221 protein-coding genes, 1 other RNA gene, 2 pseudogenes, 3 riboswitches and 2 other annotated features (2 of these 229 only partly in view) are annotated in these 230,686 nt (G+C 52.8%); of the genes and pseudogenes, 169 read left to right on the top strand and 55 right to left on the bottom strand.

All coding sequences use genetic code 11. From position 1 onward, the window contains the following. The 7 genes from smpB to KNP78_RS02000 all read left to right on the top strand — a co-directional run. Positions 1-324: the 3' portion of an SsrA-binding protein SmpB gene (smpB, locus tag KNP78_RS02030; protein WP_029595066.1), read on the top strand. It extends 147 nt beyond the left edge of the window; only the last 324 of its 471 coding nucleotides appear in the window; the start codon falls outside the window, past its left edge; the stop codon is at positions 322-324. A 49-nt stretch (positions 325-373) separates the two neighbouring features. Continuing rightward, positions 374-729: a transfer-messenger RNA gene (gene ssrA, locus KNP78_RS02025) on the top strand. A gap of 127 nt (positions 730-856) precedes the next feature. Continuing rightward, positions 857-1,015 carry an alcohol dehydrogenase gene (locus KNP78_RS02020; RefSeq protein WP_214823198.1) on the top strand — a complete coding sequence of 53 codons (159 nt, stop codon included), beginning with the start codon at positions 857-859 and terminating at the stop codon, positions 1,013-1,015. A 183-nt stretch (positions 1,016-1,198) separates the two neighbouring features. Next, positions 1,199-1,807 carry a hypothetical protein gene (locus tag KNP78_RS02015; RefSeq protein WP_214801338.1) on the top strand — a complete coding sequence of 203 codons (609 nt, stop codon included), beginning with the start codon at positions 1,199-1,201 and terminating at the stop codon, positions 1,805-1,807. Positions 1,808-1,878: 71 nt separating this feature from the next. Further along, positions 1,879-2,835, top strand: a complete 957-nt coding sequence (locus KNP78_RS02010; protein WP_214823197.1) for an HNH endonuclease signature motif containing protein — start codon at positions 1,879-1,881, stop codon at positions 2,833-2,835. 185 nt (positions 2,836-3,020) lie between these two features. Then, positions 3,021-3,500, top strand: a complete 480-nt coding sequence (locus KNP78_RS02005) for a GNAT family N-acetyltransferase (protein WP_214823196.1) — start codon at positions 3,021-3,023, stop codon at positions 3,498-3,500. Further along, on the top strand, positions 3,497-4,144 hold the full coding sequence (locus KNP78_RS02000; protein WP_214823195.1) for a hypothetical protein: 648 nt from the start codon (positions 3,497-3,499) through the stop codon (positions 4,142-4,144). Before KNP78_RS02005 ends, KNP78_RS02000 begins: the two co-directional genes overlap by 4 nt. 48 nt (positions 4,145-4,192) lie before the next feature. On the opposite strand, the gene KNP78_RS01995 is transcribed toward KNP78_RS02000, so the two are convergent. Next, the gene (locus KNP78_RS01995) at positions 4,193-4,384 is read right to left on the bottom strand and encodes a hypothetical protein (RefSeq protein ID WP_214823194.1); all 192 of its coding nucleotides are present in this window, start codon (positions 4,382-4,384) and stop codon (positions 4,193-4,195) included. Positions 4,385-4,523: 139 nt separating this feature from the next. Between KNP78_RS01995 and KNP78_RS01990 the strand changes: the two genes are divergently transcribed. After that, on the top strand, positions 4,524-5,936 hold the full coding sequence (locus KNP78_RS01990) for an NAD-dependent epimerase/dehydratase family protein (protein WP_214823193.1): 1,413 nt from the start codon (positions 4,524-4,526) through the stop codon (positions 5,934-5,936). Positions 5,937-6,011: 75 nt separating this feature from the next. Here KNP78_RS01990 and KNP78_RS01985 read toward each other — a convergent pair whose 3' ends face one another. After that, positions 6,012-6,665 carry a hypothetical protein gene (locus KNP78_RS01985; protein WP_214823192.1) on the bottom strand — a complete coding sequence of 218 codons (654 nt, stop codon included), beginning with the start codon at positions 6,663-6,665 and terminating at the stop codon, positions 6,012-6,014. Positions 6,666-6,883: 218 nt separating this feature from the next. On the opposite strand from KNP78_RS01985, the gene KNP78_RS01980 reads away from it, so the two are divergent. Continuing rightward, positions 6,884-8,440, top strand: coding sequence for a SulP family inorganic anion transporter (locus tag KNP78_RS01980; RefSeq protein WP_214823191.1), 1,557 nt, complete (start codon positions 6,884-6,886; stop codon positions 8,438-8,440). Here the strand turns inward: KNP78_RS01980 and KNP78_RS01975 are convergent. After that, on the bottom strand, positions 8,437-8,766 hold the full coding sequence (locus KNP78_RS01975) for a YolD-like family protein (RefSeq protein WP_131437869.1): 330 nt from the start codon (positions 8,764-8,766) through the stop codon (positions 8,437-8,439). The genes KNP78_RS01980 and KNP78_RS01975 overlap by 4 nt on opposite strands. Further along, positions 8,763-10,058 (bottom strand): Y-family DNA polymerase, encoded by a 1,296-nt coding sequence (locus KNP78_RS01970; RefSeq protein WP_214823190.1) that lies wholly within the window; start codon positions 10,056-10,058, stop codon positions 8,763-8,765. Before KNP78_RS01970 ends, KNP78_RS01975 begins: the two co-directional genes overlap by 4 nt. A 237-nt stretch (positions 10,059-10,295) precedes the next feature. Between KNP78_RS01970 and secA2 the strand changes: the two genes are divergently transcribed. From secA2 to KNP78_RS01940, 6 genes are all read left to right on the top strand, one after another. After that, the gene (gene secA2, locus KNP78_RS01965) at positions 10,296-12,665 is read left to right on the top strand and encodes an accessory Sec system translocase SecA2 (RefSeq protein WP_214823189.1); all 2,370 of its coding nucleotides are present in this window, start codon (positions 10,296-10,298) and stop codon (positions 12,663-12,665) included. Position 12,666: 1 nt separating this feature from the next. Then, positions 12,667-13,488, top strand: a complete 822-nt coding sequence (locus KNP78_RS01960; RefSeq protein WP_214823188.1) for an SLAP domain-containing protein — start codon at positions 12,667-12,669, stop codon at positions 13,486-13,488. 291 nt (positions 13,489-13,779) lie between these two features. Next, positions 13,780-16,524 (top strand): bifunctional 2',3'-cyclic-nucleotide 2'-phosphodiesterase/3'-nucleotidase, encoded by a 2,745-nt coding sequence (locus KNP78_RS01955; RefSeq protein WP_214823187.1) that lies wholly within the window; start codon positions 13,780-13,782, stop codon positions 16,522-16,524. 209 nt (positions 16,525-16,733) lie between these two features. After that, positions 16,734-18,176 carry a carbon starvation CstA family protein gene (locus KNP78_RS01950; protein ID WP_034778488.1) on the top strand — a complete coding sequence of 481 codons (1,443 nt, stop codon included), beginning with the start codon at positions 16,734-16,736 and terminating at the stop codon, positions 18,174-18,176. A 95-nt stretch (positions 18,177-18,271) separates the two neighbouring features. Next, entirely contained in the window at positions 18,272-18,943 is a 672-nt protein-coding gene (trhA, locus tag KNP78_RS01945) for a PAQR family membrane homeostasis protein TrhA (protein ID WP_034778486.1), read from the top strand. A 158-nt stretch (positions 18,944-19,101) separates the two neighbouring features. Continuing rightward, positions 19,102-20,019, top strand: coding sequence for a proline dehydrogenase family protein (locus KNP78_RS01940; protein WP_214823186.1), 918 nt, complete (start codon positions 19,102-19,104; stop codon positions 20,017-20,019). A gap of 99 nt (positions 20,020-20,118) precedes the next feature. Here KNP78_RS01940 and KNP78_RS01935 read toward each other — a convergent pair whose 3' ends face one another. Then, entirely contained in the window at positions 20,119-20,541 is a 423-nt protein-coding gene (locus KNP78_RS01935) for a hypothetical protein (RefSeq protein WP_214823185.1), read from the bottom strand. Between the two features lie 249 nt (positions 20,542-20,790). After that, positions 20,791-21,693 (bottom strand): SDR family oxidoreductase, encoded by a 903-nt coding sequence (locus KNP78_RS01930; protein ID WP_371743398.1) that lies wholly within the window; start codon positions 21,691-21,693, stop codon positions 20,791-20,793. Between the two features lie 214 nt (positions 21,694-21,907). On the opposite strand from KNP78_RS01930, the gene KNP78_RS01925 reads away from it, so the two are divergent. The 6 genes from KNP78_RS01925 (at position 21,908) to gcvH (ending at position 28,958) form a co-directional block, all read left to right on the top strand. Beyond that, positions 21,908-24,319, top strand: coding sequence for a 3-hydroxyacyl-CoA dehydrogenase/enoyl-CoA hydratase family protein (locus tag KNP78_RS01925; protein WP_214823184.1), 2,412 nt, complete (start codon positions 21,908-21,910; stop codon positions 24,317-24,319). A 19-nt stretch (positions 24,320-24,338) separates the two neighbouring features. Then, complete coding sequence (locus KNP78_RS01920) at positions 24,339-25,511, top strand: acetyl-CoA C-acetyltransferase (RefSeq protein ID WP_131485041.1); 1,173 nt, start codon at positions 24,339-24,341, stop codon at positions 25,509-25,511. A 13-nt stretch (positions 25,512-25,524) separates the two neighbouring features. Beyond that, positions 25,525-27,309: an acyl-CoA dehydrogenase family protein gene (locus KNP78_RS01915; protein WP_214823183.1), complete on the top strand. Its 1,785-nt coding sequence runs from the start codon at positions 25,525-25,527 to the stop codon at positions 27,307-27,309. Positions 27,310-27,398: 89 nt separating this feature from the next. Beyond that, complete coding sequence (locus KNP78_RS01910) at positions 27,399-28,127, top strand: hypothetical protein (protein ID WP_214823182.1); 729 nt, start codon at positions 27,399-27,401, stop codon at positions 28,125-28,127. A 45-nt stretch (positions 28,128-28,172) separates the two neighbouring features. Continuing rightward, positions 28,173-28,535: an arsenate reductase family protein gene (locus tag KNP78_RS01905; protein WP_034778464.1), complete on the top strand. Its 363-nt coding sequence runs from the start codon at positions 28,173-28,175 to the stop codon at positions 28,533-28,535. Between the two features lie 39 nt (positions 28,536-28,574). Then, on the top strand, positions 28,575-28,958 hold the full coding sequence (gene gcvH, locus KNP78_RS01900; protein ID WP_021065488.1) for a glycine cleavage system protein GcvH: 384 nt from the start codon (positions 28,575-28,577) through the stop codon (positions 28,956-28,958). Positions 28,959-29,000: 42 nt separating this feature from the next. Here the strand turns inward: gcvH and KNP78_RS01895 are convergent, their stop codons facing one another. Next, positions 29,001-30,053, bottom strand: a complete 1,053-nt coding sequence (locus KNP78_RS01895; RefSeq protein ID WP_214796977.1) for a PTS sugar transporter subunit IIC — start codon at positions 30,051-30,053, stop codon at positions 29,001-29,003. Between the two features lie 187 nt (positions 30,054-30,240). Here KNP78_RS01895 and KNP78_RS01890 point away from each other — a divergent pair, with 187 nt between their 5' ends. The 11 genes from KNP78_RS01890 (at position 30,241) to KNP78_RS01840 (ending at position 41,345) form a co-directional block, all read left to right on the top strand. Next, positions 30,241-30,498 carry a thioredoxin family protein gene (locus KNP78_RS01890; RefSeq protein ID WP_114166832.1) on the top strand — a complete coding sequence of 86 codons (258 nt, stop codon included), beginning with the start codon at positions 30,241-30,243 and terminating at the stop codon, positions 30,496-30,498. Positions 30,499-30,952: 454 nt separating this feature from the next. Continuing rightward, a riboswitch (SAM riboswitch) is annotated at positions 30,953-31,058 on the top strand. A gap of 78 nt (positions 31,059-31,136) precedes the next feature. Continuing rightward, the gene (locus tag KNP78_RS01885) at positions 31,137-32,165 is read left to right on the top strand and encodes a methionine ABC transporter ATP-binding protein (RefSeq protein WP_034778457.1); all 1,029 of its coding nucleotides are present in this window, start codon (positions 31,137-31,139) and stop codon (positions 32,163-32,165) included. Further along, entirely contained in the window at positions 32,155-32,817 is a 663-nt protein-coding gene (locus KNP78_RS01880; RefSeq protein WP_034778455.1) for a methionine ABC transporter permease, read from the top strand. The genes KNP78_RS01885 and KNP78_RS01880 overlap by 11 nt, the downstream gene beginning before the upstream one ends. Before the next feature lie 30 nt (positions 32,818-32,847). Next, the gene (locus KNP78_RS01875) at positions 32,848-33,678 is read left to right on the top strand and encodes a MetQ/NlpA family ABC transporter substrate-binding protein (protein ID WP_214752980.1); all 831 of its coding nucleotides are present in this window, start codon (positions 32,848-32,850) and stop codon (positions 33,676-33,678) included. Positions 33,679-33,780: 102 nt separating this feature from the next. Then, a complete protein-coding gene (locus KNP78_RS01870; RefSeq protein WP_214823181.1) occupies positions 33,781-34,995 on the top strand; it encodes an MDR family MFS transporter in 1,215 nt (404 codons plus the stop codon). Positions 34,996-35,167: 172 nt separating this feature from the next. After that, entirely contained in the window at positions 35,168-35,929 is a 762-nt protein-coding gene (gene sufC / locus KNP78_RS01865) for a Fe-S cluster assembly ATPase SufC (protein ID WP_152567746.1), read from the top strand. Positions 35,930-35,941: 12 nt separating this feature from the next. Next, complete coding sequence (sufD, locus tag KNP78_RS01860) at positions 35,942-37,210, top strand: Fe-S cluster assembly protein SufD (RefSeq protein WP_034778444.1); 1,269 nt, start codon at positions 35,942-35,944, stop codon at positions 37,208-37,210. A gap of 1 nt (position 37,211) precedes the next feature. Next, a complete protein-coding gene (locus tag KNP78_RS01855; RefSeq protein ID WP_034778443.1) occupies positions 37,212-38,432 on the top strand; it encodes a cysteine desulfurase in 1,221 nt (406 codons plus the stop codon). Further along, entirely contained in the window at positions 38,422-38,856 is a 435-nt protein-coding gene (gene sufU / locus KNP78_RS01850; RefSeq protein WP_034778441.1) for a Fe-S cluster assembly sulfur transfer protein SufU, read from the top strand. The genes KNP78_RS01855 and sufU overlap by 11 nt, the downstream gene beginning before the upstream one ends. Before the next feature lie 19 nt (positions 38,857-38,875). Further along, on the top strand, positions 38,876-40,273 hold the full coding sequence (gene sufB / locus KNP78_RS01845) for a Fe-S cluster assembly protein SufB (protein WP_214823180.1): 1,398 nt from the start codon (positions 38,876-38,878) through the stop codon (positions 40,271-40,273). A 106-nt stretch (positions 40,274-40,379) separates the two neighbouring features. Next, a complete protein-coding gene (locus tag KNP78_RS01840; RefSeq protein ID WP_034778438.1) occupies positions 40,380-41,345 on the top strand; it encodes an L-lactate dehydrogenase in 966 nt (321 codons plus the stop codon). Between the two features lie 37 nt (positions 41,346-41,382). Here the strand turns inward: KNP78_RS01840 and KNP78_RS01835 are convergent, their stop codons facing one another. After that, positions 41,383-42,783 (bottom strand): alanine/glycine:cation symporter family protein, encoded by a 1,401-nt coding sequence (locus KNP78_RS01835; RefSeq protein ID WP_251128404.1) that lies wholly within the window; start codon positions 42,781-42,783, stop codon positions 41,383-41,385. A gap of 75 nt (positions 42,784-42,858) precedes the next feature. On the opposite strand from KNP78_RS01835, the gene KNP78_RS01830 reads away from it, so the two are divergent. The 8 genes from KNP78_RS01830 (at position 42,859) to KNP78_RS01795 (ending at position 49,876) form a co-directional block, all read left to right on the top strand. Continuing rightward, a complete protein-coding gene (locus KNP78_RS01830; RefSeq protein ID WP_034778432.1) occupies positions 42,859-43,131 on the top strand; it encodes an acylphosphatase in 273 nt (90 codons plus the stop codon). A 241-nt stretch (positions 43,132-43,372) separates the two neighbouring features. Then, complete coding sequence (gene brnQ / locus KNP78_RS01825; RefSeq protein WP_034778429.1) at positions 43,373-44,692, top strand: branched-chain amino acid transport system II carrier protein; 1,320 nt, start codon at positions 43,373-43,375, stop codon at positions 44,690-44,692. A 114-nt stretch (positions 44,693-44,806) separates the two neighbouring features. Continuing rightward, positions 44,807-45,988 carry an MFS transporter gene (locus KNP78_RS01820; protein WP_214823179.1) on the top strand — a complete coding sequence of 394 codons (1,182 nt, stop codon included), beginning with the start codon at positions 44,807-44,809 and terminating at the stop codon, positions 45,986-45,988. 17 nt (positions 45,989-46,005) lie between these two features. Continuing rightward, positions 46,006-46,851, top strand: coding sequence for a DUF72 domain-containing protein (locus tag KNP78_RS01815; RefSeq protein ID WP_214823178.1), 846 nt, complete (start codon positions 46,006-46,008; stop codon positions 46,849-46,851). Between the two features lie 14 nt (positions 46,852-46,865). Continuing rightward, positions 46,866-48,206 carry a bifunctional metallophosphatase/5'-nucleotidase gene (locus KNP78_RS01810; RefSeq protein ID WP_251128403.1) on the top strand — a complete coding sequence of 447 codons (1,341 nt, stop codon included), beginning with the start codon at positions 46,866-46,868 and terminating at the stop codon, positions 48,204-48,206. Between the two features lie 48 nt (positions 48,207-48,254). Further along, positions 48,255-48,635, top strand: a complete 381-nt coding sequence (locus KNP78_RS01805; RefSeq protein WP_021065508.1) for a YutD family protein — start codon at positions 48,255-48,257, stop codon at positions 48,633-48,635. Positions 48,636-48,791: 156 nt separating this feature from the next. Beyond that, entirely contained in the window at positions 48,792-49,097 is a 306-nt protein-coding gene (locus tag KNP78_RS01800; RefSeq protein WP_034778423.1) for a hypothetical protein, read from the top strand. A gap of 104 nt (positions 49,098-49,201) precedes the next feature. Continuing rightward, on the top strand, positions 49,202-49,876 hold the full coding sequence (locus KNP78_RS01795; RefSeq protein ID WP_034778418.1) for a DUF975 family protein: 675 nt from the start codon (positions 49,202-49,204) through the stop codon (positions 49,874-49,876). 35 nt (positions 49,877-49,911) lie between these two features. On the opposite strand, the gene glpX is transcribed toward KNP78_RS01795, so the two are convergent. Beyond that, positions 49,912-50,892 (bottom strand): class II fructose-bisphosphatase, encoded by a 981-nt coding sequence (gene glpX / locus KNP78_RS01790; protein WP_214753000.1) that lies wholly within the window; start codon positions 50,890-50,892, stop codon positions 49,912-49,914. Positions 50,893-51,050: 158 nt separating this feature from the next. Here glpX and KNP78_RS01785 point away from each other — a divergent pair, with 158 nt between their 5' ends. Together KNP78_RS01785 and KNP78_RS01780 are read left to right on the top strand one after the other, a co-directional pair. Continuing rightward, complete coding sequence (locus tag KNP78_RS01785) at positions 51,051-51,494, top strand: DUF86 domain-containing protein (RefSeq protein WP_214797322.1); 444 nt, start codon at positions 51,051-51,053, stop codon at positions 51,492-51,494. Between the two features lie 4 nt (positions 51,495-51,498). Continuing rightward, on the top strand, positions 51,499-52,269 hold the full coding sequence (locus KNP78_RS01780) for a TIGR01457 family HAD-type hydrolase (protein WP_034778404.1): 771 nt from the start codon (positions 51,499-51,501) through the stop codon (positions 52,267-52,269). Between the two features lie 32 nt (positions 52,270-52,301). Here KNP78_RS01780 and KNP78_RS01775 read toward each other — a convergent pair whose 3' ends face one another. Continuing rightward, positions 52,302-52,559: a NifU family protein gene (locus KNP78_RS01775; protein ID WP_232819607.1), complete on the bottom strand. Its 258-nt coding sequence runs from the start codon at positions 52,557-52,559 to the stop codon at positions 52,302-52,304. A 96-nt stretch (positions 52,560-52,655) separates the two neighbouring features. On the opposite strand from KNP78_RS01775, the gene KNP78_RS01770 reads away from it, so the two are divergent. Further along, a complete protein-coding gene (locus KNP78_RS01770) occupies positions 52,656-52,949 on the top strand; it encodes a DUF1462 family protein (protein ID WP_138859124.1) in 294 nt (97 codons plus the stop codon). A gap of 38 nt (positions 52,950-52,987) precedes the next feature. On the opposite strand, the gene KNP78_RS01765 is transcribed toward KNP78_RS01770, so the two are convergent. The 3 genes from KNP78_RS01765 to KNP78_RS01760 all read right to left on the bottom strand — a co-directional run bounded on the left by KNP78_RS01765 (position 52,988) and on the right by KNP78_RS01760 (position 55,711). Continuing rightward, the gene (locus tag KNP78_RS01765) at positions 52,988-54,169 is read right to left on the bottom strand and encodes a S8 family peptidase (protein ID WP_371819153.1); all 1,182 of its coding nucleotides are present in this window, start codon (positions 54,167-54,169) and stop codon (positions 52,988-52,990) included. 84 nt (positions 54,170-54,253) lie between these two features. Then, the gene (locus KNP78_RS15670; protein ID WP_251128402.1) at positions 54,254-54,418 is read right to left on the bottom strand and encodes a hypothetical protein; all 165 of its coding nucleotides are present in this window, start codon (positions 54,416-54,418) and stop codon (positions 54,254-54,256) included. 237 nt (positions 54,419-54,655) lie between these two features. Further along, a complete protein-coding gene (locus KNP78_RS01760) occupies positions 54,656-55,711 on the bottom strand; it encodes an NAD(P)/FAD-dependent oxidoreductase (protein WP_034778394.1) in 1,056 nt (351 codons plus the stop codon). 97 nt (positions 55,712-55,808) lie between these two features. Here KNP78_RS01760 and KNP78_RS01755 point away from each other — a divergent pair, with 97 nt between their 5' ends. Then, positions 55,809-56,045 carry a YuzB family protein gene (locus KNP78_RS01755; protein ID WP_021065517.1) on the top strand — a complete coding sequence of 79 codons (237 nt, stop codon included), beginning with the start codon at positions 55,809-55,811 and terminating at the stop codon, positions 56,043-56,045. Between the two features lie 210 nt (positions 56,046-56,255). Further along, on the top strand, positions 56,256-57,467 hold the full coding sequence (locus KNP78_RS01750; protein WP_029595115.1) for a NupC/NupG family nucleoside CNT transporter: 1,212 nt from the start codon (positions 56,256-56,258) through the stop codon (positions 57,465-57,467). Between the two features lie 113 nt (positions 57,468-57,580). Here KNP78_RS01750 and KNP78_RS01745 read toward each other — a convergent pair whose 3' ends face one another. Both KNP78_RS01745 and KNP78_RS01740 read right to left on the bottom strand, forming a co-directional pair. Beyond that, positions 57,581-58,105: a nucleotidyltransferase family protein gene (locus tag KNP78_RS01745; RefSeq protein ID WP_214823229.1), complete on the bottom strand. Its 525-nt coding sequence runs from the start codon at positions 58,103-58,105 to the stop codon at positions 57,581-57,583. 129 nt (positions 58,106-58,234) lie between these two features. Then, the gene (locus KNP78_RS01740; protein WP_031199812.1) at positions 58,235-58,822 is read right to left on the bottom strand and encodes an ECF transporter S component; all 588 of its coding nucleotides are present in this window, start codon (positions 58,820-58,822) and stop codon (positions 58,235-58,237) included. A 159-nt stretch (positions 58,823-58,981) separates the two neighbouring features. Next, a riboswitch (FMN riboswitch) is annotated at positions 58,982-59,123 on the bottom strand. 97 nt (positions 59,124-59,220) lie between these two features. On the opposite strand from KNP78_RS01740, the gene KNP78_RS01735 reads away from it, so the two are divergent. Next, positions 59,221-59,577: a HesB/IscA family protein gene (locus KNP78_RS01735; protein WP_029595119.1), complete on the top strand. Its 357-nt coding sequence runs from the start codon at positions 59,221-59,223 to the stop codon at positions 59,575-59,577. A 41-nt stretch (positions 59,578-59,618) separates the two neighbouring features. On the opposite strand, the gene KNP78_RS01730 is transcribed toward KNP78_RS01735, so the two are convergent. Next, the gene (locus KNP78_RS01730) at positions 59,619-59,861 is read right to left on the bottom strand and encodes a hypothetical protein (RefSeq protein WP_029595120.1); all 243 of its coding nucleotides are present in this window, start codon (positions 59,859-59,861) and stop codon (positions 59,619-59,621) included. Positions 59,862-59,988: 127 nt separating this feature from the next. Between KNP78_RS01730 and KNP78_RS01725 the strand changes: the two genes are divergently transcribed. After that, positions 59,989-60,843, top strand: a complete 855-nt coding sequence (locus KNP78_RS01725; RefSeq protein ID WP_034778376.1) for an NAD-dependent epimerase/dehydratase family protein — start codon at positions 59,989-59,991, stop codon at positions 60,841-60,843. Positions 60,844-60,879: 36 nt separating this feature from the next. Here KNP78_RS01725 and KNP78_RS01720 read toward each other — a convergent pair whose 3' ends face one another. Next, positions 60,880-61,857, bottom strand: coding sequence for an NAD(P)/FAD-dependent oxidoreductase (locus KNP78_RS01720; RefSeq protein WP_034778371.1), 978 nt, complete (start codon positions 61,855-61,857; stop codon positions 60,880-60,882). Between the two features lie 266 nt (positions 61,858-62,123). On the opposite strand from KNP78_RS01720, the gene KNP78_RS01715 reads away from it, so the two are divergent. From KNP78_RS01715 to ptsG (KNP78_RS01695), 5 genes and pseudogenes are all read left to right on the top strand, one after another. Beyond that, positions 62,124-63,335 carry an NAD(P)/FAD-dependent oxidoreductase gene (locus tag KNP78_RS01715; protein ID WP_214706576.1) on the top strand — a complete coding sequence of 404 codons (1,212 nt, stop codon included), beginning with the start codon at positions 62,124-62,126 and terminating at the stop codon, positions 63,333-63,335. A 124-nt stretch (positions 63,336-63,459) separates the two neighbouring features. After that, entirely contained in the window at positions 63,460-63,777 is a 318-nt protein-coding gene (locus tag KNP78_RS01710; RefSeq protein ID WP_021065526.1) for a YuiB family protein, read from the top strand. Positions 63,778-63,882: 105 nt separating this feature from the next. Beyond that, positions 63,883-64,728, top strand: a complete 846-nt coding sequence (gene glcT / locus KNP78_RS01705; protein WP_214751818.1) for a glucose PTS transporter transcription antiterminator GlcT — start codon at positions 63,883-63,885, stop codon at positions 64,726-64,728. Between the two features lie 217 nt (positions 64,729-64,945). Next, a pseudogene (gene ptsG / locus KNP78_RS01700) lies at positions 64,946-66,445 on the top strand (glucose-specific PTS transporter subunit IIBC); the annotation flags it as partial. Between the two features lie 140 nt (positions 66,446-66,585). Beyond that, positions 66,586-68,523 (top strand): annotated as a pseudogene (gene ptsG, locus KNP78_RS01695) (glucose-specific PTS transporter subunit IIBC); the annotation flags it as partial. A gap of 135 nt (positions 68,524-68,658) precedes the next feature. Here the strand turns inward: ptsG (KNP78_RS01695) and ptsP are convergent. Further along, the gene (gene ptsP, locus KNP78_RS01690; protein WP_214797318.1) at positions 68,659-70,377 is read right to left on the bottom strand and encodes a phosphoenolpyruvate--protein phosphotransferase; all 1,719 of its coding nucleotides are present in this window, start codon (positions 70,375-70,377) and stop codon (positions 68,659-68,661) included. A gap of 329 nt (positions 70,378-70,706) precedes the next feature. Here ptsP and KNP78_RS01685 point away from each other — a divergent pair, with 329 nt between their 5' ends. From KNP78_RS01685 to KNP78_RS01675, 3 genes are read left to right on the top strand one after another with little or no spacing between them, the layout of a single operon-like run. Then, positions 70,707-72,149, top strand: a complete 1,443-nt coding sequence (locus KNP78_RS01685; protein ID WP_214797317.1) for a leucyl aminopeptidase — start codon at positions 70,707-70,709, stop codon at positions 72,147-72,149. Continuing rightward, entirely contained in the window at positions 72,146-72,304 is a 159-nt protein-coding gene (locus KNP78_RS01680; RefSeq protein ID WP_161787546.1) for a hypothetical protein, read from the top strand. The genes KNP78_RS01685 and KNP78_RS01680 overlap by 4 nt, the downstream gene beginning before the upstream one ends. Next, positions 72,285-72,944: a DUF429 domain-containing protein gene (locus tag KNP78_RS01675; RefSeq protein WP_214711847.1), complete on the top strand. Its 660-nt coding sequence runs from the start codon at positions 72,285-72,287 to the stop codon at positions 72,942-72,944. The genes KNP78_RS01680 and KNP78_RS01675 overlap by 20 nt, the downstream gene beginning before the upstream one ends. Positions 72,945-72,948: 4 nt before the next feature. Here KNP78_RS01675 and ytvI read toward each other — a convergent pair whose 3' ends face one another. Beyond that, positions 72,949-74,076, bottom strand: a complete 1,128-nt coding sequence (gene ytvI / locus KNP78_RS01670) for a sporulation integral membrane protein YtvI (RefSeq protein WP_034778354.1) — start codon at positions 74,074-74,076, stop codon at positions 72,949-72,951. An 85-nt stretch (positions 74,077-74,161) separates the two neighbouring features. Here ytvI and KNP78_RS01665 point away from each other — a divergent pair, with 85 nt between their 5' ends. Together KNP78_RS01665 and KNP78_RS01660 are read left to right on the top strand one after the other, a co-directional pair. Next, positions 74,162-74,950 (top strand): MazG nucleotide pyrophosphohydrolase domain-containing protein, encoded by a 789-nt coding sequence (locus KNP78_RS01665; protein ID WP_214793380.1) that lies wholly within the window; start codon positions 74,162-74,164, stop codon positions 74,948-74,950. Positions 74,951-75,077: 127 nt separating this feature from the next. After that, the gene (locus tag KNP78_RS01660; protein WP_214823176.1) at positions 75,078-77,219 is read left to right on the top strand and encodes an N-acetylmuramoyl-L-alanine amidase; all 2,142 of its coding nucleotides are present in this window, start codon (positions 75,078-75,080) and stop codon (positions 77,217-77,219) included. 52 nt (positions 77,220-77,271) lie between these two features. Here KNP78_RS01660 and KNP78_RS01655 read toward each other — a convergent pair whose 3' ends face one another. From KNP78_RS01655 to KNP78_RS01645, 3 genes are read right to left on the bottom strand one after another with little or no spacing between them, the layout of a single operon-like run. Further along, positions 77,272-78,312, bottom strand: a complete 1,041-nt coding sequence (locus KNP78_RS01655; protein ID WP_034778351.1) for a ribonucleotide-diphosphate reductase subunit beta — start codon at positions 78,310-78,312, stop codon at positions 77,272-77,274. Further along, positions 78,269-78,775, bottom strand: coding sequence for a flavodoxin domain-containing protein (locus KNP78_RS01650; protein WP_034778349.1), 507 nt, complete (start codon positions 78,773-78,775; stop codon positions 78,269-78,271). The genes KNP78_RS01655 and KNP78_RS01650 overlap by 44 nt, the downstream gene beginning before the upstream one ends. 29 nt (positions 78,776-78,804) lie before the next feature. Next, complete coding sequence (locus KNP78_RS01645) at positions 78,805-81,072, bottom strand: ribonucleoside-diphosphate reductase subunit alpha (protein ID WP_034778347.1); 2,268 nt, start codon at positions 81,070-81,072, stop codon at positions 78,805-78,807. Positions 81,073-81,580: 508 nt separating this feature from the next. On the opposite strand from KNP78_RS01645, the gene KNP78_RS01640 reads away from it, so the two are divergent. The 12 genes from KNP78_RS01640 to KNP78_RS01585 all read left to right on the top strand — a co-directional run bounded on the left by KNP78_RS01640 (position 81,581) and on the right by KNP78_RS01585 (position 91,541). Then, positions 81,581-81,814 (top strand): DUF1871 family protein, encoded by a 234-nt coding sequence (locus KNP78_RS01640; protein WP_034778345.1) that lies wholly within the window; start codon positions 81,581-81,583, stop codon positions 81,812-81,814. Positions 81,815-81,826: 12 nt separating this feature from the next. Then, complete coding sequence (locus tag KNP78_RS01635) at positions 81,827-82,075, top strand: NifU N-terminal domain-containing protein (RefSeq protein ID WP_034778343.1); 249 nt, start codon at positions 81,827-81,829, stop codon at positions 82,073-82,075. Next, positions 82,072-82,872 (top strand): glycosyltransferase family 2 protein, encoded by an 801-nt coding sequence (locus KNP78_RS01630; RefSeq protein WP_214753014.1) that lies wholly within the window; start codon positions 82,072-82,074, stop codon positions 82,870-82,872. The genes KNP78_RS01635 and KNP78_RS01630 overlap by 4 nt, the downstream gene beginning before the upstream one ends. 2 nt (positions 82,873-82,874) lie before the next feature. Continuing rightward, positions 82,875-83,369 carry an Lrp/AsnC family transcriptional regulator gene (locus KNP78_RS01625; RefSeq protein ID WP_021065542.1) on the top strand — a complete coding sequence of 165 codons (495 nt, stop codon included), beginning with the start codon at positions 82,875-82,877 and terminating at the stop codon, positions 83,367-83,369. Beyond that, complete coding sequence (locus tag KNP78_RS01620; RefSeq protein WP_214823175.1) at positions 83,366-84,553, top strand: aminotransferase; 1,188 nt, start codon at positions 83,366-83,368, stop codon at positions 84,551-84,553. Before KNP78_RS01625 ends, KNP78_RS01620 begins: the two co-directional genes overlap by 4 nt. A 68-nt stretch (positions 84,554-84,621) precedes the next feature. Beyond that, the gene (locus tag KNP78_RS01615; protein WP_371819157.1) at positions 84,622-85,857 is read left to right on the top strand and encodes a lysine N(6)-hydroxylase/L-ornithine N(5)-oxygenase family protein; all 1,236 of its coding nucleotides are present in this window, start codon (positions 84,622-84,624) and stop codon (positions 85,855-85,857) included. A gap of 194 nt (positions 85,858-86,051) precedes the next feature. Further along, positions 86,052-86,444, top strand: coding sequence for a S1 domain-containing post-transcriptional regulator GSP13 (gene yugI, locus KNP78_RS01610; protein WP_016509788.1), 393 nt, complete (start codon positions 86,052-86,054; stop codon positions 86,442-86,444). Between the two features lie 93 nt (positions 86,445-86,537). Then, positions 86,538-87,536: a Gfo/Idh/MocA family protein gene (locus KNP78_RS01605; RefSeq protein WP_214823173.1), complete on the top strand. Its 999-nt coding sequence runs from the start codon at positions 86,538-86,540 to the stop codon at positions 87,534-87,536. Between the two features lie 68 nt (positions 87,537-87,604). After that, on the top strand, positions 87,605-88,768 hold the full coding sequence (locus KNP78_RS01600) for an iron-containing alcohol dehydrogenase (protein ID WP_034778331.1): 1,164 nt from the start codon (positions 87,605-87,607) through the stop codon (positions 88,766-88,768). A 106-nt stretch (positions 88,769-88,874) separates the two neighbouring features. Beyond that, positions 88,875-90,227 carry a glucose-6-phosphate isomerase gene (locus KNP78_RS01595; protein WP_214823172.1) on the top strand — a complete coding sequence of 451 codons (1,353 nt, stop codon included), beginning with the start codon at positions 88,875-88,877 and terminating at the stop codon, positions 90,225-90,227. 98 nt (positions 90,228-90,325) lie between these two features. Then, on the top strand, positions 90,326-90,799 hold the full coding sequence (gene ytkD / locus KNP78_RS01590) for an RNA deprotection pyrophosphohydrolase (RefSeq protein ID WP_034778327.1): 474 nt from the start codon (positions 90,326-90,328) through the stop codon (positions 90,797-90,799). Beyond that, on the top strand, positions 90,780-91,541 hold the full coding sequence (locus KNP78_RS01585; protein WP_214823171.1) for an alpha/beta hydrolase family protein: 762 nt from the start codon (positions 90,780-90,782) through the stop codon (positions 91,539-91,541). The genes ytkD and KNP78_RS01585 overlap by 20 nt, the downstream gene beginning before the upstream one ends. Before the next feature lie 29 nt (positions 91,542-91,570). Here KNP78_RS01585 and pckA read toward each other — a convergent pair whose 3' ends face one another. Then, positions 91,571-93,142 carry a phosphoenolpyruvate carboxykinase (ATP) gene (gene pckA, locus KNP78_RS01580; RefSeq protein WP_034778322.1) on the bottom strand — a complete coding sequence of 524 codons (1,572 nt, stop codon included), beginning with the start codon at positions 93,140-93,142 and terminating at the stop codon, positions 91,571-91,573. A 314-nt stretch (positions 93,143-93,456) separates the two neighbouring features. After that, a riboswitch (SAM riboswitch) is annotated at positions 93,457-93,576 on the top strand. A 130-nt stretch (positions 93,577-93,706) separates the two neighbouring features. Here pckA and metK point away from each other — a divergent pair. Beyond that, the gene (metK, locus tag KNP78_RS01575) at positions 93,707-94,915 is read left to right on the top strand and encodes a methionine adenosyltransferase (RefSeq protein ID WP_138859148.1); all 1,209 of its coding nucleotides are present in this window, start codon (positions 93,707-93,709) and stop codon (positions 94,913-94,915) included. A gap of 42 nt (positions 94,916-94,957) precedes the next feature. Here the strand turns inward: metK and KNP78_RS01570 are convergent, their stop codons facing one another. Further along, entirely contained in the window at positions 94,958-95,485 is a 528-nt protein-coding gene (locus tag KNP78_RS01570; RefSeq protein WP_138859149.1) for a hypothetical protein, read from the bottom strand. Positions 95,486-95,649: 164 nt separating this feature from the next. Between KNP78_RS01570 and KNP78_RS01565 the strand changes: the two genes are divergently transcribed. Then, positions 95,650-96,120 carry a GNAT family N-acetyltransferase gene (locus KNP78_RS01565; RefSeq protein ID WP_034778317.1) on the top strand — a complete coding sequence of 157 codons (471 nt, stop codon included), beginning with the start codon at positions 95,650-95,652 and terminating at the stop codon, positions 96,118-96,120. Positions 96,121-96,210: 90 nt separating this feature from the next. After that, positions 96,211-96,927 (top strand): alpha/beta fold hydrolase, encoded by a 717-nt coding sequence (locus KNP78_RS01560; protein WP_034778316.1) that lies wholly within the window; start codon positions 96,211-96,213, stop codon positions 96,925-96,927. Between the two features lie 32 nt (positions 96,928-96,959). Here KNP78_RS01560 and mnmM read toward each other — a convergent pair whose 3' ends face one another. Together mnmM and mnmL are read right to left on the bottom strand one after the other, a co-directional pair. Beyond that, positions 96,960-97,532: a tRNA 5-(aminomethyl)-2-thiouridylate-methyltransferase MnmM gene (gene mnmM, locus KNP78_RS01555; protein WP_034778311.1), complete on the bottom strand. Its 573-nt coding sequence runs from the start codon at positions 97,530-97,532 to the stop codon at positions 96,960-96,962. After that, positions 97,486-98,463, bottom strand: a complete 978-nt coding sequence (gene mnmL / locus KNP78_RS01550; protein ID WP_034778310.1) for a tRNA modification radical SAM protein MnmL/YtqA — start codon at positions 98,461-98,463, stop codon at positions 97,486-97,488. The genes mnmM and mnmL overlap by 47 nt, the downstream gene beginning before the upstream one ends. Positions 98,464-98,639: 176 nt before the next feature. Here mnmL and KNP78_RS01545 point away from each other — a divergent pair, with 176 nt between their 5' ends. From KNP78_RS01545 to KNP78_RS01530, 4 genes are all read left to right on the top strand, one after another. Then, the gene (locus KNP78_RS01545; RefSeq protein ID WP_214797304.1) at positions 98,640-99,830 is read left to right on the top strand and encodes an MDR family MFS transporter; all 1,191 of its coding nucleotides are present in this window, start codon (positions 98,640-98,642) and stop codon (positions 99,828-99,830) included. A 42-nt stretch (positions 99,831-99,872) separates the two neighbouring features. Beyond that, positions 99,873-100,091, top strand: a binding site (T-box leader). A 41-nt stretch (positions 100,092-100,132) separates the two neighbouring features. Further along, the gene (gene leuS / locus KNP78_RS01540; RefSeq protein WP_214763273.1) at positions 100,133-102,535 is read left to right on the top strand and encodes a leucine--tRNA ligase; all 2,403 of its coding nucleotides are present in this window, start codon (positions 100,133-100,135) and stop codon (positions 102,533-102,535) included. A gap of 117 nt (positions 102,536-102,652) precedes the next feature. Continuing rightward, a complete protein-coding gene (locus tag KNP78_RS01535; protein WP_214823170.1) occupies positions 102,653-103,726 on the top strand; it encodes a hypothetical protein in 1,074 nt (357 codons plus the stop codon). A 14-nt stretch (positions 103,727-103,740) separates the two neighbouring features. Continuing rightward, complete coding sequence (locus KNP78_RS01530; RefSeq protein WP_034778307.1) at positions 103,741-104,253, top strand: pyrophosphohydrolase domain-containing protein; 513 nt, start codon at positions 103,741-103,743, stop codon at positions 104,251-104,253. A 41-nt stretch (positions 104,254-104,294) separates the two neighbouring features. Here the strand turns inward: KNP78_RS01530 and KNP78_RS01525 are convergent, their stop codons facing one another. Beyond that, complete coding sequence (locus tag KNP78_RS01525; protein WP_034778302.1) at positions 104,295-105,569, bottom strand: BaiN/RdsA family NAD(P)/FAD-dependent oxidoreductase; 1,275 nt, start codon at positions 105,567-105,569, stop codon at positions 104,295-104,297. 138 nt (positions 105,570-105,707) lie between these two features. Here KNP78_RS01525 and KNP78_RS01520 point away from each other — a divergent pair, with 138 nt between their 5' ends. Beyond that, a complete protein-coding gene (locus KNP78_RS01520; protein WP_214763271.1) occupies positions 105,708-107,405 on the top strand; it encodes a putative polysaccharide biosynthesis protein in 1,698 nt (565 codons plus the stop codon). After that, the gene (locus KNP78_RS01515; RefSeq protein WP_034778298.1) at positions 107,405-108,115 is read left to right on the top strand and encodes a pseudouridine synthase; all 711 of its coding nucleotides are present in this window, start codon (positions 107,405-107,407) and stop codon (positions 108,113-108,115) included. Before KNP78_RS01520 ends, KNP78_RS01515 begins: the two co-directional genes overlap by 1 nt. A gap of 84 nt (positions 108,116-108,199) precedes the next feature. Here the strand turns inward: KNP78_RS01515 and KNP78_RS01510 are convergent, their stop codons facing one another. Next, a complete protein-coding gene (locus KNP78_RS01510) occupies positions 108,200-108,421 on the bottom strand; it encodes a DeoR family transcriptional regulator (RefSeq protein WP_081637897.1) in 222 nt (73 codons plus the stop codon). A 306-nt stretch (positions 108,422-108,727) separates the two neighbouring features. Between KNP78_RS01510 and pepV the strand changes: the two genes are divergently transcribed. Genes pepV through KNP78_RS01480 form a run of 6 tightly spaced genes read left to right on the top strand, consistent with a single transcriptional unit; the run spans position 108,728 to position 115,746 of the window. Next, positions 108,728-110,113 carry a dipeptidase PepV gene (gene pepV / locus KNP78_RS01505; protein WP_034778296.1) on the top strand — a complete coding sequence of 462 codons (1,386 nt, stop codon included), beginning with the start codon at positions 108,728-108,730 and terminating at the stop codon, positions 110,111-110,113. A 59-nt stretch (positions 110,114-110,172) separates the two neighbouring features. Beyond that, entirely contained in the window at positions 110,173-111,324 is a 1,152-nt protein-coding gene (locus KNP78_RS01500) for an MFS transporter (protein WP_084592834.1), read from the top strand. 5 nt (positions 111,325-111,329) lie between these two features. Further along, positions 111,330-111,905, top strand: a complete 576-nt coding sequence (gene thpR, locus KNP78_RS01495; RefSeq protein ID WP_214823169.1) for an RNA 2',3'-cyclic phosphodiesterase — start codon at positions 111,330-111,332, stop codon at positions 111,903-111,905. Continuing rightward, positions 111,875-112,714: an NERD domain-containing protein gene (locus KNP78_RS01490; RefSeq protein WP_214823168.1), complete on the top strand. Its 840-nt coding sequence runs from the start codon at positions 111,875-111,877 to the stop codon at positions 112,712-112,714. The genes thpR and KNP78_RS01490 overlap by 31 nt, the downstream gene beginning before the upstream one ends. Before the next feature lie 21 nt (positions 112,715-112,735). Next, entirely contained in the window at positions 112,736-114,901 is a 2,166-nt protein-coding gene (gene pulA / locus KNP78_RS01485; protein WP_214823167.1) for a type I pullulanase, read from the top strand. 50 nt (positions 114,902-114,951) lie between these two features. Next, positions 114,952-115,746 (top strand): phosphotransferase family protein, encoded by a 795-nt coding sequence (locus KNP78_RS01480; protein WP_034779996.1) that lies wholly within the window; start codon positions 114,952-114,954, stop codon positions 115,744-115,746. Positions 115,747-115,791: 45 nt separating this feature from the next. Here the strand turns inward: KNP78_RS01480 and cydS are convergent, their stop codons facing one another. Next, positions 115,792-115,902: a cytochrome bd oxidase small subunit CydS family protein gene (gene cydS / locus KNP78_RS15775; RefSeq protein WP_021065570.1), complete on the bottom strand. Its 111-nt coding sequence runs from the start codon at positions 115,900-115,902 to the stop codon at positions 115,792-115,794. Positions 115,903-116,037: 135 nt separating this feature from the next. Between cydS and trmB the strand changes: the two genes are divergently transcribed. Further along, complete coding sequence (trmB, locus tag KNP78_RS01475) at positions 116,038-116,685, top strand: tRNA (guanosine(46)-N7)-methyltransferase TrmB (protein ID WP_034778289.1); 648 nt, start codon at positions 116,038-116,040, stop codon at positions 116,683-116,685. Between the two features lie 105 nt (positions 116,686-116,790). Beyond that, complete coding sequence (locus tag KNP78_RS01470) at positions 116,791-117,300, top strand: hypothetical protein (protein WP_235420207.1); 510 nt, start codon at positions 116,791-116,793, stop codon at positions 117,298-117,300. A gap of 24 nt (positions 117,301-117,324) precedes the next feature. Here the strand turns inward: KNP78_RS01470 and dhaM are convergent, their stop codons facing one another. The 4 genes from dhaM to KNP78_RS01450 all read right to left on the bottom strand — a co-directional run bounded on the left by dhaM (position 117,325) and on the right by KNP78_RS01450 (position 119,685). Next, entirely contained in the window at positions 117,325-117,693 is a 369-nt protein-coding gene (gene dhaM, locus KNP78_RS01465) for a dihydroxyacetone kinase phosphoryl donor subunit DhaM (protein ID WP_256440833.1), read from the bottom strand. Beyond that, positions 117,686-118,276, bottom strand: coding sequence for a dihydroxyacetone kinase subunit DhaL (gene dhaL, locus KNP78_RS01460; protein WP_214823166.1), 591 nt, complete (start codon positions 118,274-118,276; stop codon positions 117,686-117,688). Before dhaL ends, dhaM begins: the two co-directional genes overlap by 8 nt. 24 nt (positions 118,277-118,300) lie before the next feature. Continuing rightward, complete coding sequence (gene dhaK / locus KNP78_RS01455; RefSeq protein WP_214797298.1) at positions 118,301-119,278, bottom strand: dihydroxyacetone kinase subunit DhaK; 978 nt, start codon at positions 119,276-119,278, stop codon at positions 118,301-118,303. 104 nt (positions 119,279-119,382) lie between these two features. Beyond that, on the bottom strand, positions 119,383-119,685 hold the full coding sequence (locus tag KNP78_RS01450) for a PepSY domain-containing protein (protein WP_021065576.1): 303 nt from the start codon (positions 119,683-119,685) through the stop codon (positions 119,383-119,385). Positions 119,686-119,821: 136 nt separating this feature from the next. Between KNP78_RS01450 and KNP78_RS01445 the strand changes: the two genes are divergently transcribed. Further along, a complete protein-coding gene (locus tag KNP78_RS01445) occupies positions 119,822-120,895 on the top strand; it encodes a M42 family metallopeptidase (protein WP_034778279.1) in 1,074 nt (357 codons plus the stop codon). A 125-nt stretch (positions 120,896-121,020) separates the two neighbouring features. Further along, a complete protein-coding gene (locus KNP78_RS01440; protein WP_214797296.1) occupies positions 121,021-122,037 on the top strand; it encodes a PTS sugar transporter subunit IIC in 1,017 nt (338 codons plus the stop codon). A 50-nt stretch (positions 122,038-122,087) separates the two neighbouring features. Here KNP78_RS01440 and KNP78_RS01435 read toward each other — a convergent pair whose 3' ends face one another. Beyond that, positions 122,088-122,420, bottom strand: coding sequence for a hypothetical protein (locus tag KNP78_RS01435; protein WP_114167197.1), 333 nt, complete (start codon positions 122,418-122,420; stop codon positions 122,088-122,090). 114 nt (positions 122,421-122,534) lie between these two features. On the opposite strand from KNP78_RS01435, the gene KNP78_RS01430 reads away from it, so the two are divergent. The 6 genes from KNP78_RS01430 to KNP78_RS01405 all read left to right on the top strand — a co-directional run bounded on the left by KNP78_RS01430 (position 122,535) and on the right by KNP78_RS01405 (position 127,266). Then, on the top strand, positions 122,535-122,846 hold the full coding sequence (locus KNP78_RS01430) for a thioredoxin family protein (protein WP_214823165.1): 312 nt from the start codon (positions 122,535-122,537) through the stop codon (positions 122,844-122,846). 5 nt (positions 122,847-122,851) lie between these two features. Beyond that, positions 122,852-123,643: a DUF1444 family protein gene (locus KNP78_RS01425; protein WP_214823164.1), complete on the top strand. Its 792-nt coding sequence runs from the start codon at positions 122,852-122,854 to the stop codon at positions 123,641-123,643. Positions 123,644-123,691: 48 nt separating this feature from the next. Further along, positions 123,692-124,312: a YtpR family tRNA-binding protein gene (ytpR, locus tag KNP78_RS01420; RefSeq protein WP_138859168.1), complete on the top strand. Its 621-nt coding sequence runs from the start codon at positions 123,692-123,694 to the stop codon at positions 124,310-124,312. Between the two features lie 53 nt (positions 124,313-124,365). Next, entirely contained in the window at positions 124,366-125,316 is a 951-nt protein-coding gene (locus KNP78_RS01415) for a hypothetical protein (protein ID WP_214823163.1), read from the top strand. Between the two features lie 88 nt (positions 125,317-125,404). After that, on the top strand, positions 125,405-126,712 hold the full coding sequence (gene murC, locus KNP78_RS01410) for a UDP-N-acetylmuramate--L-alanine ligase (protein WP_034778269.1): 1,308 nt from the start codon (positions 125,405-125,407) through the stop codon (positions 126,710-126,712). Positions 126,713-126,813: 101 nt separating this feature from the next. Further along, complete coding sequence (locus tag KNP78_RS01405) at positions 126,814-127,266, top strand: Dps family protein (RefSeq protein WP_034778268.1); 453 nt, start codon at positions 126,814-126,816, stop codon at positions 127,264-127,266. A gap of 39 nt (positions 127,267-127,305) precedes the next feature. Here the strand turns inward: KNP78_RS01405 and KNP78_RS01400 are convergent, their stop codons facing one another. Further along, a complete protein-coding gene (locus tag KNP78_RS01400; protein WP_034778267.1) occupies positions 127,306-128,418 on the bottom strand; it encodes an aminopeptidase in 1,113 nt (370 codons plus the stop codon). A 172-nt stretch (positions 128,419-128,590) separates the two neighbouring features. On the opposite strand from KNP78_RS01400, the gene KNP78_RS01395 reads away from it, so the two are divergent. The 4 genes from KNP78_RS01395 (at position 128,591) to ccpA (ending at position 132,216) form a co-directional block, all read left to right on the top strand. After that, on the top strand, positions 128,591-129,115 hold the full coding sequence (locus tag KNP78_RS01395) for a DUF948 domain-containing protein (protein ID WP_034778266.1): 525 nt from the start codon (positions 128,591-128,593) through the stop codon (positions 129,113-129,115). Between the two features lie 22 nt (positions 129,116-129,137). Further along, complete coding sequence (locus KNP78_RS01390; RefSeq protein WP_214823162.1) at positions 129,138-129,848, top strand: YtxH domain-containing protein; 711 nt, start codon at positions 129,138-129,140, stop codon at positions 129,846-129,848. Positions 129,849-129,984: 136 nt separating this feature from the next. Then, positions 129,985-131,076: a bifunctional 3-deoxy-7-phosphoheptulonate synthase/chorismate mutase gene (locus KNP78_RS01385; RefSeq protein WP_034778264.1), complete on the top strand. Its 1,092-nt coding sequence runs from the start codon at positions 129,985-129,987 to the stop codon at positions 131,074-131,076. Between the two features lie 126 nt (positions 131,077-131,202). Beyond that, positions 131,203-132,216 carry a catabolite control protein A gene (gene ccpA / locus KNP78_RS01380; protein ID WP_034778263.1) on the top strand — a complete coding sequence of 338 codons (1,014 nt, stop codon included), beginning with the start codon at positions 131,203-131,205 and terminating at the stop codon, positions 132,214-132,216. A gap of 49 nt (positions 132,217-132,265) precedes the next feature. On the opposite strand, the gene KNP78_RS01375 is transcribed toward ccpA, so the two are convergent. From KNP78_RS01375 to KNP78_RS01365, 3 genes are read right to left on the bottom strand one after another with little or no spacing between them, the layout of a single operon-like run. Continuing rightward, positions 132,266-133,435, bottom strand: a complete 1,170-nt coding sequence (locus KNP78_RS01375; protein WP_214823161.1) for an acetoin utilization protein AcuC — start codon at positions 133,433-133,435, stop codon at positions 132,266-132,268. Continuing rightward, positions 133,432-134,064, bottom strand: a complete 633-nt coding sequence (locus KNP78_RS01370) for an acetoin utilization AcuB family protein (protein ID WP_214753029.1) — start codon at positions 134,062-134,064, stop codon at positions 133,432-133,434. Before KNP78_RS01370 ends, KNP78_RS01375 begins: the two co-directional genes overlap by 4 nt. A gap of 12 nt (positions 134,065-134,076) precedes the next feature. Continuing rightward, positions 134,077-134,706, bottom strand: coding sequence for a GNAT family N-acetyltransferase (locus tag KNP78_RS01365; protein ID WP_034778259.1), 630 nt, complete (start codon positions 134,704-134,706; stop codon positions 134,077-134,079). Positions 134,707-134,861: 155 nt separating this feature from the next. Between KNP78_RS01365 and acsA the strand changes: the two genes are divergently transcribed. After that, positions 134,862-136,568, top strand: a complete 1,707-nt coding sequence (acsA, locus tag KNP78_RS01360) for an acetate--CoA ligase (RefSeq protein WP_214823160.1) — start codon at positions 134,862-134,864, stop codon at positions 136,566-136,568. A gap of 44 nt (positions 136,569-136,612) precedes the next feature. Here acsA and KNP78_RS01355 read toward each other — a convergent pair whose 3' ends face one another. Beyond that, positions 136,613-139,093, bottom strand: coding sequence for a transglycosylase domain-containing protein (locus tag KNP78_RS01355; RefSeq protein WP_214823159.1), 2,481 nt, complete (start codon positions 139,091-139,093; stop codon positions 136,613-136,615). Between the two features lie 168 nt (positions 139,094-139,261). Then, positions 139,262-139,459 (top strand) — a binding site (T-box leader). A 47-nt stretch (positions 139,460-139,506) separates the two neighbouring features. Between KNP78_RS01355 and tyrS the strand changes: the two genes are divergently transcribed. Together tyrS and KNP78_RS01345 are read left to right on the top strand one after the other, a co-directional pair. Further along, a complete protein-coding gene (gene tyrS, locus KNP78_RS01350) occupies positions 139,507-140,754 on the top strand; it encodes a tyrosine--tRNA ligase (RefSeq protein WP_214823158.1) in 1,248 nt (415 codons plus the stop codon). A gap of 106 nt (positions 140,755-140,860) precedes the next feature. Further along, positions 140,861-141,484 (top strand): GTP pyrophosphokinase, encoded by a 624-nt coding sequence (locus tag KNP78_RS01345; RefSeq protein WP_034778254.1) that lies wholly within the window; start codon positions 140,861-140,863, stop codon positions 141,482-141,484. A gap of 44 nt (positions 141,485-141,528) precedes the next feature. Here KNP78_RS01345 and rpsD read toward each other — a convergent pair whose 3' ends face one another. Together rpsD and KNP78_RS01335 are read right to left on the bottom strand one after the other, a co-directional pair. After that, positions 141,529-142,128 (bottom strand): 30S ribosomal protein S4, encoded by a 600-nt coding sequence (gene rpsD / locus KNP78_RS01340; RefSeq protein WP_029595169.1) that lies wholly within the window; start codon positions 142,126-142,128, stop codon positions 141,529-141,531. Positions 142,129-142,351: 223 nt separating this feature from the next. Beyond that, a complete protein-coding gene (locus KNP78_RS01335; RefSeq protein ID WP_138859180.1) occupies positions 142,352-142,834 on the bottom strand; it encodes a GAF domain-containing protein in 483 nt (160 codons plus the stop codon). A gap of 237 nt (positions 142,835-143,071) precedes the next feature. On the opposite strand from KNP78_RS01335, the gene ezrA reads away from it, so the two are divergent. Both ezrA and KNP78_RS01325 read left to right on the top strand, forming a co-directional pair. Then, positions 143,072-144,802, top strand: a complete 1,731-nt coding sequence (gene ezrA / locus KNP78_RS01330; RefSeq protein ID WP_214823157.1) for a septation ring formation regulator EzrA — start codon at positions 143,072-143,074, stop codon at positions 144,800-144,802. Positions 144,803-144,876: 74 nt separating this feature from the next. Beyond that, positions 144,877-146,457 carry an amidohydrolase gene (locus KNP78_RS01325; RefSeq protein WP_034778251.1) on the top strand — a complete coding sequence of 527 codons (1,581 nt, stop codon included), beginning with the start codon at positions 144,877-144,879 and terminating at the stop codon, positions 146,455-146,457. 48 nt (positions 146,458-146,505) lie between these two features. Here KNP78_RS01325 and KNP78_RS01320 read toward each other — a convergent pair whose 3' ends face one another. Beyond that, on the bottom strand, positions 146,506-147,324 hold the full coding sequence (locus KNP78_RS01320) for an NAD kinase (RefSeq protein WP_034778250.1): 819 nt from the start codon (positions 147,322-147,324) through the stop codon (positions 146,506-146,508). A gap of 155 nt (positions 147,325-147,479) precedes the next feature. On the opposite strand from KNP78_RS01320, the gene tpx reads away from it, so the two are divergent. From tpx to KNP78_RS01295, 5 genes are all read left to right on the top strand, one after another. Then, positions 147,480-147,968: a thiol peroxidase gene (gene tpx / locus KNP78_RS01315; RefSeq protein ID WP_214823156.1), complete on the top strand. Its 489-nt coding sequence runs from the start codon at positions 147,480-147,482 to the stop codon at positions 147,966-147,968. A 99-nt stretch (positions 147,969-148,067) separates the two neighbouring features. Further along, positions 148,068-148,955 carry a class I SAM-dependent methyltransferase gene (locus KNP78_RS01310; RefSeq protein ID WP_034778248.1) on the top strand — a complete coding sequence of 296 codons (888 nt, stop codon included), beginning with the start codon at positions 148,068-148,070 and terminating at the stop codon, positions 148,953-148,955. A 126-nt stretch (positions 148,956-149,081) separates the two neighbouring features. Continuing rightward, positions 149,082-150,293, top strand: a complete 1,212-nt coding sequence (locus KNP78_RS01305) for an acetate kinase (RefSeq protein WP_021065605.1) — start codon at positions 149,082-149,084, stop codon at positions 150,291-150,293. 431 nt (positions 150,294-150,724) lie between these two features. Next, a complete protein-coding gene (locus tag KNP78_RS01300; RefSeq protein WP_034778247.1) occupies positions 150,725-151,321 on the top strand; it encodes a 3D domain-containing protein in 597 nt (198 codons plus the stop codon). A 154-nt stretch (positions 151,322-151,475) separates the two neighbouring features. After that, positions 151,476-152,498: a serine hydrolase domain-containing protein gene (locus KNP78_RS01295; protein WP_214823155.1), complete on the top strand. Its 1,023-nt coding sequence runs from the start codon at positions 151,476-151,478 to the stop codon at positions 152,496-152,498. Positions 152,499-152,552: 54 nt separating this feature from the next. Here KNP78_RS01295 and KNP78_RS01290 read toward each other — a convergent pair whose 3' ends face one another. After that, complete coding sequence (locus KNP78_RS01290; protein ID WP_021065608.1) at positions 152,553-152,990, bottom strand: universal stress protein; 438 nt, start codon at positions 152,988-152,990, stop codon at positions 152,553-152,555. Between the two features lie 183 nt (positions 152,991-153,173). On the opposite strand from KNP78_RS01290, the gene KNP78_RS01285 reads away from it, so the two are divergent. Beyond that, positions 153,174-153,899: an SDR family oxidoreductase gene (locus KNP78_RS01285; protein WP_214797286.1), complete on the top strand. Its 726-nt coding sequence runs from the start codon at positions 153,174-153,176 to the stop codon at positions 153,897-153,899. Between the two features lie 12 nt (positions 153,900-153,911). Continuing rightward, positions 153,912-154,634 (top strand): metallophosphoesterase family protein, encoded by a 723-nt coding sequence (locus KNP78_RS01280; protein ID WP_214753041.1) that lies wholly within the window; start codon positions 153,912-153,914, stop codon positions 154,632-154,634. A gap of 44 nt (positions 154,635-154,678) precedes the next feature. On the opposite strand, the gene KNP78_RS01275 is transcribed toward KNP78_RS01280, so the two are convergent. Continuing rightward, entirely contained in the window at positions 154,679-155,776 is a 1,098-nt protein-coding gene (locus KNP78_RS01275; protein ID WP_034778239.1) for a M24 family metallopeptidase, read from the bottom strand. A gap of 161 nt (positions 155,777-155,937) precedes the next feature. Here KNP78_RS01275 and KNP78_RS01270 point away from each other — a divergent pair, with 161 nt between their 5' ends. After that, positions 155,938-157,248: a DRTGG domain-containing protein gene (locus KNP78_RS01270; RefSeq protein ID WP_034778238.1), complete on the top strand. Its 1,311-nt coding sequence runs from the start codon at positions 155,938-155,940 to the stop codon at positions 157,246-157,248. A 45-nt stretch (positions 157,249-157,293) separates the two neighbouring features. Here the strand turns inward: KNP78_RS01270 and KNP78_RS01265 are convergent, their stop codons facing one another. Further along, positions 157,294-157,608, bottom strand: a complete 315-nt coding sequence (locus KNP78_RS01265) for a YtpI family protein (protein ID WP_233004412.1) — start codon at positions 157,606-157,608, stop codon at positions 157,294-157,296. Between the two features lie 77 nt (positions 157,609-157,685). Between KNP78_RS01265 and KNP78_RS01260 the strand changes: the two genes are divergently transcribed. Next, a complete protein-coding gene (locus KNP78_RS01260) occupies positions 157,686-158,651 on the top strand; it encodes a DHH family phosphoesterase (protein WP_214706652.1) in 966 nt (321 codons plus the stop codon). 18 nt (positions 158,652-158,669) lie between these two features. Here KNP78_RS01260 and KNP78_RS01255 read toward each other — a convergent pair whose 3' ends face one another. After that, the gene (locus KNP78_RS01255) at positions 158,670-158,861 is read right to left on the bottom strand and encodes a YtzJ family protein (protein WP_034778236.1); all 192 of its coding nucleotides are present in this window, start codon (positions 158,859-158,861) and stop codon (positions 158,670-158,672) included. 103 nt (positions 158,862-158,964) lie between these two features. On the opposite strand from KNP78_RS01255, the gene dnaE reads away from it, so the two are divergent. The 15 genes from dnaE (at position 158,965) to coaE (ending at position 178,603) form a co-directional block, all read left to right on the top strand. Beyond that, positions 158,965-162,135 (top strand): DNA polymerase III subunit alpha, encoded by a 3,171-nt coding sequence (dnaE, locus tag KNP78_RS01250; protein WP_214823154.1) that lies wholly within the window; start codon positions 158,965-158,967, stop codon positions 162,133-162,135. A 75-nt stretch (positions 162,136-162,210) separates the two neighbouring features. Beyond that, positions 162,211-162,765, top strand: coding sequence for a FadR/GntR family transcriptional regulator (locus tag KNP78_RS01245; protein ID WP_034778231.1), 555 nt, complete (start codon positions 162,211-162,213; stop codon positions 162,763-162,765). A gap of 14 nt (positions 162,766-162,779) precedes the next feature. Continuing rightward, positions 162,780-163,634 (top strand): acetyl-CoA carboxylase, carboxyltransferase subunit beta, encoded by an 855-nt coding sequence (gene accD, locus KNP78_RS01240; RefSeq protein WP_034779984.1) that lies wholly within the window; start codon positions 162,780-162,782, stop codon positions 163,632-163,634. Next, positions 163,627-164,562, top strand: a complete 936-nt coding sequence (locus KNP78_RS01235; protein ID WP_034778229.1) for an acetyl-CoA carboxylase carboxyltransferase subunit alpha — start codon at positions 163,627-163,629, stop codon at positions 164,560-164,562. Before accD ends, KNP78_RS01235 begins: the two co-directional genes overlap by 8 nt. Positions 164,563-164,722: 160 nt before the next feature. Beyond that, a complete protein-coding gene (gene pfkA / locus KNP78_RS01230; RefSeq protein ID WP_034778227.1) occupies positions 164,723-165,691 on the top strand; it encodes a 6-phosphofructokinase in 969 nt (322 codons plus the stop codon). Between the two features lie 95 nt (positions 165,692-165,786). Then, entirely contained in the window at positions 165,787-167,529 is a 1,743-nt protein-coding gene (pyk, locus tag KNP78_RS01225) for a pyruvate kinase (protein WP_214823153.1), read from the top strand. A 66-nt stretch (positions 167,530-167,595) separates the two neighbouring features. After that, entirely contained in the window at positions 167,596-168,060 is a 465-nt protein-coding gene (locus KNP78_RS01220; RefSeq protein ID WP_034778223.1) for a DUF441 domain-containing protein, read from the top strand. 185 nt (positions 168,061-168,245) lie between these two features. Continuing rightward, positions 168,246-169,358, top strand: a complete 1,113-nt coding sequence (gene citZ, locus KNP78_RS01215) for a citrate synthase (RefSeq protein ID WP_214823152.1) — start codon at positions 168,246-168,248, stop codon at positions 169,356-169,358. Positions 169,359-169,476: 118 nt separating this feature from the next. Continuing rightward, positions 169,477-170,745, top strand: a complete 1,269-nt coding sequence (icd, locus tag KNP78_RS01210; protein WP_034779982.1) for an NADP-dependent isocitrate dehydrogenase — start codon at positions 169,477-169,479, stop codon at positions 170,743-170,745. 30 nt (positions 170,746-170,775) lie between these two features. After that, the gene (mdh, locus tag KNP78_RS01205; protein WP_214823151.1) at positions 170,776-171,711 is read left to right on the top strand and encodes a malate dehydrogenase; all 936 of its coding nucleotides are present in this window, start codon (positions 170,776-170,778) and stop codon (positions 171,709-171,711) included. A 195-nt stretch (positions 171,712-171,906) separates the two neighbouring features. Then, a complete protein-coding gene (locus KNP78_RS01200; RefSeq protein WP_034778217.1) occupies positions 171,907-172,611 on the top strand; it encodes a response regulator transcription factor in 705 nt (234 codons plus the stop codon). Continuing rightward, positions 172,608-174,335, top strand: a complete 1,728-nt coding sequence (gene pnpS, locus KNP78_RS01195; protein WP_034778215.1) for a two-component system histidine kinase PnpS — start codon at positions 172,608-172,610, stop codon at positions 174,333-174,335. The genes KNP78_RS01200 and pnpS overlap by 4 nt, the downstream gene beginning before the upstream one ends. A 207-nt stretch (positions 174,336-174,542) precedes the next feature. Further along, positions 174,543-177,140, top strand: a complete 2,598-nt coding sequence (gene polA, locus KNP78_RS01190; RefSeq protein WP_214823150.1) for a DNA polymerase I — start codon at positions 174,543-174,545, stop codon at positions 177,138-177,140. Between the two features lie 20 nt (positions 177,141-177,160). Further along, on the top strand, positions 177,161-177,985 hold the full coding sequence (gene mutM, locus KNP78_RS01185; protein ID WP_214823149.1) for a DNA-formamidopyrimidine glycosylase: 825 nt from the start codon (positions 177,161-177,163) through the stop codon (positions 177,983-177,985). Between the two features lie 12 nt (positions 177,986-177,997). Then, positions 177,998-178,603, top strand: coding sequence for a dephospho-CoA kinase (coaE, locus tag KNP78_RS01180; RefSeq protein ID WP_214823148.1), 606 nt, complete (start codon positions 177,998-178,000; stop codon positions 178,601-178,603). A gap of 18 nt (positions 178,604-178,621) precedes the next feature. Here the strand turns inward: coaE and KNP78_RS01175 are convergent, their stop codons facing one another. Beyond that, the gene (locus tag KNP78_RS01175) at positions 178,622-179,104 is read right to left on the bottom strand and encodes a site-2 protease family protein (protein ID WP_034778208.1); all 483 of its coding nucleotides are present in this window, start codon (positions 179,102-179,104) and stop codon (positions 178,622-178,624) included. A gap of 155 nt (positions 179,105-179,259) precedes the next feature. Between KNP78_RS01175 and KNP78_RS01170 the strand changes: the two genes are divergently transcribed. From KNP78_RS01170 to KNP78_RS01135, 8 genes are all read left to right on the top strand, one after another. Then, positions 179,260-180,291, top strand: coding sequence for a glyceraldehyde-3-phosphate dehydrogenase (locus tag KNP78_RS01170; protein ID WP_214823147.1), 1,032 nt, complete (start codon positions 179,260-179,262; stop codon positions 180,289-180,291). 231 nt (positions 180,292-180,522) lie between these two features. After that, a complete protein-coding gene (gene speD, locus KNP78_RS01165; RefSeq protein WP_029595188.1) occupies positions 180,523-180,909 on the top strand; it encodes an adenosylmethionine decarboxylase in 387 nt (128 codons plus the stop codon). 111 nt (positions 180,910-181,020) lie between these two features. After that, positions 181,021-181,392, top strand: a complete 372-nt coding sequence (locus KNP78_RS01160; RefSeq protein WP_034778204.1) for a hypothetical protein — start codon at positions 181,021-181,023, stop codon at positions 181,390-181,392. A 12-nt stretch (positions 181,393-181,404) separates the two neighbouring features. Next, positions 181,405-181,872 (top strand): transcriptional regulator NrdR, encoded by a 468-nt coding sequence (nrdR, locus tag KNP78_RS01155; RefSeq protein WP_021065634.1) that lies wholly within the window; start codon positions 181,405-181,407, stop codon positions 181,870-181,872. Between the two features lie 42 nt (positions 181,873-181,914). Further along, the gene (locus KNP78_RS01150; protein WP_214763247.1) at positions 181,915-183,267 is read left to right on the top strand and encodes a DnaD domain protein; all 1,353 of its coding nucleotides are present in this window, start codon (positions 181,915-181,917) and stop codon (positions 183,265-183,267) included. Between the two features lie 5 nt (positions 183,268-183,272). Continuing rightward, on the top strand, positions 183,273-184,187 hold the full coding sequence (dnaI, locus tag KNP78_RS01145; RefSeq protein ID WP_021065636.1) for a primosomal protein DnaI: 915 nt from the start codon (positions 183,273-183,275) through the stop codon (positions 184,185-184,187). 312 nt (positions 184,188-184,499) lie between these two features. After that, positions 184,500-186,437, top strand: coding sequence for a threonine--tRNA ligase (gene thrS / locus KNP78_RS01140; RefSeq protein ID WP_034778201.1), 1,938 nt, complete (start codon positions 184,500-184,502; stop codon positions 186,435-186,437). A gap of 113 nt (positions 186,438-186,550) precedes the next feature. Beyond that, positions 186,551-187,414: a DUF1002 domain-containing protein gene (locus KNP78_RS01135; protein ID WP_034779979.1), complete on the top strand. Its 864-nt coding sequence runs from the start codon at positions 186,551-186,553 to the stop codon at positions 187,412-187,414. 53 nt (positions 187,415-187,467) lie between these two features. Here the strand turns inward: KNP78_RS01135 and KNP78_RS01130 are convergent, their stop codons facing one another. After that, on the bottom strand, positions 187,468-187,677 hold the full coding sequence (locus KNP78_RS01130) for a hypothetical protein (RefSeq protein WP_034778198.1): 210 nt from the start codon (positions 187,675-187,677) through the stop codon (positions 187,468-187,470). A gap of 338 nt (positions 187,678-188,015) precedes the next feature. Between KNP78_RS01130 and infC the strand changes: the two genes are divergently transcribed. From infC to pheT, 9 genes are all read left to right on the top strand, one after another. Next, positions 188,016-188,546 (top strand): translation initiation factor IF-3, encoded by a 531-nt coding sequence (gene infC / locus KNP78_RS01125; protein ID WP_021065640.1) that lies wholly within the window; start codon positions 188,016-188,018, stop codon positions 188,544-188,546. Positions 188,547-188,576: 30 nt separating this feature from the next. Beyond that, positions 188,577-188,771, top strand: coding sequence for a 50S ribosomal protein L35 (gene rpmI / locus KNP78_RS01120; protein ID WP_021065641.1), 195 nt, complete (start codon positions 188,577-188,579; stop codon positions 188,769-188,771). A 28-nt stretch (positions 188,772-188,799) separates the two neighbouring features. After that, a complete protein-coding gene (rplT, locus tag KNP78_RS01115) occupies positions 188,800-189,159 on the top strand; it encodes a 50S ribosomal protein L20 (RefSeq protein WP_021065642.1) in 360 nt (119 codons plus the stop codon). An 86-nt stretch (positions 189,160-189,245) separates the two neighbouring features. Continuing rightward, positions 189,246-189,500: a hypothetical protein gene (locus KNP78_RS01110; protein WP_034778195.1), complete on the top strand. Its 255-nt coding sequence runs from the start codon at positions 189,246-189,248 to the stop codon at positions 189,498-189,500. Between the two features lie 23 nt (positions 189,501-189,523). Then, on the top strand, positions 189,524-190,006 hold the full coding sequence (locus KNP78_RS01105) for a dUTP diphosphatase (RefSeq protein ID WP_029595195.1): 483 nt from the start codon (positions 189,524-189,526) through the stop codon (positions 190,004-190,006). Between the two features lie 25 nt (positions 190,007-190,031). Next, positions 190,032-191,111, top strand: coding sequence for a M42 family metallopeptidase (locus tag KNP78_RS01100; protein WP_214797279.1), 1,080 nt, complete (start codon positions 190,032-190,034; stop codon positions 191,109-191,111). A gap of 1 nt (position 191,112) precedes the next feature. Beyond that, entirely contained in the window at positions 191,113-191,859 is a 747-nt protein-coding gene (locus KNP78_RS01095) for a TrmH family RNA methyltransferase (RefSeq protein ID WP_034778188.1), read from the top strand. A gap of 301 nt (positions 191,860-192,160) precedes the next feature. Further along, positions 192,161-193,183, top strand: coding sequence for a phenylalanine--tRNA ligase subunit alpha (gene pheS / locus KNP78_RS01090; protein ID WP_034778187.1), 1,023 nt, complete (start codon positions 192,161-192,163; stop codon positions 193,181-193,183). A gap of 12 nt (positions 193,184-193,195) precedes the next feature. After that, positions 193,196-195,571 carry a phenylalanine--tRNA ligase subunit beta gene (pheT, locus tag KNP78_RS01085; protein ID WP_214823146.1) on the top strand — a complete coding sequence of 792 codons (2,376 nt, stop codon included), beginning with the start codon at positions 193,196-193,198 and terminating at the stop codon, positions 195,569-195,571. 42 nt (positions 195,572-195,613) lie between these two features. Here pheT and KNP78_RS01080 read toward each other — a convergent pair whose 3' ends face one another. The 3 genes from KNP78_RS01080 to rnhC all read right to left on the bottom strand — a co-directional run bounded on the left by KNP78_RS01080 (position 195,614) and on the right by rnhC (position 198,760). Further along, complete coding sequence (locus tag KNP78_RS01080; protein ID WP_214823145.1) at positions 195,614-196,636, bottom strand: PTS sugar transporter subunit IIC; 1,023 nt, start codon at positions 196,634-196,636, stop codon at positions 195,614-195,616. A gap of 327 nt (positions 196,637-196,963) precedes the next feature. Beyond that, positions 196,964-197,776, bottom strand: a complete 813-nt coding sequence (locus tag KNP78_RS01075) for an alpha/beta fold hydrolase (protein ID WP_138859206.1) — start codon at positions 197,774-197,776, stop codon at positions 196,964-196,966. A gap of 72 nt (positions 197,777-197,848) precedes the next feature. Then, positions 197,849-198,760, bottom strand: a complete 912-nt coding sequence (gene rnhC / locus KNP78_RS01070) for a ribonuclease HIII (RefSeq protein ID WP_214823144.1) — start codon at positions 198,758-198,760, stop codon at positions 197,849-197,851. 123 nt (positions 198,761-198,883) lie between these two features. Between rnhC and KNP78_RS01065 the strand changes: the two genes are divergently transcribed. From KNP78_RS01065 to KNP78_RS01035, 7 genes are all read left to right on the top strand, one after another. After that, the gene (locus tag KNP78_RS01065; protein ID WP_034778175.1) at positions 198,884-199,285 is read left to right on the top strand and encodes a hypothetical protein; all 402 of its coding nucleotides are present in this window, start codon (positions 198,884-198,886) and stop codon (positions 199,283-199,285) included. Beyond that, a complete protein-coding gene (locus tag KNP78_RS01060; protein ID WP_034778172.1) occupies positions 199,285-199,806 on the top strand; it encodes an NfeD family protein in 522 nt (173 codons plus the stop codon). The genes KNP78_RS01065 and KNP78_RS01060 overlap by 1 nt, the downstream gene beginning before the upstream one ends. Positions 199,807-199,809: 3 nt before the next feature. Further along, positions 199,810-201,324, top strand: coding sequence for a flotillin lipid rafts scaffold protein FloT (locus KNP78_RS01055; RefSeq protein WP_034778170.1), 1,515 nt, complete (start codon positions 199,810-199,812; stop codon positions 201,322-201,324). Positions 201,325-201,462: 138 nt separating this feature from the next. Then, entirely contained in the window at positions 201,463-202,434 is a 972-nt protein-coding gene (locus tag KNP78_RS01050) for a BMP family lipoprotein (protein WP_034778167.1), read from the top strand. Then, complete coding sequence (locus KNP78_RS01045) at positions 202,431-204,074, top strand: methyl-accepting chemotaxis protein (protein WP_214712729.1); 1,644 nt, start codon at positions 202,431-202,433, stop codon at positions 204,072-204,074. Before KNP78_RS01050 ends, KNP78_RS01045 begins: the two co-directional genes overlap by 4 nt. Before the next feature lie 155 nt (positions 204,075-204,229). Further along, the gene (locus tag KNP78_RS01040) at positions 204,230-204,799 is read left to right on the top strand and encodes a helix-hairpin-helix domain-containing protein (protein WP_034778163.1); all 570 of its coding nucleotides are present in this window, start codon (positions 204,230-204,232) and stop codon (positions 204,797-204,799) included. Between the two features lies 1 nt (position 204,800). Further along, positions 204,801-206,933 carry a ComEC/Rec2 family competence protein gene (locus tag KNP78_RS01035; RefSeq protein WP_214823143.1) on the top strand — a complete coding sequence of 711 codons (2,133 nt, stop codon included), beginning with the start codon at positions 204,801-204,803 and terminating at the stop codon, positions 206,931-206,933. Between the two features lie 59 nt (positions 206,934-206,992). Here the strand turns inward: KNP78_RS01035 and KNP78_RS01030 are convergent, their stop codons facing one another. Beyond that, positions 206,993-207,157: a YqzM family protein gene (locus KNP78_RS01030; RefSeq protein ID WP_016508105.1), complete on the bottom strand. Its 165-nt coding sequence runs from the start codon at positions 207,155-207,157 to the stop codon at positions 206,993-206,995. Between the two features lie 90 nt (positions 207,158-207,247). Between KNP78_RS01030 and holA the strand changes: the two genes are divergently transcribed. Continuing rightward, positions 207,248-208,258 (top strand): DNA polymerase III subunit delta, encoded by a 1,011-nt coding sequence (gene holA, locus KNP78_RS01025; RefSeq protein ID WP_353049031.1) that lies wholly within the window; start codon positions 207,248-207,250, stop codon positions 208,256-208,258. Between the two features lie 9 nt (positions 208,259-208,267). Then, positions 208,268-208,702: a GNAT family N-acetyltransferase gene (locus KNP78_RS01020; RefSeq protein ID WP_214823141.1), complete on the top strand. Its 435-nt coding sequence runs from the start codon at positions 208,268-208,270 to the stop codon at positions 208,700-208,702. A gap of 30 nt (positions 208,703-208,732) precedes the next feature. Here the strand turns inward: KNP78_RS01020 and rpsT are convergent, their stop codons facing one another. Beyond that, positions 208,733-208,993: a 30S ribosomal protein S20 gene (rpsT, locus tag KNP78_RS01015; protein WP_034778152.1), complete on the bottom strand. Its 261-nt coding sequence runs from the start codon at positions 208,991-208,993 to the stop codon at positions 208,733-208,735. Between the two features lie 219 nt (positions 208,994-209,212). Here rpsT and lepA point away from each other — a divergent pair, with 219 nt between their 5' ends. From lepA to hemW, 5 genes are all read left to right on the top strand, one after another. Further along, positions 209,213-211,036, top strand: a complete 1,824-nt coding sequence (gene lepA, locus KNP78_RS01010; protein ID WP_034778150.1) for a translation elongation factor 4 — start codon at positions 209,213-209,215, stop codon at positions 211,034-211,036. Positions 211,037-211,144: 108 nt separating this feature from the next. After that, entirely contained in the window at positions 211,145-212,218 is a 1,074-nt protein-coding gene (gene serC, locus KNP78_RS01005) for a 3-phosphoserine/phosphohydroxythreonine transaminase (RefSeq protein ID WP_214823140.1), read from the top strand. Next, positions 212,196-213,359, top strand: a complete 1,164-nt coding sequence (locus KNP78_RS01000; RefSeq protein WP_214823139.1) for a 3-phosphoglycerate dehydrogenase family protein — start codon at positions 212,196-212,198, stop codon at positions 213,357-213,359. The genes serC and KNP78_RS01000 overlap by 23 nt, the downstream gene beginning before the upstream one ends. Before the next feature lie 12 nt (positions 213,360-213,371). Next, positions 213,372-214,556 (top strand): DUF1015 domain-containing protein, encoded by a 1,185-nt coding sequence (locus KNP78_RS00995; protein WP_214823138.1) that lies wholly within the window; start codon positions 213,372-213,374, stop codon positions 214,554-214,556. A gap of 65 nt (positions 214,557-214,621) precedes the next feature. Then, positions 214,622-215,791 (top strand): radical SAM family heme chaperone HemW, encoded by a 1,170-nt coding sequence (hemW, locus tag KNP78_RS00990; protein ID WP_214823137.1) that lies wholly within the window; start codon positions 214,622-214,624, stop codon positions 215,789-215,791. A gap of 41 nt (positions 215,792-215,832) precedes the next feature. Here the strand turns inward: hemW and KNP78_RS00985 are convergent, their stop codons facing one another. Beyond that, complete coding sequence (locus tag KNP78_RS00985) at positions 215,833-216,438, bottom strand: DUF1054 domain-containing protein (protein WP_214797268.1); 606 nt, start codon at positions 216,436-216,438, stop codon at positions 215,833-215,835. 191 nt (positions 216,439-216,629) lie between these two features. On the opposite strand from KNP78_RS00985, the gene hrcA reads away from it, so the two are divergent. The 6 genes from hrcA (at position 216,630) to KNP78_RS00955 (ending at position 223,017) form a co-directional block, all read left to right on the top strand. Then, positions 216,630-217,652, top strand: a complete 1,023-nt coding sequence (gene hrcA / locus KNP78_RS00980) for a heat-inducible transcriptional repressor HrcA (protein WP_214823136.1) — start codon at positions 216,630-216,632, stop codon at positions 217,650-217,652. Between the two features lie 17 nt (positions 217,653-217,669). Next, a complete protein-coding gene (gene grpE, locus KNP78_RS00975) occupies positions 217,670-218,242 on the top strand; it encodes a nucleotide exchange factor GrpE (RefSeq protein ID WP_034778140.1) in 573 nt (190 codons plus the stop codon). Between the two features lie 29 nt (positions 218,243-218,271). Then, positions 218,272-220,095: a molecular chaperone DnaK gene (dnaK, locus tag KNP78_RS00970; protein ID WP_214823135.1), complete on the top strand. Its 1,824-nt coding sequence runs from the start codon at positions 218,272-218,274 to the stop codon at positions 220,093-220,095. A 109-nt stretch (positions 220,096-220,204) separates the two neighbouring features. After that, positions 220,205-221,311 carry a molecular chaperone DnaJ gene (gene dnaJ / locus KNP78_RS00965; RefSeq protein ID WP_034778138.1) on the top strand — a complete coding sequence of 369 codons (1,107 nt, stop codon included), beginning with the start codon at positions 220,205-220,207 and terminating at the stop codon, positions 221,309-221,311. 17 nt (positions 221,312-221,328) lie between these two features. Further along, on the top strand, positions 221,329-222,267 hold the full coding sequence (prmA, locus tag KNP78_RS00960; RefSeq protein ID WP_214823134.1) for a 50S ribosomal protein L11 methyltransferase: 939 nt from the start codon (positions 221,329-221,331) through the stop codon (positions 222,265-222,267). 3 nt (positions 222,268-222,270) lie between these two features. Next, a complete protein-coding gene (locus tag KNP78_RS00955) occupies positions 222,271-223,017 on the top strand; it encodes a 16S rRNA (uracil(1498)-N(3))-methyltransferase (protein ID WP_214823133.1) in 747 nt (248 codons plus the stop codon). 87 nt (positions 223,018-223,104) lie between these two features. Here KNP78_RS00955 and KNP78_RS00950 read toward each other — a convergent pair whose 3' ends face one another. Beyond that, a complete protein-coding gene (locus KNP78_RS00950; RefSeq protein WP_214823132.1) occupies positions 223,105-226,770 on the bottom strand; it encodes a S8 family serine peptidase in 3,666 nt (1,221 codons plus the stop codon). A 328-nt stretch (positions 226,771-227,098) separates the two neighbouring features. Here KNP78_RS00950 and KNP78_RS00945 point away from each other — a divergent pair, with 328 nt between their 5' ends. The 5 genes from KNP78_RS00945 to rarD form a co-directional block, all read left to right on the top strand. Further along, positions 227,099-227,743: a class I SAM-dependent methyltransferase gene (locus tag KNP78_RS00945; RefSeq protein ID WP_034778130.1), complete on the top strand. Its 645-nt coding sequence runs from the start codon at positions 227,099-227,101 to the stop codon at positions 227,741-227,743. Next, positions 227,740-228,207 (top strand): S-ribosylhomocysteine lyase, encoded by a 468-nt coding sequence (locus KNP78_RS00940; RefSeq protein ID WP_021065678.1) that lies wholly within the window; start codon positions 227,740-227,742, stop codon positions 228,205-228,207. Before KNP78_RS00945 ends, KNP78_RS00940 begins: the two co-directional genes overlap by 4 nt. After that, a complete protein-coding gene (locus KNP78_RS00935) occupies positions 228,208-229,146 on the top strand; it encodes a PLP-dependent cysteine synthase family protein (RefSeq protein ID WP_214823131.1) in 939 nt (312 codons plus the stop codon). Next, positions 229,112-230,269 (top strand): bifunctional cystathionine gamma-lyase/homocysteine desulfhydrase, encoded by a 1,158-nt coding sequence (locus KNP78_RS00930; protein WP_034778126.1) that lies wholly within the window; start codon positions 229,112-229,114, stop codon positions 230,267-230,269. The genes KNP78_RS00935 and KNP78_RS00930 overlap by 35 nt, the downstream gene beginning before the upstream one ends. A 131-nt stretch (positions 230,270-230,400) precedes the next feature. Beyond that, positions 230,401-230,686 carry the start of an EamA family transporter RarD gene (rarD, locus tag KNP78_RS00925; protein WP_034779976.1) on the top strand. Its footprint extends 593 nt past the window's final position, so the window shows 286 of its 879 coding nt (coding positions 1-286); it begins with the start codon at positions 230,401-230,403; its stop codon lies beyond the right edge, outside the window.

Here is a 230,686-nt window from a genome sequence, read left to right as displayed (position 1 = left end):
GCCTATGTCCGCTTTGATGGTGGCGAGGCGACGCTTCACAACTGTCATATCAGCCCGTTCGAGCAAGGGAACCGGTTCAACCACGAGCCGCTCCGTGTCCGAAAGCTATTGTTGCATAAGAAGCAAATCAATCAGCTCATCGGCGCGCAAGGGCGTGACGGGTATACAATCATCCCGCTCAAAGTGTATCTTAAGAACGGCTTCGCCAAATGTCTCCTCGGCATCGGGCGCGGGAAGAAGAAGTATGACAAGCGCGACGACTTGAAGAAGAAAGACGCGAAGCGTGACGTCGACCGGGCACTGCGGGACCGGCAAAAATACTGACAGCGAGACCTGATTGTGGTATAGTTGTTGTAGTACCAATTACCACCTCGGGGACGTTATGGATTCGACGGGGGTAGGTCGGTCGTATGTGGCGTGTCGAGGGGTCGGCCTCGTTAAAACGCAAACGCCTATAACTGGCAAAACTAACACACAACTCGCAGCAGCCTAAGTGCCCTGCGGATCCTGACATCCATCGCTTGTGTGGATGATTATCAGGGTCTCAAACTAAGCAAGCTACGCTTCAACCTCGCCGTCTGAGGGCGCGAAGAAGAGATGAACCAGACTGGATGCGACAACGCCTGTTTATCGGCAGTGTCACATTGAGATTCAATAGATAAACTACACACGTAGAAGCATGCGTTACGATGCCTTCGGACGCGGGTTCGACTCCCGCCGTCTCCATTTTTAAGCAGTCTGCAACGACTGCAATCAATGATTTTTAATGAAGACCTTCTAATTTCATTGAGATTAGAAGGTCTTTTGATGTTAACGGAGCAACTCAATCATAATGAAATGAAAGCAGGTGAATCGAATGGGAAAATATCAATTAGATACGAAAAGTAAAGTGGCTGCTGCCAAGTATCAAGACGGTAAAAAACCAGCTGTTTCGAACAAAAAAGATAAGATCAATCAGCTTCGAGAAGCATATTTGCAGAAGAAAAATGAGAAGAAACCATCTGGTGAATGCTAAGGATCATTGTAGAGAAAGGATTATTGAGTGTTTGCTCAATAATCCTTTCTTTGTGAATGTACGATTCCATTATTTGGTTTTTTGAATGGTGTCAAAGGATTGAATATTACTTTGTTGAATATAAACTATGAGCTATTTTAAAAATTGTCACGAGAATATATAACCATCATAGGAGGAATCATCATGTCAAAAAAATCTACGGAATTAATTATAAATGGAGTCAAGAAGTATGGTCCGGCAGTAGGAAAGTTTGCACTTGAACATAAAAAAGAAATTGTTGGAGCAATTGGTGCACTCGGTGTAAAGGAACGACTTAGTAAGCGTACGAATAAAGAATCAAATCCTAAAAAACCAAAAGACAAAATCATGCATCCTCGAAAGAAGAGATATCAATATTATTTAGCTGAGGTTGTTCCCGCATTAAACACTCAAAATCGAGATGAACTGTTCCAGTATAAGATGGAAGTGGAGCAATGCATTCAACAAATCAAATTCGAGCAGGCGCAGGACATCGTCATCAAAAAACAGATTCATGAGAGTCGGATAAAAGAGTGGGATGCAATCCTGTCTCAAATCGTGAGCCAGATGACCGTGAAAGATTATATGGAATATCTAAAGCTCTTTAACAATCCTGAATATCAAAGCGAGTACTTCAAAGGCTTTGAAGGCGATGTTGAGAAATTTAAAAAGCTAAATACTGTGGAACAGCATGATACGTTAGTCCATTATATTCATGAAAAAACAAATATCGATATAGAACAAATCAAAAAAGAGTTTTCGGCTCCTGTTTGATTCACCTTGATCCGTTCTTGTTCCTCATTCGTTATAATCGATGATGTAACGAATGAGTGGGGGTGAGGTCATTGGGGTGGGATTTAAGTGTTGCTGAGGCAAAAGACGTCTACTTAACAGAAACTGACTTATGGCGCTATACACAACAATTTTTAATGAATGCGACACATACGACGACGTACAAGCATATGCTTATGAAGGCGTTGCTCGAATGCACGACCGAACTAAGTGATTCCGGTGTAGTGACGTTCGAGCAAATTTCAAGACACGTGACGAAGATGTATTGGAATTTGATTGTGAAACACGGCTTACGACAAGTGAATCAACTTGAGAAATTGAGCTCGGTCGAAAAAACGATGCTCACGTTTCAAGCGACACATGAAATTCCGTCCACTTGGAACTTTGATCGTCTGCCGGTTCAGCAGCAACAACAATTGATTCGAAACGTGAATCAGTTCTATAAGAAGTACGTGTACGGATCGTTCTATACCTCGTTCGAGGGGACCGTCTATTCATTCAATCGGAAAGAAGAGTGGGTCAAACTTGTGCCGAGCTACGTCATCTTTTTTGAGAAATATAAACGGGTATTGATGAATGTTACGAATTATCAACTCGCCGTCTTTCTGGAAAAATACAATACACGCGAAGCGATGGAGCGAATCTTGAACAAAATCGAATTCGTCTCGGCTCGTCAATCGCTCGACGAGTTCAAACAGATTTTACTGAGTCACGGTCATTCCGTCTGTTTTTATTGCATGAAGCCGCTCAAACAGATCCATGTCGACCATTTTATCCCGTGGTCTTACATACAGAATGATGTTCTATGGAATTTTGTCCTCGCTTGTCCGACTTGTAATACGAGCAAGAACAATCGGATGGCGAAGGTTGATTATCTTTACGCGCTCGTGGAACGAAACCATGAGTTGCGAGTGGCAGAGCAGATGGAGACATACAAAGAGACGAAATTAATTCATCTGTATGACTATGCGGTGCAAAATGGGTTTGAAGCCAATTGGATGCCGAAGTAATTAAAATGAGTCGAACCTGATGAGTAAGGTTCGATTCATTTTATTTTTTTGATTATTCCTTTTTACATACATCTTTTTCAGAACACGTCCAAAAGGATACAGAGATTGGATGAGTATTTAATCCGATAATTTTCCCATAAATTGTATGATAAACTGAAGGGAAGAAGATTGTGAGGGGAACAATGATGAATATTCATTTTGAAAAGATGGACGAAAGAGAACTTACTTCTTATTTGACGTGGTTGATTGATGATTATGCGAACGACGTCGCCCGCAATTATCAATTATCTGCTGCACTGGCGCAAGAAGAGTCGACGCAATTGATTCGTAGCCTGTTTCCAGACAATCAACCGACTGAGGAACAAACAGTCGTCCATGTGATGGACGGTGCGACGCGAGTCGGGATTTTATGGTACGCCTTTCAGGTAGAATCAAAACGTGTCTACATTTATCATGTTTGGATGCACGAAGCCTATCGCGGACGCGGATATGCGACGGCGGCATTGCAACGACTGGAGACGATTGCAGCACAAGAACTAGGGGCGACGTCAATTGGTTTAAGTGTCTTTGGTTCAAATCCGGATGCTGAGCGACTTTATGCACGCCTCGGATTCCAACAAGCTTCGATTGCGATGAATAAGCTTTTAGGTGAGGTCTCGAAGTGAAGCGCCTTTGGAAGTGGGGATTAATTGCGATCGGGGTGCTTGTCGTCGGGATGGGTGGTCTCGTTTTTGCGTTCAATCAGTCGATGCAGTCCGATCCCGATGAAGAAGCAAAAGCCATCCAACTCGCTGAACCGTATGTAGCGGATCGTTTCGACAATGCCGAATTGACGAAAGAGGTCATGTTCGACAACATGGGCAATTTCCCGTTCGAGTATGCGGCGACTGCCGTTGATTCCGTGACAGGGACCGAATTTTTTGTCTACGCGGACGAGACGACAGGGGAAGTCGTCGACACGTTTCTCGCATCGAAATGGGAAGACGACGTGACGGATGCCATCGAAGATTCGGTCATGACGGCGTTTGGTCACGACGTCACGTACGACGTTTTTTACGATGAAGTAGCCGTGCAACAACTCGACGCCTCGGCGGCGAACCCGCTCGCCTATAAAACAGCCGACGTCGTACCGACAATCTTGGTGACGATTCATCGGGAGCCAGCGTCAGGAGACGAGGCACTCGTTCAGACTTGGATGGCGGCGCTACAAGAGAGCGACATGTTACGCCGTGCGGAAGTTCATGTCGACTATATCGCTAAAAACGGAGAAATTCTCAATGACGGGACCCCGTTAATTCTATCGTTCTAATGAAAAAACACTTTCTGCGAGCAGGGAGTGTTTTTGTTCAATCAATGGTTACCACAAGTTAAATAAATCCGCTACAATCGCATCACTTCCGTCTTGGAACATAAACAATCCGAGTGCGATTAACAGACCACCGATGACGAGGCTGCCGAACCGCATCAATCCGTTCGTATTCTTTTTGAATAAACCGTGCATCACGAGTCCTCCACCAATCAACAGCATTAAGAAATACCAAAACCCCATAGCCATTCCTCCTCTGCCTGTAGTTGAGTTTAGTTTACATATATTTTCCAGTACATACTGTAGGGCGTGAGACTGATTTAATCTAAGCCTAAGACGGGTACAGTACCTTTATGTGTAAATGAAGGGGAGAGTGACCACTATGCGGAAAACAATCGTCATCGCGGGCGCGAGCGGCTATATCGGCTCGAACGTGATGGACCATCTAAAAGAAGAATATGACATCATCGCCTTATCCCGCTCGACGAAAAACAAGGAAGACGAGGACCATATCACGTGGCGATCGTGCGATTTGTTCTCGTATGAACAGACGCGTGAGGCGTGCGAAGGGGCAGACTACGCCATGTTCCTCGTCCACTCGATGATTCCGGACGGCGGATTGACGCAAGCGACGTTCGAAGATATGGACGCGCTCATCGCTGACAACTTCGCCCGGGCGACGAAAGCAAATGACATCGAACAAATCGTCTACTTGAGCGGCATCATTCCGAAAGAGTCGAAGACGTTGTCACGTCACTTGAAGAGCCGGCTCGAAGTCGAACGGATTCTCGGCGGCCAAGGCGTGCCGGTGACGACGATTCGGGCCGGGCTCATCATCGGTCCAGAAGGCTCGTCGTTCCCGATTCTCGCGAAGCTCGTCAAACGGTTACCGGTCATGATTCTCCCGAACTGGACGAAGACGGAGACGCACCCGATCGATCTGCGTGAAGCCGTCCAGGCGCTCATCTCAGTCGTCGGCGCCGAGGCGCTGTACGACCATCATATCGATATCGGTGGACCCGAAGTGATGACGTATCGCAAGATGATTGAAGACACGGCTGACGTCATGGGCAAACGCCGCGTCATGATCGACTTCCCATTCCCGACGATCAAATTGTCCCGCCTTTGGGTCATGGCCGTGACGGGTGAACCGAAAGACACTGTCTATCCGCTCGTCGAGAGCATGGGTCACGCCATGGTCGCGAAAGACACGACCGGCGTCAAACAAGGAGAGATCCCGTTCAAGGAAGCGGTCGAACACGCACTTGAAGAAGAGGAGAAACAGAAGTCGGGTGGCGGCAAGAAGAAGAAAGCGCCGCAACAGTATACCGTCCGCTCGATTCAACGGTTCGGCCTGCCTGAGAACAAATCGGCGCTTTGGATGGCCGACACGTATTTCGAGTGGCTCGGCCGGCTCGCGTATCCCCTCATCCAGACGACGAAAGAGGACGATGACTGGGAGATTTCGTTGCTTTGTCCATCACTCGTCGCACTCCATCTGTCGCTCGAGGACGAGGCGACGGACGACATGGCGTCCTATTCAATCGACGGCGGCTTGTTCGCGAAGTTGAGTGAGGATGACAAGACAGGCCGGCTCGAGTTCAGACGGCTCCCGGAGTCGGAAGAAGGGCTCGTCGCCATCCATGAGTTCGTGCCGGCGCTGCCGTGGTGGTTCTATACGAAGACGCAGGCGAAAGCCCACCTCGTCGTCATGTGGCTGTTCGGCCGTCACGTCCGTCTGCTTGGGGAAGACGCGGACGAGGGTGACCAAGTCGTCGAGGCACCGGCGAACTAACGAAGACGCATCCATCGCGTGATGGATGCGTCTTTTAGATTCTTTAAATTTTTTCGTACAAGCGCATAGTAGTACTCATTTTATTTTAAGGATTTTCGAACCAACTGTATGACTATCTTTACCGTCTTCGACAATTAAATAAATATGTTTTGCTCTAAATGGGGTCATCTGTATGAAGTTAACCAAGCTTTCGATTGAAAATTCAGGTCTAGTGTTCAATACAGGTGAGAATTGAAAGGTAGTGACACTGAAAATTAAAGAAATGCCTGTATAGTCTTTCATGGATTTGTTTTTAATATTGCTTTTTGTTCTCTCCATATAGGTTGCCATTCTATCTTCCAAATTCTCATAACTTCTTAAGCGTGAACTCCACACTCCAACCTCATTTAAAGCCTTAGCGATTTCTACCTCTTGTTCTCCGTCTATGTAAGAACTCACTTCGTATTTTTCCTCTACACCGTCAGGCCGTAAAACCACAAAATCGTAATTTTGATTTCCTATAATGATTTTGACTTTTGCATCTGCAGGAAAATAGGGTGAAAGTGAAAACACGTATGCTGGAACAAACTCTTCTTGAAACTCCTTAAACCAACCTTTACGTAACCTTGAAACTTCTAAAGCACGCCGATCACGTTTTAGAAGTTCAATTATTTCTTTGAAGTAACTATCCATTTCACTTGGAAAACGGTACTTTGAAAGGTCTTTTAGAATGTTTAGCTGGTTTTTCATAAGTAAATCCCTTTCTTGATTAATATTATTGCCGATATGTCCAAACAGTTTTTCTCATTGTATATCAATTCAGTTCTATACGTTTTGATTATAAGTAAGATTATTATCTCTGTTTGTTTTGTCGATTATGTTAACGTTTTGCCGGAGTCGTTTACAAAGGGCAGGGACAGGCGTACACTGAACTCGTTTTCGACATAATGGAAAGAAGGAATGCAAGAATGGACAACTTCATGACATCACACCAAGGATGGCAAAAAGACATCTCGGCCGGGATCACCGTCGGGGTCGTCGCCGTGCCGCTCGCGATGGCGTTTGCGATCGCCTCAGGTGTCGGACCGGTGTACGGCCTGTACACGGCCATCATCGCTGGGATCCTCGTCAGCCTGTTCGGGGGCTCGACGTTCCAAATCGCCGGACCGACCGGCGCCTTCATCCCAATCGTCTCGGGCGTCATGCTCGCACACGGCTACGAAGGGTTACTCGTGACGACGTTCCTCGCCGGGATCCTGTTGTTCCTCATGAGCGTACTCCGCGTCGGACGACTGATCCGCTTCATGCCGCGGGCTGTCACCATCGGGTTCACGGCCGGAATCGCCGTCGTCATCTTCGTCGATCAACTCGATGAACTGTTCGGCATCACGTTCGAGAAGGCACCGCACTTCCACGAGAACTTATTAACGCTCGTGGCGTCGTTACATGAAGCGAGCTTATGGCCTGTCTTCATTGCCGCCATCGGTTTCTTGACGCTCTGGCTCGTACCGAAACTGCCCGTGAAATTGCCGCTGTTATTGATGGCGATGCTCGTGCCGACGTTCGTCAGTCTCGTCATCCCAGGAGAAATCGCGACGATCGGAAGTGCCTATGGCGGCATCCCGAGCGGACTGCCTGAGTTCAACTGGCTCGCCATCGACCTCGATTTGATTGCGACGCTCATGCCATCGGCGTTCGCCATCGCCTTCCTCGGGGCGCTCGAGTCGCTATTGTCGGGTGCGGTCGCGGACGGCATGGCCGGCACGAAGATGAACCCGGACAAGGAACTGTTCGGGCAAGGGCTCGCCAACGTCGTCGTCCCGTTCTTCGGCGGGATCCCGGCGACCGGCGCCATCGCCCGGACGGCGACGAACATTCAAGCAGGGGCCGTCAGCCGCCGTTCCGGCGTCATCCACGGGTTGACGGTGCTCCTCGCCGTGCTCGTGTTGGCACCGCTCGCGAGCTATGTCCCGCTGGCCGCACTCGCCCCAATCTTGATGCGCGTCGCTTGGAACATGTCGGAGCGGCATCACGTCTTCGAGATGATCAAGCATCGGTCGGCCGAATCGCTCGTCCTGCTGATCACGCTCGGGCTGACCGTGTTCGTCGACCTCGTCGTCGCCGTCGAGGTCGGGGTCATCTGTGCGCTCGCCTTGTTCGCGAAACGGATGGCCGATACGATTGACGTCCGCGAACAGACGGAACGGTACGTGACGCGGGACGGCCAAGTCGTCTTCAGCGTCGAGGGACCGCTCTTCTTCGGGGCGATCGAGATGTTCGAGCACGTCCTGCATCATATCCATAATGAGCCCGATGTGTTCATCTTCAACTTCCATCGCTGTCCGGTCATCGATGTGACGGCCGTCGAAGAGATTCGCCGCGTCGTCCGGGAGTTGAAAGCGGCCGACCGTCGTGTCGTCTTCGCCCACTTGTCGGCACCCGTGCGCCAGACGCTCACGCATTATGGCGTGCTCGATCACGTCGACACGTTCGAGACGACGCAGGAAGCGATTGACGCGTCTTAACGGACGGACAGAATCTGACCGAACGGGATGCGGCGCACGTCCGTGTCGAACAGCTCGACTTCACGCTCGGCGTAATAGATGGCATGGACGTAGCCGCGCACCGTATGGGTCATGCCGTTGTCGAACAGCGTCAGCTCGACGGCGTCACCTTCACGGATGGCGCGTTCGAGCTCGGTCTGCCACAAGTAGAGGAGTTGCTCATCCAAATCGGGCAGCTCGATCTTTTGGACGTGGGCGTAATATTTCTTCAGGAGCGCCACGTGCTCGGGCATGAGGAACGGGATCCATTTCAATTCACCGCGGTCTTTGTAGCGAGTCTGGCTCATGACGATTCACCTCCTTGTTTATGTCCGCCGATGAGGCGTTGCCGCGTCCGAAGCGGACTGTCTTTCAATAAACTCGATGCCGGGCGGATCGTGCCGCGCCCGAAGCGGACGTTCAAGCTATCGACGAGGTCGAGGAAATCGAACCGGCGCGCCCGGGCCCACTCGTCTTCGAAGAACGACAGCTGAACGTGGTCGCTCCGGGGCTCGAGTTTGCCGAGGGCGACCGAGACGTAACGGACCGCCTCCGTCTCGTCCCACGCGTCGAGGAAGAGCGTCAACAACACCGGCAAGAACTCGCGCTCGTCCGCTGTGAAGCGGGCGAGCTTTTTTTGTTTGCTGAACCCGCGCCGCTCGCTCGTCCGGGTGTAGCGGACGCCGAGATGGACGCTCCCGCCGACGAGACCGGCCTGCCGCGTCCGCATCCCGACCTCGACCGCAATCGCCTGCAGGACGAGCCGGATGGCTGCGTACGTCGTATAGTCCTTCATGAGCGTGATGCCGTGGCCAATCGTCCGGGGCCGCTGCCGTTTCGCCCCGAACAGGGAGCTCGGCGGGAGAATCGTCGGCGATTCGTCGATGCCCCAGGCGTGATGCCACAGCTCGGCGCCGATGACGCCGAACTTCTCATGGAGCGTCTCGAGCGGATAGCGGGCGAGGTCACCGATCGTCTCGATGCCGAGCCGCCGGAGATGGACTTCCATCTTCGCCCCGACGCCCCACATCTTGCCGATCGGGGCCGGGTGGATCAACTTCTCGACGTCGTGGAGGAAACAGCTGGCGACACCCGTCTTTTTCCCATGTAGGTCGAGGACGAGCTTGGCGAGGACATTGTTCGGCCCGATGCCGATTGTGACCGGGATGCCGGTATAGCGGAACACGGTCGAGCGGATGAGGCGGGCGACGTGCGCATCGTTCCCGAACAGCCGCTCCGTCCCGGTCAAGTCGACGAGCGTCTCGTCGACCGAGTAGACGCGGATCGCCTCAGGCGGTGCGAACTGATGCAAGATATGGACGATTTGCACGGACACGTTCAAATAATGACTCATCCGGGCCTCGGCGTAGATGACGTGCTGCCGCTCGTGCCACGGCAACCGGTCGATGTGGAACCGTCTAGAGCCGGTCTTGATGCCGAGCTGCTTCATCGGCGGCGTCGCGGCGAGGACGAGGGCACCGTGGTCCTGCAGGTTCGATAAGACGACGAGCTTTGTCTTGTATGGGTTTAACTTGCGGGCGGCGCACTCGCAACTGGCGTAGAACGAGACGCTGTCGATACAAAAAATCCGACGTCGCATAGCCACCTCTCCTTTTTTACGAACAAGCGTTCTGTTTTTCTCATCGTATCACGGTCTCACGCCGTCTCAAATAGAAAAATGAAAACAAATTTTGAAAAGAGTTAAAAAAAGGATAGATGGTGAATGAAATTCCATCTTTTTGGAATTTACCGAAATAATAAAGCGAGGCGGAAACAAAATCCGTTATAATGAGAGGGTAGCTAGACAAATATGGTTTCGGACGATGGAGGCTATCCTGTGATTGATTTTGTGAAGCAATTGACCAATGATCAGGCACGACGATTGAAAACCTATAAGAAACAAGTCGAACGCATCAACGCGTACGAAGAAACGATGCGCGCCTTAGACGATGAGGCGCTTCGCCAGTACGCGCTCGAACTGAAACAGCGGCTCACGGACGGTGCGGACGTCCGCGCCATCACGGAGGAAGGGTTCGCCCTCGTCCGCGAGGCATCCGTCCGGACGATCGGGCTCCGTCATTATGACGTCCAGCTCATCGGCGGTCTCGCGCTGCTCGAAGGAAATATCGCCGAGATGCCGACCGGGGAAGGGAAGACGCTCGTCGCGGCTCTCCCGGCGTTCGTCAAGGCGCTCGAAGGGAAAGGCGTCCATGTCATCACGGTAAACGACTATTTGGCGATGCGTGACGCCGAACAGATCGGCAAAATCCATACGTTTCTCGGGCTCACGGTCGGACTGAACGTCCCGGAGATGGAGCTTGCTGACAAACAGGCGGCGTATGCGGCCGACATTACATACGGGGTCGGGACCGAGTTCGGGTTCGACTATCTTCGAGACCACTTGGTCGGCTCGCCGGAAGAACGGGTCCAGCGTCCGTTCCATTTCGCGCTGCTCGATGAAGTCGACAGCGTCTTGATCGACGAGGCGAAGACGCCGCTCATCATCGCCCAGAAGGACGAGTCGCACGTCCGCTTGAAACGTCTCGCCCAAACCGTGTTCGGCCAATTGACGGAAGACGACTATACGGTCGACCTCGAGGCGCGCGCCGTCATGTTCTCGGACAAAGGTATCGAGAAAATCGAGGCGTTGTTCTCGGTCGATAACTTGTTTTCCGCCGAGCACCACGTCCTGTATCACTACATGATGCAGGCGCTCCGGGCGAACGTGTTGTTCGAGCGGGACGTCGACTATATCGTCCAAGAAGGCAAAATCGAGTTGATCGACTTGTTCACGGGTCGGGTCATGGAAGGCCGGAGCTTGTCGGAAGGCCTCCATCAGGCGCTCGAGGCGAAAGAACAGATCGACATCACCGAAGAGAACAAGACGACGGCCGAGATTACGATTCAACACTACTTCCGGATGTATCCGCTCCTCGGCGGCATGACCGGGACGGCGCAGACGTCACGTGAAGAGTTCATGAAGACGTATCAGATGGACGTCGTTCAAGTGCCGACGAACCGGCCGAAGCAGCGCCAAGACCTGCCGGACCGCGTCTTCGACACGGTCGCCCATAAATATGCGGCGGTCGGCCAAGAAGTCGCGGCCATCCACGCGACGGGACAACCGATTTTGATCGGGACGACCTCGATTGCCCAGTCGGAGGCCGTCAGCGAACAGCTCGAGCGACAAGGCATCGCGCATGAACTGTTGAACGCGAAGACGGTCGCCCAAGAAGCCGAGATTATCGCCGAGGCGGGACGGCTCGGTCACGTGACGATCGCGACGAACATGGCCGGACGCGGGACCGACATCGTCTTAGACGAGACGGCACGCGAACGCGGCGGCTTATATGTCATCGGGACGGAACGGCACGAATCGCTCCGCGTCGACAATCAGCTCCGTGGACGGTCGGGACGTCAAGGCGACCCGGGCATGTCACGTTTCTTCGTCTCGCTCGAGGATGATCTCGTCAAGCGGTACGCCGCCGAGCGGTTGAAACGTGTCGAGCACAAACTGACGCCGGACGAACACGGGGAAGTCCGCCATAAAGAAGCGGGCGACATCATCGAATACGCCCAGACGACGATCGAAGGCGTCGGCGTGTCGGTCCGTGACTACATGTTCAAGCTCGACGATGTCTTGAACGAGCAGCGCCGCATCATCTATACGATTCGCGACGAGGCGGTCGACGCCAATGCGACGGCCATCTTGAACAACGTGCTCGCGATGATGCGCCTCGCGCTCAACGAGACGCTCGACCGTCATATCGCGGCCGATCTCGTCCCGGAAGAGTGGGCGACGGACGCGCTCATCGAGGACTATCTCTATTTGACACAACAGGCGCCGACGTGGGATGACACGGTCGGGGACAAAGACGAGTTGAAACAAGCGGTCGCCCCATGGATCGACGGCATCGTCGCGACGGCAGAACAGCGCATCGAGGGCTACCCGGAAGTCATCGCCTTCGCGCGGCAACAACTGCTCAGTCACCTTGATATCCGCTGGACGAACCATTTGACGACGATGAACGCCTTGAAAGAAGGCATCGGGCTCCGCAGTTATGGCCAGGAAGACCCGAGCCGTCAGTTCGGCAAGGAAGGGCTCGAGATTTTCCAAGAGACGTATCTCGATATCGCCCGCGACGTGACGATTCAACTGTGCCAGCTAGATCTATACTTTGCGCAACGGGAAGAGGAGGGGCTGTGACATGTTCGGACTATTGAAACGAAAGAAAATCGAGACGATCATCCGCCAAGACGACGAGCGGGCGCTCCGCCTCGTGTTCGATGAAGGGATGGACATCTCGAAAGAAGATGAGTACGTGTTCCGCTATCATGCGACGACGCTGCCGCCGCTCGCGGACAACCAGTTGTCGATCGAGTTGCTCAGTGCGACGAAGAACCCGGGCGGTCTGTCTGTGGTCGCCTTGTTCCGCAACACGGTCGCGACCGAGTTCTCGCTCGACGAGATCCCGGTGCTCTTGTTGAACGAACGCCGCGAACCGCTCGGCCAAAAGATGCTCAGCCGGATGGACTTGCCGTCGTTCGAGGCGATGACGAGTAAGCCGGTCTATCTCGACTTCTTCGAGGAGGAACTGTTCACCGATGTCGACGCTCTCGACACCGAGTCGCTCCAACTCGCCTTCCAAATGAACCCGACGGCACCGCTCCAAGACATCTCCGACGCCGAACGGGACGCGTTTCCTGACGTGGCGTGGCATCGCCTGAAGCGGATGAACGTCCTCAGCCGTCCGGTCGCCGAAGGGCAGTTTGATCTATTGCTCGTCCATCTCGACGTGACCGACACGGAAATCGGTGCCTCGCTTCTCGTCCGGAACGGGTACCCGGAACAGGCGCTCCAAATCCCGCGCCTCCCGCTCGAGTTGATGCAGCGGGACGAGGTCGTCGGCCGGGCCGACGCCACGCTCAACGAACCGATTTTACCGAAACATGACTATCCGCTCCACGTCCGCTTCAAACGGCCAGAAGGAGACAGCGACGGACCGATCTCGATTCGAATCCGTTCATGACGAAATGACCATCCCTGACACGTGTCGGGGATGGTTTTTTAGGTCCAACAGACTACTTGTGCGAAGTCTAGCCTCTGAACAAGTTCGGCTAAAAAATCGCTTGAAGTGAAGTCGTCTGTTCCGGTAGATCATACCGTTTCATACCTTTTCCATGTTCTCGGAAAGTCGTCTACAACCAGACCTTTCTTTACCAAATTTTTAAGGAAATAGGACATAGGATTCATTAAAATGAGAGTCCGGCTATGGTATATTTAGTCCGCAATGCACACCACATGAATGGGGAGAAAAATCATGTCTAAATTTACGAAGATGGCCATTGCTACGTCGCTCATCGTCCCAACGCTCATCCCGCTCCAACACGCATCAGCTGCTGACGAGGATGTCGTCAAACTGCGCTTCTTGGAGACGACCGACTTACATACGAACATCACGAACTACGACTACTTCCAGGACAAGATCGACAACACGATCGGCTTGACGAAAGTGGCGACGTTGATTCAGCAACATCGCATGGAAGCCGGCAAACCGAACACGTTCCTATTCGATAACGGGGATACGATTCAAGGGACGCCGTTCGGTGATTACATCCGTGAACAGCATCAGAAGACGCCAGGTACGTTCGAACATCCGATGTACAAAGCGATGTCGGCGCTCGAGTTCGATGCGGTCACACTCGGGAACCACGAGTTCAACTTCGGACTCCAGTTCTTGTATGACGCGATGCAAGGCTCAAAAGGCAAGCTCCGCTTCGTCAACTCGAACGTGAAAGACTTGTCGGGTGAGCCGATCGTCTCGAAATATAACGAGGATGGACAAGAAGTCCAAATCATCGAACGCCAAGTCGTCGACGCGGACGGCGAGACGCACACGATCAAAGTCGGTGTCTTCGGGGTCGTCCCGCCGAAAATCATGTCGTGGGACTCAGGCAACCTCCAAGGCAAGGTGACAGCGGATGATATCATCCCGTCGGCACGTGAGGCGGTCGCGAAATTGAAAGAGCAAGGAGCCGACGTCGTTGTCGCGCTCGCGCACTCAGGCATTGGGGAAAGTGCGACGCTCGCCGATCAACAAGAAGACGGGGAAGAGAACGTCGGCTACGCGCTCACGAAAATCGAAGGGCTCGACATGGTCATGACCGGTCACCAACATGGCCGCTTCCCGGACGCGAAAGGCATGTTCGCCACGTTCCCGAACGTGAACATGGATAAAGGGACGATCAACGGCAAGCCGGTCGTCATGGCAAACAACCAAGGGAAAGACCTCGGGGTCATCGACCTCGACCTCGAGCTCGTCGATGGCAAATGGCAAGTACTCGATGCGAACGCGAAACTCGATACGGTCACGGCCGACACACCGGTCGATGCGACGATTCAGGCGCTCATCGATACGGAGCATAAGGCGACGATCGAATACATCAACCGTTCAGTCGGGGAGATTCAAGACGATATCCAAAGCTACTTCGCGCTCGTCCGTGACGATTCGTCGGTCCAGTTCGTGACGAACGCGCAGAAATGGTACGTCGAGAAAGAACTCGCGACAAACCCGGAACTCGCGGCGTATAAAGAACTCCCACTTCTCTCGGCCGGAGCACCGTTCAAAGCCGGTAACCGTCAATTGACGGACGCCAGCTATTACACGAACATCCCGAAAGGCTCGATCGCATTGAAAAACGTGGCCGACTTGTACGTCTATCCGAACACGCTCGAAGTCGTCAAAGTGACGGGCGCGGACGTGATGGACTGGCTCGAGATGTCAGCCGGGGCGTACAAACAAGTCTCAGACGAGAACGACGAGTTGCTCAACTTGGAGTTCCGCAGCTATAACTTCGATATCCTTGACGGCCTCACGTATGAGATCGATGTCACGGGTCCAGCCAAGTTCGATGCGGGCGGGAAGTTGATCAACGACAAGGCGAACCGCGTCAAGAACGTCGAGTATAACGGCAAACCGATCACGCTCGACCAGGAGTTCCTCGTCGCGACGAACAACTATCGGGCCGGCTCGACGTCGTTCCCTGGGCTCGGTGGTGGGAAGAACATCGTCTACCGTTCGGCTTACGAGACACGGAACGTGATCTCGGACTATATCGTCAATAGCGCTGGCAGCGTCGACTACAAAGCGGACGACAACTGGAAGATCGTCGCCGATGCGAAACGAATCGCGAAATTCGAGACGGCCGACGCCGGCAAACAGTACGTCGACTTGTATGAAGGCATCGAAGCGACCGAGACGACACGTCCGGACGCGGCGAACCGCTTATTCCGCACGTACACGATCGAACTCGATCAAGCGGCAGTTGAGATCGCTCTCACGGTGAACACGATCAAACCGGGTGCGAAAGTAGTGACTGGTACGACGACACCGAACGCGACGGTCACGTTGAAAGACGGTGACAAAGTGCTCGCGACAGCGAAAGCGGACAAAGACGGCGCGTATACGCTCGTGACGAAACCGCTCAAACTTCGTCAGTCACTTACCATCGTCTCTGAACTCGATGGGGCGACCGTGACGGAAACGAAAGTCGTCGGAGCTGGCTTCGTCGGCACACCGGCGCTCGCCTCGAAGTTGACGTACGCCAACACGAACGTCATCTCTGGGAAAGTGACGCCGGAGACGAAGTTGACGCTCAAGCGTGACGGCAAGACGATCGCCTACGCGACGTCGGACAAAAACGGATCGTTCGAATTCACGAAACGCGCCGGCTTCATCTACGGGGACTATGAAGTCATCGCTAAAGATGTGACCGGAAAAGTCGTCAAAGCGAAGGCGTTCACGTTCAAGAAAGCGGCCATCGCGACACCGAAGAACACGAAAGGCGTGAAGGTCGGAACGAAAGCGCTCATCGGGAAAACGACACCGGGTGCCGTCGTCGTATTGAAAGACGCGAAAGGCAAACAAGTCGCCAAAGTGAAAGCGAGCTGGGCCGGAACGTATACGTTCACATTCAAAAAAGGTCTTGCTAAAGGAAGCTACGCGGTCATCGCGAGCGACTACACAGGTGCAGGTGCGAAACAAGCGAAGTTCGCATTGAAATAAGCGATTCAACCGAGACGGCGTCCCAACAGGGCGCCGTTTTTGCGCGCTCGAAAAAGTGTCAAAAAAGTGAACGAAACCTCTTACGAAAAAAGGGGAACTGCTGTATAATCAATCACGTAAGCGTTTACATTATATGTGTAAAACAACGGGATTCATTTTTTCGGGGCCGGTGGGGACCGGCTACATACGTTCAAAAGGGGACAGCACACATGATTACATTCTTTATTGCCTTGGCGATTCTATTCGTCGGGTACAAAGTGTACGGCAGCTACGTCGAGAAGACGTTCGGTATCAAGGAAGAGCGGACGACACCTGCCTACGCGTCACAGGACGGCATCGACTACGTGCCGATGGGGAAAAAACGGAACTCGATGATTCAACTGTTGAACATCGCCGGAGTCGGCCCGATCTTTGGCCCGATCATGGGGGCGCTCTACGGACCGGTCGCGTTCCTGTGGATCGTCTTCGGATCGATTTTCGCGGGCGCTGTGCACGACTATTTGACGGGCATGATCTCACTTCGGAACAACGGGGCGCACTTGCCGCAACTCGCCGAGAAGTTCCTCGGCCGCTCGCTCCGCCACGTCGTCAACGGTTTTGCCCTGCTTCTTTTGCTCTTGGTCGGGACGGTGTTCGTCACGTCGCCGAGTAACATGATCAACAACTTGTTCGACGGCAACGCGACGACGCTCACGATCGTCATCTTCGCCGTGTTCGCCTACTACATCTTGGCGACATTGCTCCCGGTCGATAAAATCATCGGGCGCATCTACCCGTTCTTTGGGGCGCTTCTCATGATCAGCGCCATCGGGATCGCCGTCAGCCTGTTCGCGCAAGGCTACAAGATTCCAGAGATGACACTCACGAACATGCATCCGGACGGCTTGCCGATCTGGCCGCTCCTCTTCTTCACGATCTCGTGTGGAGCGCTCTCAGGCTTCCACGCCACGCAGTCGCCAATCATCTCGCGGACGACGATGAAAGAGAGCAACGGCCGTGAAATCTTCTACGGCATGATGATTGTCGAAGCGGTCATCGCCATGATTTGGGCCGGGGCCGCCATGGCCATCTTCGAGCCAGGCGAATTGCTCGGATTGATTCAAACGGGTACGCCGGCACTTGTCGTCCAAGAAGTGGCGACACTCATGCTCGGCAGCATCGGCGGCACGCTCGCCATCCTCGGCGTCATCGTCTTGCCGATCACGTCAGGCGACACGGCGTTCCGTAGCGCTCGGATGATCATCGCCGACTATATGAAAGTCGCGCAGAAGAAGTTCTCGTCACGCCTGTGGATCGCGCTCCCGCTCTTCGCGATCTCATACGTGCTCACGAACATGGACTTCCAGATGCTCTGGCAATACTTCAACTGGGCCAACCAGACGACGGCTGTCATCGCCTTGTTCGTCGGGGCGATGTACCTCTACATCAAAGGGCGCAACCACTATATCGCGCTCATCCCGGGCACGTTCATGTTGTACGCCGTCTGGTTCTACATTTTGACGGCACCGATCGGCTTCAAGATGGATGGGGTCATCCCGTACGTCATCGCCACGATTGGGACGATCACGCTGCTCGTCTTGTTCCACATGCGCGCCAAAGCGATGCGGGCACAAAATATGGAATGTGACGTTCCAGTGAAGGAAGTCGCATAATCCACAGACATGGGTCGCTTCGGCCCATGTTTTTGTTTGCAACAAAATCGGGAAATGACCATACTAGAGGAATAGATTTGAAAGGTGGGACCTGAATGGATCAAGAGAAGCTAAAAGACATGCTCCATGCCGACACGCTCGGGGAAGAGATTGCGAGCGCCATCACCCATGGCCTCGGGGTCATCTTCAGCATCGTCGCGCTCGTCTTGCTCGTGAACACGGCGACCGAGACGGGGAGCACGTGGAACGTCATCGCCGTGAGCGTGTTCGGGGTATCGATGATTTTGCTGTACCTCTTCTCGACGCTCATGCATGCGATTCCGCATCCACGGGCGAAGCGCGTGCTCCAAGTGTTCGACCATGCCGGGATCTACTTCTTGATTGCGGGTAGCTATACGCCGTTCGCGCTCGTATCACTCCACGGGAAGCTCGGCTGGATGTTGTTCGGAATCGTCTGGGGTGTCGCGATTCTCGGTATCATCTGGAAGCTGTTCTCGACCGGGAAGTACATGTGGGTATCGAACGTGACGTATCTCGCGCTAGGCTGGATTTGTATCATCGTCGTGCGCCCGCTGTACGAATCCATCGGACATAACGGGTTCATGTTGCTCCTCGCCGGAGGAATCGCCTATTCGGTCGGGATCGTCTTTTACATGTGGCAGAAACTGCCGTTCAACCACGCGATTTGGCATATGTTCGTCCTAGCTGGAAGTGTGCTCGTTTTCCTCAGTATTTTGCTCTATGTGGCACCGAATACGAGCCTGTAAAACAGACGTCCCACGGGGCGTCTGTTTTTTTCTAAATCTAAGGAAATGAATCGGTGAAAACGATTACAAAATTACAGACGAATGGACGTTTGTATGTCATAATAATTTCAGACATCGTCATAGAGATAGATGGGTGTAAACGTAAGGGGGAAAATCAGATGGAAAAAGTGTTGCGCGATGGATTTATCTACATGTCTCAAAACAAAACACTCAACAGTTTGGCTAAAAAATACGGGCTTCGATTCGGGGCTTCGCGCTTTGTGGCGGGGGAAGATTTCAAGACGTCGGTGCCGACGATTCGTGAGTTGAACGCGAAAGGATTATCGGTCACGGTCGACCACTTAGGGGAATTCATCACGACGGTCGCAGAAGCGAACGAAAACCGGGATGAAATCGTTCGTGCCATCGAAATCATGGCGGAAGAGAAGCTTGACGCGTACATGTCGCTCAAGCTGACGTCGCTCGGATTCGATATCTCGGACGAGTTGATCGAAGACAATATGCGTCAAATCTTGACGACGGCGAAAGAAGTCGGTGTGTTCGTTGCCATCGATATGGAAGACGAGGCACGCTGCGAGAAAACGCTCGACTTGTTCAAGAAATTGAAAACGGACTTTGAGGGCCTGGGGACGGTCATCCAGTCATACTTGTACCGCTCGGAAGATGACATCAATCATCTCGCGCCGCTCAAACCGAATCTTCGTATCGTCAAAGGGGCTTACAAGGAACCGGCGACGGTCGCTTTCCCGGAGAAAGAAGACGTCGACCACAACTACTTGAAGCTCGTCAAACTCCATCTGGCGAACGGGAACTACGCCTCTATCGCAACACATGACGACCACATGATCGATGCGGTCATCGAACATGTGAAACTGAACAACATCCCACTCGACCAGTTCGAGTTCCAAATGCTGTACGGCATCCGGGTCGAGCGTCAACTCGAGCTCGTCCGTCAAGGCTATAAAGTCCGTGTCTACGTGCCATACGGCCGTGACTGGTACGGCTACTTCATGCGCCGCCTCGCAGAACGTCCGGCGAACGTCGCGTTCGTTTTAAAAGGGATGGTCAAGAGATGAGAAAAGCACGAACGTCCGTCGAGGGCGTTCGTGCTTTTTTGATGTGTTCTCTATTATTTGATGTGGTCAATTCAAGGCGCGTTTTTTTAAGAAATTGTGTCACGATTCAGCGTTTGACGCTTCTTCATCTTTTTCTACCCAAAAATCGGGACCGATTTGATCGGACAGCCAAAAGAAAAGCTCTTGCTCGTATTCTGGGTTCACATCTTGCAAGGCGCCTGGTGTAAACAGATACTGTTTATTTTGAATGAACGCGTCTCGGATGTAATCGGTCATATGATATGGACCATACCCATAGGAAGTATTTATGTCAGGCGAAGGATTTTCTTCCATACGAATATACATATGTGTTTGCGCTAAAAATGTAAACATTCTCGCGAGGGCAAGATAGCCTTCGGCGTTGCCGACAAAATTGACGCCAGCCTCGTTCAAACTGACTTCTATCTTGGCATCATGGTCAAAGTGAGGGTCGAACTCTAAAATGTCTTCATTGTATTCTTCATCGTTATGCTGACTTGTCATCGACGGGCCTCCATTTTTACTTGTTAGTATTAGTATACATTGGGGATGACATAGAGTGTCGGTCGTTTTCAGTGTCAGGGAAATGCGTCCGTCGACGCCTTGACTCACGCAGGAAAGCAATCCAGCGAAGACCCCGCCGTGCCGGGAACGGCGCGAGGAGGCTTCGGGATTGCCTGCTGAAAGCATGGGCGCCGAAAGGACGCATTGAATATAAAAAGAAGACTCAGCTACAAACTGAGCCTTCCCAAATCATCCGTTGATGACCGTACCACCGTTGACGTGCATGACCTGTCCGCTGACGTACGTCGAGTCGTCACTTGCGAGATAGACGTAAGCCGGAGCGAGTTCCGCTGGTTGGCCCGGACGTTTCATCTCAGCCGAGTCACCGAACGAGGCGACTTTTTCCGCTGAGAACGTCGCTGGGATGAGCGGTGTCCAAATCGGACCTGGTGCGACGCCGTTGACGCGAATCTTCTTCTCGGCCAAGTTCTTGGCGAGCGAACGCGTGAACGCCGTGATTGCACCTTTCGTCGATGCGTAGTCGATCAATTGATCGTTACCTTCGTACGCTGTGATCGACGTCGTGTTGATGATGCTTGCGCCTTCGTTCAAGTACGGGAGGGCGGCTTTCGTCAAATAGAACATGCTGAAGATGTTCGTCCGGAACGTCTGCTCGAGCTGGTCGTCCGAGATATCGAGGAGCGACTCCTGCGGATGTTGCTCGGCTGCGTTATTGACGAGGATGTCCAAATGGCCGAACGTCTCGAGTGTCTGTTTGACGACGTCTTGACAGAAAGCCGAGTCGCCGAGGTCACCTTGCAGCAATAGACAAGCTTGACCGAGTTCTTCGATGCGTTCTTTCGTCGCCTCGGCGTCCTCGAGCTCGTTTTGGTCTTTATAGACGATGACCGTATTCGCGCCTTCGTGGGCGAAGAAGATGGCGACCGATTTCCCGATGCCGGAGTCACCGCCCGTGATGATGGCGACTTTATCTTTCAGTTTATCGCTTCCTTTATATCCTTTACGTTCATAGATCGGGTACGGCTCCATCTTCGAATCGATTCCCGGTTGATGGGCTTGTTCTTGACCGTCTTTCTTGAACGATTCAAAATCCTGTCGGTTCCCCATTGTGTTTAAACGATTATCACTCATGAATACATTCCCCTTTCTAAAATTGACTCTTTGTGTCTATACCACAGTGACCGAAAAATAAATCGTCCTCGGTGAAATTGGAACGAATTTGAAAAATGAACGCTTGCGAATGAATTGTCATTCATTTATGATAGAAGAGTAAACACGATGGTGATTGCGATTTTTTTTACGCTTGAAATGAATCACTATTCATTCTCATTGAGGGGGGAACAATATGACGAGTCACATCGAACAATCAGCCGACCTCCGTTTGACGAGCAACATTCGTTTTGCGGTCGTCATCGGTTCAGGAGTAATGGGGGCGGGGATTGCGGCTCACTTGGCGAACGCGGGGATTCGTTCGCTCATGCTCGACATCGTACCACGTGAATTGACGGCGAAAGAAGAAGCGAAAGGGCTCACGCTCGAGTCACCACAAGTACGGAACCGCATCGCTTCTGAGAACCGTCAAAAGCTATTGAAACAAAACCCGGCACCGCTCGCGACAGCGGAGCACTTGAACTTCATCGACGTGGGGAACTTAGAAGATGATCTCGAGCGCTTGAAGGAAGCGGACTGGGTCATCGAAGTCGTCGTCGAACGGCTCGATGTGAAACAGCAACTGTTCGAAAAAATCGCACCTTACATCCGTGAAGACGCGATTCTCAGCTCGAACACGTCGGGTATCTCGATCGAGGCGATGGCGAGCGTATTGCCGGAAGGCTTGAAGGCACGTTTCCTCGGGACACACTTCTTCAACCCGCCGCGCTATTTGAAACTGCTCGAACTCATCCCGACGGAGAAAACGGCACGCCCGGTCATCGATTTCATGGCCCGCTTTGCTGAGGACCGTCTCGGGAAAGGCGTCGTCGAAGCGAAAGACACACCGAACTTCATCGGGAACCGCATCGGCACGTACGGACTCCTCGTCACGTTCGAAGAGATGCTCAAGCAGAACGCCTCGATCGGCGAGATGGACTCGATCACCGGACCGCTCATCGGCCGGCCAAAATCGGCGACATTCCGCACGCTCGACGTCGTCGGCATCGACACGTTCGTCCACGTCGCCGGAAACGTCTATGAGACGCTCGACGCCGGTGAAGAGAAGGATACGTTCAACGTCCCTGCTGAAATGAAGACGCTCGTCGAGAAGGGATGGATCGGTCAAAAGGCCGGACAAGGCTTCTACAAGAAAGACGGAAAAGTCATCCAGGAACTGAATCTCGAGACGTTCGAATACGAACAATTGAAAGCGATTACAGGACCGGAGCTCGACCAAATCAAATCGCTCCCAGGTTCGAAAGCGAAGCTGAAAGGCGCCATCTTGAACAAGGGACGCATCGGACAACTGCTCTGGCCGGTCACGGCGAAGACGCTCGTCTACTCGGCTCGTCTCACAGGCGAGATCAGTGATTCGATCGTCGCCATCGATGACGCGATGAAGTGGGGCTTCGGCTGGAAGTTCGGACCGTTCGAGACATGGGACGCACTCGGTGTCGAGAAGTCGGTCGCCCGCATGAAAGCGGAAGGCTATGACGTCCCGGCGTGGATCGATGAGATGCTCGCTGCCGGACACACATCGTTCTATAAGGGAGACCAGTATTACGACCAAGCGTCACAGACGTACGTTGAGAAGACCGTCAACCCGAAAGAAGTGAAACTCGCCCCGCTCGCCAAGTCGAACGGGATCGTGCTCGAGAACGGTGGGGCCCGCCTCATCGATATCGGAGACGACGTCGTCGCCCTCGAGTTCACGTCACCGAACAATGCGATCGGTGTCGACATCATGCAGATGATTGAACAGTCGATCGACCTCGTCGAGACCGACTTCAAAGGACTCGTCCTCGCCAACGATGGTAAGAACTTCTGTGTCGGTGCCAACCTCGCGATGATGCTCATGGAAGCGGAAGACGAGAACTGGTACGAGCTCGATTGGATCATCAACAAGTTCCAACAAGTCGTCCAGAAGATTCGCTACGCGGGTCGCCCGGTCGTCGTCGCACCTTACGGCATGACGCTCGGCGGCGGAACCGAAATCAGCTTGCCGGCCGCACGCATGCAGGCGGCGCTCGAGACGTATATGGGTCTCGTCGAAGTCGGCGTCGGCCTCATCCCAGGCGGGGGCGGAAACCTCAACACGTATCGTCGCCTCCTCGAGCAGACACCGAAGTCGATGCAAAACATCGAGAAAGCGGCGCAACAGACGTTCGAGAATATCGCCATGGCGAAAGTATCGAAGTCGGCCTATGACGCGAAAGCGCTCGGCTATCACCGTCCGGTCGACGGCATCTCGATGAACCGCGACCACTTGACGTTCGACGCGAAACAGACGGTGCTCGGACTCGCTGACGGCTACACGGCACCGGTCCGTGAGAAATTGCCGGTCGTCGGTCAAACGGGGAAAGCGACGCTCGAACTCGCAGCGTACGAGATGTTCTACGGTGGCTATATCTCTGAACACGATCTGAAGATCGCGAAAAAACTTGCCCACGTCATCAGCGGCGGCGATTTGGCATACGGCACGATGGTCGACGAGCAGTACTTCCTCGACATCGAGCGCGAGGCGTTCCTAAGCCTCATCGGGGAACCGAAATCGCAGCAACGGATGCAACATATGCTCGTCAAAGGCAAGCCACTTCGGAACTGACAAAAGGGGGACTTAACAGATGAGAGAAGCAGTCATCGTGGCCGGCGCACGAACGCCGGTCGGAAAAGCAAAACGCGGTTCGTTCCGAAACGTTCGCTCGGACGAACTCGCGGGTCATGCGATTAAAGCGACGCTCGAGCGGTCTGGCTACACGGGACCAATCGACGACGTCATCATGGGGTGCGCCATGCCGGAAGCGGAACAAGGGATGAACATCGCCCGTTACGCGGCCGTACGAGGTGGCTTGTCGCACGAAGTACCAGCCATCACGATCAACCGATATTGCTCGTCCGGCCTTCAAGCGATTGCCGACGCGGCAGCGAAAATCATGATCGGTCAAGCGACGGCGGTCATCGCCGGCGGTATGGAATCGATGAGCCTCGTCCCAATGGGCGGCCACGTCATCCGTCCAAATCCGACAATCATGGAGACGGCTCCGGAATACTATATGAGCATGGGACACACGGCAGAACGTGTCGCGGCCGAATATAACATCTCGCGCGAAGACCAAGACCTGTTCGCGATCGATAGCCACCAAAAAGCGGCGGCAGCGATCGCGGGCGGCAAGTTCGAAGAAGAGATCGTCCCGGTCACGGTCGTCGAGCACGTGCTCGGCGAAGACGGGAAAGTCGCGGAACGTGAACTCGTCGTCAAACATGACGAAGGCGTCCGTGCCGACTCGACGCTCGAGGCGCTCGGTAAACTGCGCCCGGCATTCAAAATCAAGGGCTCGGTGACGGCGGGGAACGCGTCACAAGTGTCCGATGGCGCGGCAGCCGTGCTCGTCATGGAGCGCGAAGAAGCCGAACGTCAAGGCTTGAAACCGATGGCAAAATTCCTCTCGTTCGCGGTCGGCGGTGTCCGTCCGGAAGTGATGGGGATCGGCCCGGTCGTCGCCATCCCGAAAGCACTCGAGATGGCCGGCGTGAAGTTGGAAGAAGTCGGATTGTTCGAACTGAACGAGGCGTTCGCGAGCCAATCGCTCGGCGTCATCCGTGAACTCGGCATCGACCCGTCGAAAGTGAACGTCAACGGAGGCGCGATCGCTCTCGGGCATCCGCTCGGTTGCACGGGCGCGAAACTCGCGGTCTCGATCTTGCATGAGATGAAACGACGCAATGAAAAGTATGGGGTTGTGACGATGTGCATCGGTGGCGGTATGGGTGCTGCTGGCGTCTTCGAATTACTATAAGGGGGAATTGACAATGGAACGTACAGAACACGAATTGATTAAAGGCGGTAGCTTCGTCATCGACGCACTCGACGCGGATCGTTTGTTCACACCGGAAGACTTCTCAGATGAGCACAAGATGATTGGCGACACGACGGCGAGTTTCGTCGACGACCGTGTCATGCCTGTCCTTGGACGCATCGAGAAACATGAGTTCGATCTCTCGGTCGAATTGTTGAAAGAAGCGGGCGAGCTCGGTCTCCTCGGCGCGGACGTGCCAGAAGAGTACGGCGGTTATCAGCTTGATAAGATCTCGTCATCGATCATCACGGAGCGGTTCGCCAAGGCACGTTCATTCGCCCTCAGCTACGGCGCCCACGTTGGGATCGGGACACTCCCAATCGTCTTCTTCGGAACGGAAGAGCAAAAGCATAAGTACTTGCCGAAGCTCGCGACCGGCGAATGGATCGCGGCGTACGCCCTCACAGAGCCAGGCTCAGGCTCGGACGCGCTCGGTGCGAAAGCGACGGCCGTCTTGAACGAAGCCAGCACGCACTACGTGTTGAACGGCGAGAAGCAATGGATCACGAACGCCGGTTTCGCGAACGTGTTCGTCGTCTACGCGAAAATCGACGGCGACAAGTTCAGCGCCTTCATCGTCGAGCGTGACTTCAAAGGGGTCTCGACAGGGGCCGAAGAACAGAAGATGGGCATCAAAGGCTCATCGACACGGACGCTCATCTTAGAAGACGTCGAAGTCCCAGTCGACAACCTCCTCGGAGAAATCGGCAAAGGCCATGTCATCGCCTTCAACATCTTGAACGTCGGTCGTTACAAACTCGCCGTCGGTGCGGTCGGTTCGTCGAAACGTGCGTTCGATCTTTCGGTCCAGTACGCGAACGAACGTAAACAGTTCAAGACGCCGATCAGCCAGTTCCCGCTCATCCAAGAGAAACTCGCGACGATGGCCGCGAACATCTATGCGATGGAGAGCTCGGTCTACCGGACGGGCGGTCTGTTCCAAGACAGTCTCGACGCCCTCGGCGACGAAAACATGCGCGACGGCTCGAAAGTCGCCCAAGCGATCGCTGAATATGCGATTGAATGTTCGTTGAACAAAGTGTTCGCCTCGGAGACGTTCGACTACGTCGTCGACGAAGCGGTCCAAATCCACGGCGGCTACGGCTTCATGACCGAATATGAAGTCGAGAACTTGTACCGTGACTCACGCATCAACCGCATCTTCGAAGGAACGAACGAGATCAACCGCTTGATCGTGCCGGGCACGCTCCTCAAGAAAGCGATGAAAGGCGACTTACCACTCCTCGCCGAGGCACAGAAACTCCAAAAAGAGCTCATGAGCTACATGCCGCAAGAGCTCGACGGCTCACCGCTCGCACGCGAGAAGATGCTTCTGTCGAACATGAAGAAAATCAACTTGATGATCGCCGGAACGGCCGTCCAGAAATATCAGCAAGACCTTCAGAACGAGCAAGAGATTCTCGCGAAGATCGCCGACATCATCAGCGCCATCTATGCGCTTGAAGCGGCCATCGCGCGGACGGATAAAGCCATCGCCCGCACAGGCGTTGAGAAGAACGGACAGAAAGTCCGCTATACCGAAATCTTCGCCGAGCAAGTGTTCAAGCAAGTCGAACTCATGGCGAAAGAAGTCTTGTACGCGGCCGCATCGGGCGACGAGCAGCGCATGCTCTTATCGGCGATGAAGAAGTTCAGCCGTTATCAGCCAATCAACGTCATCGGCACGAAACGCGAAGTCGCAGCGAGCCTCATCAAAGCGAACAAGTTTATCGTGTAAGCAAGCGAGAGAAAGGGTGGACCGGACGCGGTCGGCCCTTTCTTTTTGCCTTGCCGACACCGTACAATGGACGGAAGGAGGCGAAGTAGATGAGACGTAAGGCATTGTTAGAACGGATGGATGCGATTGGCCGCTCAGTCGCAGAGCATGATGGCACACTCATGCTCCTCGCGCTCGGTTCGATCGGGCTCGAGACGGACCGGCTCGATGACTATTCGGACCTCGATTTCTTTTTAATTGTCGAGGACGGACATAAGGCCCGCTTTATCGACAATTTGGATTGGCTCGCCGTTGAACCGCTGGTGTATCAGTTTCAAAATACGAAAGACGGGCACAAGATCATGTATGAGGACGGCATTTATGGTGAGTTTGCCGTGTTTGAAGTCGTTGAGATGCCTGGCATCGCCTACACGCCAGGCCGTGTCGTCTGGGAGCGGGACGAGGCTCTCCACGCCTTCGCGACGCCTAACGTCGTCACAGACGTCCCTGACGCCACGTATTGCTATGAAGAGGCGCTGACGAACCTATACGTCGGATTGCTCCGGGAGCGACGTGGCGAGCGACTTGCGGGCTTTGAACTCATTCAAGTCGCGGCGATCAATAACGTGCTGAAGGCACATGGAGAGATGAGTGATCCGTTCAATCCGACGCGACGCGTCGAGACGAAGCATCCTGACGTGACTAGGCTCCTTGAGCAAGGGGTATTAGGCTATGGGCGTTCCGTCGAGGCGGCAGCTGCGATTCTCGGTTATATCGAGGCGCGTCATCCGGTGAACGCGTCGTTGAAGCGAGAGATTGAGCGTTTGCTTGAAGCGTGAATGGTCGGTTCGGAATGTGCTACATTTATAGAAGAGGTGATGAACATGGTGACACTATATGGCTATCCGCCATGCAGTACGTGTAAAAAAGCAGAGAAGTGGCTGAAAGAGAACGACGTCGAGTATACATACGTCCATATCGTCGAGGCGACACCGTCGAAAGATGAACTGGCCGAACTATGGAAACAGTCGGGTCTCCCGCTCAAAAAATTCTTCAATACGAGCGGCCAAGTATATCGAAACGAAGGCATCAAAGATCAACTGCCAAATCTATCAGAAGACGAACAACTCGAGCTTCTCGCGAGCAATGGTATGCTTTTAAAGCGTCCAATCGTGACAGATGGTCAAAAATCAACTGTCGGATTTTCAGAAAAGTCGTTTACAGACGTTTGGGGCGAAGTGCTATAATACTCGTGTGAGTCTAATTCATTTGAGGGGGAAGTTAAGATGAGCAAAGTACCTGCCAATCTACGTTATTCAAAAGAGCACGAATGGGTTGAAGTGAACGGAAGCGTGGCCCGCATCGGGATCACGGATTTCGCACAAAGCGAACTAGGGGATATCGTCTTTGTAGAACTTCCTGAAGTCGGCGGCACGATTTTACTCGATGAGCCGTTCGGTTCGGTCGAGTCGGTCAAAACCGTTTCAGAATTGTACGCTCCAATCTCTGGAAAAATCACAGCGGTGAACGAATCACTCGCCGATTCACCAGAACTCGTCAACGAGGCACCGTTCGAAGGCGCTTGGATGATCGAAGTCGAGTTGAACGACGCGTCAGACGTCGACAAACTCATGTCAGCCGAAGAATACGAAGCGATGATTCAAGGCTAAACAAAACCCGGTTTCTCTTCACGAGAAGCCGGGCTTTTTTGTTCATTCAAAATCGAGGCGGTAGTGATCAGGCTGGATGAGCGACGTCCGGTTGAACAGGCGGTAGAAGATGATTCCGAGCGTTATCGGGATGAGTCCGAATAAGACGATGACGAGCATGACGTTCCAGAGCGCGAAGCCTCCCGGCATCAAATGCAAGGCGTTGATTGGCCCGATGAGGCCGGAGACGCCGAAACCGGCACTGATCGGCGTCCCTTCGATCCGAAGGATGCCTGCGAGCGCTCCGAGGATGGCCGCATTGGCGAGTACGGGCAACATCATGATCGGACGACGGACGAAGTTCGCCATTTGAATCTTCGGTGACCCGAGGAAGTGGGCGATCGACGTTCCGGTCGCGTTCATCTGCCAGCCGGCGATGGCGAGACCGAAGCCGGCGGCGACGACCCCTAGGTTGGCGGCCCCGGCCGCGACACCAGACAGGCTGATCGCTGTGGCGATGCCGACCGTCGAGATTGGCGAGACGATGATGAGCGAGAACGCCATGGCGATCAACATGCCCATCACGATCGGCTGTAGTTCCGTCATCGTCATAATGATCGTCCCGACGTATGTCGTGATTTGTGAGATGTAAGTGAGCAGGAACGCCCCGATCCCTCCGGCGACGACGATGACCGTCATCGGTAAGACGAGTACCGTGTATGTCTTCAAGCGTGGCGACAACTGCATGACGAGGAACGTCGCGAGAGCGGCCGTCACACCGGCCGTGATGACGTCACCGATTCCAGCCATGAGGAACGCCCCTTCCTCGATGCGGATGGCGCCGCTCCCGACTTGGGTCGCGATGCCGATCGTACCGGCCTCGAGAGCCGAGCGTCCGAACTGCATGGCGACAGCGACACCGATGATGACCGGTAAGAGACGCATTGCAATTGTCGTCGCATCTAAGATGAACTGCAGTGACGGAACATAAGGTAAGATGGCTTTCGTTAATTCACCGAGCAAGGCGCTCGGGATGAGGGCGATGAGGATGGCAAGACTGAGGCCGTTCAAGACGTTCATCAAAAACTGTTTTCCGGTAAGCTTCTCTTCCGTCATTGGGGATTCACCTGTCCTTTTCTACTGGTATGCTGTTATGTACAAAAGCAATAAAGTTAATGACCATACTATGCCTCTTTCTAGCGAGCGTCAATAAGAAATGTTGAAATGTTCAGAATTTTCCATTTGAGCACAACTTTTGAACCGACCGGCCCGGATTCATATACTTAGAAAAGAGGTGAGAACAATGATGACAGACGGATTCTTATATATATACGCCCCGATGTGCGGTACATGCGCCGTGGCCGAGCGGATGCTCTCGGTCGTCGAGGCCGTCGACCCCGAACTCCAGATTGAAAAGCGCGATGCCAACTTTATCCCGAACGAGCTCGAGGCGTATCAAGTCATGAGCGTCCCGGCGCTATTGAAGCTGGAAAATGGCCAAGTTCGCGATCGTTTGTATGCGTTTCAAAACGTCCAGCACGTCCTATCTTTCGTCAAATGAGATAGGATGATTAGAATAATCTGAAAATTTTAAATAATCAGTTGACACAGAAAGTTCACGAATGATATATTCATTACAACATCTTACTTGAACACAACATAGGACGAGATTTTCCCGTCAGCAAGACGTTTTCGAACAACCGTTGCATGAGCTTACGCGATTTCAGGTGGACCTTCCCTTCGATTGTCCCCCAAAAAAATCAAGCGTCGGGGCACCGGTCGCGTAATTGCATGGTCCGTTCGAAGACCGAGTGATGGTCGGGTAAAAATCCCCCATATAAGGATGAATGCTCTGATCGGGCAAAAGAGGTTCATCTATGGGTTGTCCTTCAGTGACTCAAGGTGCTACGTTCTGTGTCATCCTCGGATGGCACCTTTTTTTAATTTGTCTGAAAAAAATAGTTTGACATGAAAATAATGTGTCGCTATGATAAAGCTAATCAAATACGCAACCACTCTTATCAAGAGAGGCTGAGGGACTGGCCCTATGACGCCCAGCAACCGCGGAGCAATCCGAAATGGTGCTAATTCCAGCAAGGTGTAAACCTTGGAAGATGAGAGCAATCGTTGTCCGTACCGATAAAGTACGCACGTTTGCTCAAACGTGCGTACTTTTTTTGTTGTCAGGAGGGAAATGGATTGATTCAACTACGCAATGTGGCCAAATGGTTCGATACGAAAAACGGTCGGGTCCAGGCGGTCGATGATGTGTCGCTTACCATCGAAAGCGGCGAAATTTTTGGAATAATCGGATATTCAGGGGCGGGGAAGTCGACGCTCATCCGCTTGCTCAACCGACTCGAGGCACCGTCTAGCGGTGAAATCGTGGTCGCCGGCAGCGAGCTGACGAAGCTCACGCCGAAGGAACTACGCGGGGTACGTAAAAACGTCTCGATGGTGTTCCAACACTTCAACCTATTATGGTCACGCACGGTCGCTGAGAACATCAGCTTCCCGCTCGAGCTCATCGGGGTACCGGCCAGCGAACGCAAACGCCGCGTCCAAGAACTTGTCGAACTCGTCGGCTTAGGCGGACGGGAAGACAGCTATCCGTCGCAACTATCGGGCGGTCAAAAGCAGCGAGTCGGGATAGCCCGTGCGCTCGCTACGAATCCAGAAGTGCTCCTCTGCGATGAAGCGACGAGCGCACTCGACCCGAAGACGACCGATTCGATTCTCGAACTGCTCGTCAGCATCAATAAAAAGCTGGGATTGACGATCGTCCTCATCACCCATGAGATGCACGTCATCCAAAAGATTTGCCACCGCGTCGCCGTCATGGAGGCCGGGAAGGTCGTCGAGACCGGACAAGTCGCCGAGGTGTTCCAACATCCGGAACAGCCGATCACGAAAGAGTTCGTCAAACAGATCGGCGCGGTCGAAGACATGTCGCTCACGTTCGAGCACTTGAAAGCGCGTTATCCGAGCGGTCAAATTGTCAAGCTCAAATTCTTGAACGAGACGGCCGAGCAACCGATTCTGTCAGAAGTGTTGAAGCAACATGACATCGGCTTCAACATCATCGGCGGGAACGTGACGCAGTCACAAGTCGGTGCCCTCGGGACATTATTCATCCAATTGATCGGAGAGCCGGCTGAAGTCGAGCGGGCCATCGCCTCAATCCGGTCGCAGGCAGTGGAAGTGGAGGTAGAAAGCGATGTTTCCTAATGTAGATTGGCAAGTCATGCTCGAGCAAACGTGGGAGACGCTCTATATGACGCTCGTCGCCGGAGCCGCGACGTTCGTCATCGGTCTCGCCCTCGGGATGCTCTTATACGTCACGAACGAACCGCTCATGATGAAAAACCGTCCGATTTACACGGTCATCAGCGCAATCGTCAACGTGTTCCGGTCGATTCCGTTCATCATTTTGATCATCTTGCTCATCCCGTTCACGTTACTCGTCGTCGGGACGATGCTCGGGTCGACGGCAGCGTTGCCGGCGCTCATTATCGGTGCGGCTCCGTTCTATGCGCGGATGGTCGAGCTCGCCCTTCGCGAAGTCGACCGCGGCGTCATCGAGGCGGCTGAATCGATGGGTGCGACAAAATGGCAAATCGTCTATAAAGTGTTGTTCCCAGAAGCATTGCCGGCCATCGTGTCAGGCATCACGGTCACGATCGTCGCAATCGTCGGTTATACGGCGATGGCAGGGGTCGTCGGGGGCGGGGGACTCGGGAACTTGGCGTTCCTCGAAGGGTTCCAGCGTTCACAGAGTGACGTCACGTTCGTCGCGACCGTCTTAATCTTGGTTATCGTCTTCGTCATCCAGTTCATCGGCGATCGACTCGTATCAGTAATTGACAAGCGTTCCGCTTGATCTAAATAGAAAATTTGGAGGGGTTTTATAATGAAATCATGGAAAACAGTACTCGGATTGACAGCAGCTTCAGCACTCACGATTCTCGCAGCTTGCGGCGGAGATTCAGAATCAGGTTCGGGCGATGACAAGACGCTCGTCGTCGGTGCGTCAAACGTCCCGCACGCTGAGATTTTAGAGCACATTCAAGACGACTACGAAGAGAAGGGCTATACGCTCGAAATCAAGAAGTTCCAAGACTACGTCCTCCCGAACAAAACGCTCGCGGACGGCGAACTCGACGCGAACTACTTCCAACACGAGCCGTACCTCGAGTCGCAAATGGCTGAGAACAAAGACTACAAATTCGCATCAGCCGGCGGCGTCCACATCGAGCCGATCGGTGTCTACTCACAAGACTACAAATCACTCGATGAGCTGCCAGAAGGCGCTGAAATCATCATGAGTTCGTCAGTCGCTGACCACGGACGAATCCTCACGATGCTCCAATCAGAAGGCTTACTCACGCTCGCAGAAGGCAAGACGACGGACGCGACGGTTTCAGACATCGTCGACAATCCGAAAAACTTGGAGTTCAAGACGGACGTTGAAGCGGCACTTCTCCCGCAAGCGTTCAACAACGGTGAAGGGGACGCGGTCCTCATCAACACGAACTACGCGATCGATGCCGGCCTCAACCCGCTCGAAGACGCGATCGCCCTCGAAGGCGAAGACTCACCTTACGTCAACTTGATCGTCACACGTGAAGGCGACGAAGACGACGAGCGCGTCAAGGCACTCCTTGAAGTCCTCACGTCAGAAGAGACACAACAGTGGATCTTGGACGAATACAAAGGTGCAGTCGTACCGGTCAAACAATAATTGTCGTCAAGGCTCGGGATATCCCGGGCCTTTTTTGTTTGGAGTAGTTTTGGCGCACCAATAGAAGTACACTACATATATGTAGAAAAAGGGGGGATCCGGATGAACATACGACACATTCATCCGCTGACGCTGGGTGTCTTATTTGGTACATTTTTTGCCCGGCTGTCGACATTTTTTGTTATGCCGTTTTTTGCGATTTATCTTGCGACGCTTGGTTTCTCGGCAAGTGTCATCGGGACGGTGTTCGCCATCTCGGCGTTATCGGGGTTATTCATGAGCTTTTTTGGGGGCACGCTGTCTGACCGCTACGGGCGCAAACAGTTGATGCTCATCGGGATCGCCTTGAACGCGATCACGTTCAGCGGCTTCGCGCTCGTGACGGAATTATTTTGGTTTTACATGTTCTCGGTACTTATGGGCGTGTCACGTTCGTTCCTCGAACCGGCGTCCCGCGCGCTCATCAGCGACACGACGCAACCGGACCAGCGCGTCATCGTCTACAATGTCCGCTACTTTTTAATCAATATCGCGGCGGCGATCGGTCCATTGCTCGCGGTCGTGTTGTCGCTCACCGGGGCGAAGAGCGCCTTCTTCGTCGTCACGGGCGTCTATGTGTTATACGGTCTCGTCATCTCGACGTTGTTCCGGAAATATCCGTTCGAGGAAGGGGACGGCGTCAAAGTCCGGCCGCGCTTGACGGAGACGTTCCGTGTGTTACAACAAGATAAGACGTTCCGCTACGTCATCATCGGGATGATCTTCGCCATCATCGGCTATAGTCAGTTCAATGCGACGTTGCCGCAGTTCATCGCGTTCCATGACGGCTTCAGCGATGGCTCACGTTTGTTCGCCTATCTGTTGACGGTCAATGCGATCACCGTCCTCATCGTCCAATATCCGATCATGCGCTTCGGGATTCGCGTGTCGCCGATCAAGTCACTTTTTTTCGGCGTCGGGACGCTGTCGACGGGGCTCCTGCTCATCGGTTTTGCGACCGAGACGTGGGTGTTGTTCATCGCGATGATCATCTTCACAATCGGTGAGGTGCTCATGTTCACGATGACGGACGTACTGACGGACGAATTGGCACCGGCTCACCTGCGCGGGACGTATTTCGGGGCGATGGGGTTGACGGCGCTCGGTCAGACGATCGGCCCTGTCATCGGCGGAGTGTTGCTCGATGGGTTTGATAACGCCGCGTTGCCAGTGTTTGGAAGCTTGGCCGTGTTGACGGCTTGCGGCGCCTTCTTCTTCGCCGGCGCCTTGAAAGAACGGAAAGCAAGTTTGGCCTTAATCGAGGAAAAAGTTGGATAAAGTCTTGATTTCCCGATATTCTCATTCTCAACATTTAAGTTTTATTGAGAATGAATAATAAGGTGAGTCGCTTGAAATAAAAAATTGCCTAGATTAAGATTAGAATATATCTAATCTACGCCAAAAATGGCGAGAAAACGGAAGGGGTATCCGAATGTCTAACGTACCACACATGAAAATTGATGACCTCCGCGTCTCAATCGAAGGAAAAGAGATCGTCAAAGGTCTTAATCTTGAAATTAAAGGTGGCGAAATTCACGCCATCATGGGTCCTAACGGGACGGGTAAATCTACACTCGCATCGGCACTTATGGGACATCCATTGTATGAAGTAACAGGCGGAAGCGTCGATTTGAACGGCGAAGACGTACTCGACATGGAAGTTGACGAGCGCGCGCAAGCCGGAATGTTCCTCGCGATGCAGTATCCTGCTGAAATCAGTGGTGTCACGAATGCCGATTTCTTGCGTTCAGCAATCAACTCACGCCGCGAAGAAGGACAAGAAATCTCACTCATGAAGTTCATCCGTGAACTCGATGCGAAAATGGACGTCCTCGAAATCCCTTCAGAAATGGCACACCGCTATTTGAACGAAGGCTTCTCAGGCGGAGAGAAAAAACGTAACGAGATTCTTCAAATGATGATGATTAAACCGAACATCGCCATCCTCGATGAAATTGACTCAGGTCTCGACATCGATGCGCTCAAAGTCGTCGCCAAAGGCGTCAACGAAATGCGCAACGAAGAGTTCGGCTGCTTGATCATCACGCACTATCAACGTCTCCTCAACTACATCGAGCCAGACTTTGTTCACATCATGATGGACGGTAAAATCGTCATGTCAGGTGGCAAAGAGCTTGCACAACGACTCGAAGCAGAAGGTTACGACTGGGTGAAGCAAGATCTTGGAATGACAGTAGACACAGAAGCGTAAGGAGGCTGTACGATGACCGTACAATTTGAATTGGATGCACAAGCAGTAGCGGCACGTGCAGAGGCGCTCGGTGGACCGGCATTTATGGTCAACCGTCGCAAAGAAGCAGCAGAACTTGCGCCGACTCTCGCCTTGCCAAAAGTTGAAAAGATCAAGATTGATAAATGGGACTTCGTCTCTGGAGACGTCGAGCTCACGAAGCACGACGGCTTGACGCCTGAAATCGAAGCACTTCTTGGAGACCACCGTACAAACGTGCTCGTTGAACGCAACGGTCATGTCGTCTACAACGAACTCGCGACGCCAGAAGGTGTCCTCTTCATGGGCATCAACGAAGCGATGGAACAACATCCGGACCTCGTCGAGAAGTACTTCATGACGGAAGGTGTCCGCGTGGACGAAGAACGTTTGTCTGCGTTGAACGCTGCCCTCATGAACGGTGGTGCGTTCCTATACGTACCGAAGAACGTCCAGTTGAAAGACCCGCTCCAAGCCATCTTCACGATGGAACAAGCGAACGGCGCGCTCTATCACCACACGATCATCGTCGCGGACGAAGGCAGTGAAGTGACGTATGTCGAGAGCTTCCTCTCGAACACGAACGAGCCGCACACGGTAAACGCCGTGACAGAAGTGTTCGCAGCCGCGAACGCGAAAGTCGTCTTCGGTGGCGTCGACCAGCTTGCTGAGTCGGCCCTCTCGTTCATGAACCGCCGTGGTGTCGTCTATGAGAACGCACGCCTCGAATGGGCGCTCGGTCACATGAATGACGGCAACTCGCTCGTCGAGACGAAGACACACCTCGTCGGGGACAACACGTTCTCAGACACGAAAGCCGTCACGGTCGGTCGTGGCGCACAGAAACAAAACTTCAACATCCGGACGGACCATTTCGGGAAGTCGTCAGAAGGGTTCATCTTGATTCACGGTGTCCAAAAAGACTCGGCCACGGCCATCTTCAGCGGGACATCGATGATTCACCATGGCGCTTCGAAATCGAACGGCGTTCAAACGGAACGTGTCCTCATGTTGTCTGAAAAGGCACGTGGCGACGCGAACCCGATTCTCCTCATCGATGAGGACGACGTCATGGCCGGTCACGCCGCTTCGGTCGGACGCGTCGACGACGTGCAGCTCTACTACTTGATGAGCCGCGGTTTGTCACGTAAAGAAGCCGAACGGTTGATCATTCACGGATTCTTGAACCCGGTCGTCGAGCAACTCGCGATCGAGTCGGTCAAAGACCGTCTCCGTGAAGTCATCGAAGGGAAAGTACGTTAAGATGATCGATGCCTCGATTCGTAAACAGTTCCCGATTTTAGATCAGGAAATCAACGGTCATCCGCTCGTCTATCTCGACAGCGCGGCGAGCTCCCAAAAACCGCTTGCTGTCATCGAGGCGATCGAGGATTACTATCGCCGCATCCACTCGAACGTGCACCGGGGCGTCCATACGCTCGGGACGCACGCGACGGATGCGTATGAAGGGGCGCGGGAGCGCGTCCGTTCATTCATCAACGCCGCCGTCCCGGAAGAGATCATCTTCACACGCGGGACGACGACGGCGATTAACCTCGTCGCGTCAAGCTACGGGGATGCCAACGTCGAAGCGGGGGACGAGATCGTCCTCACGCCGATGGAGCATCACGCCAACTTGATTCCGTGGCAACAGCTCGCCAAGCGTAAAGGGGCCAAACTCCGTTACGTCGAATTGACGCCGGACGGTCGAGTCACGCTCGACGCGGTCCGTGCCGTCTTGTCGGACCGGACGAAAATCGTCGCCATGAGTCACGTCTCGAACGTGCTCGGTACGATCAACCCGATTGCCGACGTGGCGAAGCTCGCCCACGAGAAAGGCGCGGTCATGGTCGTCGATGCGGCACAGAGCGCACCGCACCGTAAACTTGACGTGCAAGCACTCGACTGCGACTTCCTCGCCTTCTCAGGCCATAAGATGCTCGGTCCGACCGGGATTGGGGTCTTATACGGGAAGAAACAGTTGCTTAAAAACATGGAGCCGGTCGAATTCGGTGGCGAGATGATCGATTACGTCGACTTGTATGAGTCGACATGGAAAGACATCCCGTACCGGTTCGAAGCAGGGACGCCGATCATCGCCGGCGCCGTCGGTTTGGCAGCGGCCATCGACTTTTTAGAAGACCTCGGTCTCGAGAACGTCGAAGCCCACGAACGGGCGCTTGCGACGTACGCCATCGAACAGATGCGGACGATCGAAGGTATCCAAATCTTCGGGCCAGAGGAACGGGTCGGACTCGTCACGTTCAACTTAGGTGACGTGCACGCCCACGACTTAGCGACCGTCTTGGATATGCAAGGCATCGCGGTCCGGGCCGGCCACCACTGTGCCCAGCCGCTCATGCGTCTCCTGAAGCAATCATCGACAGCCCGAGCGAGCTTCTACTTGTACAATACGAAAGAAGAAGTCGACCGCTTCATCGAAGGGCTACGTCAAACGAAGGAGTATTTCAATTATGAGTTTTAACAATCTCGACATGTTGTACCGACAGGTCATCATGGATCATTATAAAAACCCAAGAAACCGTGGCGTCATCGAAGATGGCGTGACGATCGACTTGAACAACCCGACATGCGGGGATTCACTCCGACTCCAACTCCAAGTCGAGGATGGAATCGTGAAAGATGCCAAGTTTGAAGGGGAAGGCTGTTCGATCAGTCTCGCCTCGGCATCGATGATGACTCAAATCGTGAAGGGCAAGTCTGTTGACGAGGCACTCCAATTGGCCAACATCTTCTCGGAGATGGTCCAAGGGAAAGACTACGATACAGACACGTTCGACCTAGGCGACATCGAAGCGTTGTCTGGCGTCTCAAAGTTTCCGGCTCGCATCAAGTGCGCCACGCTCGCGTGGAAAGCGCTTGAAAAGGGAGTCGACGAGGAAGCGTAAGTAGAAGGAGGAGACCGATATGGCGAAAAACATGCCTGACATTGGCGATTATAAATATGGCTTCCATGACCGAGACATCTCGATTTTCCGTTCAGGCCGCGGCTTGACGAACGAAATCGTAGAGACGATCTCGCGCATGAAAGAAGAACCGGCATGGATGCTCGAGTTCCGTTTGAAATCACTCGAACAGTTCCGCAAAATGCCGATGCCGACATGGGGCGGCGATCTCACGGCACTCGATTTCGATGAGATCACGTACTATGTCAAACCGTCTGAAAAGACAGAGCACTCGTGGGACGAGGTTCCTGAAGAAATCAAACGTACGTTTGACAAGCTCGGAATCCCGGAAGCGGAGCAAAAATACTTGGCAGGCGTCTCGGCTCAGTATGAGTCTGAAGTCGTCTATCACAGCATGCAAGAAGACTTCGAAGCGAAAGGTGTCATTTTCAAAGATACAGACACTGCTTTGAAAGAAGATGAAGCCATCTTCCGCGAGTACTTCGGAAAATTGATTCCGCCGACAGACAACAAGTTCGCGGCACTCAACTCGGCTGTTTGGTCAGGTGGTTCGTTCATCTATGTACCAAAAGGCGTGAAGCTCGAGCAACCGCTCCAAGCTTACTTCCGAATCAACTCGGAGAACATGGGTCAGTTCGAGCGGACGCTCATCATCGTCGACGAGGGCGCATCTGTCCATTACGTCGAAGGATGTACGGCACCGGTCTACACGACGAACTCACTCCACTCGGCGGTCGTTGAGATTTTCGTCAACAAAGACGCATACTGCCGTTACACGACGATCCAGAACTGGGCGAACAACGTCTACAACTTGGTCACGAAGCGTGCTGTCTGTGAAGCGGGTGGATCGATGGAGTGGATCGATGGTAACATCGGTTCGAAACTCACGATGAAATACCCGGCCGTCATCTTAAAAGGTGAAGGCTCACGCGGGATGACGCTCTCAATCGCCCTCGGCGGTAAAGGGCAGCACCAAGACGCCGGCGCGAAAATGATTCACCTCGCACCGAACACGTCTTCGTCAATCGTCTCGAAGTCGATTTCGAAACAAGGCGGAAAAGTCTCGTATCGCGGTATCGTCCACTTCGGCCGTAAAGCGAAAGGCGCACGTTCGAACATCGAATGTGACACGCTCATCATGGACAACGAGTCGACGTCGGACACGATCCCGTACAACGAGATCTTGAACGACCAAGTCTCACTCGAGCACGAAGCGAAAGTCTCTAAAGTGTCAGAAGAGCAACTCTTCTACCTCATGAGCCGTGGAATCTCGGAAGAAGAAGCGACGGAAATGATCGTCATGGGCTTCATCGAGCCGTTCACGAAAGAATTGCCAATGGAATATGCCGTCGAAATGAACCGTCTCATCAAGTTCGAGATGGAAGGATCGATCGGATAATCTTTAATTAGCGAACTCACCGCAAGGGAGTTCGCTTTTTTTGTCGTGAAACGAAGGCGAGTCGGGTATGCTAAGAGAGAGACTGCTTTTAGGGAGGAATGATTGAATGGAAACGATTGATCCAAAAGACATCACCCGCATCGCCGTCGTCGGCGCCGGCTGGGTCGGTATCAGTTTCGCCTATCAACTGTCGATGGCGGCGCTCTGTGAAGAGCTCGTCTTGATCGACTCGAACCACGCCAAGGCCGAAGGGGAGGCGATGGACCTCAACCACGGCATCTCGTTCGCGCCGAGCCCGGTCCGCATTTGGGCAGGGGACTACTCGGACTGCCGTGACGCCGATATCGTCGTCATCACGGCCGGTGCCGCTCAAAAGCTCGGTCAGACCCAGATGGACCTGGCCGAACAAAACGCGGTCGTCGTCCGTGACGTCACGAAACAAATCATGGCGAGCGGGTTCGATGGCATCATCGTCGTCGCCACGAACCCGGTCAACGTCATGGCGCACGTCGCCTTTGAGGCGTCAGGTTTGCCAAAGCACCGCGTCATCGGTTCAGGTACGGTGCTTGACACGGCCCGTCTTCGTTATAAAGTCGGTGAGTACTTCGACTTGTCATCACGGAACTGCCACGTCTATTACATGGGCGAGCATGGCGCCGGGGGATTCGTCGCCTGGGACAATGCCCGCATTTACGGGAAGTCGATGAAGCAGTTACTTGAGGAGAATGAATCGTACCGCCAAGAAGATTTGGACGCCATCTATCAAGGGGTCCGCGATGCGGCGAATCAAATTATCGAATATAAGAGCGCGGCGTACTACGCGATTGGGCTCGGGCTCCTCCGGATCGTCCGCGCCATCGTCCGGAACGAGAACTCCGTCGTGACGATCGGTGCTCATCTCGACGGAGAATACGGTGCCTCTGGGCTCCATATCGGCGTACCGGCCTTAATCGATCGGACCGGTATCCGCCAAATCGTCGAGATCGAACTGACGGACGAGGAACAACAACAGTTCGACGCCTCGGTCGGACGGATTCGTCAAGCGATCGACAAGATTGAATCGAGTTCATAAAAAAAAGGCCCGGCTGCGATTGCAGCCGGGTTTGTCGTTACGAAGCCTTCTTCTCGGCGACGTCTTTCTTATAATATTTCTCGGACGTGAAGAACTCGGTCGTCAAGCGCTTCACTTCACCGCTCAACATCAAGACGGCGATCATGTTCGGGATGAGGATCATCGCGAGCATGAAGTCGAGGAAGTTCCAAATCATTTGGGCGCCGCCGATCGCACCGATGACGATCGAGGCGATATAGACGACTTTCATCAAGAATCCGGCCTTCAACCCGAACAAGTACTCGGCTTGGCGCGACCCGTAAAAGATGATGACGATGATCGTCGACAAGACGAAGAAGATGAGCGAGATCGTGACGAGCAGGCTACCCGTGTAACCGAAGTACTGTTGGAATGCGATCGTCGTCAGAGCGGCCGGGTCGTTCATGGCGCCGGCCTCTGTCCATACACCGGAAGACAAGACGACGAACGCCGTCGTGCTACAGATGATGAGCGTATCGATGACAATCCCGATCACGGCCCAGAAGCCTTGACGGACCGGATGATCCGTTTGGGCGGCCGCGTGGGCGATCGGTGCCGTCCCGAGTCCAGCTTCGTTCGAATACAGACCGCGGGCGAAGCCCCAACGAATCGTCTCGGCAATCGCGGCACCGGCGAAACCGCCAAGGGCAGCCATCGGTTGGAATGCGTACGAGAAGATGAGCCCGAGTACTTCCGGGATTTGCGAGAAGTTCATCAAGACGATGATGAACCCGGCACCTACATAGACGAGCGCCATCGCCGGGACGATGACCTCCGTCACTTTGGCGATCCGCTTCACTCCGCCGAAGACGACGAGCGCGACGAGTCCCGCGACGATGAGTCCGGTCACGAGCGTATTGCCGTCGAACGTCTCGCGGACGGCCGAACTGACGGCGTTCCCTTGGACCATGATACTCGGGATGAGTTCAATCATGAGGGCGAAGGCGAACCAAGAAGCGAGCCATTTCAACTTCAAGCCTTTGGCCATATAGTAGACGGGACCGCCGACAAATTCCCCGGCCTCGTTTTTCTCGCGGTAACGGACAGCGAGGACGCTCTCCGAGAACTTGATGGCCATCCCGACGACGGCGATGACCCACATCCAGAAGATGGCACCGGGACCACCGAACATGATGGCAGCCGGTACCCCGATGATATTGGCGGCACCGATCGTCGACGACAAGGCCGACGTGAGTGCTTGGCGAGGACTGATGTCGCCTTCGCCTTTTGGTTTTTTAAAGACACTGCCTAACGTTTGTTGCAATATGTATAGCGGGTATCGGAATTGGAAGAACCCTAAACGAATCGTCAAATAAAGTCCAGACAAGACAAGTAATGAGATGATTGGCACTCCCCATAGCCAATCCGAAAACGTCGTCACCATATTCACAAGTTGTTCCACATCACCACTCCTATCCATTATTTTACTTAAATATTATTTCCTAACTACAGCGTCATTAAACCTGTTATTTCACATACAAGGAGGAATACATGCATGAAACAAGCACAACATCTCATCGTATCGGGTCGTGTCCAAGGGGTCGGTTTCCGCTACTTCGCTCAAGCGACAGCGCTTGAATACGGCATCACGGGTTGGGTTCGGAACTTGAATGACGGGACGGTCGAACTTCAAATCGAAGGAGACGCGGAGAGACTCGAATCTTATAAACGTGCTTTATATGACGGCAATCGTTTTGTCGGGGTCGAACGCATCGAAGCCGAAGAGGCGACGATCGAATCCTTCCGGAAATTCGATATCCGTTATTGACCATTTCTCTCATAAAGAGCAATCCTTCCTCATTTACTCGCCGATAATTTGTAAAATGAGGGAACGGTTCCATATGAAAAATCCACATTTCAAAAAAATAAACATCATTTTTAAGGATAGGGTGGTCAAAAAAATGAAAGTGTGTATAATGAAATAGACCAAGCGCTTTATTGTCAGAAAATTTAGTCATTTGATTCATTGGGTAACATGGAAGGTATTACATGTATGTGGAGGTAGTTGTATGAAAAAATCGACATTATTCCCGTTAGCGTTCACGATTTTCGCATTATTCTTCGGGGCCGGGAACTTGCTGTTCCCACCGATGCTAGGTGCGATGGCAGGACAGAACCTCGTCCCAGCCCTAGTCGGCTTCGTCATTACCGGCGTCGGGCTACCATTACTCGCGCTCTTCGCAGTCGCGCGGGTCGGCGGTGGGTCTGACCAAATCGCTCGGTATATTCCGAAGCGTCTTGCTCTCGTCTTGACGGGATTAATGTACGTGGCAATCGGGCCGTTCTTCGGGATTCCTCGGACGGCAGCCGTCACGTATGAGATGGGAGTCGTACCGTTCCTCGGTGCGCCATCTACGCTCACGCTCGCAATCAGTTCAACTGTCTTCTTCGGATTAACGTTCTTCTTGACGTTACGCGCTCAAAAATTGATTGAAATCATCGGACGCATCATCACACCAATCCTCTTGCTCTTGCTTGCGGCAATCGGAATCACGAACCTCGTGGCTCCACTCGGGAAGCCGGTCGCACCAGCAGAAGGATATGAGACATGGATCGGTGCGCTCGGGGAAGGTTTCAAACAAGGTTACTTGACGATGGACGTCTTCGGCGCACTCGTCTTTGGTGCCATCGTGCTCGTCACGCTCAAAGCGAACGGTATGACAGACCAAAAAGAAGCGTCTTCGCTTCTCCGCTCGTCAGGCTTACTTGCCGTCACATGTTTGATGCTCGTCTATATCTCGCTCGGATCGATCGGAGCGAATATGACGGGTCAAACGGGGACGACAGATGGCGCAAGCTTGCTTCAAGCGTTCGCCGGTTCTTCATTCGGACAAGTCGGAATGCTCGCCCTTGGGGCAGCAGTCTTCCTCGCTTGTTTGACGACAGCAGTCGGACTCATCACTGAGTTCTCACGCTTCATCAGCAACACGTTCGAATCACTCAAGTATTATCAGGTCGTTATCGCGACGACGTTGTTCGGCTATCTCATCTCACTCGTCGGACTCGGTACGTTGATTCAAATCGCGGTACCGCTTCTCACGCTCTTGTACCCGGTCATGATCGCACTCGTTCTCGTGTCGATCACGGAACGGATTCAACGCAACCCTCACGTCGCCATGAAGGCGACAGTGTATACGGCCCTCGTGCTCTCGCTCTTTGAGACGACACACGGTTTGGCGCCGTCTGCTGCAACCGAATGGATCACGAACTTGCCGATGGCTGAGATCGGGCTCGCCTGGGCGGTTCCAACGTTGATCGTGTATGTGATCACGCTTTTCTTACCGAAACAACGTTCCAATCAATCACTCGCTCAATCACGCATCTCATAAGCAAGTGAACGAACACCCATCCTCTGGTCAAGGATGGGTGTTTTGCTGTCTTATCGTTTGCTCATTCCATTCATCAACAAGTAAAATGAAAGGATGAAAAGGAAGTGACATACATTGACGACTAAACAAAAGAAACAATTGGCGATTCTCATGTTGAACATGTTCATCGCTGTAGCAGGATTCGGGATCATCATTCCGATCATTCCTGATTATTTGAAGATGATCGGAGAAGGCGGCACTGCTGCCGGTCTCATGATCTCAGTCTTCGCAGGGGCCCAGTTGCTCATGTCGCCGATCGCCGGGAAATGGGCGGATGTTTACGGGCGCCGTCTGATGATTATTTTAGGTCTGATCGGTTTTACCGTCTCGATGGGCGTCTTTTACTTATCTGACAACCTGAGCGTCCTCTTGATTTCACGGGCGATCGGCGGCGTCGGGGCCGCGCTATTGATTCCGGCGATTTTCGCCTACGTGGCCGACATCACCACGCTCAAGCAACGGGCGAAAGGGAACAGTTATATTTCCGCGGCAATGTCGCTCGGGATCGTTATCGGACCGGGGATCGGTGGTTTCTTCGCTGAGTTTGGTTTGAAGGCGCCGCTTCTCTTGTCGGCGATCGTCTCGTTCGTCGCCGTCATCTCGTCGATCATTCTATTGAAGGAACCGGATCGAGAGCCATACGTTCAAACGATCGAGAGCGAGTCGTTGCCGCGCCAACTCGTGTCGTCGACACGGAAGCCGTATTTCTTCGTGCTCGTCATCAACTTGGTCATGGCGTTCGGTCTGATGGCGTATGAATCTGTCCTCGGCTTGTTCGTCAGTGAGACGTTCAGCGCGACACCGCAACAAATCGCGGTCATGATCACCGGGACAGGCATCGTCAGCGTCATCGTGCAGCTGTTCGCCGTCGACCGTCTCGTTTCATTGCTCGGTGAGATCAAAGTCGTGCTCATCTTCATCATGCTCGCCGCGCTCGGCTTCTTGTTCTCGCTGTTCGCCGGGTCTTACGCGATTTTCTTCGCCGTCACGTTGATTATCTTCTTGTCGACGTCGATTTTACGACCGGTATTGAATACGCTCGTGTCGAAGATGGCCGATAAGGAACAAGGGTTTGCGATGGGAATGAACAACGCCTACATGAGCATCGGCAATATCGTCGGCCCGACGCTCGCCGGGATCGCGTTTGATATCGATATGCGCTATCCGTTCGTGATGGGACTCGTCCTGTTGCTCGTGACGTTCGCCGGAACGTTGAACTGGTCGAAGCGGAAAGCGACGGCAACGTTCGAACAATGATGTAAGGAGGGAACATGATGATTTATGTCGGTGTGACGGGATGGGGCGACCACGATTTGCTCTATACGAACCCGGAAGAACGTAAACATAAACTGTCGACCTACGCGGGGCATTTTCCGACCGTCGAGATCGATTCCTCGTTTTATGCGATTCAACCTGTGAAGAACTATGAGAAGTGGAACCAGGAGACACCGGAAACGTTCCAGTTCGTCGTCAAAGTTTCCAGGGAAATGAGCGGACATGACCGCGAACCGAAATTACCGCTCGCCGAACTGTTCGAACGGTACCGGACCTCGGTCGAACCGTTGAAGCAGGCCGGAAAACTCCGGGCCGTGCTCGTCCAGCTGCCGCCGTGGTTTGACGTCTCAAAGCCTCATCTCGATTATTTGCGGACGATTCGCGACGAGTTGAAGGATTATGACATCGCGATCGAGTTCCGCAACCCGACTTGGTTCTCCGAGGCGTTCCGGGAGCGGACGCTCGCTTTCTTGACAGAACTTCGGTTCATCAACACGATCTGTGATGAGCCGCAGACGAAAGAGAGCAGCATCCCATTCGTGCCGGTCGTGACCAATCCGGAAGTGGCTGTCGTGCGCTTACACGGCCGTAACACGGCTGGCTGGCTTAGAAAACCAGGAATGACGAGCCAAGAGTGGCGTCATGTACGTTGTCTGTATCGTTACAGTGAAGACGAACTGCAAGAGATCGCGGCGGCGCTCAAACAAGTCGACGCAGCGGCGAAGTCGGTGTACGTCTACTTCAACAACAACTCGGCCGGAGACGCGGTACCGAACGCCAAACGGTTGATCGAGATCCTCGGTGCCGAATATGAGCTCGCCCCGAGACAAATCAGCCTGTTCTAGGAAGGGGAATCGTCTTGAGAACGATCACGATGTATCATTATAATGACTTACATTCGAAATTTCATAACTGGCCGCGTCTCGTCTCGTTTTTGAACGAGCACCGGACAGAAGAGACGCTCGTCTTCGATCTCGGCGACCATGCCGACCGGACCCATCCGGCGACGGAAGTGACGCGGGGACAAGTGAACGTCCGCCTGCTCAATCGCGTCCAACCGACGGCGGTCACGATTGGGAACAACGAAGGTATCACGTTCCCGCATGACTGGCTCGCCCATCTATACGAAGAAGCGGAGTTTCCGGTGTTGCTCGCGAACATCTATCATGCGGATGGCACAAGACCCGATTGGGCGACGGAGACGCTCGTTGTCGAACGAGACGGACTCCGCATCGGGCTATTCGGTGTGACGGCACCGTATGAAGAACTTTATCCGGAACTCGGTTGGGCCATCGAAGCGCCACATGAGGCGACGAAACGTGCGCTTGAAACACTCCGAGACTGTGATATCGTCATCGCCCTCAGCCACCTCGGTTTTTATGCAGATGAGCGGCTCGCCGAAGCATTTCCGGAAATCGATGTCATCCTCGGGGCCCATACCCATCACGTGCTCGATGATGGGGTCGTCACGAACGGTGTCTTGATCGCCCAGGCCGGCAAATACGGGCAATACGTCGGGGAAGTGGAACTCACCCTCGATGGGAACCGAGTCATCGAGAAGCGGGCCAGTTTGCATGACTTAACGGAACGAGAGACAGATGAAGCGACGGTTTCGACCTTACAAGAAGAATACAGCCAAGCCGAGCGGCTGCTCGACGTGACCATCGCTGACACGCCGGGTTATCCGAGCGACTGGTTCGGCCCATCTGCCCTCGGTGAACTGTTGGCAGGCGGGCTGGCGGACTGGTGTGACGCTGAAGTGAGCGTGATCCCGGCAGGCGTCCTATTGGAAGGGTTATTGCCGGGGCACGTCACGCTCAATATGCTTCACCGCATCTGTCCGCATCCGATCAACCCTTGTCTGCTCTCGCTGGACGGAGCCACGCTGATCCGTTTTTTAAACGATGTCCAAGAAGAAACGTTCACGACGATGCATGTCCGCGGCCTCGGGTTTCGCGGAACGGTGCTTGGCGCCCCGATTGTCCACGGACTCGAGTTGAGGCATGGTCGCTATTACGTCCACGGTCAGGAAGTCGAGCTCGATGAGACGTATCGCGTCGCCACGGTCGACATGTTCACGTTCGGTCCGCTCCTTCCTTACTTGGCCGACCAGACGAAGCGTTACTTCATGCCAGAACTGCTCCGTGATGTGTTGCGGGAAACGATTGTGACACGCCATAATGCCATCCGAAAAGGATAGGGGCGGGGCCGGTCGGCATGATATGATAGGAGAGTGGAGGTGTGAAACATGATTAGAGTGAATCGCCACGGCTATACCGTCATCGAAGAAAAACGGGACGGTTTTGACGAGGAGGCATTCATCGCACGCTATAGCGACGTGCTCGATAAGTATGATTATATCGTCGGGGACTGGGGTCACGGACAACTTCGGTTGAAAGGATTTTATGAGACAAAATCCAAGTTCGCGACATATGACAACCGGATCGACCATGTGATGGATTACGTGTATGAATACTGTAACTTTGGGTGCCCGTTCTTCGTGCTCAAGAAAGAGACGGAAATCGATGAGGCGGAAGACGGTCCGGTCTTCGGCGGCACGAAACAACCGCTCAAACTGAAACGCAAATTCAATAAATCGGAAGAAGCTGAGCCTTCGACCGGCACATGACGCGCTGATGACATCAGCGCTTTTTTTGTTACATTTATTTTCCAAATGTTTCTTTTAGGTGAAAAGACGGTGTGACAGGTTTAGGGGTGGGAAAATTGTGATAACTTATATTTATAGCAATTGTTTCTGTTCGGGTTTTGGAAGTGAGGTGGAAGTATGCAACACGTACAAACGGCGACCGTCGGTGACCGCGATGACGTCCACAACCGAATTCATAACTTCGGTCTGGGCTTACTTGCGATGTTGTTCTTCGGGTTAGGGAGTATCATGACGTTTTACTTCACGGCCGCAGTCCTTCTCTATGAGGTTGTCCACGTATTGCTGATCCGCCGCTTTGAATATCGTCAGGCGTTTCTGAGAAGCCGTCTATTTAAAATCATTTCGTTGGCGGCAGTGGCCACAGGTGTGCTCTTATTTATTTTATCGATGTCACAGTTTTTCATGGGCAATGTGATGTATTGAGGGGGAGGGAAAAAAACCTTTTCCCTTTTTTCGTGGTTTTTTGAAACTTTTCTGGAGGCGATGACGTACACTTAGGAAAGACCTCACAAAAAGGATGATGAAAAATGACTGCACAGTTAAAACAACATGCACAAAAAATGTTAACCGGAAAGCGTTGGCTGATGGCCGGGCTATTAATTTTATTCGTCGTCTTGAACGGGATTCCACAATCGTTCGCGCCGCCTGTCCCTGTAGACCCAGAGGCGATACCGACAGCGGCTGACACGGGACTTACGTTCTTGTCGCTTCTTCTCACTTTGTTGATTGCACCGCTCACAATTGGATGGGCGTGGCTCGTCCTTTCCGTTTCACGCGGCGAGCGGCCAGGCGTCTCAAAGTTGTTCGAGCCATTTAAAACGGGCTACGTCAAGCACGTGCTCGCCCCGTTCTTCATGGGATTGTTCATTTTCTTATGGACGTTGCTCCTCGTGATCCCGGGAATCATCAAAGGGTTCTCGTACTCACTGACGTATTACATTTTACGGGACCAACCGGAACTATCGGCCCTTGAGGCGATCACAGAATCACGCCGCATGATGGATGGGCATAAGATGGACGCGTTCAAACTTGTCCTCTCATTCATCGGTTGGTTCTTCGTCGGGGTGTTCACGCTCGGAATCGGTTTCTTGTACGTCTACCCGTACTTCACGACGACGTACGCGACGTTCTACGACTCGATTCGTCAAGCGGAACGACCACAGACAAACCATGCCGGAACGGATTTCGAACAAGGATTCTAAACGAAAACCTCCGCTCATCGAGAGCGGAGGTTTTATTATGCGTTGATTTCTTGTTTTTGGAGGTATGGCTTGAGTGACAACGTGTGCTCGGCGACGACTTTACGAATCGTCTTCGTTTTCGAGCGCATGACGAGCGACGTCGTTTCGACGATATCGTCCGTCAAGAATTTGACGCCGTCGAGCAGTTCGCCTGACGTGACGCCTGTCGCCGCAAAGATGCAGTCATCGCTCTTGACGAGGTCGTCGATTGTGAGCAATTGGAGCGGGTCTTCGATGCCCATCGAGATGACGCGCGCCGTCTCTTCTTCGTTCATCGGGTGAAGGCGTGCCTGCATGTCGCCACCGAGCGCTTTGACGGCCGCTGCCGTGATGACGCCTTCCGGGGCGCCGCCCGTGCTGATAAAGATGTCAATCGGATTTGATTTGACGGCTGCCGCGATTCCCGCCGAGACGTCTCCGTCTTCGAACAGCTTGACGCGAGCGCCCATGTTCATCGCCGCTTGACGCAAGTGCTCATGGCGATCACGGTCTTGCATGATGACCGTGACTTCTTCGATACGCTTGCCGTTATAGAGGGCTGCCTTCTCGATGATCGATTCGAGCGGTTCGTCGAGCGAGACTTTCCCTTTCAAATTCGGTCCGACGACGAGTTTATCCATATACATATCCGGTGCGTGGAGGAGGGCGCCCTTATCGGCGACCGCGATGACGACCATGGCATCGCCGAGCCCTTTGGCGACGATTGACGTCCCTTCGAGCGGGTCGACCGCGATGTCGACTTCCGGCCCAAACGTCGTGCCGAGACGTTCACCGATATAGAGCATCGGTGCCTCATCGAGCTCGCCTTCACCAATCACGACGGTGGCGTCCATATTGACCGTCCCGAGGACTTCACGCATTGCTGACGTGGCTGCGTCGTCTGCTTCGTTCTTTTGACCACGACCGATCCATTTTGACGAAGCAAGTGCTGCTGCCTCAGTTGCTCGTACGATCTCTAGCGCTAATTCTCGTTCCATAGTGTTGTACCCTCCACGTGATGTCTATTTAATGTGTCATACTATTTATTGTGTTAATCCGTGGATTAGTGTATCACAATCGGATAAATGATGTAAATAGGTGAGATTCTTTTCTCGAACGAGAAAAAGGATTACTATAGGAGGCAGGGGGGATTCCGATGTATTTTGTGAACAGAGAAAAGATTAGCGAGACGTTGGCCCATATGGAGACGATGCTCGGTCGACTTGATCAACTAGAGGGGGACGCCTTCACGGTCGAACTGGCGAAACAGCGGTTGGCCGTCCATTTGATGGAAGGCGTGATTGATGTCGGCAATTCGATGATTGATGGCTTCATCATGCGCGACCCGGGCAGTTATGAGGACATCGTCGATATTTTGCTCGATGAACGCGTGCTCGATGCCGAGACGGCAGTAGCCGCAAAAGCGCTCGTGGCGCTGCGGGCTCATTACGTCCGGGAGTTCGTCACGGCAGACTCGGACCGATTCGACGCTTGGGTCGAGCGCTATAGAGCGACGTTCGAGGCATTCCCAGAGCAGGTCCGGCATTATATCGAAGTGGAACTTGGACCTGTATCAGCATTTCTACCAGAAAGCGAGTGATTGGATGGATCCGATTAAAGGATACTTATTTGACTTAGACGGCACGATTTATGCGGGGACAGCCCCGATTCAAGCAGCGGTCGATTTCGTGAATCGACTCGAAGCAACGGGCTTCCCGTACTTGTTCGTCACGAACAACGCGTCGATGACGCCGAAACAAGTGGCAGATAAGCTCGTCTCGATGGGTGTACATGTCACACCGGAGCACGTATTGACGAGCGCGATGGCGACGGCCCGTTACATCGAGAAGATGACGCCGGGCGCGACGGTTTACATGATTGGGGAAGACGGCTTGCGTTTAGCGCTTGAAGAACGCGGCTTCCACGTGACGGAAGAGGCGAAGGCGGACTATGTCGTCATCGGGCTCGACCGCCATATCACTTACGAGAAGTTGGCGAAAGGCGCACTCGCGATTCGTTCCGGTGCCCGCTTCATCTCGACGAACGGCGATATCGCCATCCCGACCGAACGTGGCTTTTTGCCTGGGAACGGGGCGCTCACATCCGTCTTGGCTGTGACGACAGAAAAAGATCCATTCTTCATCGGGAAACCGGAACCGGTCATGGTCGATATCGCCCTTGAGATGATCGGTCTCACAAAAGAAGAGGTCGTCATGGTCGGCGATAACTATCATACCGACATCTTGTTCGGAATCAACGGTGGACTCCGGACGCTTCATGTCAATTCGGGCGTACACGGTCCGGCCTTTATCCAAGAACAAGAAAAGCTCCCGACCTATATGGTCGAAAGCTTAGATGAATGGACGCATGCATGAAAAAAAGGGATGACTCACGTCTCCCTTTTTGTTTAGAATACTTGTTCGACTTCAACGATGCCAGGTACTTCTTCGATGAGCGCACGCTCAATCCCGGCTTTCAAAGTGATGGTTGAAGATGGGCAGCTGCCGCATGCACCCATCAAACGAAGTTTGACGATGCCTTCTTCCACGTCTACGAGTTCGACGTCACCGCCGTCGCGAAGCAAGAACGGGCGTAATTTATCGAGTACTTCTTGGACTTGATCAAACATTTCCATGGTATCTACCCCTTTCTGGTTCCCTTTCATTCTAGCAAGTTTGAGATTGTTTCTCAATCATTAACGCTGAGCGTTTTGTGACGATGTCACTTCTTGAATTTTGTATAATAGGAGAGAACAGGGGGAATGGACATGAAAATCACGGTATATGGGGCTGAGGTGCAGTGTGCGAGCTGCGTCGGGGCACCTAGCTCGATCGAGACATATGAATGGTTGCAAAGTGCGCTTGCCCGGAAATATCCGGATCAGGCGTTCGAGTTCGAGTACATCGATTTCGAGACGGCTGACGACGACATCGCTGAGGCGATCAAGCAAGACGAGTGGTTTTATCCGCTTGTCCTCTTGAATGGGGAAGTCGTGGATGAAGGGGTCGTCCAGTTACGAAAAGTCTACTCGGCCATCGAGCAGACGACAGCATGAAAAGAGTCGAGCGACGATTGTCGTTCGACTCTTGTTCGTTACAGAAGGCGGAACGATGACGTCGCCGAACCAGCCGTGTAGCCAGTGAGCGTCGCATCAGCCTTCACTTGGTACGTGCCGCGCTGTGATGAAGAACTTGTCGAGAGCGTGAACGTGATGGCGCCTGTCGAACTTGTCTTGCCTGTCCCTGTGAGCGTCGTGCCGTAAGGTTGTGTGACCGTCACACGGACGTCGGCGTTTGCGACCGGTTGGCCGTTCGCGTCCCGCACCGTCGATGAGATCGATACTTGCTCACCCGCGTAATAAGTCGACTTCGATGTCGATACTGTCGTCGCGAGTGCTTGAACAGGTTGTGACGTCCCACCAGACGTTGGAGCTTGGACGAGTCCGTTTCCGAACCAGGCGTCGCGTCCAACCGCGCCAAGGTCGATCGAGTCTTGTGACAGTTTTGAGCGGAGTTGTGCGCTCGACAACGTCGGGAACGCTTGCTTCATGAGAGCGAGGTTACCAGCGACGTACGGAGTCGCCATCGATGTCCCGCTCATTTGGCCGTATCCGCCAGTTGCGAGTGTCGAGTTGATGCTCACGCCTGGTGCCGCGACTTCGACCGTGCTGCCTGTAGCCGAGAATGAGGCGCGATTGTTGTTGATGTCCGTCGCTGCGACAGCGATGGCCGAGCTGTATCGGGCCGGGTAGTTGACGAGGTCGCCCGATCCGTCGGTGCGTCCGTTGTTACCGGCTGCCGCGACGACGAGGATGCCAGCATTGTTGGCACGGTCGACGACTTGTTGGAGCGTTGAGGATGGACTCGTCGTCCCGAGACTCAAGTTGATGACGTCCATATCGTTCGTGATTGACCAATCGATCCCGGCGATAATACTCGATAGGCTACCGCTACCGTTCGCCTCGAGTGCCTTGACGGCGTAAATGCTCGCCTCGTGGGCAATCCCGACGGTCCCAATGCTGTTGTTACGGGCCCCGATGATACCAGCGACGTGCGTCCCGTGACCGTTGTCATCCGCGTACGAGCTCGTGACCGTGCTGAATGAGGCACCGCCCGAAATCGTCAAATCAGGATGCGGCGAGATCCCCGTATCGACGACCGATACTTTCACGCCTTTCCCGGTGTATCCGCTCTGCCAAGCCGATGGGGCTTTCAACTTCGGGATGCCCCAGTCCTGGGTCTGGTTCTCGATTTGTACCGTTTGATCGACTTCCACGTGGGCGACGTGCGGGTTGTTCTTCAGTCCGTTCAGTGCGGCTTTCGGTACTTCAAGCGCTGCGGCTGGAATGTTTTTGTACTGTTAGCGAACTTCCATGCCTTCGATTGAGAGCGGGATGTTCTTCGCTGACTCTTTGAAGACGACGATGACGCGTTCTTTCGATTTGTTGGGAGCAGCTTCCGCGGCTTCCGGGACGGTTGACAAGACGAGCAATGAGGCGAGGACGGTGCTACAGATTTTTTTCAACTTGTTTCCTCCTTCGAGTTATGTAGGCGAGGTGACACGAAGTCGTTCGGCCGTGACCCTAGAGTAACAAGTTTTGCCAACGGGTAGAATATGTCAATCGAATCAATAATCTGAATATTTAGATAAGGATACAGGGGATTCAGATACAAGACTTTTGGCTCAACACGACGGTGGCTGAACGACAAATGGATTGCTTTACACTAAAAAGGATCGACCGAGATGGCCGACCCAGGCATGTTATTTAATGACTTTATGTTTCCAAAGAATTCCGGACTTGAGCAATCGCGCGACTTTTCCGGTGAGCGATTGCTTGCCCATGAAGACGCCGAATCCGGCCTTCTTCCCAAGCGATCCTAACGTGCCTCGGAGTTTGATATCCGGCAAATCCGGATACCCGACACCTTTCCATTTACAGAGTAGCACTTGGACGATCTGTTCGGCCTGCGCTTCCGCGAGCTGACCCGAAGGTGCATACGGCAGGCTGGCGTTGTCCCCGACGACGAAGATGTCGGGCTGTTCCGGGACGTAGTGGTGTGGTGTCAATTTGACACGTCCACCCCCATCGAGTTCCCAACCTTGGTTGCGGACGACGGCGACCGGTTGAATCCCGGCGGTCCACACCGTCAAATCAGAAGCGAAGTGCTGTTCATGGTTCCATAACCCATCGGCGTCGACCCGGACGATGTTCGAGTTGTTGATGACTTCGACACCATGTTCCTCGAACCAAGACTGGACATACATCGAGACTCGGTTTGATAGGAACGATAGGACGGACGGGCCGCGGTCGAACAAACGGACCGTCAAGTCGGGACGACTCTCGCGCAGCTCGCTGGCGAGCTCGACACCGGACAGGCCGGCACCGACGATCGAGACGACCGATCCCGGAGATAGGCCGTTGATTGCTTGTTGGGTCTTTCGTGATTCTTCTAACGTTTGGATGCTGTACGTGAACTCGGCGGCACCGGGTACGTTATGGTACTTGTCCTCGCAACCGAGGCCGATGACGAGGTCGTCGTACGGCACTTTTTCCCCGCTCGCGAGCAGGACCATTTTGTCCCCCGTATCGATATCGGTGACTTGGCCGTATATGTAGTCGACCTCTTCTGGAAAATCGATGCGGATGTCACGATCCGACACGGTCCCCGCCGCAAGTGCATAATACTCTGTTTTTAATCCATGGTAAGGTAGACGGTCGATGAGTGTGATCGATACGTCCTTCAGCTGATGGCCGAGGACACGTTCGATTACACGCATACCCCCGTAACCGCCTCCCAAGACGACTAATTTGCGCATAAAAATCCCCCTTTGTTACACTTCAACTGTATCATGTTATAATACGCCGTAGAAGAACCATTTTCCTGCTTTGAAGGAAAGGGGAAGGGTGAATGACATGATGAATCCGATCATTGAGTTCTGTGCCTCCAATTTAGCGATGGGTTCACAAATCGCCCGCGCCAAATTAGAGTCCGATCCAGACTTAGACGTCGTCGAATATGGCTGTACGGGCTACTGCGGCGTCTGTTCGCTTGACTTGTTTTGTCTCGTCGATGGTGAGGTCGTGACCGGGGATACACCGGAACAACTCGTGACGAATGTATATGAAAAAATTGAAGAAATGGCATGGTGAAAAAGTTTGAAGGACCTTCAAACTTTTTTTATTTTGACCGTTTTGACCCGTTGCATTTTTAAAAAGGGTCTGTTATATTCAAAGAGGTTCGAATGTAGGTTGTCTGACGTTTAACAACAGAAAAAGAAAGCGTTTCAAACGGTAGGACACATCTCGATTCGGGTATATCACATTATCAGGTTTCCCCAATATGAAAGGAGCACAACACCAATGAATATCATGAGCGTGGTTGGTATTTTGGCACTAATTGGAATCGCTTACATCTTCTCGACCAACCGTAAAGCCATCAAATGGCGCACCGTACTTGCCGCTTTCGCGGTACAGTTTACGTTCGCCTTCCTCGTCCTCTTCACTACAGTAGGACGTAACGCGTTAGAATGGATCTCAGGAGGCGTCCAGAACGTCTTGAACACGGCGAACGCCGGGATTAGTTTCGTCTTCGGTACAGCTGTCGGCGGAGACAACTTCGTCTTCGCGTTCCAAGTGTTGACGATTATCGTCTTCATGTCGTCACTCATCGCACTTCTCTACTATGTAGGTGTCATGCAGTGGGTGATCCGTATCCTCGGTACGGCTCTCGCCAAAGCACTTGGCACGTCACGTAAAGAGTCGCTCTCAGCGACAGCGAACATCTTCGTCGGTCAGACGGAAGCACCGCTCGTCATCAAACCTTACCTTCCAACGATGACGCAATCGGAACTCTTCGCTGTCATGGTCGGTGGTCTCGCCTCGGTTGCCGGTTCAGTTCTTGCTGGATACGCTGCTCTTGGTGTACCGCTCGAGTACTTGCTCGCAGCGAGCTTCATGGCTGCTCCTGCTGGTCTCATGTTCGCGAAAATCATCGTCCCGGAAACAGACGTACCGGATGATGATATCGAAATCGCTGAAGATGAAGAGAACAAGGCAGCGAACTTCGTCGATGCAGCCGCTCGCGGTGCCTCTGACGGTCTCTTCCTTGCATTGAACGTCGGTGCGATGCTTCTCGCCTTCGTTTCATTGATCGCGCTCGTTAACTTGATTCTCGGTGGAATCGGTGGCTTGTTCGGTTTCGACGGTCTCACGCTTCAATTGATTCTTGGTTATGTGTTCGCACCGCTCGCATTCGTGATCGGTGTGCCATGGGCAGATGCTGTTCAATTCGGTAGCTTCCTCGGACAAAAACTCGTGTTGAACGAATTCGTCGCTTTCTCTGAATTCGCACCAATCATCGGTTCTGGTGACCTCTCGGCACGTACGGAAGCTATGATCGCGTTCGCACTCTGTGGATTCGCCAACATCTCATCACTCGCCATCCTTCTCGGTGGTCTTGGTGGAATGGCGCCGAACCGTCGGAACGACATCGCGCGCATGGGTGTCCTCGCGATTCTCGCAGGTACGCTTGCCAACTTGATGTCAGCGACACTCGCTGGTCTTCTTCTCTAATCAAACACGGTATACTCAGAGTGATCACTTCGGTGGTCACTCTTTTTCGTTGCGACGTTTATGAATGAACAGCAAAAAACCGACCGTAAGGCGGTCGGTTTCACTAGTGTTTATCATCCCTGACGAGGTATATCCACTTCTTGGAGTCTCGGCCAAGTGGCTTGCCAATTCTTCTTACTGATCCGGGCTCGATAAATATGATGGTGTGAAGAGTCGTTCGCAAAGGCCGGGGTCGGTCGTAACTGTAGTTTGACTATGTCGTCAATACCGTAAGGGGCGGCCAGCTTCAAGCGTCCGCCCGCATCAAGACTGACACCGATGGCCGTGACCGTCTCAGGGAAATGGGCCAAGGCGTCGACCGCAGATTGATACGGTGGCAATTGATTGACCAGATGCATGCGGGCCTGGTTTTTGACCGACCAAGGGACGTTCGGTAACAGGTCGTGCAGTTGTGCCTCATACTGTTTTTCAATCGCCTCGTCGATGTGAGATCGGTCAAAGTAGATGACATCGACGTCCTCGGTCGGCGTCGGTACTTCGTAGCCGTGCGCGTCATCCCATATTTTTGCCCGCACGTATCCGGCACAAATCCACCAATCGGGTAAACCGAGCGAAGCGACGATTGTCAACAGATGCATCAGTTCCACATCAGTCTCTAAAAAATGGGTCACATCTTCAGTCGTGTTCAATCCATCTCCTCCTATTCTCTCATTAGCATAGCGTACCTATACAAAAAGCACCTAGACTGATGTCCAGGTGCTTTACGTTTAAGCTTGAAGTTGCATGCGCTGGCGTTCGATCCACGGCTTCAATTTGAGGAAGAGTGGGACGAACAAGGCGCTGATCAACAACGCTTTAATGAGGTTGAACGGCAAGATACCGTATAGGACGAGGTCCGTTTTGACAGCCGGTTGTGCCATCTCGGTCATGCCGAAGAAGAACGCGTAGGCTGGTAAGATGAGCAAATAGTTCAAGATCGCCAAGCTGAGTGCCATCGTGATCGTACCGGCCACGAGGCCTGAAGCGAGCGCTTTATTCGTTTTACGTTTATGGTAGAACCATGCGACCGGATACATGAAGGCGACACCTGCAAAGAAGTTCGCGACTTCGCCGACCGGAACGCCGCCACCGTTGAAGACATAGTAGAGGACATTTTTTAGAGCGACGACCACGACGCCTGCGAGTGGGGAGAACACGATCCCGGCGACGAGCGCGGGAATGTCACTGAAATCCACTTTTAGGAACGGTGGTAGGAAAGGCAGCGGGAAGTTAAAGAGCATGAGGACAAAAGAAATGGCCCCGAGCATCGATAGCGTCACCAGTGTTGTCAATCGTTTGTTGCGCGTTGTTTTCATCAAAATCTCTCCTTTTGTCGCTCCTTGATGAATGGCACCCGTCGCATAGAAAAACCCGATTGTATCAAACAATCGGGAGAGTTTACGCGCATACGAAATAGATGTTCTCATCGGTGTTTAGACCACGCCGAAGAAAACATCCGGATATCGGTCGGATGCCGCCATCTTCTCCCATCCAGACTTTACTGTCGGCTTTCGAATCTCACGAAATCAGCAAGCAACGCCTTGCTCGCTCACGGGCTGAGAAGAACTAGTCTTCAATACCGCCGGTCGGGAATTTCACCCTGCCCCGAAGATGGAACGATTTAATTTTTTTTGTTACAGTTTAGTTATACAAGATATTTCACAAAATCTCAAGTCAGTTGACTTGAAGTTAAGATAACGAAGGAGGAGTTCAGATGATTCATTTGACAGAATCAGCCGCATTACAAGTCATCGATATGATGAAACAGACCGAACGCCCCGACGACCAATACTTGCGGATCAAAGTGCAAGGGGGCGGGTGTACCGGCCTGTCTTACGGGATGGGGTTTGATGAGGATAAGACAGACAAGGACGTTCAGTTTGACCACTATGGTGTCCGTGTCATCGTCGCGGAAGCCGATCACGGGGTCGTCGACGGTCTCGAGATTGACTATAAGCAGTCGATGCTCGGAGGCGGCTTCACGATTAAAAATCCGAACGCCATCGCCACGTGCGGTTGCGGCTCGAGTTTCCGGACGGCATCGAACGCCGGGACACCTGGGGATTGCTAAACGAAAGGCCAATCATGTCTCATGATTGGCCTTTTTTGTATTCAGTCTGTCTCTTCAATCAGAATTAATCGAATGAGTTTCGAAGCCGCGTCTAACTCGATTTGATGTTGCCAAGGACGAAACGCTGTGATTTTACACGTGTCGTTCGTGATGCGGAACGAACAGACGCTCTCTTCCTCTTGGTCAAGGACCGAGTAACGACTGAAATCCGATAAGCTTTGGTAAATGGCATATTGTGTCGGTAATTCACACGACCATCCTTTTTCTAATGTGATTTGATGCATGCGTCTCGCCTCTTTCTTCTCTATATATATAAGAATAACAAAAATATTCAAGGATGTGGAAGATTAGTCGAGAGGATGCAAGGGAAAATGAAAAGAGATGTCATTTCATGTAGGAGGGGCAGGGACGATGAGAAAAGTATTGATTTTCGGTGGCTCACGCTATTTTGGAAAGCGGTTGGCACTTCGGTTGGCGGAAGCCGGTGACGATGTGACGATTGTGACGCGTGGACAACTGCAAGTACCCGAGGCGGAGGGCATCCGGTCGATCAAAGGGGACCGGCAGTCGGTGGCGACGATGAAAGATTTGTCACGCGACCATTACGACCTCGTCTATGACAATATTTGCTTTAACCCGTACCAGGCAAAGATCGCCTCGGACGCTTTCATGGACCAAGTCGGTAAATATGTGCTCACGTCGACGATGTCGGTTTATGCGCCAGGCGCCGAGTTGAAAGAAAGTGATTTCAATCCGCTCCATCATGACTATCATCTCGAATCCGAACATGATTACGGGCAAGGGAAGCGAGAGGCTGAATCTTATTTCTTCCATCGCGCCTCGTTCCCGGTCGCGACGGTCCGCTTGCCGATCGTGCTCGGACCCGACGACTATACAGACCGTCTCAAGTTTTATATCGACGCCGTCCGACGGGAAGAGCCGATCGTGCTGCATCACCCGGAAGCGAAGATGGGGTTCATCTCAAGTTTTGAGGCGGCCGCCTTTCTAGAATGGGTCGGTCGGGCGAACGTGACCGGGCCGTTCAACGCGGCGAGTGAAGGAGTCATCTCGCTCGGGGCACTCATGGAACGGATCGGCCATCACTTAAATAAACCGGTCCAGATCATCAAAGATGGCGAGTCATCGCCGTACGATACGGACGTCGACTATTATATGTCGATCGCCGAGGCGAAAAAGGCCGGTTTCGTCTTCACTCAACTCGACGACTGGCTCGACCGGGTCATTGTGCAAACAATCCGCAAATGAAAAATGGCCCTCATCGTGAAGATGGGGGCCACATCATTATTTCCCGGCAAATACCGAAGTCGAATGTTGCGGGTGACGCGCTGTCGGGTCGACGAGCTGCTTCACTTGGTTGATGGCGATTGGGGCTTCACCGAAGCCTGTCGCAATCAATTTCACTTTTCCTTCATAAGTCGCGATGTCACCACAGGCGAAGATGCCGGCGACCGTCGTCTCCATGCGTGAGTCGACGCGGATTGTGTTCTTCTCGAACTCCATGCCCCAGTTTTTGATTGGGCCGAGCGATGAGACGAAACCGTAGTTACAGATGAGGTCGTCGATTTCGACGAATTTCGATTCGCCGTCTTTGTCCGTCAATTCGACCGACTCGATGTGTGTCTCACCTGAAAGTGACTCAATGTTATATGGTGTCCAGACGTTGATCGTTGAGGCCTTCATTTGCTCGACCGTATGCTCGTGGGCACGGAAGCGGTCACGGCGGTGAACGATATGGACTTCCTTCGCAATTCCTTCGAGCATGAGCGCCCAGTCGACAGCCGAGTCACCGCCGCCGGCGATCATGACGCGGCGGTCGCGGAATTTCTCCATGTTGTCGACGAAGTAATGAAGGTTGGCATAGTCTTCACAACCATCGAGACCGAGTGGTCGTGCGGCGAATGCCCCGTTCCCGGCCGTGATGATGATGGCTTTCGTATGGTACTCATCCTTGTTCGTCGTAATCTGGAACGTGCCGTCTTCAAGACGTTCGACCGTCTCGACCGTCTCCCCGAGGCGATAGTCCTGCTCGAACTGATCGGCTTGGGCTTTTAATTGGTCAATCAAATCTTGGGCTTTCACTTTCGGGAAGCCGGCGATGTCGTAAATATATTTTTCTGGATACAGTGTCGATAATTGTCCGCCGAGCTGCGGCAAACTTTCAATCAACGCCGTATCGAGTTGGCGCATACCTGCATAAAATGCGGTGAACAGTCCGACCGGGCCGCCACCGATGATGATCACATCTTTCGTCGATTTCATCGAATTCCTCCTCAAAACGTATACATCCATTATAGTGACAATCGTGAATTAAATCCATTCTGTACAAACATCCTATACATTCAAAAAAAATTCAAGAAGATAAGCTTTTCCATTGAGAAAACGAAATAAACAGCGTACAATGAACGAGAAGCAATTGTGAACATTGGTTGAACAAGGTTTAGGCTTTATTGTGAACATTCATGTGAAAAAACACACAACATGATTGTTCAAGAAAACAAAACTATCAAAACAAGGTGGAAATGAACATGAAACGACCTAACATTGTTATTCTTGGCGCAGGTTTCGGTGGACTCATCACAGCGGTGAACCTCCAGAAGACGCTCTCAGCTGGCGACGCGAACATCACGCTCATCAACAAGCATGATTACCATTACCAGACGACGTGGCTCCATGAACCAGCGGCCGGAACGATGAAACCGGAGCAAGCTCGTATCTACATCAACGACGTTGTGAACCCGTCACGCGTGAAATTTGTCAAAGGGATCGTCGATCGCGTCGATACTACGGCTAAACAAGTACTCCTCGCAGACGGCTCGACTGTTGAATATGATTATGTCGTGTTCGCACTCGGCGGCATTCCAGAAACATTCGGAATCCCAGGCCTCAAAGAGAACGCGATGACAATCAGTTCATTGAACAGCGTCCGTAAAATCAAAGAACATATCGAATACTCATTCGCACAATACAAGACGAACGGGTCGGCTGACCGCTCGTACGTGACAATCGTCGTCGGCGGCGCAGGTTTCACAGGCATCGAGTTCCTCGGTGAGCTCGTCAACCGTGTCCCTGAGCTTTGCAAACAGTATGACGTGCCACGTGAAGCGGTTCGCATCGTGAACATCGAGGCGGCTCCGACCGTCCTTCCTGGTTTCGACCCAGAACTTACGACGTATGCACAGAAATGGCTCGAGCGTAACGGTGTCGAGATGAAACTCGGCAACGGCATCAAAGGCGTTGAGCCTGGCGTCGTCACGTTCGGTCCGCTTCAAGGCGACACGACGGAGACGATCGCAGCGAACACGATCCTTTGGACAGGTGGCGTGAGCGGTAGCCCGATTATCGAGAAATCTGGTTTTGAAGCGGTCCGCAACCGTGTCATGGTCGAGGCGGACAACCGTGCCCCTGGTCACGACAACGTCTTCATCATCGGTGACTGCTCGGCTGTCATGGATCCGGTCTCAAACCGTCCATACCCGCCGACTGCTCAAATCGCGACGCAACAAGCGCACAACGTAGCGAAAAACATCGCGGCGCTCATCAACGGAAAATCGACTTCGAAATTCACGTATGAGAGCAAAGGGACAGTCGCTTCACTTGGCCATAACGACGGCATCGGCATCGTCATGGGCAAAAAGATCTTCGGTCGCAACGCTTCATTCATGAAGAAAGTGATCGACAACAAACACTTCATCGAATTGAAGAAGTACGGTCTCGTCCTCAAAAAAGGTAAATTCTAAGCAATATGACCAAGTAGCCCGCTCATCCGAACGGGCTACTTTTTTTGATGACGCCTCATGGTTCACCTTTGACCTAAGAGAGGGCGATTCGGTATAATAGACAACGGGAAAAGGGGGCAATCGCATGCATATCATCCAGGCTGTCATTGGGGCGATTCTTTATTTGGTCATCTTCTTCAGCATCGGCTTCATTTTGAACATGCTACTTAAAAAAACATGGACGCTCGTGTTCATCTATCCGATTTTCGTCATTATGATGATTGATAACGTCAAGCTCTCGAGTTACATCACGGAGACATCGACCGCGCTCGCCAACGTTTACGAACGGGTGCTCGGACTTCAGTTTTTGGATGTGTTCATGCTTGGTTTCGGACTGCTCGGTGCGATTTTGGCCGGCGTCACGATCCGCTACTTGCGTAAGAGTGGTTACTCAATGTTTTAAAGACGGCAGAAATGTTCGTCTTTTTTGTTTTCTGCCTACTTTTTTAGAAGGCGAACCGATATACTAGATAAGATAACGATTTAATTAGTAAGGGATGCGATGAGAATGACATTACCGATGTATACGATCAAGAAAGTGTTGAATAATAGCGTTGTCATTTGCCAACATGATCCGGAACCGGAAGTCATTCTACTCGGGAAAGGGATTGGCTTCGGCAAGAAAGCGGGCGATCTCGTCGACCCGGCCAGTGTCCCGGAGAAAGTGTATCAACTGACAGATAAAGAAGAACAATCTCAATACCGTGAGCTCGTCAAACACGTCGATGAAGACTTTATTGCCTTCATGCAAGAAATCGTCGGCTTTATCGAGAACAACACAGGTAAAAAAGTCGATCAACATATCCATATCGGTTTGACCGACCACTTGTTCTTCACGATGAAGCGGATCGAACAAGGGATGGAAGTGACAAATCCGTTCTTGCTTGAGACCGAATCGCTCTATCCGAATGAGTACGCCTTGGCTGAACGAATCGTCGATATGATTCACGAGCGGCTCGACGTGCTGTTGCCCGATGCGGAGATCGGATTTATCGCGCTCCATATCCATTCGGCGACGACGTTTAAAAACGTCCTCGAGGTCAACCGGCACAACCAAATCATCGGGCAAATCGTTCAGACGATTGAGAGTCGTTTGAACGTCAAAATGGACCGGACTTCACTCGATTATAAGCGCTTACTTCGGCACTTAAGGTACGCCGTTGAGCGGGTTGCGACGGGTGAGATGGTGGAGGCCCCACAAAAAATTGAAAAGGTATTGCGCGAAGAATATCCGCTATGCTATAGTACTGCTTGGGAGCTGATGGGCATCATGGAACGCGAATTAAAGCGTCCGGTCCCGCGAGGTGAAGCGACATATTTGACGATGCATCTCCAGCGCCTAACAAGTAGATAACTGATACCACGTATCTTACGTGTTACTGATTCGATCAGGCATGAGTAAGGAGTGGAACGCAACGATTTCTCTATTAGGAGAGGTCTACGTTCTATACCTTATTCATGCCTGTTTCTGTTTTTATAAACGTTTATTATGAAAACGTTTAGATACGTCGGTTGTCTGACATCTACAGTCGTCTTTCCGCACGAAACAATCACAAAAAGGAGGATTTATCATGTTTAAGCAGATCTTTGGTGTTCTTCAAAAAGTCGGTAAAGCACTTATGCTTCCTGTTGCGATTTTGCCGGCAGCCGGTCTTCTTCTTGCATTCGGTAACGCGATGCAAAACCCGGCCCTTACATCACGCGCTGGTTGGTTAACGAACGAAGGCGTTGTGAAATTCGCTCAGCTCATGGAGCAAGCGGGTGGCATTATCTTCTCGAACTTAGCACTCTTATTCGCAGTCGGTGTCGCGATCGGTTTAGCAGGGGACGGCGTTGCCGGACTCGCAGCTATCGTCGGATTCCTCATCATGAACAAAGTTATGGGTGTTTGGCTCGAACTCACACCTGAAATCATCGCACAAGGTGATCCGGCTTACGCATCAGTACTCGGGATTCCAACGCTCCAAACTGGGGTATTCGGAGGGATCATCGTCGGTCTGATCGCCGCCTGGGCATATAATAAGTACTTCAACATCGAGTTGCCGCAATTCCTTGGCTTCTTCGCTGGTAAGCGTTTCGTCCCAATCGTTACTGCGGTATTGGCAGTTGTCGCTGGTTTCGTCATGCTTCTCATCTGGCCACCAGTTCAGCACGGCTTGAACACGTTCTCAAACTTCATGTTGACTGAAAACCGCACGTTCGCGGCATTCATCTTCGGTTTGATTGAACGTTCATTGATTCCATTCGGTCTTCACCACATCTTCTACTCACCATTCTGGTTCGAGTTCGGCTCGTACACGGATGCAGCGGGTAACATCGTTCGTGGTGACCAAGCTATCTTCTTCGCACAAATTCGTGATGGCGCTGAGCTCACAGCCGGTACGTTCATGACTGGTAAGTACCCGTTCATGATGTTCGGTCTTCCAGCAGCAGCACTCGCAATGTACCACGAAGCACGTCCTGAACGTAAAGCAGTCGTCGGTGGTCTCTTGGCTTCGGCAGCACTTACATCGTTCTTGACTGGTATCACTGAGCCGATCGAGTTCTCATTCTTGTTCGTTGCTCCACTCTTGTTCGCAGTACACGCAGTCTTCGCTGGCCTTTCATTCATGGTCATGCACATCTTGAACGTCAAAATCGGGATGACGTTCTCGGGCGGTTTGATCGACTACCTTCTCTTCGGTGTACTTCCTAACCGTACAGACTGGTGGCTCGTCATTCCAGTCGGTCTCGTGTTCGCAGTCGTTTACTACTTCGGATTCCGCTTCGTTATCCGTAAGTTCAACCTTAAAACACCGGGCCGTGAAGATGAAGTCGTTGAGCAATCAACTGCTACAGGTTCGGAACTTGCACAAGATATCCTCGTTGGTTTCGGTGGTTCACAAAACATCAAACACCTTGACGCATGTATCACACGTCTCCGCGTCGAAGTAAAAGATAAGAGCCAAGTCAACAAAGAAGAGTTGAAACGCCTTGGGGCAGCTGGTGTCCTTGAAGTCGGTAACAACATTCAAGCCATCTTCGGACCACGTTCGGATGCGTTGAAATCAGAAATGCAAGCGGTCATCGCTTCAGGTAACGAAAAGAAAGCTAACTAATTGAAGCTATAAGCCAATCCATTATGGGTTGGCTTTTTTTGTATGGGTGAAACGGTTTCAGCCTACTGGCAGATGGGGAAAAGTAAGTATTCTGACAAAAGGAGGGAACCATGATGTGGAAGAAAGTGTTTGGTGTTTTGCAGCGAATCGGGAAGGCACTCATGCTTCCGGTTGCGATTCTACCGGCAGCCGGTCTATTACTCGCATTTGGTACCGCGTTCCAAAACCCTGATCTCGTTTCGCTCTTACCTTTCTTGGCAAACGATTCACTCGTCCTCGTCTGGCAAGTTATGACAGATGCCGGGGATATCGTGTTTGCCAATCTAGGTCTTCTGTTCGCCGTCGGTGTCGCCATCGGGCTAGCCAACGGGGACGGTGTTGCCGGGTTAGCAGCTATCGTTGGTTATTTGATTATGAACAAGGTTATCAGCACGTGGAACGGTATTACCGCGGAAATTGCCCAGGGAGACCCGGCCTATGCCACGGTACTCGGGATTCCGACGCTCCAAATGGGGGTATTCGGAGGTATTATCGCAGGTCTCATTGCCGCATTCGCGTACAACAAGTACTTCAACATCAAGTTGCCGGATTTCTTAGGGTTCTTTGCAGGGAAACGGTTCGTGCCAATCGCGACCGCCGCGTTCAGCTTGGTGATTGGGATTGCGCTCGCCTATATTTGGCCGCCAATCGGTTCAGCGATCAACACGTTCTCGAGCACGATCATTGAAGCGAACGTCGCCGTCTCCGCCTTCGTCTTCGGTTTGGTCGAACGTTCTTTGATCCCGTTCGGTCTGCATCACATCTGGTACTCTCCGTTTTGGTTCCAGTTCGGGGAATATACGAACCAGGCGGGGGATCTCGTCCAAGGGGACCAACGGATCTTCTTCGCCCAGCTTCGTGATGGGGTCGAGTTTACGGCCGGTACGTATATGACCGGGAAGTTCCCGTTCATGATGTTCGGATTGCCTGCCGCTTGTCTCGCCATGTTCCACACGGTCCCGAAAGAACGTCGCAAAGACGTCGAAGGACTTTACTTCTCAGCAGCCCTCACCTCATTCTTAACGGGAATCACCGAGCCGGTCGAATTCTCGTTCGTCTTCGTTGCACCTCTACTCTTTGGTATTCATGCCGTCTTTGCGGGACTATCCTTTATGACCATGCACTTGCTCAACGTTAAGATCGGGATGACGTTCTCAGGCGGACTCATCGACTATCTGTTGTTCGGGGTATTGCCGAACCGGACAGCCTGGTGGCTCGTCATTCCAGTCGGCCTCGTCTTCGCGGTCATTTATTACTTCGGGTTCCGCTTCGCCATCACGAAGTTCGATTTGAAAGTGCCGGGACGTGAAACCGCCGCCGAAGGCAAAGGCGCCCGCGCCGTCGTCGGAGACGATTTACCGTACGAAGTGCTCGTCGGTCTCGGTGGACCGGAGAACATCAAACATCTCGACGCCTGTATCACGCGTCTCCGCGTCACAGTGAACGATGTGAAACAAGTCGATAAAGACTTGCTGAAAGATTTGGGAGCGGCCGGAGTACTCGAAGTCGGAGATAACATTCAAGCCATCTTCGGACCGAAATCAGATACGCTCAAATCGCAAATCGCGGCCATCATCGAGGGTGGCGAATACAAGCCGAAAGAAAAAGCCGTCATCACACCGGAAGCGGCCGAACATGCCGATCATCGCTTCCTCGCCCCGATGTCGGGTGTCATCTTGTCACTCGATGACGTTCCGGACCAAGTCTTCTCGGGCCGCATGATGGGCGAAGGATTTGCCATCGAACCGAGTTCGGGACAAGTCGTTGCACCGGTCACGGGACAAATCACGACGTTCTTCCCGACGAAACATGCGATTGGTCTACTTGCGGACGATGGACGCGAGATTCTTATCCATGTCGGACTCGATACGGTCAATCTGAAAGGCGAAGGATTCGTCGCCAAAGTGAAAGAAGGCGACCGCGTCGAAGCGGGGGATGTCTTGCTCGACGTTGACCTCAATTTGATTCGCGACAAAGTTCCATCGCTCATCACGCCGATTATTTGGACGAACGGAGACGGCAAAATCGTCGTCGTCCCATTCGGAGAGACGGTCGTCGCCGGTGAAGCGCTCGACTTCAGAACGGATGATAAAGGCGCCGAGTAAACAAAAAAGAAGCTCTCGCAACTGCGAGAACTTCTTTTTTTGTTACTTCTTAATATCGAATTTTTCACTGAGGAAGTTCACGACTTCTTCAGCTGTATCCATGTTGAGGACATCGTTGACGATCGCTTCTGTTTCTGACTTCGTCAAACGCTTCACGAGGCTACGTGCGCGAAGGACGCTTGAAGCTGACATCGAGAACTCGTCAAGGCCAAGTCCGAGAAGGATTGGAATCGCGAGCTCTTCTCCAGCCATCTCGCCACACATGCCGACCCATTTGCCAGCTTTATGTGCTTCTGTGATGACGTTGTGGAGAAGGTTCAAGATGGCCGGGTTGAACGGTTGGTACAAGTACGAGACTTTCTCGTTCATGCGGTCCGCTGCCATCGTGTATTGAATCAAGTCGTTCGTGCCGACTGAGAAGAAGTCGACTTCTTTCGCGAATTGCTTCGCCATGACGGCAGTCGATGGAATCTCGACCATCATCCCTGTCTCGTAGTTACCGACAGCGATGCCTTCTGCTTTCAACTTCGCTTCTTCTTCGAGAAGGAGCGCTTTCGCCGCGCGGAACTCTTCAAGTGTCGCAATCATTGGGAACATGATGGCGAGGTCACCGTGCGCTGAGGCACGGAGAAGGGCGCGAAGTTGTGTGCGGAACAAGTCCGTCTCTTCGAGGCAAAGGCGAATCGCGCGATAGCCGAGGAACGGGTTCATTTCTTTTGGAAGGTCGAGGTAAGACAATTCTTTATCTCCACCGATATCGAGCGTACGGATGACGACTTGTTTGCCGTCCATACCTTCGAGTACTGCTTTATAGGCTGCATATTGCTCTTCTTCCGTCGGGAACGTTTCTGAGTCCATGTAGAGGAACTCGGTCCGGTAAAGGCCGATGGCGTCAGCGCCGTTTTTCAACACGCCTTCGAGGTCGTTCGGTGTACCGATGTTTGCCGCAAGTTTGACTTTATGGCCGTCGGCTGTGACTGACTCTTCGTTGACGAGTTGTTTCAACTCTTCTTTGTAAGCTTCGAATGAAGCACGTTTTTCAACGTATTCATTGACGAGTTCTTCAGACGGGTTGACGAAGACGTCGCCTTCTGTCCCGTCGATGACGACGAGGTCGCCGTTCTTGATTTCTTCGAGCGCTACTTTTGTTCCGACGACAGCAGGAATCTCGAGTGAGCGAGACATGATCGCTGAGTGAGACGTACGTCCACCAATGTTTGTCGCGAAACCTTTGACGTATTTACGGTTGAGTTGTGCCGTGTCAGACGGTGTCAAATCTTCAGCGATGATGATGACTTCTTCAGAAATCGACGCAGGCGTCATGAATGTGACACCGAGGATATGCGCCATGACGCGTTTTGTGACGTCACGAACGTCGGCAGCGCGTTCACGCATGTACTCGTTATCCATCGATTCAAAGATCATGACCATCATTTGAGCGACTTCATCGAGCGCTTTCGCAGCGTTCATGTGTTCGCTTTCAATTTTGTCGTTCACTTGTGAGACGATCTCTGGATCTTCGACGATGAGCAAGTGTGCCGAGAAAATCTCTGCCTTGTCTTCGCCGAGTTCACGAAGTGTGATCTCGCGAATTTCTTCGAGTTCTGTCTTTGACTGAGCGATCGCCGCTTGGAAACGGGCTTTCTCAGCTGCTACGTCCTCGATTTTGTTTGTCGGGATGTCAAATGAAGGTGTCTCCATGACGAATGCTTTCGCAACTGCGATTCCTGCAGATGCGCCAATACCTTTAATGTGTGACATAAGCGTAGTCCCTCTCTTCAAAGAAATAGTGGTTTCCAACGTTATCTCGTTAGTTCTTACCCGAAATGAAAAAGGAACTAACGAAAACCTGGAAGATTAAAGTAGCAACGGTCTACTACTAGGGGAAGCCTCGACCGAACAAAATGGCCTCGCCTCAACAGGGAGGGATGCCTGATTGCGTACTTTCTTATCCTATCATAAAATAAATCATCGTCACAACGAGGAGTTAACGCCTGAATTCGAAGATTTATTGACTCTTGCGCATACTGTTTCATTATTTGGCAGAAGTTCGTTATGCTAACCATATATAAAGAAGGGAAGTGGCAAACATGTATCAAGTGAAAGACTTAGATTGGAACGGCTCATATGACACAATCGTCGTGGGGATCGGCGCTGCCGACACGATTGAGGAAGGACTCGATTCATTGTTTAATGGACGCGTCAAAGCATTGATTCAATCAGCGGATATTTCAACGAAAACAGGTGAAGTCTCCATCGTCCCGACGTTTGAGGGAACGGTTAAACGGATCCTATTCGTCGGTCTCGGACAACGGAACGAAAATACGGTTGAAAATGTGCGCAATTGGTTCGGGAAAGTCGCCAAACACATCAAAGCCCGTGCCTTCACGGACGTCGCGGTCGCCCTCGACACGTTCGGACCGAATACGGCGAAACTGTTTGCTGAAGCGTATGAGATGGCGACGTATGAGCATCCTACATACAAATCAGAGCCGAAACCGGCGAAACCGGACGTAACGATCACGTTGCTCGGAGCTGATGAAGAGGAAGAGGCGCTAGCAGGTGCAGCTTACGGACGTGGTGTGAATGTGGCGCGGTCGCTCACGATGATGCCAGCCAATATTTTGACGTCGGAAACGCTCGCGGACTATGCGGTCGAGTTGGCCGAACGTCACGGCTTTGAACATCGCATCATTGAGAAAGAAGAGATGGAAGGGCTCGGAATGGGCGCGCTTCTCGCCGTCAACCAAGGGTCGACGATCCCGCCGAAGTTGATCGTGCTCGAATATCGCGGAGCTGGAGACGAGACGCCTGTCGCTGTCGTCGGAAAAGGCATCACGTTTGATACGGGCGGTTACTCGATCAAGCCGAAAGACGGCATCGTCGGTATGAAAGGGGATATGGGCGGCGCCGCGACGGTACTCGGTTTATTCGAGACGCTCGCGACGACGAAACCGAACGTGAACGTCATCGGTGTCATCCCATCGACGGACAACATGATCTCAGGGGACGCATTCAAGCCGGACGATGTCATCACGGCGATGAACGGGAAGACGATTGAAGTGCTCAACACGGATGCAGAAGGTCGTCTCGTCCTCGCCGACGCCGTCACTTTTGCCAAGACGTATGAACCGCAAGCCATCATCGATGTGGCCACGCTCACGGGCGGTGTGCTCGTCGCGCTCGGTACGGAAGTGACTGGTTGCCTGACGAACGATGCGTCGCTCTACGGCGCCTTAGAAGCCGCGAGTCGTGACACGAACGAACTCGTCTGGCAGATGCCATACTTCGATGTCTTCATCAACCAAGTGCGTAAGTCGGAAGTCGCCGACTTGAACAACTCACCGGGCCGTTACGGTCATATGATTTTCGGCGGCGCTTTCGTCGGTGAGTTCGTCGGGGACACGCCTTGGCTCCATCTCGACATCGCCGGGACGAGCGAACGTTCGTCGGCGAGCGATCTCGGACCAAAAGGACCGACTGGCGTCATGGTGCGCACACTCGCGACGATGCTCGAAGGATGGAAACGTTGAAAATTGGATTTGTATTGATCGGTTTGGCCGTCGTCTCCGGTTTCGGATACACGGCTTGGCCAAGCCGTTGGTTGTTAGGAGTGACCGTCTTTTGCGCGGTGCTCGGAGTGTTGTTTTTGATGCAGGAGGGACGCCGTGGTCGGAGTAGGAATTGATGGCGCGCGCGGGGGCTGGGTACGAATCACGTACGACAGCATCTCGCTCTGTTTGACCATCTCAGAGAAGTTGGAAGATTTATTGATCGAAGGGGCCGTGCATTTTGTCGATATGCCGAAAGACTTAGGGTCGATCGACAAGCCGGACCGAACGTGTGACGCGTGGATGCGGTCACAACTAAAAGAGCGGAAGTCATCGATCTTCACACCACCGATTCAAGAAGTGGTAACAGAAGCATCGTATGAGACGGCCAACGCGAGAAGTCGCGAACTAGTCGGAAAAGGAATCAGCAAACAAGCGTGGAACCTTGTGCCGCGGATTCGAGAGTTTCAAACGATCGCTGAAACGGACGTCTATGAGTCACATCCGGAAGTGTGCTTCGCCGTCATGACCGGGAACGAGGCGCGTTTCAGCAAGAAGACCGAGGCGGGAGAGCTCGAACGGATCGAGTTGTTGCGCCGCTATTCAAAAAGCTCGCCCTGGAAGTGGAAGATGTCGAACGTACAAGTCGATGATATTATCGACGCCTGTATTTTGGCCGTGGCCGCCTATGAGGCGGGAACGACTGGGATGGTGACGCATCCTGACCAAACTGAAGGAGCGCCGTTCGTGGCGGTACCGAAGACAAAAGAGCGATGACGCGTCATCGCTCTTTTGGTGTCGTCGGCCCGAGGACGAATCTCCACATATAGTGAAACACTTGGGCGTTATAGAGCGCCTTGAGCAGAACGGCCAAGACCGGTCCTAAAATGAAGCCGAGCACCCCGAACAGTTGCAAACCGACAAAAATCGAGATGAGGGCGGCGAGCGGGTCAAGTCCAATGTGAGAACCAACGATTTTCGGTTCAGCCAAGTTACGTTGGACGATGACGACGATATACAAGATGACGAGGCCGATGGCGAGGAACCAGTCGCCGCTCACGGCGGCATAGGCGGCCCATGGCAATAACAGCGTCCCGACGCCGAGGTACGGCAACAAGTCGAAGATGGCCGCTAAAAGTGCGAAAGAGAATGGATTGTCGACCCGCAGGATGAACATGCCGACAAGGACGATCCCGAACGTAATGGAGATAAGCGTCAATTGGGCCCGGACGTAACCGAACAGGGCCGAGCGCAAATTGGTCATGACCAGTTCAAATTCCTTGAAGCCTTTTCGCTCATTCAAGCGCGCGATGGACCGCATGTAGACGTTCCAGTCTTTCGTGATGAAGAACCAGGCGAGCACGATGACGATGAACAAGAGCAAGACAAGCGGTAAGGCGCTGAGGATATCTTGCAACAAACCGGCGACCCCTCGTGACAAGACGCCGATCGCGGCTCCGAGCTGGACCCCGATCTCGGTGATCCCGCCTTCGAGCGAGTTCGTCTGTCCCGGATTGAGCCGCTGGACGCTGTCATACGCATCATTGACGAACGGGGCAATCTTTTCGTTGAACATGCGTTGTATGTATTCGGTGAACGTTTCAATCTGGTCGGGAAGTTTCTCGGCGGCGATCGTCAAGTAACGGATGAGTTGAGTCACCACGATGGCAATCACACCGCTGACGACACTCATGACGATCAACAAGGAAGCGAGCGTCCCAAGAGCCCGGGGCAATTTGGTCTCGCGCTCGAACCAATTGACGAGCGGGACGGTCAACAAGGATAACAAGAAGGCGAACACGAAAGGATACGTGTACGTAAAGAGGACGCTCAGTCCCCAGATGACGAAGACGAGCCCGATAATGACGAGCAGGAAACGAAGTAACTGCCAAAGCCTGGCTGGCGACACGACACATGGCCCCTTTCCTAACGATTGGATTGAGCATAGTATACCACGCAACCGGTAAATATAGAGGATGGATAGGTGATTAAACATGAAGGAATTACAACGACGGATCGATCGGATGATTATTCATTTAGGCGGCTACTGGCGGCCGCTGTCGGGGTTGGCCCGGCTGTTAGAAGAAGTGGGCGAAGTTGGTGGCGCGCTCTATGCCGACGACCGAGTCGCCCTGCGAGAAGAGCTGATGGACGTCTTCGTTATTTCGACGTGTCTGGCGAATCAATATGCCATCACCCTCACGAATCAAACGACAGACCGTGACGAGACGAAAGAAGAACGTAGCTACTACCGCCTCGTGCGCGAGGCGGGGGAAGTTGGCCGCATATTAAATGCCTACGAAGGCGATAAAAAATTGAAGGCGTCCGCGACGCCGGGATCGTTGCAACGACACATCGAGGCCGTTCAACAGGCGGTCATGGAACTTGCCGACATGAATGGATTTGACCTATTCGCGGAGATCGCCTCGTTGATCGAAGACAAGTCGTCCCGAGACTTCGGACGCTTCGACCATACCCCCGACCCGATTACGGAAGATTCGGTCCGCACGTATCGTTCTTATGTGGAAGGCCGATACTGGGGCGGGGTGAAGGCTAAACCTTTCGAAGAAGTGAGCCGATATAGAGAGCGGGAAGGGCATTTGGCGCGGTTTTTAAAGATCGCCGAAGTCGAGGGACTCGATGGGTTTGTCATTCGACAACCTGAGCCGTCTTTCCAAATCGATCGCTCCATCGAGACTGATTTGCAACTAGCGGCCCCTTTCGCCGTCGAGATCGAGCGACATGGCACTGATACGTTTTGGATTGTGCGAAAACAAGGGTAAAAACATTCACCTTTTTTGTAAAAAGTATTCATCATTTTTTCAAATATTTACTTTTTTAATAAAAGCAATGTGCTACTATGAAGGTGTTGTCAGTCGCGATGTGCGTATGAAGAAAGGAATATTTTGGATGAATATGAAGCTTTTTAAACTTGCCCTCATCATGACCATTGTCTTGTTTTCAATCCAAATACCCGCGGTGGAAGCCGCTACTTTGGACGGAGAGACGACAGTCAACTTGAACGTTCGCTCTGCACCAAGCACGAGCGGAAAATTGATAAAAACGCTAAAAAAGGGAACAAAAGTAAAATATGTAATTTATAACAAATCGTGGATTAAGATATATTTAAACAATCGAACGTACTATGCTTCCGCCCAGTACATCAAGCGGATCTCGTCCCAATCCACGACGGTCACGAAGCAAGCTGCCACTTCGACGGGTGTGACGACCGTCAACTTGAACATCCGTGTGTCGGCCCATAGCAAGGCGACCGTGTACCGGACGCTTAAAAAAGGCACGACCGTTCAATATGCCGTGCATAACTCGTCTTGGGCGAAAGTGTACTTGAACGGGAAGACGTATTATGCGGCCAAGGCATATATCGCCCCGAAAGCCGTCGCATCGACACCAGCCCGTGAAACAGGCTATACGAACCGTGATTTGAAATTGTTCGGCGAACGGAATCAGCGTTCGGCGGTGTTGAAGGTGTTGCCGGCTAAGTCAGCGGTCGTCTCGAGCAAATATAACTCGAGCTGGTCGGTTGTCTACGTTGGCAGTAGCACATATTATACGCCGACGGCATGGATCACGCCGGGAACTTTGAAACCGAGCGCGGCAAAAGTAAACGGTCATGCCAACCGTGAGTTGAAGTTGTTTGGCGAGCGCAATCAGCGTTCGAAAGTGTTGAAAGTATTGCCGGTCACGACGGAAATCGTCTCGAGCAAATATAACTCGAGCTGGTCGGTCGTCTATGTCGGAAGCGAAACGTATTATGCACCGACGGCATGGATTACGCCTGGGGCACCGACGATGCCTCCGCCGACGACGAAACCGCCAGTCGTAAAAGTCGATGGTCATGCCAACCGCGAGTTGAAACTGTTCGGCGCGCGCAACCAACGTTCGACGGTGTTGAAAGTGTTGCCGGCCAAGTCGGCGGTCGTCTCGAGCAAATATAACTCGAGTTGGTCGATCGTCTACATCGGCAGCAAAACGTATTACACGCCGACGGCATGGATCACACCAGGAGCGCCGCCGGTAACGAAACCGCCGACGACGAAACCGCCTGTCATTCAAAAAGTAACAGGATATGCGAACCGAAATGCCAACCTGTTCAAGAAGACGCTTCAATCATCACCGGTCGCTCGTGTGTTGCCGAAGTATACGCCGGTGACGTACAGCAAACATAACTCGAGCTGGTCGGTCGTCTATATCGGGTCGGACACGTTCTATACCCCGACAGCTTGGTTGTCGGCCGGGAAGGCCCCGGCCGCCCCTGCGGCGACGCCTAAAGGGAAAGTGTACACGAACACACCAGGGGACGTCTTGAACGTCCGGGCGAGCGCCTCGGCGAGCTCGACGATTCTCGGCCGACTCGCCCATGGCACTCAAGTCGACCATTACGGCTCGACGAACGGCTTTTATAAAATCAAGTACAATGGTCGCGACGGCTACATCTCGACGGCTTACGCGATGACGCTCAAACCGAGCGCGACGAGCAATGCCGTCATCGTCCTCGATGCTGGCCATGGAGGCGGTGACCCGGGAGCGGTGAATGGATCACTCTATGAGAAGACGATCGTTCTCGATGTGACGAAACGAGTCGAGGCGTATCTTCGTTCGAAGTATGACTACCAAGTCCGGTTGACGCGCTCGACAGATGTCTACTTGACGCTCGACCAACGCGTTCAGACGGCAAAAACGCTTCGCGGTAACTTGTTCGTCAGCTTGCACACGAATGCTGCGACGACTCAGTATGCTAAAGGTGTCGAGACGTTCTATTCGTCTTATTCAGCCCACAGTTCGAAGAGCCGTGTGCTCGCGACGAACATTCAATCCAATTTGATGGGCAAGATGTCCGGGATGACGAACCGCGGTGTGAAGACGGCGAACTATTATGTGATTCGTTATAATACGATGCCATCGGCCCTCGTCGAACTCGGATTCATCTCTTCGCCGCAAGACGTCACCCACTTACGGAGCAACACCTCACGCCAACGGATGGCGGAAGGTGTCGCTGAAGGAATCGCTCAGTACGTACGCGCTTATCATTAAATTTCATCCATTAAAAACGCCCTGACTCATCGTGAGTCGGGGCGTTTTGTGCTTATAGGTCGTCGAAGCCGTTGGCGTCGGTGACTTTTGCGTACGAGCGTGACTTCTGTTCGAAGAAGTCGGATTTCGTGGCATTCAATGAATCGTCTGAGTACGCACGAATCCACGGCATGACGTCCTCGTTGAACCCTTCATACAGATCGTTCAGGCCGATGACGCGGAGGCGCTTGTTGGCGAGGTACTTGACGTAATCGCGCATCTCGCTGACGTCGAGCCCGTCGAGGTCGCGAAGGACGTATTCGCACCATTCGACCTCGAGGTCAACGGCTTCCGCCATCGTGTCATAGACGAACTGGCTGAAGCTGCCGTCGGCGTCGATCTCCGGGTTTTCCGTCAAGACGGCCCGGAGTAACTGGCTGACGAAATACGAGTGTTGCATCTCGTCACGCTGGATGTAGCTGATCATCGTCGACGTGCCGACCATCTTCTGGTGACGGGCCAAGTTGTAGAAGTAGGCGAAACCGGAATAGAAGTTGATGCCTTCGAGAATGATTGAGGCGACGAGCGACTTGGCGAACGTCTCGGCCGTCTGGTCGGCCCGGAAGTCCTCGTATAAGTCCAAGATGAACTGATTCCGTTTCATGACCATCTCGTCGTCCTTGGCGATATCGAAGATTCGATTTTGTTCGCTGAGCGGGACGAGGCTCGAGAGGACGTAACTATATGATTGGTTATGGACGACTTCTTGTTGGGCGATGACGGCGAGCACGGCGTGCACCGACGAGTCTGATGAGAACATCGATGACTCGAGGATATAGCGTGTCTGTACCGAGTCGAGAATCGACAACAACCCGATGATGCGTTTGAAGGCGTCTTGTTCACGCTCGCTCAACTGCGGCCATTGCTGCATGTCTTTCGACATCGAGATCTCATCCGGGATCCAAAAGTTTGAGAGCAATTGTTTATAGATGGTGTAAAACTGCGGGTAGGCGATGTCGTTCCAATTGACGATGGAACTCGTCTCGCCCCCGATAATGGCAGTCGCCCGGTTAGGATGTTTGGGCGACAGTAGTTTGATCTTTTGAATGGTCATGGACATATACTCCTTCTTCGGTGTTTCTAGCCAACCGTTCGGCCCAATGACGGACGTTGTACGGTTGATTGCGCGGTGACTGCTCGATTTTCAATGTCTCACCGGCGAGGGGAATTCCATATTTCGAAAGGTGGTAGGCCATCTCGTCGACCGCCCGACAGAAGTGGACGAACATCTTGTCACCTGTCCCAAACACGGCGGCTTGGCGGAGCGGCACATTAAGTTCTTTCAAGACGAGACGGAACGTGTCTTTCATCTCGTCCGGCAAGACGCCGTCCGCCCACGTATACGACCCGAAGTAAACGAGGTCGTACGTGGCGAGTGATTGGGCTTCACGATGGCCGATGCGGTCCGCTTCATACAGGCCGACGTGGTCGCCCCGGTGGACGTGGGTCGCCTGAATCAGTTCGGCGACCTCTTCTGTATTCCCGCTCATCGAACTATAGACGATTGCGACGTTCATGGTTGGTCCCACCTTTCTGTTACGTGACGTTACGAAGCACACGATTCACATTCGTCGACTTCAACGGTCGTCGAACGCGTGTAGTAAATTGATTTCATTCCGAGTGACCACGCCTCAAGGTGCATCGCCAACATTTCGGTCGCCTTCACGTCGTTTTTGACGTATAGGTTGAAGCTGATCGCTTGGTCGATGTGACGCTGACGGGCCGCGTTTTGACGGATGCTCCAGAGCTGGTCGACTTCGAACGCTGATTTATAGAACCAGTTCGTCTCCGGGTTGAGGTCAGGGACCGTCACCGGGATCTTATAGTTTTTCTTCTCTTCCGAGTAGACCTTCTTATAGATTGGATCAATCGAGGCGGTGCTGCCGGCGATAATGGCCGTCGACGAGTTCGGTGCGACCGCCATCATGTAGGCGTTGCGGACACCGTTTTGATGAACCGCTTCCGCGAGGCCGTCCCAATCGAGTTCATCGTGTGAGCGGTAGTTACGGCGTTTGAAGTACTCACCCGTATGCCACTCCGATCCTTCGAAGACACCGAATGCGCCTTTTTCTTTAGCTAATTCCATTGACGCTTGAATCGTGAGGTAAGCAATCTTCTCATATAGCTTTTCCGCGTACTGGACGGCGTCGACCGATTCCCAACGGATGCCTTCGAGGGCGAGCAGGTGATGCCAACCGAACGTTCCGAGTCCGACGGCGCGGTATTTTTGGTTTGTGATCATCGCTTGCGGTACTTCGATCGTATTCAAGTCGATGACGTTGTCGAGCATCCGCATTTGAATCGGGATCAGTCGTTCGAGCACATCTGACTTCACGGCCCGGGCGAGGGCGATCGAGCTCAAGTTACAGACGACGAAGTCACCAGGTGTTTTCGTGATGACGATTTTTCCGTCCGCTGTGTACTCTTCGTCGATCGTCGTCGGTGACATGTTTTGCGCGATCTCTGAACAGAGGTTCGAGCTGTAGATCATGCCGGCGTGTTTGTTCGGGTTAGCGCGGTTCACGGCGTCACGGAAGAACATGTATGGGGTTCCTGTCTCGAGCTGTGAACGCATGTAGCGTTTGACGAGGTCGATGGCCGGTACCGTTACGCGCGAGAGCTCCGGCGTATTGACACACGCCATGTATTTCTCAGTGAACGAACCACCATTTTCCGTCTCATCGTAGAAGTCTTCAAGGCTGAAGCCCATGACCGTACGAATCTCGTGCGGGTCGAACAAGTGCCAGTCGCCACGTGCTTCGACCGTACGCATGAACAAGTCGGGCAAGCAGACGCCTGTGAACAAGTCATGAGTCCGAAGGCGCTCGTCCCCGTTGTTCAATTTCGCATCGAGGAACTCAAAGATGTCCTTATGCCAAATGTCGAGGTAGACGGCGATCGAGCCTTGGCGCATGCCGAGCTGGTCGACCGAGACGGCCGTGTTGTTCAGTTGCTTCATCCAAGGGAGCGCGCCGCTCGAGACGCCTTTGAAGCCTTTGATGTCGCTGCCGCGTGAGCGGATCTTGCCGAGATAGACGCCGATTCCGCCGCCGCCTTTCGAGAGCGTGGCCACATCTGTGTTCGAGTCGTAGATGCCGCGGAGCGAGTCGTCGACCGTGTCGATGAAACATGAGCTGAGCTGCCCGTACGATTTCCCGGCGTTCGAAAGCGTCGGTGTAGCAACCGTCATATAGAGGTTCGATAGTGCCCAATACGCTTCTTCGACGAGTTTCACACGTTGGTCAGCGTTCTCTTTTTGCATGAGCGTCATGGCGATGACCATGAACCGCTCTTGCGGCAACTCGTACAAGTTTTTGACGTGGTCGCGGCCGAGGTAACGGTCTGCTAACGTCCGGAGACCGATGTATGTGAACATGCGGTCACGTGACGGGTCAATCAACGTCTCCAAGTAGGCGATGTCTTCTTTCGAGTACGTATCGAGTAGTGCCGAGGTGAAGATGCCTTTTGTCGTGAGCGTCTCAATCATTGGATAGAGAGCGCCGTAACGCATCGAGGCGTCATAGCCGCGGTTACGGGCCGCTTCTAAATAGAGGCGGTTTAAGTACATTTCTGTGGCGACGAACGTCCAGTCCGGCTCTTCAGCCTTCAACATATCGAGGGCGTGCATCGTCAAGAGTTCATATACTACATCTTGTGTCAGTGTCTTTCCTTCGAGCGCCCGGACGGCTCGTTCTTCGTATCGTTCGACACTAAGCTGTGGGTAGCGTTGTTTTAATGATTGGATCAATGTCGAGACGTCAGTAAGTGTTGGCGCAGCAGCCAACATCGTCTCGTGATGGATAGGGGATGTCAAAACGATCACTCCTTCTTCGGATGTAGATATTATAAAGGTATAGCGGAACTTGTCCGATTCGACGTCAATGATGGATGAACGTGATAAATATCCGTTAACTATATATTGACGTTTTCTTGTCTTTTTAATCATAAATCACCTATATTTAGTTTTGCAATCTTGACATTCGGCAAACTGTCGACGCCTAGATTACTTTTACTCAAAAACGGCGCTATCATCCGATTTGAGATGAGATATGAGATAGAAAAAAATTAAATTGACGTTTGCGTGAGAACGCGTGCAATTTTATGTAAGCGGTCAATCATGAACCGGATGTCCAAATAAACGATAAATTCATTGGATTTCGTCCTATCTTCTATTCATTTTATGATTTGAGCGATTACTATATATAGTGACGACTGTTTTTTCAAAACGAGGGAAATTCGAACGCTCACTAGCATCGAACTGAAAAGTGAGGTAGATTGAGGGAGTACGATTTGAAATCAAGGTAAAAAGAAGGGTTTAACAAATGAGAGCAGAAGACTTATTATTAGCATGGGACCCACTCGGTTACGGGCTTGGGTCGTATGGACCAGAGTTTGACGATATCGCCTTGGCGCTCATTCACGTCGATTCGATCGATCAATTGGATGACGTGATTCGACAGATCTTGACAGACGCTTTTGGCGACTGTCCAAGTGAACCGGAAACACGGGCCATGGCGGCACGACTACTCGCGTCTTCAGAATCTTGTCAACTATAAGGGGGAACCACGATGTTACGTATCGATCCAACACCGAATCCAAATGCAATGAAAATTACACTTCCTGAGAACGTCTTCGGCGCGAAAAGCCAAAGCGTGAAAGCCGGTGAAGAGACGGACCAACCGCTCCTCGCGAAACTCGTCGCCATCGAAGGCGTCGAGAGCGTATTCGCCTATGGCGATTTCGTCACGGTATCGAAAGAAAACGGCGTCAGCTGGGAAGCCATCTTGCCGCACGTCGAAACTGCTTACCGCGGATGAACCCGCTCGTTTCCATCGTCATCCCGGTCCATTCGCGGGAGACGGAACTGACGGAACTGCTCGAATGTCTGGTCGTCCAGACGTTCGGGGAGTTCGAAGTACTTGTGATCAATAATGACGGGCCGCCAAAACAGCATCTTTTGGCGCCTTTTTTGAATCGATTATCGATTCGATATATCGATCTTGGCGAGAATCATCACGTCAAAGCCCGCAATCGCGGCGTACAGGAAGCGAGCGGCGACTATATCCTGTTGCTCGACGATGATGATTTACTCATGCCGACCCATATCGAACAAGCGCTCGAGGACATCCGTTCGGCCGACCTCGTCTTCACGGACGCGGAACTGTTCCGCTTTACGTGGGAAGATGGGCGCCGTCGCGTCACCGACTGGGAGGCATTCGCCTACGCCCTCGATTTGGAGCGACTTCGCCAAGACTCGACGTTTATCCCGTCCGGTACGCTCTATCGAAAACAGCTCCACGAGACGATTGGATCGTTCGACGAGGACGTCTATAACTACTGGGATTGGGATTTCATTCTACGTGTCAGTGAGGTCGGGACGATTCGTCATCCGGCCCGCGCGACGGTGCTCTATGCGTTCAATGGCACCGACAACTTGTCGGCCAAACAAGACGAGACGCGCCGTCGTTACTTTGATCGGTTCTGTCACAAGCACGGTTTGGTCAATATGGAAATGAAGAACTTCCATATCGTCCAAGCCGAACGACGGGACTATGTGAGACAGACAGAGAGAACGTTCACAGGGGCGTTCCCCGGTAGAACGGAAGGAGAATAACTATGTATACATCGAAAGAACTAGAATTGCTCGAGCTGCTCGAAGAGAAAGGCTACCTCGAGACGAAACTGTTGGCGAACTTGCTCGCGACCGACGAGGCGACTGTCGAGGCGATGCTCGAGAAGTTCAAGGCGGACGGCATCTTGCTCGGCTTCCGGGCGATGGTCAACTGGCAAAAAATCAATCGCCACGATGTCACGGCGTTCATCGACGTCAAAGTCACTCCGAAACGGGGTCGTGGTTTCGATGAGGTCGCGGAACGCATTTATCGCTTCCCGGAAGTGACGGCGCTCTATTTGATGTCAGGGGCTTACGACCTACAAGTCGTCATTCGGGCGAACTCGCTTCAAGACGTCGCGTCGTTCGTTTCGGACAAATTGTCACCGCTTGACTCGGTCGTCTCGACGACGACGCACTTCAAATTGAAGACGTATAAGCATGATGGCATTTTATTCACCCCGCAAGTCGAAGACAAACGGTTGAATATTACGCCATGAAGTCACTATCCCAACAAGTCGTCTCAATGAAGCCGTCCGGCATTCGCCGATTCTTCGATTTGGCGCAAACGATGGAAAACGTCGTCTCTCTCGGGGTGGGAGAGCCGGATTTCATCACGCCGTGGAACGTGCGCGAGGCGAGCTATGCGGCGCTCGAGCAAGGCTACACGGCCTATAGCGCGAACGCCGGTCTCCTCGAGTTACGTCAAGAAATCGCTGGTTACATGGCGGACCGGTTCGGGGCGACATATGACCCGGCGACGGAACTGATCGTCACGACGGGCGCGTCGCAGGCGCTCGATATCGCCTTCCGGGCTCTCCTCAACCCGGGTGACGAGGTCATCGTCGTTGAACCGGCTTTCGTCTCGTACGGGCCGCTCATCGAGCTCGCCGGCGGGATGGTCGTCCCGGTCGCCTGTCGTCCGGAGAACGGGTTCCGTCTGAACCGGGAAGACGTCGAAGCGGCGATCACGGAGCGCACGAAAGCGATGCTCCTCTGCTTCCCGTCAAACCCGACCGGAGCGACGATGACGGGTGAAGAACTCACCGAGATCGCGGAACTCGCGACGAAACATGACCTTTGGGTCGTCAGTGATGAAATTTATGCCGAACTGTCATATGACGAGCCGTTCACAAGCTTTGCGACGCTTCATGATATGCGCGAGCGGACAATCGTCGTCAACGGGTTCTCGAAGGCGTTCGCGATGACAGGCTGGCGGCTCGGGTTCACATGTGCGCCGGAAGTCGTGACACGGGAGATGCTCAAAGTTCATCAGTACGGCATGATGTGTGCCCCGACGCTCGTTCAGTTCGGCGGTCTCGAGGCACTGAAGAGCCGCGACCAGCATGTACCGAAGATGGTGAAGAGCTATCGGCAGCGTCGTAACTACTTCATCCAGGCCCTCAATGACGCCGGGTTACCGACGCACGTACCGGGTGGGGCGTTCTACGCCTTCCCATCGATTCGCCATACCGGATTGACGAGCGAAGAGTTCGCCGAGCGTCTCTTGCTCGAGGAACGGGTTGCGGTCGTGCCGGGCAACGCCTTCGGCGCGAGCGGTGAAGGCTTCGTCCGGGCTAGTTACGCGACATCGGTCGAACAATTACAAGAAGCGATTCGTCGCATCGATCGGTTCATGAAACAGTTCGAAGTGACGACGACAGTGACAGACTCTCAGCGATGAGGGTCTGTTTTACGTTTTAGTGGTATAATAGATGGGAAAAGACGAGCGAGGTGAGGTCATTGGAACGAGTGGATTTTGTAGCAATCGGATGTGGCCCGTACAATCTCGGCTTGATGGCGCTCAGCGAATCGACCAAATTGACGGGGGTATGTTTTGAAGAGCGGGCCGACTTCAATTGGCATGAAGGAATGTTGCTCGAAGCGGCGACGATGCAGACGCATTATTTATATGACCTTGTGACGCTCGCCGACCCGACGAGCCGGCACAGCTATTTGAACTACTTGAAGCAGGCGGGCCGGCTGCAGACGTTCATCGTCCAGGAAAGTCCGACGATTCCCCGGACAGAGTTCAATCGCTATTTGCAGGCGATCGCTGCCTCGCTCGACACAATCAAGTTCTCGCACCGGGTCGTCGACGTCCGTCCGGCACAGGACGGCTTCCTCGTCACGGTCGCGACGCCTAAAGGCGAAGAGACGCTATCGACGCGACACGTCGTCATCGGGACGGGGGCAGAACCGCTCATCCCAGAGGCGTTCCAAGACGTAATCCATACGAGCTCGTATCGAATGGAGCGGGAACGATTGCTTGAAAAGGACCGCATCGTCGTCATCGGCAGCGGGCAGAGCGCGGCGGAGGTGTATCTCGATTTATTGAGTCGATCCGATAAAACGCGGCAACAAATCGATTGGGTGACGCGCTCGGACGTGTTCGAGTCGCTCGAGAGCGGCAAACTCGGGGAAGAAATCTTCAGCTTGTCGTATGTCGAGTATTTCAATCGATTACCGTACGCGGAACGTGAGCAACTTGGGAAGTCGTTCGAACGATTCCGCAATGGCGTCAACCCAGAGACGCTCCGTGCCATCTATGGGGCGTTATATCATCGGACGGCGGACGGGACGGACCAAGCGACGAACTTGTGTACCCAAATTGAAATCGAGCGCGTATCGCACTTATCGAGCTATATGGTCGAAGGGACTCAGCAGCATAGCGGTGAATCGTTCACGAACGAATATGATGCGGTCGTGGCGGCGACCGGGTATCGACCGCGGATTCCGGAGTGGGTCGAACGATTTGACATCGAATGGGAAGCGGAACGACTATGGCGCGTCAACAACCGCTATCAAATCGCGACGGAGACTCGGTTGACCGGCAGTCTGTTCACCCATACGAACTTGGAACATTCGCACGGGCCGGCGGCAACGAATTTAGGGATGGCCGTATATCGGAACGCGATTATGTTGAATGAAATGGTAGGGGAGACGGTGTTTGAGGTGGCCGCACAGCGACCGTTTACAAGCTTTTGAACAAAAAAAGGGCTAGGCGTTAGCCTAGCGGAATCAGGGGGGAATACTTGAAGTCTTGCTTGATTTGTATTTACCCGACCCGTCGACTTTGAAACACGAAAATAATCCCAAATAATCTTTTTTACTAATTTGTACACTTTATCGAAAAAAGTATGTTATAGTAAGTTGATGAATTTAGCATAGGAGTGTTTGTAATGGCAAAATACGAAAAAGATCAAGTTTTAAAAGGTAAAGTAACAGGAATCCAACCTTTCGGTGCGTTCGTCGCACTCGACGACGAGACTCAAGGTCTTGTCCACATCTCTGAAATCTCACACGACTACGTGAAAGACGTGAACGAGTACGTTCAAGTCGGTCAAGAAGTTGAAGTGAAAATTCTTGATGTTGATGAAGCATCTAAGAAAATCAAGCTTTCAATGAAAGCGACACAAGAAGCTCCAAAACGCGAGAAGTCGGCTAAGCCAGCTCGTCGTGGCGCACCACGCCGCAACGAAGCTTCAAACTTCAAGCAAGAAGAAGCTCCAGGATTCACTGTCCTCAAGGACAAGCTCGAAGACTGGATCAAAAACACGAACTTCAAGAAGTAAGTGATTGAGACGACCTGCCATGTGCAGGTCGTCTTTTTTTGTACAGGAAATGTCCCGCTCGTTCACGAACAGTACAGAAAAGGAGTGAGGACCATGAGGATCGGAATCATCGGTACGGGTGGGATTGCCAAGACTGCCCATATCTCGCAATACATCGCGGCAGGGGCCGACGTCGTCGCCGTCATGAATCGGACCCGTGAGCGCGGGGAAGCGGTGGCTGAACAGTTTGGAATCGAACGGGTGTACGAGACGGTCGAAGAGATGCTCGTCATAGAACAACTCGATGCGGTCAGTGTATGTACGCCGAACGCGCTCCACAAAGCGCAAGTCATCGCCGCACTCGAGGCAGGATGCCACGTCCTCTGTGAGAAGCCGCCGGCCATCTCGGCCCGTGAGGCGAACGAGATGCTAGCAGCGGCCCGGAAGGCAGAGCGGACGCTGCATTACGGATTCCATTACCGGCACCGGTCGGACACACAACTATTGAAACGGATGATCGATGCCGGGGAACTCGGTCACGTCTATGCGGCGACGGCCCTTGCCCTGCGGCGTCGTGGCATCCCGGGATGGGGCGTGTTCACGGATAAGGAACTGCAAGGAGGCGGTGCACTGCTCGATATCGGGGTCCATATGCTCGACCTCGCCTTGTATTTGATGGATTATCCGAAGCCGGTCGATGTCATCGGTCACGTCGGTCAATACCTCGGCACACGGCCTGGTGTCGGGCTGATGGGTGATTGGGACGCAGAGGCGTTCTCGGTCGAAGACACGGCCCGGGCGATGGTCACGTTCGACAACGGAGCATCTTTGTTTTTAGACGCGAGTTTCATGGCCAATGTCGAGGCGGCGGACACGATGCGGGTCGAACTGCGTGGGACGAACGGTGGCGCATCGCTCTTTCCACTCCAACTCCATACGGAAGAGCATGGCGCCTTATTCGATAAATCTCCGGCCCATCTGACGCTCCAAGATCCGTACGCCAGTCAGATTCGCACGTTCCTCGAGGCGTGCCGGCACGAGCCATCGTACCAGCAAGCGGAACAGGCGGTGACGCTCCATACGATCATCGACCGCATCTACGCTCAGACCTGATTGCTTTTCAATCATAAAAAACAGGGTATATAGTGTAGGTGTTACATATTTTCGAAGGAGGATGAGACATGCACAACTTTGAATACAAGAACCCGACGAAACTTATTTTCGGGACACATCAGATTGAAAAACTCGCGAGCGAGTTGAAGGCGCTTGACGCCAAGAAAGTGATGCTCGTCTATGGAGGCGGGAGCATCAAAAAGAACGGCACTTACGATGAAGTCGTGGCGGAACTGAACAATGCCTCGATCGATTTCGTCGACTTCTCAGGCGTCGAACCGAACCCGCGCATCGAGACGGTACGTCGTGCCGTCAAACAAGCGCGTGAAGAAAACATCGACGCATTGCTCGCAGTCGGCGGCGGCTCGGTCATCGATTGCACGAAACTCATCTCGGCGGCCATCCCGTATGAAGGCGACGCTTGGGACATCGTGCTCCGTGACCACATCCCGACGGAAGCGATCCCGTTCGGTACGGTGCTCACGCTCGCGGCGACCGGTTCTGAGATGAACTCAGGTTCGGTCATCACTAACTGGGAGACACAAGAGAAGTACGGCTGGGGTCACCCGCTCGTCTATCCGACGTTCTCGATCCTCGACCCACGTTACACGGTATCAGTGCCAAAAGACCAAACGATTTACGGCATCGTCGACATGATGAGCCACTGTTTCGAGCAGTACTTCCACCCGAACCATGCGCCGGTTCAAGAGCGGATGACGGAAGGCGTGTTGAAAGCGGTCGTCGAATCGGCACCGAAACTCGTCGACGATTTAGAAAATGTCGACTTGCGCGCCATCATCTTGTTCTCAGGTACGATCGCCTTGAACGGTGTGCTCCAAATGGGTGCCTCGGGCGATTGGGCATCGCACAACATCGAACATGCGGTCTCGGCTGTCCATGACATCCCGCATGCAGGCGGACTCGCGATCCTGTTCCCGCGCTGGATGGAACATGTACTCGATGAAGACAATGCAGCACGTTTCGCACGCTTAGGCACAGAAGTGTTCAACGTCGAACCGGCTGACACGGATTTGGAAACGGCGAAGCGTACGATTGCAGCCGTTCGTGCCTTCTTCGACGAGCTCGGCGCGCCAAGCTCGCTCCGTGACTATGACATCGACGAGTCGACGTTCGACGCCATCTTGGATTCGGCGATGAAACGCGGGGCGTTCGGTCGCTTCCGCACACTCGAACGCGAAGACGTGGCAGCGATTCTTGAGTTGAGCAAATAAGGCGATTTGATGCCTATTTTGCAATAATGATTGAACGAATCCGACGTTTCCGTTTATGATGGGTCATGTATGGCTCTTCAAGGAGCGATTTAAAGGAGGAAATGACATGTCAACTGTACGTTTCGATTATTCAAACGCCCTGTCTTTCGTCGGGGAACATGAAGTCGATCAATTGCAAGAAACCGTGAAAGCAATGCATTCGGTCATCCATGACCGCAGCGGGGCAGGTAGCGATTTCCTTGGGTGGGTCGACCTCCCAACAAACTACGATACGGATGAGTTTGCCCGCATCAAAGCGGCTGCGGAACGAATCCGTGAGAACTCGGACGTCCTCGTCGTCGTCGGGATCGGTGGATCATACCTCGGCGCACGCGCGGCCATCGAGATGCTTCAACATTCATTCTTCAACGTATTGTCAAAAGAAGAGCGCAACGCGCCACAAGTCTTCTTCGCCGGTCACAACATCTCGTCTACTTATTTGACGGAGTTGCTCCAGGTGCTCGAAGGCAAAGACGTCTCGGTCAACGTCATCTCGAAATCGGGAACGACGACAGAGCCGGCGATTGCGTTCCGTGTCTTGAAACAATTCATGGAAGACAAGTATGGTCAAGACGGTGCTCGTGAGCGCATCTATGCGACGACAGACCGTGCCCGTGGCGCCTTGAAGACGCTTGCGGATGCGGAAGGCTACGAAACGTTCGTCATCCCGGATGACGTCGGAGGCCGCTTCTCGGTCCTCACACCGGTCGGGCTCCTTCCGATCGCTGCGGCAGGCATCGACATCGATGTCCTCATGGAAGGTGCACGCGACGCACAAAACGCCTATTCGTCACCAGAGCTCTCTGAGAACGAGGCGTACCAATATGCGGTCGTCCGTAACGCCTTGTATGCGAAAGGCAAGTCGATCGAGTTGCTCGTCAACTACGAACCGGCCTTGCACTACGTGTCGGAGTGGTGGAAACAGCTTTACGGCGAATCAGAAGGGAAAGACAACAAAGGGATCTTCCCGGCGGCTGTTGACTTCTCAACCGACCTCCACTCGATGGGACAATACATCCAAGAAGGTCGTCGTGACTTGTTCGAGACGGTCATACGTGTCACGAACGTCCGTCACGCGATGAACGTGCCAGAAGACGCGCAAGACCTCGACGGCTTGAACTTCCTCGCTGGCGAAACGATTCAATTCGTGAACGACAAAGCGGCTGAAGGAACACTCCTTGCCCACACGGACGGAGAAGTACCGAACCTCGTTGTCGAATTGCCAGAGATGACGCCGTACCACCTCGGTTACTTGTTCTACTTCTTCGAGAAGGCATGCGCGATGAGCGGATACATTCTCGGGGTGAACCCGTTCAACCAACCGGGCGTCGAAGCGTATAAAGCGAACATGTTCGCGTTGCTTGGAAAACCAGGTTACGAAGAACAAAAAGCTGAGCTTGAAAAGCGCTTGAACCAATAATTTTGAGTAGGTCCGCTCCGGCGGGCCTATTTTTTTGTTTGAAACTGGGGGAAGACAAGGTAAAGTGAGAGTAGACAGGGGAAAGAAAGGGATGGACTATGTTGACATTCACGGACTACTATCACAATAAAGTCGAGTTGAGCTTTGCGCACTATCCATTTTCGGATACGCCGCTCCACGTCTGGGTCGTCGCCCGCTATGAGAATCAATGGGTGCTGACGAAGCACAAGCAACGCGGGCTCGAGTTCCCGGGCGGGAAAGTCGAACCCGGCGAACATGAGGATGATGCCGCGATTCGGGAAGTGTATGAAGAGACGGGTGGTGTCGTGAAGACGCTGCACTATCTCGGACAATACCGCGTGCTCGGGCGCGGGGACACGGTCATCAAAAATATTTACTTCGCCGAGATCGAGCGCTTCGATGACCATCCGGCCGTCGATGAGACCGACGGCGCCGTTCTCATGAAGGAACTGCCAACGAATCTGCTCCGGAACAACCGGTACAGTTTCATGATGAAAGACAGGGTGCTCCCGGAAACGATGAAGGTGCTACATGAAAAACGAATGGTTTGACCGGATCGAGGTCCTCCCACCATATGCCGGTTATGCGGTCCACCGTGGCTGGTACGCGACGCGCGATGGTGAGGATGTCGTCGCCTATACGATCACGCCGACGCGACCGAACGGGCACGTCCTGTTTTATTTGCGCGGCGGAACAGGACGCATCGGGGACGTGCGCTTGCCCCGGTTGATGCAGTTCGCGGCCAAAGGCTTCCACGTCGTGGCGCCTGTTTACCGTGGTAACCATGGGGGGAGCGGGAAAGAAGACTTCGGCGGGGCCGATTTAGAGGATGTCTTGTCTCTCTATGATCGCGTCCATCGAACGGACACGCTCATTCATGCCCTTGGCTTCTCGCGCGGGGGCATGATGGCGTTGTCGCTCGCCGCGGAGCGGCCGCTCACGTCCGTGACGTCATGGGCGGGTGTCACCAATTTGGAATGGACGTACGAAGAGCAGCGCTCGATGCGGAAAATGCTCCGCCGTATGACCGGGGGTGACCCGGAAGCGGCTCGTACGGCGTACGTGGAGCGTTCACCCCTCTACAAGGACTGGGAGGCCCCGACGTTATTGATTCACGGGACAGACGACGAGCAAGTGCGGCTCCGCCATGCGACAGCCGTGGCCGAACGGATGGGGGAGCGGGCCGAACTTTGGATCGTCCCGTTCGCTCATCAACTCCCGTTTTGGGAAAAGTGGAAGACGACCGATGAGGCGATGGACTGGATGTTAGCCGTCGCACCAAAAAATGACTAGCGCCTGAACCAGGCGCTAGTCATTTTTTATTACACGATGATTGGGCCGGCTGCGACGACCGCCTCACTCGCTTTCGTGAATCGTTTGAAGTTGTCTTGGAACTTACGGGCGAGCGCTGCCGCCTCGGCGTCGTAGCGGGCACCGTCTTTCCAGGTGCCCCGTGGGTTGAGCACGTCGTCTGGCACCCCGTCGATGTGGCGTGGAATCTCGACGTTGAAGATGTCATGGCGCGTCGTCTCGACGTCACGCAATTTCCCGTTGACGGCCGCGTTCACCATCGCCCGTGTATAGGCGAGCTTCATCCGCGATCCTTCGCCGTATGCGCCGCCGGTCCAACCGGTATTGACGAGATAGACGTCGACGTCATGTTTCTCGATCAACGTGCCGAGCATGTCGGCGTAGCGTTCCGGTGCGAGCGGCAAGAACGGTGACCCGAAACATGTCGAGAAGGTCGCCTGAGGCTCCGTCACGCCGCGCTCCGTGCCGGCTAGCTTCGACGTATAGCCTGACAAGAAGTGATACATTGCCTGCTCCTTCGTCAATTTGCTGATTGGAGGCAGGACGCCGTACGCGTCGGCCGTCAAGAAGACGATCGTGTTCGGATGCCCGGCTCGTGACGGAAGCATCGCGTTATCGATAAATTGAATCGGGTAGGCGGCCCGTGTGTTCTCAGTGAGTGAGATGTTCTTGTAGTCTGGCGCCCGTTCCTCGTCCAAGACGACGTTCTCGATCAACGAGCCAAATCGAATGGCATCGTAGATTTGAGGTTCGTTCTCACGCGACAAGTTGATCGTCTTCGCGTAGCAACCGCCTTCAATGTTGAAGACGCCGTCAGGAGACCAACCATGCTCGTCGTCCCCGATTAAATGACGTTCTGTGTCGGCCGATAGCGTCGTCTTTCCGGTACCTGATAGCCCGAAGAAGAGAGCCGTCTCGCCGGCATCCGATACGTTCGCCGAGCAATGCATCGACAAGACGTGCTGTTCCGGTAACAGGAAGTTCATGACTGAGAAAATCGATTTTTTAATTTCGCCGCCGTATTCTGTTCCCCCGATCAGAATGGTCCGTTTGGCGAATGAGACGAGAATGAACGTTTCGGAGTTCGTCCCGTCGACTTCCGGATCGGCCTTATAGCTCGGTGCATAGATGACCGTGAACGGATCAAAGGCACCTTGTGTCGGCCATTCGCGCAAGAACAACTGTTTCGCGAACAAGTTGTGCCACGCGTATTCTGTGATGGCCCGCACTGGAAGCGTATAATGCTCGTCAGCCCCGGCAGACGCCTCGAGATAATAGAGCTTGTCTTTCGTCTCGAGATGCGTGAGCACTTTATCGAGCAGTGCCGTGAACTTCTCTTCTGCGATCGGTTGGTTGACCGGACCCCAGTCTACTAAATGATTGCTGACTTCATCTTGCACGACGAATTTGTCTTTCGGTGACCGTCCTGTGAATTTACCTGTACTGACCGATAAAGCCCCGTCTTTCGTCAGTACGCCTTCCCCGTTGCGAATGGCTTCTTCCACCAATTCTGGAACCGTTAAGTTCCGCATCATGTCGGCACCTTTAATTAATTCTTCAATTTTCAGGAGCGTTGTCGCCATCCTGAATCCCACCTTTCCCCTAAATAGATGTGGATGAAATCCGCATACTTCCGCGTTTGATTAGTATGACATTTTTATTATATGTGACATACTAATCAAAAACAAGCCTTTTTTACCCTTTAAAGTAAGCGCTTTCTTACACTGTCATTCTAACATATTCTGTACCAGGTCATAGTACAAAATCGAAAACCGACAAAAAAATGTTTGATATTTCACAAACATAACTATTGCGAGTTCGTGAAAAGTTTTACGAATTCAGTCGATACGCTTGACAGAACGGGGTGTCATTTATATGATGGTCTTCGTAACGGATACTCTTATTCTGAGCGGTGGAGGGAACAAGGCCCTACGAAGCCCAGCAACCGTCCGATTTGTCATTGTTATTCGGAAAAGGTGCTATCCTGAAGCGAAGCGCAAGCTTCGAACGATAAGAGGGTAAGGAAGAACGATTCAACCTTTCCCATTGAACATGGCGAAAGGTTTTTTTCATTACCGTCCCAAAGCAACGCGTAAGGGGAACGAGTACCGTCCACACATCACCCTTATTATAGGAGGTTTTTCGAAATGGCAAACTTGAACCGTCGACTTTTCACTTCGGAGTCCGTCACGGAAGGACATCCGGATAAAATTTGTGACCAAATCTCAGATGCGATTTTGGATGCGATTTTAGCTGAAGATCCAAACGCCCGCGTTGCGGCTGAGACATCTGTCACGACAGGTCTCGTGCTCGTAGCAGGTGAGATCACAACATCAACTTACGTGGATATCCCGAAAGTTGTTCGTGAAACAGTTCGTGAGATCGGCTATACACGTGCAAAATATGGTTTTGATGCAGAGACTTGTGCTGTCCTCACATCGATTGATGAGCAATCGGTAGACATCGCCCAAGGTGTCGACCAAGCGCTTGAAGCTCGTGAAGGACAAATGACTGAAGAAGAAATCGATGCAATCGGCGCTGGTGACCAAGGTCTCATGTTCGGTTACGCAACAAAAGAGACACCAGAACTCATGCCGCTCCCGATTTCACTCGCACACAAATTGTCACGTCGTTTGGCAGAAGTTCGTAAGAACGGCACGCTCGCTTACCTTCGTCCTGATGGTAAGACACAAGTGACGGTCGAATACGACGAAGCGAACAACCCAGTTCGCATCGACACAATCGTCATCTCGACGCAACACGCCGAAGACATCACACTCGAACAAATCCAAGCTGATTTGAAAGAGCACGTCATCGACGCGGTCATCCCGTCTGAACTCATCGACGCGGATACAAAATACTTCATCAACCCGACTGGCCGTTTCGTCATCGGTGGACCACAAGGGGATGCAGGCCTTACAGGACGTAAAATCATCGTCGATACGTACGGTGGTTACGCTCGCCACGGCGGCGGCGCGTTCTCAGGTAAAGATCCAACCAAAGTTGACCGTTCAGCGGCGTACGCGGCTCGTTACGTAGCGAAAAACCTCGTTGCAGCGGGACTTGCTGATAAAGCAGAAGTTCAACTTGCTTACGCGATCGGCGTTGCCCACCCGGTATCGATCGCAGTCGACACGTTCGGCACAGGCAAATTGAGCGAGACTGAGCTCGTCGAACTCGTTCGCGAGAACTTCGACCTCCGTCCGGCCGGCATCATCAAGATGCTCGACCTTCGCCGTCCAATCTACAAGCAGACAGCAGCTTACGGCCACTTCGGTCGTACAGACGTTGAACTCCCATGGGAGCAAACGGATAAAGCGGCAGTGCTTGAAGAAGGCGCGAAACGCTTCGCATAAGACAGTAAAAACGACCTTTCTCAGCGAAAGGTCGTTTTTTTGTTAGGCTTGTGTTTTGTTGTCATTCGATGATTCGTTATTGCTTGATGACGTGTCGGATGAAGTTTCTTGCCCGAGCGCCGTATCTTTCGCATCGACGACTTTCTCGCCGATCGATTGAAGATCTGACTTCGCTTCTTGCGCCGTGCCGACGACTTTGTTCACGTCTTCTTTGACCGTGTCGACTTCACCAGCGACTTTCTCGTATACGTTTTGAACGTCAGTGGCAACTTCTTGGATGATTCCAGAAGCTGATTTCACTTGGTCGATGACTTGTGAGGCCTTTCCGGCTGGGTCTTGTTTGACTGTATCGACGAGACCGCCGACCGACGATTTCGCGCTCGAGAACGATTGTTTCGTGTTCTCACGGTTCGACGTGCTAAGTAAGGCGAGCAGACCGCCGACGAGGGCGCCGAGGAGCATCCCGGTCACGACGGTGATTTTAGGGCCACCTGCATTTGCTTGGTCAAACTGACGATTTGGATTGTTGGCTTGCTCTAGTTTTGGATCATGTTGTAGTTTCGGTTCCATAGTAACACTCCTTTTTGTAAGTTGGCATTGATACTCTTATACCCGAGTCAAAATGGAAAATAACGTCTTCCTTCATTTCGACATCAAAAAGTAATGAGCGGGCAGGATATTTTTTTGCTGATGGGGAATGATACTACTAGATTGGCCAAAAGGGGGATGCCGTTATGAAGATCAGGGAAGCCGTACCAGAAGATGCCGCCACCATCCGCGATATTGCGCTCGCAACGGTCAGTGAACAAGACGAGGTTCGTTCAAAAGTAATGGAACGGGCTTATCAGCAAGAAGAGATCGTCCGCGCCATCAGTTCAAGCGAGGAAGCGAAAGAGCAGTTGTTCATTGTCGGTGAAGCCGAAGGCGACGTCATCGGGTTCTATCATGCGATCGACCGCGGGGATACGTGGGAAGTGCTCCGGCTCTATCTTCATCCGACCCATCACCGACAAGGTCTCGGAACGGCCTTATTGTCTCATCTGCGCGAACGTAAAGTTCAACCAATCGAACTGTACGTCGAGAGTTCGAACGAGCAGGCGATCGCCTTTTTGAACCATGAGGCGTTCATCGAATTGAATCGGATTCAAGAGGAAGTGTACGACCAACCGATGGAACTGATTCATTTGCGCTATGACCCGAGCTAAGACCCTAGACGGATTTTCTGACAAACATCAGTCTCGACTGATGTTTTTTGTTAGTATAAAAACATGGACATAATAAAATGAGGTGACAGTATGACATACGAAGAAGAATCACGAAAAGGGGTCATCGTGATCGTCTATCCGCTCCAGTTCACGTCACGCTTGAGCGAGGCGTTTTTAGGACGGTTACGTGACGAATATGAAGTTCTCGTCGTGACCGGACAGACGGTCGGCTTGACGGCGGAAGACCATAAGCTGTTAATCAAGAACACGCTACGCGAGGCGAGCCAGTACAAACTGCCGATTCACGTCATCGCCTTCAGTCTCGGGGCGTTGTTAACGAACCGATTGCTCCAGGAATACGATGTGCCGCTCGGCAGTTTGACGTATATCTCACCTTTGTTCGATTGGCATCCGTCCCGCCAAATCGGCGGATTGAAACAAGTCGTCGCGAGTGCGGTCGACCGTTTCCGTCCGGATTTGCCGCTCGGCATGATGACGTTCATGGGTGCAGGCGAAGAGTCCTCCCGCTTTGGTGAGATCACCTACGGGCAATACCGGGAAATCGAGGAAGAGATCGTCGAGCATCAAGAAGAGAAGAAACATTTGCCGCGCCTCCCACTCGCTTGCTTCTATGCGCCGGACGACCGCTTCGCCGATGTGAAGCTGACGCTCAACGTCTGTCGAAAAATCGGCGGCGATCAAGTATACATCCGCCGGCTCGAAGGCTTCCCACATTTCGGCTATGAACGATTGAACACGAAGTTCGCGGAGACGCTCATCACGTTTTATGAATTGATTCGAGAATGACAAAACAGGCGACTCGCTCGAGTCGCCTGTTTTCATGCACGTTTTTCAATCGCCACGATGAACGGGGGATGATTGATTTGATTGATGAAGCCGTAACGGAGGACGCCGGCCCGCTTTTGGTCGAGTGCCTCGACGTAGGCGAGCACCTCGTCGCGCTCGATTTTGCCGCTATCATGGCCATGATAGATGACGACGACGATGACACCACCGACGGCCATGACGTCGAGCAGTTGCTCGAGGGCGTCGATGGTCGTATTGCCCGTCGTCGTGACCGACTTGTCGCTTCCCGGTAAATAACCGAGGTTGAACACGGCGGCTGTGATTGGGCGTGTCTCGTCCGCTACAATTTCTCGGACGGTGTCGTGACTGTCGTGGATGACAGTGACGCGGTCCGTCAATGCTGCTTCCTCGATGCGAATGCGTGTCGCCTCGACCGCCGCTGCTTGGACATCAAACGCGTAGACGTGTCCCGTCGCCTCGACGAGTTCGGCTAAAAACAATGTATCGTGCCCGTTGCCGGCCGTCATATCGATGGCGACGGCACCAGGTGTGACGTGTTCACGGAGTAGGTACTTCGCGAACGGTAAGACTCTCATTAATCCCATGGCTCTCATCCTTCTTTTTTCCTTGGAAGGAATCACGACGCACCAGTTCGGCATCGATGGCGTTCAAGACGGCCATCTTGTGCCGGCTCCACGTCGGACCGATCAACAGATCCGGTGGCCCGTCACCGGTCAACCGATGGATGACAATCTCGGGCGGTAACGTCTCAAGCTGGTCACAGACGAGGGAGACGTAAGTCGTCTCGTCCATGAGCTCGAGCAATCCTTTTTCGTACTGACGGGCGAGCGGCGTGTGCTTCAAGACGTGGAGCAAATGGATCTTGATTCCTTGTATGTCCATTTTAGCAACTTCTCGCGCCGTGTCGAGCATCATCTCTGTCGTCTCACCAGGGAGACCGTTAATGATATGGACAACCACGCTTATATTGCGTCGGCGGAGCTTGGCGAGACCTTCGAGGAACGTCTTATAGTCATGGCCACGATTGATTTTTTTCGCTGTCACATCGTGAATCGTCTGTAGGCCGAGTTCGACCGTGAGGGACGTCCGCTCATTCAACTCGGCGAGATAGTCGACGACGTCGTCCGGCAGACAGTCCGGTCGGGTCGCAATCGATAGACCGACGACACCTTCCTCTTTAAGGGCAGGCTCGAACAATTCCCGGAGCCGGGCGACGGGGGCATACGTGTTGCTGAACGCTTGGAAGTAAGCGATGTAGCGGGCTTCTTTCCACTTCCGATGCAACCGTGCCTTCACTTCGGCAAATTGGACCGGGATCGGATCGCAGGCGTTGCCGGCAAAATCACCGCTGCCGTCGTCCGAACAGAACGTACAGCCGCCCTTCGAGACGAGCCCGTCCCGGTTCGGACAAGTGAAACCGCCGTCGAGCGGTACCTTGAATACTTTCCCGCCGAACTCACGGCGATATGCTTCATTTAATTTGTGGTATCTGGCATCACCAAATGGATGTTGCATGAATATCCTCTCCTTCTTTGCTCATGCTATCACAAGCTCTCCTCGTGTTTACTTCATAATAAGTAATTTTTCTTGACAGTTATGGGGCGTTCCGTTAGCTTGGAGAAGGACTTATTCTTGATTCGGCCGTCGTGCCGAATTTTTATCGTTAAACGGGAATGAAAGGAGTAACTGGTATGAACAATAAAATGCCGATTTCGGTATGGATTTTGGTCATTGCGATGGCGCTTAATACAACGGCGGCGTCTTTTTTATGGCCATTTAACACACTCTATATAAATGGATATTTAGGCGAATCGATGACGCTCGCAGGGATCGCCCTCCTCGTCAACTCGGCGCTCGCCATCGCTGGGAACTATATCGGGGGCACGCTGTTTGACCGGATCGGCGGGAAGCGGACGCTCATCCTCGCGGTCGGGCTGTTGCTCGCGAGCTCGCTCGGCTTCTTGTTGTTCCATGCCACATTCCTCGGTTACTTGGGCTGGCTTGGATTGATTGGGTTTTCGGGTGGCCTCGTCTTCCCGACCGTGTACGCGTTCGCCGGCTTGATTTGGCCGGAAGGCGGACGCCGTTCGTTCAACGCGATCTATGTTGCTCAAAACGTCGGGGTCGCCCTCGGGACAGCGATGAGCGGGCAAATCGCGCGCATCGACATCGAGTGGATCTTTTACGCGAACTTCTTCTTATCGGTCTTGTTCGTCGTCGTCCTCTTGTTCGGGCTCCGTTATTTGAAAGACCCGGCCCGTCCGGTCGTCCAATCGCAGCTTGAGGCTGCGGCGACGACGTTGTCCGGCGCGACGATGAAATCGATGTGGTTCGTCGCCATCGGTTACGCGGCCCTTTGGTTCGTTTACGTGCAGTGGCAAGGCACGATCGCTGTCCATTCGAAAGACCTCGGCGTGACAATCAGCCAGTATTCGCTCCTTTGGACGGTGAACGGCGCCTTGATCGTGTTCGCTCAACCGCTCCTCAACCGGGCCCTTCGTTACTTTGAAGACGATTTGAAGAAGCAACTCATCGTTGGCGCCGTCATTTTCCTCGCCGCCTTCGCGGTCGTCCCGTTCGCGGGGGGCTTTACGATGTTCATGGTCGCGATGGTCGTCATGACGATCGGGGAGATGTTCATTTGGCCGGCCGTTCCGACGATCGCCGCGAAACTCGCACCGCCGGGGAAAGCAGGACAGTTCCAAGGACTCGTCAATATCGCGGCCTCGGTCGGTCGGATGATCGGCCCGACCTTATCGGGCCTCGTCTATGACGTATTCGGCATCGGTGCCGTCTTCACAATGCTATTCTTGCTCACGGCCATCGCGCTCGCGTTCTTCATTTTCATGAAAGACATCCGAGTGCCTGAAAAATCAAGTTGACGCTCTAAAACAGATTGGGCTAAAATGAACGAGTGAGATCATACACATGCGTAGAAGAGGAATAGTATCGTGACGTCTGTATTTGTAGAGAGCCGGTGGGTGGTGTGAACCGGTATATGGACTGCGAGAACTCGCCTTGGAGCAGTTCGCCTGAACGAACAGTAGGGTGAACCGGAGTTACGCCTCGTTACCGGCGTCTCAAGTGGCAGAAATGCAACATGGGTGGTACCGCGGAGAGCTTTCAAGCCTTTCGTCCCATTACCGGGGCGGAAGGCTTTTTATTATGCAGAGGAGGATGAATTTTGGATTATTTTAAACATCAAGACATCGAGCCGAAATGGCAAAAACGTTGGGACGAGAAAGATGCGTTCCGGACGACAGAAGACCCGGACAAGGAGTGTTTCTACGTCCTTGACATGTTCCCATATCCATCAGGAGCCGGCCTTCACGTCGGTCACCCGGAAGGTTACACGGCGACGGACATCATCGCCCGCATGAAACGGATGCAAGGCTTCAATGTTCTCCATCCAATGGGTTGGGACGCGTTCGGTCTTCCGGCCGAGCAATATGCCCTCGACACAGGGAATGACCCGCGCGAGTTCACAGAGCGCAACATCGGCACATTCCGCCGCCAGTTGAAAGAGCTCGGTTTCTCATACGATTGGGATCGTGAAATCAGCACGACCGACCCGAAATACTACAAGTGGACGCAATGGATTTTCACACAGCTCCATGACCGCGGACTCGCCTACGTCGATGAAGTCGCCGTCAACTGGTGCCCGGCCCTCGGGACGGTACTCGCCAACGAAGAAGTCATCGACGGCTTGTCAGAGCGCGGCAGCCATCCGGTTTACCGTGTGCCGATGAAGCAGTGGGTGCTCCGCATCACAGAATATGCCGAGCGGTTGCTCGATGATTTAGAAGGGCTTGACTGGCCAGACAGCGTCAAAGAGATGCAACGCAACTGGATCGGCAAGTCGGTCGGGGCCGAAGTCGATTTCAAAGTCGACGGTCACGAAAAAGTCGTGACGGTGTTCACGACACGTCCGGACACACTTTACGGCGCGACATACGTCACGCTCGCACCGGAGCACCCGTTCGTGAAAACAATCGCGACACCGGAACAAACCGTCGCCATCGAGGCGTACGTCGAAGAAGTCTCGAAAAAGACAGATCTCGAACGGACCGATCTTGCTAAAGAGAAAACAGGCGTGTTTACTGGCGCTTACGCGATCAACCCGGTCAATGGTGAGAAGCTTCCAATCTGGATTGCTGACTACGTGTTGTCAACGTATGGTACAGGTGCGGTCATGGCCGTTCCTGGACATGATGAGCGCGACTATGAGTTCGCGAAGACGTTTGACCTTCCAATCCGTGAAGTCGTCACCGGCGGCAACTTGGATGAGGCGGCTTACGTCGAGGATGGCGTCCACGTCAACTCAGGTAGCTTGGACGGTCTCAATAAAGCCGACGCGATCGCCAAGATCATCGAAGAGCTTGAACTTGCCGGCACTGGCCGTGCGAAGACGACGTATCGTCTACGCGACTGGTTGTTCAGCCGTCAGCGCTATTGGGGCGAGCCGATCCCAATCGTTCATATGGAAGATGGCACGCTCAAGACGGTCCCGGTCGAAGACCTCCCGCTCGAACTCCCGATTATCGATGAGATCAAACCGTCGGGTACGGGTGAATCGCCGCTTGCGAACGCAGACGAGTGGTTGACGTACACGGATCCAGTGACGGGTGAGAAGGGTCGTCGCGAGACGAACACAATGCCACAATGGGCTGGCAGCTGCTGGTACTACATCCGCTTCATCGATCCGCACAATGAAGACATGATCGCGGACCCAGAGAAGTTGAAGCGTTGGCTTCCGGTCGATTTGTATATCGGTGGTACGGAGCACGCGGTCCTACACTTGCTCTACGCTCGTTTCTGGCACAAAGTGCTCTACGATATCGGCATCGTCCCGACGAAAGAGCCGTTCCAAAAACTCTACAACCAAGGGATGATCCTTGGTGAGAACAACGAGAAGATGTCGAAATCGAAAGGTAACGTCGTCAACCCGGATGACATCATCAAGTCGCACGGAGCCGACACGCTTCGTCTTTACGAGATGTTCATGGGACCACTCGATGCAGCCATCGCTTGGTCGACGAACGGTCTCGACGGCGCTCGTCGCTTCCTTGACCGTGTCTGGCGTTTGTTCGATCAGACAGAGCTTCAAGACGTCGCACCGACTGCCGACTTCGAACGGACGTACCATCAGACGGTGAAGAAAGTGACAGAAGATTATGAGGCGCTCCGTTTCAACACGGCGATCTCGCAACTCATGGTCTTCATCAACGAAGCGTATAAACAAGACACGCTTCCGAAACAAGAAATGGTCAACTTCGTTAAGATGCTCGCCCCGGTCGCGCCACACTTGGCCGAAGAGTTGTGGGAGCGTCTCGGCATGACGGAAGACTTGACGTATGCGGCGTGGCCGAAGTTTGATGAGTCGAAACTCGTCAGCGACACGATTGAGGTCGTCATCCAAGTCAACGGCAAGCTTCGTGCGAAGATGCACGTGGCCCGCGACGCTTCGAAAGAAGCGCTCGAGGCCGATGCGCTCGCGAACGAACGTGTTCAAGAGTTCACGGAAGGGAAGACGGTCCGCAAAGTGATCGTCGTTCCAGGTAAGCTCGTCAATATCGTCGTTGGATAAGTAAAGGAATGTGTGACATTGTCACACGTTCCTTTCTTTTGTATGATGTCGTTTTCTTTTCGGGGCGGGTTTGTTACACTAAAGGGCGATACTGCATGTAAAGGGGACGAAACGTCCATGAAACGTTCTTACGTACTATATACGACGCTGTTTGCCGTCGTCGTCGGCGTGATTTTGTGCTATGTGTTCGTCTTTTCGGACGAGGATATTCAAAGCCAAATCGCCTCGACGTTTGAAAAAATAGAGATTCAAACGAGTCACCAAGCGACATCTGTACCTCCCGTCGAGGCTTCGCCGGACGAGGAGGATATCGATACGACCGATGCCCTCGAACAGATTCAACAGCTCGATGAAGTGTACTATAGTGACACGATCGGGTCATATCTCGTCTTGACGAAAAATAAAGAGTTTTTCGAAGTGAGCGGGAACGCCAATCGCGTGAACGCGTCACTCATCCTCAGCAACGAAGGACAGCCCTACCGGTTCGGCGAGTTCATCGGTATGCGCATGATTTCCGAGGACAAGATTTATGCCGTCACGGCGAATGGGGTTCTCGTGACAATCGAGCGTGAAGAGGGCCGGTGGACGGAACAACGACGCAAATTGATTAAAGGAATCGCCTCGACAGACCGATTGTTCGGCCTCGGTTATGACGAGGAGACGAAACGACTGATCATCATGAGCCGTTTGGCGGACACGCCGGACGTGGAACTGTTATACGTCCAAGAACGGACGCTCGAGGATGAGACGGCCACCGACGCTGAAGCGAAGCCAGAGACAGAAGAAACAGCCGATGCGACCGAGACGGATGCGACGACCGAAGTGGATTCAGACGCCGATACGGCGACCACGGCTGATGGGGCAGACGCCGAAGAAGCGCCAGCGCCTGAGACGGAGTGGGCCATCGAGTCGAGAAAACCGCTCACGACCGAAGGGATGAGCGCCTCGATTCAACAGAAGTTCGAGAACTTCCGCGGTGTCGGCCTCGTCGAACGCCAGGGACGCATTTACGTCCTTGATTCAGAAGAACTCGTCCTCTACACGATCAACCCGGATGAAGGGACGATGAACGGACAGATGGTCACTCCTCGTGTGTACGGGTCGACCGGTATGTTTTTGCAAGACAATGAAATTTTCGCCATCGTGCGACCAGATGTGTTCGACCTTGACGATTTCGTCTCGGTCGACTGATAGGAGAGGATCATATGAGCAAACGCTATTTCTATGAAGAAGTTCGCCAATTCCATGAGACGTTCGGGCACCCGGAAGCGAGTGCACCACAGCCGCTCGAGTTAGACCGGGCCGTCAAACGTTCGGTTTGGACGGCAGAAGAGGCCGTCGTCGAATTTTTACATCAATCGGCACGGAACGAGGAAGAGTTCCTGCAAGCCGTCGCCACGTTCCAACAAGGATTCGAACAGGCTGTTCAGAAATCGCTCCAGGACGCCCCACCGACAAATGACGTCGAGCGACTCGTCGGACAAGGTGATGCGCTCACGGACGCCCTCTATTTCGTGATGGGCAGTTTCGTCGAGCTCGGGCTCGACCCGGTGCCGTTGTTCGAGATCGTGCAGCGCGCCAATATGGCGAAGCTCGGTCCGGATGGTAAGCCGATCCTGCGCGCGTCAGACAATAAGGTCATGAAGCCGGAAGGCTGGTTGCCACCCGAGCCAGAGCTCGAGGCGGAAGTGCGACGCCAACTTGAAGCGAAACAGTGACACCAAAAAGAGAGCCTATCGCGCGCGATAGGCTCTCTTTTTTATACGGTTGTACGTACAGCAAATTCTGCGGCGTGCGACCCGGCACAATGCCCGGTCGTGAAGGCAGCCGTGATGTTATAACCACCTGTATAGCCGTGAATGTCGAGCACCTCGCCGGCGAAGAACAGGCCGTCCGCTTTCTTCGACATCATCGTTTGCGGGGCGATCTCTTTGACGGAGACGCCGCCGCCCGTGACGAACGCCTTATCGAAATCGAGCGTCCCAGTGGCGTGCAACTCAAACGTCTTCAGTCGTGTCGCAAAATCGATGACCGATTGCTTCTTCAACTGACTCGCATCTTCTTCACCGAAAGCGAGGTCGGCCAACAACAGGTCGAGCATCCGTTCCGGGATAAACCCTTTCCAGACGTTCTTGACGGCCCGTTTCGGTTGTTCTTGGACTTGGTTCCACAGTTCTTGATATAGCTCGTCACGGGCCATGTCCGGAAACAAGTCGAGCGAGAGGGCGACGACACGCTCTTTGCTGCGTTTGCGCTCTTTGATCGTATATTGGCTGCAACGGAGGGCAATCGGGCCCGAGATGCCGAAGTGCGTGAATATCATATCACCACGGTGTGTCTTGATCGGTTTGCCTTTTTTGCCGTGGACGGTGAGGGCGACGTCCCGGAGCGACAGCCCTTGAAGCTGTTTCGTGCCGATAAAGGCATCGTTCAACAAAATCGGCACCTCGGTCGGGAACAGTTCCGTGATCGTGTGCCCGGCTTTCTCGGCCCACGGATATCCGTCGCCGGTCGAGCCGGTGTGGGGGACAGATTGTCCGCCGACAGCGATGACACAGGCGCCTGCCTCGATGCGTTCGCCGTCCTCCAGTTCGACCGCTTCAAACTCGTTTGCTTCATTAAAATGGAGCGTCTTCACTTTCGCGTTTTTGCGAATCTCGACACCGAGTGCGTCGATGGCGCCGAGGAGCGTGTTGACGACATCTTGCGCTTTGTCCGTCACTGGGAACATCCGGCCGTTGTCTTCTTCTTTTAATGGGATGCCGAACCCGGTGAATAAGTCGATAATCGACTGGTTGTCGAACTGGGCGAGGGCGCTATATAAGAAGCGTCCGTTCCCCGGAATGAACTGAATCAGTTCGTCGACGGGCTTGCGGTTCGTGACGTTACAGCGCCCGCCGCCAGAAATGGCGAGCTTGCGTCCGAGCTTCGAACCTTTATCAATCAGGAGCGTGTTCGCTCCGGCTTTGGCGGCGGCGTAGGTCGCCATCAGGCCGCTTGGGCCTCCTCCGATGACGATGACATCTTTCATCATGGTATCCCTCGTTTCTCTTCTCAATCTAAACTTTAACGGTTCGTAACTTTATTATCTGCAACAGTAAGAGTATAATGAGAAACGGTTGTTTTGTAAAACTAGGTACATTAGTTGTGAAAGAATAGATGGAGGTATCTCATGTCATCAAGCGTCAAACAAGATTCAGGACGGGAGTCCTTCGTCAAAGGCACGCTGCTCTTATCAGCCGGAAATTTGATCTCGCGTGCGCTCGGACTGCTCTATACGTTTCCCTTCCAAGCGATGGTCGGGATTGCCGGCGTCACGCTCTATCAGGCGGCCTACACCTATTATGCGCTCATGATCGCCATTTCGACGGCGGGGATTCCTGTCGCCGTCTCAAAATTTATCGCCAAGTATAACGCGCTCGGTGAATATGGCACGAGTCAGCGCTTGTTCCGTCAAGGGATGAAGCTGATGCTCGTGACCGGCGTCGTCGCTTTTTTATTACTGTTTTTCTCAGCACCGTGGTTATCAGAACTCATGGTCCGCAACTCGGAGAACAATCAGCAATATATCGACTCGTTGACGCTCGTCACGCGTAGCGTCAGTTTCGCACTCCTGCTCATCCCAGCGATGAGCATGGTGCGCGGCTATTTCCAAGGACATCAGGACATGGCCCCGACGGCCATCTCGCAAGTCATCGAACAAATCGTCCGCATCATGTTCCTGCTCAGCGGAACGATGCTCGTCTTGTTCGTCTTCTCGGACTCGGCACTCATTCGTCCGCTCGCCGACTCGCTCGGTGGGACCGCTGCCGTGGCGACGACCGAGTTGAACGGGTTGAAAGTACTCGCCGTGACGATTGCGACGTTCAGCGCCTTTATCGGGGCAATCGGAAGTATCGTCGTGCTCGCCATGTATTGGCGCAAACGGAAAGACATCCATCGTCAGACGGATAATCCGGCCGGTACGCCGGTCCGTTCGATGAAATCACTCTTGCTTGAGTTGCTCAGTTACTCGATCCCAATCGTCATGGTCGGCTTGTCGACGCCGCTCTATCAGTTCGTCGACCAGTTGACGATGGTCAACACGTTGCTCAACTCGGGCAAGTCAGTCGCTGAAGCGACGTCCGCGTTTGGATTCTTGACCGGGAACGCCCATAAGATCGTCTTGATTCCGGTCTCGATCGCGGCAAGTGTGTCGATGGCGACGATTCCGCTCGTCACGAAATCGTTCACGCACGGCGACATGAATAAAGTCCGTAATCAAGTGAACCACATCTTCCAAGTGTCGTTCTTTGTTACCATCCCGGCCGTCATCGGGTTGGTCGCCCTCTCCGAGCCGTTGTTCGGGACACTGTTCCCGGGTGACCGGGAAGGGTGGGTCTACTTGCTCCACTATGCGCCGAGTGCGTTCTTCCTGGCCTATTACTCGGTGGCAGCGGCCATCCTGCAAGGGATCAATCGTCAGTACTTCACCATCTTCGCGACGGCGATGGGACTATTGACGAAAGCTGCACTCAACGTACCGTTCGTCTATGCGCTCGGCGGCATCGGCGCCGGTTACGCGACGATCGCCGGCTATATTGTCGCGATCATCCTCATGGTGTGGAAAATTCAACGGACGCTCCAGTTCCCGTATAAGCAATTGTTGCGTCGGACGATGCTCATGTTTGCCATGGGTGGGGCGATGTTTATCGCGGTATACGGCTCGTTGTTCGTCACGCTCCGAGATGAGCCGAGCTGGGGGAACGATATATTGGCTACGGTCGTCGGTTTCGGAATCGGCCTCGTCGTATACGGCTATCTCGGTTGGAGAAGTCACTTGGCCGGAAAACTACTAGGGAAACGATTCCAATATCGGAGGAAAGCATAATGCGAATTGATAAATTATTGGCGAACATGGGATATGGTTCGCGTAAAGACGTCAAGATTTTATTGAAACAAGGGGCCGTCCGGATCGATGACCAGCCCGTCAAAGATGCGAAACGACAAATCAACTTAGAGGCGGAACGTGTGACCGTGCACGGGGAAGTCGTCGAGTACAAACCATTCGTCTATTTGATGATGAACAAGCCGGCTGGTGTCATCAGTGCGACCGAGGACAAAGTCGAGTCGACGGTCGTCGATTTAATCGACCCGGCCTATGCCCATTACGATTTGTTCCCGGTCGGACGCCTCGACAAAGATACGACCGGCCTGTTGCTATTGACGAACGATGGGGCGTTCAATCACGCGCTCATGTCGCCTCGTAAACACGTCGACAAAGTATATATCGCCGAAGTCGATGGGGAGATGACGGCAGATGATGTCCGTCGCTTCGCCGAAGGCGTCGAACTCGAGGACGGCTACACGACGAAACCGGCACGACTTGAACTGCTCAGCAAGTCCGGTCGCCGCTCGACGATTCGCTTGACGCTCTCGGAAGGGAAGTATCATCAAGTGAAACGGATGGTCGCCGCGGTCGGAAAACATGTGGAGCGGCTCGAGCGCGTCCAAATCGGTGGCCTCGAACTCGATCCGACGCTTGAACCTGGTGCATACCGTGAGTTGACAGAAACGGAAGTCGACTTGTTCCTCATATGATTCGGAAGTACGTGTCAATCGGCACGTACTTTTTTGTGCAAAAAAAAAAGGGACCCGCGTGCGGAATCCCTTGTAACTTGTTATTCAATTTGCCGTCTTGAGCGAACGTTTCGATGACGTCCACGTGCCCCGACTCGGACTTTCAACCAGATTGTTGTATTCAAGAACGTTTAAATCACGCTGTACGGTGCGTGACGTGATCCCAAACTCCTCTACTAGTTCTGAAGTGGTGACGCATTCCCTTTCGTTAATGAACAAATAAATGGACTTGATGCGGGTTAGCATACGATCTGTTGAACCTTTCATTGGATGACCTCCCAATGCGTAGAATGATGAAAGACAAAACCTACGGACGACAAATGAAATATGAAATTGTTATTTTCTAAAATTACACCTTTAGTATACCGCTCTCAAATAGAATTGCAAGCGAAAAGAACGAACAATCGAAATGTAAAGAACATGTTATGAACGTAAATATCGAATGAACATCGTGTAAATGGATAATAAAACTTCTAAAAGACGAACGAAAAAATATTTTCGAAATGAATGTTCGTCTTTCTAACATTTGGATATACTAATAAGGGAGAGAACATTCGCAAAGGGGAGATTGAGATGAATTGGAGACAAGAAGTCGATGCACGAACAGACGCGTTTTTAGAAGATTTAAAAGGGTTGTTACAAATCCCGAGCGTCCTCGATGAAGACAAGGCCGGACCGAACGAGCCGTTTGGTCCTGAAGTCCGCCGTGCCCTCGATTATATGTTTGCGTTAGGAGAGCGTGACGGATTCGTGACGAAAGATGTCGGCGGTTACGCTGGCCATTTGGAGTACGGGTCAGGCGAAGAAATCGTTGGGATCCTCTGCCACTTAGACGTGGTGCCGGCCGGAGACGGATGGACGTATGGGGCGTTCAATCCGACGGTCGCGGACGGGAAACTGTACGCCCGCGGCAGCAATGACGATAAGGGTCCGACGATGGCTGCTTATTACGGGTTGCGCATCGTGAAAGAGCTCGGGTTGCCGCTATCGAAACGTGTCCGCCTCATCGCCGGTTGTGACGAGGAGAGCGAATGGCGCTGTGTCCGTGAATATTTTAAGCAGGAAGCGATGCCGACATACGGTTTCGCACCGGATGCTGATTTCCCGATTATTAATGCGGAAAAAGGTTTGTATGACGGTGTCTTGAAGCAACTCCCAATTCAGCGCGTACCCGGCTCGAAACATCACTTGGTCTCGTTCGTGAGCGGAGAACGTCCGAACATGGTCCCGGATTTCGCGACCGCGGTACTTGAGACAGAAGATGTGCTCGAAGAAAAATTTGAGGCCTACCTTGCGAAATATGAGGCCGACGGGACGTGCACATGGGAAGCGGGGACGTATACGTTCACGATGAAAGGTGTCGCCGCCCATGCGATGGAGCCGGATAATGGTGTGAACGCGGCCTACGTACTTGCCGGATTCCTACTGACGCTTCCACTCGATATTCAAGGGGAGCGCTACATCGAGTTCATCCGCCACGTCTTTGCTGATTCACGCGGGATTTCGCTCGGCATCGAAGCGACCGACGAGACCGGTGACTTGACGATTAACGGTGGCGTGTTCCGCTATCAGGGCGAAGAGCGGACGGCGACGGTCAATATCCGTTATCCGTATACCGCGAAGTTTGAAGAACGATTGCAAAACTTGAAAGAAATCGCCTTGTCGTTCGGATTCGAGCTGTCGACGCGTCACCATATGCCGCCGCACCACGTGGCCGAAGACCATCCGCTCGTGAAAACGTTGGCGGATGTGTATGAGCGTCAAACCGGCGAATCGGCACACTTGATGGCCATCGGCGGAGGAACGTATGCCCGTTCGCTCGAGGCTGGTGTGGCCTTCGGCGCATTGTTCCCAGGAGCGAAAGATGTCGCGCACCAAGTCGATGAATACATGGAAATTGAAGATTTACTTCGCGCCGCCGCCATCTATGCGGAAGCGATTTATGAGCTCGCTAAATAATAATCCGTGAGAGCTGACTGATTCGGTCGGCTCTCTGTCTGTTAGGAAGGAAGTTTACAGTGAACCAACAAAAACTATCGTTTCAATCAATGTATGTCGCTATCTTTTTCGCACAAGGGGCCCTCATTCCTTACATGGCACTTTTCTTCTCGCAGGCACGCTTTGATTTGTCTCCGGGTCAGGTCGGGACGATTGTCGCCATCATGCCGATCCTCTCGATTGGTGTCCAGCCGTTATGGGGCATGCTTGCCGATCGGACGGGCCGTGTCCGGGCGTGGCTCGGTATCGCCATGATCGGGGCGGCCGCCCTTTCCATCACGTTCTTGTTCGCGACCGATTACGTTTGGATCGTGCTCTTGATGGTCGCCTGGTCGGTGTTCCAATGCGCGCACATCCCGCTTATCGATATGATGACGCTCGATTATACGGCCCGTGTCAAAATTGATTATGGAGCCATCCGTCTATTCGGATCGGCCGGTTTCGCCATCGCCGTTTTCATGATGGGACGAATCGCGGATACGACGTGGGGTCTTGCGAGCACATTTTTGCTCAGCGCCATCGTACTCGTGGCCGGCAGCATCGTGTTAAGGACGATTGCCGAACCGGTTGCAACGCGCGCGACGACGGTCGCCCCGTTCGCTTGGTCGGCCGTCTGGAACGCCCCGTTCATCGCCTTTTTGATTGGGGGCATGCTCGTCTTCGGTCCAATCTATGCGAACAACTATTACTTCGGGATATACGTGACGAGTATCGGCGGCTCGACGACGCTCGTCGGGACGTTGTTTTTAGTGGCCGTGCTTTGTGAGATCCCGTTCATGAAAGTGGCGTATCAAATCGTCGAACGTCTTGGGACGGTCAACGTACTTGCGGGAGCGGCGTTAGTTTCAGCGCTCCGCAACGGTTGGCTCGCACTCGAACCAGAACTGTGGGTCGTCTGGCTGCTCGCCATCGTCCAAGGGCTCGTCGTCGGCCTGCTCATTCCGGTCGCGCTTCAGTTTGTGCGAAGCCTTGTCAGCCGAAACGTCACCTCGACGGCGATTGGCGTCTATATGGCAGTTACTTCAGGTTTGGCGACGGCCGCGTTCAATCAGTTGAGCGGAATCATCATTGAAGTGAACAGCATTATCGGTGTATTTTGGATGTACACAGTCGTCAGTGTGATTGGCGCGATTTTATTCTTAGGGTTGAGACGGTTTCGTGAGAAAGGATGATTCCGATGTCGACACATTACTTTATAGCGCTACCGATGGAGGAGGCGGAGTTCGTACGCGTTCAACGGGACATCTTGCCGTTTTATTCGTATCGCCGGACGTATCGGCCGGAAGAATTCCATTTGACGCTTCAGTTTCTTGGCGCATTGGACGATGATGAAGTCGAGGCGGTCAAAGAGATCACGCGTGACGTGACGGAAGTGACGGCTCCGTTTTCACTGACGTTCCAACAAATTGATCACTTCGGGAGACCAGATCGTCCTCGAGTATTGACGATCGTCCCGGATTCGTCTGCGGAATTGACGGCGCTCACCGGGACGCTCCGGCGCAAGCTGTCTGAAGAGATCGCGTCACTCGACCGGAAACCGTTCGTCCCGCACGTCACGCTCGCCAAAAAGTGGGACACCGGAACGATCATTCCACACATCCCCCCGACGTTTAAGATCGAAGAGTCGATCGAAGCCGTCATCCTTTATCGAATCAATCCGAACCACACCCCTGCCTATGAGGCAGTTGAAGTATTTCCGTTACAGCGGTCAGAGGAGGACACATGGCGATCCCGATTAAAATTTTTGACGTGACATCTAAATATGAACGAAATATGCTCGATCAGTTCAATCGTTTCCAAGAATACGTCGAGTCCGATGTCGCCCGTATGCGCCGCCTGCATGAGTCCAATCGGTTGAATCCACCCGAGATCATGGAGTTCGAGAACCCGTGGTGGAAATTTTGGCGTCGAACGGAACGTATCGAGCTCGAACCGACCCCGCTCTCGGAGACGCAGTTCCAGGCGCTCCTCGCGAACCGTCGCCACATCCAGAAGTTGCAGTTCGCGTGTGAAGGGGCGACCGAAGCAGACATGCCGTTCTTGCCGTTCCTTCGTGAATACGGTTATCGCAAGATGGTGACCGAATGGAACGACCAACACTTCTTCATGTATCGTCCAGTTGTCGAATGGAACGGGGCAACTGTCGAATTGAGCCATCTTATCATTGGACCGTCACATCTGTATTTGGTCGAATGGCTTGACGGGGATCGGAGCATCTATCACATCTCAAAGCATAAGACATGGATTCATCAACCGCTCAAAGGGGAAAATAAACGTGTAGTCAATCCGCTCATTGCATTGACGCGCACTGAAGAAATCATTCGACAGTTTCTTCCGTCCTATGACGGGGTCATCCAAAAAGTCACGGTGGCCCCAGAAGGCTATTTCGATCACGTGCCCGAGACACGGTCGACTCAGTTCATTTCACGCTCTGATTATGAGTCGTGGCTGAAACAAGTGAACACGAGGGCACCGATCGTCAAAGCCCAACAAATTCGAGATGTGGCGAAACTACTAGATGCGACAGCCCAGATGCCGTTTCGACAATTTTTGGACCAGTAGGTTGGAGAGGATGGAACGCGTATGCATCACACACCAGAGCAGCAAACGACGTCACATGTGACGATTGAACGGGCATCTTTGCTCTCGTTCGAGACGATTCGACTGGAAGTCATCGCCGAATATGAATCCGTTCCAGTACAGATTGAACAGAACGGTCGACCGGTCGACTATGTGGTGCTCAATGAATGGACGACAGAGGCCGGTACGATTGAGCGAGATATCCGATTGGCGCGACCGGTCACGCTTGAAGCGGTCTATACTGTATTTCACCCCGGACATAAAACGATTGTCGTCGTGCCACGTGAAATCGTGCATACGGACGAGTTCGAACGCCGTTATGCCTATGACGGACCGCTCGGCCTCACTTTTTCCGAACACTCGATCGAGGCATACGTTTGGTCTCCCGTCGCGTTCTCGATTTGGCTCGTCATCCACGACTCGACGACACATCGTGAAATCGAGCGGTTTCGTATGTCTAAAGAGAGCCGTGGTGTCTGGCATGCCGACGTGCCTCGGTTTTATGAAGGTCACTATTATCGACTGTACGTCAAGACGCCAGTCGAAACGAACGAGGTCGTCGATCCTTACGCGAAAGCCGTCAGCCTGAATGGCGAATTTGGCGTATTGATCGATGTCGAGGCGCATGTCGCCGCCCATGTCACGCCGACGGAACGGCCGCCGCTTCGGAAAGCGACCGATGCGGTCATCTATGAACTGAACATCCGGGACTTCACGAGCCATCCGTCCTCGATGAGTCAGATGCAAGGTTTGTATGGCAGCATCGTCGAGACCGGAGTGAGAACGAGAGGCGAGAACAGTGCCGGCTTCGATTATTTGAAAGAACTCGGGGTCACCCATCTGCAACTGTTGCCTGTCCATGACTTCGGCAGCGTCGATGAGTCGATCCGGATGCCATACAATTGGGGATACGACCCGATTCATTGGTTCGGGTTAGAGGGGAGTTACGCCTCAGACCCAGCCGAGCCGTTATCGAGAATTCTAGAATATGCTCATATGGTCGAGGAACTGCATCGTCACGGGATGCGGGTCGTCGTCGATGTCGTCATGAACCATGTCTTTATCCGTGAACAATCCTCGCTCGAAGCGCTCGTCCCTTACTACTATTTCCGTTATGAACATGACGGGACGGTCGCGAACGGGACTGGGGTTGGGAATGACACGGCCTCGGAACGATACATGATGCGGCGGATGATTGTCGATTGTGTGACTTTCTTTGCCGAGGCGTATCACGTTGACGGTTTCCGGTTCGACTTGATGGGGATCCATGATGTCGAGACGATGAATCAAGTTCGGGCTTCGCTTGATAAGATTGATCGTTCAATCTTGATTTACGGGGAAGGATGGGATTTGGCGACACCGCTCAGCCCATCGTTGAAAGCCTCGTCCCATAACGCCGCCTTTATGCCTCGAATCGGGCACTTCAATGACATGATGCGGGACGCGTTAAAAGGGTCGACGTTCAATGACCGCGAACGCGGTTTCGTCTCTGGTAACGAATGGCGGGAATGGGAGCTTCGAGAGTGCATCACGGGAGCGGTTCAAATCCCGAACGTCACCGTCGGACGATTCCCGAGCCCGCAATATACAATCAATTACGTCGAGGCGCATGACAATTACACGACCTACGATAAATTGCTCTTATCGTGTGAGGATATGGACGAGGCGGTGCGATTACGGATGCAACGATTCGCCACGGCCATCGTCATCACGTCGCAAGGCGTCCCGTTCCTCCATGCAGGCCAGGAGTTCGGTCGGACGAAACAAGGGGTCGAAAATAGTTACAACGCACCGGACCGAATCAATCACTTCGATTGGGATTTGCGGGACGAGCGTCAGAGTGAGGTCGAATTCGTGAAGACGCTGCTGAAATTGCGGCGCCGTCATACGTGTTTCCGTTACGATAGTCGGCAGAAAGTCGTGGAGCAATTCAAGTTCCTTCCGTCGCCTCCAGGCGTGATCGCCTATGAGTTGACGGCGAGCCATTCCTACGATGCGTGGCAACGCGTCCGTGTCTATTTGAACGGAACGTTCGGTGACGTGACGTTTCATGCCGACGGAGACTGGAACGTTTATGTGCAAGGGGAAACGGCGAGCCTCGTCCCGATTGCACGAAATCCGCGTGAGATTCAAGTCGAGTCGTTGTCAATGACGATTATCGCGTGTTAATATGGTGATTGTATCTTTGTAATTCTTAATGAGATTTGAGCGTGATGAATATGTATTCAGATATAATCGGTGCGCTCGGTGAAGAGTGGACGGTGGCTTCCGCAGGTGGGATTACAGGCGAAGCGTACGTAGCGACGACGCGCCAACAAAAAATCTTTGTCAAACGGAACTCGTCCCCGTTTTTAGCCATTCTTTCCGCCGAAGGCATCGTCCCCAAATTGCTGTGGACGAAGCGGATGTTCAACGGCGACGTCCTCAGTGCCCAACAGTTCATCGAAGGTCGTGAGCTATCGCCAACCGATATGAAACGGTCTGATGTGGCGGCACAGCTTGGGAAGATTCATCATTCGAAAGAGCTATTATTCATGCTGCAGCAATTGAATCATACACCGGTCACGTCGACGCTATTGCTTCGGCAATGTGCCGCCTATGAGCAAGACGAGGCGGATGTGACGATTGATGAAGCGGTCCGTTGGCTCACTATGCATCAACCGATCGATGACGAACGTGAACTTGTCGTCTGCCATTCGGACCTTAACCATAATAACTGGATCGAGGACGAGACGGGTCTATTGTATTTGACCGACTGGGATGACGCCATCATCGCCGACCGTGCCTTTGACTTGGCGATGGTCGTTTACAGTTATGTCGATGAGGCGGAGTGGGAGACGTGGTTTAGCCATTACGGCATTCGTTACACGTCAGAGCTCCATTACCGGATGCACTGGTATGCGATTGCCCAGACGGTTCTCACGTTGTATGGGGAACAGAACGGTATCGCCCGGGCAGAAGGATTGACCGTGCTCCGTGAACTGCTCGATGAGGCAGATGAACGGACACAATGAAAAAAGGGATGGATCACGAGCGTGAGCCATCCCTTTCCATATGCATTAGACATCATCAGGTTTCATGAAATACGCCCAAACGAACGTGGCGATGACGGCGCCGAAAAACGTCAGCGGGGCCGCGTAAAAAATTAAAAATTGATCCAACGTGCTCATCGATATAACCTCCTTGTGAAGGATGATTCATGTTCATTAAACAATGATTTCGTGTATAATCGCAAGGGGACTGCTCGCACGAAGCGGCTAGTCAGCATAAACTTGAACATTTCTTGAACGAAAGGTTGGAAAAACATGCGTTTACGTCACAAACCTTGGGCCAAAGAATATATGGAAGCTCAAGAACACGTCTTTATCACTCATCCTGAAACGTTAAAAGGGAACTGGAAAGCAGAATTTAAGAACGACAATCCGCTCTTCATCGAGGTCGGTTCGGGGAAAGGGCAATTCATTTTAGGGATGGCCCAACAGTTCCCGGACGTCAACTTCATCGCCATCGAGTTATTCGAGAGCGTCGCCGTATCGATCGTGCAAAAGCTCGTCGAGACACCGATGCCAAACGTCCGCGTGTTGACTGTTGATGCCAAGCAACTCGTCGACTACTTCGAAGCCGGTGAAGTCGATCGCGTCTATTTGAACTTCTCCGATCCATGGCCGAAGACACGCCATGCGAAACGTCGTTTGACGTATAAAACGTTCCTCGCCACGTACGAGGCTGTGTTGCCACGCGGAGGCGAGATTCATTTCAAGACGGATAACCGGGGGTTATTCGAATATTCGCTCGAAAGCATGAGCCAATACGGCATGTACTTCACAGATATTTCACTTGATTTACATGTGAACGAACCGGCGGATAACGTGCGCACCGAGTACGAAGAGCGCTTCAGCGCCATGGGACAACCGATTTATCGGATGGAGGCAGCTTTCCGTCCGAAAATTTGACACGCTTTTTTCTTATTTTAATAGCATTTTCTTCACACTTTTTTCTTTCTTCTTGGTACAATAGGAATGACGCTAAACTGGAATTAGAGAAGGGGGAACATGGGGATGTTGAAAAAAGCATGGGCAAGCCTGCTTGCACTAATCTTCATTCTAACAATCGCACCACTTAATACCTCGGCAAACGAGGCGTTCTTGGACGCCCTTGAAGAGGATCTGAAAGCCACGCATTATGACTACAAAGAAGGAACGGCTGAAATCGTAAAAGAAGAGACGCTCCGTCATTCGAATGGCAATGAAGTCATCGCGGCGGTCGTTGAAATTGATACGATTCGTGACGGCATCTTCATCACACGTAAGACCGAGTTCCATTACTATGATGCGACGGACAACAAAATCCTCGCAACAGCTGACCTCGCAGAAGTCGAAGGCGCGACTGAATTTGCGGATGCGAACATCGACATGCTCGGACAACAAATTGTCTATTGGTTGCCTGTGTTGATTTTGCTACTCTTAATCGCGATCCCGGTAGTCATCTTGTTCGTGGTTGTTCCACGTTTCTACTCGACGACCGAGTTCATGAACCCGATTTATGAGAAAAACGATAACCCACGTTAAAAAAAGAGCCGCGAGGCTCTTTTTTTATGCCATTTTCAATTGTTCGACGATTTGAGCGACATCCATGCCGTTACCGGATGAGACGGAAGCGACGAAGGCACTCTCGACGATCGGACCGTCATAGAACTGAATCGTTTTATCGCCTTCATACATATCGACAGCGAGTTCTGCGTTCATCGTGGCCGAACCGATATCGGATAAGATGAGCGCTTCTTTGTCGACGGCCTCGATTGCCTCGAGGATACGGGTCACATCTGTCCCGATGCTACCGTCCTCAAGCCCGCTCGCTAAATGGATCGGAACGGCGGGGGCCATCTCTTTCATCAAGTCTTGAATCCCTTCAGCGATTTTAGCGCTATGGGATACGATGATGAGCTCTACGATGTCACTCAACCTCCTTCATAATCGCTTTCAACACGATGGAACTCGAGAGTGCGCCAGGGTCGACCGTACCGCGTGAGTTTTCACCGAAATAAGATGCCCGTCCTTTCGTGGCGATCATATCTTCGGTCTCGCCGACGAGGCGGTCGAGTTTGGCATCAAAATCGTCAGCCTCGCTCAAGTCAGACAAGAACGGTTCCCACACATCGACCATTGTCTTCTGGCCAACTTCTGACTTCCCGCGCGCCTTGATCGCTGTCGACGCCTCAAGAAGCGCTTCTTTAACGAGCTTGAAATCGGCCTCGGTCGCGTCACCAAACTTAGGTGCAGCCTTGACGAATGCCGACCCGTATAGCGGACCGGCTGCGCCGCCGACTTTCGACATGAGCGTCATCCCGACTTTCTTGCTCAAGTCGCCAAGGCTGGCATAGTCGTCATCGAGTACGGCGACGACCGCTTCAAAGCCGCGCGACATGTTGATGCCGTGGTCTCCGTCGCCGATGGCGCGGTCGAGGTCGGTCAGTGTATCCTTGTTCGCCTCAATCTCGGATTGGGCGTGTCGTAATGCTTGCTTGAACCCATCAATCGTCAACATTGCATAAACACCTCATTCATTGGATTAGAGTTTGAAACCGAGTGCCGCCGACGGTGCATCGAGATAACCCGTCATTTCTTCGTCGAGCGGCAAGAGAGTGATCGAGAACCCGTGCATCTCGAGGGATGTCATATAGTTGCCGACGTATTTCCGTTTCAACGTGTAGCCGGCATCTTCTAATTTTTTCGCGACGAAATGATACGTCACGTACAATTCAGACAATGGCGTACCGCCCATACCGTTGACCATAACGGCAACTTCGCCAGGACTCACTTCTTTTTTCAAGTGGTCGAGCAGGTCATCCACGATGGCATCGACGTTCGTCGTCGGCTTCCGTTCGACGCCGCGCTCCCCGTGAATCCCGATGCCGATTTCCATCTCTTCTTCATTCAAATCAAAACCTGGCTTGCCGCTCACCGGCATGTAACAAGGTTCGACAGCCATACCCATCGAGCGAACGTTTGCCGCGACCTTCTCTGCAAGCGCTTTCACTTCGGCGAGTGATTTCCCGCTCGCTGCAGCCGCACCGGCAATCTTATGCACGAACACGGTCCCGGCAACACCGCGACGATCTTCCTTGTTCGAGATGGCGACATCGTCTGCGACGACGACGTGGTCGACTTTAATTCCTTCGGCATCCGCAAGTTCGGCGGCGAGCTCGAAGTTCATGACGTCACCTGCATAGTTTTTGACGACGAGTAATACCCCGTTTCCTCCATCGGCCGCTTTGATGCCTTCGAGCACCATGTCCGGGGTCGGGGACGTGAACACTTCACCGCATACAGCGGCATCGAGCATCCCGTCACCTACATAACCGGCGTGGGCCGGTTCATGACCGCTGCCTCCACCCGAGACGAGTCCGACTTTTCCGGACTTGGCCCCGTCAGCACGACAGATGACGTTGAATCCTTCCACACGACCGTACAGTTCAGGATGGGCATGGACCATTCCTTCGACCATTTGTGACACGAGCTCGTTTGCTTCACCGATCAGTTTCTTCACGTGGGATCACTCCTTTTTGAGTTTGAAAAGTACCATATTCAATTTTCCACTCTTTCGCCCAGATTAAACAAAAAAAGTCGGCGAATGTCATCGCCGACCCCACATCATGCATATTCAAGTAAAGCGCCAGTCTCTGAATCGACTGTAAATTGGTACGTCTTCTCTTCGTCGTTCTCGAGAACCGAGATGCCGCCTTTAAAGACGTCATACTCACGTCCGTCATACGTGTAAATCTCAGGTGATGCCGAGATCCATGCGCCTTGAACGTGACCTTTGGCTGAGAATGCCCGTTTCGTGTACTCGAGCGCGTCCTCGGCCGATAAGCTTCGTTCATCTAACACTTTTTTCGTCATAAGTGCGGCCGCGATGGCAACCCCGATCCCAACTAACCAATACCTTTTCTTCATATGACTACCTCCCCTTGAACTATGGCTATCATGTACATCGTACCAAAACCTGTACCCCATTGGAACGAAAACCATTCGCATCTGCCGAAAAGTTCTGTATATAATGAAACAAGAACGGTTGAAGGGATGGATGGAAATGGAACAAAAAACGAGAGACTTATTCAAGACGTTGACAGAACTTCCGGGCGCACCTGGATTCGAATCAGAGGTTCGTCAGTTTGTTCGTGACCGAATCACACCGCATGTCGATGAAGTCATGACGGATGGCATCGGCTCGATCTTTGGGAAACGGGTCGGGGACGAGGCGGGACCACGCATCATGGTCGCTGGACATATGGACGAAGTCGCGTTCATGGTCACCCGGATCACAGAAAACGGGATGCTATACATACAGCCGCTCGGTGGATGGTGGAGCCAAGTGCTCATGGCGCAACGATTTGATATCGTGACGAACGATGGATTGATTCCGGGCGTCGTCGCATCGACACCTCCGCACCTGCTCGGACCGGACGCAATGAGTAAACCGATGGACATGAAACAGATGTTTATCGACATTGGCGCCGATACGAAAGAAGAAGCCGAGTCATGGGGTGTCCGTCCGGGTCTTCCGGCTGTGCCGACAAGCGACTTCACGCCGCTCAAACATCCGAAAAAGATTATGGCCAAAGCATGGGATAACCGTTATGGGGTTGGTCTGGCGGTCGAGTTGCTCGAAGAGACGACAAAAGCCGATCATCCGAACATCTTGTTCTCGGGTGCGACTGTCCAAGAAGAAGTCGGACTCCGTGGAGCGCAAACGGCAGCCGAAATGATTCGTCCGGACGTCGCGCTCGTCCTCGACGCGTCACCGGCCAACGATGCGTCTGGCAATAAGACGGAGTTCGGCCAACTCGGGGAAGGGGCGCTTATCCGAATCCTTGACCGGGTCATGGTCATGTCTCCAGAGATGCGTGACTTCTTACTCGACACGGCGTCTGATGAAAACATCAAAACGCAGTACTTCGTCTCGCCAGGTGGAACGGACGCAGGCCGCATCCATATGAGCGGGGAAGGGGTCCCGACGGCCGTGATCGGTGTCGCGGCGCGTTACATCCATACACACGCCTCGATTCTGCATACGGACGACTATGATGCGGCGAAAGCGCTACTCAAGGCGCTCGTCAAACGCCTCGATCGTTCGACGATGGAGACGCTTCGAGCTTCACGCTAAAGGTAGGGAGAACGTCACTCGTGTAGTGGCGTTTTTTATATTGAAATTTCCCGAGAAACGCTTATACTGATAAAAGTGTGAAGACAGAAACTTTACGACTGACAAGACAGGAAAGAGGGATTTCCATGTTTAAGAAAAAAGGGATCACGCTCAGTCCGTCGCTTTATTTTGTGACGGCACTCAGTTATATGGCACTCGGCTTATTCAGTACGCTCATCATCGGCTTGATCATGAAGACGGCGGGTGGACAATTGCTCGAAACGAGTCTGTCCGGTTTCGGGTCGACGCTCATCGAGATTGGTGATGTGGCCATCGGCTTGACCGGTCCGGCCATCGGGATTGCAATCGCCTATGCGCTTCAAGCACCGCCGCTCATCTTGTTCTCGGCGCTCGTCGTCGGGGCGTTCGGTTACGAGTTCGGGCCAGCCGGCAGTTATGTGGCGACGTTGCTCGCTGTCGAGGTATCCAAACTCGTCTCGAAATCGACGAAACTTGATATTTTGGTCACGCCGTTCACGACCATTGGCGTGGGTTATTTGGCTGCAACCTATATCGGTAAGTATGTCGGCTTGTTCATGACGCAGCTCGGGACGTGGATCGAGTGGGGCACGGAACAGCAGCCTTTATTCATGGGCGTCGTCGTCGCGACACTGATGGGACTCGCGCTCACGGCACCGATCTCGAGTGCGGCCATCGCGCTCATGCTTGGCTTGAGCGGCATCGCGGCAGGCGCGGCGACGGTTGGCTGCGCCGCCCAGATGGTTGGCTTTGCGATCACGAGTTATCGGGACAATGGCATCGGCGGTGCGATCGCCCAAGGGATTGGTACTTCTATGCTTCAAGTCGGCAATATCGTGAAGAATCCTTGGATCTTGTTGCCGCCGACGATAGCGGGGGCGGTGCTCGCCCCAATCGCGATTCTGTTGTTCGAGCTCGAGAGCGTCGCGGCTGGTGCCGGGATGGGGACGAGCGGACTCGTCGGTCCGATTGTCATGCTCGAGACGATGGGCTTCAGTTGGCACATGTTCATCGTCGTCTTCGGCTTTTTGATTGTCGGTCCGGCAGTGCTCAGTTATGCGGTCTATCAAGTGTTGGTCCGGATGAATCGGATTCGGCCGAACGATATGAAAATCGAATATTGAGCGACACGAAAGAGAGCGTCCCGGCGAATAAGCGGGACGCTCTCTTTCGTTCACCAACCGAAAAGATTTCGGACGGTCTCGACGGTTTCACGAGGGACGCGGAAGCTCGCCAAGAATAAGACGAGCAAGACGACATAGACGGGGAGTAAAAACCGTTTTCGAATGATCGGCAAGGCACGGACGAGGCGTTTGCCGACCCGTTCGAGTATGTAAATCACGGCGAACCCGACGACGAGCCATACTAAAATCTCACCTCGCGTCTTGTCCGTATCGATGAACAAGTAGCCGTAGCGCAGAATCGCCAGCATGCCGATGACGCCGACGAGTTGCTCGAGCGGATGTTTCATTTCTGGATTCAACTGTTCACGTGTCCATTTTGTCATGACTTCACCTTTTTCACGTAGTCTTCGCTCCCGATGATCATAAAACATGAGAGCGGAATGTGACAACGGACTTATGCTATCATGAATGGGGAAAAAAGAACAGGAGTGGTGAACATGTTACAATTGACAACGATGAACGAGTATACAGAAGCAAAACAAGGGAAGAGCATCTTGATGTTTTCAGCGACGTGGTGCGGTGATTGCCGTTTCCTCGATCCGTTCATGCCAGACATCGAAGCGAAATTCGAGGATTGGAAGTTTTACTACGTCGATCGTGACGACTGGATGGAGCTCGCACAAGAGCTCGACATTTTTGGGATTCCGAGCTTTGTCGCCTTCAACGGCGGACAAGAAGTCGACCGCTATGTCGGACGCGAACGGAAGACGCCTGAGCAAGTCGAAGCCTTCCTTCATGGGTTAGGGTGAGCTAGATGGAACGGAATGAATTACGTCGCCATCTCGAACGCCGGTTTACGGAAGGGTACCGGACCTCGTATGACCGTGAGAACGAGGTGTTGCGCATCGAGCGGTCCACGGACCGGTTCGGCGTCAACATCCGTCTCGCCCCGCTCGTAGCGAAAGCGAAAGTCCGGGGAGAAGTCGCCATTGAAGAGGTCGTCGACTACATCAAGACAGCGCTCTCGGCCGACGATGCGGTCACACTCGCTGGCAATGAAGCCAACATTTATCCCGTCATCCGTTCGGCCTCGTTCTCGACGGAGACGAAGCGTGGGGAAGCACTCGCGATGACGCCACATACAGCTGAGACGGCTGTCTTTTATGCACTCGATTTGGGCAACGGCTATCGCTTGATCGAAGAGCGGCATTTGGGCGGGATGCCTTTGACGCGTCTTGACGAATTGGCACGGGACAACGTCAAGAAGTTGCCGACCGATTTAAAAGAAGATACCGTGGCCGGGAATACGTTCTATTTTCTGGCTGCTCGGGACGGGTATGAAGCGTCACGGATTTTAAATGATGAGTTTTTGCGGGTCATGGAGCGCCGTATCGAAGGCGATATGCTCGTCGGGGTACCGCATCAGGACGTGATGATCATCGCGGACATCCGCAACGATCAAGGTTATGATGCGATGCAACAGCTCATGTTCGACTTTTTCACGAATGGGCGGATTCCGGTGACGGCTCTTTCTTTCCATTATGAGGACGGCGTTCTCGAACCAATTTTCATTGTCGGAAAAAAGAACCCACCAACGGACGCATAATCTGCTAAACTATTTGTGTCTAGTTTGAAAGAAGGGGCGTTTTTACGTATGCAAATCAATGCTTTTTATAACCGTGAAGGAATCGGCGATGTCCTCATGGTCTTGTTAAGAGAAGGCGATCGCCACCACCAAGTCGTTGAACGGAAAGATGATGTCGCCATCGTCAAATCGACGACGGGAAAAGTCAATGGCTATAACATCTTCAATGCCAGTAATTATTTTGACGTCAGCGACTGGCACGGGCCGGTCGAGTTGACGGCCGAGTTGATTGAGACGCTCGGTGTCATCTTGCGTAAACAAAATATCGAAGCCGAGCTTTCGGGCGTGGACTTCACCCCGAAATTTGTCGTTGGCTACGTCAAAGAAGCTGAGAAGCACCCGGATGCGGACAAATTGTCGATCTGTCAAGTTGAGACCGATCAAGGTGATGTCCAGATTGTCTGCGGCGCACCGAACGTCGCGGCCGGCCAAAAAGTCGTCGTCGCGAAACCGGGAGCGGTCATGCCGTCTGGTTTAATCATTCGTCCATCGAAGTTACGAGGTGAAAGTTCACACGGGATGATTTGTTCAGCGCGAGAATTGAACTTACCTGATGCACCGCAAGAAAAAGGGATTCTCGTATTGGATGACGAATATGAAGTAGGGAAAGCATTTGAAATCGGTCGCTAAATTCGACCGATTTTTTGCTAAATAGGATTGAGTGAAAAAGCGAGGAATCAAGTATGGATGCATATGAACGTTCATTAAAACAACAAGCAGACCGAATTCGACGCGAACTATCCCAGGAAGGGAAGAAAGGTGCGCCTGCACCGAAGCCCGAGCCGAAGGATGAATTTGTACCGTCGGATGTGCCATCTCCGATTTATGGATACGCCCGACCGAAACCGAAAATCATTCTGCCGACTGAACATTCTCCGGAGACGCGTGACGATTCAGCGATCCGCCAAGCAAAGCGAGTGGCCGTCCCGGTAGAGGAAGTGTCAGAAGCGGTGCCGCCAACCGTAGAGCCTGAGCCTAAGAACGAACCGGTAATTGATTCCGTAGATGAACCGGTGGTGGAGTCATTAGACGAATCCGTGATGGAATCAGTGGATGAACCCGTGGTTGATTCAGTAGACAAATCCGTGCCGACCGTCGATGATGCGCCGACGTCACAGCCTGACCTCGATGTCGCAGCGGACGAATCGCCATCAGCGGAGACGCTTGAGGAAATGGTGTCCGAGCACGCGGATGCGCCAAGCGAAGAGACGATTATTTCCACGGAAACGATTGAGGAAAGCCCGTTCGTCTCTGAAGACGAGACAGCTGAACAAGATACTAAACCGCTCCTCGGGGAAGTCTCGATTGTAGAGAGCGGGTTCGCCTCTGTGTTCATGGGTTCGACCGATTTGAAATCATCGAAGATTGCCGTCCGAGAAGAAAAGCAAGACGTGACCGAAGAGGACGTTTCGCTCGATGCGCCGGTTGAGACGGTGGCCCCGGTTGTCGAAGATGTTGCGAAAACATTACAGACTGATGAACCGATTGAAGTGCCTGACGAAGAAGAGTTGACGCCTGCGATGAGCGTCTCGTATAAAGCGGAAGGCCCTCCGCTCAATGTCATGATGACACCGCAAGACCGGATGGCGATGTATAAGAGTCGTCGTTTGGCGAAAAAAAACAATAATCTGTAATAGCATGACTCCTGGAGTTTTGCTATAATGACAAAGGTTTGTCGCATTTTTTCAACAGACCGCAATGAATTAGGGGGGCTATTTACAGATGAACCGTTATCACTTCGTCGGAATTAAAGGAACGGGCATGAGTCCTTTAGCTCAAATTTTAAATGACATGAACAATGAGGTCCGAGGTTCGGACGTTGACAAAGCATTTTTTACTGAAGAAGCATTGAATCGCAAAGGAATTGAAATCCTTCCGTTTGATCCTGAAAATATTACCGAAGGGCAAATCGTCGTACAGGGCAACGCCTTCGCTGACGATCACCCTGAAGTCGTTCGAGCGCGCGAGCTCGGATTGACGATATACAAATACTATGAGTTTCTCGGCGAATTGGCCGACCACTACACGAGTGTCGCCATTACGGGATCTCATGGTAAGACATCGACGACAGGTTTGTTGGCTCACGTCATGCGCGGCATCGAGCCGACGTCGTTCTTGATTGGCGATGGCACAGGAGAAGGGGTCGAAGACTCGAAGAACTTTGTCTTCGAAGCATGTGAGTACAAGCGTCACTTCTTATACTACCGTCCAGACTACGCTATCATGACGAACATCGACTTCGATCACTCGGATTATTTCTCGGGTCTCGATGACGTCATCGATGCGTTCCAAGAGATGGCGAAGCAAGTGAAAAAAGGCATCATCGCTTGTGGCGATGATGAGAACCTGCAACACATTCAAGCAAACGTGCCAATCGTCTATTACGGTTTCGGTGCCCATAACGACTTCCGTGCCGAGAACGTGAACTCGACGGACAACGGAACAACGTTTGACGTCTACTTGCGTGACGACTTCTATGGGACGTTCCGCATTCCGGGATATGGCAACCACAGCGTCTTGAATGCCCTTGCCGTCATCGCGACGTGTGACTATGAGAACTTACCGAAAGAATTGGTTAAAGACCGCCTCGAGACGTTTAACGGCGTGAAACGTCGTTTCAGCGAATCGACGCTCGGAAACCAAGTGTTAGTGGATGATTATGCCCACCATCCACGGGAAATCAGCGCGACAGTCGAAGCGGCACGTAAAAAATACGCCGGCCGTGAAGTTGTAGCCATCTTCCAACCACACACGTATACACGCCTGAAGTCATTCATGGATGATTTTGCTGCGGCATTAGCCGAAGCGGACGCGGTGTACTTGTGTGACATCTTCGGTTCGGCTCGCGAACAAGAAGGTACCGTCACGATCGAAGACTTGCAATCGCGTATCGAAGGCGCGAACGTCTTGAAGCGGGGCGGGGTCAGTGTCTTAAGTCAACATAAAGACGCGGTTCTCCTGTTCATGGGAGCCGGAGACATTCAAACGTACCAACGTGAATACGAGAATCACGTCCAACTCGAAGCGTGAATCGAGAGCGAATGGCTGATGCCGTTCGCTTTTTTGTGTTTAACATCAAGTCAAGACGGTAATAGTATTAGCGACTGAATTTGGAAAAGGAGATGTTAATGATGGCAAGCCAAGGCGCATTGAGCACATTGAACAAAGAGGTGGCCAACTATGGCCTCTTATTCGTCAAACTGCATAACTACCACTGGTACATTAGCGGACCTCACTTCTTCACGTACCATGAAAAGTTGGAGGAACTGTATAACCTCGTCGCTGAACTGTACGATGACGTGGCGGAGCGGCTCTTGATGAATGACGGCGAACCGTATGCGACGATGAAAGAATATCTCGAACATTCGACGTTGCAAGAAGGGGATCGCCATGCGGATACCGATCAAATGATCAAGGACGTGATCAGTGACTTCAAACAGATCCGTCAAGAGATGCAAGACGCGATGGAAAACTTCGAAGACGGGGACGAAGCCATCGAAGACACGTTCGTCTCTCATATCGAGCGACTCGAGAAAGAGATTTGGATGATGTCGGCAGCGCTCGGCAAAAAGACGAAGCTATAATGAAAACAAGCGTGCCGATTGCGGCACGCTTGTTTTTTGTTATTTCAAATTTTCTGGATTGAGTGGCAAGAGCGAGTCGACGACAAAGCGTCCGTCCTTGCGAATCAATACGTCATCGAACCAAATCTCGCCGCCGCCATAATCAGGACGTTGGATGTTGACGAGATCCCAGTGGATTGAAGAGTCGTTCCCGTTATAGGCGTCGTCATATGCCTGGCCTGGTGTGAAATGGAAGCTGCCGTCGATTTTCTCATCGAACAAGATATCTTTCATCGGGTGTTGGATGTACGGGTTGACGCCGATGGCGAATTCGCCGACGTAGCGTGCGCCTTCATCCGTATTGAACACGTCATTGATTCGGTCGGTGTCATTCGCCGTCGCGTTGACGATTTTTCCGTCTTGGAACGTCAACGACACGTTCTCGAAGGTGAAGCCATGATATGGAGATGGCGTGTTATACGTGATGACGCCGTTGATCGAGTCTTTGACCGGCGCTGTGAACACTTCACCGTCCGGGATGTTCATCTGACCCGAACACTTGATGGCCGGGATATCTTTGATCGAGAAGCTGAGGTCCGTTCCTGGCCCTTTGATCGTGACACGGTCGGTCTCGTTCATGAGCGTGACGAGTGCGTCCATGGCCCGGTCCATCTTGCCGTAATCGAGCGTACAGACGTTGAAGTAGAAGTCCTCAAACGCCTCGGTCGATTTGCCGGCGAGTTGCGCCATCGATGGGGACGGGTAACGCAGCACGACCCATTTCGTTCCTTTGACGCGGTCTTCGGTATGCATTTTACCGATGGTGGCCCCGACGAGTTTTTGTTGCTCGGCCGGAACGTCTGATAACTCGTTAATGTTGTCACCGGCCCGAAGTCCGATATAGGCGTCCATGGCCTGCATTTGTTTGCGCTCGATGTCGGCCATGAGCTCAAGTTGCTCTCGGCTTGCTCCGCTGTAGAGCTTACGCAAAATACGGCTCTCTTTCAACAAGACGAACGGATGCCCCCCGGCTTCGTACGCCTTCTCGACAAGCGCTTCGACGAGCGATTCCTCGACACCAAAATTTTCGATTAGAACGCGTTCCCCTGGCTTCAATTCGACCGAATAATTGATCAATCCGTCGGCGAGTTGCGTGATTCTTGGATCTCTCATACGTCCACCCCTTTAACTTTTTAAAATTTATTTCTATTTTAGTGTAATCGAAAACATAAAAACGGGTAAAGGAATAATCAGACCGGATGGCGAAAACGGTTGTGACAAATCTTTTCAGTCATAATGGTGCTATAATGAAAACACCACATTATCGAACAGGAGGAATGGATGCATGGAAATCACATTAGGAGGCATTGCAGGGCTCATCGCGGCACTCGCATTTGTCGTACTCGTATTTTTCTTGGCACGTGTCTTGTCGAACGTCAATCGGACACTCGGCAGCGTCGCCAACACGACTGAAAACTTAGAACGTCAATTAGACGGAATCACAATGGAAGTGACGGCGCTCTTACATAAGACGAACCGTCTTGTAGATAACGTCGAAGAGAAAACAGAATTGCTCGCACCAGTGGCTCACGCGCTTGATGAGCTCGGCACGTCGCTTAACGAAGTGACAGAGTCGGTACGGACGGTTTCTTCTTCTGTTCACGTGGCAGCAGACGAAAATAAAGAACAGATCGCCCAAGCGGTACGATGGGGTTCTGTCGCTGTAGAACTATTTAAGAAAAATAAAACCGAGACCTCTTCTGACGAACGACCATCACGTCGTCGCGGACGTCGAGACCGGAAACAAGAACAAGAACCGACAACGGTCTCACCAGGGTTGATTGCGACAGACGATACAATCAAATCATAACCATCACAAGGAGGAAGTAACGATGACATACGACAAGAACAAAACATATAACAACGAACAACAACCGAGCGGTGGATTTTTGGCAGGTGTCGTTCTTGGCGGCGTAATCGGCGCGGCCGTGGCCCTCCTTACATCACCGAAGAGCGGTCGTGAAGTGCGTACGTATTTAGACGAGAAGACGGCGACGTCGCGTGAGCGATTGACGGTCAAATCGAAAGAAGTACGCGAGAAAGCAGAGCCGGTCGTCGGCGAATGGATCAAAGTGGCGAGCGATAAAGCAGCGCCTGTCTTGAACCTCGTCAAAGACAAGGCCCGTGAAGCAGCCGAATTGAAGCAACAAGTCGACGAAGACGAGTTGTCAATCGAAGAAGCGATGGAGAAAGCCGATCAACTCGTAGCCGAGGCAGAAGCCGAAGTGAAAGAACAACTCGATAAGGCTTCAGAAGAGCAGTCGAGCGAAACAAAAAAATCGAACGACTCAAACGATTCATCGAAAGCAGACGCCAAAACGGATGCCTCATCTGATAAACCGAAGTCATCAGAAAACAAGCCGAACGCGAACAAAGCAAACACAAACAAATCGGCGGCGAACAAACAAGAAGCATCAAGCAGCCGTGATCAGTCAGAAGACTATGAATCGGATTTTGAGGCCCCTGTAAAAGACTTACTCGACGATGAGTCGAAACAAGAATTAAAGGACTTGAAAAACGATCTTAAAAACGGCAACAAGTAATGCGTCGAGCGTCCGGACCATCCGGACGCTTTTTTTGTTGATTTTGTGTCGCTAGCCCATTTCCCTATGACAAAGCGGTTAAAGTTCGATATAATTAGGTTTCTGGAAAGAACGGCTTAGAAATGAGAGGGTATTTATGAGTCCACAAGATCAATTGAATCGTTTACGTCGCGAGATGGATGAGTTGAATCGTGAGATGCTCGACTTGCTCAGCCGCCGCGGCACGCTCGCTGTCGAGATTGGTAAAGTGAAACGTCTGCAAGGCGTCGAACGGTACGACCCGGTCCGGGAACGAGAAATGTTAGACTTTATTGCGGCATCGAATCCTGGTCCTTTCGAGACGGCTCGCTTGCAGCACTTGTTCAAAGAGATGTTCAAAGCCTCGGCCGAGCTTCAAGGAGAAGACCGTGATAAGACGTTGCTCGTCTCGCGTAAGCGTCAAGCCGAAGATACGATTGTCACGCTCGATGATGTCACGATTGGGAACGGACGTCCGCAATTGATTGCGGGACCGTGTGCGGTCGAATCATTCGAACAAGTGAATGCCGTCGCTGAAAAGTTAGCGTTGTCTGGTGTCAAAATTTTGCGCGGCGGGGCGTATAAGCCTCGCACCTCCCCATATGATTTCCAAGGACTTGGGTTTGATGGATTGCAGCTGTTGAAACAAGCAGCGGATCGCCACGACTTGCGGGTCATCTCGGAGATCATGACACCAGGTGCGGTCGAGTCGGCCCTCCCTTATGTGGACATCATCCAAGTCGGCGCGCGTAACATGCAAAACTTCGATTTGTTGAAAGAAGTCGGGAAGACCTCAAAACCGGTCTTGTTGAAACGCGGTCTCGCGGCGACGATCGAGGAGTTCATCTATGCGGCGGAGTACATCATGGCGAGCGGAAATAGCCAAGTCATCTTGTGCGAACGCGGGATTCGGACGTATGAGCGGGCGACACGCAACACGCTCGATATTACGGCGGTACCGATTTTGAAGCAAGAGACGCATTTACCGGTCATGGTCGATGTCACCCATTCGACGGGACGACGTGATTTGTTACTGCCGGCAGCCAAGGCGGCGCTTGCGGTCGGAGCCGATGGCGTCATGGTCGAAGTGCACCCGAATCCGGCGATTGCCTTATCGGATGCCCAGCAACAACTCGATTTCGACCAATTCGATCAATTCGTGGACGGGCTTACGGCCCAGTTCCCTCAACTTGATTTGGTGAAAAAGTAAGCTTTCCAATTGGAAACGTTTTATATAGCGTGAAGACAGGGTAAAATGATGACAGATACCTGTCTTCCTTTTTTGACACGTTTTTTGAAAATCGTTTGAAAATCATTGCTTGTAGGAGGAGTTTTAATGAATAGTAATAATGTAACCATCTATGATGTCGCACGAGAAGCCGGGGTGTCGATGGCAACCGTCTCACGCGTCGTCAACGGAAACCCGAACGTCAAACCGACGACCCGTAAGAAAGTCCAGGACGCCATCGACCGTCTTGGTTATCGTCCGAACGCCGTCGCCCGCGGACTCGCCAGCAAGAAGACGACGACGGTCGGCGTCATCGTCCCTGATATCTCGAACATCTTTTTCGCAGACCTCGCGCGTGGGATTGAAGACGTGGCGACGATGTACAAGTACAACATCATTCTCGGGAACTCGGACTCGAACCGTGACAAAGAAATCCATTTGTTGAACACGTTGCTCGGCAAACAAGTCGACGGCATCATCTTCATGGGTGGACGTCTGCATGAAGACCTCGTCAACGAGTTCAAGAAGTCGCCGGTGCCAATCGTCCTTGCGGCGACGCTCAACCAAGGATATGACCTTCCGGCGGTCAACATCGATTACGAACAGGCAGCGTACGATGCAACCGAAATGTTGATCGGCCACGGCCACAAACAAGTTGGCTTCATCACAGGACCACTCGAGCAACAAATCAATGGCGAGAAGAAATTCTCTGGTTACCGCCGTGCCCTTGACGACGCCGGACTCCCGTTCCGTGAGAGTGACGTCGTCCTCGGGAATTACACGTACGCATCAGGCCTTGAGGCGATGCAGAAGATGCTCGAACGTGACGATTGCCCGAAAGCGATTTTCGCCGGTACGGATGAGATGGCACTCGGTGTCATTCACGCGATTCAAGACGCCGGTTTCTCGGTCCCGAACGATTTTGAAGTCGTCGGCCATGATAACACGCGTCTCGCGACGATGATTCGTCCGAAATTGACGACGGTCGTCCAACCGATGTATGACATCGGTGCCGTTGCCATGCGTCTCTTGACGAAAATCTTGAACGCCGAAGAAATCGAAGAGAAAAACGTCGTCTTGCCGCACCGCATCGAACGTCGCGATTCGGTACGTCAAGACTGAATAAAAATCCCCTCGCCAGTCGGAGTCACTCCGCGGACGAGGGGTTTTTTTAGACATATATTGATTTGCGATCGTTCGAGATGAACGGCCAAAAGGCGCGTTTTGACACTTCCCAATTCTTCTCCTCGATTTGTTGCTTTCGTGGAATGTGTTGGAACGTGTACGTGTGGTCATCCCACCGCGTCGGCAACGCTTGATCGGCTTTGGCCTGCCATTGTTCAATCCATTCGACCGGAATGTCACCGCGATAAGGCGCCTCACGCGTCAGGCCGGCCCATACTTGGGACCAGGCGCGCGGAACCGTCCGATACCAGTCATACCCGCCGCCGCCAAGGGCGACGAGGCGACCTTCCGTGTACTCATCGGCGAGTCGAGAGGCGATTTGTGGAATCTGTTCGAACGTCCGAATCGTCGAGGCGAGGTGTGTCAGCGGGTCGAACGCATGGGCGTCGGCGCCGTTCTGTGTCAGGATGATATCCGGTTTGAACCACTCGCACGCTTCCCGGAACACGGTCTCGTAACAGCGCAGGAAGGAATCATCTTGGGTGAACGCATCGACCGGGACGTTCCAACTGTATCCATAGCCGTTCCCGTTACCACGCTCCGTGACCGATCCTGTCCCTGGAAACAAGTAGCGGCCGGTCTCATGGATGGATAAGGTCATCACATCCGCATCGTCATAAAACAGCCACTGGACGCCGTCACCGTGATGGGCATCGGTATCGACGTACAAGACACGCGACCCGTACGTCTGACGGACGTGAGCGATGGCGACGGCCGCATCGTTATAGACACAAAAACCTGACGCTTTTCGTCTCATCCCGTGATGCAGACCGCCCCCGACGTGAAACGCACGCTCGACTTTTCCGCTCGCGACCAAGTCAAGGGCGTGCATCGTCCCACCTACCAGCCGGGCCGCCCCTTCATGGATGGTTGGGAAAATCGGAGTGTCTTCAGTACCGAGCCCAAATTTGTTCGCTTTCAACGTCGACAGCTCACCTGCGGCAGCCGCTTGGACCGCCTCGATATAATCGAGGTCGTGCACGAGCGCCAGCGACTCGACTGAGGCGAGGGGAGGAGCGATACACTCGGAGGCCTGAAGCTTGCCTGAGGCGATCAGGAGAGACGTCGTCAGCTCCAGGCGAATCGGATTGAACGGATGATCTTCGTGAAAGCGGTACGAGTTCTCGTTCTCGCCGAATATGTAGGCCGGTCTCATGGGGACATCTCCGGACCGAGCACGTCGAAGCCCTCACGCTTCAACCGTTCGATGATGCGGAGCGGATTCATCGTCTGCACGCGGAACGAGATGATCCGTTTATATGGGTCGGCCGTCGGGTGGACGAACACGTTGATGATATTCACGTTCGTCTTGGCGAGGAGCCGTGTCACTTTTTCGAGCGTGCCGGTCGTATTCTCGACTAAGATTTCAATTTGTGAACTTGGCTCGAGTGCACCGGTCAATTGGACGAAATAACGCAATAAATCTGTCTCGGTCAACACGCCGACGAGCTTTCCTTGTTCGATGATCGGAAGACACGTCAAACGATATTCATAAAACAAGGCGGCCGCGTCTTCGAAAAAATCGTACGGGTGCGCCGTCGTCACATCTTGACGCATGATGCTCGAGACGGGGTTTTTAAAGTCAGCGCTCTCGCTTTCGGGGTGGAACACACTCGTCGCACCGCTCATCTCGAACTGGCCGACGATTCCGACGACTTGACGGGCCGGATTTGTGACGATGAGATGGCGTACTTTGTGGTCGCGCATGAGCTTGGCCGCATGGGCAATCGTATTGGTCGGTTGAATCGTCACGACATGACGGTTCATCATTTGTTCAATCAGCATCCAGATCCCTCCTCAGTCATACATGAACCGGCGTCGCAGCCGGAGTGAATCGAAGTGGTCAATCGTCTCTTGCCGGACGTTCTTGCCAATCCGTGCCATGAGACAGTTGGCCGGGTGCGAAGCGATCTCCGGGTCGTCGGTCGGGAAGAAGACGAGCCCGCCGTGGTTCATCATCTTCTCCATCACTTTCCGATAATCCCAAATGGAGAGTCCGCTTCCTTTTAAATCCCAGTGCCAATAATATTCCGTCGTCAAAATCAAAAAGTCGTCCATATGTGGATCCATCATCGACACTTCGAGCAGCTGTTTGCCGATTCGTTGACCGCGGAAGCGCGGACTCACTTCGATGGCGCCGAGCTCGAGAATGTAAGGGTCGTTCCCTTCGCTCCAACGTTCATACGGGTCTGGATATAAATACGTCACGTAGCCGATGACGAGATTGTCGACGCGGGCCACGATAATGCGACCTTCTTTCAAGTCAGCGATTTCGACGAGGGCCTTATGTTGGTCCTCTGGTTCACGAAATGCGGTCAATCCCTCATCGAGGCGATACGTCGCCAGTACATCGCTTTCGATGGGTCCATCGATGATTACGGCTCCGAGTGAGGTTTCCCACACCTTTGAATGATATTGTTTTTCCATGGAGTCACCACCTTTTCCACCTTCTATTATAGCGCTTTCATTCTACTTCTTTCACGCTCTTTTGGAGATTTTGGAAATTCATTGATTTGTCACAATATTAACACTATACTGAAAGTGGTTATACCATTCATTACAGGGGAGGCGAATCTTTAGCGATGGAAAAATTGAAAGCGTTATCAGGGGAACATCAATTGGCGTCGTATGAAGAGGCTTGTCAGTCGTTCGAGTGGACTCAAGCAGAAGCACTATTTTCTTGGAATTTGACGGGGAACGTCAACATGGCGTACGAAGCGATCGACCGTCACGCCGAAGGTGAACTTGCCACAAAACTGGCATTGCTCTATTTCGATGGGGAACGAGAAGAGCGCTATACGTATGAAGATATGAAACGAGAAAGCAATCGGTCCGGAAACGTTCTGAAATCGGTTGGAGTGGAGAAAGGCGACCGCGTCTTCATCTTCATGCCGCGGAGTCCAGAACTTTATTTTATTTTGCTCGGCACACTTAAATTGGGCGCCATCGTCGGTCCGTTGTTCGAGGCGTTCATGGAACAAGCCGTTCACGACCGTCTGCTCGACTCGGAAGCGAAAGTCATCGTGACGACCGAGGCGCTCTTGCCGCGCATCCCGGTCGATCAGCTCCCGCACTTGGAGACGATTTTGATCGTCGGCGACGGGGTAGAAGAAGCCGGGAAAATCATCGACTATCGCAAATTGGCGGCTGAAGCTTCGACTGACCTCGACATCACATGGGTCGACCGTGAGGACGGTATGATCTTGCATTATACGTCAGGGTCGACCGGGAAGCCGAAAGGCGTCCTGCACGTCCATAACGCCATGGTGCAGCACTTGATGACGGGAAAATGGGTGCTCGACTTGCAATCGGATGATATTTACTGGTGCACGGCCGACCCAGGCTGGGTGACGGGCACGAGCTACGGGATTTTCGCTCCGTTCTTGAACGGGGCGACGAATGTGATCGTCGGAGGACGATTCAATCCGGAGTTCTGGTATTCGGTCATCGAACGGTTCGGGGTCACCGTCTGGTACAGCGCGCCGACGGCGTTCCGGATGCTCATGGGTGCCGGCGAAGAAGCGTTCGAGAAATATGATCTATCATCTCTCCGCCATATCCTCTCGGTCGGTGAACCGCTCAACCCGGAAGTCATTCGTTGGGGGAACGAATCGTTCGGGTTACGGATTCATGATACGTGGTGGATGACAGAGACGGGTGCGATGATGATTTGTAACTATCCGACGATGGATATCAAACCGGGTTCGATGGGGAAAGCCATCCCGGGTTGTGAAGCGGCCATCTTAGACGACCGCGGTCAACCGCTCCCACCACATCGGATGGGCAACTTGGCCCTCAAGACGCCGTGGCCGTCGATGATGCGGAAGATTTGGAAGAACGACGCCAAGTATGAGAGCTATTTCTGGGGTGATTGGTACGTCTCAGGCGACTCGGCCTATATGGACGAGGATGGTTACTTCTGGTTCCAAGGCCGCGTCGATGACGTCATCATGACGGCAGGCGAACGGGTCGGTCCGTTCGAAGTCGAGAGTCGTCTCGTCGAGCACCCGGCAGTTGCCGAGGCCGGTGTCATCGGGAAACCAGATCCGGTCCGTGGAGAGATTATCAAGGCGTTCATCGCGCTCCGTAAAGGCTATGAGCCATCAGACGAGCTGAAGACGGAGATTCAAAAGTTCGTCAAAGAAGGGCTCGCGGCCCATGCGGCCCCGCGTGAGATTGAATTCAAAGACAAGCTGCCGAAAACACGAAGCGGGAAGATCATGCGTCGCGTCTTGAAAGCTTGGGAATTGAACCTTGAGACAGGTGACTTATCGACAATGGAAGATTGAACGACAAAAGGTCGACACGCGATGTGTCGACCTTTCTTGTCGAGTTAGGCGCCGTCTGCTTCTTCGGCGTCTTCTTTCTTCTTGTCTTCCTCAGCCTTTTTCTCAGCCTCGGCTTTCTTTTTAGCTTCTTCTTCAGCTTTCTTCTTGTCGGCTTCAGCTTTTTTCTTCGCTTCCGCTTCAGCTTTCGCTTTAGCCTCAGCATCTGCCTTTTCTTTCGCAGCAGCGTCAGCTTCTTGTTTTTCTTCAGCCTCTTGTTTCTTCTCTTCAGCTTCTTCTTTCTTCTTCGCCTCTTCTTCGGCTTTCTTCTTGGCTTCCTCTTCCTTCTTCTTCTTCTCTTCGACTTTCTTCTTCTCAGAGAATGAGCCTGAGTCTTTGAAGTCAGCGGCAGAAACGCTAGAAGGTTGGTTGAAGCGCGCCCCAGTGTTGAAGACTTCAGGATTGTCGGCGTATACGCGGTTGGCCGTCTGTGACCAGATCCGTTGCGTCCGTTGGTAATACTGACCTACTTCATAACTGTTTTGCATTTCACCGAATTGTGAGTCAAAACCAGACCAAACAGCAAGCGTGACGTTCGGATTCGAGCCAACCAAATACGAGTCGCGTCGGTCGTTCGTCGTACCAGATTTACCCATCCAATCGCCAGGGACGTTCAAGAGTGATCGAGCGTACGTTGCTGTTCCTGACGTATAGACATCCCGTAGCATGTCGATGACGAGGTAAGACGTGCGATCGGTATAGATGCGCGTCTTTTTCGGTTGTTTCTCAAAGATAGTTTCACCGTTATACTCAATGCGTTCGATAAAGTAGGGTTCCACATGCTCCCCATAGTTCGCGAGCATCGCATAAGACGCGGCCAAGTTGACCGGGCTGACTTCTCCGACCCCTAATGCCATCGATGAAGCGTTTCGGTTCGCTTCTGACACTTCGATGCCCATGTCGACAAGTTTTTGCGTGTCAGCCGTTTTTTGGTTCCGTTCTTCGTAGATTTTAACAGCGGGAACGTTAAGGGAACGTTTCAGCGCTTCGCGAGCCGTTACTGGGCCGCTGTGCGTTCTACTCTCGTTTTCAACTTCTTTTTTCGGTTGACCAGGACCGGTGAATCGGTAGAAGTATTCTTCATCTAAAATCGTCGTTTCGGGCGTAATCATCCGAGCTTCAATCGCATTGGCATAAACCAAGATTGGTTTTGCTGTCGACCCGATTTGTCGCTCCATGCGCATAGCGCGGTTCACTTCGTCGGTCTTCCCGTTAATATAGCGGCCGCCGACGAAACCTAGGATACGCCCTGTCTTATTCTCGATCATGATTGACGCTGTCTGTTCAGGCAACGTGCGATCTTCTTCTTCGATGTATTGATTTTTATCAAAGTTATTGGCATTTTTAGCGGGTTGTTGCATTGCCTCGTGCACTTTTTTATCAAGCGTCATATGAATCTTGAATCCGCCCTGGCGCAGCATATTGTGGGCGCGTTTGGCGTAAGTCGTTCTAATTTCATTTTGTTCATTCGTTTTTAAATCTGCCAAGACGATGCCGTCCTGTTCGAGCAAGTAGTTCGTGACAATTTGTCTTGCTTGAAGTTCAGCTTCTTGCACAACATACGGATAGCGATCACGCGGCTTCGATTGCGTCTTCATGAAGTCTTTTGTGATGTCGTAGTTGTATGCAGCGTCATAGTCTTCTTTTGTGATCTTCCCAGCAACGTACATCCGGTTAAGTACCGTTTTCATCCGGTTGATGGCCGGTGACACGTCCTCTTTAATGACACCGCCTTGATAATACGGTGTATACAGGAACGGGTTTTTCGGGATCCCGGCGAGGAAAGCGGCTTGTGGCAACGTCAACTTCTCAGCCGATGTATTGAAGACACCTCGAGCGGCTGCTTCAATCCCTGAGATGTTGCGTCCCATCGAGTTTCGTCCGAATGAGACGACGTTCAAGTACGCGTTCAAGATCTCATCTTTGTTCATTGCTTTCTCGAGGCGAAGGGCGAGTAAAATTTCTTTCGCTTTTCGTTCGAACGACACTTCGTTCGTCAGCATTTGGTTTTTGATGAGCTGTTGTGTGAGCGTAGAACCGCCGGTCCGGTCTTCCGATCCGGTCGCTTCCTGTAAGATGGCACGGAGCGTCGCTTTCGGCACGACACCATCGTGTTCGTAAAACTCGACGTCCTCTGTGGCGAGTAACGCGTCGACGACGAACGGAGAGACTTTCTCGACGGCGACGGGAACGCGGACTTCATCCGTCGTATAGTTTCCGATGCGTTCACCGCTTCCAAAATAAATGTCAGAAGTCGATGAGTAGGTGTTGATTTGCGACGTCATCGTCTTATATGCGGGTGCCGGCATATCCTTGACGAGGGAAGCGAAATAACCCGCTCCGATCCCGGCGCCTAAAAATCCAATGAGAACGACCGATATAATCGTTAAGAGCAGTACGTTCCACGATACATCGTAAAATACATTGGCATAACGGCGGGCTTTCAAGGACTTTGGTTGGTTCCATGTGTCTCGAATCTTTTGCAGCATGACAGCCTCCTTAATATGTTGTAAAACTATTTTTGACAGTAATATATACGATTATAGCACAAGTCCTTCCTGACCTTACCCCGAATCGACTACCGGATGCAAGTTTCCATATTCTCGGTTGACAATTTGGAAATGGAACTTATAAAATGTAAAGCATAGTCCATAAACAAAGATGCTATGAAGAAAGCGAAGTAGTCGACTGACCGCTTGTCCAGAAAGCTAGTGGGTGCTGTGAACTAGCCAATGTCAGCCGATGAATTACACTTTTGGAGCGTGCCGTTCGGCCGGGTCGAGACCGTTATCTCTCGCTACAAGTGGCCACAGCTGTGGCAATTAGGGTGGTACCGCGGAATCTCCGTCCCTTCTCATATGAGAAGGGACGTTTTTTTATGTCAATCGAAGGAGTGGAACAGATGGAATTATTGAAGGATTTAGAATTTCGAGGTCTCGTCAACCAAATGACGGACGAAGCAGGATTGAAAGAACAGTTGAACAAACCGACGACGCTTTACACCGGGTTCGACCCGACGGCGGACTCGCTTCATATCGGGCACTTGCTCCCGATTTTAACACTCAAACGTTTCCAAGAGGCGGGACACCACGTCATCGCCCTCGTCGGTGGGGCGACCGGCATGATCGGTGACCCGTCAGGTCGTTCGGACGAGCGTTCTCTCAACACGCTCGACACGGTCAAACAGTTCTCGGATCGAATCAAAGACCAATTGAGCCGCTTCTTGCCGCTTGAAGGAGAGAATCCAATCTCAATCCGCAACAACTACGAGTGGACGGAAGAGTTGTCGATCATCGACTTCTTGCGCGACATCGGCAAACACTTCCCAATCAGTTACATGCTCGCCAAAGACTCGGTCGACTCGCGTTTGGAGAACGGGATCTCGTACACGGAATTCTCGTACATGCTCTTGCAATCGTTCGACTTCTTGAAGTTGTACGAAACTGAGAACTGCCGTCTTCAAGTTGGGGGCAGCGACCAGTGGGGCAACATCACGGCCGGTCTCGAACTGATTCGTCGCTTTGGTCACTCGGAGAAGGCGTTCGGTTTGACGGTACCGCTCGTGACGAAGTCGGATGGACAAAAATTCGGTAAGACGGCCGGTGGTGCGGTCTGGCTCGACGCCGATAAGACGACACCTTACGAGTTCTACCAGTTCTGGATCAACGTCGACGACGCCGACGTCATCAAGTTCATCAAATACTTCACGTTCTTGTCGCATGACGACATCGTGGCGCTTGAAAGCGAAGTGGCGTCTGCACCGGAAAAACGTGTCGCCCAACGTCGCCTCGCCGAAGAGATGACGAAACTCGTGCACGGTGAAGCAGGTCTCGATCAAGCGCTCCGCATCACGGCGGCATTCTTCAGCGGTGATTTGAAGACGCTCAAGCCAGAAGATATGGATGCTGCATTCAAAGGCATGCCTCAGTTCGAACTTGACGGCGAACGTAACCTCGTCGATCTTCTCGTCGAAGCGAAGATTGCGCCATCAAAACGTCAAGCCCGCGAAGACGTTCAAAACGGGGCGATCTACTTGAACGGGGAGCGCGAACAAGCGCTCGATAAGACGGTGACACGTGCCGATACACTTGGTGAGTTCACGGTCATCCGCCGAGGCAAGAAAAAATACTTCGTGATCCGTCACGTCTGATGCATTCGTCCATGTCCCAAATGTTGCGGACATGGACGTTTTTTTATATCTCAAATTGGTTTCGGTCTGATACGATGGCAAGTATAGACGATAAGGAGGCTTTCCTATGGAAATTGAAGAGTTTTTTGGCGAACAGTTCCACCAATGGCGGGAGCGGTTCCGCTACTATGAGATGGCGATCACCGAGCTTGAGAGCGACCTCGGCATCATCGACCTCGATTGGCAGACGCGGCTCGGTTACTCTCCGATCGAACATGTGAAGACGAGGATGAAGACGTTGCCGTCAATTATCAAGAAGATGAACCAAAAAGGGCTCCCACTTGAAGTGGAAGCACTTTGGGACAATATTTACGATGTCGCCGGAGTCCGGATCGTCACGAGTTTCCGCGATGACATTTACGCCATCCTCGACCATTTGAAGAAGCGGGATGATTTACAAATCGATGAAATCAAAGACTACATCAAAGATCCAAAGCCGAGCGGTTATCGGAGCCTGCACCTCATCGTCCGAACGAAAGTCTATTTGGCGGAACGCGTCATTTGGGTGCCGGCTGAGATTCAGATCCGCACGCTCGCCATGGACTTTTGGGCGGCGACGGAGCATAAGCTTCATTATAAATACCAGCACGTCGTCCCGGAGGCGTCGAAACTCGAGTTGATCGAAGCGGCCAAGATGGCGGACGCGCTCGATACGCAGATGGGCCGGATTCGTGAACAAATATTAAAGTAAAAAAAATCCCCTTTCCTGCCGAGGCAGGGAAGGGGATAAAAGCATTAACGTGAGTAGTACTCAACGATGAGTTGCTCTTTGATTTGGTCGTTCAATTCAGCACGCTCAGGAAGACGTACGAATGTACCTTCGAGCTTCTCAGCGTCGAATGTTACGTAGTCTTTTGTAGCTGGTGCTACTTCGAGAGCTTCAGCGATCGCTTTGAAGTTTTTAGACTTCTCGCGGACTGAGATGACTTGACCTGGTTTTACACGGTAAGACGCGATGTCTACACGTGAACCGTCAACTTGGATGTGACCGTGGTTGACGAGTTGGCGCGCTCCACGACGTGTGCGAGCGAGACCCATACGGTAAACGAGGTTGTCAAGGCGTGACTCGAGCAAGAACATGAAGTTCTCACCGTGGATACCTTGCATTTTCCCAGCATCGTTGAAGATGCGACGGAATTGCTTCTCGTTGATTCCGTACATGTGACGGAGTGCTTGCTTCGCTTGAAGCTGAAGACCGTATTCAGAGATTTTACGACGACCATTTCCGTGTTGACCTGGTGCGTAAGGACGTTTTGCTAATTCTTTACCCGTTTCGCTAAGCGAGATGCCTAAGCGACGCGAGAGTTTCCAAGCTGGACCTGTGTAACGAGCCATGTTTGGACTCCTCCTTGTTGTTCATGTATTTTGCACAAAAGAACAACGGTGTCAAAGACTGGTGACGCCCCTTTCATAGGTTCAAGCACCTTCACTTGATAGCGAAGCTACGAGATGCTCCTCCGACTCAGTCGAGGCCCGAAAGGTGGATACGTCTGTCAATGACTGCTATCGTCATTTCATGCACAAAAATCAGTATACGACGAAATGATTCGCTTGTCAATCAGATGAAGCGAAGTAATGTCTGACAGAATTGCTCCAACCCTTGACGGTCGACATCCGAGAAGCGATCGAACTCAGGGCTGTCGATATCGAGCACGCCGATGGTCTTACCGTCACGGACGAGCGGGACGACGATTTCCGAGTTCGAAGCCGCATCACAAGCGATATGGCCCGGGAATTGATGAACGTCTGCGATGAGTTGTGTCTCTTGCGTCGAGGCGGCTGTCCCGCAGACTCCTTTACCGAACGCGATATGGACGCAAGCCGGCAGGCCTTGGAACGGTCCGAGGATGAGAGCGTCTTCGCCTTCTGTTAAATAGAAGCCGACCCAGTTGATCCGGTCGAGGAATTGGTTGAGCAACGCGCTCGCGTTCGAAAGGTTCGCGACACGGTTCGTCTCGCCTTCGAGTAGCGCGGCGAGTTGTTTGTTTAGTAGGTCGTAACCGGCGGCCAAGTCGCCAGAGTAAGTAGTCGTTTGGAACATGGGATTCCCTCCTAATGAATGAAAGCAAGATTGATTAGCATTATGGTACACGCATTTTTTTATTTTGTCTTCTTAAAAGATTCATGTGAAAAATAACATTCTCTCCCTAAACCGTTGGAAAACCTATGCAAATCATTGGTTCTATAATATGATTAGTATTATCTATACTCATAAAATACTTCATTTATTCATTCAGATACATAAGTCCACGAAAGCGGCTTGGAGGTTGTGACAGAGATGGATTACGGAATCTACGGAATTTTAATTGGAATCATTGTCATCGCATTAGGGGCGATGCTGGGAAGCATGCTCGTGCGAAGGAATTTTTACCAGAAAATTGATGATTTAGACATGCGCAAACAAAGCGTGCTCAGCGCCAGCGTCCCGGCCGAACTGCAGAAGTTCAAACAGTGGCCGATGGAGGGCGAGACGAAAGAAAAGTTCGAGCGTTGGCATCAGTCATGGGACGAACTCGTCAGTGTACATACCGGGCAAATCGATGAGGCGCTCTATCATGCCGAAGAAGATTTGGACAAATATCGCTTCCTCAAAGTCAAATCGGATTTGAATGCGACGGAACAGTTGATTGAAGAGCTCGAGTCGATGGTACACGCCATGCTCGACGAGATGGATGAGTTTAATCAGCATCATTCGTCGCTGCTCGATATCGTCAAAAAAGACGAGAAAGAGCTGTACCAATTCCGGAAGACACTCGTCGCGCAAAACAGTGCGTTCGGCCCGACGTATGAACTCGTCGAATCTGAGATTGCGGCAGCGGAAGCAAAACGGACCGAGATGATCACGTTGAAGCAAGAAGGCCAAGTATCGGAGGCGTACGTCGCCGGCCAAGTCTTGTCTGAGAAAGTGACGAAGATTCGTGAACTCGTCAGTGTCATCCCTCAGTTCGTCCGCACGGTGCAGGTTGACTTGAAACAACAGCTCAACCAGTTGCGTTCGGGGCATAAAGAGATGCAAATGGACGGCTACGCGCTCGAACCGCTCGGTTTAATGGAAGAAATCGAGCAGGCGGAAGATCGCCGATCGGCGCTCATGGACCGCATCGAACAGCTCAACTTCGATCATTTCGAGATGGACATGCAACAGCTCAGTTCGGACATCGACCAGTTGTTCGAAGCGTTCCGGACCGAAGTCGACGCGCGCCAATACGTGAAGAAAGAATTCGCGAGTGTGAAAGACCGTGACCGCCAGACGAGCGAAGTCATGGCGCGACTCCATCAAGAGATGACTCGACTCGTCAGCAACTATGAGATCAACGCTCGAGTCGGTGAAGAATTTGAACAGCTTGAACGTGAGCGGGCGACGCTCACGGCGAACGTGCTCGATATCGAACAGGCGCTCGTCGCCCAGATGATCCCGTTCAGCATGATCAAGTCAAAAGTGCAAGAAGCAAAACGGTCGCTCGACCAGTTCAGTGCCATGCATGAACGCTTCATCGAGAATACGAACTCGCTCCGTAAAGAAGAGCTCGAGGTTCGTAACAAGCTCGAGTCTTGGAAGAAAGAATTGTCGGCCCATCGCCGACTCCTTACGAAGAGCGCCATGCCGGTCGTCCCGACGGATTTGACGAGCGATATGCGCCAATTGCAAAAAGGCGTTCAATCGTTGGACGAACAGTTCGAGAAGGCGCCGTTCAATATGACGTATATCGTCGGACTCAGCCACGACGTCGAAGAGACGATGGACAACTTCCGCGACCGGGTCAAAGCGCTCTTACGCCAAGTCACGTACGCCGAGCAGCTGCTGCAATATGCGAACCGCTATCGCCGGCGTGACAACGAGGTCCATATCGCCTTGACGCTCGCCGAGAACAAGTTTTTGCACGGAGAGTACGGCACGGCCGTCGAAATCGGTGAACGCGTCCTCGGGCGCTTCGATGAAGGCGCAGCCCGCGAGATTCGTCAGCGTGTCGAAAAAGGTTTGGAGCAACAAGAGCTATTACGAAAATAATGATGCATGAAGATTGACGTAAACGGGAATTAACGTAGACGTCAATCTTTTTTGAATCGAGGAGGAATTTTGTGATGGGAACGCTATGGGTAAACGGAAAGATCTATACGATGAATAAAGAGCATGAACAGGCTCGCGCCATGTATGTCGAGCACGGTCGCATTCTGAAGCTAGGTGAGGAAGGCCACCTTCGTCGTACATACGCCGGAAGGATCAAACAGATTGTGAACCTTGAAGGGAAGAGCGTTTATCCGGCGTTCACCGACTCGCACATCCATTTGATCGGATACGGGGAAGCGCTCGACCGCATCGATGCGACCGAGACGACGGATTTGCAAGCTCTGCTCGAGTCGATGAAACAAAAGGACGGCAGTGACAGAAGTGACGATTGGCTCGTCGCGGAAGGGTTCAATGACCGTCTGCTCGGAGAGATGCCGACGCGTGAGATGATTGATGCCGTCATCCCAGACCGGCCCGTCGTCTTGAAGCGGGTCTGTCGCCACGTCGCCGTCGTCAACTCGAAAGGATTGGAACGACTTGGCTTGATTCACCATACCGTCATCGAAGGCGGAAAGCTCGGACGCGACGCGGAAGGAAAACTGAACGGGGTGCTATACGATGCGGCGCTCGATTTGCTCCATAAAGAACTGGGGGGGAATCGCGAGAAAAATGTCGCCTCACTCCACCGGGCCATCGACTCGCTTTTCGCCCACGGGATTGTCGGCGCCCATACGGAAGACCTGTTCTATCATGGCGACCCGCTCGAGACGATTCAAGCGTATGAGGACGTGTTAGCAGATCTTCCGTTCCACGCCCATCTGCTCGTCCATGAACAAGTCGTCGATCAATTAATCCGTCACGATGCGCTCGCGAAACGACCACGTTTCGATTTCGGGGCGATGAAACTGTTCGTCGACGGGTCGTTCGGGGGACGGACGGCACTCTTATCGGAACCGTATACGGACGAACCGGGTCAGCGCGGAATCGAGGTCCATCGTCCAGACCATCTCGAGGCGCTCGTCAAAAAGGCGCGGTCGTATGGTATGAACGTGGCAGCTCACGTCATCGGGGATGCCGCCGCCGAACAGTTCATCACGTTGCTCGAGAAGTATCCGGCCAAGCGCGGGACGCGGGACCGAATCATCCATGCCTCGCTCTTGAACGATGCATTGTTGAAACGGATCCAGGCGCTGCCGGTATTGATTGATGCGCAGCCGATTTTCTTGTCGGACGACATGAACTTGTTGTTCGACCGGCTCGGAAACGACCGGGTCGATAACGCCTACCGCTTCAAATCGATGCTCGACACGGGAGCGCTCGTCCTCGGGGGCAGTGACGCCCCGATTTCTTCGGTCGATGTGCGAAAAGGCCTGTATGGTGCCGTGACCCGTCAATCGTTCGAGGAGTCGGGCGCGCTCAATCCGCCGGAACGCCTGTCGATGTATGAAGCGCTCCGTAGCTTCACGTATGCCCCGCGTGTCGCCACAGGCACGCACGGACGTGACGGCTTGTTGATTCAAAGTTATAACGCCACGTTCACGGTGTGGGAAGAAGACTTCTTCGAACTTCGCGGGCGCGACATCCTCGACAACCGACTCGTCATGACGGTCGTCGAAGGGTCGCCGGTGTATGAGGCCGACGTCGTCAACGCATAATAAAAAGGCTAGCCGTCTAAGTAAAGTGGACGGCTAGCCTTTTATCGTTTAGAAGAATGAGCGTTGTACTTTGTGCCAGAACGAGTTGTTTTTCAACTTGACCGTTTTGACGACTTGATCAGAGAGCTCGATATCGATTCGGTCGGTATATTTGAGGCTGAGCGCCTCGTTATCCATCCCGATGATCGGATAGTCGTTCCCGTCTTCGACGATGCGAAGCGACAGTTTGCGTGAATCATGAACGATGAACGAAGAACCGAGTGTACGGTAACGGTTGTTGTTCACCGAAGCGATTTCGCTCACTTGCATGCATGGGATGAGCGGGTCGACGATCGCGCCGTCGAGTGATTTATTATAGGCCGTCGAGCCGGTCGGCGTCGAGACGACCATCCCGTCGCCGCGGAACGTCTCGAAGTGAAGATCGTCGATATATACTTCAATGGCGAGTGATTTGATGATACTCGACTTGATCGAGGCTTCGTTCAAACAAAGCATCGGTGTCGATTCATTGATTGAAGCCGATAAGAGCGGATATTTCCGCACCTCGAGCCCGGCTTCGATCCGAGCAGAGTTATCTGAGAATAAACGATCGACTTCGTCGAGCTTATGTATGTCGAAGTCGCAATAAAACTCATTCAATCCGCGTCCGAACCCGACGTAGATGGCGTCTTGACGGAAGCCTGTATAACGGACGGCCTGTAAGAACGCGCCATCTCCCCCGATGGCGACGATGATGTTGGCGTCTTCCGGACGATTCACGACGTTGAAGCCATGCTTCTCACCGATCTCGATTAGTTTCTTTACCTCTTTAGTAAAGTCGTTGACGTTACGATGGTACAAATAAACGTTGTTTCTCATCCATGTCATCCCCTTTGTCAATTGAGTCTCTTTCATTATACAGCGTTTTAGACGCTCGATATAGGGAAAATCACAATCAGGCCGTCTGAGGCAGGAAGTTTGTCATCGAGACGGCACCATCGATATGATGAAGAAGTATAAATCAAACCAAAGGGGATGAAACGATGCCAACATTTAAAGGCAATACCGTTACACTGCAAGGGAATCCGGTCAAAGTCGGAGATGCTGCACCGGACTTTACAGCGCTCACGACGGCACTTGAAGAGGTGACGCTCGCGTCATACCCAGGGAAAAAATTGATTAGTGTCGTCCCGTCGATTGATACAGGCGTCTGTGATGCACAAACGCGTGCGTTCAACGAGAAAGCGGCAACGCTTGGAGGGACAGTCTTGACTGTGTCGAACGACTTGCCGTTCGCCCAACGTCGCTGGTGTGCGGCCTCGGGCCTCGATAACGTCATCATGTTATCGGACCACCGCGACCAATTGTTCGCGAAGTCTTACGGCGTGTTGATGGAAGAGCTCCGTCTACTCGCACGCTCGGTGTTCGTCATCGACTCAGAAGGTACAGTCCAATACGTCCAGTACATGGATGAGATGACAGACGAGGTCGATTTCGATGCGGCGCTCGAAGCGTTTGATAAAGCGAACTGATTCGCTTGGCGAAATGACCACGAATCGCTTACACTAATAGAAGTGAACCGACCGGCTCTCCATCAGAGGGCCGGTTTTGTATGGAAAGGATGATCGAAGATGGAACGATTTGAACAATTGTATCGGGATTGGAAGAAAGAGGCGAAGAAGCTGACGACCGACCTTGACTTGTTACCGCTCGAGGCGTTGATTGAAGTATTTGAACGGGTCGATGTCGAACAAGAGAAGACGGATGATGTCCGCAAAGCCGTCAGTCTGCTCGTGCTCGAGGAGACGACGACGCTCCCGCCGAACCACCAACCGACACCGGACGCTGTCAGCCTGTTCATCGGCTACTTGGCAACGAAACTCGTCAAAGACGGGGCGAGCGTGCTCGAACTTGGAAGCGGGACGGGGACACTCGTGCATGCCGTGTTGACACAATTGAAAGACGCCACCGCACAAGCCGTCGAAGTCGATGAGACGATGCTACGTCTGTCATACGCGATCAGTAACTTACTCGGGAAACCGGTGTCGTATTTCCACCAGGACGCGCTCGCACCGTTGTTCGTCGAGCCGAGCGATCTGGCGCTCGTCGATTTGCCGATCGGCTACTATCCGAACGATGAGGTGGCGTCAGGCTACGCCTTGAAACGTGAGGAAGGCCATTCCTATTCTCACTTCTTGTTGATCGAACAAGCGATGCGCCACCTGAAACCGGGCGCGCATGGTATCTTTGTCATCCCGAACAATTTGTTTGAACAGGATGACGAAGGGAAATTAAAACAGTGGATGGACCGTGAGGCCGTCGTCAAAGGGGTTCTGCAACTCCCGACGACGATGTTCAAAGATGAGCGATATGCGAAGAGCCTATTGATGTTACAAAAGCTCGGGGAAGGCGTCAAACGCCCGAAACAAGCGCTCCTCGTCGAATTGCCGTCGTTCACGGACGTACGTGCGGTTGCCAATATTGTGAAACAGATTGACGATTGGTTTAAAACAACATAATTTTTATTGGGCAAAAGACTTGAAAAACATATGCCATATCAAGTATCTTCATTATGATACAGTTATCGGTTTTTAAGAGAACAGATAAAGACTCGTGTTTAAATCGAAAGGTAAGAGGTGTATGACATGACAAAAATTATGGCAGTCAACGCAGGTAGTTCGTCATTAAAGTTCCAGCTTCTCGAGATGCCATCTGAGAAGATGCTCGCCGTCGGGCTCGTCGAGCGTGTCGGAAAAGAAGATGCGATCTTCACGATTAAATATGGCGAAGGACAAAAGTTCCATATCGTCACGCCGCTTCATTCACATAAAGAAGCGGTCGAGCTCTCGCTCGAAAAATTGATCGACCTTGATATCATTCAGTCGTTCGACGAAATCGCAGGCGTCGGTCACCGTGTCCTTCACGGAAAAGAGTTGTACGCGGATTCGGTCGTTATCGACGATGAGGTCATGAAGAACATCGAATCGTTCGTCGAACTCGGACCGCTCCACATCCCGCCAAACTTGACGGGGATTCGTGCGTTCCAAACGATTTTGCCGAACGTACCGCAAGTCGCGGTCTTCGACACGGCGTTCCACCAGTCGATGCCGGAAGAGAACTTCTTGTACAGCCTTCCGTACGAGTACTACACGGAGCACGGCGTCCGGAAGTACGGTTTCCACGGAACGAGCCACAAGTACGTCACGCAACGTGCGGCAGAGCTTCTCGGTCGTCCGCTTGAAGACCTTCGTTTGATCTCATGCCACCTCGGTAGCGGTGCATCAATCGCAGCGGTTGCCGGTGGTCGTTCAATTGACACGACAATGGGCTTCACGCCACTCGAAGGAATCACGATGGGAACGCGCTCGGGATCACTTGACCCGGCTCTCATCCCGTTCTTGATGCAGAAGACTGGCAAGTCGGCTGAAGACGTATTGAACGTCATGAACAAAGAGTCAGGTGTCTACGGTCTCTCGGGTATCTCGAGTGACTTGCGTGACATCGAGCAAGCAGCGGCCGAAGGCAACCACCGTGCCGAAGTCTCGCTCAAAATCTTCTCGAACCGCATCCACGGTTATATCGGTCAATATGCGGCAGAGATGAACGGTGTCGATGCGATCATCTTCACAGCTGGTGTCGGAGAAAACTCTGACGTCATCCGTGAGCGCATCCTTCGTGGCCTTGAGTTCATGGGCGTCTACTGGGATCCATCACTCAACAACGGAGCACGCGGCAAAGAGTTGTTCATCAACTACCCGCACTCACCAGTCAAAGTCATCATCATCCCAACGAACGAAGAGTTGGTCATCGCACGCGATACCGTACGCATCGCCAACCTCGTTGAGTCACACGTTTAAGTTATTACAAAGTCCGTCCCGCAACCTTGCGAGACGGACTTTTTTAGTGCTTTTGACGCATGAAGGGGGAAGGGATTGTGACAATAGACCGAATGAATCCAGCTCGTTTGTAATATTCGACGTAAGGAAAGCGGGTTTTCGTAACAATCCAGATATATTAATTCCTTTAAATGGTAATTAATGTGACAAAAACTAAAGATTATTATTAAAACCGTCATCTTTCTTTAAAAGATGGCGGTTTTGTAATCTAACCGTAACTTTGATGACACTCAAATGAATTTTAGTTGTAAACGCACGTCGTCATGTTTCGTCATATAGTTATCTGGACGAAACATTCAGCAATAAACGCGAAATGTGACAGTGAATACGGCACCACAGATTCGACACCATGAACTTACAACTCACAAACCGACTAGGAGAGGACAAACCACATGCTCAAAAAAATTGGAACGGTCTTACTACTGACGGTCATGACACTCGCTATGCTTTTGCCACAACAACAACAAGTTGAGGCATCTTCAAAAGTTTACGTTCAAAGCCAAGTTAACGGATTAAACGTCCGCTCGGCAGGTTCACTCAACGGAAAAGTCATCGGCAAGATCAACAAAGGACAACAATTACAGCGTACCGGCTCAAAAGGGGCTTGGATTCGCGTCAACTACAAAGGCAAAGCAGGTTGGATCGCTACTAAATACTTACGCACCGTGAAAAAGACGGTCGCGAAGGCTAGTGTGAAAACATATACGATGAACGCATCGGCTTACACACCGTATTGCAAAGGATGTTCAGGTGTGACGGCATTAGGCTGGAACGTCCGGGCCCAAAAACGTAACGTCGTCGCTGTCGACCCGCGCGTCATCCCGCTCGGTAAGAAAGTACAAGTGTACGTCGGCGGGAAGTTGATGGGCACATACACAGCGGCCGATACAGGCGGCGCCATCAAAGGCAACAAAATCGACATCTTAATGTACTCACAAAGTGCGGCCCTCAACTTCGGTCGTAAGACAGTAACTGTCAAAGTGTTATAATACGTGAACGAGGGGCTATCACAATTGCGGTGGCCCTTTTTTGATGCGTTGAAACGGATTACACCGGATGGGAATCGCGGGGTGGCGATTTGAGAAGAAGGAAATTGAATGTGAATCGAGAAAATCGTATGCAGGTTGAAAGGGGACAGTTGACGTGGAGACGACTTACGAAACGTTGGTCTCATATGTGAAGGCTATTCAGCATTTGAATCAAAGCAGTGCCGCCGCGCTGCTAGTCCTGCAAGACGATCACATCGTGTTCGAAAATTATGACGGATTCCATTCGAACCATGATGCAAAAGTGGTTGACGTCAATTCGATGTTCAACGTCGCTTCGGCCCGTAAAAGTTATTTGGGGCTGGCGATTGCCTATGCGTTGTATGAAGGCAAGATTCGGCATCTCGACGATTTGGTCTCTGATTATTTTGATGAGTATGACGTGGACACGTTTCGAGGGACGACGATTCGGCACTTGGTCACGCACTCGCACGGACTGAATCGGGATGAGACGGGTGTGCTATTTCGGGAGTTCGATGCGGGTGAAGGATGGGCATATCGGAACGTGAACGTCGAGATCGTGACGGATTTGTTTAAGCGGTTATACGGATATGACTTCACGCACTTATTAAGGGAGCGGGTGTTTCGGCCGATGGGACTCTCGCGGACGGAATGGGCGACTGATGCGGCACCGAGTCTCGTCAAAGTCGTGGACGATCCTGACGAGGAAGCGTCGTATAAGTTGTATCCTTTTGATGATGGGATGGGGTCGAACCTACATACGACTGCGCGAGAATTCGCGGCATGGGGAAATCTTCATTTGAATAACGGACGTCATCATGGCGTTCAGATTGTGCCGGAAGAAGTGATTCGTCTCGCGACATCGATTCAAAGTCCCGCATATCCCAACTCAACGTTCCCGACAAACGGGCTGTTTTGGTATGTCCAAGGCGAGCCGAAAGCGTGGAGCGAACTAGGGGGGGCTGTACCGACGGGGTCGTATCAAATCCTCGGGAACACCGGTCCGTTGCTATTGGTTATTCCCGCCTATCGAGCCGTCATCGTCAGGATGTATAACAAGCGCTATAACTATGGTGGCGACCGATATCTCGATTATCTTCGCGAGTTCAGCAATCTGGCGGCTGAGACGCTTCGGCCGACCGACGACCTGGTGCCATAAGCGACTCCACATGAAAGGGCCATCGCATTTGCGGTGGCCCTTTTCTTAATCATGTTATTGGCGGACGATGAGAACGTCACACTTCGAATAGCGAACGATGCTTTCAGAGACGCTACCGATGAAGAAGCGTTCGACGGCGTTCAAGCCGGTCGCTCCACAGATGATGAGGTCAATGTCGTGATTCGGTGCGATTTTTTTAGCGATCGTCACTTTTGGAGAGCCGTACTCGATGACCGTCTCGACTTCTTTGACACCACGTTCTTTCGCGCGATTGACGTAGTCCTCGAGCAATTCCTTCGCATACGTTTCAGCACGCTCGGTAATCGTCCGGTCATATGCTTCGACCGTGGCGAACGTCCGTGTATCGATGACGTGACCGATATACAGCTTGCCATCGTTTCGAAGGGCGACGTCGATTGCTGTTTCAAATGCGCGTTCCGCCTCTTTCGAGCCGTCGACGGCAGATAGAATATGTTTGTAGACAATTGCCATGTAAATCCCAACCTTTCGCTTGAAATGTACGTGCGGCTTACATGTATAGTATACCACTTCTGCCTAAATTCACGCCCGGTTCTTTCAGAAATGTGTGAAATATTCACAACTTTCTCACCGAACAGGTTGAAGTTTGGAAATGAGCAGACGGAACGGGTAAGATGATACAGAGGAGGGATGACGATGAAACACGTAGTCATCACGGCCGGTGCGAAAGGGATCGGCCGCATTGTGACGGAACGACTGTTAGAAGAAGGTTGGCACGTCAGCGTATTGCAACGGAAGCCGATCAATTGGAACCACGAGCGGTTACATATGATTGAGACGCCGTTGACGGACCGCCAGGCCGTCTTGAGTGCCTATGAAGAGGCAGTGGCCAAGTTCGGAGAACCGGACGCGCTCATCTTGAATGCCGGGCCATATATCTTTGAACGGAAATGTCTCGTCGACTTGTCTGACGAAGAATGGGACGAGGTGATCACGGGTAACTTGTCAGCCTCGTTTTGGTTGATGCGCCGAGCCATCCCGAGCATGCGGTCGAAACAGTTCGGCCGCATCATCACGTACGGCTTCCCGGAAAGTGCGACGGCACCAGGCTGGATTCACCGGTCGGCGTTCGCGGCAGCGAAAACGGGACTTGTCAGTTTGACGAAATCGGTCGCGCTTGAAGAGGCGGCCTACGGCATCACAGCCAATATGATCAATCCAGGCAATATTGTCGGGGCACAAAAAGAGATGCGAATCGAAGCGGCCGAACCGGATGATCAAACACCGGTCGGCCGGCACGGGACGGGCGAAGATATCGCACGAATGATTCTGTTCTTGCTCGCTCACGATTCTGACATGGTCACGGGTGCTGTCATTGATGTGACCGGCGGTGTCAACGTCGTCCATCAATACCGGAAATAAGGAGGGGTCTGCATGAAGTTGGCCATATTGACCGATATCCATGGCAACGTCCAAGCGCTCGATGCGGTGCTTGCCGAACTGGACCGGCAACGGATCGATCAAATCTGGAGTTTAGGGGACATGATTGCGATGGGACCCGATTCGAACGAAGTGATGGCGCGACTGCTCGACCGCGGCGTGCACATGATTACGGGCAACCATGACGAGGCCGTGTTGTCGCTCATGGCTGGGACAGGGCATCCCGAAAGCTACGCACACACGCGCCCGCATCATGAGTGGGTGGCGCGTACGTTGAAACCTGCCTATGCGGAGGCGCTCTTCAAGCTGCCGCGCACGATTGAACGTGTTGTCGAAGGGACTCGCGTGTACGGCATCCATTACCATATCCCGACCGAGAAACGGGAGACGCCGATCACCGAGGAACCGTTCCACGACATCGTCGAGGCGACACTTTCGAACATGCAGTCGCTTTACGCGGCGTATGAGGCGGATGTCATCTGCTTCGGGCATCATCATCCGGAGCACATGTTTCGGGATGACGTGAAACATTATTTCAATCCGGGAGCGCTCGGTGTCGCCCGTGACGACTTGGCCCGTTACGGCATCCTCGAGTGGGGTGAGGCCGGCTTCTCGATTCACCCACAAGCCGTGCCGTATGACAAACGCTCGTTCCTTGAGACGATGGAACGCCGTGACGTGCCACAACGAGACGTCATGTTCCGACTCTTTTATTGACCGTGAAAAAGACCAGCCGCGCGCGGCTGGTCTTTCTTTGTGACTCAATCGATTTCTTGGAGCGTTTTCGGATAACTCGTCAACAGAATCGGGCCACTCTCGGTCATGACGATGTCGTCCTCGATGCGGACGCCGCCGACGCCAGGGAGATAAATCCCCGGTTCGACGGTGAACGTCATCCCGACTTGGGCCGTCATGTCGTTATTGGCGGCCATTGACGGGAATTCGTGTACTTCGATGCCGATACCGTGTCCGACACGATGCGTGAAGTATTCCCCGTAGCCGGCCGTCGTGATGACTTGACGGGCCGCGATATCGATCGAGCCGAGCGTCGTCCCGACGTTCGCCATCTCGATCGCAGCTTCTTCGGCCTTGAGGACGGTCTCGTAAATCTCTCGTTGTTTCGTGCTCGCTTCTCCATAGACGACGGTGCGAGTGATGTCAGAGGCGTATCCTTGCCAAATGACACCGAGGTCGAACAAAGCGAAATCGCCTTTCTTCAAGCGATTGTTGCCGGGTACACCGTGCGGGTCGGCGCTATTCTCACCGAACAACACAAGTGTGTCGAACGACATCTCCCGGACGCCTTGCTTCTTCATCGCATACTCGATTTCCGCGATGACCTCGAGCTCGGTCACGCCTTCACGCAATGCGCGAATCCCTGCCTCGATCGCCATATCGGCGAGTTCGGCGGCGCGCTTCATCAAGCGGACCTCGTCCGGTGACTTGATCATGCGAAGTGCCTGCAACTCTTCCGTCAAGTCGATGATTGACAGTCCCGCGAAACCGGCGCGGAGTTGCTCGGCGCGATTGTACGTCAAATGCTCGCCTTCTACTCCGATTCGCTCGGGGATGATCTGTTGGTCGAGGAACAGTTTGACGACTTTGTCCCATGGGTTTTCATGATCCATGTACGTGACGATATCGCCGTTCCACTCGCTCGCTTCGACGATTCCTTTTTCAAGTGCTGGACAGACGATCGCGGTCGTGCCGTTCTTCAAGACAAGAATGGCGATGAGCCGCTCATGAGCCTCGGCGTATACTCCCGAAAAGTAGAAGACCGATGCTTTCGATGTGACGAAAGCGGCGTCTAACCCTTTCGTGGCCAAAGATTGTGCAATATGGTTGGTTCGTTGATTCAACTCGTTTCCCTTCCTTCTCGTTCATTGGCGTTCTTTCTCATTATAACGTTTTCCAAAATGGAAAGGAAATGTCACCATTTCAGTAGTACAGTTTGAAGAAGAACCACTGATACAGTATACTGAAGATGACAGAAAATGTATTGAGGAAAGGGACTCGTGACATGACAACAAAACATGAACAGATCATAGCACATATCGAGTCGCTCGATGTCGGGTCCAAAATTTCGGTCCGCCAAATCGCGAAAGAGTTGGCGGTATCAGAAGGAACGGCGTATCGGGCCATCAAAGAAGCAGAGAATTTAGGATTTGTGTCGACGATCGAACGGGTCGGGACGATCCGAATCAAGCGTAAGCACAAAGAGAATATCGAAAAACTGACGTTCGCTGAAGTCGTCAATATCGTGGACGGGCAAGTGCTCGGCGGCCGTGACGGGCTGCATAAGACGCTCTCGAAGTTCGTCATCGGGGCGATGAAGCTCGAAGCGATGATGCGTTACATCGATGTCGACTCGCTCGTCATCATCGGAAACCGGGAAAAGGCGCATGAACTCGTGCTCCAGTCTGGCGGTGCCGTCTTGATCACAGGTGGATTCGATACGACCGACGAAGTGAAGCGGATGGCGGATAAATACCACATGCCGGTCATCTCGACTTCCTATGATAGTTTCACCGTCGCGACGATGATCAACCGTGCCATCTATGACCGTTTAATCAAAAAAGAGATTCTACTCGTATCGGATATCGTCATTCCGCTCCACGACACGTTCTATTTAAAAGTGGACGATACGGTCAAACGCTGGCATGAGCTGAATGAACGGACGAAACATAATCGCTATCCCGTCATCGACGAACAGATGAAAGTCGTCGGGGTCATCACGGCGAAAGACTTGATTGACCGCCCGCATGACACCGAAATCGAGAAAGTGATGACGAAGAGCCCGATCACGGTCGGCGTTCAGACGAGCGTCACCAATGCCGCCCATCAAATGGTATGGGAAGGTATCGAGATGTTGCCGGTTGTCGACAACTACGGCCGTCTGCTCGGAATCATCAGCCGCCAAGACGTCTTGAAGGCGCTCCAACTCGCCAACCGTCAACCGCAAGTCGGCGAGACGTTCGACAATATGATCACGAACCAATTGAAAGAAGATCCGAACTCGAACGGGACCGCGTTCACCGTCGAGGTCGCGCCGCAAATGACGAGCCACATGGGGACGGCGTCGTCAGGTGTCTTGACGACGTTACTTGTCGAAGGGGCGACCCGGAGTCTGCGTCATATGAAAAAAGGCGACCTCGTCGTCGAGAATATCACGGTCTATTTCATGAAACCGATTCAAATCGAGAGTCAAATTCGAGTCTCGGCCAACGTGTTCGACCTCGGTCGGAAGTTCGGGAAAGTCGACGTCGAGATGACGCAAGGCACGCAACTCGTTGCCAAAGCGCTCGTTACGGCGCAATTGATCGACCGTTAACTAAAAAACGAGCTGATGATGTCATCAGCTCGTTTCTGTCTGCCCTTATGCTTGTTTGATCGGCTCTTCGTTCGCGAGCGGATAGATTTTACGGTACCGGATGAACCCGACGACGGCATTGCCTAGCCCTAGGACGAGCATGGCGATGCTGACGATCCAACCGATTGTCGAGCCGAGCCCGAGGCCGCCGATCATCTGGTTGACGGCGAAAAGTGCGAGGAACAGGCTCAACCAGATGAGCGCTTGCGTGTTAAAGAGCGCTTTCCGGTATGGTGTCTTCGTCAAATAGGCGCGTCGTTTAGAAACGAAATAGGCACCTAACGAAAACAAAATGAGTCCGATCATAATTAATTGACCCAAGTGAAGAAACCCCTTTCAGACGTGTAATCTGTTATCATCATACCATAGAATAGTGTTCAAGAAAGCGAGGAATGGCGATGGCACACTGGCCAGAGGCAGCAACGATATTGAAATTGATTGAAGCGGCGGATACGATCATGATCCACCGACACGTCCGTCCTGACCCTGACGCGCTCGGCAGTCAGCTAGGGTTGAAGCGGATGTTAGAGGTCGCCTATCCGGAAAAACGGATTTACGTCGTCGGCGGCATCGTCCGCGACTTAGAATTTTTAGGCAAGATGGAGCATGTTGAAGCCGACATGTACAAAGACGCGCTCGTCATCGTGCTCGACACGGCTAACCACGAACGAATCGATGGGCCGCACGCCTTAACAGGCAAGACGGTCGTCAAAATCGATCACCACCCTGATGAGGACGCGTATGCGACCCATCAAATCGTCGACACGACGGTCAGTTCGACGTCGGAGATGATCGCTGAACTTGCGGGAATCTGGGGGCTTGCCCTTGACGAGGCGTCCGCATTCTTGTTGTTCGCCGGAATCGTCGGCGACACGGGACGGTTCCAGTTCCGCAATGCGACGCCGCGCACGTTTGAGGTCGCCGCCGAATTGATCAACTACGGCATCGATACGAATCGGTTGTATCGTCAAATGTATAAGACGAACTTGGCGACGTTACAGCTCCAAGGCTATGTGCTTCAAAACGTCAACGTGACAGAAGCGGGTGTCGGCTATGTCAAGATCGATGCGGACGTCTTGCGCACGTTCCACGCGACACCGGAAGCGGCATCGTTGCTCGTCAACAGTTTCTCTGGACTCGAAGGATTGAAGTGCTGGGTCATGTTCGTCGAGAACAAAGATGAGATTCGGGTCCGAATCCGTTCGAAAGGGCCGGTTATCAATGAAGTGGCGAAACGCTATCGCGGTGGCGGCCATCCGATGGCAGCCGGTGCCACGATCGATACATGGGAAGAGATGGACGAAGTGATTGCGGCACTCGATGAAGTCGCGGCGCCATTCACGTTCGAAACAGAAGAGAGCTGACCCGTTGGTCAGCTCTCTTCAGCTTTTGTCCTGATCTTGTGGGATGAACCATGTGCCGCGGTCGGTCACGTCCTCGACGACGTCGAGTTGATACTCGGCGATATAGCGGCGAAGTCGGTCGATAATCTCCGGGCTATCGGCGAAGACGGTCTGGCCGTTCTGTAAATTTTCGAGCTTGTCTCGTGCGATTTTACCCCGATTAATAATCATACGGTTTATACCCCCTTTTAGGAGAAGTTTTGTCTATAATTATTGTATCAGACAAGTGCCGGAATGAGTTTGACAATTGTGAAAAAAAGAAAGGGGGGATCTTGTGATCCACTTGAATGTACGATCGGCTTTTAGTTTGATGCAGAGCACGATTCGACTTGAACAATACGTCGCGCTGATGGCTGAGAGAGGGAGTCGGGCCGTCGCGCTCGCTGACGATGCATTATACGGCTTGCCGCAGTTCGTCCGATTGTGCGAACGCTATGCGGTCAAACCTGTCATCGGGTTGCGGACCAAGCTGCGGATGGACGGGTTTGACGTGTCTGTCCTCGTCTACGCGTTGACCGAGGAACAGTTGCCGGAACTGTATCGCCTTGTGCAGGCCGATGGAGTGACCGAGACGACCGAACTGGCGGTAGTCGTCTTACCGGAGAATTGGAAGACGAACGACCCAGTTCACCGCAGGCGCTTGTATAACCATCTGCTCGGTTACGTGAACGAGGAGAAACTATGGCTCGGATTGCCGGCGCCCCAAACGACGGAGCAGACGTTGATGCTCAGGCAGCTCCGCGAGATGCGGGAGGAGCTCGGCACGAAGCTCGTGCCGGCCCCCGAGACGTGTTACATGCGTCCAGAAGATTTCGAGGCGTATCGTGCCATCGTCGCCATCGGCGAAGGAGAGCTCATCTCGCAAGAAGACGTTCACCAGAAAGGGAAATACGTCCGCCTACCGAGTGAGATGAACGATTGGTTTGAACCGATCGAACTCGAGGCACTCGACCGATTCGAATCTCTCGTGTCCGTCACTCGGTTGCCGCAAGCGACAACATCCATCCCAGAATTCGAAGGTGCCATCGACCGGTTGAAGCGACTCGTTGCCGACCGCTTAAAGGCGCTCGACCTATTCCAAGAAGATTATATCGAACGGGCCCGCTATGAACTCGATATCATCGCGCGGACGGGTTTCGCCTCTTACTTCCTCATCGTCGAAGATATCGTTCGCTATGCGAAGGAACAAGGGATCGAGGTCGGTCCGGGTCGTGGTTCCGCGGCCGGGTCGCTCGTCAGTTTCGCGCTTCACATCACCGAGGTCGACCCAGTCCGGTTCGGTCTCTTGTTCGAACGATTTTTGAATCCGGAACGAATCACGATGCCGGATATCGACTTGGACTTCGAGGATGAACGACGCGATGAGGTCGTTCGCTACGTGTTGGAGAAGTATGGTGAAAACCATGCGGCCCAAATCGGTACGCTCGCCACGTTCGGTGCAAAGGCGGCGTTACGGGATGTCGCGCGGGCGCTCGGTCTGACGCTTGAAGAAGGACAAGCGGCCAGCAAACAAGTAAAAGATGACGGGTTGGCCGGGATTTTGGCCAACCCTTCGAAAGTGAAATGGTTCGCCGGCAGTCAAAAGCGCTCGCAGCTCTTGAAAATCGCCTCCGAGTTGGAAGGGTTACCGCGCCAAGCTTCGGTCCATGCGGCCGGCCTTGTGCTCAGCCGGGAGGCACTTGATGCGATCACACCGTTGCAGCCGACGACAGGGGAGCAAGTGACCCAATATAATATGAAGGATCTCGAAGCGCTCGGTCTGTTGAAAATCGATTTGCTTGGCCTGCGCAACTTGACGAGGCTCCGGCAGATGGAGGCGCTGATTCGGGAGACGGATGAGCTGTTTTCGCTGAAGACGATCCCATTGAATGACGCCAAGACGTTCCGCGTGCTCGCCCGGGGTGACACGGACGGGATCTTCCAATTTGAGTCGGAAGGGATGAAACAAGCGCTTCGGCAAGTGAAGCCGACCGAGTTCGAGGATATCGTTGTCACGATGTCGCTCTATCGTCCGGGGCCGATGCAGTTCATCGATACGTATGCGAAGCGCAAGCATGGGATGCCTTATCAAGCGGTCCATCCGGTCGTCGGCGACATCATGCGGACGACGAACGGCGTGCTCGTCTATCAGGAACAAGTCATGCGCTTGTTGCGGGAGCTCGCGGGGTATTCATACGCCGAGGCGGATTTGATACGCCGCGCCATCGCCAAAAAAGACGTGGCAGCGATTGACGTCGAGAAAGCCCGCTTCTTAGAACGTTCGTCGGAGCGGTTCAACATTGACTCGATGCGGCAAGTGTTCTCGTGGATCGAGAAGTTCGCTGGTTACGGCTTCAACCGTTCCCACGCCGTCGCCTACAGTTTGATCAGTTACCGTCTAGCTTATGTGAAGGCGCACTTTGAACGAATCTTCTACCTCGTGACGTACGACAAGACGAATCAGCTCGTCCGCATGTTGCGGAAAGGAAAAATCCCTGTCTATCCGCCCGACGTTCTGCACGGACAAGCCGCCGCCTTTTTAGAAGGGCCCGGCGTGCGTCTCGGACTGAAGGCGGTCCAAGGGTTGACGAAACGCGATGTCGAGCGGTTGATTGAGCATCATGCCGAGTTCACGGATGTGAAGCGTCTGCTTGAACTCATGGACTGGGGAACGAAAGACCATATGAAACTGCGACGCCTGCTCGGTGCTGGGGCGTTGGATCGGATGTACCACGGTGAGCGTCGACGTGCCTTTGAAGCGGTCGAACGGCTTCGCGAGGAGACGGAGACGCATCTGCTCCCGGATGAGTTGTCCGCGCTCGGATTAAAACGATCCGCGCCGATTGAGCCGAATTGGTCCGAGGAAGAACGAGAGGCGCTCGGGACGTGGATCGTCCATTCGCCATTGACGACGGTCGCGCCGCTCTCGATCGAGACGGTGACGATTGATGAAGTGCTCCATGGCGAACGCGGATTCATCGTCGTCTATGTGGACGCGATTCGGACGTTCAAGACGAAGAAGAACGAAGAGATGGGTGTCGTCATGGTCGATGACGGTGTGTCGCAAGATGAGGTCGTCATCTTCCCGCGGGTGTTCGCGCAATTTTCGCGCTCGCTTTACGTCGGGAACGTCCTCTTGCTCGAGGTGCATCCAAATGAACGGGACGGACGGCGTCAACTCGTCGTCGAGCGGGTCCGGCCGCTCCATGGACAAGCGCTCTTTGTCCGTCTGCGCTTGGAGTCGTTCGCCGACCTCGAAGAGTTGCTCCATACGTCCAAAGGGGATGTGCCGGTTATTTGTCGGTTCTCGGATTCAAAGGAAGTGAAGCAACTTGCCTCGGCGTATGCGATCAATCCGACGGAGTCATTGCTCTTGGCGTTGAAACAACGGTTTGGTGAAACGGATGTCGTGTTGAAGCGGGTCGACTCGAAATTGCCCGGTACGAAAACTAGTACCAAGTCATAAAAAGTGGTATAATCTGATTAATTGGTCTGACCACTTTAGAGAAAATGCCATCCAAAAAGGGAGTTGAACGGTCAGATGCATGGAAAACACGCATCCTCATTTCACGAAAATATTTCTAAAATTAGAACGTTGATCGTCCAGGCCTCACTCGAGCCAGGCGACCGTCTCCCGTCAGAACGGGAACTCGCCGAGACCCTATCCATCAGCCGTGCCTCGGTCCGTGAAGCGTTACGAGCACTCAGCTTCCTTGGAATCGTTGAGACGAGACATGGCGGCGGCACGTTTTTATGTGAGCAAGATCGCCATCGGTATATTGAGATTTTGTCTGAATTTATCGTCACGAAACAGACGAAGGCGTCAGACATTGTCGATATGTTGCGACTGCTCGAACGCTTGGCGTTGACGGAAGTCGAACCGACCCCGGAACGCATCGCGTTGCTCGAGGGGAGTGTGGAGACGGACCGTGCCTTCCGGCAGCATCTCATCTTCGGGTTGAAGAATGAACTGTTCATTCGAATTTGGAGTGAAGTAAACCGATTTTATGACGGGACGGACGCGGGCGACTTGTATACTGAAGATGAACGTAGACGATTGTTGGAGATGTGGCGTGAGGCGGGGATGCCGGAATGAACGAGGGGGAAGCGATGACTGCTTTTTTCAAGAAACCGAAACGATATATGCCTTTGCGTCAACGAGAACCAAAAATTGACGCACCACAAGGCTTGATGACAAAATGTCCATCCTGTAAATATATGCATTACACGAAACAGTTAAACGAAAATCATAAAGTGTGTGATTGCGGCTACCATTTCCCGCTCAGTGCAGATGAGCGGATTCACATGTTGGTCGACGGTCAATCGTTTGAAAAATTTGCGGGACCGCTCGTCAAAGAGAACCCGCTTGATTTTCCAGATTATGAAGATAAATTGAAAAAAGACAGGGAGCGAACTGGGATTGAAGAAGCCATCGTCTGTGGCCGCGCCACGATCGATGGGCTCCCGGTCGTCGTCTGCGTCATGGACGCCCGCTTCCGTATGGGATCGATGGGGGCGTATGTCGGAGAAGCGATCGCCTCGGCCGTCCGGACCGCGACGAAAGAACGATTGCCGGTCGTCCTGTTCACCGCTTCAGGCGGAGCGCGCATGCAAGAAGGCATGGTCAGCTTGATGCAGATGGCCAATACGTCGATTGCGTTGAAACAACATGACGAGGCCGGTCTCTTGTACGTCGCCTACTTGACGCACCCGACGACAGGTGGCGTATCAGCCAGTTTCGCGATGCTCGGGGATGTGAACGTCGCCGAACCTGGGGCGTTGATCGGCTTCGCCGGGCGCCGCATCATCGAACAGACGATTCGTGAGAAATTGCCAGACAACTTCCAAACTGCCGAGTTCTTGTTAGAAGCGGGGCAACTGGACGCCGTCGTTCACCGTGAACAGATGCGTTCGTTCTTGAAGAAGATGATCGAGTTACACGGCGGGGAGGTCCATCATGTTTGATCCAATCAAAGAAGTAAACGAACAGCTCGGGAAGCTGCGCGAGACGGCAGAGACGAAAGGCATCGACTTATCTCGAGAAATCCGTCATCTTGAAGCAAAGCTTCATCGATTAGAAAAAGACATTTATGGGAATATGAAACCGTGGGATCGCGTGCAACTGGCGCGTAACCCGAAACGGCCGACGACGCTCGATTATATCACCCAACTGTTTCCAGATTTCATCGAGTTGCACGGTGACCGTCACGGCTATGATGATGCTGCCATCGTAACGGGATTGGCCACACTCGACGGGACAGCGGTGACAATTATCGGCCATCAACGAGGTCGTAACACGAAAGAGAACATGAAACGTAACTTTGGGATGCCGCATCCAGAAGGCTATCGCAAAGCGCTTCGCTTTATGAAGCAAGCGGAAAAGTTCAATCGTCCTGTCATCACGTTCATCGATACGAAAGGCGCTTATCCTGGGAAAGCCGCCGAAGAGCGTGGACAAAGCGAGGCGATTGCGCGCAACTTGTTCGAGATGGCGACGTTGAAAGTACCGATTATCTCGATCGTCATCGGAGAAGGCGGATCGGGCGGAGCGCTCGGGATTGGTGTCTGTGACCGTCTGCTCATGTTAGAGAACAGCACGTATTCGGTCATTTCACCAGAAGGCGCCGCCGCGCTCTTGTGGAAAGACGCGAAGCTCGCAGAACGCGCAGCGGAAACGATGAAGATCACCGCACAAGATTTGCTGAATTTAGGGATTGTCGATGAAGTCGTCACCGAGGTATTCGGCGGCGCTCACATCGATGTGTCATTACAGTCATCACTCTTAAAGCCTGTATTAGCACAACACATGACAGAGTTGCGAGGCCGGACTCAAAATGAGTTGTTGCAAGGGCGGGCCGCCAAATATCATCAAATTGGCACAATTGGCTCGTGAAAACGTTAACAACCGCTTCGGGTTCACGTTCATTCACTCACGAGATGACTGGTTTTGAGCATACCCCATGCTTTTTTTTCACATACTTGTGTTGTAAAACAAAGGTCAGACATGGTATTTTATTTTCAGATTTCGTTAAAACACATAAGAGGTGAGTGACGTGAATTTAAAACGTATTGCGGTATTGACAAGTGGGGGAGACGCCCCTGGAATGAACGCTGCAGTCCGTGCCGTGACCCGAAAAGCAATTTTCGAAGGTCTAGAAGTGTACGGTGTGTATAACGGCTATCAAGGTCTAATCGAAGGAGATCTCGTCGAATTGAACCTCGGTTCGGTCGGCGATATCATTCAACGCGGAGGAACATTCTTACGTTCGGCCCGTTGCCCTGAGTTTAGAACGGAAGAGGGTCGTGCGAAAGCGGTCGAGCAGTTGAAGAAATTCGACATCGACGCGCTCGTAGTAATTGGTGGAGACGGTTCATACCGTGGCGCCCAAAAGTTGACAGAACTCGGTTTCCCAACAATTGGTCTGCCGGGAACGATCGACAACGATATCCCGGGTACAGATGCGACAATCGGATTCGACACAGCGCTCAACACGGCGCTTGACGCGATTGACAAAATCCGTGACACGGCGTCGTCGCATGAACGGACGTATGTCATTGAAGTGATGGGCCGTGACGCAGGTGATATCGCACTTTATGCCGGTCTTGCCGGCGGTGCCGAATCAATCCTCGTCCCAGAACGTCCAGAAGACTTGAGTGCGATCGTGGAACGCATCAACCATGGTGTGGCTCGCGGTAAGAAACACTCGATCGTCGTCGTCGCTGAAGGCGCCGGCAGTGCGGAAGAGATCGGAAAGATGATCGCTGAGAAGACAAACTCAGAGACACGCGTGACGATTCTTGGACACATTCAACGTGGCGGTTCCCCGACTGCTGCGGACCGCGTGCTTGCGAGCCGCATGGGTGCTTACGCTGTCGAGATTTTACTCGAAGGCAAGGCAGGACGTGTCGTCGGCATTCGTGCCGGTAAGATGATGGATCTCGATATCGACGAAGCGCTCGATCACAACAAGCACACGCTCGATATGCAGTTGATCGATCTTTCGAACCAACTTTCGATTTAACGAGTACCAGTGAACTCCACAGAGACGGGATCAGGTCGGTTGACCCCCCGTTTTCTGTGTGTAAATGTAATACATCCCCTAGGAGGTTTTTATTTATGCGTAGAACGAAAATTGTATGTACGATTGGACCAGCTTCAGAGAAACGTCTTCCGGAAATGATTGAAGCCGGTATGAACGTCGCCCGTCTCAACTTCTCACACGGTGACTATGAAGAGCACGGCGCACGTATCCGCGACATCCGTGAAGCAGCAAAAGCTGCCGGCAAAGTCGTGACGGTTCTTCTTGACACGAAAGGTCCTGAAATCCGTACACATACGTTTGAAGACGGAAAAGCACTCCTCGAAAAAGGCAAAGAAGTCATCATCGTCTCAACAGAAGAAATCGTCGGAACGAAAGATCGTTTCTCGGTCACATACGAAGGTCTCTACGAAGACGTTGAAGTCGGTTCACGCATCATGCTCGACGACGGACTCATCGGTCTCCTTGTCGTTGAGAAGCTCCCGAACCGTGACCTTCGCTGCGTCATCGAAAACGAAGGCGTCATCAAGACGAAGAAAGGTGTCAACTTGCCTAACGTCAAGGTAAACCTTCCTGCCCTTACAGACAAAGATATCGCCGACATCGAGTTCGGGATTTCACAAGACATCGATGTCATCGCGGCATCGTTCGTCCGCCGTGCGTCTGACGTCGTTGAGATTCGTCAACTTCTTGAACGCAACAACGCGTCACACATCAAAATCTATCCGAAAATCGAGAACCAAGAAGGTGTCGACAATATCGACGAAATCTTGGCGATTTCTGACGGTTTGATGGTCGCTCGTGGTGACCTCGGAATCGAGATCCCAACGGAAGAAGTCACACCAGTTCAAAAAGAATTGATCAAGAAGTGTAACGACCTCGGGAAACCGGTCATCACGGCTACACAAATGCTTGATTCAATGCAACGCAACCCGCGTCCAACACGTGCGGAAGCATCTGACGTTGCCAACGCCATCCTCGATGGTACGGATGCGGTCATGCTTTCAGGTGAGACGGCAGCAGGGGACTACCCAATCGAGTCAGTTCAAATGCAAGCAGCAATCGCTGGACGTACTGAGCAAATGCTCGACTACAAAAACTTGCTTAAAGATCGTCAGAAACGCAGTGAGCACACGGTCACGGATGCAATCTCACAAGCGGTTGCCCACACGGCAATCAACTTGAACGCGAAAGCGATCTTGACACCGACACAATCAGGTTACACGGCTGCTCGTACAGCGAAGTATCGTCCAGAGGCGAACATCATCGCGGTCACAGAGTCAGAGCGTGTGGCACGTCAATTGAACCTCGTTTGGGGCGTGTACCCGATCATTGCTGACACAATGCCGAACAACACGGATGAGATGTTGGTACAAGCTTCAGAAGCGGCTCGCCACGCTGGATTCGTCACAGACGGTGACCTCGTCGTCATCTCGGCAGGTATCCCGGCTGCGACTGCGGGTACGACGAACATGATGAAAGTTCATATCGTCGGTCACGCCCTCGCAAACGGCCGCGGGATCGGTGAGCGCGGTCTCGTCGGTGAAGTCGTCATTGCGAACAATGCAGACGAAGCGAATGCGAAAGCGAAAGACGGCATGATCCTCGTCGCACCATTCACAGACAAAGAAATGATGCCAGCGATTGAAAAAGCAGCTGGAATCATCACTGAAGACGGCGGATTGACGAGCCATGCTGGTATCGTCGGGCCATCACTCCGTAAACCGGTCATCGTCGGTGTCGAATCAGCGACATCAACGTTCCGTGACGGACAGATGATTTCGATCGACCCACTTACTGGTAAAATCTACAACGCGTAATCGAATGCCAATCGAACCGACTCTCTCATGAGTCGGTTCTTTTTCCATTCAGAAAGAGAGTCTATAATGAGTGCGTATTTGTTCTTATTGCTGCTCGTGTTGATCGGCGTCATTGCCCATAACCAATCGATCATCATCGCCAGCAGCGTCCTATTGATTATTAAAGCAATCGGATTCGGTGATCAACTGTTCCCGACGCTCGCCTCAAAAGGCATCCATTGGGGCGTGACGATTATCACGATTGCCGTGCTCGTCCCGATTGCGACCGGTGACATCGGGTTTAGGGAATTGTGGAATAGTATTAAAGGGCCGGTCGGCATCATCGCTTTCGGCTCAGGAATCTTCGTCGCGCTCGCCGCGGCCCAAGGCGTTCAATTGATGCGAGTCGAACCCGTCGTGACGACGGCACTCCTCGCGGGCACCATTCTAGCCGTTGGTTTCATGAAAGGTGTGCCGGTTGGACCGCTGATTGGAGCCGGGATCGCCGCTTTGATTTTAGGTGGATTTAGCCTGTTAGAAAAATGGTTCTGACATTTTTTGACGGCTGGATACGCTTACATTTCTTTTTTTCAGTAAATTGTTTATACTAGATAAAGGACAGGGTGGAGCGAGCTCGAAACGGATTGGGGAAAGTGTTCGACTTCCCGCCCTTATTCCCTACACAACAGACTGTATGATGCGGTCGATCACTTTTAAAGACTGAGGGGGAGTTATTGATGTCAACGACAAAAGGATTAGAAGGAATTGTGGCAGCGGCCTCAAAAGTCAGTTCGATCATCGACGGACAATTGACTTACGGAGGATACACAATCGACGATTTGGCGGACCACGCCACTTTTGAAGAGGTTGTTTTCCTATTATGGAACGACCGTCTTCCAAAAGCAGATGAATTAACTAAGCTCTCTGAAGCGCTCGTGAAAGAAGCCAAATTACCAGAAGAAGTCATCGCGACGCTCGAACGGGCGCCGAAATCGGCCAATGCGATGGCGACGATTCGGACGGCCCTTTCACAGCTCGCGCTTTATGATGAAGAGGCTGAAGATATGAGTACAGAAGCGAACATGCGCAAAGCGATTCGTCTCCAAGCTCAAATTGCGACGATTGTAACGGCGTTCGCTCGTCTTCGTAAAGGCGAACAACCGGTTGCGCCGAAACCTGGCTTGTCGTATGCGGCCAATTTCCTATACATGTTGAACGGAGAAGAACCAAGTGAGGTAGCCGAGAAGACGATTGATAAGGCACTCATCCTTCACGCCGACCATGAATTGAACGCTTCGACGTTCACGGCCCGCGTCTGCGTTGCCACGTTGTCTGATATTTACTCAGGCGTGACGGCAGCGATGGGAGCGCTCAAAGGCCCGCTTCACGGCGGTGCGAATGAGGCAGTCATGAAAATGCTCCACGAGATTGGTTCGGTCGACAAAGTCGAAGACTACGTTCGCGGCAAGTTTGAGCGTCGTGAGAAAATCATGGGCTTCGGTCACCGTGTCTATAAGGACGGCGACCCGCGTGCGAAACATTTGAAAGAGATGAGCCGCCAACTGACGGCCCAAATCGGCGAGCCGGAATGGTACGAGATGTCTGAGAAGATCGATCACCTCGTCGAGACAGAGAAAGGCTTGAAGCCGAACGTTGATTTCTATTCAGCATCGACTTATTATGCGCTCGGTCTCGATGAAGAGTTGTTCACACCGATTTTCGCCGTCTCACGCATGTCGGGCTGGATCGCCCACATTCTCGAACAGTATGCGGACAACCGCTTGATTCGTCCGCGCGCCGAGTACGTTGGCGAGACGAACCGGTCATACGTCCCGGTGAATGAGCGTTAATTGACGCGACACGAGAAGATCGAGTCACAATTTAGACATAAACTTTGGTAAACTAACAATTGACGTAGGTCGGCGTTCGCGTCGGCCTACATAAATGTACTTAGGGGGATTCATTATGTTGACACAAAACGAAAAAATCACAGTTGAAAACGGTGTATTAAACGTACCGAACGTACCGACGATTCCATTTATCATCGGTGACGGCACAGGACCAGACATCTGGAACGCGTCGGTGCGCGTCTTTGATGCGGCTGTCGAAAAAGCATACGGCGGCGAGAAGAAAATCGAATGGATGGAAGTGTACGCTGGGGAGAAGGCCTTCAACCAAAAAGGCGAATGGCTTCCAAACGAGACACTCGATCAAATCCGTGAATATTTGATTGCCATCAAAGGTCCATTGACGACACCGGTCGGCGGCGGAATCCGTTCACTCAACGTAGCACTCCGTCAAGAACTTGACTTGTACACGTGCTTGCGTCCGGTCCGTTACTTCACAGGCGTCCCATCACCGGTCAAGCGCCCAGAAGATACAGACATGGTCATTTTCCGTGAGAACACAGAAGATATCTACGCTGGGATTGAGTACGCGTCAGGCAGCGACGAAGTGAAAAAATTGATCTCATTCTTAAAAGAAGAGATGAACGTCAACAAAATCCGTTTCCCAGAAACGTCTGGAATCGGCATCAAACCGATCTCGTCTGAAGGAACAAAACGCCTTGTTCGCGCGGCTCTCGAGTACGCGATCGCGAACAACCGTAAATCGCTCACGCTCGTCCATAAAGGGAACATCATGAAGTTCACAGAAGGCGCCTTCAAAAACTGGGGTTATGAGCTCGCAGAAGAAGAATACGGCGACAAAGTCTTCACATGGGCACAGTACGACCGCATCAAAGAAGAGTCAGGCGAAGCGGCTGCAAACGAAGCTCAATCGAAAGCAGAAGCGGAAGGCAAAATCATCGTAAAAGATTCGATCGCCGATATCTTCTTGCAACAGATTTTGACACGTCCACGTGAATTCGATGTCGTGGCAACGATGAACTTGAACGGGGACTACATCTCGGATGCACTCGCTGCCCAAGTCGGCGGAATCGGGATCGCGCCAGGAGCGAACATCAACTACGTGACGGGCCATGCGATCTTTGAAGCGACACACGGTACGGCACCAAAATATGCAGGTCTTGACAAGGTCAACCCGTCATCAGTCATCTTGTCAGGTGAGATGATGCTTCGTCATATGAACTGGAACGAAGCGGCTGACCTCATCATCAACTCGATGGAGAAGACGATTGCCTCGAAAGTCGTCACATACGATTTCGCCCGCCTTATGGACGGCGCGACAGAAGTGAAGTGTTCAGAGTTTGCAGATGAACTAATCAAAAACATGTAATTCATCAGTTAAACCAAGGGGGAGAGCACAATGATTCGTCGCAATAAAATTTCGGTGATCGGTAGCGGATTCACGGGAGCCACGACTGCACTGTATCTGGCTCAAAAAGAGCTCGGTAACGTCGTCCTGCTCGATATCAAAGAAAACGAGAGCCCGACGAAAGGGAAAGCGCTCGATATGCAAGAGACGGCGCCGATTCAAGGGTTTGACTCGTGGATCACGGGGACGTCGGATTACACCGACACGGCGGATTCGGATATCGTCGTTATCACGGCCGGGATTGCCCGGAAACCTGGCATGAGCCGGGACGACCTCGTCTCGACGAACGCCAAAGTGATGCGGGCCGTCACGAAAGAAGTGGCCCGCTATTCACCCGATGCGATTTTAATCGTCTTGACGAACCCGGTCGATGCGATGACATATGCCGCCTTCAAAGAGTCAGGCTTCCCGAAAGAGCGCGTGATCGGTCAATCCGGTGTGCTCGATACGGCCCGGTTCCGGACGTTCGTCGCTGCGGAGTTGAATATCTCCGTGAAGGACGTCTCTGGATTCGTGCTCGGCGGGCACGGGGATGACATGGTCCCGCTCATTCGTTACTCGTACGCGGGAGGCATCCCACTCGAGAAGCTATTGCCGAGCGACCGAATCGATGCGATCGTCAATCGGACCCGTAAAGGTGGCGGCGAAATCGTCCAGCTACTCGGGAACGGATCGGCCTACTATGCGCCGGCAGCGGCCATCGTCGAGATGGTCGAAGCGATCTTGAAAGATCAACGACGTATTTTACCGGCCATCGCGTATCTCGACGGTGAGTACGGCTTCCACGACTTGTATCTCGGTGTCCCGACGATACTTGGCGCGAACGGGATTGAACGTGTGCTCGAACTTGAATTGACGGAAGAGGAGACGGCCGCGCTTGAGCGCTCGGCTGAATCGGTCCGCTCCGTCTTGAACGTCCTTAACTGATTCGTCACCTCGTCTGCTGAGCAGGCGAGGTTTTTTGTACGCTTGGTTTTTGAGGGTCGCGTGCTACACTGAAAGAAGAACGTGGATTTGTTTTGTTTTTGTAAAGATTTGCTTTGATGTTGGTCGGACGTGGCATTGATTTGTAAAATAGGTAGTGTACGTGACAGAACAGATAGATTAGAGGAGGAACTAAGCGTGGCCGAAAAAGTGATTGTTGTCGATGACGAGGTGTCGATTGCGACGTTATTGAAATTCAATTTGGAGCAAGCCGGTTTTGAGGTTGAGACGGCCCATGATGGGAAGACCGGTCTCGAACTCGCCGAGAAGCAGGATGCGGTATTGATCGTCCTCGATTTGATGTTGCCCGAGATGGATGGTCTCGAAGTTTGTAAGCGACTCCGCCAACAGAAAGTGAACACGCCGATCCTGATGTTGACGGCAAAAGACGATGAGTTCGATAAAGTGCTCGGACTCGAACTAGGGGCAGATGATTATTTGACGAAACCGTTCAGTCCGCGTGAGGTTGTGGCCCGGGTCAAAGCGATCTTACGGCGTTCGGCTCCACAAGAGGTGCCGGCGGTGGACGCGGACGTCATTGAAATCGGTGACGTGAAAATTATCGCTTCGAACTATGAAGTGTTCAAAAACGGGGAGCGGCTTGAGTTGACCCCAAAAGAGTTCGAACTGTTGGCCTATCTTGCTAAAAACAAAGGCCGTGTCTTGACGCGTGATCAACTCTTATCGGCTATTTGGAATTACGATTTCGTCGGCGATACGCGCATCGTCGATGTCCATATTAGCCACCTTCGGGAAAAGATTGAACCGGTGACGAAAAAACCGACATATATCAAAACGATTCGCGGTCTCGGCTATAAGATGGAAGAGCCGATGCCCGAATGAAGACGTACCGCTCGCGTTTTTTGACGACGCTCATCCTGCTCGTGACGGGCGTCTTGTTGACCCTCGGGATCGTGCTTGGTCAATTGTTCAAAGACTTCTATTTGGACTCCGAACGCGATCGTTTGAAAGAGGACACGGAGCTCGCCGCCTTATATTTAGAAGGGGGCGACCTCGAGGCGATTCAAGACTATGTCCGGCAAATCGATGACGAGAGCAGTTTCGACATTCTGCTCCTCAATCGCCGAATGGAAGTGATTGCCGGGACACCGTTTCGGGTCGGTTCGTTCGATTTTCGGATGGACGCTGCTTCAATCCCAGACGACGGGACGTTTGGGAACGAGACGCGCGATGATTTGATTCAGTTCACAAAACCGATCGAACTCTCCTCGGGTGATACGGTGTATCTCAGTTTCATCCGCTACGTCTCCGATCTAGAAGGGGTATATGACCGGATTTGGCTGACGATTGCCTTGGCCTTGATTTTCTCATTCTTCTTGATTTTGTTCGTGTTGCACAATTTGACGAATCAGTTTATCCGACCGATCGATGAGGCGACAATCGTGTTACGTGAACTTGCCGACGGAAACTATCGGGCCCGTGTGTACGAATTGCGCAATGATGAAGAAACGGGCAGTCTGGCCGGGTCGATCAACGTTCTCGCCCGTAACTTGGAGACGATCTCACTTGGTGAATCCGTGCAACGGGCAAGGCTCGAGTCACTCATCGAATACATGGGGGCAGGGTTGCTTTTGGTCGACGAACGTGGCATCGTGACGCTCGTCAACCGCTCATATCGTGACATGTTCCAATACGACGACTTGATGATTGGTCAATTTTATCACGGCATTTTACCGAGTCCGGACGTCGAGACGTTGATCGAGGACGTCTATTTGACCGAAGAGCCCCACCGCCGTCAATTGTCGATTCGAACTGGATTCAACCAAAAGACGTATATGGTGTCGGCCGCACCGATCTTCAGTGATACAGGCATGTTGCGCGGGACGACGCTCCTGTTTAACGATATTTCTGAATTGAAACGACTCGAGAAGATGCGGAAAGATTTCGTCGCGAACGTCAGCCATGAGTTGAAGACGCCGCTCACATCGATCCGAGGTTTCAGTGAGACACTCCTTGACGGGGCAAAAGAAGTGCCCGAGTTGCGCGATCAATTTTTGGATATCATTCAAAAAGAAGCGACGCGCATGCAAATGCTCGTTGAGGACTTACTCGAGCTGTCACGGCTTGAACGTGAAGATTTCCATTTGGACTTCACCCCGGTCCAGCTCAATCAGCTCGTTGAGGAAGTGTGTCTCGTGTTGAGCCAGAAAGCGGAGCAGAAATCGATTCATTTGGAGTCGCGCCACGACGGGGAAGTCGTCTTGCAGGCGGACATGAACCGAATCAAGCAAGTCATCTTGAACCTTGTCGCCAACGCCATCAACTACTCGCCGGAAGGCAGCCGTGTCGAAATCGCGGTCGAAAAGAGAACGGACGGATCATATTTGATTGTCAAAGACAACGGGATTGGCATCGCGCCGAAAGAAGTGAGCCGAATCTTTGAACGATTCTATCGGGTCGATAAAGCGCGGAGCCGGAACTCCGGCGGGACAGGTCTCGGACTTGCCATCGTCAAACATATCATCGACCTTCATCACGCGACGATTCACGTGGATAGTGTCGAAGGTGCTGGGACAACGTTCACAATCAAATTCCCAATCGCTTAACATGGAATTCATGTCGGGTTCATACCGACTTTACAAAGCGATGCTACTCTATAGATGAGACCTCTTCATCATCTCGTGTCCCGGCCGGTGCTCATCTCCACTCGGTCAGGAAGATTGACCCTTTTCTAGCTACTAGAAAAGGGTCTTTTTTTTCGAACGCATGTGCCCGTATGATATGATGGAATCAGATAGAATGGAGGTTGACCAATGAATAAACTACTACTTCTTGATGGAAACTCACTCACATATCGTGCGTTTTTCGCGCTGCCTCCGATGACGGATGCGAGCGGTCGAAATACGAACGCCGTGTACGGGTTCACGATGATGTTGTTAAAACTGATGGAAGACGAGCAACCCACGCATTTCGCGGTCGCATTTGATGCGTCGAAGAAGACGTTCCGGCACGACACGTATGCTGACTATAAGGGGGGACGGCAGAAGACCCCAGGGGAACTCCGCGAGCAATTCCCAATCGTCCGCGAGATTTGTGAGGCGTTCGGGATCAAAGTGCTCGAACTCGACCAGTACGAGGCCGACGATATTATCGGGACGCTCTCAAAAAATGAGGCGTTCGATCAAGTGACGGTCGTCACTGGGGATAAAGATTTACTGCAACTGATTGACGATCGCGTCACCGTCTATTTGACGAAGCGCGGGATCACCGATGTGGAGACGATGGACGCGAAGGCGTTCAAAGAGCGCTATGACGGTCTCACCCCGCTCCAAATGATCGATTTGAAAGGCTTAATGGGGGATAAGTCCGATAATATCCCCGGAATCCCGGGGGTTGGTGAGAAGACGGCGCTTAAACTGCTCACGGCTTACGGATCTGTCGAAGGACTATATGAACATACGCATGAATTAAAAGGGAAACAAAAAGAGAAAGTCGAGGCGAACGAGCGGGAAGCACTCATGTCGAAACAATTGGCGACGATCTATACGGACGTCCCAATCGAGATTAGCACGGACGACCTTACGTTCCATCCGTATGACGCTGGAAAAGTGAAGCCGTTGTTCATGAGCCTTCAGTTCAAATCGCTTCTGAGCAAACTGAACCTTGAAGCGTCGAGCGAGGAAGCGGTCGAAGCGCGTGAGGTGAATCATATCGCAATCGACGAGCAAGATTTGACAGAAGCGGTCCTCATCCTCGAGCAACTCCGAGACGACTATTTCGAAGAACCGGTCATCGGTGTGGCCATCGCCTCGAAAGCCGGCGTGACGGTCGGCGATGTGTCGCTTTTAGACGTCCCGGCAGTACGAGACTGGTTGGCCGACGAGAACCGAGCCACGATTTGTCTCGATGCGAAACAGACGATCGTCCAATTGAAGCGACATGGTGTGACGCTCCGGGGCTATGACGATTTGCTCGTCGCCGGATATTTGCTGAACCTGTCGGGCGGAACGACACTCGATTCGATTGCCGCTCATTTCGATTACACGTTACCGGAAGACGAGGCGGCTTATGGCAAGGGTGCGAAGCTGCACGTCCCGGAACAGGACGTGCTCGAGCAACATCTCGGCGAGAAGGCGATGGCGATTTTGACGCTGTTCGTAAACGTTGGCAAAGAACTCGACCAAAACGAACAGACGTCGCTGTATGAAGATTTGGAACGGCCGCTCGCCTCGGTGCTTGCAGAGATGGAGTGGGCCGGGATTCACGTCGACGTGGCGACGCTGAAAGTGATGGAAGACGATTTGCGGGAACGGTTACTTCAACTCGAGACGGAGATTCACAGTCTCGCCGGTGAGGCGTTCAATATCAACTCGCCGAAACAGCTCGGCGTCATTCTATTCGAGAAGTTGGCGTTGCCACCGGTCAAAAAGACGAAGACCGGTTACTCGACGGCAGCGGACGTACTCGAGAAACTTGCGCCGCTCCATCCGATCGTCGAACATATTATGCATTACCGCGAGCTCGGCAAGTTGCAATCGACATACGTCGAAGGCTTGCAAAAAGTCATCAAAGACGACGGGAAGATCCATACCCGCTATACGCAGACGTTGACGCAGACCGGACGGTTGTCCTCGGTCAACCCGAACTTACAGAACATCCCGATCCGCTTGGAAGAAGGACGTCGCATTCGCAAAGCGTTCACCGCGAGTGAGGCCGACTGGATGCTGTATGCGGTCGACTATTCGCAAATTGAGCTTCGGATCATGGCCCACATGTCGCAAGATGAGAAGATGCTCGAGGCGTTCCTCCATGATGAGGATATCCATACGTCGACGGCGGCCAACGTGTTCCGAGTCGCCAAAGAAGAAGTGACATCGCTCATGCGTCGCCAGGCCAAAGCCGTCAACTTCGGCATCATTTACGGCATTAGCGACTATGGGCTGTCGCAAAACCTCGGCATTAGCCGAAAAGAAGCACAGACGTTCATCGATACGTATTTCGAGCAGTTCCCGGGTGTGAAACGGTTCATGGATGCCGCGATCGAACGGGCGCGGGAACACGGTTATGTTGAGACGATGCTGAAGCGTCGCCGCAATATCCCGGACATCCATTCCCGCAACTTCAACTTGCGCGGTTTCGCGGAACGCACAGCGATCAACACGCCGATTCAAGGGACGGCCGCCGATATTATCAAAAAAGCGATGATTGATGTCGACGTGGCACTCCGTGAGTCAGGACTTCAATCGAAGTTATTGCTTCAAGTCCACGATGAACTCATCTTTGAAGGACCTAAAGAAGAAATGGACTCGCTCGAGACAATCGTCAAACAAGCGATGGAACATACGGTCACCCTGGACGTGCCGCTCCGCGCGGACGGTTCGTTCGGTGAGACATGGTTCGACACGAAATAAAGACGAGAAAGGAAATCGATATGCCAGAATTACCAGAAGTGGAGACGGTCTGTCGCCGATTGCGGCCATTCGTCTCGGGAAAAACAATTGCAAATGTCGAGGTGCTCGACGCAAAAATCATTCGAGGTCACGAACCGGAGATTTGGAAACAACAGTTGCTCGACGAGACGATTCAAGACGTGGAGCGACGCGGCAAGTTCATTTTGTTCAAATTGACGAACGGCTATCTCGTTTCGCATCTGCGAATGGAAGGAAAATTCTTCCCGCATGACGAAATGGTCAGTCCGGTCAAGCATACGCATGTCGTCTTCACCTTCACGGACGGGACGACGCTTCATTATAACGATGTCAGGAAGTTCGGGACGATGGAGTTGAAGACGAATGAAGAGTTGTTTGTGACACCGCCATTGTCGCTGCTCGCCCTCGAACCGTTCGATCCTGAAGTGACAGCGGAGACGCTTCACAGCCGTCTGAAGCGGATGAACGTTCGTGCCATCAAGACGGCGCTGCTCGATCAATCGATTTTCGTCGGCCTCGGCAATATTTATGTCGATGAGACGTTATATCGGGCCGGTGTCCATCCGACCCGTCCGGCAGCGACACTCTCGCTTGACGAGGTCCGTCGGGTGCATCAAGAGGCTGTGGCCGTATTGACGGAAGCGATTGAACGAGGCGGAAGCACGATTCGGAGCTATACGAATCCGGATGGGGCGAGCGGGACGTATCAAGAGACACTGTATGTATATGGACAGACCGGGGAGCCATGTAAGCGATGCGGCCGACCGATTGAAAAGATGAAATTAGGCGGACGGGGCACCCATTACTGTCCGCACTGCCAACAGTAAGAGGTGGACATGATGTTGAAGATTGGTTTGACAGGTGGAATTGCGACAGGAAAGTCGACCGTATCCAGACTGTTTCGAAAGCAGGGCATCCCGATCATCGACGCCGACAAGATGGCACGGATCGTCATCGAGCCAGGCGGCAAAGCGTTCGCGGGCGTCCGCGAGGCGTTCCCGCAATGTTTCACGGGCGACGAGTTGAACCGCCAGGCGCTCGGACGAGAAATCTTTCATGATGATGCCAAACGTCAGTTGCTGAATCAGCTCATGCATCCGGCCATCCGGGAAGAGATGCTCGAGGAGATGCGCGGATACGAGGCTGCAGGGGAGACGGTCGTCATATTCGATATCCCGCTCTTGTTCGAGGGAACGATGCGGGACCTCGTCGATTATACGGTCGTCGTCTATTGCCGTGAAGAGATTCAACTGATGCGTCTCATGGAGCGCAACGGGTTGACGAAAGAAGAAGCGCTCGCTCGGATCCATGCACAAATGCCGATTGAAGAGAAGAAACAACAGGCTGATTTTTTAATCAACAACAACGGTGCGTTAGGCGACTTGTCGGCCCAAGTGGTCCGCCTCGTCGAACAATTTGAAGACATGAAAAAAGAAGGCGACTGACGACGCCTTCTTTTTTGTTCAGTTGAGTGGGTCTGAGTCAGGCTTCCCTTTTTTCCACGTGTCGAAGATGGCGCGTCCGTCGCTCGGATGGCCGTTCGAATAGTAAATCGGATAGAGTGAGAAGAAGACATAATAGAACGAGAAGTATGCGAACTGATACGTGTAAATTGTCGGCTCAATCTCTCGCGTCAAGATGAAGGCGTTCACAATCAAAATACTCGATAAGTTAAAAATTGAACCGCCCGCGTAGACGAGACTCCGCGTCAGGCGATTGCTGTACTTCAAGTCACTGAATTGGCACCAGGCGTCATAAAAATAAACGCGGTTAAATTGAAGGCGTCCGATTTTAAACAATTTTTTCCCGGTCCCAATCTCCATGTCGAGCGAACCCCCAAATAGTTTCGCGAAGAAGAAATGACCGAATTGATGGATAATCGTCACAATCGGTAAGATGATGAAAAATGAGATGACAAATTTATCTAGGTCTGTCCAATCAAACATATAGTCTTAGCTCCTTTCCAAGCTCTACACCAAATTTCCCTCTTTTTCAAATCTGAAACTGTAAAAAAGTGAAAAAAATGTGACGATTCATAGTGAAAACGCTTCCAATTTTCCGTTATAATGGTGTCGTAACGCAGAAAAAAGGGGGATTCAGAATGGGGACGAAAGTTGCAATCAATGGATTTGGTCGAATCGGCAGAATGGTATTTCGGAAGTTGATGCTCGAAGGGCGTCACGACGTGGTCGCCATCAATGCGAGTTATCCGGCGGAAACGCTCGCGCACTTGATCAAACACGACACGGTCCACGGACCGTTCACACTGACGGTCCGAGCGCATGGGGATGCGCTCGAAGTCGATGGGAAACGCATCATGCTCGTATCCGAGCGAGACCCGGAGCGATTGCCGTGGGCTGAACTCGGTGTCGAGATCGTCATCGAGGCGACGGGGAAATTCAATTCTGATGTCGGGGCGAAAAAACATTTGACGGCCGGTGCGAAAAAAGTCATTTTGACGGCACCAGGAAAAGGCGAGTTGCGGACGATTGTCATGGGGGTGAACGATCGGGATTATTTACCGGAGCACGATCACGTCATTTCGAACGCCTCGTGTACGACGAACTGTCTCGGCCCGGTCGTCAAAGTATTGGATTCGACGTTCGGGATTGAAACGGGGCTCGTGACGACGGTGCATGCCTATACGAACGATCAAAACAATATCGACAATCCGCATAAAGATTTGCGTCGTGCCCGTGCTTGTGGCAGTTCCATTATACCGACTTCGACTGGTGCTGCGAAAGCCATCGGGCTCGTCTTGCCGGAACTTCAGGGCAAATTGAACGGGATGGCGCTACGAGTGCCGACGCCGAACGTCTCGCTCGTCGATCTCGTCGTCGAGTTGCGTCGAGATGTGACGGTCGACGAAGTGAATCAGGCGTTCGAGCGTGCTGCACACGGGGAAATGACAGGCGTGCTCGGCGTCTCGAACGAACCGCTCGTCTCGATCGACTTCAATGGAGATGAGCGTTCGTCAATCGTCGATGCCGATTCGACGATGGTGCTCGGGGGCAATCATGTCAAAGTGCTCGCTTGGTACGACAACGAATGGGGCTATTCGTGCCGCGTCGTCGACTTGTTGGACATGGTCGCGAGCTACCTGCAAATCGGACAACAAGAAACCCACGTCTGAAAAAATATATTTATCTAAAAATATTTTTAAAGAATTGAAACAAATGTCTTGTAACGACGTCCTAAACAAGATACACTCTAACTCGTGAACTTCAATTGGTCTGACAAACGCAACTTAAAGGGTTAGGACCTCTTAGGACTAACTTGCCCCCGTGGTTGTGGGCGATTCAGGCACAAAGTGAGTGATCATCAACTACTTTGAGACCATTGATGTAAAGGGGGATCCACTAATATGGATACTATGGGACGTCACATTATTACAGAACTTTGGGAGTGCAATCCCGACAAATTAAACGATATCGACTACATCGAGCGCTTGTTCGTCGATGCAGCACTTCGTTCGGGCGCTGAAGTCCGCGAAGTCGCTTTCCACAAATTTGCGCCGCACGGTGTAAGTGGAGTCGTTATCATTTCAGAATCACACTTAACGATTCACAGTTTCCCAGAGCATGGCTACGCATCAGTCGATGTGTTCACATGTGGGGATCGAATCGATCCAGCTACAGCCTCGCAATACATTGCAGAAGGCTTGGAAGCAAAAGTTCGTGAAGATGTGAAACTTGACCGTGGGATGGGACCGATTCGTGTTCCTGAAGCGCAAGTGGCAATCAGCAAATAATCAGATTGACCTTATGAGGCTGGCCGATTTTCGGTCAGCCCTTTTAATTGTTTTGTTAACCGCTTAATTTTGATATGCTTAACCTATATAAATAAGGTGTCGAGGTGGATAATGGGATTATTTGATAAGTTTCAAACACATGTCCAAACGGACGATTCGCATAAAAATGAGGCGTTACGGACGCGTTACGTGGCGGCATCGCCAAGCGCCGTGCTCACATGGCTCCGCGAACGGATTCAAGCAGAAGGTCAAACGGTTCGCCGGGTCGATGCAGACCGGGGTGAAGTGGCGTTTCATGGAGACGGATGGGACGCATTGGCGACCATCGTCCAAGTGGACGGCGGACGCACGGCCGTCGATTTTACATTGAACCGTGACCAGATGCTCGGACCAGACCTCGGTCAAATCGTCACCACATATTATGAGGCGCTATCCGTGAAGTTCCCGCTCCGCGCCATCGGGAATCAATCTGTCGAACGATAAGGAGGGCTGAGCATGCGTTGTCCTAAATGCGATCATAATGGAACGAGAGTGCTCGACTCCCGGCCAGTACAAGATTTCTATTCGATTCGTCGCCGTCGCGAATGCGAGGAGTGCGGCTATCGCTTCACCACGTTTGAAACGGTCGAACAGACACCGCTCATCATCGTCAAAAAAGACGGGAATCGGGAAGAGTTCAGCCGTGAGAAAGTGCTTCGCGGGATTATTCGGGCGTGCGAGAAACGTCCGGTCACGCTGGAGCAACTTGAAGGTGTGGTCACGAAAGTCGAGCAACAGTTACGCGCCCTCGGCCAGTCCGAAATTCCGAGTGAACAGGTTGGGGAGCTCGTCATGAACGAGCTCGCGCGGGTCGACGAAGTGGCATACGTCCGCTTCGCGTCCGTCTATCGCCAGTTCAAAGATATCTCTGTGTTCTTTAAAGAACTAGAAGATTTAATGAAGCAAGAAAAATCGACCAACTAAACGGGCGGCCTGTTGGTCGCCTTTTTTCAAGGGAGACCTACCATGGAAAAAGAACGAATCCTGTACGGAACTGACGAACTGTTGATCATGAGCACCGGACTCATCGATCGCGAGTCGTATCAGTCGCTGTACCATTTATATCAGCCGGTCATCGGAGTGAAGGCGCTCGCGATGTATCAGACGCTTTGGAGCGAGCTGAAGCCCGGAAAAATGAAATCGAACTATATGTCACATAGCGCGCTTTGTGAGATGCTCGATTACTCGATCAACGAGCTGACAGACTGTCTGTTCCGGCTCGAAGCGATCGGTCTCGTCCGGACGTATAAGACGAAAGACGAGCGCTTGACCCAGTACGTGTATCAACTGCGGGTCCCACTCGCACCCCATACGTTCTTGAATGACGGGCTGTTGTCGAGTTTCCTCTTCTATAAAGTCGGGGAAGTCCGCTTTAAACAGTTACAAGGTCGATTCACGATCGATCCATTGCCGGCCGGAATCATTGAAGTGACGAAAGACTTTAATGAAGTGTTCGACGTCAAAGGGGTCAATCATATGGCGTTCACACAAAAGAACTACGAGAAACCTGACCGCGCCAAAATCGAGATCAACTATACGTTCGATATGGAAATCGTCAAAAAGTTGACGAACTTTCCCGTCGGCTTCTTCACGAAGAAGCTCGATGAGACGATCACGAAGCTTGCCTACGTCTCCCAAATCGATGAAGAGACGATGGCCGAGATGTTGAAGGAGTACTTCGTCCACGAGGCGTATCTACCGCTCAGCGAGCAAGAGAAGCGCGACGGCTGCCGTCAGATGGTGTTGCAGTTGAAGAAAAAACAGACGCGCCATCGGAAAGTGAAGTCGGATGAGTCGGAGAAGGCAGAAATCGGTGATTTGCATGACGTGACAGTCATGGAAGAAGCGCATCCGCATCAGTACGTGTCGACGTTACGGAAGACGCCACAACTGTCGAAGAGCGACGAGCAACTCATCATCGACCTCGTCGATACGCTCGGACTCGCGCCAAGTGTCATCAACGCATTGTTCTATTACTGTATCGAAGTGAAGAAGCAGACCCGGCTCAGTGAGAACTACGTCATGCGGATCGCGACGAGTTGGAAGACGGCAGGCTATTTGAACGCCAAAGACGCGTTGGAACAAGAAGCGACACAAGACGCGCTCATCGAGAAGAAACAGCAGAAGCGGGAGAACGTGCAACAGCGGACGACCGTCGGCTCGAGACGCAAAGACAAGACCGAGATGCCAAAATGGCTCGAGGACGAGGCGAAAGAGCAACGGACGTACGATCAAAAACGAAAACAAGAGCTCGAGGCATCGGTTCCAGACGACGCGGAACTCGTCAAGCTGTTGAATGAATTGAAAGAGAAAGGATGAGGGACATGGAACGCATCAATCAAACGCTCGCCCAAATGATGAACCGGAAAGAAGTGCGGGAAGCGTACGAATCGATTCGCCGGCGCACCCTCGAACATCCAGAAGTCGTCGCCTTTTTAAAGGCGCATCCGGAGTTAGACGAGACGGCGGTCGAGGTCGGCTTTACGAAGCTCAGTGAATATGCGGAACAGATGGACGGCAAGAAGCTCGTCGAGGAGCAAGCCGTCATCCCGGGCCATCAGCCGGTACTCTATGTCGACCTCGGTCAAATCGCGATCCGTTATGAAGAGACGGTCAAGCATCGTCAAGCACGGCGCCAAAAAGAGATGGACCGGAAGTTTAAGAGCTTATTCTTGCCGGAAGAAGTGCGAGAGGCGAGCTTTGAATCGTTCGACTGGTCGGATGACGCCCGTAAAATCGCACTCCGTGAATCGATGCGATTCGTCTCGGGCATGAAGACCCGCCAAAAAGTGAACGGCCTGTACTTACACGGCAGCTTCGGGGTCGGGAAGACGTATTTACTTGCGGCGATCGCCAACGAACTGAAAGTGGCGGACATCGAGACGATTCTCGTCCACGCCCCGGGATTCGTCTCGGAAGCGAAACGGAAGATCCGGACCGATTCGTTCGACTCATTTTTGACATCGTTCCAACACGTACCGGTGTTACTGATCGATGACATCGGTGCCGAGGCGATCAGTCCGTGGGTACGCGACGAGCTGTTCGGGATCATCTTGCAATATCGCATGATGCATCGCTTACCGACGCTTTACAGTTCGAACTTCAGCGGTGAAGAGCTCGAGACGCACTTCTCGATCGACGGTTCGCCGCAGAACAAAATGAAAGCCCAGCGGCTCATGCAGCGCATCTCGACGACGACGACACAAATCGAATTAAAAGGTGAGAACCGACGTCGGTAAAGGGATTGTATTTCTTAAACGAGTTGACTATACTAATAATCATATAACCGATGCATCGAAGAGGACATGAGACGTCGTCACGGGTTTCAAAGCGAGGGAAGACTGGTGAGAGCTTCCTAAACACGCCGATCGCCTTACTCCCTCAGAGCACCGTACGGGCCAATCGTGCGGCGATTCACACTCGTTATCGTGTGTTCGAGCCAAGCGTTACGCTTGGGAACGAGGGTGGTACCACGAGAATCAAAGCTCGTCCCTTTCATAGGGATGGGCTTTTTTTATTTATTTTTAAATGTAGAGAGGGGAAGTTGACACATGATTCAATTGACATTTCCAGATGGGGCCGTCAAAGAGTTTGAGGCCGGCATCACAGCAGAAGAAGTAGCAGGTTCGATTAGTCCAGGACTCCGAAAAAAAGCAATCGCCGCCAAAATCGATGGTGAGATGATCGATTACCGTCGTCCGATTGAACAGGACGGTAAAATCGAGCTCGTCATGCCGGATTCGGAAGAGGGCATCGATTTGATGCGCCACTCGTCAGCCCACTTGATGGCCCAAGCCATCAAACGGTTATACGGCGAAGAAGGCAGTATCTACCTCGGCATCGGACCGACGATCGAGAACGGTTTTTATTATGATATCGAGATGGATCGCCGCATCAACGAAGAAGATCTCCCGGAAATCGAGAAGATGATGAAGCGGATCGTCGACGAGAACTTGGACATCACACGTGAAGTCGTGTCGCGCGACGAGGCGCTCGAACGCTACAAGGCGCTCGGAGACCCGCTCAAAATCGAATTGATTGAAGATATCCCGTCGAGCGAGACGCTCACGATTTACCATCAAGGCGAATTTTTCGACTTGTGCCGCGGACCGCACGTCCCGTCGACATCGAAGTTGAAAGTGTTCAAGTTGATGAGCGTGGCCGGTGCATACTGGCGCGGCGACTCGGACAATAAGATGCTCCAACGCATTTACGGAACGGCGTTCGCGACGAAAGAACAACTCGCGGAACACTTGCGTCTATTGGAAGAAGCGAAAGAGCGCGACCATCGCAAGCTCGGGAAAGAGCTCGATCTCTTCTTCGTGTCGCAAGAAGTCGGTCAAGGTTTGCCGATGTGGCTCCCGAAAGGTGCCTCGATCCGTCGGACGGTCGAACGTTATATCGTCGACAAAGAGCTCGAGCTCGGGTATCAGCACGTCTACACACCGGTCCTCGGTTCGGTCGACTTGTATAAGACGTCTGGTCACTGGGATCACTATCAAGACGATATGTTCCCGAAAATGGAGATGGACAACGAAGAACTCGTCCTTCGTCCGATGAACTGTCCGCACCACATGACGATCTATAAACATGAGCCGCGCTCATACCGCGAACTCCCGCTTCGCATCGCCGAGCTCGGCGGCATGCACCGTTACGAGATGTCAGGGGCGCTCACAGGCCTCCAACGCGTCCGTTACATGGTGTTAAACGACGGGCATACGTTCGTCACACCGGAGCAGATGAAACAAGAGTTCAAAGATATCGTCCACTTGATTCAAGAAGTGTACGCTGACTTCGGCATCAAAGACTATCGTTTCCGCTTGTCGTACCGTGACCCGGCCGACAAAGAGAAATACTTCGACAACGACGCAATTTGGGAAACAGCCCAACGTCAATTGAAAGAGACGATGGATGAGCTCGGTCTCCCGTATTTCGAAGCCGAAGGCGAAGCGGCATTTTACGGACCGAAACTCGACGTCCAAGTCCGCACGGCGCTCGGCAAAGAAGAGACGTTGTCGACGGTCCAACTCGACTTCTTGCTCCCTGAGCGGTTCGACTTGACGTACACAGGACCAGACGGCAAAGACCATCGCCCAATCGTCCTTCACCGTGGTGTCGTCTCGACGATGGAACGTTTCGTCGCCTACTTGATTGAAGAGTATAAAGGCGCGTTCCCGACATGGCTCGCCCCGGTCCAAGTCAAATTGATCCCGGTCTCACACGTCCACGACGAATACGTCGCGGAAGTGAAAGCAGAGCTCGTCAAGCGCGGTGTCCGCGTCGAAACGGACCTTCGTGATGAGAAACTCGGCTACAAGATTCGGGAAGCACAGATGAAGAAAATCCCGATGACGCTCGTCCTCGGAGATAAAGAACGTGATGAGCGTGCAGTCAACATCCGTCGTTATGGACAACAAGAACAAGTATCGGCCACGCTCGATGAATTCTTGTCGTCACTCACAGCAGAGATCGCCAACCGTTCACGTTAATATGTCGACCATCCTTCATTGGAAGGGTGGTCGTTTTTTCGGTCTTGAGACGGATGCGGAAGACTTCACCAAACACGTATGGTAGAAGAAAGGAGTGATTCATTTTGAATTATATGAAACCATTAGTGGCGTTGACGATCGGTTCGGTCGTCGCGACAAGCATGATTCCAAAAGTAAACGCAGAAGCCATCGTCGATGATACGATTGTCACACTCGGAGAGTCGTTATCGGCGAGCCAACGGGACTGGGTGCTCGAACGGGTCGAGGCACCGGCGGGGATTGAGCCGATCATCACGACCGCAGCCGATGAAGATAAATACTTAGGGGATGCCGTCCCGCAAGCGCAGCGCGGCGGGGGGATGTATTCATCAGCCCGCATTAAACTGACCGACGGGACCGGGCTCGATATCAAAACGGAGAATGTCACATGGGTGACCGAAGATATGTATGCGAATGCTCTCGTGACGGCAGGCGTCACGGATGCCGATATTTATATCACGTCGCCGATTCGCGTCACCGGGACGTCGGCTTTGACGGGCATCATGAAAGCCTATGATCAGACGGCCGCGGAGACGGGCATTCAATTGAGCGAGGAACGGAAAGACTTGGCGCAAGAAGAGCTCGCGGTCACCTCTGAGATCGGGAAGACGGTCGGGCAAGAGGACGTGGCCGGACTCATGAACGAGATCAAAGCGGAAATTGCGAACAAGGCACCGGAGACGAACATCGAGATTCGCGATATCGTCATCCAAGTGTTGAATCAAAACAACGTCCAACTGTCTGATACGCAGTTGACGCAATTGACGACGTTGTTCGAGAACATGCAACAGGCGAACCTCGACTGGGGTGCAATCAGCAATGGGTTACAAGGGGCCGGTCAAGACGTTCAGGCGTTTCTCGAGACGGAGGAAGTCCAAGGCTTCTTCGCCCGTTTGTTCGAAGCGCTCAGCAACTTCTTCAAGTCGTTGACGAATTGAACGGGCTTTGAGTACATGACAAATGGTATTGAAAAAAGGGCCTCGGCCCTTTTTCAATACCATCTTTTATGGATATAGTCGCGAGCAGACTCGTGGTCGTCCACAATCTTCAACGTGATGCGGTTCATCTCTTCTAAAAGGTCTGTCAATACCGCTTCGAGCTTGGCATCACTCACGTCATGGTGGCGCATCGTCTCTTGTACGATGTGTTTGATTTGGTCGTGATAATCATGGTCACCTTTCACTTGCTGTCTCCAAGACACGGCCCATCCCTCCTTTTTTATTTTATTCCCTCGGAAAAGGTATTGCGAAACAACGAAATGACTGTTATCATCATAAAAGTGTGAGCTACCAATTATTCATGCGCGAATTCTTGACATCTTAATCCTATTGGTGTTAAGATGACATAGTGATTAAATACAACAAAGCAGAAGCGCCCGCTTCTCACCTCGTCCGAACAGCTTCGGTCAGGTCCATCATGTACGTGAAGCAGTTGAGCCTTGGTCTCTGCTGACTCCGAAATGATGTGTGGGCGGGAAACTGCCGACGCTTTTTTTATTGCCATGTTGTCTTATCAATCTAAAACTCGTGCAATCGCACGATGGAGGTGCTAACCATTAGCAAAGAGCTCTTTATCAACGAAAACATTCGTGCCCGTGAAGTTCGCTTAATTGGAGCGGACGGTGCACAACTCGGTGTGCAATCGCGTAATGAAGCATTACGTTTAGCAGAAGAGGCTGAACTCGATCTCGTCTTGGTCGCCGATAAAGCTAACCCACCGGTCGCTAAAATCATGGACTATGGGAAATACCGTTTCGAACTCCAGAAAAAAGAGAAAGAAGCGCGTAAAAACCAAAAAGTCATCCAATTGAAAGAAGTACGCCTCAGCCCGACAATCGAGGAAAACGATTTCCAAACGAAATTGCGTAACGCTCGCAAATTCCTTGAAAATGGAAACAAAGTGAAAGCGTCGATCCGTTTCCGCGGACGCGCCATCACACACTCGGAAATCGGCCGACGCGTTATGGAAAAATTGGCGGCGGAATGTGCCGACTTGGCAACAGTTGAGCAAAAGCCGAAGATGGAAGGACGCAGCATGTTCTTAGTGCTGGCTCCGAAGAAAGAAGATTAATCATCGAGTCATAGTGGGGAGGAAATACTCATGCCGAAAATGAAATCGCACCGTGGTGCTTCTAAACGTTTCAAACGTACTGCATCAGGTAAACTCAAGCGTTCACACGCTTACACAAGTCACTTGTTTGGTAACAAATCGACTAAAGCGAAACGTAAGCTCCGTAAAGGTGCTATCGTATCAGCTGGAGACTTCAAACGCATTCGCAACATGATCGCGAAGTAATACAGAAAGAATTTAGGAGGGAAACCATATGCCACGCGTAAAAGGCGGTTATACGACTCGTCAACGTCGTAAAAAGCAAATCAAGCTTGCCAAAGGTTATTTTGGCTCGAAACACATTCTATTTAAAGTAGCAAAACAACAAGTCATGAAGTCACTCATGTACGCTTACCGTGACCGTCGTCAAAAGAAACGTGATTTCCGTCGTCTTTGGATCACACGTATCAATGCGGCAGCACGCACAAACGGCCTCTCATACAGCCGTATGATGCACGGCCTCAAGCTCGCAGGGATCGACATCAACCGTAAGATGCTTGCTGAGCTTGCTGTGACAGATGCACAAGCATTCGCGTCACTTGCTGATACAGCTAAATCAAAATTGAACGCGTAATCGTTCAATCGACAGCGCCGAGACCTTATCTCGGCGCTTTCTTTTTTCAGATTTTTTCCTTAAACTTAAGATAAGGAGGACGTCCCATGGATCAATCAGTCTTAGCCATCGTCGCATTGGCGCTCATCGTCTTGAACGTCTACACCTATTTGCAGGCGAAACGTTACACGCTCGGAGAAGGTGATTTCAACGTCTTGTACGCGTACGCAGGCGGTGCGATCGGTGCTCTGTTCGGACTTCATTTGACGCGTAAAAAGGCGGTTCATGCCCCAAAACGTGTTCAAATACAAGTATTGATTTTGGCAGTCGGCTGGTCTTTAATGATTTTAGTACTGCTTTGAATGGAGAATAGGAGGAGCAACCGGTGAACTGGACAACATTGTTTGATCGGCAGCGTGAATTAGATGAGCGGATCAAAGAAGAACATCAATTATCCGGGAACCAATTTGATGAGCGTTTGCTTGCTTTGCTCGTCGAGCTTGGTGAACTCGCCAATGAGACCCGTAGTTTTAAATTTTGGTCAACGAAGGGCCCGTCGCCTCAAGACGTGATCTTAGAAGAGTATGTCGACGGCATTCATTTCTTATTGTCGCTCGGACTTGCCCTCGGGTATGAACGTGATTCGTTCCCGGCAGGTAGCTCGTATCTTGACGCGACTGACGCTTTTTTAGACGTGTTCCGCAAAGTGACGAACTTTGGTTTGTCGAAGACGGAACCGATGTACGAGACGCTGATGGCGGCTTATCTCGAACTTGGCTATACGCTCGGGATCAATGAAGAGTTGATGGTGATGGCGTATATGGCGAAAAATGAAAAGAACCATGAGCGACAAAATCAAGGTTACTAATCAAAAATCGAAGGAGCGATGCCCCATGAACGAATCATTACATATGTTGAAACGCTTGACGGATGCCACAGGTGTCCCTGGAAATGAAGGTGAAGTCCGCTCACTCATGCGTGAGTATTTAGAACCTCACGTCGAAACGTTCGAACAGGATGGGCTAGGCAGTCTGTTTGGTCGAGTGACGGGCGATGCGGAAGGTCCGCGTGTCATGATTGCCGGTCATATGGACGAAGTCGGGTTCATGGTCACGCGCGTTGAAGAGGGCGGTTTCCTCCGCTTCCAAGCACTCGGCGGCTGGTGGAACCAAGTTCTCCTCGCACAGCGCATGGACGTCGTCACACGCTCGGGAGAGAAAATCCCAGGCGTCATCGGTGCCAAACCACCTCACGTCCTTCCGGTCGAGGCACGCAAGAAGCCGGTTGAAATCAAAGACATGTTCCTTGATATCGGTGCAACGTCGAAAGAACAAGTGGCCGAGTGGGGCATCCGTCCGGGCGATACGGTCGTCCCGCATTGTGAGTTCACGGTCATGAAGAACGAAGATTTCTTGATGGCGAAAGCATGGGATAACCGAATCGGTTGTGCCATCGCGATCGAGGCGGCGAAACGTTTGAAGAACGAACAAGTACCAGGTGTCGTCTACACAGGAGCGACGGTCCAAGAAGAAGTCGGGTTGCGTGGTGCCGTCACGGCCGCCAACTTGGTCAAACCAGACGTCGCCATCGCCGTCGATACAGGCATTCCTGGAGATACGCCAGGAATGACACCGGCAGAAGGATTGTCGAAACTCGGGGAAGGGGTCCAAGTCATCTTCTTTGATGCGACGACCGTCACGAACCCACGCCTCATCGATTTGATTGTCGACGTGGCCAAAGAGAACGACATCAAGTACCAATTGGATTTGACGCCGGGCGGCGGGACAGACGCAGGTCGGTTCCATTTGTCTGGAGTCGGGATGCCGGCCGTCGCTCTCACGGTGCCGGTCCGTTATTTGCATACGAATGTCTCGATCATTCACAAAGCAGATTATGAAGCAGCCGTCGATTTGGTCGTAGCGCTCACGAAACGACTCGACCACGAAACGGTTCAATGGTTGAAAGAGGGATAATATGACGAAAATCACGTCTACGAAAAGTGAGACGATCAAACGCTTAAAGCGTTTGATGACGAAAAAAGGCAGACAAGAGTCCGGACAATTTTTGGTCGAAGGCGAGCATTTGGTCGACGAGGCCATCCGTGCCGGACGTCTCGTCCAGCTGATCATGGGGGAGTCGTATACCCCGAAAGGATCATGGCGCCTTGATGAGATGCCTGTCCTCGAACTATCCGACCATGTGGCTGACTTATTGTCAGAGACAGAGAAAACGCAAGGTGTGTTCGCCGTCGTCAAGATGGCCCCGGTCGAACGGAAGATGAAGCACGTCCTCGTCCTCGACCGGATTCAAGACCCAGGTAACCTCGGGACGATGATTCGTACGGCCGATGCGGCCGGATTTGACACGGTCCTCCTCGGCAAAGGGACGGTCGACCCGTTCAACGCCAAGGTCGTCCGGGCGACGCAAGGTTCGTTGTTCCACGTGAACGTGCGCTCGGTCGATTTGCTCGAGACGCTACCAGAACTGAAGAGCGAAGGCTTCCATGTGTATGGGACCGCACTCGCGAAAGCGACATCTTACGAACAAGTTGACTTCAAGGACAAAGTCGCGCTCGTCATCGGCAATGAGGCGCAAGGCGTCCACAACGACGTACTTGATTTATGTGACACGCGCGTTCATATCCCGGTTCTCGGCGATGCCGAATCATTGAACGCGGCTGTTGCGGCGGGCATCCTCATGTACCGGATCGCATTACAATAATCTTGTCAGCACTGAAAAATCGTGATAGGTTTATAACATCGAACAACATACCGAATAGACGTTGAAAGAGCATAGTACGCGAACTACCGAACGAGTACAGGGAGCATGGGCCGAGACTGCGAGCCGATGCCTTGGTCGGCGCCGAATTCACTCTCGAGTCGTGTTGGAGACAACACCGGGGTAGCATCCCGATATCGATGCTCTCAAGTGGGCCGATTTCGGCCAAGTAGGGTGGTACCGCGATTATTCGTCCCTTCAGTCATCGACTGGAGGGACTTTTTTTGTAGAGGAGGAAATAAGGATGAAAGAACAGTTAGAACAATTACAGCAAGAGGCATTGCATGAGATTCAGGCGGCTTCGTCGCAAAAAGAATTGAACGATGTCCGCATCAAATATTTAGGGAAGAAAGGTCCGATGACCGAGGTGCTTCGTGGGATGGGAAAACTGTCTCCTGAAGAACGTCCGGTCGTCGGAGAGTTGGTCAACACGGTTCGGACGACGATCCAAGACACGTTAGAGGCGCGGATCGAGGAAGTGAAGGCGGTCGAACTTGAAGCGAAACTCGCGGCTGAGACAATCGACGTCACACTACCGGGTCGGACGGCGCTGCCGGGCCATACCCATTTACTTCAACAAATCGTCGATGAGATGGAAGACTTGTTCGTCGGGCTCGGCTATACAATCGCCGAAGGCCCGGAAGTCGAGACAGACCTGTACAACTTTGAGATGCTCAACTTGCCGAAAGACCATCCGGCACGTGATATGCAAGACTCGTTCTATATCACGGATGAGACGCTTCTCCGGACACACACGTCACCAGTTCAGGCCCGGACGATGCTCCAAGCCGACGGGAAACCGATTCGAATCATCTGCCCGGGGAAAGTGTACCGCCGCGACGAAGACGACGCGACACACTCACACCAGTTCATGCAAATCGAGGGGCTTGTCGTCGATGAGCACATCTCGATGGCTGATTTGAAAGGCACACTCGAAGTGTTCGTCAAGCAATTGTTCGGTGAGACGCGTGAAATTCGTCTTCGCCCGAGCTTCTTCCCGTTCACGGAACCATCAGTCGAAGTTGATATCTCTTGCTTCAAATGCGGAGGCAAAGGCTGCAACGTCTGTAAGGGAACAGGCTGGATCGAGATTCTCGGAGGCGGCATGGTCCATCCACGCGTTCTCGAGATGGCTGGCTATGACGCCACGAAGATGTCTGGATTCGCATTCGGGATCGGCGTCGAACGGATGGCGATGTTAAAACATGGAGTAGACGATATCCGTCACTTCTATACAAACGATCTACGTTTCATCGAGCAATTCTAAGGGGGAACACATATGTTATTATCGAAAAAATGGTTGAATCAATATATTGATGTATCAGACTTGAGCGGGCAAGAACTCGGAGACTTGATCACGAAGAACGGAATCGAAGTCGAGAGCGTCATCAGCCGCGCTGAAGGATTGTCAGGACTCGTCGTCGGTCACGTCCTCTCGTGCGAGAAACATCCCGAAGCGGACAAGTTGAACGTAACGACGGTCGATATCGGTGCGGACAGCCCGGTGCAAATCGTCTGCGGCGCACCGAACGTCGCGACCGGACAGCACGTCATCGTGGCGACGGTCGGAGCTCGTCTCCCAGGACTCAAAATTAAGAAAGCGAAACTGCGTGGTGTCGAGTCACAAGGCATGATCTGCTCACTCGAGGAACTCGGTTTTGAGAAGAAGCAGATTCGTGAAGATGAACAGGACGGCATCCATACGTTCCGTGAATCGGTCGAGGTCGGTGCGGACGTCATCAGCTTACTCGACCTTGACGACGAAGTGATCGAGCTCGGGTTGACACCGAACCGCTCGGATTGCTTGAGCCTATACGGAATCATCCATGAAGTTGCGGCCATTCTCGAGCGTCCTTACACGCTTCCGTCGGCAGATGTGACGACTGAAGCACCAAACGCGGTCAGTGTCCGTCTTGAGACAGACAACTGTCCGTACTACGCGACACGTCGCGTCGATGGTGTCACAATCGGAGATTCGCCACAATGGCTGAAGAACGTCTTGATTGCCGAAGGTGTCCGGCCGATCAACAACGTCGTCGATGTGACGAACTATGTCATGCTCGAGCTCGGCCAGCCGCTACATGCGTTCGATACGGCAAAACTCGGGACGACGATTGCTGTCCGTCAAGCGCATGACGGCGAAGAAATCGTTACGCTCGATGACGTGACGCGCACGCTCGATGCCTCGATGATGGTCATCACGGACGGTGAACATCCTGTCGCCATTGCCGGCGTCATGGGCGGTGCGAACACAGAAGTCGATGCGACGACGTCGAGTATCATCCTCGAGTCGGCCTACTTCGCACCGGCATCGGTCCGGAAGACGAGCCGTACGCTCGGATTGCGTTCGGATTCGAGTGCCCGCTTTGAAAAAGGAGTCGACCCGGAACGGTTGCAACTGGCCCTCGACCGTGCCGCCGAGCTCATCGTCGAAGTGAGCGGTGGCACGATCAGCGACATCGTCGTCGCTGGGGACAAAGCTTCAGCGGCCCGGACGATCGATGTCTCGGTCGCCTATATCAACCATCGCCTCGGGATGGACCTCGAACAAGCGACGATCGTCCGCATCTTGGAGCGACTCGGTCTCGACGTGACCGGAGACGAGACGTTGACGGTCCACGTACCGTCACGCCGGCCGGACTTGGAACTACCGGCCGACATCACGGAAGAAGTGGCGCGCCTCTATGGGTATGACAGTCTGCCGTCGACACTCCCGGCGTCGCGTTCAAAAGGGTACCTCCCACAAGAGAACGTGTTACGTCGCCGAGTTCGTCGTGTCCTTCAAGGGACAGGATTGTCGCAAGCGATCACGTACTCGCTCACGAGCGTCGGACACGCCGCACGCTTCAGTGGGGAAGGCTCGGACAAAGTTAACTTGGCGATGCCGATGAGCGAAGAGCGCTCAGTGCTCCGGACCTCACTCGTCCCAGGTCTCCTCGAAGCGGCGCGATACAACACGTCACGCCAACAAGCGAACGTGCGCTTGTATGAAACAGGGCGCGTCTACGTGGAAGAAGGCGAGACGTTACCACGCGAAACGGAACGTGTCGCCGGTGTATTGACGGGGCTTTGGTACGACCATCGCTCGCAAGGCACACGTGTCCCGGTCGACTATTTTGTCGCCAAAGGCATCGTCGATACGCTGTTGCATGCACTTCGCATCGACGCGACGTATGAGGCGGCGACGATTGCGGATATGCATCCGGGCCGGACTGCGAACGTCCTCGTGGACGGACGTGTCATCGGCTATGTCGGACAAGTCCATCCGGGCGTGTCAAAAGAAGCGTACGGTTTGAAAGAAGTGTACGTATTCGAGCTCGACTTGGATGTGTTGCATCAGACGGCACAACTCGTCTACGAAGACGTGCCACGTTTCCCATCGATTTCACGCGACTTGGCACTCGTCTTGAAGCGGGATATCCCGGCGGGTCAAGTCGAAGCAACGATTAAACAGGCTGCCGGACCGCTCTTGATCGACCTCGCCTTGTTCGATGTCTATGTCGGAGAGAACGTAGGAGACGATGAAAAATCAATCGCCTTCTCGCTCAAATATCAAGACCCGACGCGGACGCTTCAAGATGAAGAAGTGACGGCGTCGTATGAAGCAATCCTTGCAGCCGTTCAAGCGGCCCACGGCGCAGAAGTTCGCGCCTAACCTAAAAAAGGTGTCCACCACGTGTGGACACCTTTTTTGAGTTTACTGGACCTCGAGAGCCAAGTCGCCGAACTTCGTCCAACCGACGAGGCATGTCACTTTATACAACAGGAGCGTGATGACGGCCGGGAGGACGACACCCGTTCCGACGAAGATGAGGAACGCGTCCATTCCTTGCGAGGCAAGGATGTTGAGCGGGGCGATCAACGAGTTGAGGCCGAGCCCTGCGATCTCGTATGGGACCTCGAGCGAGAAGACGAGCGTCGCGATCGGAGCGCTGATCATCGCTGCGATAAATGGTGGCATGACGACGCGAGGATTTTTGACGACGTTCGGGAACTGCACTTTCGGTGTGACGAAGAACGAGGCGACCAAACCGCCCGGATCCGTTTGACGATACGCCATGAGGGTGAAGCCGACGAACTGGGCCGTACATCCGATCAACGCGGCGGCGCTGGCGACCGGGTCGAGCTGGAGCGCGATGGCGAGTGCGGCCGATGAAGCAGGCGACATGAGCATGACGCTAAACACGAGCGCGATGACGAGCGATGTCGCGATTGGAGACGTATTGACCGATGCGGTGATGCTCGCACTGATCGAGTTGATGAGCGGTGTCGTGACGGCGGCTGCCCCGACCCCGACGATCCCGCCGCCTAGGACGGCTGTGACCGGGACGACCATCATGTCGAACTTCGTCTTGCCAAGAACACGTTTACCAAGCCAAACTGCAGCCGCGGCAGCGATTAAAGCACTGATCGGTTGACCAGGTACGAGCACGAGCCCGCTCTCGGTCGGTTGGAGCGCCGCACCACCGACGGTTGCCGCAATCATCGCACTGAACAAAACGAGGGTATTGCCGCCGAGCTGGTAGGCGACACCGGCACCGAGTGCCGGGGCGAGCAACGATTTCGCGACTTGCCCGATCAAGACGAGTGTCTCGATTCCGGCCATCTTCCCAATCGTTTCAATCAAGAGTCCGACCCCGAGCGTGACGAGGACGGCGCTTGCCATTCCTGCTGATATTTTGATCATCCGATCCATTGCGTACTGTTTCACTTCCATCATCTCCTCTATGTGTATCGTTCCAATAAAAAAACCTATCCAGATTGGATAGGCGCGTCGGTCAAACCATGAGCGCCTCGTCCGAAACCATCGAAACAAGGGCCCAAAAATTCGTCTCGGTCATCGAGTCGATTTTCAGTCCCTCAGTCGAATAATAATCAGTAGGCCGTGTTGTGCATGGGTTTTCATCAGTGCCAGCTCCTCCGTTTGTTAAGATTTGTCTAAGAGTAACACGATATTTTTCAATAATCAATATTTTCTGAAAATTTATTTGAAAAAAATTGAAAACCGCTCAAAAAGAAAGACGGCCCCGTGCAGGACCGTCTTTCTTTAAGATGTGCTGGCGGCGAGTGAGCCGACTTGTTGATCGATGAACGCCATCGAGATCGAATTGAAGTGATCGGGTTGGTCGACGTTGACGACGTGACCCGAGTCCGAGACGACCTGGACGCGAGCCGTCGGTTGATGTTTCGCGGTCCGTTCGACAGCTTCAAGGAACATGTAGTCCTCATCACCCATAATATAGAGAATCGGTACGTTCGTCTCGATTGATGAGAAGTGACGAAGCAACGGATTCATATTCTCGGTCATCTTGAACCAGCGGATGAACTCGCGCTGGCATAGGTTGGCTGCGTCGCGGACGAACATCATCCGTGATTTTTTATGACGTTTTTTCGGTAACAAGATCCACGCGAACAACTGATACAGCCACATGTACGGCACGAAGCTCTGCACGAGACTGCCAAGTCGAATCAACAACGTCGAGCGGACGTTGAACTTGACGATGGCCCCACCGAGCACGACGGAAGCGATTCGTTCCGGATGGTGCTCGAACATCGCCTGGATGACGATTGTCCCGAGCGACAGGCCGACCATATGTCCTTTTTCAATCTTCAAATGATCCATGACTTCGACGACGTCTTCGACGACGACGTCGAGCGTATATGCGTTCAGCGGTTGGTTCAACGACTGTTCTTCGTTGTACGAGCCGCCGTGTCCACGGAGATCGAGCAAGAGCACGTTATATTTTTTTTTGAACGGCCGAATTTGACGATACCAATGCGACAGACTTCCACCGGCGCCATGGATGAAGATGACCCAAGGATGGTCGTCGCTTAAAGTGTACGTTTTATAATGCAACATGAACGCTATCCTCCAAAAATTTTTAAGTTCATTAAACCCTAAAATTAATATACCATATCTTCGAAGTGAGGACTATCGTTTCAGCTCACTCAAACGGATCGCTTTCTTCGTGTTGGCGAAGTGGACTTTCGCCACTTCGTTTAAACGTTCTTGACCGTAACGGATGATCAACTCGGCAGCGACTTGATCGACTTTGGCACCGGCCCCTTTCGGTAACGTGACCCCGAGTGTCGCGCTTAACTTGTCCATTTCTTTTAAGAACAAGGCCCGGGCGAGAATCGAGGCAGCGGCCACGGCGACGTGCAGTCCTTCCGCTTTCGTCGAGAAATAGACGTCGTCTTTGACGACCGCCTTTTCAGATCGCAAATGGTTGTAATAGACGTTCTTTTCAGCGAACTGATCGATTAAAATCGCGTCCGGTGTCGCATCGAGCTTCTGTAATAAGGCCGACAAGGCGGCATTATGAGCGATGGCCGTCATTTTACCTTGTGTCATCGTTCGCTGCATCTTATTATACGCCGGATTGTGCAGCGTCGCTTTCTGATAGGTGATGGTAACATGTAAATCTTTGGCGATGCGGACGATCTCTGTATCGGACAACAGTTTTGAGTCTTTGACCCCGAGCTCTTTGACAAGGTCGATTTTCTCTTTCGGCACATAGGCGGCGACGACGACGAGCGGTCCGAAATAATCTCCTTTTCCGACTTCATCGCTCCCGATGACAGACCAGTCCGAAAAGCCTTCCGGTAGAACGGTTTTAGGCACACTTGGTTCTTTCTTTATACTCGTTCCCCATTTTGCGGCCTCGCTGTCGGCATCGCGTCCTTGGAACATGACTTTACCCGAATTGTAGACCGTAATCACACACTGAGGTGTTTTGGCACTGAATCGTGCATGGGGCGGTGGATTGACCGCGTGGGCCCGATAACTCGCGATAAGTTCTTCTTGGGCCGCGGTCGACAATTTGATGACTTGATTGCCCAACGTGAGCACTTCCTTTCTAACTCTAGCAAATCAATCTTACATTTTTTTTAGATATTTTGAAACCAAAGTTTCGCTCTAAACGTATAGACAAGTGAGTAAAGAAAGAAGTGAGGTGAGTCGGAGATGTGGTGGCGCGATGACACGGATGAAGATGAGGCGGGATCTCTCTATAAACATATTCTCGAGCTAGAGGCTAGGATTGCGAAGCTGATCGCCCATCAAGTCAGGGTGCGTCGCCTGCTGATGCAAGAATCGTCGGCCGCGGCGACCGAACAAATCATTGCGCTGCAAGCGGAAGTCGATCATTTTTTATCGCTATTGCGACAAGAGCGAGCGGAAGCGGTCGATCGCTACGATCGCTTGCGTCTCGAACAGACGTTAGGACGTGTGCGGCAGGTGGTCGATCAACCGACCCGGCCTTTGTCCGAATGGGACACGATCGAGCAAGCACTCGCACTCGAAGTCGAACATTTGCGTCGTGTTCTTTCCTATGAACGACAGCGTCGCGCCGAGGAGGAGTGGTAATGGAATCGTTAGATCAGCTGTATTGGTGGGTACTCATCATCGCCGGTCTCGGTACATTTTTGTACATGTTATTTTCAGATGCGTTTGATTTATTCGATGGTTGGTTCAATCCAGCGGTCATCCTGTCATTTTTAGCACTCGGTGCGGGCATCGGCCTCATTTTGAACGCGCTCGCCCATGTGTCCCCGATGATCGGGCTCGCCGTCGCACTCGTCGGATCGTTCGCGCTCACGACGCTCCTGTACTTATTCGTCCTCTTGCCGTTATCGAACGCGGAAGAATCGATCGGGATGACCGATGAATCGCTCGTCGGACTTGTCGGACGGTTGACCGTCCCCGTTCCGGAAGGCGGTTACGGGGAAGTACTCGTCGAATCGGTCATCGGTTCGATTTTAAAGACGGCTCAAAGTGTGGACGGCAAAGCGATTCCGAGTGATCGACGGGTCATCATCATCGAAGTCGAACGAAACATTGCGGTCGTCATGGAATATGACGAGCCGACAATCCGAAAGGAGTTTTAACTTATGAGCACAGCCATATTAGCCAGTATTATCGTCGGGGTGATTTTGCTCGCCTTGATTTTCGTCTTCGTGTTGAAGTATCGCACGGTCGGACCAGATGAGGCGCTCATCGTCACCGGCAGCTACTTGGGGAAAAAGAATGTCCATAGCGACGCGTCGGGCAACCGTGTAAAGATTATCCGCGGGGGCGGAACGTTCGTCTTGCCGGTGTTCCAGCAAGCGGAACCGCTCAGCCTTCTTTCGAGCAAACTTGAAGTGACGACGCCGGAAGTGTACACCGAGCAAGGCGTACCGGTCATGGCGGACGGTACGGCCATCATCAAAATCGGTGGCTCGATCAGCGAGATCGCCACGGCGGCCGAGCAGTTCCTCGGCAAACCGAAAATCGAACGCGAGAACGAGGCGAAAGAAGTGCTCGAAGGTCACCTCCGTTCCATCCTCGGTTCGATGACAGTTGAAGAGATTTATAAGAACCGCGATAAGTTCTCACAAGAAGTCCAACGCGTCGCCTCACAAGACTTGGCGAAAATGGGGCTCGTCATCGTGTCGTTCACGATTAAAGATGTTCGTGACAAGAACGGCTATCTCGAATCACTCGGGAAACCACGAATCGCGCAAGTGAAACGCGATGCTGATATCGCAACGGCCGAAGCGGACAAAGAGACACGCATCAAACAAGCAGAAGCGATGAAAGACGCGAAGAAAGCTGAACTCGAACGGGCTTCGGAAATCGCAGAAGCCGAGAAAGAGAACCAGCTCCGCATCGCCGCCTATCGTCGTGAGCAAGACGTCGCCAAGGCCCGGGCCGACCAAGCGTATGAACTTGAAGAAGCCCGCGCCAAACAAGAAGTCACCGAGCAACAGATGCAAGTCCAAATCATCGAGCGTCAAAAGCAAATCGAGCTCGAAGAGAAAGAAATCATGCGTCGTGAGAAACAATACGATTCAGAAGTGAAGAAAAAGGCCGACGCCGACCGCTATGCGATCGAACAGTCAGCGGAAGCCGACAAGGCGCGTCAAATCGCCTCGGCCGATGCCGAGAAATATCGTATCGAAGCGGAAGCGAAAGCTGACGCCGAACGCGTTCGTCTCGCCGGTGTGGCCGAAGCGGACTCGGAACGGGCCAAAGGGGAAGCCGAAGCCGAGATTATCCGCTTGACGGGTCTCGCCGAAGCCGAAGCGAAACAAAAAATCGCCGAAGCGTTCGAACAGTATGGACAGGCTGCCATTCTCGACATGGTCGTCAAGATGCTTCCGGACTACGCGAAACAGATTGCAGCACCGCTTGGCAATATCGACAAGATCACGGTCGTCGATACGGGCAGCGGGAAAGATGGGGGTGCCGGCAAAGTCACAGGCTACGCCACAGACTTGATGGCATCGCTCCAACAGACGCTCAAAGCGTCGTCAGGAATCGACATGAAAGATTTACTCGACAATTTTGCCGGGAAAGGCAACGTCCAGCCGAGCGCGAATCGCGAATTGAGCGAATCGACGTTCGCCGCGACCGAAGAGTGAGCCGAGAGCCACAGACAATCGTCTGTGGCTTTTTTGTTTCGTGCGGATTCCTCTAAATTTGATAGGAAAGACTTCAAACTCGATTGGTTTCTGACGATAAGGGAGATGTCAGACCATTAGAGAGAGGAAGTAGCTATTATGAAGAAATCACTCATCATCGGCTTGTTGGCCGCATGTGTGACTTGGTTGCCCGGTTGTCAGTCTGTCATCGACCAACCGGAACAAACCGTGGAAACACGTCAATCGATGGGCGTCGTCTTGTCCGATGTTGGTCTCGGGGACCAATCGTTCAGCGACGCGGCGATGCGCGGCATGGGGCAACTCCGGGAGACAGGGAAATGGTTCGTCGACTATCGCGAGCTTGCCGAGACGGAGACATATAAAGCGGGGTTCGAACAGCTCGTCGCGGACGGACATGATGTTATCATCGGTCTTGGTTTCGCATGTCAGACGGATCTTGAAGCGGTGGCGGCCGAACATCCAGAGCAACAGTTCGCGTTGATTGATGCCGTATCGACGTTACCGAACGTCATCTCGGTGACGTTCCAAGAGACGGAAGGCAGTGCACTCGCCGGGGCAGTCGCGGGGCTCGAGACGGAATCGAATAAAATCGGTTTCATCGGGGGTGTCGACAACGAGCTGATTCAAAAATTCGGGACCGGCTTCGAGCTCGGTGCAAAAGGCGTGAATGAAGACGTAACGATGCTCGTCGATTACGCCAACGATTTTGCCTCGCCTGAAATCGGACGTAAGTTGGCTGAGAAACAGATTGAAGCCGGAGCGGACGTGCTGTACGCCGCTGCAGGACTGACAGGGGTCGGTGTCTTAGAAGCAGCGGAACGGAACGGCGTGAAAGCGATTGGCGTCGATAGCGACCAATCGATGATCGCACCGGACGCGGTCATCACGTCGATGTTGAAACAAGTCGATTTGGCCATCGTCGAAATCGCGGATCGGGTCGAAGCGAAGGCGTTCAACGCTCACGTCGAACTCGGGATCGATCAAGGCGGTGTCGGTTTGGCCGCTCTTCGTCGTGTCCAATGGGATGACGACGAGACAAAACGGTTCGAGGCGTTTCAGAAACAGTTGATGGAGGGGACGCTGAAATGAGCTTACGGAAACGGTTCATCTTTTCGACCGTGTTCACGGTCTTATTGATTGTCTTGATGATGAGTTATGTCTTGTCGACGTTGAATCGTCTGCAAACTTATAACGAGCAGTACGGCACCCAGATGATTGAGTTGTCCCAACTCGAGACGTCGCTCTTGCAGGAGCAGTCCCTTTGGACCTCGCTCGGTGAGCAGATGAGCCAATCGACGCTCACGCAGCTCGAGCGGATTCGGACGACAAACACGGAGACGTTTACGACATTGAAACAGACGTATCTTATTCCTGAATTTGCGAACCACCTCGAACGTGCGACGATGAAGTACGAGCGGATCGGAGCGGAGGTCGAGGCGGCCGAGGCCGGCGGGATTGCCGCCCGGATTCAAGCGGCGAAGCTTGAAGGGGTATTGAACGATGTGAATACGCTCCTCTTGAAAAATGGAACATTCTACGAGGCGTTACAAGCCGAGGCGGCGAGTGAGACGAAACGTCTCCTGCTCGTGTCCGTATTGTTGACGGTCTTTGTCATCGTCGCGCTCAGTGTATACAACTTCTTCTTCGCCCGCTCGATCACCCACCCGCTCGAACGTAACGTCGAGGCGGCGGAAGCGATCGCGGCCGGACGATTGATCACGCTGCCGGATTCGACGCGACGTGATGAAATCGGACGCTTAGAACGAGCGATGCGGGAAATGACGATGTCGCTCCAGACGGTCATCGGTTCCATCCGTGTCACGTCGATGAAAGTGAACGATATGACAGAGACGGCGGCTGCTGAGAACGAGGCCGTGGTCAGTACGACATCGAACATCACGAATGCCGTCGATGAGATGGCGAACGGGGCCCAGTCGATTGCGACCGAACTGCAAGAGACACTTGAATCGGTCGGCATCATGGCGACCTCGTTCGAGACAAGTTTGAACCAGACGAAGCAGACGACCGAACAGACGTCTGAGATGACACGCGAAGTCGCAGCCGGCATCGAGACGTTGACGGACCAGGAAGCGATTTTAGCACGTTCGAGCGAACGTAACGCATCGCTCGTCAACCGGATGGATGATTTCGCCCGGAAAACAGAAGAAATCGAAAAAATGGCGAAGCTCGTGGAAGATGTCGCCGCCCAGACGAACTTGCTCGCCTTGAATGCGGCCATTGAGGCTGCACGGGCAGGGGAGGCAGGACGAGGTTTTGCAGTCGTCGCCAGCGAAGTGAAGAAATTGGCAGAGGAGAGCAACGTCGCGACACGTTCCATCTTTGGTGTCGTCCAGACGATCCGGGACGAGGTCGTCCGCTTGACGGACATGGTCGAAGAGTCGAGTCGGGAACAGACGGCACAGCTCGAGGCGTTCGGAATGACGAAGCAGGCGTTCAATCGAATCCATGACCGCACGGACCACGTCGCCTCGTTTGTCAGTACGATTGAACGCGAGATGGTCGCGTCGAGTTCGGAAGTGACGAACGTCTTGAAACGGGTCGAGGAAGTGAGCGGTGTCACCGAGGAACTTGCGGCGGGGAACGAAGAAGTCGCAGCCTCGATGAAAGAACAGCAAGCGAGCTTCGATCAGATTTTCGCCTTGATGCAAGAGTTAGAAGGACAAGCCGCGGCACTCGCGAGCCAAGTTCAACATTTTGAAGAGCACTGAGACAAGTTTCGGCTTGTCTCTTTTTTGTCGTCTCGCTATGTACGGGAAGCGGATGCCTTCGTCCGATAGGCGCGTGGAAAACGACGAGTTCGGCCTCGGCACAGATGACAACGTTTCTTCATACTATAGAAAAGACTCGCTCGAGGAGGGGACGTATGGAGAAGTGGAAACGATATGTCGTCGTGCTGCTGATCGGACTGTTTATCGGGGTGGGCTATATGTTTTATTCGAAAGAACCGGAGACGCCGATGGTCGAACAGTTCGTTGCGACACCCGAACCGGAAGTCGAGCCGAGCGTCCCGACCGAAATCGTTGTCTATGTGACCGGGGCGGTCGAGGCACCGGACATGTATACGATGCCACAAGGGGCGCGTGTCGGTGACGTGTTGTCACTCGCTGTCTTGACGGATGAGGCCGACCCCGAACAATTGAACTTGGCCCAACTGCTCGTCGATGGGACGAAAGTGAGCGTCCCGAAAAAAGGGGAGACGGTCGTTGTGCCGGCCGCTGAAGAAGCGAGCGGGGGGACGAACGGGGTCCATGTCAACAGTGCGACGAAGGACGAACTGATGACCGTACCGGGCATCGGCCCGGCCAAAGCCGAGGCGATTCTCAATCATTTGAAACAACATGGGCCGTTCAAGTCATACGAAGAGATTGGCAACGTCAAAGGATTCGGGGAGAAGACGTTAGAAAGCATGGAAGGCTATTTATTGGTCCCGTGACATGCCGCTGTATCCACTATTGCCGATCAGCCTATTGATTGCCGGGATGTACGGGTCGGTCGCCCTCTGCCTCCTGTTGTCTGTCGCCATCGCGTTCACCTGTCGCGGTCAATCCGTCTATACGCATATCGGCGCCGTCCTGCTCGTCCTGTTCGTGTTCGTACGTCCTAACGCCGAACCGTTGCCGGAGGACGGGCCCTATCTGTTCGCCATCGAGAGCCGGCGGGACAACGGACTATCAGCGCGGCTGTATGGACAAATCGACGGCACGGAAGGTGTGTTGACCGGTCGTGACCTCGCGCTCGGTCGTCCCGGAGAGACGTGCCTCGTCACGTTCACGCAAACCCCGTTCGCACCGCTGCGTAATACGGGCGGATTTAATGAGGCGGCGTGGGCGCTCGGAGCCGGTCTGACGTTCAAAGGGAGTGACGTCGCCATCGAGGCGTGTCGTCCGAGTGACGGGATAGCGGGGCGGATGCTCCGCTGGAAAGAACGACAGCTCGCGAGAATCGAGGCAACGTATCGACCAGATGTGGCACTATATATGGAGGCGTTATTGTTTGGGGAGAGCCGGTTGCTCGACGAGGACACCTCGTTCTCTTACCGGGTGACCGGTCTGCTGCATCTACTCGTCATCTCCGGGTCACATATCGCGCTCCTCGTGCTCGGGCTGCGTTGGTTGACGAAACCGTTACCGTTCCAACGCGAGATGAAAACGCTGTTGATACTCGTGGCGGTCACGTTGTTCGGATGGTTGACCGGATTTTCGCCGCCGGTGGCGCGGGCCGTGCTCGTCGCCGACGTCCTGCTCGGGCTGTCCTTGTTCGGCTATCGTGTCCGTGACCCGATTCGGCTGCTCAGTTGGTGCGCGGCGTTCTTGCTCGCCTTGCATCCGTACTTGTTGTGGAATTTAGGGTTTCAGTTGACGGTCGCGATGACGTTGTTCCTGCTCGTGACCCGTTCGATTTGGACCGGGCCGTTCGGACTGGCCGTATATGCCCAATGGTTCGGGCTCATCTTGTTATGGCCCGTCCAACCGATTATCTCGGTGCTGGCACCCGTGTATAACGTCGTCGGTGCGTTTTTAATCTCCTGGGTCGTCATTCCGCTTGCCTTGGTCGCGTACATCGTGCCGACCGCCGAACAGTTCTTGCATCCGATTCTCGATGGCCTGAACGGGACGTTCGCCTTGCATCACGACTGGCAGCCGTGGCTCCCGCTGCATGAGTTTACGTTTTGGCACGCTCTTGCCTTGGCGATCGTCCTCTGGGGCGGATTGATGCTCCTCGAATGGAAACGGTGGAGCGGTTGGGGGCTGGCCGTGCTCGGCTTAATGCTCATGCATGGCGGCCTTGAATGGGGCGAGGAGCCACGCGTCACATTTTTGGATGTCGGGCAAGGCGATGCCGTCGTCGTCGAGTATGGCGAGGTCACGGGCGTCATCGATGTCGGCGGGGTGTTTCAAGACCCGAAGGAATCGAAGCGGTCCACGTATGACCCGGGAGCGGACGTCGTCGCCCCGTACATATGGAAACGGGGGGAGACACGTCTCGATTTTTTGTTGCTCACCCATGCCGATCATGATCACGTCGGCGGACTGTCCGGGTTACTCTCGTCCATCGACGTCGATGAGGTATGGTTGTCGGCGGAAGTGGCGGATCCAGCCAAACGAGATGCTTTGCTGGCCGAGCTGGCGGCCTATCAGGTCCCGGTCCGTCTCCTGAAGAGCGGGGACCGGCCGTACCCGTGGATGTGGGTCGTCGCACCGGGTGAGGCAGGCGAGGACGAGAATGCGAACTCGGTGTCGCTGTTCATGCAGGTCGGGATGCTCACGTATTTATTGACTGGGGATTTGCCGGATACGAAGGAAGGGATGATTCCAACTGTTGATGTCGATGTGTTCAAACTCGGACATCATGGGTCGAACACATCATCGAGCGAGGAGCTGTTGCACCGGATTGATCCGGAATGGGTCATCATCAGTGTCGGCCGGAACAATCGGTACGGACATCCGCATCTCGACACGTTACAACGTCTCGGAGGAAGGCGGGTATTGCGGACCGACGAGGACGGGATGGTCGTCTGTGAACGAAATCGGTGTCGTGGGATTGTGACGAAGGCGATACCGCCATGAAAAACTATGATAAACTAAAAAAGCGATTGCTCCCCCGGGGCAATCGCTTTCTGACTGACTTATAAGCTCAAGAACTTGATGAGGACACCGATCGCGAAGATGGTGAAGAAAAAGCCGAACGGGACGATGAAGCCGATTGCTGAATCGATGGCATCGTTACGTTTGCACTGCACGTCGTTCTCGAACGGGTTTTCGCTTTGTGGGCGAACAGAGTTAATATGCATAGTGAGTCCCTCCTTGAAATGGTTCCGTCCTAAGTATAGCGAATCAGTGAAGGATAATCTATGTTTAGATAAGAATAAATTGTGAAAGTGGTGTGTGTTTTGAATGAACCGTGGCTGCATAACGGAAAGTTGTCGAACGTGTATGTCCTATTTGGGACAGAGAAATATTTACTAGAGACGTGGGAACGGGCGATCATCAAAGCCGCCAACCCGTCTGGTGATCAATTTGATGTCATGCAGCTCGACTTGCACGAGACGTCACTCGATACGGCGCTTGATGAAGCGGAGACGGTACCTTTTTTCAGTGAGTATCGGACCGTCATCGTCAAACATGCCCAGTTTTTGACGGGGGCGAAAGAAAAGCAGAAACAAAACGTCGAGCGCTTGACGGAATACGTCTTACAACCGGCGCCTTACTCTGTGCTCGTCTTTGTCATTGAAGCGGAAAAACTCGATGAACGAAAAAAAGTTGTCAAACGCCTGAAAGAACGGGCCATCGTCCTCGAAGCAAAAAAACCGAGCCAATCCGAATTAATGCGTTACGTCGGCGACGAATTGAATCGTCGTGGTCAAAAGATGGAGCGGGCGACCGTCGAGCGTCTGTTGTTCCTCTGTCAGGACGATTGGGGAAAACTCGTGCGCGAGCTTGAGAAGTTACAACTTTATGCGAGTGAAGGCGCCGACATCCCGATGGAGATCGTCAACGACTTGGTCCCACGGACGCTCGAGGATAACGTATTCCAGCTATCCGAGTTTTTAGTGGCCCGACGTGCGGATGCTGCGCTTCGGCTTGTACGGGATTTGGAGAAACAGGGGCAGGAATTGATCGGTCTGTTGTCGCTCCTCGCCCGGCAGTACCGGAATATGTATCTGGCCAAACAGTTGACGGAGAAAGGTTACGGCGAGAAGCAAATCGCCTCGAAAATCGGGGCGCATCCATATACGGTAAAACTCGCCTCACAAGCGAGCCGGAATTTCTCAGAGGCCCAGCTCGCCCGGGCGCTGACGATGATTGCCGATGCGGACGAGGCGATGAAGACGGGACGGGGCGACAAGCAAATCGTCTTTGACACACTCGTCTGCCAATTAACGTTACTGTGAGGTGAAGACATGGGATTACAGGAAGTGAGACTCGTGGACGTGATTCCGCTCCGGCATGAAGTGTTACGGCCGGGACAGGCAGTCGAGACATGTTATTTTGAAGGGGATGACGCCGAGACGACGCGTCACTTTGCCTGGGTCGAAGACGGTCGTGTCGTGTCGATTGCGACCGTGATGGAAGTGGGGCGTGACTTCGACGGTCAGACGGTGCCGTATCAGCTCAGAGGGATGGCAACGGACCCGGCATTTGCTGGCCAAGGAATTGGCTCGTCCTTTTTACAGGCGTTGCATGAAGCGGTCAGTGATTCGTGGTGGTGCAACGCTCGAGCGATCGCCGTCCGGTTCTATGAACGGAACGGATTGGTGACGGTCGGTGACGCGTTCGACATTCCAGGGATTGGACCCCATTATGTGATGAAGTACGAAAAAACAGCCGGCTCCTAATGGAGGCGGCTGTTTCGTTTTAGTCTCTAATTAGAGAGCTGCGATGCGAGCTGCGAGACGTGATTTGTCACGACCTGCTTTGTTTTGGTGGATTAGACCTTTTGCTGCAGCCTTGTCGATTTTCTTCGTAGCGAGGACGAAAGCTTCTTGAGCCGCTTCTTTGTTACCTTCTACAACGAGAGTATCAACACGTTTTACTGCTGTACGCATTGCTGCTTTCTCTTGCGAGTTCGCTACGCGACGCTTTTCAGAAGTTTTTGCACGTTTGATTGCTGATTTGATATTTGCCATGTTATTTCACCTCCTGAAACAAGAAAGTGTATGTTCTCATTACTTCAAGTAATCATTCAACAGAACAAGCACAATTGTAGCAAACGGTTATTCGAAAAGCAACCACTTGATGATTATTCTGAAAACTATATGTGGTATTGTTGTAGTAGGTCGTACACATTAACTTAGGATTTTGATATAATGACACGGTATGCATGAGAAGGATAGGTGAACCCATATATGAACAAACAAGAATTAGAGAATCGTCAGAAGAGAATACGGAACTTTTCCATCATCGCCCACATCGACCATGGGAAGTCGACACTCGCTGACCGGATTCTCGAGAGAACTGGTGCGCTCACAGCGCGTGAAATGAAAGAACAGACGCTTGATGCGATGGATCTCGAACGGGAACGTGGGATCACAATCAAATTGAACGCCGTTAAATTGAACTATACCGCAAAAGATGGCGAAGAGTACATCCTTCATTTGATCGATACACCGGGACACGTCGACTTCACATATGAAGTGTCGCGTTCGCTCGCAGCCTGTGAAGGGGCGGTCCTTGTCGTCGATGCGGCTCAAGGGATTGAAGCTCAGACACTCGCGAACGTTTATCTCGCGCTTGATAACGACCTTGAAATCATCCCGGTCATCAACAAGATCGACTTGCCATCGGCTGACGTCGAACGCGTCCGTCAAGAAATTGAGGATGTGATCGGACTTGACGCTAGTGACGCTGTGCCGGCTTCTGCCAAGGCGGGAATCGGGATTGAAGAGATTCTCGAGCAAGTCGTCGAACTCGTTCCGCCACCGACCGGTGACCCGTCGGCACCGCTCCAAGCACTTATCTTCGACTCGTATTATGACGCCTATCGTGGCGTCGTCGCCTCGATCCGAATCGTCAACGGTTCGGTCAAAGTCGGGGACAAAGTCCAAATGATGTCGACCGGTAAATCGTTCGACGTGACGGATCTCGGCGTCTCGACACCGAAACCGGTCTCGGTGAAGGAACTGAACGTCGGTGATGTCGGTACGTTATCGGCGTCAATCAAGACGGTCGGCGACGTCCGCGTCGGTGATACGATCACGCTCGCTAAAAATCCATCGACGGAACAGCTTCCGGGCTACCGGAAAATGAACCCGATGGTGTACTGTGGTCTGTATCCGATCGATGCTGCCAAATATAACGATTTACGTGAAGCGCTCGAACGGCTTCAGTTATCGGATGCGGCGCTCGAATTCGAGCCGGAGACGTCGCAAGCACTTGGTTTCGGATTCCGCAGCGGATTCCTCGGCATGCTTCACATGGAAATCATTCAAGAGCGAATCGAGCGTGAGTTCGGGATCGACTTGATCACGACGGCGCCATCGGTTATCTATCACGTCACAACGACGGCCGGCGACGTCATCCATGTCGATAACCCGTCGAAAATGCCGGAACAACAAAAAGTCGAGTCGATTGAAGAGCCTTACGTCAAAGCGGCCATCATGACACCGAACGACTATGTCGGTGCCATCATGGAACTTTGTCAGAAGAAGCGCGGCAGCTTCATCGACATGCAGTATATCGATACGACGCGTGTCAAAATCACGTACGACATCCCGCTCAGTGAAATCGTCTATGACTTCTTCGACCAGTTGAAGTCGAGCACGAAAGGATATGCGTCGCTTGATTACGACTTGATTGGTTATCGCCCGTCACGCCTCGTCAAGATGGATATCCTCCTCAACAACGAACTTGTCGATGCGCTCAGCTTCATCGTGCACCGCGATTTCGCCTACGAACGTGGGAAGGTCATCGTTGAGAAATTGAAGGCGCTCATTCCGCGTATGCAGTTCGAAGTGCCGATTCAGGCAGCGGTCGGAACGAAGATCGTGGCCCGTTCGACAATCAAGGCGCTCCGTAAAAACGTCCTCGCCAAATGTTACGGCGGCGATATCTCACGGAAACGTAAATTGCTCGAGAAACAAAAAGAAGGTAAAAAGCGCATGAAGATGGTTGGTTCTGTCGAAGTGCCGCAAGAAGCGTTCATGTCCGTCTTGTCGATGGACGAAGAATAATCGTTCGCCCTTATCTACGGATGAGGGCGTTTTTTTCGCATTTGGCAGGATTCGGTGGGCCAGGTACGGAATAGTACCCACTTACAGATAAATAGAGGAGGAGTGGCGGTGCCGATATATAATTTTTCAGCAGGGCCGGGCGTATTGCCAGAACCTGTCTTACGAGAAGTGCAAGCCGAGTTTCTTACCTATAAACATGGGGTGTCCATCGTCGAGATGAGCCACCGCTCCGACACGTTCGCGACGATCGTCGAGCAGCTCGAGACGAGACTGCGGCGATTGATGCAGATTCCAGACGATTACGCCGTCCTGTTCCTTCAAGGTGGGGCGACGCTTCAATTTTCAATGGTGCCGATGAACCTACGGGAATCGGGTCGCTTCGCCTATCTAGACAGTGGGACATGGTCGAAGAAAGCGATCAATGACGCAAAACACTTTGGTGACGTCATCGTCGTCGGTAGTTCAGCGTCATCCAACTACGACGCAATCCCGGAGTGGCCGGAGCATATTCAGCATGTGGATTATCTTCACGTGACGTTGAACAATACGATCGAAGGGACGCGCTATACGACGTTGCCGGATACGAACGTCCCGCTCGTCGCCGACATCTCGTCGAACATTTTAGCGGAAGCGATCGATGTACAGCGCTATGGTCTCTTGTACGCAGGTGCCCAAAAAAATATCGGTCCGGCCGGCTTGACGATTGTCATCATCCGTCGTGACTTGGTCACCGAGCGCGATTTGCCGTCGTATCTGGCTTACAGCAAGCATGTCGACACGCTACTCAACACCCCGTCGACGTTCAGCTTATATGTCGCTGAGCGGGTTCTCGCTTGGGTCGAGACCGAAGGGGGCGTCGACGAGATGGAACGCCGTAACGAAAAGAAGAGCAAGCTGTTATATGACGCCTTGGATACGTCACCGGTATTTCACGCGCTCGTCTCCGGCAAGGATCGGTCGCTGACGAATATCCCGTTCACGAGCGGAAATGACGCGACGGATGAAGCGTTCCGGCAGTTTGCGGAGATGCGCGGGTTGATCGAGCTCGGGGGTCATCGGTCGGTCGGGGGTCTTCGAGCGAGCCTTTATAATGCGATGCCACTTGAAGGTGTGACGCGTCTCATTGACGTGATGCACGAGTTTGAACAGGAGGGACAAGATGTTTCATATAAAAACGTATAACCAAATCGCCCAAGACGGGCTAAGACGCTTCGAACCGAGCGAGTACGTCGTCAATGATGCGGAGCAAGCCGACGCCTGGGTCATTCGGAGTCATGACGTCCATCAGGCGGACATCCCGCCCTATTTGCTGGCCATCGCCCGGGCCGGTGCCGGTGTGAACAACATTCCGCTCGAACGGTTAGCTCGTCAAGGCGTCGTCGTCTTCCATACACCGGGTGCGAATGCGAACGCCGTCAAGGAACTCGTGCTCGCCAGCATGCTGTTGTCGGTTCGACCGATTTTAGAAGGGACGAACTGGGTCAACGGTCATACGTTTTCCGATCAGGCGTCGCTCGAGCAGGCGATGGAAGACGAGAAACGGCGCTTTGTCGGGTCTGAGCTAAGAGGCAAGCGAGTCGGGATCATCGGTCTCGGTGCGATCGGCGCGTCGCTCGCCAACGACTTGCTCCACCTTGGCATCGACGTCGTCGGCTACGACCCGCATTTATCGGTCGACGCGGCGTGGAACATCTCGCAACAAGTGAAGCGGGCGAAGCAGTTGAGCGAATTGCTCGCAGATGTCGATATCCTGTCGATTCATATGCCGCTCACCGATGACACGCGTCACATGATTGATGCGACGTGGTTCAAACAGATGAAACCGGGCGCCACCATCTTGAATTTCGCCCGCGGTGAGCTCGTGAACGATTCCGATTTGCTCGAGGCGCTCGATGAGAACGTCGCGACGTACATCACCGACTTCCCGAAACAGGCGCTGCTCGGTCATCCGCAAGTCGTCGCCTTCCCGCATCTCGGGGCGTCGACGCACGAGTCTGAGGTGAACTGTGCGATTCAAGCCGTCGATACGCTCAAACTGTACTTAGAGACCGGTAACATTCGTAACTCGGCCAACTTCCCGAACGCGGAACTTCCGTATGTCGGGAAGCGGCGTTTGGCGGTACTTCATTTGAACGTCCCGAACATGGTCGGTCAAATCGCGAGCCGGCTCGCCGAAAACGGAATCAATATCGATAACATGGTCAACCGGAGCCGCAACGATGTGGCCTATACATTGATCGACATCGACAACCATAAACATGAGACGTTATCCGTGCATGCCCTATATGACATCGAGGGTGTCATGCGCGTCCGCGAATTTTAAGGAGGAATGACCATGGTCGTATTTAAACCGTTTGCCCCGTATATGCCGAAACACCCCGAGGCGGTCGCTGCCGCCCCGTACGATATCGTCACTGTCGAACAGGCGCGTGAAGACGTCGAACAGCGTCCCGATTCTTTTCTTTCGGTCGATAAACCAGAACTGTTCACGGCGGACATGCCGCTCGACGCCTGGGGACGCAGAGCCCGTCATGAGCTCGAACGGCTCTATGAATCAGAATTGACCGAGCGGACACATGGGTTTTACGTCTACCGGCTCACCGACCACGGACATGTGCAGACCGGACTCGTTGCCACGTTCTCGGTGACTGATTATGAGGCAGGAAGAATCAAAATCCACGAGCACACACGTGAGGTGAAAGAGCGTGAACGGGTCGAACACGTATCGGCGACGAAAGCGCACACCGGCCCGATTTTGATGAGTCACGTCCCGGACGAAGGATTGCGTCGTATCTTGGACGACGCGACGACAGGAGAGGCGTTGTTTGCCTTCACGGACAGTGAAGGTGTCATCCATGAAGGCTATGCCGTGCCATCCAAGCATCAAGCACGCGTCATCATGCTCGGGGCCAGCATTCCGGCCATCTATATCGCCGATGGGCATCACCGGGCCAAAGCCGCAGCTGTCGTCGCCCGGAGCCCGATCCATGAAGGGGAATCGAAACAAGAGCGGGACCACTTCCTCGGCGTCTTGTTCCCGAGCGATGAGCTGACGATTTTGCCGTATCATCGCATTTTGAACGATGTGGCGCCAGAAGAAGTCAGAGCGTTGCTTGACGGTTTAGCTTTCTCGTATGAGATTGAATCGGTGCCTGCCTTACACGTCCCGAACGAACGGGGCACGTTCGGTTTGTCTTACCGGGGCGAGCATTTCATGCTCAAAAAACGGCAGACGACGACGGCACTCGACGTCGCGACGTTGCAACGGGATGTGCTCGAGCCGTATTTCCATGTCAAAGACGTACGGACGGACAAACGAATCGATTTCATCGGCGGCAAAGATGCCCCGACGCGCCTCGCCGACTTGGCTGAACGTGATGACGTCGTCGTGTTGACGTGTCACGCCACGGCGATGGAAGAGCTGATGCGCGTCGCCGACGAGAGCGGTCAAATGCCGCCGAAATCGACGTGGTTCGAACCGAAATTGAAGAGCGGTCTGTTCATTCATCGGTTCGATTGAACGTGCAGAGTGGCGTCACGGCGTGAAAAGCGTTATAAATGGAAGAGAAGAAAGGGGTGGCCGCCATGGCTAAAGCCGTATATCTTCACATTCCATTTTGTGAACATATTTGTTATTACTGCGATTTCAACAAGGTGTTCTTAAAGAACCAACCGGTTGATGACTATTTAGATGCACTTGAACGAGAAATCAAACTCTCGCTCGAACAATACCCGACCGATACGATTGAGACGATCTTTATCGGCGGCGGGACACCGACCGCCCTCAATGAGGCGCAGATGAAACGTCTCATGGACATGGTCGCGCGTCACTTGCTCCCGCTCGCGTCGCCAGACCTCGAATACTCGGTCGAGGCGAATCCGAACTTCGTGAGCGCCGAGAAGCTCGATACGATGAAACATGGAGGGGTCAACCGCGTCAGTTTCGGCGTCCAGACGTTCGATGACGGTGGACTCGAACGAATCGGACGGACACACCGGGCCGATGACGTGTTCGCGACCGTGACGGAAGCGGCGAAGCGATTCGATAACATCTCGATCGACTTGATGTTCGGCTTGCCGGAACAGACGCTCGAACAGATTGAGCGCGACCTCGACTTGGCGTTCCAGCTCCCAATCCAACACGTTTCTTCCTATTCGTTGATTCTCGAGCCGCACACCGTGTTCGCGATTCAAGAGCGGAAAGGGAAGTTGCGCCTCCCGGGCGAGGATATCGAAGTCGAGATGTACTTGAAAGTGATGGAGACGCTCGAACGTCGAGGCTTGAAACAGTATGAGATCTCGAACTATAGCCTCGAAGGACGCGAAAGCCGTCACAACCAAGTGTACTGGCGCAACGAAGAGTATTATGGTTTCGGGGCTGGGGCGCACAGTTATTTGAACGGGGAGCGTCGGGCGAACATCGCGCCGATTCCGCACTATATCAAGGCGGAAGGGCTACCGGTTCGCAATACGACGACGCTCGAGACGGTCGAGAAGATGGAAGAGGAACTGTTCCTTGGACTCCGGATGCGTCAAGGCGTGTCGTTTGCGACGTTCGAGTCGAAGTATGGTGTGTCGATGCGTTCGGTATTCGGGCATGTCTTGTCGGAACTCGAGGCAAAACGGTTGATCGAGACGACGGACACACACGTCCGCTTGACCGAATCTGGGCTCCCGCTCGCCAACGAGGCGTTCGCTGCCTTCATCGGCGAGGCACGGATGAGCGACTCACCGGAACAGACATCGATGTCATAACAAACAAGGGCGAACCCGGATTGGGTTCGCCCTTGTTTTGGTTATAAGACAAGATCGCGGTAAATCGGCATGAGCCGGCTGAACGTATCCTCGACGAGCGCCAGGAAGGCGGCTTCGTTTTGCAGAATCGACGCATCGGCCGGAAGTTGACGACCGATCAAGAAGTCCGCTTTCTTCACCGTCGCGAACCGTTCTGTGATCGCTTCGATCGATTCAGCTGACGAATCCTCGATTAAGAACGCGTCTTTTTTCATATGGTCCCCGGCGATATGGAAGTCGGGGAACTCTGATTTGAAGTCGATCGTCATGAGTCGACGGCCGATCGCTTCTTTGTTCGGCATCTCATAGATGAACGCGAGCCAGACGAAGACCCGGTCGTCGAATAACCCGACTTGGAAATGGGGATGTTTCTTATAGCCGCGTTTGTCATGGCCGATCGCCATCCACGTGTCTTTCGGTGGATTGACCGTCCGACGGGCATGTTTGGCGACATGCAAGTAAAGCGGGACACCGACATCGGCCTCGAGTTGGGGACCGACCTCCTCATAGATTCGGTGGAACAGCGGTTGAATCTCAGAGCGGATGCCTGCCATGCGGGCATCGAGTCCGTCTTGCGTGAATACGTTAAATTGTTGTGTTGTAAACATCTAATCACCTCAATTCGTATCATACCGAAACTTGAAGAAACATGCATACCGGAAGGCTCTATGGGGCTGGAAAAAATGATGCGAATGAATTGACAAATATGGAGAACATGATAATATTTGAAGTGTGATTAGCACTCAGTAAATATGAGTGCTAATAAAGCGAGGCCAATCCTTCAGAGAGGAGTGACGTTGTGCTGACAGAGAGACAATTGCTCATTTTACGAGCCATCATTGATGATTATATTCAAACGGCCCAACCAGTCGGTTCGCGGACGTTATCGAAGCGGGATGACTTGTCATTCAGTTCGGCAACCATTCGGAACGACATGGCTGATTTAGAAGATATGGGTCTGATTGAAAAGCCGCATACGTCGGCCGGACGCATCCCGTCCGAAGTCGGCTATCGGTATTATGTCGACCATCTCGTCGAGACGAAAATCATCGACGAGCGGGAGACGTATCGCCTTGGCGAGCGGCTACGTGCCTCGGCCCAAGAGTCGGAAGTGCTCATCCGTCAAGCCGCCGACCTACTCTCTGACCTGACCAATTATACGACGGTGGCGCTCGGTCCGAACAGCCAGATGAATCGGCTGGCCCGGATTGATTTGATGCCGCTCGACGAAAGGCGTGGCGTCGTCTTGATCGTGACTGATCAAGGCCACGTCGAACATCGGACGGTCGTATTCGAATCTCCGATGGCGCCGGACCTGGTCGAACAGACGATCCGCTTCTTGAACGATCGTCTGAAAGGAACTCCACTCGGTCAGCTGAAGTTCCGGATCGGAGAAGAAGTGTCCAAGCTTCGACTCGCGCATCAGGAACAATTCGAGTTCATGATGCAACTCATTCAATCGACCGTCGGCGTCCAACATCCTGCTTCGCTCTACTTAGGCGGGAAGAAGAACATCTTCAACCAACCTGAGTTCCAGACGCTTGATACGTTGCGTCCGTTCCTTGAATGGATCGACGAGCAGGAGCGGTTGACCGACTGGCTCGAATCGTTGCCAAACCGTGAGATTTATGTGAGCATTGGAAGCGAGAATGGCATCGTCGCGCTTCAAAATTGTAGCGTCATCACGTCCGACTATACGCTCGACGGTCAGACGTTCGGGACGATCGCGATGATCGGACCGACCCGGATGGATTATCGACACGGGGTTCAGATGATGGGACAAATTATTGAGGCGCTCAGGCGAACGAAATTAGAAGAGTGATGGAAAGGAGCCTCATTATGACAACTGACAAACAGAATGGGCCAGAGCCAGAAGAAGTGCTCGAAGAAAAAGATTTTGATCCGAAACAGACAGAGACGGTAGAAGCTGAAGAGGTTTCAAATGTTGAGTTTGTGGAAGAAACTTCTGAGGGGACGGATTTACAAAAAGAAATCGATGCGCTCAAGGCGAGCGAGCTCCGTATTCGTGCGGATTTTGACAACTTCCGACGCCGGACGAACGAAGAGAACGCAAAACGCGTGAAATTCGCGTCGCAGACGGTCGTCGAGAAATTGATCCCGCTCATCGACAACTTTGAGCGTGCGCTCCAAGTCGAAGCGAATTCGGACGACGCCAAGCAGATTCAAGCTGGTGTCGACATGATTCACCGCCAGTTGCTCGACGTCTTGAACGGTGAGAACGTCGAAGCGATCGAAGCGGTCGGACAACCGTTTGACCCGAACTATCATCAAGCGGTCATGCAAGAGCCGAGCGATGAGTTCGAATCAGGGATCGTGACGATGGAGCTTCAAAAAGGGTACACGATGCACGGGCGCGTCATTCGTCCGAGCATGGTAAAAGTCTCAGAATAACATTACTTAATTAGATGGAGGAATAGACAATGGGTAAAATTATCGGAATTGACTTAGGTACAACGAACTCATGTGTAGCAGTGATGGAAGGTGGCGAAGCAGTCGTCATCTCGAACGCGGAAGGGAACCGTACGACACCATCTGTCGTCGCCTTTAAAGGCGAAGAGCGTCAAGTCGGAGAAGTCGCGAAACGTCAAGCGATCACAAACCCGAACACGATCCAGTCGATCAAACGTCATATGGGTACGGCTCATACAGTAGAAGTCGACGACAAGAAGTTCACGCCGCAAGAAATCTCGGCGATCATCTTACAAAAATTGAAAAAAGATGCAGAAGACTACCTCGGTGAGTCGGTGACGGAAGCGGTCATCACCGTTCCTGCCTACTTCAACGATGCTGAGCGTCAAGCGACGAAAGACGCAGGGAAAATCGCTGGACTTGATGTCAAACGGATCATCAACGAGCCGACGGCAGCAGCACTCGCTTACGGACTCGACAAAGGTGAAGACCACACAATCTTGATTTATGACCTCGGTGGCGGTACGTTCGACGTGTCGATCCTCGAACTTGGCGATGGTGTCTTCGAAGTTGTCGCTACTGCAGGGGACAACCGTCTCGGCGGTGACGACTTTGACCAAAAAGTCATCGACTACCTCGTAGCTGAATTCAAAAAAGAGAACGGCATCGACCTCGCACAAGACAAGATGGCGCTCCAACGTCTAAAAGACGCAGCTGAAAAAGCGAAGAAAGACCTTTCAGGCGTGACAAGCGCACACATCAGCCTTCCGTTCATCACGGCTGGAGCTGCTGGTCCGCTTCACCTTGAAACGACGCTCACGCGTGCGAAATTTGATGAGTTGACAGCCGACCTCGTCGAGCGCACGATGGAACCGACACGCCGTGCCTTGAAAGACTCTGGGCTCACACCATCTGACCTCGACAAGATCATCCTCGTCGGTGGTTCGACACGTATCCCAGCGGTCCAAAAAGCAATTCACGACTTCACGAAAAAAGAGCCGTTCAAAGGTGTCAACCCGGATGAAGTTGTTGCTCTCGGTGCAGCCATCCAAGGTGGTGTCCTCGCTGGTGACGTCAAAGACGTCGTCCTTCTCGACGTGACTCCGCTCTCGCTCGGTATCGAGACGATGGGTGGCGTGATGACGAAGTTGATTGACCGTAACACGACGATCCCGACATCGAAATCACAAGTCTTCTCGACGGCAGCTGACAACCAGCCGGCCGTAGACATCCACGTCCTCCAAGGGGAACGCCCGATGGCGCCGGATAACAAGACGCTCGGCCGCTTCCAATTGACGGACATCCCGCCGGCACCACGCGGTGTGCCGCAAATCGAAGTCAAATTCGACATCGATGCGAACGGAATCGTTCACGTATCGGCGAAAGACCTCGGTACGAACAAAGAGCAGTCGATCACGATCCAATCGTCTTCAGGTATCGATGAGGCTGAAATCGAGCGCATGGTAAAAGAAGCGGAAGCGAACGCAGAAGCGGACAAACAACGTAAAGAAGAAGCCGAACTCCGCAACGAAACGGACCAACTCGTCTTCGCGACAGACAAAGCGATCAAAGACCTTGGCGACAAAGTCGATGCGGCTGACAAAGAGCGTGCTGAAGCGGCGAAAGAAAAAGCCAAGTCAGCACTCGAAGGCACAGACCTCGAAGCAATCCGTACGGCGAAAGACGAATTGTCAAACGTCGTTCAAGAATTGACGCAAAAAGTATATGCGAACATGGCTGAAGAGCAAGGTGCTGAAGGTGCCGAGACACAGACGGAAGCGAAAGACGACAACGTCGTCGACGCGGAGTTTGAAGACCTCGACGATCGTAAATAAGGCAACCGATAGATAGGAGAGCGCCAAAGCAGGTTTCTGCTTTGGCTCTTTCCATGTTAAGGTAGATTCGGTAGAATCTTAGTTTAGACAGTGTAGAGGAGAGAGTAACGTGGCGAAACGAGATTATTATGAAGTGCTTGGCCTGGATAAATCGGCCTCGGCACAAGACATCAAGCGGGCATATCGTAAGCTCGCACGACAATATCACCCAGACATCAACCAAGAGCCGGATGCGGCCGATAAATTTAAAGAGCTCGGAGAAGCGTATGAAGTGCTGTCAGACGAGCAGAAACGGGCCCAGTATGACCGCTTCGGTTTTGAAGGGGCCAGCCAGTTCGGTGGCGGTGGCGACTTCCAAGGTGGCTTCGGTGACATCTTTGACATGTTCTTTGGTGGCGGCGGACGTCGTCAAGACCCGAACGCTCCACGTCGCGGCGAAGATTATCAATACGTCGTCGATCTCGATTTCATGGAGAGCGTGACCGGCAAGACGGAAACAATCGACCTCGAGATCGAAGTGGAATGTGACACGTGCATGGGCAGCGGTGCCAAACCAGGGACGAAACCAGAGACGTGTGGCCGTTGTGGCGGTAGCGGCGTCGAGACGGTTGAACAGAACACGATTCTCGGGCGGATGGTCAACCAGCGGACGTGTAGCCAATGTCACGGCAGCGGGAAGACGATTAAAGAAAAATGTGAAACGTGCCATGGTTCTGGCCACGTCAAGAAACAGAAGCAAGTCGAAGTCAAGATTCCAGCCGGGATTGACAACGGCCAACAAATCCGTCTCTCCGGTAAAGGCGGCCCAGGTTATAACGGCGGACCAGCCGGTGACCTATATATCGTCGTCCGCGTCCGGGCCCACGAGATCTTTGAACGGGTCGACCAACACATCACGATGGAGATGCCGGTCACATACGCACAAGCAGCACTCGGTGCCGAGCTAGAAGTGCCAACCGTCCACGGCAAGGTGAGCCTAAAAGTACCAGCCGGCACGCAGACCGGGTCGAAATTCCGCTTGCGCGGCAAAGGGATGCCGAGCGTCCGCGGCGGCGGCAATGGCGACCAGTACGTCAATATCGTCGTCATGACACCGACGAACATGACCGACCGTCAAAAAGAACTGCTTCGTGAGTTCGAAGAGATTAGCGGGGAAGCAGGCGTCGAAGAACAGCACGGCCTGTTCCAAAAAATGAAGAAGTTTTTTAGTCAGTAAAAGGAGCGTGTGAAACGATGAAATGGTCTGAAATTTGTGTCCACACGACACAGCAGGCAGTCGAAGCCGTATCGAACTTATTACATGAAGTGGGGGCACAAGGGGTCGTCATCGAGGACGTCGAGGACTACGACCAGATGATGGCCGAAGACCATTTCGGAGAGATTTGGGACGTTTCCGGACGAGAATCGTATCCGACGTCCGGCGTCTACGTGAAAGCGTACGTCCCGGCGTCGGGTGATTTCCAAGACACCCTCGCCGCGTTCAAAAAAGAAGTGGACGGGTTGCGTCATATGCTCGACATCGGCACCGGCGAAGTGACGGTCGTCGAGATGGACGAAGAGGACTGGGCCCATTCGTGGAAGCAATACTACAAGCCCGTCAAAATCTCGCAACATCTCACGATCGTCCCGCTCTGGGAAGATTATGAGCCGCAACCTGAAGAGAACGTCATCTTGCTTGACCCGGGCATGGCGTTTGGCACCGGGACACATCCGACGACGATGCTGTGTATCCAAGCAATCGAGAATTATATCGAGCCGGGTGACCGCTTGATCGATGTCGGTACCGGATCCGGTGTACTCGCCATCGCCGCGGCGAAGCTTGGCGCCGAACGTGTCGAGGCGCTTGATTTGGATGCGGTCGCCGTCGAATCGGCGCGTCAAAACGTCGAGACGAACGATGCCCAAGACGTCGTCGACGTGAAGACGGGAGATCTGCTGAAAGGGATGACGGGCGAGTACGACCTCGTCGTCGCCAACATTTTGGCCGACGTCATCATTCTCTTCATCGATGATGCTTATGCGCGCGTCAAATCAGGCGGTTACTTCATCACGTCTGGAATCATCGGTCAGAAGCGGGCCGAAGTGACAGCTGCGCTCGAAGCGGCTGGATTCACGATTGAAGAGACGCGTGTCATGGAAGATTGGGTCGCCATCATCGCGAAGAAAGGGTAAGCCATGCAACGATACTTTTTACAACGTGAAGCGTTTGGAAGCGATCTCGTCGAATTGCCGGCCGACGTCGTGCATCACATCGGCACAGTGCTTCGGGGAGGTCCTGGGTATCAACTCGTGCTCTTGGACGGGACCGGATTTGAATACGTGGCCGAAGTGGTGACGCTCGATAAGAAGTCCGGTACGGCACGCGTCGTCGAGAAGCGGGAAGCGACGACCGAACTGCCGGTTGACGTGACGCTCGCCTACGCGATCCCGAAAGGGGATAAAGTCGAACTCGTTGCCCAAAAAGGGACCGAGCTCGGTATGCATCATCTGTTGGTGTTCGAGTCGAAGCGCTCGGTCGCCAAATGGGACGCCAAGAAGGTGCCGAAAAAGCTGGAACGGCTCCAAAAAATCATGCAGGAGGCGGCCGAACAGTCGTACCGCGCCGTCGTCCCGACATGTGCTTATCTCACCCCAAAAGAGCTAACGGCTCGTTTCAATGCATATGATGCGGTCGTTCTCGCGTACGAAGAGGTGGCCAAACACGGAGAAGGTTCCGCGTTTGCGACGGTATTGACAGCCGCTCGACCGGGCTCGAAGCTCCTGCTTCTCGTTGGTCCAGAAGGCGGCTTCGATGAAGCGGAAGTGGCCGGTTGGATCGAGGCGGGTGCCGTACCTTGTGCCTTCGGTCCGCGTATCTTGCGTTCGGAAACGGCTCCGCTCTATGCGCTCTCAGCTATTTCCTACGCCCTTGAATTGAATTGATACACCACACAAATGGCTCTCGCACATGCGAGAGCCATTTTTTGTGGAAAGATAAAGGGCTCGCATCCAAGACGCGAGCCCTTCCACTTATTTTTTGACGAGTGTGATCGTCTTCGTCGTCACATTTCCGGCGAGGTCAGTCGCCTCGAACGTGAACGTGTTCTCACCTGTTGTCACAGGTAACGCGATTCGCTCGGTTTTAGTGAACGAACGCATCTCATACGGAGCCTTCAGCGTTTGGCTGAATTTCAAGTCACCGTTGACGAGAAGCTTCACTTCATCAAAGTTGTCTTTCACGGTCACGTCGACGTTGACCGTCGATTGTTTTTTACCGATTTTCTTCGGCAGTTTCCCGATTTCGATGACGGCTGGTGTCGTGTCCACGAAAATCGCACGTTGGAAGTTGGTCACGTTGCCGGCCGCGTCTTCCGCGACAAAACGTAATTTATGGACGCCGTCCCCGAAACTGCGGGTCGTGTTGAAGACGTGTTCTTTCTTCGCATCATCCCATGTGAGTGGCACGTCAACGCCGTCAACTTGGAACGATTGGATCGCAGATGCATCTTGAATCGTTCCAGATACCGGGATGTCCGATGTCGCGTATGGCGTCAATGCGAGCGGGGCGTTCACGAACACGCCCGGCTTATCGGCGTCTGTCGAGTAGGCGACCGTCTTCGTCGTGCTGTTGCCGGCGTGATCGACGACGCGAACGCTGACTTGATCGGCGTCACTGACGCCTGCGAACGTGTATGCCGCTTTGTCGTCAGCCTGTTTGGCGACGGATTTCCCGTTCAAGAAATATTCGACCGAATGGATGCCTGAGAACTCATCTTTTGCTTGGACCGCCAAGCTGTCCCCTTGCCATTTCGTCGTGAACGTCGGGTCCGTGTAATCGACTTTGACCGGGAAACGAAGCGTCTGGGCTTGTTTCTTCATGTAGTCGATGCTTCCTTCGATTTCGTAGAAGTACTTGCCGGCAGGGGCTGGCTTGCCGTTCAACTGACCATCCCACGTGTAAGCGGCCGAGTAGTAGTAAGGCGTGTTGGCACCACCGTCAAAGTAGTTCTTACGAAGTTCTTCGTCTTGGAACAGCGTCCGGACGACGTTCCCTGACTCGTCGACGATGCGGTACTTGACGTCTTTGGCGTTACGGAGCAACGAGAACACCGGTACAGCGACATCTTTTGAGCCATCTTTGTCTGGGGAGAAGGCGATCGCGTCGGCATCGACAGACTTGTCGAGGTTCGAACCGAGATAGTTTCCTGTCTGGTCGACCATGCCTGATACTTCATAGAACGAGCCGTCTTCATAGATGGAGGCATCGAAGATCGGTGCCTTGCCCCAGTCTCCTTCGAAACCGACGAACGGTACGACGAGTGACGGGTTGCCCTCAGGACCGTTGACGTCCGTCAAGCGGACGAATCCATCGACGAAGTAACCGTTCTCGAAGACGTCTTTCGCCGGTACGAGGCCGTCGAGCGTTTTCGGATTGAGCACTTTCGCTTTCGAGACGTCGAGCGCGATTTTCAATTCAACTTTTTGATTTGGTTTCACTTTGACCGTGCGAACTTTTTTGCCATTCACCGTTACTTTTGCATTCTCGAGTGCTTGTGCTTCCATCGCGTTCTGAACGAGTCCAGCTGTCTGCTCGATGGCGAGGTCGGTCTGGAGTGACGAAGACACGTTATACGACACGGCCTTATCCGACAAGTTCTCGACGATGAGTGTGAACGTGGCTTTGCTGCGGTTCAATTCCTTGAGCGCGACTTTTGCTTCTTTCGTTTTCTTCTCGTACGCGATCGCTGGTGTCGAAACGGCAGCATGCAATTGCATGAGACCTGCTCCACCACGACGTGGCGTGTACGGAAGGTTTTGTTGCAACTGTTTGTTGAGCGGTCCGATATCCGTGACAGCTTTCGACGTGTTGATAAGCAAGTTCTTCGCCATCGTGACACGTGCCGTGCCTGTCAAGTTGAAGTCGCGGTCAACGCGTTCGAGGACGAGGGCGGCTCCACCGGCAACGTGTGGCGCAGCCATCGATGTACCGCTCATCAAGCCGTACTGGTTATCGTTCAACGTCGAGAAGATCTGTCCGCCTGGTGCCGAAATCTCTGGTTTGAAGTCAAGGTTTGGCGTCATGCCCCATGATGTGAAGTTCGAGAGCTGACCGGCCGCACCGTTGACGACGCTGAGTCGATCGCCGGCAAAGCCGATCGTCATCTGTTCGCCCGCAAGGAGACGTTGTTGCAAGGCGTTTCCGTCCTTGATGCTGAGCGAGGCCATCGGGACTTGCGGGTTTGACAAGGCCATGCTCACGTAGTCGCCGTGACCGACAGCACCGCGGACGATGACACCGGCCGCGCCGTTCGCTTCGGCCGTCTGCTGAATGTTCGAATAGAAGTAACTGCCGTCACGGACGGCGAGGACGATTTTCCCTTTGACATCTTTTCCGACGTACTGGCTCGGTTGCCCGTCGCCGACGTAAACGAGTTCATAGTCTCCTTGTGTAAAGGCGGGACCGTCTTGTTTTTTCCAACCGATTTTATCGGTGTTGTCGCCTGACTTGATGGAGAACGCGTCCAATTGGATTTGATCGTTCTCAAGCGATGCGACCGATGTCGATGCCGAGCTGACACTCGGGGCACCGACGACGCCCGTGTCCGGGTTGTTGGCGTATGGAAGGTCATAACCGTTCCCGAAGTAGGCCGAGTTCCCTGCTGAAATGGACATGAAGACACCGTTGTCGACGGCACGTTGGACGGCTTGTTGTTCCGGTGAGTCGGCGTCGACGAATCCGGCCGTTGATCCGAGACTCATGTTGATGACGTCCGCCCCGAGTTTGATGGCGTCATCGATGGCTTTAATGTAAATATCGCCATATGTCGAAGCGTAGTTCGGATCGTTACTAAATACTTTGAGCCCAAGCACTTGTGCCTCAGGAGCGACACCTTTCAATCCACCCGCGGCTTCATCACCGTTAGCAGCGACGGTACCGGAGACGTGCATGCCGTGCATCGAGGCGCCAGGCGAATCGTCACGGATGTCATCGTTCTCATCATAATAGTTATAGGCATAAGGGACTTTCTCGTTTATGTAGGCTCCTGGCATGCCGAACGTGCTGACGGCCGTCTCGACTTCGGTTTGCGATAACTCAGCCTTCGAATCATCCGTAAGACGGAAGTCGCGGTGGTCGGCGTCGACGCCTGTATCGATGACGGCGACGATCGTGCCTTCGCCCGTGAAGCCATAGTCGCCCCACGTCTGTTGCGATTGGACCATGCCGTTGCTCGTGACCATATCCGGTTTGACTTCTGGACGTTCGTACTCATTGACGACGTGGACGTGCGCAACTTCAGGTAACGCCTCGACTTTTTTGACATCTGTCGCTGTGAGCATCGTACTGAACCCGTTGAAGACGGTTGTGAACTCTTCAAGCGTCACGGCTTTAACGCCTTTTTTCGAGATGGCCGCTTTTGCTTTCTTTTGTTCGGCTTTGACGACCTTTTGGGCGCCATCTTTCTCGGTCTTCGTCAATTCATTGAATTTCTTGCCTTTCTTTTTCGCTTGATCGATCGCCGGGGCACCGACGAGTTCGACGACGACACGTAACTTCTCGTGTTTGTCCGTCGTGTTCACGCTTTGTTTGACGGACGGTTTGGCCAAGACCGGTTCGGCACCGAGACCGAGCAGGCCAGGGGTCAACGCGAGACATGTCGCGAGGGAGACGTTCAAATAAAATTTTGGTTGTGGCAATTTAGTATCCTCCAATCGTTTTTTGAAAAAATAAATCCATTTGTGGAAAATGATAGCGGATTTAAATCCAAAAATCCTCCTGTTTTTTAAACGGAAGGGTAATGAATTTGAACAAATTAAAAGATTCTGACAATTACTTTGGACCTATGTGCTCAGATTGGCATATAGGTCTTTTTCCAGTGTAGGGCCCCAAGTCTCAAAAAATGAATTCTCTAAAACGAAATGAACAATTTACTTGAGATTTCTAGCGTAAGTTGATACAGTCTGTAGTAGATAAATCATATAAAACTTATCGATATAGTCGGAATAAAGATGATGGGGTGACAGAATGGGATTACAGTTCATGGACATTTTTAAGGAGTGGGCGTCGGAATATGACGCGGCCGTGACCGGACACGACGAACAATATCGCGAAGTATTCGCGGGGTACGAGACGATGCTCGGCGAGGTCGTCGACCAGTTAGAAGGCCGAGTGATGGAGTTCGGGATTGGGACGGGGAACTTAAGCGCAAGAATTCTAGAGAGGCACGACCTCATCCCTGTCGAACCGTCGCCAGAGATGCGGGCCGTCGCGGCTGAGAAGTTACAGCTCGATATCATTGACGGTGATTTTCTCAACTATCCGACTGACAAGTCCGTCGATACGATCGTGTCGTCGTATGCGTTCCATCATTTGACGGATGACGAGAAACGGACGGCGATTCGAAGTTACGTCGAACACCTCGACGCCCCGCGCTTCGTCTTGCTTGATACGATGTTCGCCTCGCAAACAGCGAAACGGGGCATCTTGGACTGGGCCGAAGCGAACGGCTATACCGATTTACTCGAGGATTTGAATCGAGAGTTTTATCCGTATACCCAGACGATTCAAGCGATGCTCGAAGCAAACGGCTATACGGTTACGCTCACGCAAAAAAATAAATTCGTCTGGCTCGTCGTGGCCACGAAACAATCAGGAGGAACTCAATCATGAAAAGTTATAAAGTCGAGAGCTTCAATTTAGACCATACAAAAGTACAAGCGCCTTACGTCCGTTTAGCCGGAGTGAAGAAAGGGACGGCCGATACGATTTATAAATATGACATTCGCTTCATTCAACCGAACGAAGGGCTCATGCCAATGCGGGCCGTCCACTCGCTCGAGCATTTGATCGCCGAGAACAGCCGCAGCCATTCGAATCAAATCATCGACGTCTCGCCGATGGGTTGCCAGACAGGCTTCTATTGGACGATGTTGAACGATGGGGATTACGAAGCGATGCTCGACCTCGTCGAAGCGACACTCCGCGACGCAGCAAATGCGACGGAGTTGCCGGCACAAAACCCAATTCAATGCGGGAGCGCGAACCATCACGATTTCGAGGGCGCGAAGAAGCTCGCGGCCGATATGCTTGCCAAGCGTGACGAGTGGCACATCATCTTCAAGGACGAAGCGTAAATGATTGTCCAAAGCGTCTATGAATTGATTGGTGAGACGCCTCTGCTTGAGTTACGGACGTTGCCGGTACCTGCGGGTGTGAAAGTATACGGCAAGCTCGAGATGATGAATCCGGGTGGTAGCGTCAAGGATCGTCTCGGTCTGCAATTGATTGAACGGGCGCTTGAACGTGGACAACTTGAACGCGGGGGAACGGTCGTCGAACCGACGGCCGGGAACACCGGAATCGGGCTCGCGCTCGCCTGTCAACGACACGGCATCAAGTTGATGACCGTCACCCCGGAGAAGTTCAGTCAAGAGAAGCAGGCGCTCATGACGCTTCTCGGGGCGACCGTCGTCAACACGCCGACCGAACTTGGGATGAAAGGCGCCATCGCGCGGGCGAAAGAGCTCGCCATCGAACATGACGCCTATGTGCCGGAACAGTTCTCGAACCCGGATAACCCGGACGCCTACGTCGACACGCTCGCGCTCGAGCTTCAGGCCGACCTTCCGAACATCAATGTGTTCATCGCCGGAGCCGGCTCAGGGGGGACGTTTACCGGTGTCGCGAGCAAGTTGCGGCCGAACGGGACGAAGGCGATCGTCGTCGAGCCGGAAGGGTCGATTTTGAACGGGGGAGCTCCTGGCCCCCATAAGACAGAAGGAATTGGGGTCGAGGCGTGGCCGGCGTTCTTGCCGCACGACCTCGTCGACGGGATTTACACGATTACGGACGAAGAGGCGTTTTATTATGTCGCTCATCTCGCTAAACAAGAAGGCTTGCTCGTCGGAAGTTCATCCGGAGCGGCCATCGCGGCATGTGTTCAAGAAGCGGCGAAGATGACGGAAGGTGTCATCGTCACGATTTTACCGGACAGTGTCGAACGGTATTTAAGTCAAGGAATAGTCAAGGAGGCAGAATATGCGTACAAAAACAGCACTCATTCATGGCGGTAAAACGACGGATCCGTTAACGGGAGCCGTCACGCCACCGATTTATCAGACGAGCACGTACAAGCAAGACGGCATCGGCAATCTCCGGGACGGATATGAGTATTCGCGGACGGCCAACCCGACGCGGACGGCACTCGAGACGCTCATCGCCGATATCGAGGGCGGTGCCCGCGGATTCGCGTTCGGCTCCGGGATGGCAGCCATCTCGACGATTTTAATGTTAATGAAATCAGGGGACCACGTCATCGTCGGTTCTGACGTATATGGGGGAACGTACCGTGTATTCAATCGAGTATTTCAATCACTTGGCTTGGAGGCATCTTTTGTCGATACGGCCGATACGCAAGCGGTCCGTGAAGCGCTCCAACCGAACACGAAAATGATTTACGTCGAGACACCGACAAACCCGCTGTTGAACGTGACCGACATGCGCCTGATTCGCGCCATCGCTGACGAGGCGGACGTCCTGTTCGTCGTCGACAACACGTTCATGACCCCGTACTTCCAAAATCCGATTGAATTCGGGGCCGATTATGTGCTTCATAGCGCCACGAAATATTTGGGTGGCCACAGCGACGTCGTCGCTGGTCTCGTCGTCGCTCGGACGGAAGAACTCGGAGAGCGTCTCGCATTCCTTCAAAATTCAGTCGGCGCGGTACTCGGACCGCAAGACAGCTTCCTCGTCGTCCGTGGCATCAAGACGCTCGCGGTCCGTATGGAAGCGATCGAGTCAAACGCGCTCGCGCTCGTCGACTACTTGACGAAGCATGAAGCCGTCAGCCGTGTCCTACATCCGAGTGTCGGCAGCGAAGAAGCGAAGCGGGTCCACTTGTCGCAGGCACGCGGCTTCGGTGGGATGATCGCCTTCGATGTCGGTTCAGCCGAAGCGGCCGAACTCGTCGTCGCGAAGACGAAGTTCTTCACGCTCGCCGAGAGTCTCGGCGCGGTCGAGAGCTTGATTAGCGTCCCGGCCCGGATGACCCATGCGTCAATCCCGGCGGAACGCCGTCTCGAGCTCGGCATTACGGACGGACTCGTCCGCATCTCCGTCGGTCTCGAAGATGTACAAGATTTGATTGAAGATTTGGAGCAAGCGCTCGCGACCGTGGCGACGATTCCGAACTAACATTCATAGTGATGCGAGGTGCGCTTGCGAGCGCACCTCTTTTGTCGTGTGCATGGCGAAAGAATTCGCTTGAATGTCCTAATCGCATCGACTACACTGACGATAATTGATTACGAGAGCGGGTGAACGGAGTGAACAAAGGCGTCATGCCGACGGTCGGAGCCTACGTCATGTGGGGCGTCCTACCGATTTATTGGAAGTTTTTACAGGAGATACCGAGCGGACAAATCTTGGCCCATCGAATCGTCTGGTCGTTTCTCTTCATCTTACTCGTCTTGAAATGGACGAAGCAGTGGACCGAGTTCAACTATGCGCTCCGGCACCGGGCGACGCGGAACGCCTTCATGTTGAACGGCTTCATCGTCAGCGCCAACTGGTTCGTGTACATATGGGCGGTCAATCACGGCTATATCATCG

Source organism: Exiguobacterium sp. s28 (assembly GCF_018618135.1).
Lineage (GTDB): Bacteria > Bacillota > Bacilli > Exiguobacteriales > Exiguobacteriaceae > Exiguobacterium > Exiguobacterium mexicanum_A.
This window is presented reverse-complemented; position numbering and strand designations above follow the sequence as displayed.

Coding starts and splice junctions, on each gene's coding strand:
- KNP78_RS02020 (WP_214823198.1), top strand. CDS start 857: ATGGGAAAATATCAATTAGATACGAAAAGTAAAGTGGCTGCTGCCAAG.
- KNP78_RS02015 (WP_214801338.1), top strand. CDS start 1,199: ATGTCAAAAAAATCTACGGAATTAATTATAAATGGAGTCAAGAAGTAT.
- KNP78_RS02005 (WP_214823196.1), top strand. CDS start 3,021: ATGAATATTCATTTTGAAAAGATGGACGAAAGAGAACTTACTTCTTAT.
- KNP78_RS01995 (WP_214823194.1), bottom strand. CDS start 4,384: ATGGGGTTTTGGTATTTCTTAATGCTGTTGATTGGTGGAGGACTCGTG.
- KNP78_RS01990 (WP_214823193.1), top strand. CDS start 4,524: ATGCGGAAAACAATCGTCATCGCGGGCGCGAGCGGCTATATCGGCTCG.
- KNP78_RS01985 (WP_214823192.1), bottom strand. CDS start 6,665: ATGAAAAACCAGCTAAACATTCTAAAAGACCTTTCAAAGTACCGTTTT.
- KNP78_RS01980 (WP_214823191.1), top strand. CDS start 6,884: ATGGACAACTTCATGACATCACACCAAGGATGGCAAAAAGACATCTCG.
- KNP78_RS01975 (WP_131437869.1), bottom strand. CDS start 8,766: ATGAGCCAGACTCGCTACAAAGACCGCGGTGAATTGAAATGGATCCCG.
- KNP78_RS01970 (WP_214823190.1), bottom strand. CDS start 10,058: ATGCGACGTCGGATTTTTTGTATCGACAGCGTCTCGTTCTACGCCAGT.
- KNP78_RS01960 (WP_214823188.1), top strand. CDS start 12,667: ATGTTCGGACTATTGAAACGAAAGAAAATCGAGACGATCATCCGCCAA.
- KNP78_RS01955 (WP_214823187.1), top strand. CDS start 13,780: ATGTCTAAATTTACGAAGATGGCCATTGCTACGTCGCTCATCGTCCCA.
- KNP78_RS01950 (WP_034778488.1), top strand. CDS start 16,734: ATGATTACATTCTTTATTGCCTTGGCGATTCTATTCGTCGGGTACAAA.
- trhA (WP_034778486.1), top strand. CDS start 18,272: ATGGATCAAGAGAAGCTAAAAGACATGCTCCATGCCGACACGCTCGGG.
- KNP78_RS01940 (WP_214823186.1), top strand. CDS start 19,102: ATGGAAAAAGTGTTGCGCGATGGATTTATCTACATGTCTCAAAACAAA.
- KNP78_RS01935 (WP_214823185.1), bottom strand. CDS start 20,541: ATGACAAGTCAGCATAACGATGAAGAATACAATGAAGACATTTTAGAG.
- KNP78_RS01930 (WP_371743398.1), bottom strand. CDS start 21,693: ATGAGTGATAATCGTTTAAACACAATGGGGAACCGACAGGATTTTGAA.
- KNP78_RS01925 (WP_214823184.1), top strand. CDS start 21,908: ATGACGAGTCACATCGAACAATCAGCCGACCTCCGTTTGACGAGCAAC.
- KNP78_RS01920 (WP_131485041.1), top strand. CDS start 24,339: ATGAGAGAAGCAGTCATCGTGGCCGGCGCACGAACGCCGGTCGGAAAA.
- KNP78_RS01915 (WP_214823183.1), top strand. CDS start 25,525: ATGGAACGTACAGAACACGAATTGATTAAAGGCGGTAGCTTCGTCATC.
- KNP78_RS01910 (WP_214823182.1), top strand. CDS start 27,399: ATGAGACGTAAGGCATTGTTAGAACGGATGGATGCGATTGGCCGCTCA.
- KNP78_RS01905 (WP_034778464.1), top strand. CDS start 28,173: ATGGTGACACTATATGGCTATCCGCCATGCAGTACGTGTAAAAAAGCA.
- gcvH (WP_021065488.1), top strand. CDS start 28,575: ATGAGCAAAGTACCTGCCAATCTACGTTATTCAAAAGAGCACGAATGG.
- KNP78_RS01895 (WP_214796977.1), bottom strand. CDS start 30,053: ATGACGGAAGAGAAGCTTACCGGAAAACAGTTTTTGATGAACGTCTTG.
- KNP78_RS01890 (WP_114166832.1), top strand. CDS start 30,241: ATGATGACAGACGGATTCTTATATATATACGCCCCGATGTGCGGTACA.
- KNP78_RS01880 (WP_034778455.1), top strand. CDS start 32,155: ATGTTTCCTAATGTAGATTGGCAAGTCATGCTCGAGCAAACGTGGGAG.
- KNP78_RS01875 (WP_214752980.1), top strand. CDS start 32,848: ATGAAATCATGGAAAACAGTACTCGGATTGACAGCAGCTTCAGCACTC.
- KNP78_RS01870 (WP_214823181.1), top strand. CDS start 33,781: ATGAACATACGACACATTCATCCGCTGACGCTGGGTGTCTTATTTGGT.
- sufC (WP_152567746.1), top strand. CDS start 35,168: ATGAAAATTGATGACCTCCGCGTCTCAATCGAAGGAAAAGAGATCGTC.
- sufD (WP_034778444.1), top strand. CDS start 35,942: ATGACCGTACAATTTGAATTGGATGCACAAGCAGTAGCGGCACGTGCA.
- KNP78_RS01855 (WP_034778443.1), top strand. CDS start 37,212: ATGATCGATGCCTCGATTCGTAAACAGTTCCCGATTTTAGATCAGGAA.
- sufU (WP_034778441.1), top strand. CDS start 38,422: ATGAGTTTTAACAATCTCGACATGTTGTACCGACAGGTCATCATGGAT.
- sufB (WP_214823180.1), top strand. CDS start 38,876: ATGGCGAAAAACATGCCTGACATTGGCGATTATAAATATGGCTTCCAT.
- KNP78_RS01840 (WP_034778438.1), top strand. CDS start 40,380: ATGGAAACGATTGATCCAAAAGACATCACCCGCATCGCCGTCGTCGGC.
- KNP78_RS01835 (WP_251128404.1), bottom strand. CDS start 42,783: ATGGATAGGAGTGGTGATGTGGAACAACTTGTGAATATGGTGACGACG.
- KNP78_RS01830 (WP_034778432.1), top strand. CDS start 42,859: ATGAAACAAGCACAACATCTCATCGTATCGGGTCGTGTCCAAGGGGTC.
- brnQ (WP_034778429.1), top strand. CDS start 43,373: ATGAAAAAATCGACATTATTCCCGTTAGCGTTCACGATTTTCGCATTA.
- KNP78_RS01815 (WP_214823178.1), top strand. CDS start 46,006: ATGATTTATGTCGGTGTGACGGGATGGGGCGACCACGATTTGCTCTAT.
- KNP78_RS01805 (WP_021065508.1), top strand. CDS start 48,255: ATGATTAGAGTGAATCGCCACGGCTATACCGTCATCGAAGAAAAACGG.
- KNP78_RS01800 (WP_034778423.1), top strand. CDS start 48,792: ATGCAACACGTACAAACGGCGACCGTCGGTGACCGCGATGACGTCCAC.
- KNP78_RS01795 (WP_034778418.1), top strand. CDS start 49,202: ATGACTGCACAGTTAAAACAACATGCACAAAAAATGTTAACCGGAAAG.
- glpX (WP_214753000.1), bottom strand. CDS start 50,892: ATGGAACGAGAATTAGCGCTAGAGATCGTACGAGCAACTGAGGCAGCA.
- KNP78_RS01785 (WP_214797322.1), top strand. CDS start 51,051: ATGTATTTTGTGAACAGAGAAAAGATTAGCGAGACGTTGGCCCATATG.
- KNP78_RS01780 (WP_034778404.1), top strand. CDS start 51,499: ATGGATCCGATTAAAGGATACTTATTTGACTTAGACGGCACGATTTAT.
- KNP78_RS01775 (WP_232819607.1), bottom strand. CDS start 52,559: ATGAAAGGGAACCAGAAAGGGGTAGATACCATGGAAATGTTTGATCAA.
- KNP78_RS01770 (WP_138859124.1), top strand. CDS start 52,656: ATGGACATGAAAATCACGGTATATGGGGCTGAGGTGCAGTGTGCGAGC.
- KNP78_RS01760 (WP_034778394.1), bottom strand. CDS start 55,711: ATGCGCAAATTAGTCGTCTTGGGAGGCGGTTACGGGGGTATGCGTGTA.
- KNP78_RS01755 (WP_021065517.1), top strand. CDS start 55,809: ATGATGAATCCGATCATTGAGTTCTGTGCCTCCAATTTAGCGATGGGT.
- KNP78_RS01750 (WP_029595115.1), top strand. CDS start 56,256: ATGAATATCATGAGCGTGGTTGGTATTTTGGCACTAATTGGAATCGCT.
- KNP78_RS01745 (WP_214823229.1), bottom strand. CDS start 58,105: ATGCATCTGTTGACAATCGTCGCTTCGCTCGGTTTACCCGATTGGTGG.
- KNP78_RS01740 (WP_031199812.1), bottom strand. CDS start 58,822: ATGAAAACAACGCGCAACAAACGATTGACAACACTGGTGACGCTATCG.
- KNP78_RS01735 (WP_029595119.1), top strand. CDS start 59,221: ATGATTCATTTGACAGAATCAGCCGCATTACAAGTCATCGATATGATG.
- KNP78_RS01730 (WP_029595120.1), bottom strand. CDS start 59,861: ATGCATCAAATCACATTAGAAAAAGGATGGTCGTGTGAATTACCGACA.
- KNP78_RS01725 (WP_034778376.1), top strand. CDS start 59,989: ATGAGAAAAGTATTGATTTTCGGTGGCTCACGCTATTTTGGAAAGCGG.
- KNP78_RS01720 (WP_034778371.1), bottom strand. CDS start 61,857: ATGAAATCGACGAAAGATGTGATCATCATCGGTGGCGGCCCGGTCGGA.
- KNP78_RS01715 (WP_214706576.1), top strand. CDS start 62,124: ATGAAACGACCTAACATTGTTATTCTTGGCGCAGGTTTCGGTGGACTC.
- KNP78_RS01710 (WP_021065526.1), top strand. CDS start 63,460: ATGCATATCATCCAGGCTGTCATTGGGGCGATTCTTTATTTGGTCATC.
- glcT (WP_214751818.1), top strand. CDS start 63,883: ATGACATTACCGATGTATACGATCAAGAAAGTGTTGAATAATAGCGTT.
- ptsP (WP_214797318.1), bottom strand. CDS start 70,377: ATGTCACACATTAAAGGTATTGGCGCATCTGCAGGAATCGCAGTTGCG.
- KNP78_RS01685 (WP_214797317.1), top strand. CDS start 70,707: ATGTATCAAGTGAAAGACTTAGATTGGAACGGCTCATATGACACAATC.
- KNP78_RS01665 (WP_214793380.1), top strand. CDS start 74,162: ATGAAGGAATTACAACGACGGATCGATCGGATGATTATTCATTTAGGC.
- KNP78_RS01660 (WP_214823176.1), top strand. CDS start 75,078: ATGAATATGAAGCTTTTTAAACTTGCCCTCATCATGACCATTGTCTTG.
- KNP78_RS01655 (WP_034778351.1), bottom strand. CDS start 78,312: ATGACCATTCAAAAGATCAAACTACTGTCGCCCAAACATCCTAACCGG.
- KNP78_RS01650 (WP_034778349.1), bottom strand. CDS start 78,775: ATGAACGTCGCAATCGTCTATAGTTCGATGAGCGGGAATACAGAAGAG.
- KNP78_RS01640 (WP_034778345.1), top strand. CDS start 81,581: ATGAGAGCAGAAGACTTATTATTAGCATGGGACCCACTCGGTTACGGG.
- KNP78_RS01635 (WP_034778343.1), top strand. CDS start 81,827: ATGTTACGTATCGATCCAACACCGAATCCAAATGCAATGAAAATTACA.
- KNP78_RS01630 (WP_214753014.1), top strand. CDS start 82,072: ATGAACCCGCTCGTTTCCATCGTCATCCCGGTCCATTCGCGGGAGACG.
- KNP78_RS01625 (WP_021065542.1), top strand. CDS start 82,875: ATGTATACATCGAAAGAACTAGAATTGCTCGAGCTGCTCGAAGAGAAA.
- KNP78_RS01620 (WP_214823175.1), top strand. CDS start 83,366: ATGAAGTCACTATCCCAACAAGTCGTCTCAATGAAGCCGTCCGGCATT.
- yugI (WP_016509788.1), top strand. CDS start 86,052: ATGGCAAAATACGAAAAAGATCAAGTTTTAAAAGGTAAAGTAACAGGA.
- KNP78_RS01605 (WP_214823173.1), top strand. CDS start 86,538: ATGAGGATCGGAATCATCGGTACGGGTGGGATTGCCAAGACTGCCCAT.
- KNP78_RS01600 (WP_034778331.1), top strand. CDS start 87,605: ATGCACAACTTTGAATACAAGAACCCGACGAAACTTATTTTCGGGACA.
- KNP78_RS01595 (WP_214823172.1), top strand. CDS start 88,875: ATGTCAACTGTACGTTTCGATTATTCAAACGCCCTGTCTTTCGTCGGG.
- ytkD (WP_034778327.1), top strand. CDS start 90,326: ATGTTGACATTCACGGACTACTATCACAATAAAGTCGAGTTGAGCTTT.
- KNP78_RS01585 (WP_214823171.1), top strand. CDS start 90,780: ATGAAAAACGAATGGTTTGACCGGATCGAGGTCCTCCCACCATATGCC.
- pckA (WP_034778322.1), bottom strand. CDS start 93,142: ATGGCGACAACGCTCCTGAAAATTGAAGAATTAATTAAAGGTGCCGAC.
- metK (WP_138859148.1), top strand. CDS start 93,707: ATGGCAAACTTGAACCGTCGACTTTTCACTTCGGAGTCCGTCACGGAA.
- KNP78_RS01570 (WP_138859149.1), bottom strand. CDS start 95,485: ATGGAACCGAAACTACAACATGATCCAAAACTAGAGCAAGCCAACAAT.
- KNP78_RS01565 (WP_034778317.1), top strand. CDS start 95,650: ATGAAGATCAGGGAAGCCGTACCAGAAGATGCCGCCACCATCCGCGAT.
- KNP78_RS01560 (WP_034778316.1), top strand. CDS start 96,211: ATGACATACGAAGAAGAATCACGAAAAGGGGTCATCGTGATCGTCTAT.
- mnmM (WP_034778311.1), bottom strand. CDS start 97,532: ATGGGATTAATGAGAGTCTTACCGTTCGCGAAGTACCTACTCCGTGAA.
- mnmL (WP_034778310.1), bottom strand. CDS start 98,463: ATGCAACATCCATTTGGTGATGCCAGATACCACAAATTAAATGAAGCA.
- KNP78_RS01545 (WP_214797304.1), top strand. CDS start 98,640: ATGAACAATAAAATGCCGATTTCGGTATGGATTTTGGTCATTGCGATG.
- KNP78_RS01535 (WP_214823170.1), top strand. CDS start 102,653: ATGAAACGTTCTTACGTACTATATACGACGCTGTTTGCCGTCGTCGTC.
- KNP78_RS01530 (WP_034778307.1), top strand. CDS start 103,741: ATGAGCAAACGCTATTTCTATGAAGAAGTTCGCCAATTCCATGAGACG.
- KNP78_RS01525 (WP_034778302.1), bottom strand. CDS start 105,569: ATGATGAAAGATGTCATCGTCATCGGAGGAGGCCCAAGCGGCCTGATG.
- KNP78_RS01520 (WP_214763271.1), top strand. CDS start 105,708: ATGTCATCAAGCGTCAAACAAGATTCAGGACGGGAGTCCTTCGTCAAA.
- KNP78_RS01515 (WP_034778298.1), top strand. CDS start 107,405: ATGCGAATTGATAAATTATTGGCGAACATGGGATATGGTTCGCGTAAA.
- KNP78_RS01510 (WP_081637897.1), bottom strand. CDS start 108,421: ATGAAAGGTTCAACAGATCGTATGCTAACCCGCATCAAGTCCATTTAT.
- pepV (WP_034778296.1), top strand. CDS start 108,728: ATGAATTGGAGACAAGAAGTCGATGCACGAACAGACGCGTTTTTAGAA.
- thpR (WP_214823169.1), top strand. CDS start 111,330: ATGTCGACACATTACTTTATAGCGCTACCGATGGAGGAGGCGGAGTTC.
- KNP78_RS01490 (WP_214823168.1), top strand. CDS start 111,875: ATGGCGATCCCGATTAAAATTTTTGACGTGACATCTAAATATGAACGA.
- pulA (WP_214823167.1), top strand. CDS start 112,736: ATGCATCACACACCAGAGCAGCAAACGACGTCACATGTGACGATTGAA.
- KNP78_RS01480 (WP_034779996.1), top strand. CDS start 114,952: ATGTATTCAGATATAATCGGTGCGCTCGGTGAAGAGTGGACGGTGGCT.
- cydS (WP_021065570.1), bottom strand. CDS start 115,902: ATGAGCACGTTGGATCAATTTTTAATTTTTTACGCGGCCCCGCTGACG.
- trmB (WP_034778289.1), top strand. CDS start 116,038: ATGCGTTTACGTCACAAACCTTGGGCCAAAGAATATATGGAAGCTCAA.
- KNP78_RS01470 (WP_235420207.1), top strand. CDS start 116,791: ATGTTGAAAAAAGCATGGGCAAGCCTGCTTGCACTAATCTTCATTCTA.
- dhaL (WP_214823166.1), bottom strand. CDS start 118,276: ATGTTGACGATTGATGGGTTCAAGCAAGCATTACGACACGCCCAATCC.
- KNP78_RS01450 (WP_021065576.1), bottom strand. CDS start 119,685: ATGAAGAAAAGGTATTGGTTAGTTGGGATCGGGGTTGCCATCGCGGCC.
- KNP78_RS01445 (WP_034778279.1), top strand. CDS start 119,822: ATGGAACAAAAAACGAGAGACTTATTCAAGACGTTGACAGAACTTCCG.
- KNP78_RS01440 (WP_214797296.1), top strand. CDS start 121,021: ATGTTTAAGAAAAAAGGGATCACGCTCAGTCCGTCGCTTTATTTTGTG.
- KNP78_RS01435 (WP_114167197.1), bottom strand. CDS start 122,420: ATGACAAAATGGACACGTGAACAGTTGAATCCAGAAATGAAACATCCG.
- KNP78_RS01430 (WP_214823165.1), top strand. CDS start 122,535: ATGTTACAATTGACAACGATGAACGAGTATACAGAAGCAAAACAAGGG.
- KNP78_RS01425 (WP_214823164.1), top strand. CDS start 122,852: ATGGAACGGAATGAATTACGTCGCCATCTCGAACGCCGGTTTACGGAA.
- ytpR (WP_138859168.1), top strand. CDS start 123,692: ATGCAAATCAATGCTTTTTATAACCGTGAAGGAATCGGCGATGTCCTC.
- KNP78_RS01415 (WP_214823163.1), top strand. CDS start 124,366: ATGGATGCATATGAACGTTCATTAAAACAACAAGCAGACCGAATTCGA.
- murC (WP_034778269.1), top strand. CDS start 125,405: ATGAACCGTTATCACTTCGTCGGAATTAAAGGAACGGGCATGAGTCCT.
- KNP78_RS01405 (WP_034778268.1), top strand. CDS start 126,814: ATGGCAAGCCAAGGCGCATTGAGCACATTGAACAAAGAGGTGGCCAAC.
- KNP78_RS01400 (WP_034778267.1), bottom strand. CDS start 128,418: ATGAGAGATCCAAGAATCACGCAACTCGCCGACGGATTGATCAATTAT.
- KNP78_RS01395 (WP_034778266.1), top strand. CDS start 128,591: ATGGAAATCACATTAGGAGGCATTGCAGGGCTCATCGCGGCACTCGCA.
- KNP78_RS01390 (WP_214823162.1), top strand. CDS start 129,138: ATGACATACGACAAGAACAAAACATATAACAACGAACAACAACCGAGC.
- KNP78_RS01385 (WP_034778264.1), top strand. CDS start 129,985: ATGAGTCCACAAGATCAATTGAATCGTTTACGTCGCGAGATGGATGAG.
- ccpA (WP_034778263.1), top strand. CDS start 131,203: ATGAATAGTAATAATGTAACCATCTATGATGTCGCACGAGAAGCCGGG.
- KNP78_RS01375 (WP_214823161.1), bottom strand. CDS start 133,435: ATGAGACCGGCCTACATATTCGGCGAGAACGAGAACTCGTACCGCTTT.
- KNP78_RS01370 (WP_214753029.1), bottom strand. CDS start 134,064: ATGCTGATTGAACAAATGATGAACCGTCATGTCGTGACGATTCAACCG.
- KNP78_RS01365 (WP_034778259.1), bottom strand. CDS start 134,706: ATGGAAAAACAATATCATTCAAAGGTGTGGGAAACCTCACTCGGAGCC.
- acsA (WP_214823160.1), top strand. CDS start 134,862: ATGGAAAAATTGAAAGCGTTATCAGGGGAACATCAATTGGCGTCGTAT.
- KNP78_RS01355 (WP_214823159.1), bottom strand. CDS start 139,093: ATGCTGCAAAAGATTCGAGACACATGGAACCAACCAAAGTCCTTGAAA.
- tyrS (WP_214823158.1), top strand. CDS start 139,507: ATGGAATTATTGAAGGATTTAGAATTTCGAGGTCTCGTCAACCAAATG.
- KNP78_RS01345 (WP_034778254.1), top strand. CDS start 140,861: ATGGAAATTGAAGAGTTTTTTGGCGAACAGTTCCACCAATGGCGGGAG.
- rpsD (WP_029595169.1), bottom strand. CDS start 142,128: ATGGCTCGTTACACAGGTCCAGCTTGGAAACTCTCGCGTCGCTTAGGC.
- KNP78_RS01335 (WP_138859180.1), bottom strand. CDS start 142,834: ATGTTCCAAACGACTACTTACTCTGGCGACTTGGCCGCCGGTTACGAC.
- ezrA (WP_214823157.1), top strand. CDS start 143,072: ATGGATTACGGAATCTACGGAATTTTAATTGGAATCATTGTCATCGCA.
- KNP78_RS01325 (WP_034778251.1), top strand. CDS start 144,877: ATGGGAACGCTATGGGTAAACGGAAAGATCTATACGATGAATAAAGAG.
- KNP78_RS01320 (WP_034778250.1), bottom strand. CDS start 147,324: ATGACATGGATGAGAAACAACGTTTATTTGTACCATCGTAACGTCAAC.
- tpx (WP_214823156.1), top strand. CDS start 147,480: ATGCCAACATTTAAAGGCAATACCGTTACACTGCAAGGGAATCCGGTC.
- KNP78_RS01310 (WP_034778248.1), top strand. CDS start 148,068: ATGGAACGATTTGAACAATTGTATCGGGATTGGAAGAAAGAGGCGAAG.
- KNP78_RS01305 (WP_021065605.1), top strand. CDS start 149,082: ATGACAAAAATTATGGCAGTCAACGCAGGTAGTTCGTCATTAAAGTTC.
- KNP78_RS01300 (WP_034778247.1), top strand. CDS start 150,725: ATGCTCAAAAAAATTGGAACGGTCTTACTACTGACGGTCATGACACTC.
- KNP78_RS01290 (WP_021065608.1), bottom strand. CDS start 152,990: ATGGCAATTGTCTACAAACATATTCTATCTGCCGTCGACGGCTCGAAA.
- KNP78_RS01285 (WP_214797286.1), top strand. CDS start 153,174: ATGAAACACGTAGTCATCACGGCCGGTGCGAAAGGGATCGGCCGCATT.
- KNP78_RS01280 (WP_214753041.1), top strand. CDS start 153,912: ATGAAGTTGGCCATATTGACCGATATCCATGGCAACGTCCAAGCGCTC.
- KNP78_RS01270 (WP_034778238.1), top strand. CDS start 155,938: ATGACAACAAAACATGAACAGATCATAGCACATATCGAGTCGCTCGAT.
- KNP78_RS01260 (WP_214706652.1), top strand. CDS start 157,686: ATGGCACACTGGCCAGAGGCAGCAACGATATTGAAATTGATTGAAGCG.
- KNP78_RS01255 (WP_034778236.1), bottom strand. CDS start 158,861: ATGATTATTAATCGGGGTAAAATCGCACGAGACAAGCTCGAAAATTTA.
- KNP78_RS01245 (WP_034778231.1), top strand. CDS start 162,211: ATGCATGGAAAACACGCATCCTCATTTCACGAAAATATTTCTAAAATT.
- accD (WP_034779984.1), top strand. CDS start 162,780: ATGACTGCTTTTTTCAAGAAACCGAAACGATATATGCCTTTGCGTCAA.
- KNP78_RS01235 (WP_034778229.1), top strand. CDS start 163,627: ATGTTTGATCCAATCAAAGAAGTAAACGAACAGCTCGGGAAGCTGCGC.
- pyk (WP_214823153.1), top strand. CDS start 165,787: ATGCGTAGAACGAAAATTGTATGTACGATTGGACCAGCTTCAGAGAAA.
- KNP78_RS01220 (WP_034778223.1), top strand. CDS start 167,596: ATGAGTGCGTATTTGTTCTTATTGCTGCTCGTGTTGATCGGCGTCATT.
- citZ (WP_214823152.1), top strand. CDS start 168,246: ATGTCAACGACAAAAGGATTAGAAGGAATTGTGGCAGCGGCCTCAAAA.
- mdh (WP_214823151.1), top strand. CDS start 170,776: ATGATTCGTCGCAATAAAATTTCGGTGATCGGTAGCGGATTCACGGGA.
- pnpS (WP_034778215.1), top strand. CDS start 172,608: ATGAAGACGTACCGCTCGCGTTTTTTGACGACGCTCATCCTGCTCGTG.
- polA (WP_214823150.1), top strand. CDS start 174,543: ATGAATAAACTACTACTTCTTGATGGAAACTCACTCACATATCGTGCG.
- mutM (WP_214823149.1), top strand. CDS start 177,161: ATGCCAGAATTACCAGAAGTGGAGACGGTCTGTCGCCGATTGCGGCCA.
- coaE (WP_214823148.1), top strand. CDS start 177,998: ATGTTGAAGATTGGTTTGACAGGTGGAATTGCGACAGGAAAGTCGACC.
- KNP78_RS01175 (WP_034778208.1), bottom strand. CDS start 179,104: ATGTTTGATTGGACAGACCTAGATAAATTTGTCATCTCATTTTTCATC.
- KNP78_RS01170 (WP_214823147.1), top strand. CDS start 179,260: ATGGGGACGAAAGTTGCAATCAATGGATTTGGTCGAATCGGCAGAATG.
- speD (WP_029595188.1), top strand. CDS start 180,523: ATGGATACTATGGGACGTCACATTATTACAGAACTTTGGGAGTGCAAT.
- KNP78_RS01160 (WP_034778204.1), top strand. CDS start 181,021: ATGGGATTATTTGATAAGTTTCAAACACATGTCCAAACGGACGATTCG.
- nrdR (WP_021065634.1), top strand. CDS start 181,405: ATGCGTTGTCCTAAATGCGATCATAATGGAACGAGAGTGCTCGACTCC.
- KNP78_RS01150 (WP_214763247.1), top strand. CDS start 181,915: ATGGAAAAAGAACGAATCCTGTACGGAACTGACGAACTGTTGATCATG.
- dnaI (WP_021065636.1), top strand. CDS start 183,273: ATGGAACGCATCAATCAAACGCTCGCCCAAATGATGAACCGGAAAGAA.
- thrS (WP_034778201.1), top strand. CDS start 184,500: ATGATTCAATTGACATTTCCAGATGGGGCCGTCAAAGAGTTTGAGGCC.
- KNP78_RS01135 (WP_034779979.1), top strand. CDS start 186,551: ATGAAACCATTAGTGGCGTTGACGATCGGTTCGGTCGTCGCGACAAGC.
- infC (WP_021065640.1), top strand. CDS start 188,016: ATGGAGGTGCTAACCATTAGCAAAGAGCTCTTTATCAACGAAAACATT.
- rpmI (WP_021065641.1), top strand. CDS start 188,577: ATGCCGAAAATGAAATCGCACCGTGGTGCTTCTAAACGTTTCAAACGT.
- rplT (WP_021065642.1), top strand. CDS start 188,800: ATGCCACGCGTAAAAGGCGGTTATACGACTCGTCAACGTCGTAAAAAG.
- KNP78_RS01110 (WP_034778195.1), top strand. CDS start 189,246: ATGGATCAATCAGTCTTAGCCATCGTCGCATTGGCGCTCATCGTCTTG.
- KNP78_RS01100 (WP_214797279.1), top strand. CDS start 190,032: ATGAACGAATCATTACATATGTTGAAACGCTTGACGGATGCCACAGGT.
- KNP78_RS01095 (WP_034778188.1), top strand. CDS start 191,113: ATGACGAAAATCACGTCTACGAAAAGTGAGACGATCAAACGCTTAAAG.
- pheS (WP_034778187.1), top strand. CDS start 192,161: ATGAAAGAACAGTTAGAACAATTACAGCAAGAGGCATTGCATGAGATT.
- pheT (WP_214823146.1), top strand. CDS start 193,196: ATGTTATTATCGAAAAAATGGTTGAATCAATATATTGATGTATCAGAC.
- KNP78_RS01080 (WP_214823145.1), bottom strand. CDS start 196,636: ATGATGGAAGTGAAACAGTACGCAATGGATCGGATGATCAAAATATCA.
- KNP78_RS01075 (WP_138859206.1), bottom strand. CDS start 197,776: ATGTTGCATTATAAAACGTACACTTTAAGCGACGACCATCCTTGGGTC.
- KNP78_RS01065 (WP_034778175.1), top strand. CDS start 198,884: ATGTGGTGGCGCGATGACACGGATGAAGATGAGGCGGGATCTCTCTAT.
- KNP78_RS01060 (WP_034778172.1), top strand. CDS start 199,285: ATGGAATCGTTAGATCAGCTGTATTGGTGGGTACTCATCATCGCCGGT.
- KNP78_RS01055 (WP_034778170.1), top strand. CDS start 199,810: ATGAGCACAGCCATATTAGCCAGTATTATCGTCGGGGTGATTTTGCTC.
- KNP78_RS01050 (WP_034778167.1), top strand. CDS start 201,463: ATGAAGAAATCACTCATCATCGGCTTGTTGGCCGCATGTGTGACTTGG.
- KNP78_RS01045 (WP_214712729.1), top strand. CDS start 202,431: ATGAGCTTACGGAAACGGTTCATCTTTTCGACCGTGTTCACGGTCTTA.
- KNP78_RS01040 (WP_034778163.1), top strand. CDS start 204,230: ATGGAGAAGTGGAAACGATATGTCGTCGTGCTGCTGATCGGACTGTTT.
- KNP78_RS01035 (WP_214823143.1), top strand. CDS start 204,801: ATGCCGCTGTATCCACTATTGCCGATCAGCCTATTGATTGCCGGGATG.
- KNP78_RS01030 (WP_016508105.1), bottom strand. CDS start 207,157: ATGCATATTAACTCTGTTCGCCCACAAAGCGAAAACCCGTTCGAGAAC.
- KNP78_RS01020 (WP_214823141.1), top strand. CDS start 208,268: ATGGGATTACAGGAAGTGAGACTCGTGGACGTGATTCCGCTCCGGCAT.
- rpsT (WP_034778152.1), bottom strand. CDS start 208,993: ATGGCAAATATCAAATCAGCAATCAAACGTGCAAAAACTTCTGAAAAG.
- lepA (WP_034778150.1), top strand. CDS start 209,213: ATGAACAAACAAGAATTAGAGAATCGTCAGAAGAGAATACGGAACTTT.
- KNP78_RS01000 (WP_214823139.1), top strand. CDS start 212,196: ATGTTTCATATAAAAACGTATAACCAAATCGCCCAAGACGGGCTAAGA.
- KNP78_RS00995 (WP_214823138.1), top strand. CDS start 213,372: ATGGTCGTATTTAAACCGTTTGCCCCGTATATGCCGAAACACCCCGAG.
- hemW (WP_214823137.1), top strand. CDS start 214,622: ATGGCTAAAGCCGTATATCTTCACATTCCATTTTGTGAACATATTTGT.
- KNP78_RS00985 (WP_214797268.1), bottom strand. CDS start 216,438: ATGTTTACAACACAACAATTTAACGTATTCACGCAAGACGGACTCGAT.
- grpE (WP_034778140.1), top strand. CDS start 217,670: ATGACAACTGACAAACAGAATGGGCCAGAGCCAGAAGAAGTGCTCGAA.
- dnaK (WP_214823135.1), top strand. CDS start 218,272: ATGGGTAAAATTATCGGAATTGACTTAGGTACAACGAACTCATGTGTA.
- prmA (WP_214823134.1), top strand. CDS start 221,329: ATGAAATGGTCTGAAATTTGTGTCCACACGACACAGCAGGCAGTCGAA.
- KNP78_RS00955 (WP_214823133.1), top strand. CDS start 222,271: ATGCAACGATACTTTTTACAACGTGAAGCGTTTGGAAGCGATCTCGTC.
- KNP78_RS00945 (WP_034778130.1), top strand. CDS start 227,099: ATGGGATTACAGTTCATGGACATTTTTAAGGAGTGGGCGTCGGAATAT.
- KNP78_RS00940 (WP_021065678.1), top strand. CDS start 227,740: ATGAAAAGTTATAAAGTCGAGAGCTTCAATTTAGACCATACAAAAGTA.
- KNP78_RS00935 (WP_214823131.1), top strand. CDS start 228,208: ATGATTGTCCAAAGCGTCTATGAATTGATTGGTGAGACGCCTCTGCTT.
- KNP78_RS00930 (WP_034778126.1), top strand. CDS start 229,112: ATGCGTACAAAAACAGCACTCATTCATGGCGGTAAAACGACGGATCCG.